The organism is Streptomyces cynarae, assembly GCF_025642135.1.
Taxonomy (GTDB): Bacteria; Actinomycetota; Actinomycetes; order Streptomycetales; family Streptomycetaceae; genus Streptomyces; species Streptomyces cynarae.
In genome coordinates this window covers 737,339-961,411 of record NZ_CP106793.1, presented here as the reverse complement: position 1 = coordinate 961,411, position 224,073 = coordinate 737,339, and the positions used below count along the sequence as shown (strand labels likewise).

General features: G+C 72.2%; 204 protein-coding genes and 16 pseudogenes. 114 read left to right on the top strand and 106 right to left on the bottom strand.

Annotation, left to right across the window (positions count from 1 at the left end):
- The first annotated feature begins 119 nt into the window (after window positions 1-119).
- Window positions 120-1,421 carry an alpha/beta hydrolase gene (locus N8I84_RS04670; protein ID WP_263228323.1) on the top strand — a complete coding sequence of 434 codons (1,302 nt, stop codon included), beginning with the start codon at window positions 120-122 and terminating at the stop codon, window positions 1,419-1,421.
- 108 nt (window positions 1,422-1,529) lie between these two features.
- Here N8I84_RS04670 and N8I84_RS04665 read toward each other — a convergent pair whose 3' ends face one another.
- Entirely contained in the window at window positions 1,530-1,658 is a 129-nt protein-coding gene (locus N8I84_RS04665; protein WP_263228322.1) for a hypothetical protein, read from the bottom strand.
- Window positions 1,659-1,781: 123 nt separating this feature from the next.
- Here N8I84_RS04665 and N8I84_RS04660 point away from each other — a divergent pair, with 123 nt between their 5' ends.
- The gene (locus N8I84_RS04660; protein ID WP_263228321.1) at window positions 1,782-2,525 is read left to right on the top strand and encodes a PIG-L deacetylase family protein; all 744 of its coding nucleotides are present in this window, start codon (window positions 1,782-1,784) and stop codon (window positions 2,523-2,525) included.
- 40 nt (window positions 2,526-2,565) lie between these two features.
- Here N8I84_RS04660 and N8I84_RS04655 read toward each other — a convergent pair whose 3' ends face one another.
- On the bottom strand, window positions 2,566-2,769 hold the full coding sequence (locus N8I84_RS04655) for a DUF5999 family protein (RefSeq protein WP_263228319.1): 204 nt from the start codon (window positions 2,767-2,769) through the stop codon (window positions 2,566-2,568).
- Between the two features lie 235 nt (window positions 2,770-3,004).
- Here N8I84_RS04655 and N8I84_RS04650 point away from each other — a divergent pair, with 235 nt between their 5' ends.
- Together N8I84_RS04650 and N8I84_RS04645 are read left to right on the top strand one after the other, a co-directional pair.
- Entirely contained in the window at window positions 3,005-3,835 is an 831-nt protein-coding gene (locus tag N8I84_RS04650) for a pentapeptide repeat-containing protein (RefSeq protein WP_263228317.1), read from the top strand.
- A gap of 84 nt (window positions 3,836-3,919) precedes the next feature.
- A complete protein-coding gene (locus N8I84_RS04645; RefSeq protein ID WP_263228316.1) occupies window positions 3,920-4,642 on the top strand; it encodes a DUF2470 domain-containing protein in 723 nt (240 codons plus the stop codon).
- 203 nt (window positions 4,643-4,845) lie between these two features.
- Here the strand turns inward: N8I84_RS04645 and N8I84_RS04640 are convergent, their stop codons facing one another.
- The 3 genes from N8I84_RS04640 to N8I84_RS04630 form a co-directional block, all read right to left on the bottom strand.
- Window positions 4,846-5,913 (bottom strand): hypothetical protein, encoded by a 1,068-nt coding sequence (locus N8I84_RS04640; protein ID WP_263228315.1) that lies wholly within the window; start codon window positions 5,911-5,913, stop codon window positions 4,846-4,848.
- A 35-nt stretch (window positions 5,914-5,948) separates the two neighbouring features.
- A complete protein-coding gene (locus tag N8I84_RS04635) occupies window positions 5,949-7,226 on the bottom strand; it encodes an FUSC family protein (protein WP_263228314.1) in 1,278 nt (425 codons plus the stop codon).
- An 86-nt stretch (window positions 7,227-7,312) separates the two neighbouring features.
- A complete protein-coding gene (locus N8I84_RS04630; protein WP_263228313.1) occupies window positions 7,313-7,807 on the bottom strand; it encodes an FBP domain-containing protein in 495 nt (164 codons plus the stop codon).
- Between the two features lie 87 nt (window positions 7,808-7,894).
- On the opposite strand from N8I84_RS04630, the gene N8I84_RS04625 reads away from it, so the two are divergent.
- On the top strand, window positions 7,895-8,869 hold the full coding sequence (locus N8I84_RS04625) for a DUF3626 domain-containing protein (RefSeq protein ID WP_263228312.1): 975 nt from the start codon (window positions 7,895-7,897) through the stop codon (window positions 8,867-8,869).
- Here N8I84_RS04625 and N8I84_RS04620 read toward each other — a convergent pair.
- A pseudogene (locus N8I84_RS04620) lies at window positions 8,812-9,449 on the bottom strand (PAS domain-containing protein). The gene N8I84_RS04625 and the pseudogene N8I84_RS04620 sit on opposite strands and share 58 nt — an antisense overlap.
- A gap of 107 nt (window positions 9,450-9,556) precedes the next feature.
- On the opposite strand from N8I84_RS04620, the gene N8I84_RS04615 reads away from it, so the two are divergent.
- Window positions 9,557-10,069, top strand: a complete 513-nt coding sequence (locus N8I84_RS04615) for a GNAT family N-acetyltransferase (protein WP_263228311.1) — start codon at window positions 9,557-9,559, stop codon at window positions 10,067-10,069.
- Window positions 10,070-10,096: 27 nt separating this feature from the next.
- On the opposite strand, the gene N8I84_RS04610 is transcribed toward N8I84_RS04615, so the two are convergent.
- Window positions 10,097-10,375 (bottom strand): hypothetical protein, encoded by a 279-nt coding sequence (locus N8I84_RS04610; protein ID WP_263228310.1) that lies wholly within the window; start codon window positions 10,373-10,375, stop codon window positions 10,097-10,099.
- 229 nt (window positions 10,376-10,604) lie between these two features.
- Between N8I84_RS04610 and N8I84_RS04605 the strand changes: the two are divergent.
- A pseudogene (locus N8I84_RS04605) lies at window positions 10,605-11,596 on the top strand (reductase); the annotation flags it as partial.
- Window positions 11,597-11,819: 223 nt separating this feature from the next.
- Window positions 11,820-12,053 (top strand): hypothetical protein, encoded by a 234-nt coding sequence (locus N8I84_RS04600; RefSeq protein WP_263228309.1) that lies wholly within the window; start codon window positions 11,820-11,822, stop codon window positions 12,051-12,053.
- Window positions 12,054-12,165: 112 nt separating this feature from the next.
- Here the strand turns inward: N8I84_RS04600 and N8I84_RS04595 are convergent, their stop codons facing one another.
- From N8I84_RS04595 to N8I84_RS04585, 3 genes are all read right to left on the bottom strand, one after another.
- Window positions 12,166-13,134, bottom strand: coding sequence for an SDR family NAD(P)-dependent oxidoreductase (locus tag N8I84_RS04595; RefSeq protein WP_263228308.1), 969 nt, complete (start codon window positions 13,132-13,134; stop codon window positions 12,166-12,168).
- Window positions 13,135-13,520: 386 nt separating this feature from the next.
- Window positions 13,521-14,183 carry an HAD family hydrolase gene (locus N8I84_RS04590; RefSeq protein WP_263228307.1) on the bottom strand — a complete coding sequence of 221 codons (663 nt, stop codon included), beginning with the start codon at window positions 14,181-14,183 and terminating at the stop codon, window positions 13,521-13,523.
- An 18-nt stretch (window positions 14,184-14,201) separates the two neighbouring features.
- Entirely contained in the window at window positions 14,202-15,263 is a 1,062-nt protein-coding gene (locus N8I84_RS04585; protein WP_263228306.1) for a PHP domain-containing protein, read from the bottom strand.
- Window positions 15,264-15,360: 97 nt separating this feature from the next.
- On the opposite strand from N8I84_RS04585, the gene N8I84_RS04580 reads away from it, so the two are divergent.
- Complete coding sequence (locus N8I84_RS04580) at window positions 15,361-15,597, top strand: hypothetical protein (protein ID WP_200423068.1); 237 nt, start codon at window positions 15,361-15,363, stop codon at window positions 15,595-15,597.
- On the opposite strand, the gene N8I84_RS04575 is transcribed toward N8I84_RS04580, so the two are convergent.
- Window positions 15,594-16,181 (bottom strand): VanZ family protein, encoded by a 588-nt coding sequence (locus N8I84_RS04575; protein ID WP_263228305.1) that lies wholly within the window; start codon window positions 16,179-16,181, stop codon window positions 15,594-15,596. The two genes, N8I84_RS04580 and N8I84_RS04575, sit on opposite strands and share 4 nt — an antisense overlap.
- A 263-nt stretch (window positions 16,182-16,444) precedes the next feature.
- On the opposite strand from N8I84_RS04575, the gene N8I84_RS04570 reads away from it, so the two are divergent.
- The 6 genes from N8I84_RS04570 to N8I84_RS04545 are packed head-to-tail and all read left to right on the top strand — an operon-like array spanning window position 16,445 to window position 20,170.
- A complete protein-coding gene (locus N8I84_RS04570; RefSeq protein ID WP_263228304.1) occupies window positions 16,445-16,627 on the top strand; it encodes a hypothetical protein in 183 nt (60 codons plus the stop codon).
- A complete protein-coding gene (locus tag N8I84_RS04565) occupies window positions 16,624-17,073 on the top strand; it encodes an MrpF/PhaF family protein (protein WP_263228303.1) in 450 nt (149 codons plus the stop codon). Before N8I84_RS04570 ends, N8I84_RS04565 begins: the two co-directional genes overlap by 4 nt.
- Complete coding sequence (locus N8I84_RS04560) at window positions 17,066-17,329, top strand: Na(+)/H(+) antiporter subunit B (protein ID WP_263228302.1); 264 nt, start codon at window positions 17,066-17,068, stop codon at window positions 17,327-17,329. Before N8I84_RS04565 ends, N8I84_RS04560 begins: the two co-directional genes overlap by 8 nt.
- Window positions 17,326-18,069 (top strand): MnhB domain-containing protein, encoded by a 744-nt coding sequence (locus tag N8I84_RS04555; protein WP_263228301.1) that lies wholly within the window; start codon window positions 17,326-17,328, stop codon window positions 18,067-18,069. The genes N8I84_RS04560 and N8I84_RS04555 overlap by 4 nt, the downstream gene beginning before the upstream one ends.
- On the top strand, window positions 18,066-18,413 hold the full coding sequence (locus N8I84_RS04550) for a sodium:proton antiporter (RefSeq protein ID WP_263228300.1): 348 nt from the start codon (window positions 18,066-18,068) through the stop codon (window positions 18,411-18,413). The genes N8I84_RS04555 and N8I84_RS04550 overlap by 4 nt, the downstream gene beginning before the upstream one ends.
- A complete protein-coding gene (locus tag N8I84_RS04545; RefSeq protein WP_263228299.1) occupies window positions 18,413-20,170 on the top strand; it encodes a complex I subunit 5 family protein in 1,758 nt (585 codons plus the stop codon). Before N8I84_RS04550 ends, N8I84_RS04545 begins: the two co-directional genes overlap by 1 nt.
- A 24-nt stretch (window positions 20,171-20,194) precedes the next feature.
- Here N8I84_RS04545 and N8I84_RS04540 read toward each other — a convergent pair whose 3' ends face one another.
- Window positions 20,195-20,875 carry a DUF4230 domain-containing protein gene (locus tag N8I84_RS04540; RefSeq protein ID WP_263228297.1) on the bottom strand — a complete coding sequence of 227 codons (681 nt, stop codon included), beginning with the start codon at window positions 20,873-20,875 and terminating at the stop codon, window positions 20,195-20,197.
- A gap of 199 nt (window positions 20,876-21,074) precedes the next feature.
- Here N8I84_RS04540 and N8I84_RS04535 point away from each other — a divergent pair, with 199 nt between their 5' ends.
- A complete protein-coding gene (locus tag N8I84_RS04535; protein WP_263228296.1) occupies window positions 21,075-23,135 on the top strand; it encodes a DUF1996 domain-containing protein in 2,061 nt (686 codons plus the stop codon).
- A 134-nt stretch (window positions 23,136-23,269) separates the two neighbouring features.
- Here N8I84_RS04535 and N8I84_RS04530 read toward each other — a convergent pair whose 3' ends face one another.
- Complete coding sequence (locus tag N8I84_RS04530; protein ID WP_263228295.1) at window positions 23,270-23,647, bottom strand: anti-sigma factor antagonist; 378 nt, start codon at window positions 23,645-23,647, stop codon at window positions 23,270-23,272.
- A gap of 154 nt (window positions 23,648-23,801) precedes the next feature.
- Window positions 23,802-24,230, bottom strand: coding sequence for a MarR family winged helix-turn-helix transcriptional regulator (locus tag N8I84_RS04525; RefSeq protein WP_263228294.1), 429 nt, complete (start codon window positions 24,228-24,230; stop codon window positions 23,802-23,804).
- Between the two features lie 107 nt (window positions 24,231-24,337).
- Here N8I84_RS04525 and N8I84_RS04520 point away from each other — a divergent pair, with 107 nt between their 5' ends.
- Window positions 24,338-25,795 (top strand): aldehyde dehydrogenase family protein, encoded by a 1,458-nt coding sequence (locus N8I84_RS04520; protein ID WP_263228292.1) that lies wholly within the window; start codon window positions 24,338-24,340, stop codon window positions 25,793-25,795.
- Window positions 25,796-25,820: 25 nt separating this feature from the next.
- On the top strand, window positions 25,821-26,927 hold the full coding sequence (locus N8I84_RS04515) for an NAD(P)-dependent alcohol dehydrogenase (RefSeq protein WP_263228291.1): 1,107 nt from the start codon (window positions 25,821-25,823) through the stop codon (window positions 26,925-26,927).
- A 92-nt stretch (window positions 26,928-27,019) separates the two neighbouring features.
- Here the strand turns inward: N8I84_RS04515 and N8I84_RS04510 are convergent, their stop codons facing one another.
- A complete protein-coding gene (locus tag N8I84_RS04510; RefSeq protein WP_263228290.1) occupies window positions 27,020-28,651 on the bottom strand; it encodes an amidohydrolase in 1,632 nt (543 codons plus the stop codon).
- Window positions 28,652-28,681: 30 nt separating this feature from the next.
- A complete protein-coding gene (locus N8I84_RS04505; RefSeq protein ID WP_263228289.1) occupies window positions 28,682-30,184 on the bottom strand; it encodes an APC family permease in 1,503 nt (500 codons plus the stop codon).
- 175 nt (window positions 30,185-30,359) lie between these two features.
- On the opposite strand from N8I84_RS04505, the gene N8I84_RS04500 reads away from it, so the two are divergent.
- Together N8I84_RS04500 and N8I84_RS04495 are read left to right on the top strand one after the other, a co-directional pair.
- Entirely contained in the window at window positions 30,360-31,085 is a 726-nt protein-coding gene (locus tag N8I84_RS04500) for a TetR/AcrR family transcriptional regulator (RefSeq protein ID WP_263228288.1), read from the top strand.
- Between the two features lie 92 nt (window positions 31,086-31,177).
- Window positions 31,178-31,570 carry a VOC family protein gene (locus N8I84_RS04495; protein ID WP_263228287.1) on the top strand — a complete coding sequence of 131 codons (393 nt, stop codon included), beginning with the start codon at window positions 31,178-31,180 and terminating at the stop codon, window positions 31,568-31,570.
- Between the two features lie 668 nt (window positions 31,571-32,238).
- Here N8I84_RS04495 and N8I84_RS04490 read toward each other — a convergent pair.
- Window positions 32,239-32,544, bottom strand: a complete 306-nt coding sequence (locus N8I84_RS04490) for a DUF4235 domain-containing protein (protein ID WP_103843591.1) — start codon at window positions 32,542-32,544, stop codon at window positions 32,239-32,241.
- A gap of 47 nt (window positions 32,545-32,591) precedes the next feature.
- Entirely contained in the window at window positions 32,592-33,617 is a 1,026-nt protein-coding gene (locus N8I84_RS04485) for a glutathione S-transferase family protein (RefSeq protein ID WP_263228285.1), read from the bottom strand.
- Window positions 33,618-33,852: 235 nt separating this feature from the next.
- Between N8I84_RS04485 and N8I84_RS04480 the strand changes: the two genes are divergently transcribed.
- Entirely contained in the window at window positions 33,853-34,791 is a 939-nt protein-coding gene (locus N8I84_RS04480) for a cation diffusion facilitator family transporter (RefSeq protein ID WP_263234662.1), read from the top strand.
- Between the two features lie 137 nt (window positions 34,792-34,928).
- A complete protein-coding gene (locus tag N8I84_RS04475) occupies window positions 34,929-37,265 on the top strand; it encodes a SpoIIE family protein phosphatase (RefSeq protein WP_263228284.1) in 2,337 nt (778 codons plus the stop codon).
- Between the two features lie 92 nt (window positions 37,266-37,357).
- On the opposite strand, the gene N8I84_RS04470 is transcribed toward N8I84_RS04475, so the two are convergent.
- Window positions 37,358-37,804 (bottom strand): nitroreductase family deazaflavin-dependent oxidoreductase, encoded by a 447-nt coding sequence (locus N8I84_RS04470; RefSeq protein ID WP_263228282.1) that lies wholly within the window; start codon window positions 37,802-37,804, stop codon window positions 37,358-37,360.
- Window positions 37,805-37,921: 117 nt separating this feature from the next.
- Window positions 37,922-38,555 (bottom strand): annotated as a pseudogene (locus N8I84_RS04465) (LysE family transporter).
- A 260-nt stretch (window positions 38,556-38,815) separates the two neighbouring features.
- On the opposite strand from N8I84_RS04465, the gene N8I84_RS04460 reads away from it, so the two are divergent.
- On the top strand, window positions 38,816-40,024 hold the full coding sequence (locus tag N8I84_RS04460; protein WP_263228281.1) for a cytochrome P450: 1,209 nt from the start codon (window positions 38,816-38,818) through the stop codon (window positions 40,022-40,024).
- 21 nt (window positions 40,025-40,045) lie between these two features.
- Window positions 40,046-40,246 (top strand): ferredoxin, encoded by a 201-nt coding sequence (locus N8I84_RS04455; RefSeq protein WP_103845377.1) that lies wholly within the window; start codon window positions 40,046-40,048, stop codon window positions 40,244-40,246.
- Window positions 40,247-40,250: 4 nt separating this feature from the next.
- Here the strand turns inward: N8I84_RS04455 and N8I84_RS04450 are convergent.
- A pseudogene (locus tag N8I84_RS04450) lies at window positions 40,251-41,140 on the bottom strand (sigma-70 family RNA polymerase sigma factor).
- 73 nt (window positions 41,141-41,213) lie between these two features.
- Here N8I84_RS04450 and N8I84_RS04445 point away from each other — a divergent pair.
- Genes N8I84_RS04445 through N8I84_RS04435 form a run of 3 tightly spaced genes read left to right on the top strand, consistent with a single transcriptional unit; the run spans window position 41,214 to window position 43,408 of the window.
- Window positions 41,214-41,936: an FMN-dependent NADH-azoreductase gene (locus N8I84_RS04445; protein ID WP_263228280.1), complete on the top strand. Its 723-nt coding sequence runs from the start codon at window positions 41,214-41,216 to the stop codon at window positions 41,934-41,936.
- Window positions 41,933-42,466 (top strand): flavoprotein, encoded by a 534-nt coding sequence (locus N8I84_RS04440; protein ID WP_263228279.1) that lies wholly within the window; start codon window positions 41,933-41,935, stop codon window positions 42,464-42,466. Before N8I84_RS04445 ends, N8I84_RS04440 begins: the two co-directional genes overlap by 4 nt.
- A gap of 54 nt (window positions 42,467-42,520) precedes the next feature.
- Complete coding sequence (locus tag N8I84_RS04435) at window positions 42,521-43,408, top strand: alpha/beta fold hydrolase (RefSeq protein WP_263228278.1); 888 nt, start codon at window positions 42,521-42,523, stop codon at window positions 43,406-43,408.
- Window positions 43,409-43,417: 9 nt separating this feature from the next.
- On the opposite strand, the gene N8I84_RS04430 is transcribed toward N8I84_RS04435, so the two are convergent.
- On the bottom strand, window positions 43,418-44,212 hold the full coding sequence (locus N8I84_RS04430; protein ID WP_263228277.1) for a phytanoyl-CoA dioxygenase family protein: 795 nt from the start codon (window positions 44,210-44,212) through the stop codon (window positions 43,418-43,420).
- A gap of 63 nt (window positions 44,213-44,275) precedes the next feature.
- On the opposite strand from N8I84_RS04430, the gene N8I84_RS04425 reads away from it, so the two are divergent.
- From N8I84_RS04425 to N8I84_RS42650, 3 genes are all read left to right on the top strand, one after another.
- Window positions 44,276-45,178: a helix-turn-helix domain-containing protein gene (locus N8I84_RS04425; RefSeq protein ID WP_263228276.1), complete on the top strand. Its 903-nt coding sequence runs from the start codon at window positions 44,276-44,278 to the stop codon at window positions 45,176-45,178.
- Between the two features lie 349 nt (window positions 45,179-45,527).
- A complete protein-coding gene (locus N8I84_RS42655; protein ID WP_313884232.1) occupies window positions 45,528-46,679 on the top strand; it encodes a hypothetical protein in 1,152 nt (383 codons plus the stop codon).
- Window positions 46,676-47,533 carry an RICIN domain-containing protein gene (locus N8I84_RS42650; protein WP_313884231.1) on the top strand — a complete coding sequence of 286 codons (858 nt, stop codon included), beginning with the start codon at window positions 46,676-46,678 and terminating at the stop codon, window positions 47,531-47,533. Before N8I84_RS42655 ends, N8I84_RS42650 begins: the two co-directional genes overlap by 4 nt.
- Window positions 47,534-47,552: 19 nt before the next feature.
- On the opposite strand, the gene N8I84_RS04415 is transcribed toward N8I84_RS42650, so the two are convergent.
- Window positions 47,553-49,949 carry a SpoIIE family protein phosphatase gene (locus tag N8I84_RS04415; protein WP_263228274.1) on the bottom strand — a complete coding sequence of 799 codons (2,397 nt, stop codon included), beginning with the start codon at window positions 49,947-49,949 and terminating at the stop codon, window positions 47,553-47,555.
- A gap of 247 nt (window positions 49,950-50,196) precedes the next feature.
- Here N8I84_RS04415 and N8I84_RS04410 point away from each other — a divergent pair, with 247 nt between their 5' ends.
- The 5 genes from N8I84_RS04410 (at window position 50,197) to N8I84_RS04390 (ending at window position 57,401) form a co-directional block, all read left to right on the top strand.
- Entirely contained in the window at window positions 50,197-53,292 is a 3,096-nt protein-coding gene (locus N8I84_RS04410) for a glycoside hydrolase family 2 TIM barrel-domain containing protein (RefSeq protein WP_263228273.1), read from the top strand.
- 111 nt (window positions 53,293-53,403) lie between these two features.
- Window positions 53,404-53,649 carry a hypothetical protein gene (locus N8I84_RS04405; protein ID WP_200423030.1) on the top strand — a complete coding sequence of 82 codons (246 nt, stop codon included), beginning with the start codon at window positions 53,404-53,406 and terminating at the stop codon, window positions 53,647-53,649.
- Window positions 53,650-53,652: 3 nt separating this feature from the next.
- Window positions 53,653-54,030 carry a toxin Doc gene (locus N8I84_RS04400; RefSeq protein WP_200423029.1) on the top strand — a complete coding sequence of 126 codons (378 nt, stop codon included), beginning with the start codon at window positions 53,653-53,655 and terminating at the stop codon, window positions 54,028-54,030.
- 631 nt (window positions 54,031-54,661) lie between these two features.
- Window positions 54,662-56,152, top strand: a complete 1,491-nt coding sequence (locus N8I84_RS04395) for an RICIN domain-containing protein (protein ID WP_390898849.1) — start codon at window positions 54,662-54,664, stop codon at window positions 56,150-56,152.
- A 148-nt stretch (window positions 56,153-56,300) separates the two neighbouring features.
- Window positions 56,301-57,401 (top strand): glutamate--cysteine ligase 2, encoded by a 1,101-nt coding sequence (locus N8I84_RS04390; protein ID WP_263228270.1) that lies wholly within the window; start codon window positions 56,301-56,303, stop codon window positions 57,399-57,401.
- A gap of 78 nt (window positions 57,402-57,479) precedes the next feature.
- Here the strand turns inward: N8I84_RS04390 and N8I84_RS04385 are convergent, their stop codons facing one another.
- Complete coding sequence (locus N8I84_RS04385; RefSeq protein WP_263228268.1) at window positions 57,480-58,499, bottom strand: 2-hydroxyacid dehydrogenase; 1,020 nt, start codon at window positions 58,497-58,499, stop codon at window positions 57,480-57,482.
- On the bottom strand, window positions 58,496-59,665 hold the full coding sequence (locus N8I84_RS04380) for a lactate 2-monooxygenase (RefSeq protein ID WP_263228267.1): 1,170 nt from the start codon (window positions 59,663-59,665) through the stop codon (window positions 58,496-58,498). The genes N8I84_RS04385 and N8I84_RS04380 overlap by 4 nt, the downstream gene beginning before the upstream one ends.
- Window positions 59,666-59,791: 126 nt before the next feature.
- Here N8I84_RS04380 and N8I84_RS04375 point away from each other — a divergent pair, with 126 nt between their 5' ends.
- Both N8I84_RS04375 and N8I84_RS04370 read left to right on the top strand, forming a co-directional pair.
- Window positions 59,792-60,961 (top strand): helix-turn-helix domain-containing protein, encoded by a 1,170-nt coding sequence (locus N8I84_RS04375; protein ID WP_263228266.1) that lies wholly within the window; start codon window positions 59,792-59,794, stop codon window positions 60,959-60,961.
- 208 nt (window positions 60,962-61,169) lie between these two features.
- A complete protein-coding gene (locus N8I84_RS04370; RefSeq protein WP_263228265.1) occupies window positions 61,170-61,532 on the top strand; it encodes a MerR family transcriptional regulator in 363 nt (120 codons plus the stop codon).
- Here the strand turns inward: N8I84_RS04370 and N8I84_RS04365 are convergent.
- Window positions 61,496-61,867, bottom strand: a complete 372-nt coding sequence (locus tag N8I84_RS04365; RefSeq protein ID WP_263228263.1) for a hypothetical protein — start codon at window positions 61,865-61,867, stop codon at window positions 61,496-61,498. The genes N8I84_RS04370 and N8I84_RS04365 overlap by 37 nt on opposite strands.
- Window positions 61,868-62,194: 327 nt before the next feature.
- Between N8I84_RS04365 and N8I84_RS04360 the strand changes: the two genes are divergently transcribed.
- From N8I84_RS04360 to N8I84_RS04345, 4 genes are all read left to right on the top strand, one after another.
- On the top strand, window positions 62,195-62,554 hold the full coding sequence (locus N8I84_RS04360) for a J domain-containing protein (RefSeq protein ID WP_263228262.1): 360 nt from the start codon (window positions 62,195-62,197) through the stop codon (window positions 62,552-62,554).
- Window positions 62,555-62,591: 37 nt separating this feature from the next.
- The gene (dnaK, locus tag N8I84_RS04355) at window positions 62,592-64,457 is read left to right on the top strand and encodes a molecular chaperone DnaK (RefSeq protein ID WP_263228261.1); all 1,866 of its coding nucleotides are present in this window, start codon (window positions 62,592-62,594) and stop codon (window positions 64,455-64,457) included.
- Between the two features lie 2 nt (window positions 64,458-64,459).
- Window positions 64,460-64,984 carry a nucleotide exchange factor GrpE gene (gene grpE / locus N8I84_RS04350; RefSeq protein ID WP_263228260.1) on the top strand — a complete coding sequence of 175 codons (525 nt, stop codon included), beginning with the start codon at window positions 64,460-64,462 and terminating at the stop codon, window positions 64,982-64,984.
- A 436-nt stretch (window positions 64,985-65,420) separates the two neighbouring features.
- On the top strand, window positions 65,421-65,855 hold the full coding sequence (locus tag N8I84_RS04345; RefSeq protein ID WP_263228259.1) for a protease inhibitor: 435 nt from the start codon (window positions 65,421-65,423) through the stop codon (window positions 65,853-65,855).
- Window positions 65,856-65,994: 139 nt separating this feature from the next.
- On the opposite strand, the gene N8I84_RS04340 is transcribed toward N8I84_RS04345, so the two are convergent.
- Window positions 65,995-66,183, bottom strand: coding sequence for a hypothetical protein (locus tag N8I84_RS04340; protein WP_263228258.1), 189 nt, complete (start codon window positions 66,181-66,183; stop codon window positions 65,995-65,997).
- A 75-nt stretch (window positions 66,184-66,258) separates the two neighbouring features.
- Window positions 66,259-68,496 carry a beta-xylosidase/alpha-l-arabinosidase gene (locus N8I84_RS04335; RefSeq protein WP_263228257.1) on the bottom strand — a complete coding sequence of 746 codons (2,238 nt, stop codon included), beginning with the start codon at window positions 68,494-68,496 and terminating at the stop codon, window positions 66,259-66,261.
- Window positions 68,497-68,779: 283 nt separating this feature from the next.
- Here N8I84_RS04335 and N8I84_RS04330 point away from each other — a divergent pair, with 283 nt between their 5' ends.
- The 4 genes from N8I84_RS04330 to N8I84_RS04315 are packed head-to-tail and all read left to right on the top strand — an operon-like array spanning window position 68,780 to window position 73,069.
- Window positions 68,780-70,072: an extracellular solute-binding protein gene (locus N8I84_RS04330; protein WP_263228256.1), complete on the top strand. Its 1,293-nt coding sequence runs from the start codon at window positions 68,780-68,782 to the stop codon at window positions 70,070-70,072.
- Between the two features lie 6 nt (window positions 70,073-70,078).
- Window positions 70,079-71,077, top strand: coding sequence for a carbohydrate ABC transporter permease (locus N8I84_RS04325; RefSeq protein WP_263228254.1), 999 nt, complete (start codon window positions 70,079-70,081; stop codon window positions 71,075-71,077).
- Complete coding sequence (locus tag N8I84_RS04320; RefSeq protein ID WP_390898847.1) at window positions 71,074-71,946, top strand: carbohydrate ABC transporter permease; 873 nt, start codon at window positions 71,074-71,076, stop codon at window positions 71,944-71,946. Before N8I84_RS04325 ends, N8I84_RS04320 begins: the two co-directional genes overlap by 4 nt.
- Window positions 71,947-72,004: 58 nt before the next feature.
- Window positions 72,005-73,069: an endo-1,4-beta-xylanase gene (locus N8I84_RS04315; RefSeq protein ID WP_263228253.1), complete on the top strand. Its 1,065-nt coding sequence runs from the start codon at window positions 72,005-72,007 to the stop codon at window positions 73,067-73,069.
- A 51-nt stretch (window positions 73,070-73,120) separates the two neighbouring features.
- On the opposite strand, the gene N8I84_RS04310 is transcribed toward N8I84_RS04315, so the two are convergent.
- Window positions 73,121-74,173, bottom strand: a complete 1,053-nt coding sequence (locus tag N8I84_RS04310) for a LacI family DNA-binding transcriptional regulator (RefSeq protein ID WP_390898846.1) — start codon at window positions 74,171-74,173, stop codon at window positions 73,121-73,123.
- Between the two features lie 294 nt (window positions 74,174-74,467).
- On the opposite strand from N8I84_RS04310, the gene N8I84_RS04305 reads away from it, so the two are divergent.
- The gene (locus N8I84_RS04305; protein ID WP_263228251.1) at window positions 74,468-75,331 is read left to right on the top strand and encodes a Cof-type HAD-IIB family hydrolase; all 864 of its coding nucleotides are present in this window, start codon (window positions 74,468-74,470) and stop codon (window positions 75,329-75,331) included.
- A 3-nt stretch (window positions 75,332-75,334) separates the two neighbouring features.
- Here N8I84_RS04305 and N8I84_RS04300 read toward each other — a convergent pair whose 3' ends face one another.
- Window positions 75,335-76,339, bottom strand: coding sequence for a zinc-binding alcohol dehydrogenase family protein (locus N8I84_RS04300; RefSeq protein WP_263234660.1), 1,005 nt, complete (start codon window positions 76,337-76,339; stop codon window positions 75,335-75,337).
- Between the two features lie 129 nt (window positions 76,340-76,468).
- Here N8I84_RS04300 and N8I84_RS04295 point away from each other — a divergent pair.
- A pseudogene (locus tag N8I84_RS04295) lies at window positions 76,469-77,156 on the top strand (ribonuclease H family protein).
- Between the two features lie 58 nt (window positions 77,157-77,214).
- Complete coding sequence (locus N8I84_RS04290; protein ID WP_263228250.1) at window positions 77,215-77,649, top strand: PPOX class F420-dependent oxidoreductase; 435 nt, start codon at window positions 77,215-77,217, stop codon at window positions 77,647-77,649.
- Window positions 77,650-77,744: 95 nt separating this feature from the next.
- Here N8I84_RS04290 and melC2 read toward each other — a convergent pair whose 3' ends face one another.
- Both melC2 and melC1 read right to left on the bottom strand, forming a co-directional pair.
- Complete coding sequence (gene melC2 / locus N8I84_RS04285; RefSeq protein ID WP_263228249.1) at window positions 77,745-78,569, bottom strand: tyrosinase MelC2; 825 nt, start codon at window positions 78,567-78,569, stop codon at window positions 77,745-77,747.
- A gap of 35 nt (window positions 78,570-78,604) precedes the next feature.
- Entirely contained in the window at window positions 78,605-79,009 is a 405-nt protein-coding gene (gene melC1 / locus N8I84_RS04280; RefSeq protein ID WP_263228247.1) for an apotyrosinase chaperone MelC1, read from the bottom strand.
- 402 nt (window positions 79,010-79,411) lie between these two features.
- Here melC1 and N8I84_RS04275 point away from each other — a divergent pair, with 402 nt between their 5' ends.
- Both N8I84_RS04275 and N8I84_RS04270 read left to right on the top strand, forming a co-directional pair.
- Entirely contained in the window at window positions 79,412-80,878 is a 1,467-nt protein-coding gene (locus N8I84_RS04275; RefSeq protein WP_263228246.1) for an MFS transporter, read from the top strand.
- A complete protein-coding gene (locus N8I84_RS04270; protein WP_263234659.1) occupies window positions 80,875-81,456 on the top strand; it encodes a TetR/AcrR family transcriptional regulator in 582 nt (193 codons plus the stop codon). The genes N8I84_RS04275 and N8I84_RS04270 overlap by 4 nt, the downstream gene beginning before the upstream one ends.
- 6 nt (window positions 81,457-81,462) lie before the next feature.
- Here N8I84_RS04270 and N8I84_RS04265 read toward each other — a convergent pair whose 3' ends face one another.
- Both N8I84_RS04265 and N8I84_RS04260 read right to left on the bottom strand, forming a co-directional pair.
- Window positions 81,463-82,089 carry an alpha-ketoglutarate-dependent dioxygenase AlkB gene (locus tag N8I84_RS04265; RefSeq protein WP_263228245.1) on the bottom strand — a complete coding sequence of 209 codons (627 nt, stop codon included), beginning with the start codon at window positions 82,087-82,089 and terminating at the stop codon, window positions 81,463-81,465.
- Between the two features lie 67 nt (window positions 82,090-82,156).
- Window positions 82,157-82,828, bottom strand: coding sequence for an AIM24 family protein (locus N8I84_RS04260; protein ID WP_200423002.1), 672 nt, complete (start codon window positions 82,826-82,828; stop codon window positions 82,157-82,159).
- A gap of 147 nt (window positions 82,829-82,975) precedes the next feature.
- Between N8I84_RS04260 and N8I84_RS04255 the strand changes: the two genes are divergently transcribed.
- The 4 genes from N8I84_RS04255 to N8I84_RS04240 all read left to right on the top strand — a co-directional run bounded on the left by N8I84_RS04255 (window position 82,976) and on the right by N8I84_RS04240 (window position 87,993).
- The gene (locus N8I84_RS04255; RefSeq protein ID WP_263228244.1) at window positions 82,976-83,728 is read left to right on the top strand and encodes a L,D-transpeptidase family protein; all 753 of its coding nucleotides are present in this window, start codon (window positions 82,976-82,978) and stop codon (window positions 83,726-83,728) included.
- A gap of 107 nt (window positions 83,729-83,835) precedes the next feature.
- Entirely contained in the window at window positions 83,836-84,528 is a 693-nt protein-coding gene (locus N8I84_RS04250) for a response regulator transcription factor (RefSeq protein ID WP_263228243.1), read from the top strand.
- Entirely contained in the window at window positions 84,525-86,345 is a 1,821-nt protein-coding gene (locus N8I84_RS04245; protein WP_263228242.1) for a HAMP domain-containing sensor histidine kinase, read from the top strand. The genes N8I84_RS04250 and N8I84_RS04245 overlap by 4 nt, the downstream gene beginning before the upstream one ends.
- Before the next feature lie 160 nt (window positions 86,346-86,505).
- A complete protein-coding gene (locus N8I84_RS04240; protein ID WP_263228241.1) occupies window positions 86,506-87,993 on the top strand; it encodes an FGGY-family carbohydrate kinase in 1,488 nt (495 codons plus the stop codon).
- 46 nt (window positions 87,994-88,039) lie between these two features.
- Here the strand turns inward: N8I84_RS04240 and N8I84_RS04235 are convergent, their stop codons facing one another.
- A complete protein-coding gene (locus tag N8I84_RS04235) occupies window positions 88,040-89,242 on the bottom strand; it encodes an ABC transporter substrate-binding protein (RefSeq protein ID WP_263228239.1) in 1,203 nt (400 codons plus the stop codon).
- 386 nt (window positions 89,243-89,628) lie between these two features.
- Here N8I84_RS04235 and N8I84_RS04230 point away from each other — a divergent pair, with 386 nt between their 5' ends.
- A complete protein-coding gene (locus tag N8I84_RS04230) occupies window positions 89,629-90,489 on the top strand; it encodes a cache domain-containing protein (RefSeq protein WP_263228238.1) in 861 nt (286 codons plus the stop codon).
- A 67-nt stretch (window positions 90,490-90,556) separates the two neighbouring features.
- Here N8I84_RS04230 and N8I84_RS04225 read toward each other — a convergent pair whose 3' ends face one another.
- Entirely contained in the window at window positions 90,557-91,462 is a 906-nt protein-coding gene (locus N8I84_RS04225) for a LysR family transcriptional regulator ArgP (RefSeq protein ID WP_263228237.1), read from the bottom strand.
- Window positions 91,463-91,529: 67 nt separating this feature from the next.
- On the opposite strand from N8I84_RS04225, the gene N8I84_RS04220 reads away from it, so the two are divergent.
- From N8I84_RS04220 to N8I84_RS04210, 3 genes are all read left to right on the top strand, one after another.
- Window positions 91,530-92,141: a LysE/ArgO family amino acid transporter gene (locus N8I84_RS04220; RefSeq protein ID WP_263228236.1), complete on the top strand. Its 612-nt coding sequence runs from the start codon at window positions 91,530-91,532 to the stop codon at window positions 92,139-92,141.
- Between the two features lie 113 nt (window positions 92,142-92,254).
- Window positions 92,255-93,562 carry an MFS transporter gene (locus tag N8I84_RS04215; protein ID WP_263228235.1) on the top strand — a complete coding sequence of 436 codons (1,308 nt, stop codon included), beginning with the start codon at window positions 92,255-92,257 and terminating at the stop codon, window positions 93,560-93,562.
- A gap of 110 nt (window positions 93,563-93,672) precedes the next feature.
- Complete coding sequence (locus tag N8I84_RS04210) at window positions 93,673-94,062, top strand: DUF6479 family protein (protein WP_263228234.1); 390 nt, start codon at window positions 93,673-93,675, stop codon at window positions 94,060-94,062.
- A 32-nt stretch (window positions 94,063-94,094) separates the two neighbouring features.
- On the opposite strand, the gene N8I84_RS04205 is transcribed toward N8I84_RS04210, so the two are convergent.
- From N8I84_RS04205 to N8I84_RS04195, 3 genes are all read right to left on the bottom strand, one after another.
- Window positions 94,095-95,066: an ATP-dependent DNA ligase gene (locus tag N8I84_RS04205; protein ID WP_263228233.1), complete on the bottom strand. Its 972-nt coding sequence runs from the start codon at window positions 95,064-95,066 to the stop codon at window positions 94,095-94,097.
- A gap of 130 nt (window positions 95,067-95,196) precedes the next feature.
- Window positions 95,197-96,753, bottom strand: a complete 1,557-nt coding sequence (locus N8I84_RS04200) for a phospholipid carrier-dependent glycosyltransferase (RefSeq protein ID WP_390899018.1) — start codon at window positions 96,751-96,753, stop codon at window positions 95,197-95,199.
- A 496-nt stretch (window positions 96,754-97,249) separates the two neighbouring features.
- The gene (locus N8I84_RS04195) at window positions 97,250-97,750 is read right to left on the bottom strand and encodes a hypothetical protein (protein WP_263228232.1); all 501 of its coding nucleotides are present in this window, start codon (window positions 97,748-97,750) and stop codon (window positions 97,250-97,252) included.
- 226 nt (window positions 97,751-97,976) lie between these two features.
- Here N8I84_RS04195 and N8I84_RS04190 point away from each other — a divergent pair, with 226 nt between their 5' ends.
- Window positions 97,977-98,507, top strand: a complete 531-nt coding sequence (locus tag N8I84_RS04190; RefSeq protein ID WP_263228230.1) for a hypothetical protein — start codon at window positions 97,977-97,979, stop codon at window positions 98,505-98,507.
- A gap of 178 nt (window positions 98,508-98,685) precedes the next feature.
- Here the strand turns inward: N8I84_RS04190 and N8I84_RS04185 are convergent, their stop codons facing one another.
- Window positions 98,686-99,141, bottom strand: a complete 456-nt coding sequence (locus tag N8I84_RS04185; protein WP_263228228.1) for a hypothetical protein — start codon at window positions 99,139-99,141, stop codon at window positions 98,686-98,688.
- 56 nt (window positions 99,142-99,197) lie between these two features.
- Window positions 99,198-100,064: an alpha/beta fold hydrolase gene (locus tag N8I84_RS04180; protein ID WP_263228226.1), complete on the bottom strand. Its 867-nt coding sequence runs from the start codon at window positions 100,062-100,064 to the stop codon at window positions 99,198-99,200.
- A gap of 88 nt (window positions 100,065-100,152) precedes the next feature.
- Here N8I84_RS04180 and N8I84_RS04175 point away from each other — a divergent pair, with 88 nt between their 5' ends.
- Entirely contained in the window at window positions 100,153-100,611 is a 459-nt protein-coding gene (locus tag N8I84_RS04175) for a MarR family winged helix-turn-helix transcriptional regulator (protein ID WP_263228224.1), read from the top strand.
- Window positions 100,612-100,944: 333 nt separating this feature from the next.
- Here N8I84_RS04175 and N8I84_RS04170 read toward each other — a convergent pair whose 3' ends face one another.
- Together N8I84_RS04170 and N8I84_RS04165 are read right to left on the bottom strand one after the other, a co-directional pair.
- On the bottom strand, window positions 100,945-101,205 hold the full coding sequence (locus N8I84_RS04170) for a hypothetical protein (RefSeq protein ID WP_263228222.1): 261 nt from the start codon (window positions 101,203-101,205) through the stop codon (window positions 100,945-100,947).
- Between the two features lie 161 nt (window positions 101,206-101,366).
- Entirely contained in the window at window positions 101,367-101,759 is a 393-nt protein-coding gene (locus tag N8I84_RS04165) for a transcriptional regulator (RefSeq protein ID WP_263228220.1), read from the bottom strand.
- 231 nt (window positions 101,760-101,990) lie between these two features.
- Here N8I84_RS04165 and N8I84_RS04160 point away from each other — a divergent pair, with 231 nt between their 5' ends.
- The 4 genes from N8I84_RS04160 to N8I84_RS04145 all read left to right on the top strand — a co-directional run bounded on the left by N8I84_RS04160 (window position 101,991) and on the right by N8I84_RS04145 (window position 105,328).
- Window positions 101,991-102,206, top strand: coding sequence for a hypothetical protein (locus tag N8I84_RS04160; RefSeq protein ID WP_200422987.1), 216 nt, complete (start codon window positions 101,991-101,993; stop codon window positions 102,204-102,206).
- Between the two features lie 207 nt (window positions 102,207-102,413).
- Entirely contained in the window at window positions 102,414-102,632 is a 219-nt protein-coding gene (locus N8I84_RS04155; protein WP_263228216.1) for a hypothetical protein, read from the top strand.
- Window positions 102,633-102,711: 79 nt separating this feature from the next.
- Window positions 102,712-104,601 carry a zinc metalloprotease gene (locus N8I84_RS04150; RefSeq protein WP_263228215.1) on the top strand — a complete coding sequence of 630 codons (1,890 nt, stop codon included), beginning with the start codon at window positions 102,712-102,714 and terminating at the stop codon, window positions 104,599-104,601.
- A gap of 52 nt (window positions 104,602-104,653) precedes the next feature.
- On the top strand, window positions 104,654-105,328 hold the full coding sequence (locus tag N8I84_RS04145; RefSeq protein WP_263228213.1) for a hypothetical protein: 675 nt from the start codon (window positions 104,654-104,656) through the stop codon (window positions 105,326-105,328).
- Between the two features lie 71 nt (window positions 105,329-105,399).
- On the opposite strand, the gene N8I84_RS04140 is transcribed toward N8I84_RS04145, so the two are convergent.
- The gene (locus N8I84_RS04140) at window positions 105,400-106,206 is read right to left on the bottom strand and encodes a pectate lyase (protein WP_263228212.1); all 807 of its coding nucleotides are present in this window, start codon (window positions 106,204-106,206) and stop codon (window positions 105,400-105,402) included.
- A 462-nt stretch (window positions 106,207-106,668) separates the two neighbouring features.
- The gene (locus tag N8I84_RS04135) at window positions 106,669-107,136 is read right to left on the bottom strand and encodes a peroxiredoxin (RefSeq protein ID WP_263228211.1); all 468 of its coding nucleotides are present in this window, start codon (window positions 107,134-107,136) and stop codon (window positions 106,669-106,671) included.
- A 307-nt stretch (window positions 107,137-107,443) separates the two neighbouring features.
- On the opposite strand from N8I84_RS04135, the gene N8I84_RS04130 reads away from it, so the two are divergent.
- Together N8I84_RS04130 and N8I84_RS04125 are read left to right on the top strand one after the other, a co-directional pair.
- Entirely contained in the window at window positions 107,444-108,775 is a 1,332-nt protein-coding gene (locus tag N8I84_RS04130) for an SGNH/GDSL hydrolase family protein (RefSeq protein ID WP_263234657.1), read from the top strand.
- Between the two features lie 112 nt (window positions 108,776-108,887).
- Window positions 108,888-109,706, top strand: coding sequence for an SAM-dependent methyltransferase (locus N8I84_RS04125; RefSeq protein WP_263228209.1), 819 nt, complete (start codon window positions 108,888-108,890; stop codon window positions 109,704-109,706).
- Between the two features lie 65 nt (window positions 109,707-109,771).
- Here N8I84_RS04125 and N8I84_RS04120 read toward each other — a convergent pair whose 3' ends face one another.
- Both N8I84_RS04120 and N8I84_RS04115 read right to left on the bottom strand, forming a co-directional pair.
- Complete coding sequence (locus N8I84_RS04120) at window positions 109,772-110,692, bottom strand: helix-turn-helix domain-containing protein (RefSeq protein WP_263228207.1); 921 nt, start codon at window positions 110,690-110,692, stop codon at window positions 109,772-109,774.
- 98 nt (window positions 110,693-110,790) lie between these two features.
- Window positions 110,791-111,021: a DUF397 domain-containing protein gene (locus N8I84_RS04115; protein ID WP_103843436.1), complete on the bottom strand. Its 231-nt coding sequence runs from the start codon at window positions 111,019-111,021 to the stop codon at window positions 110,791-110,793.
- A gap of 202 nt (window positions 111,022-111,223) precedes the next feature.
- Here N8I84_RS04115 and N8I84_RS04110 point away from each other — a divergent pair, with 202 nt between their 5' ends.
- From N8I84_RS04110 to N8I84_RS04100, 3 genes are all read left to right on the top strand, one after another.
- Window positions 111,224-111,697: a hypothetical protein gene (locus N8I84_RS04110; protein ID WP_263228204.1), complete on the top strand. Its 474-nt coding sequence runs from the start codon at window positions 111,224-111,226 to the stop codon at window positions 111,695-111,697.
- A 275-nt stretch (window positions 111,698-111,972) separates the two neighbouring features.
- On the top strand, window positions 111,973-112,482 hold the full coding sequence (locus tag N8I84_RS04105; RefSeq protein ID WP_263228202.1) for an ATP-binding protein: 510 nt from the start codon (window positions 111,973-111,975) through the stop codon (window positions 112,480-112,482).
- Window positions 112,483-112,543: 61 nt separating this feature from the next.
- Entirely contained in the window at window positions 112,544-112,825 is a 282-nt protein-coding gene (locus tag N8I84_RS04100; protein ID WP_263228200.1) for a hypothetical protein, read from the top strand.
- A 92-nt stretch (window positions 112,826-112,917) separates the two neighbouring features.
- On the opposite strand, the gene N8I84_RS04095 is transcribed toward N8I84_RS04100, so the two are convergent.
- From N8I84_RS04095 to N8I84_RS04060, 8 genes are all read right to left on the bottom strand, one after another.
- Window positions 112,918-113,349: an ATP-binding protein gene (locus tag N8I84_RS04095; RefSeq protein ID WP_200422979.1), complete on the bottom strand. Its 432-nt coding sequence runs from the start codon at window positions 113,347-113,349 to the stop codon at window positions 112,918-112,920.
- 108 nt (window positions 113,350-113,457) lie between these two features.
- Window positions 113,458-115,224 carry a PP2C family protein-serine/threonine phosphatase gene (locus N8I84_RS04090; protein WP_263228198.1) on the bottom strand — a complete coding sequence of 589 codons (1,767 nt, stop codon included), beginning with the start codon at window positions 115,222-115,224 and terminating at the stop codon, window positions 113,458-113,460.
- Window positions 115,221-116,291, bottom strand: coding sequence for an ATP-binding SpoIIE family protein phosphatase (locus tag N8I84_RS04085; RefSeq protein ID WP_263228196.1), 1,071 nt, complete (start codon window positions 116,289-116,291; stop codon window positions 115,221-115,223). The genes N8I84_RS04090 and N8I84_RS04085 overlap by 4 nt, the downstream gene beginning before the upstream one ends.
- On the bottom strand, window positions 116,288-116,683 hold the full coding sequence (locus N8I84_RS04080) for an anti-sigma regulatory factor (RefSeq protein ID WP_263234656.1): 396 nt from the start codon (window positions 116,681-116,683) through the stop codon (window positions 116,288-116,290). The genes N8I84_RS04085 and N8I84_RS04080 overlap by 4 nt, the downstream gene beginning before the upstream one ends.
- Window positions 116,684-116,730: 47 nt before the next feature.
- A complete protein-coding gene (locus N8I84_RS04075) occupies window positions 116,731-117,150 on the bottom strand; it encodes an STAS domain-containing protein (protein WP_263228194.1) in 420 nt (139 codons plus the stop codon).
- The gene (locus tag N8I84_RS04070) at window positions 117,147-118,046 is read right to left on the bottom strand and encodes an STAS domain-containing protein (protein WP_263228193.1); all 900 of its coding nucleotides are present in this window, start codon (window positions 118,044-118,046) and stop codon (window positions 117,147-117,149) included. Before N8I84_RS04070 ends, N8I84_RS04075 begins: the two co-directional genes overlap by 4 nt.
- Window positions 118,047-118,403: 357 nt before the next feature.
- The gene (locus tag N8I84_RS04065) at window positions 118,404-118,781 is read right to left on the bottom strand and encodes an STAS domain-containing protein (protein ID WP_390898844.1); all 378 of its coding nucleotides are present in this window, start codon (window positions 118,779-118,781) and stop codon (window positions 118,404-118,406) included.
- Window positions 118,782-119,146: 365 nt separating this feature from the next.
- Window positions 119,147-120,340 (bottom strand): hypothetical protein, encoded by a 1,194-nt coding sequence (locus N8I84_RS04060; RefSeq protein WP_263228192.1) that lies wholly within the window; start codon window positions 120,338-120,340, stop codon window positions 119,147-119,149.
- A 239-nt stretch (window positions 120,341-120,579) separates the two neighbouring features.
- On the opposite strand from N8I84_RS04060, the gene N8I84_RS04055 reads away from it, so the two are divergent.
- The gene (locus tag N8I84_RS04055) at window positions 120,580-120,879 is read left to right on the top strand and encodes a DUF5133 domain-containing protein (RefSeq protein WP_263228190.1); all 300 of its coding nucleotides are present in this window, start codon (window positions 120,580-120,582) and stop codon (window positions 120,877-120,879) included.
- Here N8I84_RS04055 and N8I84_RS04050 read toward each other — a convergent pair.
- The 3 genes and pseudogenes from N8I84_RS04050 to N8I84_RS04040 all read right to left on the bottom strand — a co-directional run bounded on the left by N8I84_RS04050 (window position 120,868) and on the right by N8I84_RS04040 (window position 121,932).
- Window positions 120,868-121,074: a hypothetical protein gene (locus N8I84_RS04050; RefSeq protein WP_263228187.1), complete on the bottom strand. Its 207-nt coding sequence runs from the start codon at window positions 121,072-121,074 to the stop codon at window positions 120,868-120,870. The two genes, N8I84_RS04055 and N8I84_RS04050, sit on opposite strands and share 12 nt — an antisense overlap.
- Before the next feature lie 193 nt (window positions 121,075-121,267).
- Window positions 121,268-121,789 (bottom strand): annotated as a pseudogene (locus N8I84_RS04045) (LPXTG cell wall anchor domain-containing protein); the annotation flags it as partial.
- Entirely contained in the window at window positions 121,765-121,932 is a 168-nt protein-coding gene (locus N8I84_RS04040; RefSeq protein WP_263235054.1) for a hypothetical protein, read from the bottom strand. The gene N8I84_RS04040 and the pseudogene N8I84_RS04045, both read right to left, overlap by 25 nt.
- 201 nt (window positions 121,933-122,133) lie before the next feature.
- Between N8I84_RS04040 and N8I84_RS04035 the strand changes: the two genes are divergently transcribed.
- Both N8I84_RS04035 and N8I84_RS04030 read left to right on the top strand, forming a co-directional pair.
- On the top strand, window positions 122,134-122,619 hold the full coding sequence (locus N8I84_RS04035; RefSeq protein WP_263234654.1) for an Lrp/AsnC family transcriptional regulator: 486 nt from the start codon (window positions 122,134-122,136) through the stop codon (window positions 122,617-122,619).
- A gap of 178 nt (window positions 122,620-122,797) precedes the next feature.
- Window positions 122,798-123,283: a DUF2000 domain-containing protein gene (locus N8I84_RS04030; RefSeq protein WP_263228185.1), complete on the top strand. Its 486-nt coding sequence runs from the start codon at window positions 122,798-122,800 to the stop codon at window positions 123,281-123,283.
- A 19-nt stretch (window positions 123,284-123,302) separates the two neighbouring features.
- On the opposite strand, the gene N8I84_RS04025 is transcribed toward N8I84_RS04030, so the two are convergent.
- Window positions 123,303-124,100, bottom strand: a complete 798-nt coding sequence (locus N8I84_RS04025; RefSeq protein WP_263228184.1) for an N-formylglutamate amidohydrolase — start codon at window positions 124,098-124,100, stop codon at window positions 123,303-123,305.
- 64 nt (window positions 124,101-124,164) lie between these two features.
- On the bottom strand, window positions 124,165-125,058 hold the full coding sequence (locus N8I84_RS04020; protein ID WP_390898843.1) for a fructosamine kinase family protein: 894 nt from the start codon (window positions 125,056-125,058) through the stop codon (window positions 124,165-124,167).
- A 155-nt stretch (window positions 125,059-125,213) separates the two neighbouring features.
- On the opposite strand from N8I84_RS04020, the gene N8I84_RS04015 reads away from it, so the two are divergent.
- On the top strand, window positions 125,214-126,122 hold the full coding sequence (locus tag N8I84_RS04015) for a polysaccharide pyruvyl transferase family protein (protein ID WP_263228182.1): 909 nt from the start codon (window positions 125,214-125,216) through the stop codon (window positions 126,120-126,122).
- 301 nt (window positions 126,123-126,423) lie between these two features.
- Here N8I84_RS04015 and N8I84_RS04010 read toward each other — a convergent pair.
- Window positions 126,424-127,430 (bottom strand): annotated as a pseudogene (locus tag N8I84_RS04010) (Ppx/GppA phosphatase family protein).
- Window positions 127,431-127,675: 245 nt separating this feature from the next.
- Between N8I84_RS04010 and N8I84_RS04005 the strand changes: the two are divergent.
- The 4 genes and pseudogenes from N8I84_RS04005 (at window position 127,676) to N8I84_RS03990 (ending at window position 131,550) form a co-directional block, all read left to right on the top strand.
- Entirely contained in the window at window positions 127,676-128,698 is a 1,023-nt protein-coding gene (locus N8I84_RS04005) for an NAD-dependent epimerase/dehydratase family protein (RefSeq protein WP_263228181.1), read from the top strand.
- Window positions 128,695-129,662 (top strand): annotated as a pseudogene (locus N8I84_RS04000) (glycosyltransferase family 9 protein). The gene N8I84_RS04005 and the pseudogene N8I84_RS04000 overlap by 4 nt, the downstream one beginning before the upstream one ends.
- Before the next feature lie 47 nt (window positions 129,663-129,709).
- On the top strand, window positions 129,710-130,552 hold the full coding sequence (locus N8I84_RS03995) for a glycosyltransferase (RefSeq protein WP_390899017.1): 843 nt from the start codon (window positions 129,710-129,712) through the stop codon (window positions 130,550-130,552).
- Entirely contained in the window at window positions 130,549-131,550 is a 1,002-nt protein-coding gene (locus tag N8I84_RS03990; RefSeq protein ID WP_263228178.1) for a glycosyltransferase family 2 protein, read from the top strand. Before N8I84_RS03995 ends, N8I84_RS03990 begins: the two co-directional genes overlap by 4 nt.
- A gap of 63 nt (window positions 131,551-131,613) precedes the next feature.
- Here the strand turns inward: N8I84_RS03990 and N8I84_RS03985 are convergent, their stop codons facing one another.
- The 3 genes from N8I84_RS03985 to N8I84_RS03975 form a co-directional block, all read right to left on the bottom strand.
- Complete coding sequence (locus N8I84_RS03985) at window positions 131,614-131,808, bottom strand: DUF2795 domain-containing protein (RefSeq protein WP_200422965.1); 195 nt, start codon at window positions 131,806-131,808, stop codon at window positions 131,614-131,616.
- 140 nt (window positions 131,809-131,948) lie between these two features.
- Entirely contained in the window at window positions 131,949-132,971 is a 1,023-nt protein-coding gene (locus tag N8I84_RS03980) for a cytochrome d ubiquinol oxidase subunit II (RefSeq protein WP_263228175.1), read from the bottom strand.
- A gap of 48 nt (window positions 132,972-133,019) precedes the next feature.
- Complete coding sequence (locus N8I84_RS03975) at window positions 133,020-134,432, bottom strand: cytochrome ubiquinol oxidase subunit I (protein WP_263228174.1); 1,413 nt, start codon at window positions 134,430-134,432, stop codon at window positions 133,020-133,022.
- A gap of 250 nt (window positions 134,433-134,682) precedes the next feature.
- On the opposite strand from N8I84_RS03975, the gene N8I84_RS03970 reads away from it, so the two are divergent.
- The 3 genes from N8I84_RS03970 (at window position 134,683) to N8I84_RS43055 (ending at window position 136,596) form a co-directional block, all read left to right on the top strand.
- Window positions 134,683-134,853, top strand: coding sequence for a hypothetical protein (locus tag N8I84_RS03970; RefSeq protein WP_263228173.1), 171 nt, complete (start codon window positions 134,683-134,685; stop codon window positions 134,851-134,853).
- A 484-nt stretch (window positions 134,854-135,337) separates the two neighbouring features.
- Complete coding sequence (locus tag N8I84_RS43060; protein WP_390898842.1) at window positions 135,338-135,961, top strand: MFS transporter; 624 nt, start codon at window positions 135,338-135,340, stop codon at window positions 135,959-135,961.
- Window positions 135,958-136,596 (top strand): MFS transporter, encoded by a 639-nt coding sequence (locus tag N8I84_RS43055; protein WP_390898841.1) that lies wholly within the window; start codon window positions 135,958-135,960, stop codon window positions 136,594-136,596. The genes N8I84_RS43060 and N8I84_RS43055 overlap by 4 nt, the downstream gene beginning before the upstream one ends.
- A 406-nt stretch (window positions 136,597-137,002) precedes the next feature.
- On the opposite strand, the gene N8I84_RS03960 is transcribed toward N8I84_RS43055, so the two are convergent.
- The 10 genes and pseudogenes from N8I84_RS03960 to N8I84_RS03915 all read right to left on the bottom strand — a co-directional run bounded on the left by N8I84_RS03960 (window position 137,003) and on the right by N8I84_RS03915 (window position 148,219).
- Window positions 137,003-138,064 carry a glycosyltransferase family 9 protein gene (locus N8I84_RS03960; RefSeq protein WP_263228170.1) on the bottom strand — a complete coding sequence of 354 codons (1,062 nt, stop codon included), beginning with the start codon at window positions 138,062-138,064 and terminating at the stop codon, window positions 137,003-137,005.
- Window positions 138,061-139,454 (bottom strand): annotated as a pseudogene (gene rfaE2, locus N8I84_RS03955) (D-glycero-beta-D-manno-heptose 1-phosphate adenylyltransferase). Before rfaE2 ends, N8I84_RS03960 begins: the two are co-directional and overlap by 4 nt.
- A complete protein-coding gene (locus tag N8I84_RS03950) occupies window positions 139,451-140,098 on the bottom strand; it encodes a D-sedoheptulose-7-phosphate isomerase (RefSeq protein ID WP_263228168.1) in 648 nt (215 codons plus the stop codon). The pseudogene rfaE2 and the gene N8I84_RS03950 overlap by 4 nt, the downstream one beginning before the upstream one ends.
- Before the next feature lie 114 nt (window positions 140,099-140,212).
- The gene (locus tag N8I84_RS03945; RefSeq protein ID WP_263228167.1) at window positions 140,213-141,484 is read right to left on the bottom strand and encodes a glycosyltransferase; all 1,272 of its coding nucleotides are present in this window, start codon (window positions 141,482-141,484) and stop codon (window positions 140,213-140,215) included.
- Window positions 141,481-142,446: a glycosyltransferase gene (locus N8I84_RS03940; RefSeq protein WP_263228166.1), complete on the bottom strand. Its 966-nt coding sequence runs from the start codon at window positions 142,444-142,446 to the stop codon at window positions 141,481-141,483. Before N8I84_RS03940 ends, N8I84_RS03945 begins: the two co-directional genes overlap by 4 nt.
- Before the next feature lie 224 nt (window positions 142,447-142,670).
- Window positions 142,671-143,693, bottom strand: a pseudogene (locus N8I84_RS03935) (glycosyltransferase family 9 protein); the annotation flags it as partial.
- The gene (locus tag N8I84_RS03930) at window positions 143,690-144,304 is read right to left on the bottom strand and encodes a D-glycero-alpha-D-manno-heptose-1,7-bisphosphate 7-phosphatase (protein WP_263228164.1); all 615 of its coding nucleotides are present in this window, start codon (window positions 144,302-144,304) and stop codon (window positions 143,690-143,692) included. The gene N8I84_RS03930 and the pseudogene N8I84_RS03935, both read right to left, overlap by 4 nt.
- A gap of 57 nt (window positions 144,305-144,361) precedes the next feature.
- Window positions 144,362-145,451, bottom strand: a pseudogene (locus tag N8I84_RS03925) (glycosyltransferase family 2 protein).
- Window positions 145,451-147,112, bottom strand: coding sequence for a carbamoyltransferase family protein (locus N8I84_RS03920; protein WP_263228163.1), 1,662 nt, complete (start codon window positions 147,110-147,112; stop codon window positions 145,451-145,453). The pseudogene N8I84_RS03925 and the gene N8I84_RS03920 overlap by 1 nt, the downstream one beginning before the upstream one ends.
- A gap of 144 nt (window positions 147,113-147,256) precedes the next feature.
- Complete coding sequence (locus N8I84_RS03915; RefSeq protein ID WP_263228162.1) at window positions 147,257-148,219, bottom strand: UDP-glucuronic acid decarboxylase family protein; 963 nt, start codon at window positions 148,217-148,219, stop codon at window positions 147,257-147,259.
- Between the two features lie 463 nt (window positions 148,220-148,682).
- On the opposite strand from N8I84_RS03915, the pseudogene N8I84_RS03910 reads away from it, so the two are divergent.
- A pseudogene (locus N8I84_RS03910) lies at window positions 148,683-150,433 on the top strand (glycoside hydrolase family 15 protein).
- Window positions 150,434-150,459: 26 nt separating this feature from the next.
- Here the strand turns inward: N8I84_RS03910 and N8I84_RS03905 are convergent.
- The 5 genes and pseudogenes from N8I84_RS03905 to N8I84_RS03885 all read right to left on the bottom strand — a co-directional run bounded on the left by N8I84_RS03905 (window position 150,460) and on the right by N8I84_RS03885 (window position 154,940).
- Window positions 150,460-150,951, bottom strand: coding sequence for a DUF1360 domain-containing protein (locus tag N8I84_RS03905; RefSeq protein ID WP_263228160.1), 492 nt, complete (start codon window positions 150,949-150,951; stop codon window positions 150,460-150,462).
- A gap of 30 nt (window positions 150,952-150,981) precedes the next feature.
- Window positions 150,982-151,971, bottom strand: a complete 990-nt coding sequence (locus N8I84_RS03900) for a DMT family transporter (RefSeq protein ID WP_263228158.1) — start codon at window positions 151,969-151,971, stop codon at window positions 150,982-150,984.
- Between the two features lie 256 nt (window positions 151,972-152,227).
- A pseudogene (locus N8I84_RS03895) lies at window positions 152,228-152,964 on the bottom strand (polysaccharide deacetylase family protein); the annotation flags it as partial.
- 155 nt (window positions 152,965-153,119) lie between these two features.
- Window positions 153,120-154,081 (bottom strand): annotated as a pseudogene (locus tag N8I84_RS03890) (DMT family transporter).
- Between the two features lie 7 nt (window positions 154,082-154,088).
- On the bottom strand, window positions 154,089-154,940 hold the full coding sequence (locus tag N8I84_RS03885; protein WP_263228156.1) for an SDR family NAD(P)-dependent oxidoreductase: 852 nt from the start codon (window positions 154,938-154,940) through the stop codon (window positions 154,089-154,091).
- A 376-nt stretch (window positions 154,941-155,316) separates the two neighbouring features.
- Between N8I84_RS03885 and N8I84_RS03880 the strand changes: the two genes are divergently transcribed.
- Window positions 155,317-156,381, top strand: coding sequence for an MGDG synthase family glycosyltransferase (locus tag N8I84_RS03880; RefSeq protein WP_263234653.1), 1,065 nt, complete (start codon window positions 155,317-155,319; stop codon window positions 156,379-156,381).
- Window positions 156,382-156,507: 126 nt separating this feature from the next.
- Here the strand turns inward: N8I84_RS03880 and N8I84_RS03875 are convergent, their stop codons facing one another.
- The 3 genes from N8I84_RS03875 to N8I84_RS03865 form a co-directional block, all read right to left on the bottom strand.
- Window positions 156,508-156,951 carry an SPW repeat protein gene (locus N8I84_RS03875; RefSeq protein WP_263228154.1) on the bottom strand — a complete coding sequence of 148 codons (444 nt, stop codon included), beginning with the start codon at window positions 156,949-156,951 and terminating at the stop codon, window positions 156,508-156,510.
- A 55-nt stretch (window positions 156,952-157,006) separates the two neighbouring features.
- On the bottom strand, window positions 157,007-157,690 hold the full coding sequence (locus N8I84_RS03870) for a CGNR zinc finger domain-containing protein (RefSeq protein ID WP_390898840.1): 684 nt from the start codon (window positions 157,688-157,690) through the stop codon (window positions 157,007-157,009).
- Window positions 157,691-158,543: 853 nt separating this feature from the next.
- Complete coding sequence (locus tag N8I84_RS03865) at window positions 158,544-159,350, bottom strand: SGNH/GDSL hydrolase family protein (RefSeq protein ID WP_263228152.1); 807 nt, start codon at window positions 159,348-159,350, stop codon at window positions 158,544-158,546.
- 553 nt (window positions 159,351-159,903) lie between these two features.
- Between N8I84_RS03865 and N8I84_RS03860 the strand changes: the two genes are divergently transcribed.
- The 5 genes and pseudogenes from N8I84_RS03860 (at window position 159,904) to N8I84_RS03840 (ending at window position 167,236) form a co-directional block, all read left to right on the top strand.
- Complete coding sequence (locus tag N8I84_RS03860) at window positions 159,904-160,263, top strand: STAS domain-containing protein (RefSeq protein ID WP_263228150.1); 360 nt, start codon at window positions 159,904-159,906, stop codon at window positions 160,261-160,263.
- Complete coding sequence (locus N8I84_RS03855) at window positions 160,260-161,216, top strand: sensor histidine kinase (protein ID WP_263228148.1); 957 nt, start codon at window positions 160,260-160,262, stop codon at window positions 161,214-161,216. The genes N8I84_RS03860 and N8I84_RS03855 overlap by 4 nt, the downstream gene beginning before the upstream one ends.
- A gap of 230 nt (window positions 161,217-161,446) precedes the next feature.
- The gene (locus tag N8I84_RS03850; protein WP_263228147.1) at window positions 161,447-162,310 is read left to right on the top strand and encodes a LysR family transcriptional regulator; all 864 of its coding nucleotides are present in this window, start codon (window positions 161,447-161,449) and stop codon (window positions 162,308-162,310) included.
- A 141-nt stretch (window positions 162,311-162,451) separates the two neighbouring features.
- Window positions 162,452-162,913, top strand: coding sequence for a hypothetical protein (locus N8I84_RS03845; protein ID WP_263228146.1), 462 nt, complete (start codon window positions 162,452-162,454; stop codon window positions 162,911-162,913).
- Window positions 162,914-162,922: 9 nt separating this feature from the next.
- Window positions 162,923-167,236: pseudogene (locus tag N8I84_RS03840) on the top strand (HAD-IC family P-type ATPase).
- Window positions 167,237-167,566: 330 nt separating this feature from the next.
- On the opposite strand, the gene N8I84_RS03835 reads toward N8I84_RS03840, so the two are convergent.
- Window positions 167,567-168,373, bottom strand: a complete 807-nt coding sequence (locus tag N8I84_RS03835) for a helix-turn-helix transcriptional regulator (RefSeq protein ID WP_263228144.1) — start codon at window positions 168,371-168,373, stop codon at window positions 167,567-167,569.
- A gap of 589 nt (window positions 168,374-168,962) precedes the next feature.
- Here N8I84_RS03835 and N8I84_RS03830 point away from each other — a divergent pair.
- Both N8I84_RS03830 and N8I84_RS03825 read left to right on the top strand, forming a co-directional pair.
- A complete protein-coding gene (locus N8I84_RS03830) occupies window positions 168,963-169,529 on the top strand; it encodes a methanogen output domain 1-containing protein (protein ID WP_263228142.1) in 567 nt (188 codons plus the stop codon).
- A 1-nt stretch (window position 169,530) separates the two neighbouring features.
- Window positions 169,531-171,105, top strand: a complete 1,575-nt coding sequence (locus N8I84_RS03825; RefSeq protein ID WP_263234652.1) for a PP2C family protein-serine/threonine phosphatase — start codon at window positions 169,531-169,533, stop codon at window positions 171,103-171,105.
- 102 nt (window positions 171,106-171,207) lie between these two features.
- Here the strand turns inward: N8I84_RS03825 and N8I84_RS03820 are convergent, their stop codons facing one another.
- Entirely contained in the window at window positions 171,208-173,361 is a 2,154-nt protein-coding gene (locus N8I84_RS03820) for an OmpL47-type beta-barrel domain-containing protein (protein ID WP_263234651.1), read from the bottom strand.
- 47 nt (window positions 173,362-173,408) lie between these two features.
- The gene (locus N8I84_RS03815) at window positions 173,409-175,934 is read right to left on the bottom strand and encodes a ThuA domain-containing protein (protein ID WP_263228140.1); all 2,526 of its coding nucleotides are present in this window, start codon (window positions 175,932-175,934) and stop codon (window positions 173,409-173,411) included.
- 185 nt (window positions 175,935-176,119) lie between these two features.
- On the opposite strand from N8I84_RS03815, the gene N8I84_RS03810 reads away from it, so the two are divergent.
- Window positions 176,120-177,076, top strand: coding sequence for a multicopper oxidase domain-containing protein (locus N8I84_RS03810; protein WP_263228138.1), 957 nt, complete (start codon window positions 176,120-176,122; stop codon window positions 177,074-177,076).
- 45 nt (window positions 177,077-177,121) lie between these two features.
- On the opposite strand, the gene N8I84_RS03805 is transcribed toward N8I84_RS03810, so the two are convergent.
- Window positions 177,122-177,553 (bottom strand): MarR family winged helix-turn-helix transcriptional regulator, encoded by a 432-nt coding sequence (locus N8I84_RS03805; RefSeq protein WP_263228137.1) that lies wholly within the window; start codon window positions 177,551-177,553, stop codon window positions 177,122-177,124.
- Between the two features lie 141 nt (window positions 177,554-177,694).
- On the opposite strand from N8I84_RS03805, the gene N8I84_RS03800 reads away from it, so the two are divergent.
- Entirely contained in the window at window positions 177,695-179,101 is a 1,407-nt protein-coding gene (locus N8I84_RS03800; protein ID WP_263234650.1) for a DHA2 family efflux MFS transporter permease subunit, read from the top strand.
- A gap of 250 nt (window positions 179,102-179,351) precedes the next feature.
- On the opposite strand, the gene N8I84_RS03795 is transcribed toward N8I84_RS03800, so the two are convergent.
- On the bottom strand, window positions 179,352-180,674 hold the full coding sequence (locus tag N8I84_RS03795; protein WP_263228136.1) for an MFS transporter: 1,323 nt from the start codon (window positions 180,672-180,674) through the stop codon (window positions 179,352-179,354).
- Window positions 180,675-180,737: 63 nt separating this feature from the next.
- Here N8I84_RS03795 and N8I84_RS03790 point away from each other — a divergent pair, with 63 nt between their 5' ends.
- Entirely contained in the window at window positions 180,738-181,721 is a 984-nt protein-coding gene (locus N8I84_RS03790; protein WP_263228134.1) for a GlxA family transcriptional regulator, read from the top strand.
- A gap of 35 nt (window positions 181,722-181,756) precedes the next feature.
- Here the strand turns inward: N8I84_RS03790 and N8I84_RS03785 are convergent, their stop codons facing one another.
- Window positions 181,757-182,818, bottom strand: coding sequence for a nitronate monooxygenase (locus tag N8I84_RS03785; protein WP_263228132.1), 1,062 nt, complete (start codon window positions 182,816-182,818; stop codon window positions 181,757-181,759).
- Between the two features lie 361 nt (window positions 182,819-183,179).
- Here N8I84_RS03785 and N8I84_RS03780 point away from each other — a divergent pair, with 361 nt between their 5' ends.
- A complete protein-coding gene (locus N8I84_RS03780; protein WP_263228131.1) occupies window positions 183,180-183,431 on the top strand; it encodes a WhiB family transcriptional regulator in 252 nt (83 codons plus the stop codon).
- A 317-nt stretch (window positions 183,432-183,748) separates the two neighbouring features.
- Window positions 183,749-184,570, top strand: a complete 822-nt coding sequence (locus N8I84_RS03775) for an RNA polymerase sigma factor SigF (RefSeq protein ID WP_263234649.1) — start codon at window positions 183,749-183,751, stop codon at window positions 184,568-184,570.
- Window positions 184,571-184,724: 154 nt separating this feature from the next.
- Here the strand turns inward: N8I84_RS03775 and gap are convergent, their stop codons facing one another.
- From gap to N8I84_RS03760, 3 genes are all read right to left on the bottom strand, one after another.
- Window positions 184,725-185,723, bottom strand: a complete 999-nt coding sequence (gene gap / locus N8I84_RS03770; protein WP_263228130.1) for a type I glyceraldehyde-3-phosphate dehydrogenase — start codon at window positions 185,721-185,723, stop codon at window positions 184,725-184,727.
- Window positions 185,724-185,824: 101 nt separating this feature from the next.
- Window positions 185,825-186,781, bottom strand: a complete 957-nt coding sequence (locus N8I84_RS03765) for a GlxA family transcriptional regulator (RefSeq protein ID WP_263228129.1) — start codon at window positions 186,779-186,781, stop codon at window positions 185,825-185,827.
- Between the two features lie 191 nt (window positions 186,782-186,972).
- Window positions 186,973-187,188 (bottom strand): hypothetical protein, encoded by a 216-nt coding sequence (locus N8I84_RS03760; protein ID WP_263228128.1) that lies wholly within the window; start codon window positions 187,186-187,188, stop codon window positions 186,973-186,975.
- A 346-nt stretch (window positions 187,189-187,534) separates the two neighbouring features.
- Here N8I84_RS03760 and N8I84_RS03755 point away from each other — a divergent pair, with 346 nt between their 5' ends.
- Together N8I84_RS03755 and N8I84_RS03750 are read left to right on the top strand one after the other, a co-directional pair.
- Window positions 187,535-188,230, top strand: coding sequence for a hypothetical protein (locus tag N8I84_RS03755; protein WP_263228127.1), 696 nt, complete (start codon window positions 187,535-187,537; stop codon window positions 188,228-188,230).
- A 249-nt stretch (window positions 188,231-188,479) separates the two neighbouring features.
- On the top strand, window positions 188,480-189,094 hold the full coding sequence (locus N8I84_RS03750; protein WP_263228126.1) for a sigma-70 family RNA polymerase sigma factor: 615 nt from the start codon (window positions 188,480-188,482) through the stop codon (window positions 189,092-189,094).
- Window positions 189,095-189,209: 115 nt separating this feature from the next.
- On the opposite strand, the gene N8I84_RS03745 is transcribed toward N8I84_RS03750, so the two are convergent.
- On the bottom strand, window positions 189,210-190,049 hold the full coding sequence (locus N8I84_RS03745; protein WP_263228124.1) for a class I SAM-dependent methyltransferase: 840 nt from the start codon (window positions 190,047-190,049) through the stop codon (window positions 189,210-189,212).
- A gap of 113 nt (window positions 190,050-190,162) precedes the next feature.
- On the opposite strand from N8I84_RS03745, the gene N8I84_RS03740 reads away from it, so the two are divergent.
- Complete coding sequence (locus tag N8I84_RS03740) at window positions 190,163-190,984, top strand: alpha/beta fold hydrolase (RefSeq protein WP_263228123.1); 822 nt, start codon at window positions 190,163-190,165, stop codon at window positions 190,982-190,984.
- Window positions 190,985-191,157: 173 nt separating this feature from the next.
- Here N8I84_RS03740 and N8I84_RS03735 read toward each other — a convergent pair whose 3' ends face one another.
- From N8I84_RS03735 to N8I84_RS03725, 3 genes are all read right to left on the bottom strand, one after another.
- Complete coding sequence (locus N8I84_RS03735; RefSeq protein ID WP_263228121.1) at window positions 191,158-192,471, bottom strand: MFS transporter; 1,314 nt, start codon at window positions 192,469-192,471, stop codon at window positions 191,158-191,160.
- Window positions 192,472-192,556: 85 nt separating this feature from the next.
- Window positions 192,557-193,054 carry an enoyl-CoA hydratase/isomerase family protein gene (locus N8I84_RS03730; protein ID WP_263234648.1) on the bottom strand — a complete coding sequence of 166 codons (498 nt, stop codon included), beginning with the start codon at window positions 193,052-193,054 and terminating at the stop codon, window positions 192,557-192,559.
- Between the two features lie 6 nt (window positions 193,055-193,060).
- Window positions 193,061-193,396, bottom strand: a complete 336-nt coding sequence (locus tag N8I84_RS03725) for an enoyl-CoA hydratase-related protein (protein WP_263228120.1) — start codon at window positions 193,394-193,396, stop codon at window positions 193,061-193,063.
- Between N8I84_RS03725 and N8I84_RS03720 the strand changes: the two genes are divergently transcribed.
- From N8I84_RS03720 to tpg, 7 genes and pseudogenes are all read left to right on the top strand, one after another.
- The gene (locus N8I84_RS03720; protein ID WP_263228118.1) at window positions 193,364-193,774 is read left to right on the top strand and encodes a cupin domain-containing protein; all 411 of its coding nucleotides are present in this window, start codon (window positions 193,364-193,366) and stop codon (window positions 193,772-193,774) included. The genes N8I84_RS03725 and N8I84_RS03720 overlap by 33 nt on opposite strands.
- A 2-nt stretch (window positions 193,775-193,776) precedes the next feature.
- Window positions 193,777-194,166 (top strand): hypothetical protein, encoded by a 390-nt coding sequence (locus tag N8I84_RS03715; protein WP_263228116.1) that lies wholly within the window; start codon window positions 193,777-193,779, stop codon window positions 194,164-194,166.
- 147 nt (window positions 194,167-194,313) lie between these two features.
- A pseudogene (locus tag N8I84_RS03710) lies at window positions 194,314-195,006 on the top strand (type 1 glutamine amidotransferase domain-containing protein).
- Between the two features lie 149 nt (window positions 195,007-195,155).
- Window positions 195,156-196,340: a PP2C family protein-serine/threonine phosphatase gene (locus N8I84_RS03705; protein ID WP_263228115.1), complete on the top strand. Its 1,185-nt coding sequence runs from the start codon at window positions 195,156-195,158 to the stop codon at window positions 196,338-196,340.
- 139 nt (window positions 196,341-196,479) lie between these two features.
- Window positions 196,480-197,313 carry a class I SAM-dependent methyltransferase gene (locus N8I84_RS03700; RefSeq protein WP_263228113.1) on the top strand — a complete coding sequence of 278 codons (834 nt, stop codon included), beginning with the start codon at window positions 196,480-196,482 and terminating at the stop codon, window positions 197,311-197,313.
- A 229-nt stretch (window positions 197,314-197,542) separates the two neighbouring features.
- Entirely contained in the window at window positions 197,543-199,810 is a 2,268-nt protein-coding gene (tap, locus tag N8I84_RS03695) for a telomere-associated protein Tap (protein ID WP_263228111.1), read from the top strand.
- 15 nt (window positions 199,811-199,825) lie between these two features.
- Window positions 199,826-200,380 carry a telomere-protecting terminal protein Tpg gene (tpg, locus tag N8I84_RS03690; protein WP_263228110.1) on the top strand — a complete coding sequence of 185 codons (555 nt, stop codon included), beginning with the start codon at window positions 199,826-199,828 and terminating at the stop codon, window positions 200,378-200,380.
- Between the two features lie 55 nt (window positions 200,381-200,435).
- Here the strand turns inward: tpg and N8I84_RS03685 are convergent, their stop codons facing one another.
- From N8I84_RS03685 to N8I84_RS03675, 3 genes are all read right to left on the bottom strand, one after another.
- Entirely contained in the window at window positions 200,436-201,359 is a 924-nt protein-coding gene (locus N8I84_RS03685) for an RNA polymerase sigma-70 factor (RefSeq protein WP_263228108.1), read from the bottom strand.
- 89 nt (window positions 201,360-201,448) lie between these two features.
- Window positions 201,449-201,922 (bottom strand): carboxymuconolactone decarboxylase family protein, encoded by a 474-nt coding sequence (locus N8I84_RS03680; RefSeq protein WP_263228107.1) that lies wholly within the window; start codon window positions 201,920-201,922, stop codon window positions 201,449-201,451.
- A 139-nt stretch (window positions 201,923-202,061) separates the two neighbouring features.
- Complete coding sequence (locus N8I84_RS03675) at window positions 202,062-202,850, bottom strand: TetR/AcrR family transcriptional regulator (RefSeq protein ID WP_263228105.1); 789 nt, start codon at window positions 202,848-202,850, stop codon at window positions 202,062-202,064.
- An 89-nt stretch (window positions 202,851-202,939) separates the two neighbouring features.
- On the opposite strand from N8I84_RS03675, the gene N8I84_RS03670 reads away from it, so the two are divergent.
- The 3 genes from N8I84_RS03670 to N8I84_RS03660 all read left to right on the top strand — a co-directional run bounded on the left by N8I84_RS03670 (window position 202,940) and on the right by N8I84_RS03660 (window position 206,261).
- Window positions 202,940-203,329, top strand: coding sequence for a VOC family protein (locus tag N8I84_RS03670; RefSeq protein ID WP_263228104.1), 390 nt, complete (start codon window positions 202,940-202,942; stop codon window positions 203,327-203,329).
- A 215-nt stretch (window positions 203,330-203,544) separates the two neighbouring features.
- Window positions 203,545-204,780, top strand: coding sequence for an MFS transporter (locus N8I84_RS03665; RefSeq protein WP_263228103.1), 1,236 nt, complete (start codon window positions 203,545-203,547; stop codon window positions 204,778-204,780).
- 932 nt (window positions 204,781-205,712) lie between these two features.
- The gene (locus tag N8I84_RS03660; protein ID WP_263228101.1) at window positions 205,713-206,261 is read left to right on the top strand and encodes a carbonic anhydrase; all 549 of its coding nucleotides are present in this window, start codon (window positions 205,713-205,715) and stop codon (window positions 206,259-206,261) included.
- Between the two features lie 150 nt (window positions 206,262-206,411).
- Here the strand turns inward: N8I84_RS03660 and N8I84_RS03655 are convergent, their stop codons facing one another.
- The 3 genes from N8I84_RS03655 to N8I84_RS03645 all read right to left on the bottom strand — a co-directional run bounded on the left by N8I84_RS03655 (window position 206,412) and on the right by N8I84_RS03645 (window position 209,248).
- Complete coding sequence (locus N8I84_RS03655; protein WP_263228100.1) at window positions 206,412-207,356, bottom strand: alpha/beta fold hydrolase; 945 nt, start codon at window positions 207,354-207,356, stop codon at window positions 206,412-206,414.
- 121 nt (window positions 207,357-207,477) lie between these two features.
- Window positions 207,478-208,443, bottom strand: coding sequence for an RNA polymerase sigma factor (locus N8I84_RS03650; RefSeq protein ID WP_263228099.1), 966 nt, complete (start codon window positions 208,441-208,443; stop codon window positions 207,478-207,480).
- A 121-nt stretch (window positions 208,444-208,564) separates the two neighbouring features.
- Window positions 208,565-209,248, bottom strand: a complete 684-nt coding sequence (locus N8I84_RS03645) for an aggregation-promoting factor C-terminal-like domain-containing protein (RefSeq protein ID WP_263228097.1) — start codon at window positions 209,246-209,248, stop codon at window positions 208,565-208,567.
- 377 nt (window positions 209,249-209,625) lie between these two features.
- Between N8I84_RS03645 and N8I84_RS03640 the strand changes: the two genes are divergently transcribed.
- On the top strand, window positions 209,626-210,432 hold the full coding sequence (locus tag N8I84_RS03640; RefSeq protein ID WP_263228096.1) for an alpha/beta hydrolase: 807 nt from the start codon (window positions 209,626-209,628) through the stop codon (window positions 210,430-210,432).
- Window positions 210,433-210,458: 26 nt separating this feature from the next.
- Here the strand turns inward: N8I84_RS03640 and N8I84_RS03635 are convergent, their stop codons facing one another.
- Window positions 210,459-213,203, bottom strand: a complete 2,745-nt coding sequence (locus tag N8I84_RS03635) for a helix-turn-helix transcriptional regulator (RefSeq protein ID WP_390899015.1) — start codon at window positions 213,201-213,203, stop codon at window positions 210,459-210,461.
- Window positions 213,204-213,746: 543 nt separating this feature from the next.
- The gene (locus N8I84_RS03630; RefSeq protein ID WP_263234647.1) at window positions 213,747-214,235 is read right to left on the bottom strand and encodes a TetR/AcrR family transcriptional regulator; all 489 of its coding nucleotides are present in this window, start codon (window positions 214,233-214,235) and stop codon (window positions 213,747-213,749) included.
- A gap of 293 nt (window positions 214,236-214,528) precedes the next feature.
- On the opposite strand from N8I84_RS03630, the gene N8I84_RS03625 reads away from it, so the two are divergent.
- Complete coding sequence (locus tag N8I84_RS03625; RefSeq protein ID WP_390898839.1) at window positions 214,529-216,013, top strand: MDR family MFS transporter; 1,485 nt, start codon at window positions 214,529-214,531, stop codon at window positions 216,011-216,013.
- Between the two features lie 430 nt (window positions 216,014-216,443).
- Here the strand turns inward: N8I84_RS03625 and N8I84_RS03620 are convergent, their stop codons facing one another.
- Both N8I84_RS03620 and N8I84_RS03615 read right to left on the bottom strand, forming a co-directional pair.
- The gene (locus tag N8I84_RS03620; RefSeq protein ID WP_263228092.1) at window positions 216,444-217,304 is read right to left on the bottom strand and encodes an alpha/beta fold hydrolase; all 861 of its coding nucleotides are present in this window, start codon (window positions 217,302-217,304) and stop codon (window positions 216,444-216,446) included.
- A gap of 437 nt (window positions 217,305-217,741) precedes the next feature.
- A complete protein-coding gene (locus N8I84_RS03615) occupies window positions 217,742-218,818 on the bottom strand; it encodes an alpha/beta fold hydrolase (RefSeq protein WP_263228091.1) in 1,077 nt (358 codons plus the stop codon).
- A gap of 733 nt (window positions 218,819-219,551) precedes the next feature.
- Between N8I84_RS03615 and N8I84_RS03610 the strand changes: the two genes are divergently transcribed.
- From N8I84_RS03610 to N8I84_RS03595, 4 genes are all read left to right on the top strand, one after another.
- Window positions 219,552-220,994, top strand: coding sequence for an aldehyde dehydrogenase (locus N8I84_RS03610; protein ID WP_263228090.1), 1,443 nt, complete (start codon window positions 219,552-219,554; stop codon window positions 220,992-220,994).
- Window positions 220,995-221,305: 311 nt separating this feature from the next.
- Entirely contained in the window at window positions 221,306-221,734 is a 429-nt protein-coding gene (locus N8I84_RS03605; protein WP_263228088.1) for an organic hydroperoxide resistance protein, read from the top strand.
- A gap of 100 nt (window positions 221,735-221,834) precedes the next feature.
- The gene (locus N8I84_RS03600) at window positions 221,835-222,044 is read left to right on the top strand and encodes a hypothetical protein (protein ID WP_263228086.1); all 210 of its coding nucleotides are present in this window, start codon (window positions 221,835-221,837) and stop codon (window positions 222,042-222,044) included.
- A gap of 120 nt (window positions 222,045-222,164) precedes the next feature.
- A protein-coding gene (locus tag N8I84_RS03595; RefSeq protein WP_263234646.1) for an IS5 family transposase occupies window positions 222,165-222,964 on the top strand; the annotation gives its coding sequence in 2 pieces (ribosomal slippage) (window positions 222,165-222,504 and window positions 222,504-222,964; 801 coding nt in all).
- Here N8I84_RS03595 and N8I84_RS03590 read toward each other — a convergent pair.
- Window positions 222,936-223,271: an ankyrin repeat domain-containing protein gene (locus N8I84_RS03590; protein ID WP_263228084.1), complete on the bottom strand. Its 336-nt coding sequence runs from the start codon at window positions 223,269-223,271 to the stop codon at window positions 222,936-222,938. The genes N8I84_RS03595 and N8I84_RS03590 overlap by 29 nt on opposite strands.
- Window positions 223,272-223,587: 316 nt before the next feature.
- Between N8I84_RS03590 and N8I84_RS03585 the strand changes: the two genes are divergently transcribed.
- Window positions 223,588-224,034, top strand: a complete 447-nt coding sequence (locus N8I84_RS03585; RefSeq protein WP_263228082.1) for a VOC family protein — start codon at window positions 223,588-223,590, stop codon at window positions 224,032-224,034.
- Window positions 224,035-224,073: the final 39 nt, after the last annotated feature.

Genomic DNA, 224,073 nt, shown 5'->3' with positions numbered 1-224,073 from the left:
CCCGGGAAACCGGCTGAACGACCGGTCAGTACGGATTTCTTGATCCCGGGCGCCCGCGCCCCGCGACCATGTGCTGGACTGGGACGCGGCCTGGAATTCGTCCGTCCCGGGGAGCCCCCTTGACCCACAGCTACCGCCAGCCCGGCATCGTCCTCACCGACCGCCGCTTCACCGTGCCCCTGGACCACGACGACGCCGACGGCGAGACCATCGAGCTGTACGCGCGGGAGGTGGTGGCGAGCGACAAGGCGGACGACGACCTGCCCTGGCTGCTCTACCTCCAGGGCGGGCCCGGCTTCGGCGCGCACCGCTTCATCGGCAAGCAGGCCTGGCTCGGCCGCGCCCTCGAGGAGTTCCGCGTCCTGCTGCTCGACCAGCGCGGCACCGGCGCCTCCACACCCGCCAACCGGCAGACCCTCCCGCTGCGCGGCGGCCCCCGCGAACAGGCCGACTACCTCACCCACTTCCGCGCCGACTCCATCGTCCGCGACTGCGAGGCGATCCGCCCCCAGGTCACCGGCGGCGCCCCCTGGACGGTCCTCGGGCAGAGCTTCGGCGGCTTCTGCACCGTCGCCTACCTGTCGACGGCCCCCGAAGGGCTGCGCGCCGCACTGATCACCGGCGGCCTGCCCGCCCTCGACGCGCACGCCGACGACGTCTACCGGGCCGCCTACCCGCGTATCGAACGCAAGGTCGCCGCCCACTACGCCCGCTACCCGCAGGACGTCGAGCGCGTCCGCCGTATCGCCGAGTACCTGCTGCGACACGAGCCGGTCCTGAACGGCGGCTACCGGCTCACCGTGGAGGCGTTCCAGTCACTCGGCATCCTGCTCGGCGGCAGCGAGGGCAGCCACCGCCTGCACTTCCTCCTCGAGGACGCCTTCGTCCGCACCCCGCAGGGCCTCGAGCTCTCCGACGCCTTCCAGGAGGAGGTCCACCACCTGCTGTCGTTCGCGGGCCACCCTCTGTACGCGCTGGTCCACGAGGCGATCTACGGCCAGGACGAGCGCCCCACCGCGTGGTCGGCGGAGCGCGTGCGGGCCGAGTTCCCGCAGTTCGACGCGGGGAAGGCGCTCACGGGCGACGGGCCGGTGCTGTTCACGGGGGAGTCCGTGCACCCGTGGATGTTCGACACCGACCCGGCGCTGCGCCCGCTGCGTGACACCGCCCACCTGCTCGCCGAGCGCACCGACTGGACACCGCTGTACGACCGCGCCCGTCTCGCCGCCAACGAGGTGCCGGTGGCCGCGGCGATCTACCACGACGACATGTACGTCGACACCGGCCACGCGCTGGACACCGCCCGGGCGATCCGTGGCCTGCGCACCTGGGTGACGGACGAGTTCGAACACGACGGTGTCCGTGCGGGCGGTCCCCGCGTCCTGGACCGCCTGCTGGCGCTGGCGCGGGACGAGGTCTGACGCCCCCCGGGGCGTCCGCGGCCGCACCGGTCACGGCTGCCCGCCGCATCCACACCCCCGCGTGGCGGCCGCCGCCCCTCCTGCGGTGGCGCGGCCTGCGAGGCCGCCTCACGCACGGCGGCCGGCAGTCCGTTCCCGCTCCGGGCGGTCGATCCAGCGGCCGTCCACCACCACGCCGTGGAGCCGCCGCGTGTTGCGGATGTCGCGCAGCGGGTCGGCGTCCGGTGCCGGCAACACCCCCTGCGGTGGACAGGTCAGCGGCCGCCGCGCGGGCGGGTCGGGGTGAACCGGTCGACGGGCGGCCTCGCCCACTTCAACCTCGCCCGAGGGCGCTGAGGAGAGCGGCGCTACCCTGCGGTCATGACCGCGCCACGGAACGAGCAGCTCAAAGCCATGCCGGACGACTGGCGGCGCGCCCTCGCCGTCGTCGCCCACCCCGACGACCTCGAGTACGGATGCGCGGCGGCCGTCGCCGGGTGGACCGACGGCGGCCGCGAGGTCGCTTATCTCCTCGCCACCCGAGGTGAGGCCGGGATCGACTCGCTGGAGCCTTCCGCGTGCGGACCGCTGCGGGAGCGGGAGCAGCGGGCGAGCGCCGCGGTGGTCGGCGTGTCCACGGTGGAGTTCCTGGACCACCGGGACGGGGTCGTCGAGTACGGGGTCCCGCTGCGCCGGGACATCGCGGCGGCGATCCGCCGTCACCGCCCGGAACTGGTCATCACCCTCAACCACCGCGACACCTGGGGCGGGGTCGCCTGGAACACCCCGGACCACGTGGCCGTGGGACGCGCCACCCTGGACGCGGCCGCGGACGCCGGCAACCGGTGGATCTTCCCCGAGCTCACCGAGCGCGGACTGGAGCCCTGGAACGGCGTTCGGTGGGTTGCCGTCGCCGGTTCCGCGCAGCCCACGCACGCCGTGGACGCGACAGCGGGGCTCGAACGCGCGGTGCGGTCACTCCTCCGACACCGCACCTACATCGAGGCGTTGACCGACGAGGACCCGGAGACCTACGCCCGGTCCTTCCTCACCGCCCAGACCGAGGCCGCGGGGGAGCGGTTCGGCGGGACACCGGCCGTGGCCTTCGAGCTGTTCGGCCGTTAGCCCGCCCTGCTCCGGTCGCTGAGCAGTGGGCTACGGCCACTCAGACGTTCACCCCGTCCACTCTGCCGGTCGTGCGCTGCGGTGCCACCGCCCGTCCGTCCGGCAGCAGTTCGCCGGTGTCGTCGAAGACGATGGTGCCGTTGCACAGCCGGTACCACCCCTGTTCGGGGTGGGCGGAGACGATGACCGCCGCGTCGTGGTCGGGGCGGTCGGCCGACGGGCACTCGGGCCGGTGCGTGCACATGACGTCTCTCCAGGGGTCGTACGAGATCTGCCTCTGTGGTAGCGGAGTTTGTTTTCGTACGAGTGAGAGGACCCCCACAGACCGGGAAACTCAACGGTGAGCTTTCCCGGCCCCGTGGTGCTCCGTTGCCGTGCTGTCCATGAGGCGACCGTACGTGCGCCGTGTCCCCACGGCCACTCACCGGCGACCGGGCGGGTGCCGGTCCCGGCACAGAACCCCCGATTAGGGTGACGTCATGCACGCACCCTCCACCGATCCTTCCGACCTGCGCGGCGACTGCGGCTCCTGCTTCGCCCTGTGCTGTGTCGCGCTGCCCTTCGCCCGCTCCGCCGACTTCGCGGTCGACAAGGACGCCGGAACGCCCTGCCACAACCTCCAGGGCGACTTCCGCTGCGGTGTCCACTCCGACCTGCGGCAGCGTGGCTTCACCGGCTGCACGGTCTACGACTGCTTCGGTGCCGGGCAGAAGGTCTCGCAGATCACCTTCGGCGGGCGGGACTGGCGCTCGGGCGACCGGGAGCACGCCCGGCGGATGTTCGCCGTGTTCCCCGTCGTGCGGCAACTCCAGGAGCTGCTCCGGTACCTGAGCGAGGCGCTCACCCTCCCCGCGGCCCGCCCGGTCCACGCCGATCTGCGCCGCATGCTGGAGGAGACCGAGCGGCTGACCCTCCGGACCCCCGAGGAACTCGGCGAATTGGATGTGGGCGCGCACCGGCAGGAGGTCAACGTGCTGCTGCTGCGCACCAGTGAGCTGGTCCGTGCAGGGACCGGCCGCCGCACGAAGGACCGGCGGGGCGCGGATCTCATCGGCGCGCGTCTGAGGGGAGCCGACCTGCGCGGTGCCAGTCTGCGGGGCGCCTGCCTGATAGCCGCCGACCTCACGGGCGCCGACCTGCGCCACGCGGATCTGATCGGCGCCGATATGCGGGACGCGGACCTCACGGACGCCGATCTGACCGACGCCTTCTTTCTGACCCAGCCGCAGATCAACGCGGCGCGGGGGAGCGCGGGCACCAGGCTCCCGGCGTCCGTCACGCGCCCCGCCCACTGGACGGCGCACCTCTGACGCTTCCGTGATGAACCCGGGGCCCGGTTGGCGCACACCCCGATCTCCGATAGGTTAGGCAAGGCTAACCTAAGGAGGTTCGGGATGGGTCACCGTCACGCCTGGACGGCCGCGCCGGTCGCAGCGGAGCGTGCCCGTTCGGTGCTCGCCGCAGCATGGTCCTGCTCCGTGACCGCGCGGGACGGACGGGAGGAGTTCACCGGCGCACACTCCGTCGCCGCCGACGGCCGGGTGCTGCTGTGCCCGCCCGCAGGCAGCGCACTGCCCACGGCCGCCCTGTGCGCTCCCCGGGGAGAGCCGTCCGTGGTCCTGGAGTTCGCCGATGTCGCGCCCGTTCCCGTACGGTCCCGGATCCGCGCCCGGCTGTGGCTCGCAGGCGAGGTCGAGCCCGAGGGGGACCAACTCGCCCTGCGGCCGACGCGCATCGCTCTGCGCCGGGCGAACGGAGTGGTCGTCGTCGACCTCGACGAGTACGCGAGTGCCGAGCCCGATCCGCTCGTCGCCGCCGAGGCCCGCCTGCTCACCCACCTCGCCGACGCCCACCCGGACGCCGTCCAGCGGCTGACCCGGCTCGTCGATCCGGGCAGCCTGCACGGCGCCGTACGTGTCCAGCCGCTCGCCGTCGACCGGCACGGGCTGACGCTGCGCATCGAGCGGGCCCGCGACCACGGCGACGTACGCCTGCCGTTCCCCGAGCCCGCGGACACGGTCCCGCAGCTCGCCGAACGCATGCACGCCCTGCTCGCGCAGGCCGCCCGCACCTGCCCGCGCGCACTGCTGCGGCAGCGCACGGACGGCGACCGGTGAGGCAAACGGCTCCACGGCAAGCCGCAGTTCACCGCTCACACCGTCGACGGGGAAGACGCGGCCTCGGGGCGCGCTCGCCGAGCGTGCACCCGGCAAGCACGCCGATCGGGTTGGGCACACCATCCGCCGCCCGGACCGGGACGGTCAGCAGTGGCAAGCGCACCGGTCCGGTTGTGCATCATCCGCCGCCCGGACAGGGGCAGTCACCAGTCGCCGTCCTGCACCGGCTTCCCCGGCGCGTCACCGAGAGGCTTCACCTGGTGCGGCGAGGGCTGTTGCCACGGCGTGTGGTCGTCGCCGAGCCAGTCGCCGACCGGCTTGATGCCGCCCAGGGTGTCCGTGGGCGCGAGATCCTCGCCGTCCTGGTCGTAGTAGTCGAACCACGGCAGCCCGGCCTCGGTGTACGCCGCGCGGTCCACCGGGGACGGCGGAGGCGCCTCGCCCGTGATGCGACGCCACTCCGGAGGCGTGACCAGATGTACGAACACGCGCCCGGCCGGCTCCTCGGCCCAGCTTCCGGCCGGCCGGTCGTCCCGGTAGACCTCCTGGCGCATCGAACCGCCGACGCCGAGGCCCATCGACGGGGCGCTGCGCAAAGGCCCGCCCGGAGCGGCGGCCATGGCCGGCGGGAACGCGGCACCCGGGGCCGGCGGTGCCCCCGGGGCGGGCAAGGCGCCACCGTAAGGACCTGCGGTCCCCCTGGCGCGCTCGATCTGCCGGGCCGACTCCCTCCTGCGCCGCTCCTCCTCCCGCCACGCGGCCAGGGGCCCCTCCCTGAGCGGGAACACCTGCAGCTGTATCCCGCCCCAGACCTCCTCACCGGTGACCTGGCCCTCGACTGTGGCTCCGAGCCCGAGCGGCACCGCCACGAACTGGCGCACCGTCCCCCGGCCGGAATTGATCCCGTCCAGCCACGGCTGACGCGGAAGCACCACGTAGTTCTGCGGATCCCGGCCGAGACGCGCGCTCCAGGGCCTGCCGGAGACCGCGCACACCTTGCCCGCGCCCACCTGCAGGGCGGCGGGCTCGGACGTCGTGAAATGCAGCCACATGGCCTCGCGCAGATACATCGGCAGCATCACGCCGCCGCGCGCCCGCCACTCGGCGGGCACCGTCTCCGCGTAGTCCTCCACCCGGCGTACGGGGAACTCGCCCAGTCCCGGCGGCAGCGGATGCGTACCCGTCTCCGGCAGCCGCAGCGTCCGCATGAAGCGGACCCGCACACCTCCCGGCAGCAGCACCCGGTTCCCGTCGATCCGCACCGCGCCCATGTGCCCCGCCCCTTTTCCCCGTCCGGTGGCCCGTCCTACCTGGAACGCCGGGGCGGCCCCGTGCGGTTCCGGCGCCGACGAAGATCACGCATCTGGGTGAACCGGGGCTCGCGCACCAGGTCCCACAGCCTGGCCAGACGCGGGTTGCGCTCGCGCTGCTCCCGCGTGCCGCGGTCCAGCTCCTCCAGCAGGCGCCGGGTGCGGTGCTCGATGTCCAGCTCGTCCAGGATGCGGTTGACCTCGGTCAGCACCGCGCCGTGGAACTGCCACTGACGGCTGTCGCGTTGCACCTCCTCCAGCAGCAGCTGGGCCAGCTTGTCGCGGGTCGCACCCGCCGTCACCAGCTCCTCGGTGAGCCGGGCCTCCGCGGACTCGGCGCTGCGGCTGACATCGGTGGTGACGAGCACCGCGAAGCTGACCACGGCGTCGCCGATCTCCGACAGCAGCCGGTCCAGCGTCGCCCCGATCTCCGACTCGAACAGCGGCTCGGGCTCCCGCTCCTTCGCCAGGTCGGCGAGGGTGCGGGAGATCACCCGCAGCACCACCGTCACGATCTCCAGCGTGTCGAGTCCGGTGCGCAGCACGATCCGGTGCAGCAGGCCCTCGCGGACTCGCGGGTTGAGCTTCAGGCTGTCCTCGGCCTGCCGCAGCGCGGCGTCCACCAGGACGATGTCATGGTCCAGTCGGCGCGCCTCGTGCAGCCGTGCGGCCGCCTGCGCGGCCGGCGTCTGCCCCGCGGCCTCCTCCCCGACGCGCAGCATCAGCTGGCGGATCCGGCGCGCGAGCCCCTCGATGGACTCTTCGGCGGCCCCCAGCCACACCGGGGGCGCGATGAACAGATTGGTGGCGAGGCCGACCGCCGCGCCGATGAGCGTCTCCACGACCCGGGCCCAGGCGGTGCTGCCGACCTGGGTCACCCCGAGGACCAGCATGCCGCTGATCGCGACTTCCTGCACGAACTCCCTGACCCGTACGAGATGCCCCACGGCCAGCGAGGCCAGGATGATCAGGGCGAGGCTCCACCAGGTCAGGCCCACCAGGATGCTGAAGGCGATCGCGATGACGACCCCGGCCACCACGGAGTTCACCCGGCGCACACCGGTGGTGAGCGTCGCGTACAGCGTCACCTGTACGACGAGGAGCGCGGTCAGGGGCGCGGTCAGGGGGGCCGGCTCAGGGCTCAGGCGCAGGGCGACGACATACGCGACGGTCGCGGCCGCCGTCGAACGCACTGCCTGGACGACCTCGGGCTCCTGTCGCCACCTGGCGATCCGGGCGGCGGCCTGCGCCCAGGCATCACGGACATCTCGCATCCCCAACGCCTTTCCCTTGGCACCCAGGCTCCGAACGTACACAACAGGCACCGCAGGCGTCGCCCGGGGGCTACCGCAGCGCGCGCTCAGGTGCCCAGTTTGTCCAGGAAGGCGGAGAGGTTGGCCATCATCCGGGCGATCTGCTCCTCCTCCGTGAGGCTCTCCTGGAAGCGGCCCCCGGCTTCGGGCACCTTCTTTCCGCGCACGTACAGGGAACACGCGAGGTCGGTACACATGTACACGCCGACCGAGTTGCCCTCGCGGCCGGCCGCGCCCGCCTTCCGGGCCGTCATCAGGGACACGCCGTTGCCCGGGTGGGTGGTCAGGCACAGCGAGCACATGCTGCGGTGCAGGAAGCCGCGCTGCGAGGACGGGAAGCGCAGCGCGACGCCGACGAGCCGGTCGGCGCGTTCGACGACCAGATAGCTGCGATCGGGTGCCCCCGGATCCCGCCAGCCCAGGAAGTCCAGGTCGTCCCAGGGGCGTTCGCCGAGGTCGCGGGGTATCGCCAGGCGTTTCGCCTCTCCCTTCGAGCAGTTGATAAAGGAGTTGCGGATGTCCTGCTCGGTGAGCGATCTCATGAGGAGTCCTTGCTCGGGTACGGAAGCCTGGCAGCCTAGGGGTCCTAGGTTTTTGCCTAAAGTAGTCGGTTCCATCGGGGGTGGCCAATGGATTTCAGGGGAGACGAGCGAGCCGGATCCGCTGCCGGTACGGCGGCCGAACGGGCGCTGCGGCACGTCACGGCTCTCTCCTCGGGTCCCCCGGTACCCCGGGACCTGCGGCTGACCCTCAACTTCCATCCCGACCGGCTCGTGCGCGGCGGCCGGCCGATCCTGCGGGCGCTGGCCGCGGACGGCGCATACCGCTCGCAGTTCGTCACCGGCACCAGCAACGGCGGGCTCACCGCCCACCCCGGCGGTGACCGCTGGCGCTGGGAGAGCCGGATCTTCGGCGGCGCCTACGACACCGGGCCCGCGCATCAGCGGCCGGTGTACGGCGCGCTGAACTTCCGCCGTCAGGTGGTCGGGGCGGCGCCCCGCTTCGGCTCCTCGCACTTCCGGCTCACCGCCGCCACGCTGGAGCGGGCCACGTTCTGCTACCCGGACAGCGCGGCCGAGCCGTGCCACTTCGGGGTGGCCGCGGCCATGCACCTCGTCGAGCTGGCCGAGGCCGACCGCCAGGACGCCCTCAACGACTACATCGAGGCCCATGTGCACGGTCCGGTCCTGCTGGAGCGGGACGTGGAGGCCCTGGTCCTGGACGCGAGCTACCGCGGCACCCCCGTCGAGGCCGCCGCCCGCCGGCTGCCGTGCGCCGTGGAGTGGCACCCCGGCTACCGGCTCTCCGTCGCGGAGCTGCGCCGGCACGCGGACTACCGCGGCGCTCAGTACGTCGAGTTGGGGGAGCGGATCGCTGAGGACGGCTGCCTCGATCCGAGGATCGTCGGTGACGCCGTGCGCACGGGCCGGTACGTGACGCAGGACCTGAAGATGGTGTGGCACTGCCTGGCGCGCTTCGGCGCGCCGGAGGGGGCCGGGACGGCCCGTCCGGCCGGGACGGACGGCGGTGCGGCGCGGCCCGCGGCTCAGCAGCCGGCCGCCTCCGGCGGCCACACCCCGGGCACGAGCGCGCCCAGCGCGTAGGCGCGCGCCACAAGCTCCGTACGGTTCGCCGCGCCCCACCGCTGCGACAGACGCCGCAGATGGTAGGTGACGCCGTCGACCGTTAGCCCGGTCTCGCGCGCCGCCCGGGCCGTGGTGGCGCCCCCGGCGGCAGCGCCAGGATGCGGGCCTCGGCGGGGCCGGCGGGAGCGGCGGCGGCCGCCCGGCCCGGTTCCGGGCACTCGCCCAGCACGCGTACCAGGACCAGCAGCGCGGGCATCGCCTCGACCGAGTCGCTGACCGGGTCGGCGGTCAGCTCGCCCTGGCGCCGCACTCCGTCGGCGGCATCCCAGGACACCGACACCGGACAGCGCGAACGGTGCCGTAACCGCAGTGCCTGCGCGATGCGCTCGATCTGGGTCGGCTCCTGCGGACGGAACCGGTCCAGTACGTTCCGCCCGCGCAGACCTCCCGGTGTCGCACCCCACTCGGTGGCCATCGCCGGATTGGCCAGCACGATCGCCCCATGCACGTCGCACACCGCGACCGGCATCGGGATCTGGTCGAAGAGCGTCAGCGCCCGGTTCCGCCACACCACCGCGGCCTGAGGTTCCGAGTCCATCACGCCCCCTCACCACGTTCCGCGATCAACGATAGACGCCCAGGTCAGAGGCGTGCCCCCGGGTAGGCGCGGGGCCGTTGTCAGACCCCGGCCCTAGGGTGAGCGCCATGGACACCACGAACGATCGCCAGGTGCGGCTCGAGCCCTGGGCCGAGGACGACTTCTGGCTGCTGCGCAGGACCAACAGTCCGGAGATGACGGAGCACTTGGGCGGCCCCGAGACCGAGGAGCGACTCGCCGTGCGGCACCGGCGCTACCTCGCCATCGAAGCGGGCCGGATGTACCGGGTCACGCTGGCGGACACTGGCGAGACGGTGGGGTCGATCGGCTTCTGGGAGCGGTCGTGGCGTGACGCAACGGTGTGGGAGACCGGGTGGGGCGTGCTGCCCGAGTTCCAGGGACTGGGCCTCGCCGCCCGGGCGGCCCGCGCGGTCGTCGAGGCGGCGCGAGCCACCGGGACCCACCGGTATCTGCACGCGTTCCCGAGAATGGACCACCCCGCCTCCAACGTGGTCTGCCGCAAGGCCGGCTTCGAGCTGCTCGGACAGGTCGACTTCGAGTACCCCAAGGGGCAGTGGGCCAGATCCAACGACTGGCGGATCGACCTCGCCCGCACCTGACAGCAGGCCGGGCCGCCACGGCCTGTCCTAGGCGCTCCCAGGCGGTTCCTCCGCCTGGGCCAGCACCTCCGCCTCGACATCGGCGCGCGTCCGGCCGTGGGACTTCGCGTAGTCGGTGAGCTCGGCCTGAAGGTCCCGATCGAGGTCGCGCCAGGCGCGCCACGCGGTCTCGTAAGTGTCGGTCTGCTGCTTGGTCCACGCCGTGGCGGCGGGCGGGCCGTACTTCTCGCGCAGTTCGGCGGTCCGCACCTGGGCCTCTTTCGCCGCGCGCTGCATCTCCACGATTTCTTCAAACGTCTTCGCCACGGCCTCGGATCCTAGGCGCGCGCGCAGGGGGCCGGGTCCCGCGACCCGCATGAGAGAACCGAGATCGACCGGTCGGCCCTAGGTGCTGTCCGGCAACGCCGTCTTGCACACCACGGCCGGCTTGGCAAGGCCCGGCCGGCCCTTTCCACTGCGGATTCATGTAGTCGCACGGCACGAACGTCCCGCGACCGGCGACCAAGCTGGTGGCAGGAGTTCCGTACCGCGCAAGGCGCTCGTCGAGCGGGCCGCCGCCGCGCTCGGCGTGGACCCGGACACGGTCCTGGACGTCCGCACGGCCCGGCCACGCCGTGACGGCCTGGCCGTGGACCGGCCGTTGACGGTACGTCAGCTCCTCACTCACCACGTGGAATTGCTGGAGCGTCCGAACGCCGACCAGCTGGCCGTGTTCGCCGCCGCCAACCCGTGCCCTCCCGAACGTGCCGCGCTGGCGGCCCTCACCGACGACCCGCGCACACTCGTCGAGGTCATCGAGGCGTACCCGGCCCTGCGTGGTGCCCTCGACTGGCCGACGCTGCTCGACCTGCTCACGCCGCTGCGCCCGCGGCACTACTGGGTGTCCTCCTCGCCCGCGGCCGACCCCGGCCACATCGACCTCATGGTCTCGCTCCTCGAGGCCCCGGCCCGTTCCGGGAACGGGACCTACCGGGGCGCCGGCTCCGGACACCTCGCCACGGTCGAGCCCGGCGACACCGTCCTGGCACGCATTCAGCCCTGCCGTGAGGCCTTCCGGGTCGACCACTCGGGCCCGGTCGTCATGGTCGGGGCCGGTACCGGACTCGCCCCGTTCCGCGGTGCGATCGCGGACCGGGTGCGGGCGCTGACCGAGGGCGCCCGGCTCGCCCCGGCCGTCTGCTACCTCGGATGCGACGCGCCGGACGCGGACTTCCTGCACGCCGAGGAGCTGCGGGCCGCCGAGGCCGCCGGTGCGGTCTCGCTGCGCCCCGCGTTCAGCGCGGCGCCCGTCGACGGGGTGTCCTTCGTCCAGCACCGCATCGCCGCCGAGGCCGACGAGGTGTGGCGGCTGCTCGATGCCGGGGCCCGCGTGTACGTGTGCGGGGACGGCTCCCGTATGGCTCCGGGCGTGCGCGACGCGTTCCGGCACTGCACGCCGAGCGGGTGCCGGACGGGGACTCCGGACGGTGGCTGGGCGAGCTGATCGCGTCGGGGCGCTATGTCGAGGACGTGTACGCGGCCGGATGACGGCACCGAAGGGCGGCCGCCGCGGGGCTGTCGTGGCCCCGCCCGGAGGGGTGCCCGTCGGTCACGGACACCCCTCAACCCTCCTCCACCTGCCGGTTCCCCTGGTCAACCCCGCACCGCCGGTTTCGCGGACCTTCCCCGCGGTACTCGGCGCCTCGCCCGGAAGGGCCCCGCTCCGCGCGGGGCCCGCCGTGCCGGCAATGAGAGGAATGGAGTGATCGCCGTGACCGAGCACCGGCATGAGGGTCCCGGCGAGACCGTGGAGCGCGTTCCGCGGGACATGCCGGACCAGCAGGCCCATGAGGGCGAGGACCGGTGGGACGCCCGCCCCGTGCAGGGCGGCGCCGATGCCCCGGACGTCCCCGACACGGACGAGGCGGGCACCGGCAGGCAGGGCGCCCCGCACACGGGAACGGCCGACCCCGAGGGCCCCGTACCGGACGAGTCCCCGGACTGACGGCCTCGTCCCCGACGTGTCGGCTGCGCCGCCCGGCTCTGGAGCGGAAGGGGCTCCACGCGCCGGCGGCGCGGTCAGGTGCGCGGGCGCCGAGCGGCCCGACTCCTCACTCTCAGGAGCCGGACGCGAACGCGTTGACGCCCGTCAGGTCCGCGGACAACTCCCACAGGCGCGCCGCCTGCTCCGGATCGATCGCCCAGTCCTTCACCCCGCTGCGGCCTCCGTCCGCCGGTGCGGGCTCGGCGATGTCGCAGTCCTCGCAGTACAGCCCGCCCATGCCGTCCAGGCGGGGCGAGGTCGCCGCCCACACCTGGGTGGCCGCACCCTGCTCGGGTGTCTTGAAGGCGTCCGGGTTCACCAGGGCGCCCGTTTCGTCGATCCAGCCGCGCTCGACCATCTCCTCCTTGGCGAGGTGCCGCTGCAGCGGGGTGAGGATCCCGCCGGGGTGCAGCGAGAAGGCGCGGACCCCGTACTGCCGGCCCAGCCGGTCCAGATGCACGGCGAACAGGACGTTCGCGGTCTTCGCCTGGCCGTACGCCTCCCACTTGTCGTACCCCTGCTTGAAGTGCGGATCGTCCCAGCGGATCCCGGACCTGTGGTGGCCGGTCGACGACACGGACACCACTCGGGCCCCGCCCGGTGCGATCGCCGGCCACAACCGGTTCACGAGCGCGTAGTGGCCGAGGTGGTTCGTGGCGAACTGCGCCTCCCAGCCGGGTCCCACCCGTGTCTCCGGGGTGGCCATGATCCCGGCGTTGTTGATCACGATGTCGATGGAGCGTTCCGACGCGAGGAACCGCTCGGCGAACCCGCGCACGCTCTGAAGGTCACCGAGGTCGAGCTCGTCCACCTCCACCCGGTCGAGCCCGGCCAGGGCCTCCTGGGCCACGTCTCGGCGCCGCGCCGGGACCACCACCCGGGCGCCCGCCTTGACGAGCGCCCGCGTCGTCTCCAGGCCGAGCCCGGAGTAGCCGCCCGTCACCACCGCGAGCTTGCCGCTGAGGTCGATTCCCCGAAGTACGTCGTCGGCGGTGCTCTCGGCGTCGAAACCCGACCCGATCCTGTGCTGTGCAGTGCTCATGGGAGGACGCTACGAATTGGAGTGCGCTCGAAGTCAAGCCGGTGCCGTCCAGGACACCGGCACGTACGGCGTGGGGCGTGCGGCCCAGGCGGCGGGCTCCAGGCCGTGCGGGAAACCGGGTGTGTGCGGGCAAGGAAAAGCCCCGACCGGACGGGGGAATGCCGGTCGGGGCAGTCTGTGGTGGGCGCGCACGGCGGTCGCCTCTCGGCGAAAGGCTCCGCAGGGCTTCAGCCGAACGATCGTCCCTGTGGGCGGAAGGTGAGGCCCGGGGACACTGTCCCGTGCGCTCCCACGACTGGTTCAACAGGAAACTACCGGTCGGTGTTCCGGAAAATCCAGCCGCCCGAGGTGATCTGTGTCACTGTGCGGCGCGTGAGGTACGCCGTCTACGTGTCCGGGGCCAGCGGACTGTCCGCCAGCATCGCCAGCAGATGCGCCGGATCCCGGTAGATCGCGCGCGCCCCGGCCTCCTGGAGATCCGCGCTCGGAATGCCCCCGGACAACAGGCCGACGCACGTCACTCCCGCCCGTGTCCCCGCCCGCATGTCCCACACCGTGTCGCCCACGAACACCGCCTGCTCGGGCGGCACCCCGGCCAGCTCCAAGGCGTGCTCCACGGGCTCCGGCGCGGGCTTGCCCGCCTCGACGTCGTCCGCGCTCGCCGTCGCCGCGATCGCGTCGTCCGCCCCGATCGCCCGCCTCAGCGCCGAGAGTTCGTGCCCGCTCGCCGAGGTGGCGAGCACGACGTTCCAGCCGTCGTGGTCGAGCCGGCGCAGCAGCCGTCCGGCGTCCTTGAGCGGCGGCAGGCGGTCGAAGTACGTGCCGTACAGGGTCGTGTGCGCGGCCACCAGCATGTCGACCTCGTCCCGGTCCCGCCCGCCCAGCAGATGGACGATCAGGTCCTCCGAGCCGAGTCCCACCGCCCGGTGGATGGCGTGCATCGGCACCCGGTGACCCGCCTGCCGGAACGCCTCCCACCATGTCGTGACATGCAGATGATTCGTGTCGACGAGGGTTCCGTCCACGTCGAACACGGCCGCCCGTCCCATGTGCCGTCCTCTCGTCCCTCATGTACCGGGCCGGGTACCACGCGCCGCGCCGGCCACACGCGCGGGAACCCGCCGCTCACGGGTCCAGTCCAGCAGCTCCTCGGCGGTCCAGGTCGTGACCACACGGTCCGCGGGCACCTGGCACTCCTCGGCCCGGGCGCAGCCGTTGATCTGCCAGTCCAGTTGCCCGGGCGCATGGGCGTCGGTGTCGATCGCGAACAGCGCCCCCGCCTCGACCGCCCGGCGCAGCAGTCGCCGCGGCGGGTCCAGCCGCTCGGGCCGGCTGTTGATCTCCACGGCCGTACCGGACTCGGCACACGCGGCGAACACCGCGTCCGCGTCGAACTCCGACTCCGGGCGCCCTCGCCCGGTGATCAGCCTTCCGGTGCAGTGGCCGAGCACATCGGCCAGCGGATTGCGGACGGCCGCGATCATGCGACGCGTCATCGAGCGCGCGTCCATGCGCAGCTTGGAGTGCACCGACACGACCACGACGTCGAGCCGGTCCAGCAGTTCCGGGGCCTGGTCCAGTGAGCCGTCCTCGAGGATGTCGCACTCGATGCCGGTCAGCAGCCGGAAGGGCTTCCACCCCTCGTTCAGCGCGGCGACCACGTCCAGCTGCTCGCGCAGCCGCTCCGCGGACAGCCCGCGGGCGACGGTGAGCCTGGGGGAGTGGTCGGTGAGCGCCGCCCACTCATGTCCGAGCCGCGCCGCCGTGCGGCCCATTTCCTCGATCGGGCTGCCGCCGTCCGACCAGTCCGAGTGCAGATGGCAGTCGCCGCGCAACAGCGCCCGCAGCCGCTCGCCGCCCCGCTTCGGCGCGCTCCCGCCCTCCTGCTCCAGCTTCTTCAGGTAGCCGGGGACCTGCCCTGCCACCGCCTCCCGCACCACCTGGGCGGTGGTGGGACCGATGCCCTTGAGCGACTCCAGCGTCCCGGCGGCCGCGCGCTCGGCGACTTCGTCCCCGGGCAGAGCGGCCACCACGGCGGACGCGGTGCGGAAGGCCCGTACGCGATAGGTGGGGGCCTGGGCCCGCTCCAGCAGGAACGCGATCCGGTCCAGCGCTGTGACGGGGTCCATCGGCACCTCCCTCCTCAAGCGTTGCCCAGCCGGGTGCGGCCCGCACGACGGGCGCGTCCGGCCGCCTCGACGCGCGGACCGCTCTACCCTCGATTGCATGACCGAAATCGCGAGTCCCCACATCTCCCGTCCGCGGATCGTGGTGCTCGGGGTCCAGCCGGGCGACCCGCCGTTCCGGATCGTGGAGGTCGACGGCGAGGTGGTCGGCGCGGCACACTCCCTCACCGACGTGCTGGCGCTCGCCGCGGAGGCGGGCGTCCTGGTCCACGACTGCGACGACCCGGACATGGTCCGCTGGGTGGGTGGCGGCAAGTTCCGCTGGACGCCGCACTAGCCCGTACGACGACCTGGTCGACGACTCGGCGGGACGTCGCCGCCTCGGGCCTTGCGCGGCTTGCGGGCGTGCACGGCCCGCCCCAGCCGGCGCCCCACCAGCAGATGGCCGAGCAGCGCGCCCGCGGTGTTGAGGATGACGTCGTCGATGTCGAAGGCCCGCCCTGTGACGACCGCGCCCTGCACCAGTTCGACCAGCAGCATCACGCACGCGGTGACGAAACCCACGCGCAGGATGCCCCGCGCCCCGGGCGCCAGTACCGGCAGCAGGATCCCGAACGGAACACCGAGCAGTACGTTTCCGCCGATCTGCCGCACGGCGTCGCGCGCCCCGGAATGCTCCAGATAGGCGCGCAGGGAACGCCCGGGATGCAGATTGCTGTGGACCAGCGCCCGCGACGCGGGCGACGGCTCCAGCGTCAGCCGGGCCAGCGCGGCGGCGAACGCCACCATCGCCACGAAGGCCAGGGCCATGGCCAGCAACCGCAGCGGAAGCGGCAGCGGCCGCCGTTCCCGCTCAGGAGCCGTCGGTGCCCGGCGGAGACCGGACCTGGCGGCCAGTGCGCGCAACGCCGGATGTGCCATCGCGTCCTCCCGGTGTCAAGTTCCCTCCAAGCGAAGCTGGTTACCCGCTGTCGGGGCATCGAAGCCCGCCGGTGCGCAAGCCGGGACAGGCGTCCACCACTGATGAACCTGAGGCTCACCGCCGTCGGTTTCCCCGCCCGTACGCGGGGCACTCCGAGCAGCAGTCACTCGCGCGCGCCGCCACCTCCCGCAGCCCGCGCGGTGCTTGGATGACATCCCAGTTATTCAGGACATTCCATAGCGAAGATGGACGGAGGCGGTGCATGAACGCGCGTACGACATTCCGTGCCGCCCTCGAGATCGTCCTCTGGTGGGGTGGCCTGACCGCGCTCTGGATCGTTCTCATCAGCTCCGTCGACACCCTGGAGTGGGCCGTCGGCGCGCCGGCCGCACTCGTGGGCGCCGTCGCGGCACGCGCCGCACGACGGGCGGTGGGCGCCCGGTGAACGGCTGGACGCTCACGGCCACGATCGCGCTCGGCGCGGGCGTCGGCTCGACGGTGTGGGGTGTCTCCACCGGACCGCTGCGCCGTCGGGTCGTCGCCCAGAACCTCTCCAGCGCGGTCGCGTGCCCCGGACTGCTGCTGCTGTCCCAGGGGTTCGGGCGCACGTCGTACGTGGACCTCGCGCTCCTGCTGGCCCTGCTGGGGCCCATCGGCACCCTCGTCTTCGCCCGGCTGCTCGCCGACGAACTGGCCGACGACCCGCCGCAGGCCTGGGGCATCACCCTTGCCGTCGCCGGATACGGGGCCGTGGTGGTGCTGGTGCTGTGCGCCGTCACCGGACCCGGGCGGGCGATGGTCAAGCTGCTGGTCGTCGGGGCACTGCTGATCAGCGGCAACCTCATCGCCTCCCGGGCGCTCGCAGGCGGATTCGGGAGCCACCGTGGATGACCCGCTGATCGTCGTCGCCCTGCTGCTCGTCGCCGCCTCGGCGACCGCGGCCGTCGCCACCCGCGACCCCGCCCGCCAGGCCCTCGTCCTCGCCCTGCTCGGCCTGTGTCTGGCCGTGCTGTTCACGGTGGTGCAGGCCCCCGACGTGGGCCTGTCGCAGCTCGCGGTGGGGTCCGCGGTCACCCCGCTGCTGATCATGCTCTCGGTGCGCAAGGTCAAAAGGAAACCGAGGGGCGGGAAGGGGGAGGAGCGATGACGCGGCGCGTCCGGATGGTCGTGCTGGCTCTCGGCGGCGCCTGCCTCGCGGCCCTCCTCGTCGCCGCCTGCCTCGGTATGCCCTCCTTCGGCGGCTCCCGGCACCCCTACGGAGACCGGGCCGTCCACGCCTCCCTGTCCCGGCAGACCGCCAACACCATCGCCTCCGTCAACTTCGACCTGCGCGCCTTCGACACGCTCGGCGAGATGAGCATCCTGTTCGCTTCCGTCCTCGGCACGGTCGTGCTGCTCCGCCAGACCCGCGACGAGAAGCGCGCCGCGCCGGAACCGGAGGCGGTCGTGCCACCCGTGCGCCGCTACGCGCTGATCGTGCTGCCGGTCGCCCTTCTCACCGGCCTGTACGTCATCGCGCACGGCCAGCTCAGTCCCGGCGGCGGCTTCCAGGGCGGAGTCGTCGCCGCGACCGGCCTGCACCTGCTCTACCTCGGCGCCGACTACCGCGCCCTGGAACGCATCCGGCCGATCGACGTGTACGAGATCGGCGACGCGCTCTCCGCCTCCGGCTACCTCGTGACGGGGCTCGCGGGCGTTCTCGCCGGCACGGCGTTCCTCGCCAACACCCTTCTGCCGTACGGCACGTTCAACACACTGTCGTCCGGCGGCATCGTGCCGGTGCTGAACGCCGCCATCGGCATGGAGGTGACCTGCGCGATCGTCGTCCTGCTCGCACGCTTCCTGGACCAGGCCGTCGAAATCGAGGAGGAGGACGGGAACCGATGAGCGTACTGCCGTACCTCGTGGCCGTCTGGATCTTTCTGACCGGCTGCTACGGCCTCACGACCAGCCGCAACCTGATCCACGCGGTCGGCTGCCTCGCCGTCTGCCAGTCCGCCACCTACGTCCTGCTGCTCGCCGTCGGCTACCGCGACGGCGGCACCGCGCCCGTCTTCTCCGACCTCAAGCCCGGTTCACGTCCCGTGGTGGACCCGGTCGTACAGGCGCTCACCCTCACCGACATCGTCGTCGGCGCCACCGTCACCGCCCTGCTGCTCGCCCTCGTCATGCAGGTCGCCAAGCGCCACGGCACCGTCGACCCCGACGAACTGCGGGAGCTGCGCGGTTGATGAACCACCTGTTGCCGCTGCTCGTCGCCGTCCCGGTGCTCGGTGCCGGAGCGCTGGTCGCCTGCGGACGCCGGCTGCCCCGCGTCGTCGCCGAGAGCACCGGGTGCGCCCTGTCGGGCGGCACCGCCGCACTCGCCCTCTGGCTGCTCCTCAACTCCTCGCCGCCGCTGACCGAATGGGTCGGTGCCTGGACACCCGTGGGCGGCGAGAGCGTCGGCATCGTCCTCGTCGGGGACGGCCCCGGGCTCGGGATGGCCGCTCTCGCCTCCGTGCTGACGCTGGCCGCCCTCGTGTACTCCTGGCGCTACTTCGAGGAGCCGCCCCGTGGGCACGCCGGTTCCTACCCCGCCTTGTTGCTGCTGTTCCAGGGCGGCATGTGCGGCTTCGCGATCACCGGCGACCTGTTCAACGCGTTCGTGTTCTTCGAGTTGATGGGCGCCGCGGCCTACGCCCTGACCGGCTTCCGGGTCGAGGAGGCCAAGGCCGTCCAGGGAGGGCTGACCTTCGGCGTCATCAACTCGCTCGGCGCGTACGCCATGCTCATGGGCATCGGGCTGCTGTACGCGCGCACCGGCGAACTCGCCATGACCAAGCTGGGACGCGGGCTCGACGCCCACGGCGGACCCGATGCGCTGACCCTCGCCGCCTTCGTCCTCGTCCTGACCGGGCTGCTGGTCAAGTCCGCCGCGGTGCCGTTCCACTTCTGGCTGCCCGACGCGCACGCCGTCGCACCCACCCCGGTGTGCATGCTGCTGTCCGGCGTCATGGTCGAACTCGGGCTGTACGGGGTCTGGCGCGTCTACACCACCGTCTTCTCGGGGCCCGGCGGAATTCCGGCGGCCGACCTGGAGCGGGCCCTGGTCGTCCTGGGCATCCTGACCGGCGTCGTCGGCGCCGTCATGTGCTGGCAGCAACGCCACATCAAACGGCTCCTCGCCTGCTCGACCATCGCCCACATGGGGCTGTTCCTCGTCGGTGTCGGCACGCTCGTGCCCGAGGCGGACGACGGGGTGGCCCTGTACATCCTGGGACACGCCGGAGCCAAGGCCGCGCTGTTCGCCTGCACCGGCCTTCTGCTCGACCGGTTCGGCTGTGTCGACGAGGCGGCGCTGCACGGCAGCGGCCGTCCGCTGCGTGGCGCCGCGGTGATGTTCGTGCTCGGCGGGCTCGCGCTCGCCGGACTGCCCCCCTTCGGCACCTCCCTCGGCAAGGCGGTCCTCGAGGAGGCGGGCGGGCCGCTGACGGTCCTCTACGTCGCCGTGTCCGCGGTGACGGGCGGCGCGGTCCTGCGGGTCGCCGCGCGCGTCTTCTTCGGGCTCGGGCCTCAGCCGCAGGTCGATTCGGCGTACGAGACCACCGGCACCGGAGAGGAACCCGAGACCCGGCACCGGCTGCGCCGCATCCCGGACACCATGACCGCCGTGCCCGCCGTGCTGCTCGCCGCGTCGCTCGCGGTGGGCGTCGTCCCGGGTTTCGCGCAGACCGTGGCGCGCTCCGTGAACGCCTCCGGCTCGGGCGGTGCGGCCGTCTCGGTCCACTGGACCGCGGCCGGCGTACTACTGGGGCTCGCCTCCACGGTCCTCGCCCTCGCCCTGGCCGCACTCGCCGTCGCCCGCCCCGGACTGCTCGCCCTCCGGGCGTGGACGCTGCCACTGCGTCGGCTGCAGTCCGGGCACATCGGGGACTACGTGGCGTGGGTCCTGGCGGGTGCGGCCCTGCTCGGGGTGCTCGCCCTGCCGGCTGTCCTGACCGGCTGAGAGCCCTGAGCGGAGGGCGGCGGCTCAGGTGCCGTAGGACACCTTCACCTCCTTGAATCCGAGGGACTTCAACAGCCCGTCGAGCATGCCGGTGGTGTTGGTCTCGGCGCGGCCGGTCAGTTCGCTCTCCTTCGCGGCCTCGGCGATGTGCTGGACGGCCAGTTTCTGCACGGCCTGCTCACTGCCCGGGTTGTCCGAGAAGAAGTCGCCGATGCGGTCGAGCAGGCCGCGCTGTTTGGAGACGGCGTACGAGCGGTCGGGGTCGAGCGCGGGTTTGCCCAGGGCGGCGTGGGGGAGCCGGATGGTCGCGGACGTGCGGTCGCCGTTGACCTCGACGTCCTGCTCGCCGACCTTGCCGAGGTCGACGTAGGCGTCGACGGTGCCCGCGCCGACGTACAGGGTGCGGGTCCCGCGGATCGCCGACGGCAGGAACCTGGAATCCTTCTCCAGGTCCACGACCACCTGGAAGTTGCCTGAGGCGGCCTGGTAACGGCTCATGTCCTGGATGGACTTCAGCAGTGCGGGTCCGGACCGGTCGTGCGTGTCCGTGCCGAACAGGTCACGCAGCCCCGGGAACACGCTCAGCCGCAGCCCGGCGGAGAACACCGCGAGCAGGGCGACGAGCGCGACGACGGCCTTGCCCCAGCCGGGCATCCGCCGCCTCGCGGTCACCGATGAGGGTGCCTGCTTCGTGGACGTCGTCATCTCGACAGTCCTCCCTTCTGACAAGCGGTTGCCCGCCAGGTGCCTTGCTCGAACGCGGTGTTGGGGGACGGGGGAAACGGAGGGCGTGGCCATGAGGTCGCTGTGAATTTCCGGTGCGGTTGAACACGGGTGGGTTCCGCCACGTACACGGAGGGGGGCTTTCCATGCCGAGCCGGTCAAGACCTGTAGGAGCACTGCCTTGAGACGCAATTCGCGTAGACGTCCGACGGGCGCACGGCGCGCGACCTTCGCAGCGGTCGCGCTGATATTGGGCGGAGGGGGGCTGGTAGCGGCGAACGTCTACGCCTCGGCGACCGAGAGCGGCTGGGGCGGCTCGGAACAGGGCGGCGGCGACCGGGTCCTTGCTGCCGGGACCGTCACCATCGACTGCCCGGACGTCGGCCAGAAGCTGACCGACGTGCCGGGCGCGGCGAAGCCGCAGGTCGACACGGAACTGGCGACACTGGACCAGCAGATCACCGAGGCCTACGACCGGCTGGCGTCCACGCGCCAGGCCCAGGCGGACGACACGGACTACGTCCAGAACTCCATCCTCGGCCCGCTCAAGGACCGGCGCGCCGCGGTGATCGACCGGATCAAGACGGACTACCAGCGGGCGGGCGGCACCGCCCCCGGCGCGATCGACGGCATGGCAGCGTGCACGGGGATGCCGGCCGACCAGGCGCAACCCTCAGCCGGTGGCCAGAGCGGCGACGGCGGACAGCAGAACAACGGGGGCGACGCTCAGAACAACGGCGGACAGCAGAGCGGCAACGGTCAGAACAACGGCGGGCAGCAGGGCAACGGCGGTCAGGCGGGCACGAGCGGGCCCGTCGCCTCCGACTTCGTGGACATCCGGACCGTGCAGCCGAACGTCGTCAAGCCCGTGCAGCAGGCCGGCGGCTCCACCGGCTCGTTCGAGACCAGGTGCGGCGTCAACGAGAACAAGAACCACAACACCGACAACGTGATCGTGGCGCCCGGCGTCAAGAACGGCGCACACCACCTGCACGACTACGTCGGCAACCAGTCGAACGACGCCTTCGCCACCAACGACACCTTCGCAGCGGCGCAGACCAGCTGCCGGAACCAGCAGGACAAGTCCTCCTACTACTGGCCGGTGCTCCGTGTCCAGGACGGCACGCAGGACTTCGACCAGAACGCCGACGGCGGCGGCAAGGAAGGCAACGTCGGCCGGATCCTGGTGGCCCGGCAGGCCGAGATCAGGTTCACCGGCAGCCCGACGAGCAAGGTCGCGCCCATGCCGCGGTTCCTGCGGATCATCACCGGTGACGCCAAGGCCTTCACCAACGGCCCCAAGAACGCCAACGCGCACTGGAGCTGCACCGGCTTCGAGGACAAGGTGCAGCTGACGGACAAGTACCCGATCTGCCCGCAGGACAGCGAGGTGGTGCGGTCGTTCGCGTTCCAGAGCTGCTGGGACGGTCAGAACATCGACAGCGCCAACCACCGCACGCATGTGGCCTTCGCCGACGCGAGCGGCACCTGCCCGAACGGCTTCAAGGCGATCCCGCAGCTGACGATGCGTCTGGTGTACGACGTGCCGCAGCCGGTCGTCGAGAACGGGCAGGTGAGGAACGCCTACGCGGTGGACGGCTTCCCCGAGCAGCTGCACAAGCCGATCACCGACCACGACGACTTCATCAACGTCATGACCGACGAGCTGATGGGCCAGGTGGTCGACTGCGTCAACACCGGCAAGCGGTGCGGTGGTGACGCCGGCGACCAGCCGCAGAACACGCCGTCGCCGTCCGCCGACGCCCCGTCCGGCGGCGACGCCGGGTCCGGCTCGACCACCGCGCCCGGCGGCGGGACGGGATCCGCCCCGGCCGCCACACCCGGTGGCGGCGCCGGAAACGGCTCCGGCACCCCCGGCCCGCAGTCCGCGCAGCCCTCGACGGCCGCGCCGGTCACCACGGCGCCGACCGCAGGCGCAGGTGGCGCCGGCGGCGGTGCCACGCCCGAGGTCTCCGCGTCCCCGTCGGCGGCGGCGGCGGCGCGGTCGCCGAGCCGCGAAGCGCCTCGGAAGGGCACCACACCGGCGCGGCCACGAGTCCTGCCGAGACCTCACCCGCCATCGGGGAGGCGATCTCCGCCGCTCCGTCCGCCGTCTCCTCCACGGCCCCCACCGCTGCCCCCTCGACCCCGCCGGGGACCGCGCCTCAGTCGGTTTCGGGTGGCGGGCTGGCGGAGACCGGTGCGCACCTGTGGCCGGCCGCGGCCGGAGCGGTCCTGGTGATCGCGGGTCTGGTGGTGCTGCGCCGGAACGCACGCAGGTCCTTCTGACACGCGTTCGTGCCACAGGGAGGAGCGGCGGGACCTGTCCGGGCCGGACAGGTCCCGCCGCTCTCCGTTTCCGCCGTCCCGAAGGGGCTACCAGGATCCGGCGGACTCCGACTCGCCCAGGACCTCCTCGAGTGACGCCGCGGGCGGCAGCACGGCCGCCAGTCCGGTCAGGCGCAGGATGCGAAGGGTCAGCGGGTGGGTGCACACCAGATGCAGTGTGCCGCCCTGCGCGAGCACCCGGCGCCGGGCCCGGTACAGCAGGCGCAGCCCGGAGCAGTCGAAGAACTCCACCGGACGCAGGTCGATGACGATGCGCGGGCCACGCCGGATCGTCGCGGAGTCCAGGAACGGGATGATCTCCACCGCGGCGAGGATGTCGATCTCGCCGCGGAACTCCAGCACCGTGTGGCCGCGCTCCCGGTGGATGCGCAGATGACGGGTGAGCGGTGCCGGATCCTGCCCCACGTCGACATCGCCTCCCCCGCCAACTCCTCGCACCAGCCTGCAACTTACCCTCGACAGAGTGAATTTGAGCATGTTCGATTGACATATGTCTTCGAATTGAGGGTGAGTCGCCGGTGCAGGTCGTGGCGAGGATCCTCGATCGGCCGCGGCAGACCTACGACAACGCGTGCCAGGCCTTCGACAGCGCCTGACGGAGCTGGTCGGCCTGGTGCGGCGTGAGGTCGCGGACCATCCGCTCCTCCAGCTCCCGCACCGGACAGGCGACCCTCGCCAGCAGCTCGCGTCCGGTGTCGGTCAACAGGATGAGCAGTTCCCTGCGGTTGCGCGGGTTGCGCTCCCGCCGCACCAGGCCGCGGCTCTCCAGTGACCGCACGAGATCGGCCATGGACTGTGCGGTGACGAACGAGTCCCGGGCCAGCTGGGCCGCCGACAATCCGTCGTGGCGCTCCAGGACGGTGAGGGCCGTGTACTGCAGGGCCGTGATCCCCTCGGGCTTGACCAGCTCGTCCAGGTGCGAGCGCACCACGAGTTCCACCTGCTTGACCATATAGAGCAACGACGGGCGTGTCTGTGTACCGACCATGCGTGCACCCTAGACCATTGACAGGAAACCTGTCCGTAATCAGACTGCGGACCAACAGGATTCCTGTTTGTTGAACTTTTGGCGATCACAACGCTGGGGAGTGGGCCATGACCTCCACCTTCGACACCGATCCCGGGCAGCTGTTCATCGGCGGCCAGTGGCGCGAGGCCGCGGACGGCGCCCGCATGGATGTCATCGACCCGTCCACCGGCCAGGTGATCACGACCGTCGCCGAGGCGGCCGCCTCCGATGTCGACGCCGCCGTACGCGCGGCCCGGGAGGCCTTCGACTCCGGGCCGTGGCCCCGGATGAGCGGCCGTGAGCGCGGACGCGTGCTGCACCGCGTCGCGGAGCTGATCCGCGCCAACGCCGAAGAGATCGCCGCCCTGGAGAGCCTGGACGTCGGCAAGCCGATCTCGCTGTGCGGCGCCGTGGACGTCACGAACGCGGCCAATGACTACGAGTACTACGCCTCCCTCGCACAGAGCCAGGACGGCGCGACCCGCGACACCCCATTGGGCGCCTTCGCCTACACCCGGCGCGAGCCGCTCGGCGTGGTGGCGGCCATCACGCCCTTCAACTTCCCGCTGATCCTCTCCGGTTCCAAGCTCGCCCCCGCCCTCGCGGCCGGCAACACCGTGGTGCACAAGCCCGCCGAGGAGACCCCGCTCAGCGCCCTGTACATGGCACGCCTGCTGGCGGAGGCCGGTGTGCCCGACGGCGTGGTCAACGTAGTCACCGGCACGGGCCCGGTGGCGGGCGAGGCGCTGCTGCGCAACCCCGGCGTCGACAAGGTCGCCTTCACCGGTTCCACCGCGGTCGGCCGGCACGTGGCGAGCGTGGCGGGCGAAGGGCTCAAGACCGTGATGATGGAGCTGGGCGGCAACGCCGCGCACGTCGTGTTCGAGGACGCCGACCTCGAGAAGGCGGTCGGCGCGATCATCAAGGGCTTCGTCTTCAACACCGGCCAGTTCTGCATGGCCGGACCCCGGCTGCTGGTCGCCCGGCCGGTGCACGACACCGTGGTCGGCATCCTCGCGGAGGCGGTCGCCGGGGTGCCCGTCGGCGACCCGCGCGATCCGGGCACCGTCGTCGGGCCGATGGCGGGGGAGAAGCACCTGAAGAAGGTCGAGGAGTACGTCGAACTGGCCCGCAAGGAGGGTGCCAGGGTCGTCGTCGGCGGTGAACGGCTCGACCTGGGCGGCGGCTACTACTACAAGCCCACCGTGATCACCGGCCTGTCCAACGACTCCCGGGTCGTCCAGGAGGAGATCTTCGGCCCCGTCCTCACCGTGCAGCCCTTCGACTCCGAGGACGAGGCGGTGGCACTCGCCAACTCCACGCCGTACGGCCTGGCTTCGGGCGTGCAGACCACCAACCTGGCCCGCGCCCACCGCGTCGCCGGGCGGCTGCAGGCCGGCATCGTCTGGATCAACGACTGGGCCATGCTCGACCCCGCACTCCCCTTCGGCGGCGTCAAGGACTCCGGCTTCGGCCGCGAGTACGGGCCCGAGGCCCTCGCCGCCTACACCAAGGTCAAGTCCGTCCTCGTCTCGCTCGACTGAGCGCCCGCGCAAAGGAGTTCACCGCATGACCACCACCACACGCGCCGCCGTGGTCGAGTCCGGGGGAGCGCCCTTCACGCTCTCCGAGGTGGAACTCGCCGACCCGGGCCCGGGCGAGGCCCTGGTCCGCATGGTCGCCACCGGCCTGTGCCACACCGACCTCGGCGTGGCGAGCGGCGGACTGCCGTTCCCGTTGCCCGGCGTCCTCGGCCACGAGGGGGCCGGAATCGTCGAGGCCGTCGGACCGGGTGTGACGGGCGTCGAGCCCGGTGACCACGTGGTGCTGTCCTTCACCTCCTGCGGCGGCTGCCGCAACTGCCGCGACGGGCACCCGGCGTACTGCGCCACCTGGCTGCCGCTGAACCTGATCGGCGGTCGCCGCGCCGACGGCAGCAGCACCATCAGCCGCGACGGCACTCCCCTGGGCGGCCACTTCTTCGGCCAGTCCTCCTTCGCCGAACGGGCCCTGGTGGACGAGCGCAGCCTGGTCAAGGTCGACCCGGAGGTGCCGCTCGCCTCCATCGCCCCGCTCGGCTGCGGAGTGCAGACCGGGGTCGGCGCCGTGTGGAACGTGCTCAGGCCCCGAGCCGGCAGCACGCTCGTCGTCCTCGGCGCCGGCGCGGTGGGCCTGTCGGCGGTGATGGCGGCCGCCCTCACCCCCGCCGCCAGGATCATCGCCGTCGACCGGGTCGGCGAACGCCTCGCCCTGGCCAAGGAGTTGGGCGCCACGCACACCGTCGACGCGGCCGAGGCCGACCTCGCCGATGCGCTCGCGCTGCTGACCGACGGCCAGGGAGCCGACGGTGTCGTCGAGACCACCGGCAGCGTGGCCGTGCTGCGCCAGGGTGCCGACGCGCTGGCCGCCCGCGGGACCCTCGTCGTCGTCGGCGCCCCGCCCTTCGGCACCGAAGTCGCCCTGGACGTCAACGGCTTGCTGCCCGGCAAGCAGATCGTGGGCATCACCCTGGGGGACAGCGAGACCCAGACCTTCATCCCGGCCCTCGTTCAGCTGGTCAAGGAGGGGCGGCTCCCGCTGGACCGCCTGATCGGCACCTATCCGTTCGCGGAGATCGACCAGGCGGTGCGGGACATGAGCGCGGGCAAGACGATCAAGCCCGTGCTCACCTTCTGAGCGAGCGCCGTCAGCCCACGAGCGGCACCGGCCGGCGGGAACGTCCACAGCGGACGTTCCCGCCGGCCGCTGACACGTGGAGCCCCGGGTCCTCAGGCGTCCGGGGCCGCGTACACGCACGCACCCCCGACATAGGTGAGCGCCACCCGTGTCTCGCCGATCGCCTCGGGCGGCCCCGCATACGGGTCGCGGTCCAGCACCACCAGGTCCGCCAGCGCGCCCGGGCGCACGGTCCCGGTGTCGTCCAGGTGGTTCACGTACGCCGACCCCGCCGTGTACGCCGTCAGCGCGTCCGTGAGTCCGATGCGCTCCTCGGGCAGGAACACCGGACGCGAGCCGCCCGGAAGCACCCGGTTGACGGCGACATGGACGCCCTGCAACGGATCGGGGCTGCTCACCGGCCAGTCGCTGCCCGCCGCCAGGGTCGCCCCGGCCCGCAACAGGGCGCCGAACGGATACTGCCAGGAGGCCCGTTGAGGCCCAAGGAACGGGATCGTCAGCTCGTCCATCTGCGGCTCGTGCGCCGCCCACAGCGGCTGGATGTTCGCCGTCGCGCCGAGCTGCGCGAAGCGGGGCACGTCGTCGGGGTGCACGATCTGCAGATGCGCCAGATGCGGCCGGGTGTCGCTCGGCCCGTTGGCCTTGCGGGCCGCCTCGATGGCGTCCAGCGCGTCCCGTACGGCCCGGTCGCCCAGCGCGTGGAAGTGGCACTGGAAGCCCAGCGCGTCCAGCTCGGTGACGTACGACGGCAGTCGGTCCGGGGCGACGAAGCTGGTGCCGCGGTTGGCGGTGGCGCAGCCGCAGGCGTCCAGGTACGGGTCGAGGAGCGCCGCCGTACCGGTCTCGGCGATCCCGTCCAGCATCAGCTTGACGCTTCCCGCGCGGAACCTGCCGTGGCTCGACGCGGCCCGTCGCTCGACGAGTTCGGGTATCTGCTCGGCGCCGCGACCGCGGTCCCACCACAGGGCACCGACGACCCGCGCGGTCAGCGAACCCTCGCGGGCGGCGGCCAGATAGGCATCGGACGGGTCGTCCATGCCGAGGAAGTCGCCGACGAGCGCGTCCTGCCAGGCGGTGACGCCGAGCGCGTGCAGATGCCGCTGGGCGTGCAGCAGCGCGGCGAGCCGGTCCGCGGCGGTGGCCGCGGGCGTGAGCCGGCCGACGTACCGCATCGCCCCTTCCTGGAGCAGGCCCGTGGGCTCCCCGGACGCGTCGCGCTCGATCCGCCCGTCGGCCGGGTCCGGAGTGTCCCGGGTGAGACCCGCACGCTCCAGCGCACGGCTGTTGACCCATGCGCCGTGATGGTCGCGGTTGGGCAGGTACACCGGCCGGTCCGGGACGACCGCGTCGAGCAGTTCCCGGGTCGGGGCACCGCCCTCGAAGGCCTCCATGGACCAGCCCCCGCCGGTGATCCACTCCCGGTCGGGGTGCGCCTCGGCGTACGCCCGTACCGCGGCGACGGTCTCCTCGGCGGTCTTCGTCCCGGTGAGATCGCACTGGGACATCTCCAGGCCGGCGGGCACCGGATGGATGTGCGCGTCCTGGAAGCCGGGCAGCAGCAGCCGTCCGGCGAGTTCGACGACCTCGGTCCTCGGACCGGTCAGTTCCCGTGCAGCAGTGTCGCCGACGGCGGCGATCCGGTCGCCCACGACCGCGACCGGGGTGGTGACGGGCCCGTCCGGGGTGAGGACGGGACCGCCGGTGAAGAGGAGATCGGCCTGCATGGTGTCCGTTTCTTGACGAGGGGACGGTGATCAGCTGTGGGTGGCGAGGAGCTGGGGCGCGTCGGCGTCCGTGCCGTGCCCCGTGCGGAAGTACGGCGATCTGCGCACCCACTTGGCCCAGGCGGCCGCCACGAAGCCGGAGGCGACCATCAGCGTGGGCATCAGCAGCAGGAACCAGCCGTTGTCCGCGCGGAGCGCGAGGTGATCGGTGGAGGTGTAGAAGGACCAGCCGAGGTAGCCGCCGAGTCCGAGCAGGGCGAGCGCGCTCAGCGCGGGCAGCACCACGGCCCGGATCCCCTGCCGCCAGTCCTGGCGCAGCAGCCCCCGGAAGCGGGCGGCCGCCGCGAGCGCGGTGAGTGCGTAGGAGAGCGCGACCACGATGCCCACCGCGTTGACCGTCGCCATGATCATGTCGGAGAGACGGGGGATGACCAGCGACAGTGCTGCGACCGCGGCGGCCAGCCCGCCGATCAGCAGCGTTCCGGCGGCCGGCGTCCCGTAGCGCGGGCTGACCTTCGCCCACACCGTCCCCAGCGTCCGGTCCCGGCTCATCGCGAACATGGCGCGCGCCGTCGGGATCACCCCCGCCTGCAGCGAGGCCACCGCCGAGAACATCAGCGCCACCAATGGCAGCGCGGCCAGCGGCTGGGAGGCCAGTCGGTCGCCGAAGTACGCCAGCCCCTGCGGGCCGTGACCCGCCAACTCCTGCTGTGAGAGCACCCGTTGGAAGGCGACCGAGCCGAGCAGGAACAAGGCGAGCATGGTCAGCAGTGTGATGGTCCCGGCGCGGGAGGCGTCCCGCGCGTCGCGCACCTCCTCGTTGACGCTGAACGCCGCCTCGAAGCCCCAGTAGCAGAACACCGACAGCAGCAGCCCCTGAGCGAGCGCCGACGCCGACGGGATGGCGAACGGGTCGAACCAGCTCAGCCGGAACGGGTGCGGGCCGGTGACGATGCCGTAGCCGCAGAAGCCCAGCAGCACCGCGTACTCGAAGACGAGCAGCCCGGTCTGCAGCCGGGCAGCGGTGCGCACGCCGGTGACGGCGGTCACGGTGACCGCGATCAGCACTACCAGACCCACCGCCGTCGTCTGCGCGGTCGAACCCGGGTCGAGCGCCAGGCCTACGACCCGGTGCAGACCGGCCTCCCCGGCCAGTTGCAGCACCGCGGAACCGGTCACGGCCGTGGTGTATGCGAGGAACGCCACCGTGGCCACGATGTTCACCCAGCCGACCAGGAACCCCAGCCAGGGTGTGAGCGAACGGCCCACCCACACATAGCCGTTGCCGGCGTTGGGCTCCACCCGGTTCAGCCGGGAGTAGGCGCCCGCGATGCCCAGGATCGGCAGGAAGGCGAGCAGCATGATGGCCGGCAGATGCAGCCCGACCACACCGGCCGTCACCCCGAGCCCGATGCCGATGCTGGTGGTGGCCGCCGTGCTGGAGGCGGCGATGGCGACGCCGTCCACGACGCCGAGGGACCTGCGCAGGGAGGGTTGCGCGGGCGGGTCCGCGCCATAGGGGGTCCGTGTCATGACGGGCTCCGATCGCACCAGGGGGCCGGAATGAGCCCCGGTGACCGGAAATGAAACTGCTCGGGGCCTTAACAGGTCAACGCTGTTGACATAAGGTGCCCGCACCCGGACCGAAGGGCTGCCGCCGGGCCCCCGCGGGCCGTCGGCCGCCCCTGGACAGCAGTCGGGAGAGCCCATGACCGACCGAGTGGTCCCACCCGCCGCGCGCCGGCGCCGGCGCCCCACCAAGGCCGGTGTCGTCCTGACCGAGGAGCTCATCGTCGACACGGCGATGCGGCTGCTGAAGGAACACGGCGCCGACGCCCTCACCGTGCGCCGCCTCGGCCGCGCCCTCGGCGCCGACCCCACCGCGCTGTACCGGTACTTCCGGGACACCGACGACCTGCTGCTCGCGATCGCCGACGAACTCATCGGCCGGACACTGAGTGTCTGGCGCCCCACCGGCGTGTGGCGCGCCGACCTGTGGGACCTGGGACTGCGCATGCACGCCGGGGCGCTCGCCCATCCGCAGGCGTCCGTGCTCAGCGCCTACCGGGTGACCGGACGGGTGCACGAGATCGAGGCCGTGGAGACGATCCTCGGGGTACTGCGCCGGGCCGGGTTCCCGGACCGGGAGGCCGTACGGATCTACCACGCGTTCGTCGACCAGGCCCTGGCCTTCGCCGCCCTCGACGCGGCGAACGCGTCGCTTCCGCGCACGGCCCGCGAGGCGGAGACGGAGGTGTGGCGCACGACGTACGCCCGGCTGCCCGCCGAGACGCACCCGAACATCGCGGCGACCGCCCGCCATCTCGTCGCCGACATGCGTCACGGCTCCTATCCGGTCGCGCTCGGCCTGTTGCTGTCCGCGGCGGCGGCGCGGCTGGCGGAGGTCAAGGGGCCCACCGACGCGGGGCGGTGAGCGGGTCGTGACGGACTGAAAACGGGGGCGGCGGATACCCGGGGAGCGTATGCGGGCGGGCACAGCGCCCGCCCGCGCCCGAAGGAGGAAGCATGCCCACGGTACTGGCCGGCGTCGTGGTCCTGGACTGCGCCGAGCCCGAGAAACTCGCCGCGTTCTACAAGGACCTGCTCGGCGCCGAGGAGACCGACGCCACCGCGAACCGGGTGGAGATCCGCAGCGCCGACGGGTTCCGGATGGCGTTCCGCCGCGACGTCAACGCCACCCCGCCCAGCTGGCCCCGCCCCGAGAACTCCCTCCAGGTCCACCTCGACTTCCTGGCGCAGGACCTCGACGAGGCCGAGCGCAGGGTCGTCTCCCTGGGCGGACGCCCGCTGGAGGCCAGGGAGGCGCCGGGCCCGTTCGAGGAACGCGGTTACGCCGACCCCGCCGGCCACTCCTTCACCGTGCGGCGCACGAGGGCCACGGCACCGAAGCAGGGGTGAAGCGACGACTTTCGCCAGCCGCGAGCCGCGAGCCGCGAGGCCGGGCACGGCCTCACCTGGGGTGAGCGCATAGGCCCCGCGCCGGGGCGGGGAGCGCCGCTCCGTACCGGCGCCCGGGGACGGGAGCACTGCTCATGGCCGGCGCGGGGGCGGGGAGCGATGCTCTGTCGGCGCCGGGGGACGGGAGCGACGCTCGGCCCTGGCGATCGGGGGCGGGAGCGGTGCTCGGGACCGGTGATGGGGGCCGGGAGGGGAGCGATGCTCGCTGCCGACGTCCGGGGACGGCAGTCCTGTTCGTGGCCGGCGCGGGGGCGGGGAGCGATGCTCTGTCGGCGCCGGGGGACGGGAGCGACGCTCGGCCCTGGCGATCGGGGGCGGGAGCGGTGCTCGGGACCGGTGATGGGGGCCGGGAGGGGAGCGATGCTCGCTGCCGACGTCCGGGGACGGCAGTCCTGTTCGTGGCGGGCGCGGGGGCGGGGAGCGATGCTCGGTGCGGCGCGCCGGGGACGGGAGCGCCGCTCGGCCCCGGCGATCGGGGGCGGAAGCGACGCTCGGGAGCGGCGATGGGGGCGGGAGCGATGCGCTGCCCGGCCCCGGCGCCCGGGACCGGGCGTGCGGCGCTGGTCCCGGCGCCGGAGCGAGGGGCGTCCCGGCCCGTGCGTGGCGGCTCAGTCCCGGCCGCCCTTGTCCCCGCCCGGCCACACGCCCGTCGACCGTTCGATCGCCTTCGCCCCCGTCCGGTCCGCCAGGCTGCGCGCGACCGCGAACAGGGCGCCCTGAAGCGCCGCGGCGAGCAGCACCTCGCCCCAGCCGCGGTCCCGGTCCAGCGCGTCGGGCGCGTCGTCCTCGTGGCGTATCGCCTTCCACGTCGCCCGGAAGGCGTACCCCGCGAGGGCCCCGCTCGCCCAGCCGAGGGCGAACCCGACAGGCCGGTAGACGAGCGGAAGCTTCGGTTTCTTCTTGTCGTGGGCCACGTTTCCCTCCTTGGTGTCCGTACCTCGTGCGTACCTGCCCAGGCGCCTCAAGGCCGCCCCTCGACCGGAACGTGCTCGGCCGCGGGCACCGGCCCCGGCGGCGTCCCGTCACCGAACGGGCGCCCGCCGAGGTCCTCCCGGCCGTGCGGCGTGAGCCAGCCGGCCAGGTCCGGTCCGAGCGGCACGATCCCGGTGGGATTGATGCCCGTGTGCACCTGGTAGTAGTGCCGCTTGATGTGGTCGAAGTCGACGGTGTCGCCGAAGCCGGGCGTCTGGAACAGATCGCGGGCGTACGCCCACAGCACCGGGTCCTCCGCCAGCTTCCAGCGGTTGCACTTGAAGTGACCGTGGTAGACGGCGTCGAAACGGACCAGCGTCGTGAACAGCCGGATGTCGGCCTCGGTGATCGTGTCACCGACCAGGTAGCGCTGTCCGGCCAGGCGCTCCGACAGCCACTCCAGCCGACGGAACACGTCTGTGCACGCCTCCTCGTACTCCTTCTGCTGGTGGGCGAAACCCGCCCGGTACACCCCGTTGTTGACGTCCTTGTACACGAGGCGCATCACGTCGTCGATCTCGTCGCGCAACCGCTCCGGGTAGAGGTCGGGCGCACCGCTGCGGTGCAGCGACGTCCACTCGGTGGCCAGGTCCAGGGTGATCTGCTGGTAGTCGTTCGTGACCAGCCTGCCGCTCGGCACGTCCACGACCGCGGGCACACTGACACCGCCGGGGTATCCGGTCTCGCGGGCGTCGTAGGCCTCGCTGAGGTAGCGGATGCCGAGGACGGGATCGCGGCCGTCGGGGTCGAGGGTGAACCGCCAGCTGCGGTCGTCCTGGATGGGATCGGCGATGGCCAGCGACATGGCGTCCTCGAGCCCGAGCAGCCGCCGCGAGATCACGGCCCGGCTCGCCCAGGGGCAGGCCCGGCTGGCCACCAGCCGGTAGCGGCCGGCCTCGACCGGCCAGCCGTCGCGCCCATCAGCGGTGATGCGGTCCGCGAAGTGGCTCCTGGACCGCTTGAACTGCTTCTTCCCGTATGCGCTGTTGCTGTACTCGCTGTTGCCGTCGGTCATGCGGCCCCTCCTCGCACCGGCGTCCGTCGCACGCCGCTCGGGTTCCCCGATTTGCGTCCCGACACCGTGTGAGAGGCGCGGATGGGGGCAATCGGGCGAGGTGAGCAGGACATCCTCGGATACGGAACGGGACAGTACGGCAGTCGCACGGGCGCCCTCGGACGACGGGCGGCAGCGACGCGAGCCGGAGCGGCGCGACGGGTCCTCGGACGGCAGTACGCGTGTCACGGTCCTCGTGGCGCTCGGCGCCAACCTGCTGATCGCCGTGGCCAAGGCCGTCGGGGGACTCCTCGCCGGCTCGCCGGCGCTGCTGTCGGAGGCGGCGCACTCCGTCGCGGACAGCCTGAACGAGGTCTTCCTGTTGGCCGCGCTGCGCCGCAGCCGCCGCCCGGCCGACCGGCGCCACCCCTTCGGCTACGGCAAGGAACGGTTCTTCTGGTCGCTCCTCGCGGCCGTCGGCATCTTCGTCATGGGCGGCTGCTTCTCCTTCTTCCAGGGCTTCGAGGCGCTGAAGAGCGGCGCGGAGGAGTCGCACAGCGGCTATGTCGCCGGGCTCGTGGTGCTCGGGGTGGCGCTGGTGTCGGAGGGCGTCTCCCTGGTGCGGGCCCTGCACCAGGTGCGCCGGCAGCACGGCACGTCCCTGCGGGCGCTGCGGGACCCGGCGCTGCGGACGGTCCTGGCCGAGGACAGCACGGCGGTGCTGGGCGTGGTCCTCGCGATCGTCGGCATGGCGCTGCACATGGTCACCGGGCAGGTCGTGTGGGAGGCGTCCGCGTCGCTCGCCATCGGCGCGCTACTCGTGTACGTCGCCTTCCGGCTCGGCCGTGACGCCCGCGACCAGCTGATCGGCCAGGCCGCCGATCCCGATCTCAGCCGCCGGATCCGGGAACTGCTCCAGGCTCAGTCCGAGATCGACAGCGTGGAGGCGCTGCAGACCATGCAGCTGGGCCTGGAGTCCATCCTGGTCGCCGCCCGGATCGACCTCGTCCCCGGCCTGGACAGCGAGGAGGTCGAGGACGTCGCGGTGCGCATCAAGCGCTCGCTCACCCGGGAGGTCCCCCAGGCCGACCAGATCTTCCTCGACATCACGGACGCCCCGACCCGCTCGGCGTCCCGGCACCCGGACACGCACACGAAGAGCCCCGCCGCGACGGGGGAACACGGCGGGGCCTAGGGGACGGTTGCCCCGCGCGGAGCGCCTCATGCAGGTGGATTCCGACGGGTCGCGCGCGTGCACCGTACGACGCGGCAGCCGCGCCCGGTGCCGGGTGCCCGGTTGAGGCAACGCACCCCAGGGATCATTCTGAGAACATGGAGCAAGCCGCCGCTGCGGCGATCGTCGATGCCCGGGGCACGCTGACGGGATGGAGCGAGGGCGCCCGGCGGCTGACGGGATACACGGCCGAGGAGGTCGTGGGACGCGCCGTACAGGAGCTGCTCGCCGAGGACGTACCGCTACCGGGCCTGACCGCCCTGACGGGCACCGTCGTCCTGCGCCACCGCGACGGCCACCCCCTCCCGCTGCGCCTGAGCGTGCACCCGGTCATGGGGGCGGACGGCTCCCCGCAGGGATTCGTGGTCACCACCGCGCCCGCCACGGCGGACGCGGTGCTGGTGGCCAGGGCTTTCCAGCAGGCGCCGGTCGCGATGTCCGTCTTCGACCTGGGGCAGCGCTACATCCGCGCCAACGACCGGGCCGGCGAGATCCTGCAGGTCGACGCGGACACGTTGACCGGGCGGTACCTGCCGGACACGGTGGCCGACGACGAGTCGGGCCGGCGCCTCCACCGGCAGCTGCGCCGGGTCGCCGAGACCGGGCTCCCCGTGCACTACGAGAGCTACACCCGCGCCCCGTCGGAGCGCCGGGAGCACGCCTGGACCATCGACATGTGGCCGGTGTGCTGCGCACCCGGCGAGATGACCGCCGTCGCCATGTCGGCCGTCGACAACAGCGAGCAGTACTGGGCGCGTCGGCGCCTGGTCCTGCTCAACGAGGCATCCACCGTCATCGGTACCACGCTGGACGTCCCGCGCACCGCCGGGGAGCTGCTGGAGGTGGTCGTCCCAGGTGTCGCCGACTTCGCCAGTGTGGATCTGCTCGACTGGGTGCTCGGCGCGGAGGAACCGCCCGTCCTGGCGGAGGGAGACGTCGCCCTGCGCCGCATCGCCCACCGGTCGGTCACCGAGGGCACGCCCGAGGCGGCCGTCCAGCTGGGGGACGTCGACACCTACTCTCCCTTCTCACCGCCCGCGCGGGCCCTGCGCGAAGGCCGCGCCGTGCTGCGCCGGGTCGGCGAACCCGACTTCGACCGCTGGGTGCAGGAGCGCAACGCCCGAGGGGTGGGCGACGCCGCGTACCGCAGGGGCGCCCACTCCCTGGTGGCGGTGCCGCTGCGGGCCCGCGGCACCACCCTGGGCGTCGCGGTGCTCGTGCGCATCGTCAACCCCGACCCCTACGCCGCGGACGACGCCGTGCTCGCCGAGGAGCTGGCGAGCCGGGCGGCCGTCTGCGTCGACAACGCCCGCCGCTTCGCCCGCGAACGCGGGACCGCACTCGCCCTCCAGCACAGCCTGCTGCCGCGCGGCCTGCCAGGACAGGCCGCGGTGGAGGTGGCCCACCGCTATCTGCCGTCCGGATCGCTGGCCGGGATCGGCGGTGACTGGTTCGACGTGATCCCGCTGTCCGGCAGCAGGGTCGCCCTCGTCGTCGGTGACGTCGTCGGGCACGGCATCCGCTCCTCGGCCACCATGGGCCGGCTGCGCACGGCCGTGCGCACCCTGGCCGACGTGGACCTGCCGCCCGACGAACTCCTCACCCACCTGGACGACCTGGTCACCCACCTGGCCACGGGCGAGGGCGGTGACGAGGTGGGCGAACTCGGGGCGACCTGCCTCTACGCGGTCTACGACCCGGTCACCCGCCGCCTGGCCCTGGCCGCCGCGGGGCATCCCGCGCCGGCCGTCCTCGCGCCCGACGGCACCGCCCGGCTGGTCACCATGTCAGCGGGCCCGCCGCTCGGCGTCGGCGGCCTCCCCTTCGAGGCGAGGGAGCTGGACCTGGAGGAGGGCTCGCTGATCGCCCTGTACACGGACGGGTTGATCGGCGAGGGCCGCGAGCGCGACCTGGACCACGGCACCACCGAGTTGTGCCGTGCCCTGGAGACACCGAGCGGCTCCCTCGACGCCCTGTGCGACACGGTCCTGAAGTCGGTGCTGTCCGAGGAGCCCGGCGACGACGTGGCCCTGCTGCTGGCCCGCACCCGGGCCCTGGGCGCCGACCGGGTGGGCACCTGGGACGTCCCGCCGGACCCCGCGTCCGTGGCCACGGCCCGGCAGTACGCCGTCGACCGGCTCGCCGACTGGGGGCTGGACGAGGCCGGGTTCGTCACGGAACTCGTCGTCAGCGAACTGGTGACCAATGCGATCCGCTACGGCGGGCCCCCCATCCAGCTGAGGCTGATCAGGGACCGCTCACTGATCTGCGAGGTCTCCGACGGCAGTTCGACCTCGCCGCATCTGCGTCGCGCGCACGCCTACGACGAGGGAGGCCGCGGTCTGCTTCTGGTCGCCCAGCTCACCCAGCGCTGGGGCAGCCGGCAGACCAGCGAGGGAAAGACGATCTGGGCCGAACAGCCGCTGCCGGACTGACCGGTGACCCGCACAGCGCTCGAGGCGCACGGGCCGTACGGGTCGTACGAGCCGCACGGGCGCGCCGCCCGTGCGGCTCGACGCGAGGGGGGTCACTTCCCGGTCGGCTCCAGCACGAAGACGGGGATGACCCGGTCGGTCTTCTTCTGGTAGTCGGCGTACGGCGGATACGCGGCGACCGCCCGCTCCCACCACGCCGCTTTCTCCTCGCCCGTCACCTCACGGGCCGTCATCTCCTGCCGCTGCGGCCCGTCCTGAAGCTCCACCGTTGGATGCTGCTTAAGGTTGTAGTACCAGACGGGGTGCTTGGGCGCGCCGCCCAGCGAGGCCACGACGGCGTACCGTCCCTCGTGTTCGACACGCATCACGGGAGTCTTGCGGATCTTGCCGGACTTGGCGCCGAGGGTGGTGAGGATGACCACCGGCATCCCCGTGTCCAGGAGCGTCGTCCCCTTGGTGCCGCCGGAACTCTCGTACAGTTCGACCTGTTCGCGCACCCACTGCTCCGGGCTGGGCTCGTACTCGCCCTCAAGAGGCATGGCATCCGTCCCATCGTCGTGTACGACTGCTGTCTCGTCCGTGGTGCCGCGGACCCACGCCCCGGGCCGCGGACCACACGGTTCACGATTCAACACCAGCCGCCTACGGATTCATCCTCACCACGCGCCGGCCGGCATCCGGACCGCCAGTACCGCGACGACCGCGCAGGAGACCAGCGCCGTCACCAGCCGCCGCGCGCCGCCCGGTCAGCGCCCGGCCGAGCAGCGCACCGCCGCCGGCCAGGAGCAGCTGCCAGCTCGCGGACGCGGCGAACGCCGCGAGCACGAACACGCCCTGGTCCAGGAGCCGGACGGTCTCCGTGGTGCGGCTGCCGACCACCAGTGCGGCGAAGTAGACGACGGTGGTCGGGTTGAGCAGCGTGACGCCCAGCAGGCCGAGATACGCCCTCGCGGGACCCGGTGGCACTGCATCGACCGTCGCGGCGGTCCCCGACGAGCGGTACCGGCGCACCGCGCGGACGCCGCCGTGCACGGCGAGCGCGGCCAGCACCAGCGCCGCCGCCCAGCGCAGCGGGACCAGCACCGGCTGGAGCGCCGCGGCGAGAGCGCTGCCGCCGGCGGTCGCCACCAGGGCGTAGAGCCCGTCGGCGGTGGCGACACCGAGTGCGGCGCACGCTCCGGTCCGCAGGGACGTACGGGCGGTCAGGGACACCAGGTAGGTCCCCACCGCACCGACGGGCACCGCGATGCCGTAGCCCGCGATCAGGCCCGCGACGAGTGCGGCGGTCACGGCAGGAGAGTCACGGGCCTCCGCGACCGGCCGCACCGCTGCTGTCGCGCCCGTACCCCGCGAACGGCGGCGCAGGACGGCGACAGAAAGGCTTCGGTGATCGGCATGGGCAGAGCCTGGACGACCGGCGGCGCACGGGCAAGCGAATTACTTTGGCCATATGCGGCGGTCGGCGCATCTGGCCGAACTTCGAGTGGCCCTGTAGATGCCCGAGGCATCTAATGATGATCGGCAAAGGGAATCTCCGTGCGAGGTCATTCATGACGAAAACCGGTACGACCGTGTCAGAACCCGTCGCCTTCCCCCAGAACCGCACCTGCCCCTACCACCCGCCCACCGCCTACGAGCCGCTCCGCTCGGCCCGGCACCTGACCCGGGTCACCCTCTACGACGGCCGCGACGTATGGGTCGTCACCGGGCACGCCACCGCCCGCGCGCTGCTCGCCGACCCGCGCCTGTCCTCCGACCGGACCCGGTCCGCGTTCCCCGCCGTCACCGCACGCTTCGCCGCCGCCCGCAACCGCAGGCTCGCCCTGCTCGGCGTCGACGACCCCGAGCACCGTGCTCAGCGCCGCATGCTGGTGCCGAGCTTCACGCTCAAGCGGGCCACGGCACTGCGCCCCCAGATCCAGGCCATCGTCGACCGGCTCCTGGACGCCATGGAGGCCGCGGGCCCGCCCGCCGAACTGGTGAGCGCCTTCGCGCTGCCGCTGCCGTCGATGGTGATCTGCGCGCTGCTCGGCGTGCCGTACGCCGACCACGACTTCTTCGAGGAGCAGTCACGCAGGCTGCTGCGCGGCCCCTCCGCGGCCGACACCCAGGACGCCCGCGACCGGCTGAACACCTACTTCGAGGAGCTGATCGACCGCAAGCGTGAGGAACCGGGGGACGGACTGCTCGACGAGCTGATCCAGGAGCAACTGCGGGAGGGCGCACTGGACCGGGACGAGCTGGTCTCTCTGGCCACGCTCCTGCTGGTCGCCGGGCACGAGACGACCGCCAACATGATCTCCCTCGGCACCTTCACCCTGCTGCACCACCCCGAACAGCTTGCCGAACTGCGCGCCGACCCGGGTCTGATGTCCGCCGCGGTGGAGGAGTTGCTGCGTTTCCTCTCCATCGCCGACGGGCTGGTGCGGGTGGCCACCGAGGACATCGAGATCGCCAGTACGAGGATCCGGGCCGACGAGGGCGTCCTGTTCTCCACGTCCGTCATCAACCGCGACACCACCGCCTTCCCCGAACCGGACACCCTCGACTGGCACCGCCCGGCCCGTCACCACGTCGCCTTCGGGTTCGGCATCCACCAGTGCCTCGGCCAGAACCTGGCGCGGGCCGAGCTGGAGATCGCCCTGCGCACCCTCTTCGACAGGCTGCCCGGACTGCGGCTCGCCGCCCCGGCGGAGGAGATCCCCTTCAAACCGGGCGACACGGTCCAGGGGATGCTGGAACTCCCCGTCAGCTGGTAGGAGGCTGCGGCCATGACCGACATCTCCATCTCCATCGACCCGGACGTCTGCATCGGCGCCGGCCAGTGCGCCCTGACCGCCCCCGCAGTCTTCACCCAGGACGACGACGGCTTCAGCCAGGTGCTGCCCGGCAAGGAGGACGGCGGCGGCGACCCACTGGTGCGGGAGGCGGCGCGCGCCTGCCCGGTGGGCGCCATCACCGTCTCCGAGAAGGGAAGCTGACTCCTCACCGCCCCGTGACTCCCGTATCGAGGACGGCGAGTGCGAGCCCGCGCAGCCGCACGGGATCGGCGATCGCCTCGTAGGAGGTGATCCTCTCGTCCTCGACCGTCACCTTCAGCACCAGGCGCAGTCGGCCGCGCGGCGCCATCACGGCTCCCACGGCCCCGTCCACCAGCGCCACCTCGGCCAACCGGGCCCGCCCGCGCAGCAGCACCGTCTGCTCCGCCACGGCCCGCGCTCCGCGCAGCTCCGGCGCCCCGCCGGGCGGCAGCGCTGCGGCGTCGGCTCGCCGTACGACATCGGGCGCCAGCACCGCCAGCAGTCCGCCGAGGTCACCCCGCGTGCCGCCGCGAGGAACGCCTCGACGACCCGGCGGTGCCCGTCCAGCTCGGCGGGCGGCGCGGAGGTGCCGCGGACCTTGTGCCGGGCGCGGCTCGCGAGCTTCTTGGTGGTGACCGTCGAGCGGCCCACGACGGGCCCGATCTGCTCGAACGGCACGCCGAACGAGTCGTGCAGCACGAACGCCACCCGCTCGGCGGGGGAGAGCCGGTCGAGCACGACGAGCAGCGCCAGACCCACCGAGTCCGCGAGCAGCGCCTCCTCCTCGGGGCCGGACGCACCGCCACCCGCCTCCACCTCGTCGGAGAGGGGCTCGGGGTCCTCGCGCCGGGAGGCGCGCGAACGCAGCATGTCCAGACAGATCCTCGAGATCACGGTGCGCAGCCAGCCGGGCAGGTTCTCCACCTCGTCCGCGTCGGTCCTGGCCAGCCGCAGCCATGTCTCCTGGACGGCGTCCTCCGCCTCACCGAGCGACCCGAGCATGCGGTACGCGACCGCCCGCAGCCGGCCGCGCTGCGCCTCGAACCGCTCGGCCAGCTCGTCCTGTCCGCTCATCGGTCACCTTTCTGCGGCGTGCCCCGTCACCTACCTGACGTACCGGAACCCCAGGAAGTGACAGGAGACGACCATGGCCGACCCCCGACCCCGGCTGCTGCACCTCGACTCCAGCGCCGGCCCCGCCGCTGAGTCTGTCACCCGCCGGCTGACCAGGTTGTTCGCGGACATCTGGTGCCACCGCCACGGCATCGGCGGCTACCGCCACCGCGACCTCGCCGCCGACCCGGTGCCGCCGCTGGGCCCCGCCTACGTCGTCCTCGGCCGGCGCCTGGAGCGCTGCGGAGTCGTCCCGCCCGAGGAGGTCGGCGCCCTCACCGGGACTCCGGACGAGCGGCGGGAGTGGGCGCTCACCCTGCCTCTGATCCGCGAACTGCGGGCCGCGGACACCGTGCTGCTCGGCGTGCCGATGTACAACTTCTCGGTGCCCGCCGCGCTCAAGGCGTGGATCGACCGGGTGACCTTCCCCGGCGCCTTCCTCGACCCGGGGACCGGTGGCAGCGCGCTTCAGGACACCCGGGTCGTGGTGGTCATGGCCCGCGGCGGGGCCTACGGGCCGGGCACGCCCCGCGAGGCCTTCGACTTCCAGCGGCCCTACCTGCGCGCCTGGTTCACGGACCACGGCGTGGCCGCGGAGAACCTCCACTTCGTGCCGGCCGAGATGGCCCTCGCCTCCCTCGTCCCCCACCTGGCCCGCTTCCGGGACCTGGCGGACGCCTCCCTCGCGGAGGCCCGGAAGGAGCTGACCGAACTGGCCACCCGGCCGCCCGCCGTGATCACTAGGGTGCGGGCGTGACCCGACACGACAACAAACCCTTCCTCTACGTCGTCGTCTGCGCCGCCGGCGTCGCGCAGGACGTCCCCGAACTGATCACCGCCGCGCAGGAAGGGGGCTGGGAGGTGGGCGTCATCGCCTCCCCGCTCGCCCTCCGGTTCTTCGACACGGCCGACGTCGAGGAGCGGACCGGCCGCCCCATACGGTCCGCGTGGCGCGCCCCGGGAGATCCCCGGCCGTTCCCGGACCCCGACGCGGTCGTCGTGGCCCCCGCCACCTTCAACACGATCAACAAGTGGGCCGCCGGCATAGCCGACACCCTGGCCCTCGGCACCCTGTGCGAGGCGTACGGGCTCGGCGTCCCGATCGCCGTCCTGCCCTGCTTGAGCGAGGCGCTGGCGGCCCACCCCGCCTACCGCGCGAGCCTCGAACGGCTCACCGGCATGGGGGTGCGGTTCGGTGACCCGTACGCCGGAGAGGCGGCCGAGGACGGCACCCGCCCGCGGTTCCGCTGGCAGCGGGCCCTGGACCTCCTCCCGCCGCGCCCCTGACGGAGGGCCCGTTTCACCAGGGCGTACGCCCACCGGACGCTCTACTGTCGTGCCATGACCGCAGACCGTATCGCGCTGGCCGTGCACGACCACGGGGGCGACGGGCCGCCCCTGCTGCTCCTGCACGGTGCCGGGCGCACGCTCGCAGACTGGGCGGCCGTGGCGCCCCTCCTCGTGGCCCGGCACCGCGTGCTCGCAGTCGACCTGCGCGGTCACGGCCTCTCGCCGGACGGACCCTGGCGCCTGCCCGAGGTGCTCGGCGACCTCGAGGAGGTGCTGACGGCGCACGGCATCCCGGGCGCGCTTCCCGTCGGGCACTCCTTCGGCGGCATCCTCGCCGTGGTGTACGCGCTGGAGCACCAGGACGTCACCCCCGGGGCCGTGAACCTCGACGGGTTCGGCTGGGGACGCCCGGACCAGTACGTGGGGCTGGACCCGGACTATGTGGCCCAGCACCTCGCCCAGGTAAGGGAGTTGAACGCGGCCGGCCAGGGCAGGAAGCTGCCCCCGGACGGGGTCAAGGACCTCCTCGCCGAACAGCGCGCGATCTCCGAGCGCCTCGGCATCCCCTACGAACTGCTGGAGGCCGGCATCCGGCGGTCCGCGCGGGAGCGGGACGACGGGGCCCTGGAGCTGCGGCCGGGACGGGAAGAGGCGCTGCAGATGCTCGAGGTCATCGACTCGCTGGACCTGTTCGCCCTGTTCCGCAGGATGACCACGCCGCTGCTCCTCGGCCGGGCCCGGCGGCAGGTGCCATCCGTCCCCGGCCTGGACTGGTTCGATCCGATGATGCTCGCCTACGCCGGGGGGCTCGCCCGCGACCTGGCCGCCCTCGCCGAGGAGCGGCCCAATGTGACCGTCGCCCCGATCGACGGCACGCACGCCATGCTGCTGGAGAACCCGCGGGCGGTCGCGGACGCCGTCCTCGCCTTCACGTCCTGACCGTGGCGCTCAGTGCGGACCCACGGCGGCGAACTCCGTGCCGCAGGGGCCCGCGCCTTCGCTCTCGGGCAGCGCGACGGGTGTGCCGTCCATCGTCAGGGTGTCGTAGTAGCCGCCGATGCGCTCCGCGGAGCGCCCGACGTAGTGGCCGATGAAGGAGCGGCGGAAGCGGTCGGCGCTGCGGTTGGGCTGTGAGCCGTGCACCAGGCTTCCGTTGAAGAACAGCACGTCGCCCGGCTCCATCACGACGGGCACCGGCTCAAGGCCGGGCGGTGGCGGCACGTACTCACGGGCGAAGGACAGCTCGATGTCCGCCTCCTCGGGGCAGAACAGGTCCATCCGGTGCGTGCCCGGCACCACCTCCAGGCCGCCGTTGTCCCGGTCGATCACATCGCAGGCGATCCATGCGGCCACACAGGTGCCCGGTTCCACCCGCAGATAGAAGTTGTCCTGATGCAGCGCCTGACCCCGGGCGCCCGGCGGCTTGAAGTAGAACATGCTCTGCGCGGCCAGCACCTCCTCGCCCAGCAGCGTCTTGAGAACCTCCCCGAGCCTCGGGTCCAGCAGGAAGCGCAGCGACAGTTCGCTGATGCGGTGCGGGTGCATGACGCGGGGGTGGACCTGCAACGGATCGGCGGCCTCGTCCGCCGCGGACGCACGGGGCTCGAAGTGCCCCGGTACGGGTCCCGCGTCCCTCAGGGCCGTGAACTCGGCGCACAGGGCGTCGATCTCCGCCCGGGAGAACAGCCCGCGCGCGACCGCGAACCCGTCCTCCTCGAACCCCTCCATGCCGGTGCCTGCCATGGGCCCTCCCTTCTCAACGGTCCGGTGTGTGCCTCACGCTAGGTGGGAGCGCCTGTGGGGAGGATGCCTGTGCGTGCTGACGACTTGCCCAGGACTGCTGTCCCGGCCCCGCCGCCCGGCCTGGTGACGGTCGGACGCTTCGACCAGCCACCGGGATACGGCATCAACCGGCCACGGGGAGCCGACAGCTGGCTGTTCACCTGGACCACCGGCGGGCGGGGCATCCTGGGCCAGGGCGCCACCCGGGTGACGGCCGGTGACGGGGACCTGGTGGTGCTCGGACCGGGCGTGCCCCACCGGTACGGGATCGCGCCCGGGGCCCGGCACTGGGCGTTCTGGTGGGTGCACTGCCAGGCGCGGAGTTCCTGGGTCGGCCGGCTGGGGCCGCATGAGGTGGGTGACCGTCTCTACACGGTCGGCGCCGGACACGGGCGGGACCGTATCGAGACGGCCTTCAGGCGCATGCTGGCCGACGCCCGCTGGGGCGGGCTCGGCACACCGCCCGAGCCGGTGCGGCCCGCCGACGGCGAGGTCGCCGTCGCACACGGTACCGTCGCCCGCGAGCTGGCCCTGTGCTGCCTCGAGGAGATCGTGCTGCTCGCCACCGCCCGGGTGGGCCCGTCCCCCTCCGGAATCGACGAACGGATCCGCCTGGTCGAGGCGTTGATCGCGGCCGACCCGGCGGCGCCCCACAGCGTGCGCTCCCTGGCCGAGGGCGTGTCCCTCTCCCCTTCCCGATTCGCACACCTATTCACCGAGCAACTGGGCCACTCCCCGATGGCCGCCTTGCGCGAAGCCCGATTGCGGCATGCCGCCCGTCTCCTGGAAGCGACCGAACTCTCGGTCGAACGGGTGGCCGCCGCCTCCGGTTTCGGCAGCCCGTTCCACTTCAACCGTCTCTTCCGCCGGCGCTATGGAACACCGCCGGGCGCCTACCGGGCCGCACAACGGGGTACCTCGGGCTGAATTCCGGACGCGGAGGGGCCGACGGGAGGGAATTCGCGGTTACCGGTCCCCAGTTGACTGACATTTCGTCAACAGGCCGAATGCCCGAGGGTAAATGGAAAGTGGCGGAGTCTCTTGTTCGGGCTCGGTGACCTGTGCAAAGGTGTTCTCCGTCAGCGCGCGGACCATTGCTTTCATCGCGACGCACGCAGGCGTCGTCGATCCCCGCCCGCTCCACGAGAGCTGACCCGGGCGGAGTTCGGCCTACCGGACACCCCTCCCATGGACACCCCCGCGTGCTGTCGGCCGGGTCGTGCCTCCATTGGTATGTACTAAGAATCCCGCGTGGCTTTTTTGGAGGAACGTGGACGTGAAAGGTGGGGGCCTGAACCATTCCCCCGACCCCGTTCCGTCGTACGGCGTCACTGACGAACAGCTCGCCGCCGAACTGAAGAAGTCCGCCGGGAAGAGGCCCGTGCACCATCCGGTCGGCGAACTGCTCGACCGGCACTGGGAAGCCGCCTTCTCCTACGCCCGCCTGTGCACGGACGGAGCGCATCCCGCGGGAATGCTCACCACCGCGGCATTCACCCGGCTCTTCGAGGATTCCGCGCGCCAGGGCGGACCCACGGCGGCCTGGCGGCCTCAATTGTTGGTCGCCATACGACGCCTGGCGGCCGAATGGGACACCGACCACCGGCGCGAGCTGCTGCACCCCGTCCTCCGCTCGGACCCCGCCCTGGGCGAGCGCGCTGCGGCACGGCTGCTGCCGCCCGGGAACCGGCGGCTGGTCTCCCGCGCCTTCCCGAGGCTCGCCGAGCCGGCCCGCTGTCTGCTGTGGCACGTCGAGGTCGAGCGTGAGGAAGTCGCCCTTCCCGCAGCCCTGTTGGGAATCGACACGGGCGACGCCGAGGTGCGGCTCGAGCGGGCGCGCGAACAGCTGCGCGAGGCATGCCTCGACGTCCACCGGGAGTCCGCGCCCGACGAGGAGTGCCGCCGCTACGTCCGACTGCTGGACGTCTCGCTGCGCCGGGAGAACCCCGTCCTCGACCCCGACCTGCGTCTGCACATGGACGGCTGCGCGCACTGCCACCACGCCGCCGAGCAGCTGGAGGGCTTCCGCGCCCGGCTTCCGCTCCTCCTCGCCGAGGGCGTGCTCGGCTGGGGCGCACAGGCCTACCTCGACGACGCGGCCGCACGCAGCCGCGCGGCCGAGCCGGTCCCGGCGGCGCCCGTTGGCGGAGAGCCGCTGGTCGACCCGGCCGACGCGGACCGGCGGTTCGTCGCCGCCGAGCCGCCGGCCGATCCCGCCGACGCGTACGGGCAGTTCGCCCCCCAGTCTGAGCCGCCTGCGGACGCCGGGTACCGGCCCGCCACGGACGCACCCGGCAGCGACCCCGGCCGTGCCACCCGCGCCACCCCGGCCGCCTCCGCCGGGCCGGGCCCCCGCTCCGCCGGCGCGCACAAGGCCCCCGCCGCTCCCCGCAGCGTCGGCAGCTCCTCCTCGCCGTGGCGACGGTGAGCGCGCTCATCCTGCTGCCGCTGGCGGTGTGGTCCGTCGCCCACTCCGGCGGGGGCGCCCCCGCCGGCACCGCCGCGCCGTCCGATGAGCCGAACCCCGGAGCACGGGCGAGCGCCTCCGGATCACCCTCGTGGGTCGGCGCCGCCGCCGAGGTGCCCACCGGTGCCTTCCGCGGCCGGCTGCGCAACCGGGACAGCGGGCTGTGCATCGGCCTGGACCGCAAGCAGGCGGTGGCCGGCGCCGAGGCCGTACTCGTCTCGTGCGCCTCGTCCGCGACCCAGCAGTGGGCGTACGAGACGGACGGACTGCTGCGCAGCGTCGCCGAACCCGGACTGTGTCTCGACTCCCACCTCGGCTACTCGGTGCGGCTCGCCCCGTGCGTGGGGCAGTCCCGGCCCGAGTCGAAGAACGTCCGCTACGACTTCACCGTGCAGGGCGCGATCGTCCCGCGCTGGAACCAGGACCTGGCGCTGACCCCGGCCTCGCCGGCCATCGGCGCGGGGCTCGTGGTCAAGCCGCGCACGGAGGACGGCACCCAGCACTGGCTCACCGACACGCCGAACTCGCTGCGGATGCAGTCGGTCAACTGGGGCAGTGACGCCGAGAGGACCGCCCCGACGGCCCCGAGCGCCGCACCCTCCCGTACGGCCACCCCCACGACTCACGGCGCCCCGAAGCCGGTTCCCACCCCCACCCGGCCCACCCCGGACACGAGTTGGCCCTCCTCCCCGGGCTGGGGAGCGTGCTCCTCCCCGTACTGCGCCCCCGACGGCCAGGGCGGATACGGCGGTTGGGGCGGCTACGGCGGATACGGGGGCTGGGGACCCTACGGCGGTGGGGGCGGCCGGCGCTGACCGGGCGGGCGGCGGTGTGTCACTCCTCGACCAGGTTCAGCTCCGCCCAGATCGTCTTGCCGTCGGTGGTGTGGCGGCTGCCCCATCGTTGGGTGAGCTGGGCCACCAGGAGCAGCCCGCGGCCGCCCTCGTCGTAGATCCTGGCCCGGCGCAGGTGCGGCGCGGTGTGGCTGCTGTCGGAGACCTCGCAGATGAGTGTCGCGGCGTCATGGATCAGCCGCAGGCGGATCGGGCGCTCGCCGTACCGTATGGCGTTGGTGACCAGCTCACTGACCACCAGTTCGGCCGTGAACACGGCGTCCGTGTGTCCCCACGTCTCCACCTGCCCGGCGACCTGCTTGCGGACCGCCGCGACCAGCGCCGGATCCGCGGGGATGTCCCAGGTCGCCACCTGGGAGGCGGGCATCGAGCGGGTGCGGGCGAGCAGCAGGGCCACGTCGTCGGACGCCCCACCCGGGGGAAGCAGCGCGTGCAGGACACGGTCGCAGGCCTCGTCCAGGGAGCCGGGGGCGGACGCCGGGTCCGCGCTGGGCGGTCCGGCCAGGGCCGCGCACAGCAGCTCGCGGCTGGTGTCCACGTCGCGTTCGCGGCTCTCGATCAGCCCGTCGGTGTACAGGCCGAGGACGGTGCCCTCGGGCAGGGCGATCTCGGCCGACTCGAAGGGCAGCCCGCCCAGGCCCAGGGGTGGCCCGGCCGGCAGCTCGACCGGCCGGGGCGGCCGGCCCGGCACCATCATCACAGGGGTCGGATGGCCCGCGCGGGCGATCGTGCACCGCCGTGAGACCGGGTCGTACACCGCGTACAGGCAGGTGGCGCCCACCTCTCCGGTGACGCCGTCCTGACCGGCCTCCCCGGAGAGGCGTACGACGAGGTCGTCGAGGTGGGTGAGCAGTTCGTCCGGTGCCAGGTCGATGTCGGCGAGCGTCCGCACGGCGGTGCGCAGTCGGCCCATGGTCGCGGAGGCCTGGATGCCGTGTCCGACGACATCGCCGACGACCATGGCGACCCGCATCCCGGACAGCGGGATCACGTCGAACCAGTCGCCGCCCACCCCGGTGCGCGCCGCGGGCAGATAGCGGAAGGCGGCCTCCACCGCTGCGGTGCGCGGCAGGTTGCGGGGCAGCAGGCTGCGCTGGAGGGCAAGCGCGGTCCTGCGCTCGCGGGAGAACCGGCGGGCGTTGTCGACGCAGACGGCGGCCCGCGCCGTGATCTCCTCTGCGAGCAGCACGTCGTCGGCCGTGAAGAGGGCGGGACGCCGGAACCGGGAGAACACGGCAACACCGAGGGTTCCGCCGCGGGCCTGGATCGGCACCGCCATCGTGGAGTGGATGCCGTGGTCCCGCACCCGTGCGGCGCGCGCCGGGTCCCAGGCGAGCCACCGGCCGAGCTCGGTACCCGTCGCCACGATCGTCCGGCCGGCCACCAGGGCGTCCGCCTGCGGTGAGGGACTGGGGTAGAGGTCGACACGGCCGGGTTCGACGACCGCCTCGGGGCAGCCGGGGGTCACCGACCGGTGGGCGGCCCGGCACAGCGCGACCGGCGCGGTGAGCGAGGCCGGATAGCCCTCGACATCGTCGGCGGGCGGATCCAGCAGGTCGACGCTGACGAAGTCGGCGAGCGCGGGCACGCACACCTCGGTGAGCTCCTGCGCGGTGCGGGTGACGTCGAGGGTGGTGCCGATGCGGACGCTCGCCTCGTTGACGAGTTGCAGTCTCTCCCGCGCCAGGTACTGCTCGGTGAAGTCGTGGGCGGCCACGCACACGCCCCGCACCCGTCCTTCGGCGTCCGTGATCGGGGACATCCGGGCCAGCCACGCGTGCATGCCGCCGTCGCCGCCGATCGGCACGTAACTGTGGACGTCGTTGCCCCGGCCGGTGGTGAGCACCCGGTACATGTGCTGTTCGATGTCCTCGCTCTGCGGCCGGCCGCCGATCTCGGGCAGCCTGAGGCCCTTCAGACGTTCCTCGGGCAGGCCGATCACCTCGGCCATGGGGCCGTTGATCCGGTGCAGGCGCAGCCGGTCGTCGTAGATCGCGACGGCGCAGGGCGACTGGGTCAGGTCGGTCCGCGCCAGCGGGTCGTCCACAGGAGACGGGCCGCCGCCCGTGAGCGGGGTGACCACCAGCCAGCCGCCGTGGTCGCCGTCCTGCGGGCGCCGGTGATGGACCAGCAGCCAGACGGAGACGGTCCGGCCGTCGCGGTGCCGCAGGGCGAGGGTGCCGCTCCAGCGGGGATCCGGGGGGAGCGCGGTGTTCGCTCCCGCGGCCAGTAGCTCGGCCGCGGGCCGGCCCACGATGTCGGAGGGGGCGTAGCCGAGCAGCCTGCGCGCACCCTCGTTCCACTCGACCAGGACGCCCTCGTCGTCGATGAACGCCCGTGCCGTGTCGGCGTCGTCGAACGGATAGCCGGAGCTCATCGTCGCCACTCCATCGCGCACACGCACAGTGAGCAGAGCGCGTCACTGGTGTTCCAGCGTAGTGCCAACAGGGGGTCCGTGAACCCGCGGGCCCCACCGGAAGAAGGGAGCGGGTCCGGCTGGAGGTGGCTGGTGGGGCAGAAGGACGCTGCCGCACCCTTGACGGGCATGTGTGCCTCACCGTCAGAATCTGTTTGTTCACGATCAGTTGTGAGTACTTCTGGGCCCTGATGAGGGAGAGCCGCCCATGACGGTCACGCGCAGATCGGTCCTGATCGCCGGCACGGCAGCCCCGGCGGCCGGCGCCCTCCTCGGCGCCGGGAGCGCCCCGGTGGCGGCAGCCGCCCGCGCTCCGGGGCGCCGGACGGTGGCCCTCCGCGACGGCTGGCGGTTCGCGCTGGTCAACCCGGGCGGCATCACCGACCCGACGGGGGCGTACGGCGAAGCCGCCGCGCCCGGGTACGACGACTCGGGCTGGCGCGAGGTCGCGGTGCCCCATGACTGGAGCATCGAGCAGACCCCCACCACCGAGCACGGCACCACCAGCGGCACCGGCTTCTTCCCCGGCGGTCTCGGCTGGTACCGCATCGCCTTCACCCTGCCGTCGACGCTCGCAGGCAAGCGGATATCGGTGGAGTTCGACGGCGTCTACATGGACTCGTTCGTCTACTGCAACGGCACCGAGGTCGGCCACCACCCCTATGGCTACACCGGTTTCGCCTTCGACCTCACCGATCTGCTGCACACCGACGGCAGCACCGAGAACGTCCTCGCGGTCAAGGTCCAGAACCAGCTCCCGAGCAGCCGCTGGTACTCGGGCAGCGGCATCTACCGCGAGGCCCGGCTGGTGATCACCGAGCCGGTGCACGTGGCGCGCTGGGGCACCCACGTCACCACGCCGGACATCACCGAGGCCCGCGCCGTCGTCCGGGCGCGCACCTCGGTGGTGAACGAGTCGGGGGCCACGGTGGACGTGGAGATCCGCTCGACGGTCACGGACCCGGACGGCCGGACCGTCGCACGGACGTCCTCCACGGTCACCGTCGCCGGCACCACGACCGAGACCCATGAACTCGCCGCCCCAAGGCCGCGGTTGTGGGACTTCGCAACCCCGGACCACCGGTACACCCTGCACACCGAACTACGGGTCGGCGGCGAGAGGGTCGACACCTACGACACCACCTTCGGTATCCGTTCCTTCCGCTTCGATCCGGACGAGGGGTTCTCCCTCAACGGCACCCACGCCAAGATCAAGGGCGTCGACCTGCACCACGACCAGGGCGCGCTGGGGGCGGCGATCAGCATCGACGCAGTACGCCGACAGATGACGATCATGAAGTCGATGGGGGTCAACGCCTTCCGCACCTCCCACAACCCGCCCTCACCGCAGATGATCCAGATCTGCGAGGAGCTGGGCATCGTGATGATGGTCGAGGCGTTCGACTGCTGGCACACCGGCAAGACCGCGTACGACTACCACCGGTTCTTCGACGACTGGTGCGAGAAGGACGCCACCGAGATGGTGCTCGCGGCCCGGAACTCACCGGCCGTGGTCCTGTGGTCCATCGGCAACGAGATCCCCGACTCCACGTCCACCGCCGGGCTCGCCATGGCGGACCGGATCATAGGCGCGATCAAGGCCGCCGACGACACCCGCCCGCTGGTCATCGGCTCGGACAAATACCGCAGCGTGCCGAAGAAGGGCTCGGCGGCCGACCTCATGCTCGCCAAGCTCGACGGTCTCGGCCTGAACTACAACACCGCCAAGTCGGTGGACGCCCTGCACGCCGCCTACCCGCACCTGTTCCTCTTCGAGTCCGAGTCGTCGTCCGAGACCTCCACGCGCGGCACCTACCAGGAGCCCGAGCACCTCAACACCGGCGAGAACCACACACCAGGCCGACGCGCCACCTCCTCGTACGACAACAACCTCGCCTCCTGGACCATGAGCGGCGAGTACGGGCACAAGAAGGACCGCGACCGGAAGTGGTTCGCCGGGCAGTTCCTGTGGTCGGGCATCGACTACATCGGGGAGCCCACGCCGTACGACGTCTTCCCGGTGAAGGCGTCCTTCTTCGGCGCCGTCGACACGGCCGGCTTCCCCAAGGACATGTACCACCTGTTCAGGAGCCAGTGGACCGGCGAGCCCATGGTGCATCTGGTGCCCATGACCTGGAACCACGACAAGGGGGACACCGTCGAGGTCTGGGCCTACGCCAACGTCGACACCGTCGAGCTGTTCCTGAACGGAAAGTCCCTCGGGACGCGGAAGTTCGACACCAAGAGGACGACGGACGGGCGTACCTACCTGGAGACCACCGAGGCGACCGGCGACGACAAGACGTTCACCTCGGGCCCCTACCCCGGCAGCTACACGAGCCCGAACGGCAGCGCGGGCAAGCTCCACCTCACCTGGAAGGTGCCCTTCGAGCCGGGCGAGTTGAAGGCGGTCGCGCGACGGGACGGCAAGGTGGTCGCGACCGACGTCCTGCGCACCGCCGGGCTCGCGCACGCCCTGCGCCTCACTCCTGACCGCACGTCCCTGGCCGCCGACGGCCGCTCCCTGCTCTTCGTGACCGCCGAAGTCGTCGACGCCCACGGCGTGGTGGTACCCGACGCCGAGGACCTGATCACCTTCGACGTGAAGGGCGGCTCCCTCGCCGGGCTGGACAACGGCCGGGAGGAGAGCGCCGAGCGCTACCAGGCCACCACCCGGACCGCCTTCCACGGGAAGGCACTCGCCATCGTGCGCTCGGGCACCAGGGCGGGGGCCCTGAAGGTGACGGCCCGGGCGGACGGGCTGCGCACCGCCACCGCGACCGTCCGGACCACTCCCGCGCGGTCCACCGCGCTCACGCCCGCGCCGGTGTTCAAGCCCGACCTCCCGGCAGCCCTGACCTACCCCCACGCCGACGCCAGTTACTCAGGCCGCCCGGACACCCTTCCCGCCGCCATGCTCGACGGCGACCCGGCCACCGGGTGGTCCAACGCCTTCTACAAGTCGGCCACCGCCCTGCTGCCCGCCTTCAACGGCGCCCGGCCGAAGGACTGGGTGTCGGTCGACTTCGGGCGCCGGCGGACCATGGGCCGCGTCGAGGTCTCCTTCACCGTCGACGCGACCCACGCCCTGCCCGCCTCGGTCGAGGTCTCCGTCTGGGACGGCGAGCGGTACGTGCCCGTGACCGGCGCCGTCGTGGACCGGGCCACCGCCTCCGACGCCCCGACCGTGATCACCTTCGACGCGGTCAGCGGCTCCCGCCTGCGCCTGGCGATGACCAGCGCGCGTCCGGGCGCCGCCGACGGCGCGGTCCGCATCAGCAGGCTGGAGGTCCCGGCCGGCTGAGCCGGGGCCCTGAGGTACCGGCGGCCGCGCGGCACTGCCGCCGGTACCGAGGGCACCCCACGCTGACCTGGGGGTATTTACGAGTAAGTACCCTCGCTGTACCGTTACGGCATGCCAGCCCTCAACGTGGAGTTCAGTGATCGGGAGCTAGAGGACCTGCGGCAGATCGCCAAGGAGCGCGGTACGTCGATGAAGGCCCTGGTGCGTGAGGCCGCCGCGGCCGACATCGCCCGGCACCGGGCCCTTCAGGAGGGCGCCGAGGCCTTCCGCCGGTTCTTCGCCACGCACGCCGACGAGTTCGCGGCGGCCTTCCCCGACGACGAGCCACCCGTGAAGGGCGAGGGGCAGGACGCCTGACCGATGACCTCCGTCATCCACATCGACGTGCCCTGGCTGCTCCAGCGCCACGAAGAGGTCCTGCCGGACCAGCCCGTCATCAACGACTTCTCCGCGCTGGTCGCCGCGGTCGCCCGGCACCGCGTGGACCCGCCGCGCCTCGGTGTGGACTCCGACCCGGCCTGGCGCGCCGCCGCCCTGCTGCACACCCTCGCGCTGCTCAAGCCGCTGCCGTCGGCGAACGCCCGCTTCGCCTGCGCCACCGCGGTCGCGTACATGTTCGTCAGCGGCGTAGGCATCGACCCGCCCTACGGCGCCCTCGTCGACCTCACCCGTGACCTGATCTCCGGCAAGGCCGACGTCTACGGGGCCGCGGACCGACTGAGGTCCTGGCAGATCTGAGATTGCCCACACCCCTGTGCGCGCCTTCTGGGCCGCCGACCGAGGGCGGGAGATCAGGGTCGGCGGCCCGTTGCGCGCGGCAGTGCCGCCGTGCCGCGCGGGGCCGAAGAGAAGGCCGGGTCAAGTGGACTACGGAGCCCCGCCGCGGCGGGAGCGTGCGAGCGACGCCGGCGTGGGCGCGCGGTTCACACGGGGCGCGTGCGGCCGGCGAAAACGGTTACACAAACACGGAGTTGGCGCCAGGGGCTCCCACTGTCCTTTTCCTGGTGCCGATGTTGTTCAAGTGCCTTGTTGGCCCTCAGTGACCTGTGCAAAGGTGACCTGTCTGCGCAGGGGCAATGGCCGGGGCGGCATCGCTGCTCGCTATTCCGCGCCGTCGGCGAGCTCAAAAGGCTCGTCCGCCGACGATCGCCGTGCAGCCGTCACCCGTGACCTTTTCCCGGCGCGGCGCTGAAAAGGCCCGGCAACCGGGTCCTTTCGGCGAGCAGAACTCCGTGTGCAGCCTTGTGCTTTGGAAGGAACCCGCTCAGTGCACACCCCCCACCCCCCGCGTCCGCCCTATCCTCCCCGTCCCGGCGCGGCACCGGGAGAATCCGACGAGAACCTGGCCGCCCGGCTCAGGGGCCGGCCCGTGGGCGAGACCGCCCTGCCCGTCGCGCTGCTGATGGCCAGACACTGGCAGGCGGCCTACGACTACGCGGTCATCTGCCTCGCCTCCTCCCGCGACATCGCCGCGATGGCCACCGCCGCCGCCTTCCACCGGGTCCTCGGCGACCTCACCCGCTCCCGTTCCGCGGTGGCGCTGCGTCCGAGGCTTCTCGTGGCGGTCCGGGACACGGTCGCGGAATGGGCGGCGGAGGACCGGATATCCGGTGCTCTGCCGGAGCTGAGGAAACCCGCGGGGGGTCGCGGTATGCGCGCCGCGAAGTTCCTGTCACCCGAAAACAGCGCCCTCGCGGAACACGCTTTCCGTGCCCTGTCCCCATTCGCCCAGTCCCTGCTGTGGCACACCGAGGTCGAAGCCGAACACATATCCGTCCCTGCCGTTCTGCTCGGCATGGACGCCGAGACCGCGGCGGCCGCACTGGAACAGGCACGTGAGGAATTCCGGGCGGGCTGTGTACGCGCTCACCGGGAACTCGCGCCGAGCGCCGAATGCCGCTTCCACAACCGGCTGCTCGACATCCCCCTGCGCCGCGGCGGCGACCTGCTGCCCGAGGTGCACCAGCATGTCCTCCAGTGCCGCCACTGCCGTTCCGCCGCCGAACAACTGCGCCGGTGCGAGGACGGCCTCGGCGCGCTGCTGGCCGAGGCGGTCCTCGGCTGGGGCGCCCGGCGCTACCTCGACTCCCGGCACGGCCGCACCCCGCACCCCGCGCGCGCCGGTTCCCGCGGGCGGCGCCCCGGCGGCGGCGGACGCCACCGGCTGCTCACCCGGATGCCCGCGGCGGGCCGCTGGATTGCCGCGGGTGACCGGAAGTCCAGGACGCTGCTGACCGGCGTCGGCTTCGCCACCGTCGCCGTCCTGCTGGCCCTGCTGGTCACCGGAGTCTGGACCGACGACGGAAGCGGCGCCGACCCGGTCGCCTCCACCAGCGCCGGCGGCGGCCCCGACACCCCCTCGCCCCGGTCCGGCCCCCAAGCGCCGCCCGACAAGGCCGGATTGCCCACAGCCCCGCAGGAGACCCGGCTGCGTGCCGTCGCCGCCGGCCTCTGCCTCGACATCCGCGGCACGGTCAGCGCCGGTGCGGGCACCCGGCTCGCGACCTGCTCCTCGGCGTGGACCCAGAAGTGGTCGTACGAGAGCGACGGCCTGCTGCGCAGTGTCGCGGACCCGGGCCTGTGCCTCGACTCCCACGCCACCGACGGGGCCGTCACGCTCGCCCCGTGCGTCGAGGCGGGCCAGGCACACGCCGACGACGTCCGCTACGACCTCACCGTGGGGGGCGAGTTGCTCCCGCGCTGGGGCGCGGGCCTCGCCGTCACGCCCGCCGGCCCCGACCCGGACGCCGACATCGTCGTCAAGGACCGCGACGGTTCCGACGCCCAGCGGTGGGCGACCGATGTCCGCTCGTACGGGCAGCCGGCGGTCTTGGACGGACCCGCCCTCGATCCCGTCTGAGCCACCGCCCTGCTCCGGGCGACACACCGGCGAGCCGAGGGCCGCGTCCTCATGCCCGACTACCGTCCGTCCGGGAGGGTAGTCGGGGTGGGCGGATGACCCCGTGATCACCAGTGGTCGCGGCAGACGGACAGAGAGGCGGCATGACGTGCGGACCGTCGGAGTGGAAGAGGAACTCCTCCTGGTCGACCCGGAGACCGGTGAGCCGAAGGCGTTGTCGGCCGCCGTGCTCGCCCGCGCCGCGCAGGACGAGGCGGACGAGGGCCTGTTCGAGAAGGAGCTCTACGGTCAGATGCTGGAGTTCGCCACGCATCCGCAGACGGACATGGCGGAACTCGGCGCCGAGATCGTCCGCTGCCGCCGGGAGGCGGCCGAACACGCCGGAGGGATCGGCTGCGCCGTGGCCGCGCTGGCCACCTCACCGTTGCCGGTGAGCCCGTCCATCAACATGAACCGCCGTTACCAGTGGATGGCCGAGCAGTACGGCATCGCCACCAGGGAACAGCTCGTCTGCGGCTGCCATGTGCACGTCTCGGTGGAGTCGGACGAGGAGGCCGTCGCGGTGGTCGACCGCGTGCGGCCCTGGCTCCCCGTACTGGTCGCCCTGAGCGCCAACTCCCCGTTCTGGCAGGGCAGGGACTCCGGCTACGAGAGCTACCGCAGCCGGGTGTGGGGGCGCTGGCCCTCCGCGGGGCCGACCGAGCTGTTCGGGTCGCCCGAGCGGTACCACCGGCGGGTGGCCGACATGGTCGCCACCGGAGTCATCCTCGACGAGGCGATGGTCTACTTCGACGCGCGTCTGTCCGAGCGGTACCCGACGGTGGAGCTCCGGGTCCCCGACGTCTGCCTGCACGCGGACACCGCGCAGTTGATCGCCACCCTGGCCCGCGGGCTGGTGGAGACCGCGGCGCGCGAGTGGCGGGCGGGCCGGGAGCCGGTGGACCACAGCGTGAGTCTGCTGCGGCTGGCCGCCTGGCAGGCGGCCAGGTCCGGCCTGGCGAGTGAGCTGCTGCACCCGAGGACGATGCGGCGCATGCCGGCGGAGTCGGTGGTGCGGGACCTGCTCGACCACGTCGGTGACGCGCTGGTCGGAACCGATGACCTCGACGGGGCGGACCAGGCCGTGACTGGGCTGCTGGAGCGGGGGAACGGCGCCCGGGTGCAGCAGGAACTCATGGAGCGCACCGGAAGCCTGCGCGACGTCGTCCTGGAGTGCGTACGCCACACCCAGGGTGAGCTGCAGCCCTGATCCGGCGCCGGGAACAGTGGCCCCGCCCAGGCCCGGCACACCTGGGGGAGCCGCAGTCCTGTCGAATCGTCGGTAACGTCAGGACACGACGTCCCGGAGTTGTCCGCGCGCCAGGAAGTCCGCCGCGTTGCGGACCGCCGCCAGCGCGATCCGCACCAGCGTCTCCCGGGTGACACCGGCGACATGCGGCGACAGCACCACGTTCGGCGCCTTCAGCAACCGCAGGGCAGGGGTGGGCGGTTCGGGGTCGAAGACGTCGATCCCCGCTCCGGCGAGCGCGCCGGCCTCCAACGCGTCCGCCAGCGCGTCCTGGTCGATCAGGGCGCCCCGCGCCGTGTTGATCACGAACGCGGTGGGCTTCAGCAGTGCGAGGCGCTCGGCGTTCAGCAGATGCCGGGTCGCGTCGGTGAGGGGCGCGTGCAGCGTCACGTAGTCGGACGTGCGCAGAAGTTCGTCGAGGCCCACGTACCGGGCCCCGAGCCGTGCCTCCGTCTCCGCGTCCAACGGCTCCGGGCCCGCGTACACGATCGACATGTCGAAGGCGGCCGCCCGGCGTGCCACCTCCTGGCCGATGTGGCCCAGCCCGACGATGCCGAGCGTCTTGCCGGACAGCTCCGTGATCGACTGCTGCAGCCGGGGCAGCGCCCAGTCGGCGTCGACGAGCGCGGTGTGCGCCGGGACCAGCTGCTTGGCCAGGGCGAGCATGAGCGCGAAGGTCTGCTCGGCCACGTTCTGCTTCTCGGCGCCACTGGAGCCGATGTTGCAGACCGGGATGTTCCGGGCGCGCGCCGCGTCCAGGTCGACGTAGTCGAAGCCGTGACTCGCGCACTGGATCAGCCGCAACTGCGGTGCGGCGGCGATGTGTTCGGCCGTGACGGGGCCGAGTCCTGTGACGATGACGTGGGCCTCGTGCAGCGCCCCCGGATCCTCGTCGGTCCTCTCCACCACGGTCACCCGGGCCTCGCCGGGGAAGACGGTGGCGAGCGCGGCGCCCGCCTGCCGCCCGCCGACGTGCGGCGAGACGACGGCCAGGACGTTGTGGGTGTCGGTCGTGCCGGAGGCGCCGGTGGTGTCGGTGGCGTCGGTCGCGTGGGTCATCGGGTTTCCTCGATCAGGTCGGCGAGGCCGAGTGTGGCGGGGCGGGCGTGCCCGGACAATGCGAGGGTGAGGTCGAACTCGGCGAGCAGACAGCGGATCACGTGCTCGACGCCCGCCTGGCCGTCGAGTCCGAGACCGTAGGCGTACGGCCGTCCCACGAGTACCGCCCGCGCGCCCAGCGCGAGGGCCTTGAACACGTCGTCGCCGGTGCGGATCCCGCTGTCGAACAGCACGGTCAGCCGGTCCCCGGCCGCCTGCACCACCCGTGGCAGCGCATCTGCGGCGGCCACGGAACCGGCCACCTGCCGGCCGCCGTGGTTGGAGACCACCACCCCGTCCATCCCGGCGTCGGCGGCCGCGCGGGCGTCGTCAGGATGCAGGATGCCCTTCAGCACGATCGGACCGTCCCAGTGCTCCCGCAGGAACGCCAGGTCCGGCCAGGTCTTTCCGGGGTCCGCGAACATGTTCACGAAGTGCAGCACGGCCGCGTTCGGGTCCTCGTGCACCGGCTTCGCCAGACCCGCCTGGAACGCCGGGTCGGAGAAGTAGTTGGCGGTGCCCACCCCGTGCAGGAACGGGAGATACGCCTGGTCGAGGTCGCGGGGCCGCCAGGCCAGCAGCGGGGTGTCCAGCGTGACGAACAGCGCCGTGAACCCGGCCGCCTTCGCCCGGGTCAGGAAACTGCGGGTGACCTCGCGGTCCTTGGCCCAGTACAGCTGGAACCACCGCTCACCGTCACCCGAGGCCTCCGCGACCTGCTCCATCGGCGTGCTGGACGCCGAGGACAGGACGAACGGCACGCCCTGCGCCGCCGCGGCCCGCGCCGCCGCCGACTCGGCGTCCGGATGCATGATCGACAGCACGCCGATCGGAGCCAGGGCCAGTGGTGCGGGCAGCCGCCGCCCCAGCACCTCCACGGACAGGTCGCGGTCGTGCACGTCACGCAGCATGCGCGGCACGATCCGGCGCCGCTCGAGCGCGGCCCGGTTCGCCCGGGCGGTGCTGCCGGTGCCCGCGCTGCCCGCCACATAGCCGACCGGGCCGGGACCGAGCCGCTGCTCGGTCAGCGCCTCCAGCCGGGTCAGATCGGTGGGCAGCCGCGGTACGGCGCCCGACATGCCGTTGAGATAGATCTCGTACTGGAAGTCCGCCCAGTGCTTCGCCATCCCGTACGTCCCGCCTCTCGTCCCTGAGACCGCGTAGTACGACCACGCGTACGCCGATGATCCTGGCGACCGTGACAAGGTCCGTCCACCGTGGTGCGCACATCGCGCGGCTGGAATCATCACCCTGTGACAAGGGAGCCGCTCAAGACCCGTAGCGCCGTCCGGGCGGAGATCGTCGCCGACCCTCGGGTCGTCGAGGCGGTCGTCGCCGCCGTCCACGCGACGGTGCCGGTGTACGCGGCGCTCGACGACAGCCGGTTGCCGGAGGTGCGGGCCATCACGGCCTGGGGCGTGGACCGGCTGCTGCACCTGTGGGCCACCGACGGCACCCTGGGACCGGCCGATCTGCGCCGCTTCCGTGGGATCGCTGCGGCCCGTGCGGCCGACGGCCGGCCCGTGCAGGCCGTGCTGCGCGCCTACCGGGTGGCCGCGGCCGTCCTCACCGAGGAGGTCGCCGCCCGTGGCCGCGCCCTCTCGGCGGCGGACGGCCTCGCCCTGGGCCGGGTCCTGCTGACGGCCCTCGACACCCTGTCGGAGGAGATGACCACGGCGTACGCGGCGACCACCGAGGACCTGTCGGGGGACCGGGACCGCGCGCTGCGACTGCTGCTCGACGACCTGATCGCCGGCCGGCACGCCTCGGTGGGCGCGCTGACGGACCGCTCGGCCCGGCTGGGCGTCCAACTCCCCGACCCGTACTGCCTGCTGGTGGCCGAGCCCGCGACCGGTGGCGTCCCCGACATGTCGTACGAGGCCGCCGCCGGACTCCTCGGCGCGCTCGGCGGCGGCGCCGGGTCGCTGTCGACGGTGCGCGGCTCCCGCGCGGTCCTGCTGCTGCCCGCCACGGCCGTCGGCCGGGCACCGGCCCTCCTTGACGCGCGGGCGTGGCGTGGCTGCGCCATCACGGGCGAGGGCCTGGACCGGGTCGCCGTCGCGCACCGACTGGCTGCCGACGCCCTCGATGCGGCCCCCGCCCACGCCCACCGGCCCGGCCGCATCCTCAACGACGCCGACGCACACGTGCTGGCCCTGCTCGCCGGCCACCCTGCGGCCACCCCGGACCACATCGCCCGTCTCGTCCTCGGCCCGCTCACCGAGCCGGAACAACGCCACCTGCTCCAGGCCCTGACGGCGTACATCGACGCGGGCTCGGCCACCGCCGCCGCCCGCGCCCTCCACCTCCACCCCCAGTCCCTGCGCTACCGCCTGCGCCGCGTGCACACCCTGACGTCCCGCGACCCTCGCGACCCGTGGCAACGCCTGACCCTGGACATCGCCCGCACGCTCAGGCCCTGACCGGCCTCACGCCCCGGCCCCGGCACCCGCACGGGCCACCGCCCGACCGGTGCGCAGTCCGCACCCGGCAGGCGCAGCGGGAACGGGAACACGTCCACGGGCGGCCCGCAGCCTGCGACCCTCCGACGGCCGTCCACCCTGTTCTGGGGCAGACAGGAAATCTGTAACCTGAGGTGGAGGTCTGGTCCGTCGGACCGAGGAGTCGAGGATGGCCCTCTCCATCGACGATGCCGATGCCGCGCTGTACACGATCGGCCAGGTCGCCGAGATGCTGGGCGTCCAGCCCGCCTTCCTGCGGCGGCTGGACGCCCACGGCATCGTGGTCCCGGCCCGCTCCGCGGGCGGCCAGCGCCGCTACTCCCGGCGGGAGATCGACCGGGTCGCCGAGGTGATGGACCTGGTCGCGGAAGGAGTGACCCTCGCCGGGGTGCGGCGCGTCCTGACGCTGCGCGAGCGGGTGGGGATCCTGGAGGAGGACCTGGCCGCCGCGCGCGCCGCGGCCGCGCCGCCCGAGGAACGGAGCCGGGCGGACGGTCACCCGGTCGAGCGGCCGGGAGCCGCCTCCGGCTGAGAGTGGGCGTCGGCCGGCAGCATCGGCGCGTCGTGCCGCTCCGGGCGGTGGCGGCCGTCCCCGGGCACCGGGCTGCGCGGGGCGTCGGGGCCGCCGGGCAGCGGCACGGGGCGGCGTGCCACCAGACGGCCGACCCAGCGGCGGCCGCAGTGCACGCACGGCGGCGCACCCTCCAGGGTGTACGGGGAGGGCACGGGGGTGTTGTCCCGGTAGAAGTACTCCCACTCGTCCCCGTGGCCGTCCGTCCACCGCTGGACGTCGTAGTCGACGCTCCAGCGGTGCCAGCACGAGCCACAGGTGAACTCGACACGTTCGACGGCCAGTTCGGTGATCACGCACACCACCTCCGGTCGGTCGGGAGCGGGCGGTGGCGATCTCCCTGACGTCGGCGGCGGGACACTCGGCGCAGACGGTCAGGACATCGCGCTCCACGTTCATGTCGACGGACTCCGGATGACGCCCGGCGGATCGAAGCGGACGATGAAAGAGCCTGCGTTCCGAACGGCGTCCACCGGTGCCCACGGACACCCGTATACCTCGCCAGGCCAGGCTTGACAAGAGGCGACTCAAGTTTTATCCAGACTAGTGAGGAAGTCAGGTGCGAACCCGCAGCCCGGAGGGGCAGCCGCCGGGCCGCTCGCAGTCGGCGAGGAGGTGGGACGGTGGACACGCACAGGGCCACCGGTGCCGCGCCGGACCCCTACGACGTCCTCGGGGTGGACCCGTCGGCCTCGCCCGAACGGATCACTTCGGCGTACCGGCGCCTGGTGCGCCGACTGCACCCCGACACCCGGTCGGACGAAGTGACCGAAGAGGCGCTCGCGCGGGTGCTCGTCGCCTACGAGACGCTCCGTGACCCCGCCGCACGCGCGGCCCTGGACCGCCGGCGACGCGCCACGCCCGCTGCCGGCCCCGCCTGGGTGCGTGGTGCCACGGCCGTCGTGACGACTGCCACGGGGCGGTTCCCGGCACGGGCGCCCCTGCTGCGCGTGGGCCCGGTCCGGGTGGAACGGACCCTCTGACCCGCTGGAGGAAGACGGACGACGAGGAGGAAGCCCCATGGCACGTCCGGTCGGTATCGACCTCGGTACCACGAACTCGGTGGTCTCGGTCCTCGAGGGCGGCGAACCCACCGTCATCACCAACACCGAGGGCGCCCGGACCACGCCGTCGGTCGTGGCCTTCGCCAAGAACGGCGAGGTGCTGGTCGGCGAGGTCGCCAAGCGGCAGGCGGTGACCAACGTCGAGCGCACCGCGCGCTCCGTCAAGCGCCACATGGACGACCAGAGCTGGCGCTTCCCGGAGAGCGGCACCATCGACGGCAAGCAGTACCGCGCACAGGAGATCTCCGCGCGCGTGCTGCAGAAGCTGAAGCGGGACGCGGAGGCCTACCTCGGTGAGGACGTCACCGACGCCGTGATCACGGTGCCCGCGTACTTCGACGACACCCAACGGCAGGCCACCAAGGAGGCCGGGGAGATCGCGGGGCTCAACGTCCTGCGGATCATCAACGAGCCGACGGCGGCCGCGCTGGCCTACGGACTCGACAAGGAGAACGACCAGACGGTCCTCGTCTTCGACCTCGGCGGCGGCACCTTCGACGTGTCCCTGCTTGAGATGGGCGAGGGCGTGATCGAGGTCAAGGCCACCAACGGCGACACCCGCCTGGGCGGCGACGACTGGGACCAGCGCATCGTCGACCACCTGGTCAAACAGTTCAAGAACGCCTACGGCGTCGATCTGTCCAAGGACAAGATGGCGGTGCAGCGCCTGCGTGAGGCCGCCGAGAAGGCCAAGATCGAGCTGTCGAGTTCCTCCGAGACCACCATCAACCTGCCCTACATCACGGCCTCTTCGGAGGGCCCGCTGCACCTGGACGAGAAGCTGACGCGCGCTCAGTTCCAGCAGCTGACCGCCGATCTGCTGGATCGCTGCAAGAGGCCGTTCCACCAGGCGATCAAGGACGCCGGAATCGAGCTGTCCGACATCGACCACGTGATCCTCGTGGGCGGTTCCACCCGGATGCCCGCGGTGACCGACCTGGTGCGGGAGCTGACCGGCAAGGAGCCGCACAAGGGTGTGAACCCGGACGAGGTCGTGGCCGTCGGCGCGTCGTTGCAGGCGGGTGTGCTCAAGGGTGAGGTCAAGGACGTCCTGCTGCTGGACGTCACGCCGCTGTCGCTGGGCATCGAGACCAAGGGCGGCATCATGACCAAGCTGATCGAGCGCAACACCACGATCCCGACGAAGCGTTCGGAGATCTTCACCACGGCCGAGGACAACCAGCCGTCCGTGCAGATCCAGGTCTTCCAGGGTGAGCGCGAGATCGCGGCGTACAACAAGAAGCTCGGCATGTTCGAGCTGACCGGTCTGCCGCCGGCGCCGCGCGGAGTGCCGCAGATCGAGGTGTCCTTCGACATCGACGCCAACGGAATCATGCACGTCACGGCGAAGGACCTCGGCACCGGCAAGGAGCAGAAGATGACCGTCACCGGCGGCTCCGCCCTGCCGAAGGACGACATCGACCGCATGGTCCACGAGGCCGAGCAGCACGCGGAGGAGGACCGCAAGCGGCGCGAGGCGGCCGAGACCCGCAACCAGGGCGAGCAACTCGTCTACCAGACCGAGAAGCTCATCGCCGACAACGCCGACCGGATCCCCGCCGACGCGAGGAGCGAGACGGAGAGTGCCATCGCCGAACTGAAGGAGCAGCTCAAGGGCGACGACACCGCCGCGATCCGGCAGGCCGTCGACAAGGCCGCCACCGCGGCCCAGAAGATCGGCAGCGCCATGTACGACAAGGCGCGCGCCGAGAGCGGCACGACATCGGAGCAGGGTGCCACGGCAGGAAGCGGTGCCAAGGCCGAGGAGGAGGTCGTGGACGCCGAGATCGTGGACGACGACGACACGTCACGGGCGGGCTGACCATGGACCGGAGCCGGCCGCAGAGCACGGAGCTGCGGCGCCTGCTCGACGAGCGCACCACCGACCTGCAGCGGGTGAAGGCCGAGTACGACAACTACCGCAAGCAGGTGCGGCGCGACCGCATGGCGGTGCGCGAGATCGCCGTCGAGAACGTCCTGCGCTCACTGCTGCCCGTGCTGGACGCCGTCGAGGCCGCCCGCAGACAGGAGGCGATGACGCCGGGTGTCAAAGCCGTCGCGGAGGTCCTCGAGACCCAGTTGGGCTCGGTGGGCCTGCAGGCGTTCGGGGAGGAGGGCGAGCCCTTCGACCCCGAGTGGCACGAAGCGGTCACGCATGTGGTCGCCCCGGACGCCGATGGCCTGACGTGCACCGAGATCCTCACGCCCGGCTACCGGGTCGGCGATCGCCTGCTGCGCCCGGCCCGCGTGACCGTCACGGGGCCGCCGCCCTCCGGGGCGACGCGGGTCGACGAGGGAAACGCGGGGGAGCGGGCCGCCGCCGAACGGGGTGATCCCGCCGCAGGGTGACAAGGGGACGCAGAAGTCCGTGGAGGAGGGCCGACCCGGCGGGTTCGGCCCCCTTTCTCGGACGCCTCTTTCCTGAGGGGCGCGGGCCTCGGCGAGCCGTGGCGGCGGCCGGCCGCTCGCCCCCGACGGAAGACAGCGCTTGCTCAAGCCGATAAGCGGAATGTTTCAGGCCGATTGCCGAAGCGGGGGAATCCGGCCATCCGACCGAATCCAGCGACCCTCACCCGCTCAGTTTCAGGCCTTGAGTGTTCGTTTTCTGTGACATCACGCCACTGATTCAACACTCAAAGTTACTGAAATGTGAGGGGTCGATGTGAGTTTCGTGTCTGGAGTCGGCAGACTCGCGCTCGCCGAACCGGCACCCGACCGGACGGCTCCGGCACAGGCTCCGTCGGGGCCGTGCCGGCGACCCGACCCGAGCGGAAGGATGCACACAATGCCGAACACCGCGCGCTGGGCAGCGACCCTCACCCTGACGGCCACCGCCGTCTGCGGCCCCCTCACGGGGTCCGCGCTCGCCGCCCCGACCGCTGCCCCCGCGACCCTCTACGCCCCGTCGGCGCTCGTGCTGACCGTGGGCCACGGTCAGCAGGCCGCCACCGTCACCCCTGAGCGCGCCGTCACCTTGAACTGCGCCCCGACCGCCTCCGGCAGTCATCCGGACGCCCCTGACGCCTGCGCTGAACTCCGCGCCGTCGGCGGCGACTTGGACGCCCTGTCGTACCAGGAGGGCGTGATGTGCACCAAGCTGTACAACCCGGTGCTCGTCACCGTGCAGGGCGTGTGGCAGGGCAAGCGCGTCGACTACCAGCGCACCTTCGCCAACGAGTGCGTGAAGAACTCCTACGGGACCGCCGTCTTCGAGTTCTGACGGACCGGGGTCGCGCGGACTGACGCGAGCATGGATCCAAGGCTCGTGACTGGGGAGTGCGAGCCCTGTCGCGACATTCCACGCGATCCCCCGCCGGGGGCCGGCCGGACAGAGTGGGGCTGCCGGCCGGCCCCCGGAATCACTCGGCCGTGACGGCCCAGCGCCCCACCTCCCGGTAGCCGGAGTCGTATACGGCCGACTCGTCTCCGGGCCTCATCTCGTAGTGCTTCAGGTTCCCGCCCCAGTACCGCAGGATCCGCCCCAGCTCCTCGGCGGCGTTCCCGTCCCAGCCGTTCTCGCCCATGTCGACCTCGAGGACGAACTTCACGCGGGCGCCTCCCTGTTCATGGTGACGATGTGGTCCCGCGGTCATCGTTGCACCCGGGTGGCCGGGACGGCTCGGCTATTTCACGCTCACCTCGCATCCGAACCGGCGGTCGTGCCCGAGCACCCGCTTCTCGCCCGTCAGCGTCAGCTCGACCGTGTGGCGGGTGTCCGTGCTGGAGCCGGCCAGGTCGACGAACAGGCGCCCCGGCTCGAGGATCCGTGAGCCGTCGGGGCCCGTGTACGCCGCCGCGTCGGCCGGGACCGTGACGTGGACCACCGCGGATTCCTGCGGCCGCAGCGGCACCCGCGCGTAACCGATCAGCCGCGTCACCGGACGCGCCACCCGGGCCACGGGGGTGCGGAGGTAGATCTGTACGACCTCGGTGCCTGCCCGGTCACCGGTGTTGCGGACCGTGAGTCGCAGCGACGTCTCGCCGTCCGTGGCCGGAGCGGGGTCGTCGACCTGTGGCGCCTCCCAGTCGAACCGCGTGTACGACAGCCCGTGCCCGAAAGGGAACAGCGGCGTCGGGTCGATGGAACTCGCGTCATGCACCTGTCCCAGCGGCGGGGTGAGGTACGTCCACGGCTGCCCACCGGGGTCCCGCGGCACGCTCACCGGCAGTCGCCCGGACGGGTTGACCCGGCCGGACAGCACCCCCGCGACGGCCCGGCCGCCCTCCTGACCGGGGAAGAACGCCTGCACCACGGCGGCCAGCCGGTCGGCCCAGCGCCCCAGCGCGTAGGGCCGCCCCGTCAGCAGGACCAGGACCACCGGGGTCCCGCTCTCCAGCAGGGCGTCCAGCAACTCGCTCTGGCCTTCCGGAAGCTGGAGGTCGGGTGCGTCACAGCCCTCGCCCGAGGTGCCGCGCCCGAACAGCCCGGAGCGGTCCCCGAGCACCGCGACGCACAGATCCGCCCCGGCGGGGTCGTCGACGAGCCGCGCACCCGGGAACTCGGCTGCCAGTGCCTCCCTTACGGTCGGCACCGTCACCCCCATCGGCACGTCCGGGTGTTCCACGCCGACGTGGCGCGGGAAGGCGTAGCAGCCCATCATCCCGGCCGGATCCTCGGCGAGAGGGCCCACCACGGCGATCCGCCCGCCGTCGCCGAGCGGCAGCACACCGTCCGAGTTCGCGAGCAGCACCACCGACTCCTCGGCGACCCGCGCCGCCAACTCCCGCAGCCGCGGCGGGTCCAGGTCGAGGACCGGTGGCGGCTGCGGCTCCCAGTCCGGGTCCAGCAGGCCCAGTTCGCACTTCTGGGTCAGTACGCGCAGCACGGCCCGGTCGACCGCAGGCTCGGGCGCCCCGCCCGACCGGACCGCCTCGAGCAGGGGGGCGCCGAAGCAGCGTACGGCGGGCAGTTCCACATCGACGCCCGCGGTCAGGGCCAGCGCTGCGGCCCCGCCCGGCGAGTCCGCCACGCGGTGGGCGGACTCGAGCAAGGTCACGCCGAAGTAGTCGGAGACGACCGTGCCCTCGAACCCCCACGCCTCCCGCAGCAGTTGGGTCAGCAGAGGGGTGTGGGCGTGGGCGGGCAGCCCGTCCAGGTCGTTGTAGGCGGGCATCACCGACCGTGCCCCGCCGTCGCGCACCGCCATCTCGAACGGCGGCAGGATCACGTCCGCGAGCTCCCGGGGGCCGATCGACACGGGCGCGTGGTTGCGGGCGCCGCGCGAGGCGGAGTAGCCCGCGAAGTGCTTCAGCGTGGCGATGACCCCGGCCGACTGCAGGCCGCGTACATAGGCCGTGCCGATGGTCCCGACCAGATACGGATCCTCGCCGATCGACTCCTCGGTACGGCCCCAGCGGGGATCGCGCACCACGTCGAGCACGGGCGCGAGCCCCTGGTGGATGCCGGCCTCGCGCAGGCCGTCGCCGATGCCGGCCGCCATCTCGGCGATGAGCGCGGGATCGAAGGAAGCCCCCCACGCCAGCGGTGTCGGGAAGACGGTGGCGCGCCAGGCGGTGAAGCCGGTCAGACACTCCTCGTGGGCCAGCGCGGGAATGCCGAAACGGTTGGCCGCCGCGACCCTGCGCTGGAAGTCCGCCAGACGAGCGGCCCCCTTGGCCGGGTCCACCGGAGCGGTACCGAACGGGCGGGTCAACTGACCGAGTCCATGGGGGAGCAGGGCATCGAGGTCGACGTCCTCGGACATCTCGTGCTGGAGCGGCGCCACGTCCTCACCGTCGGTGGAGGAGCCGGGCCAGACGCTGTACAGCTGGGCGAGTCTCTCCTCCAGGGTCATCCGGGCCAGCAGATCGGCCGCGCGTACGGGGGCGGGCAGCGTCGTGTCCTGCCAGGGCTGGACCATGGAACTCCTTGATCCCAGGGGGTTTCCGGAATCCGTCAGAAATTCTCGGACGGATGTGCTCGGAAGTTACGGGGCGGTTCCGGGGCTGTCAACGCCTCTGGGAGCGTTCCAGGTTGGGTGAGAATTCGCGGCGCACAGGGGGTTGCCACGTTTCGTGGGCTGTCTCTAGGGTGCGGCAGCAGTCCCATTTCCGGATCGTTTCGGAAACTTTTCAGTCCTGGCTGTTGTGATCACCTCATCGGACGGATGTGGACGTTCCGTCCCGTACCCCAAGGAGCTCATGATGGGCGACCCGGCTCTGTCCCGCCGCGGCTTCCTGGCCGCCTCCGCCGCCGGTCTAGGAATGACGGCACTGAGCGCCTGCGGAGGCGGCGGCTCGGACGGAGGGTCGTCGGGGACGACCACGATCGAGTGGTGGAACATCACCACCACGGAGCCCGCGAAGGGCGTCTGGGCCTCCCTCGCCCGGCAGTTCGAGGCGCAGAACCCCAAGGTGAAGATCAAGATCGTCGCGCTGGAGAACGAGGCGTACAAGTCGAAGATGACCGCGCTGACCGCTTCGGGGAAGCTGCCGGACATCTTCCACACCTGGGGCGGCGGCGTCCTCAAGCAGCAGGTCGACGCGGGGCTCGTCGAGGACCTCACCGACAGCACCAAGTCCTGGAGCAACTCGCTGCTGTCGGTCGCGCGGCAGCCGTACCTGCTGGACGACAAGGTCTACGGCATCCCGTTCGACATGGGAATGATCGGCTTCTGGTACAACAAGGCGCTCTTCGAGCGGGCCGGCATCAGCGCACCCCCGACCACCTGGAGCGCCTTCCTCGACGCCGTGCGCAAGCTGAAGTCCGCCGGCGTCACACCCATCGCCCTGGCGGGCAAGGAGAAGTGGCCCGGCATGTACTACTGGGCCTACCTGGCGATGCGCACCGCCGGCATCGACGCACTCCAGAAGGCAAGTGACAGTAAGGACTTCACCGGAGCCGGGTTCGTACAGGCCGGGCAGCACCTCAAGGACCTCGTCCAACTCCAGCCGTTCCAAACGGGCTTCCTCGGTGCCGCCTACTCCACCCCCACCGGCCAGGCAGCGGCCGTCGGCAACGGCAAAGCGGCCATGGAGCTGATGGGCCAGTGGGCGCCCCAGACGCAGAAGAGCGAAGGCAAGGGCATCGGCAAGGATCTCGGCTTCTTCCCCTTCCCCGCAGTCGAGGGCGGCAAGGGCTCCCTCACCGAGGTGTTCGGCGGAGGCGGCGGCCATGCCGTCCGCAAGGGCGCTCCGCAGACCGCGATCGACTTCCTGAAGTTCTTCGCCTCCGCCGCCAACGACCGCACCCTGGTCACCAAGACCGGAGTCATCCCGGTCGTCAACGCGGCCGCGGACGCCCTGACCGACCCCAACCTGAAGGCGGTGAACGAGCAGTTGAAGACCGCCACCGGCTTCCAGCTCTACCTGGACCAGGCGTACGCGCCCGCCGTCGGCCAGGAGGTCAACGACAGCGTCGCGGCCCTCATCGCCGGCTCCAAGTCGCCCGAGCAGGTCACGCAGTCGATCACCAAGACCGCGAAGGAAGAGCAGTAGCCGGCGATGACCTCCACCTTCCTCCCGGACAAGCGGTCCGGCCCCGGTGTCGTCGTCCCGCCCCCGCCGGCCACCGTGGCCCGCGGGCGGGCCCGGCGGCGCGCGCTGCACTGGCTCACCGCGGTCTCCTTCCAGCTCCCCGCCCTGGTGCTGTTCGGGGTGCTGGTCCTGTTGCCGCTGCTGTTCGCCGTGTACGCGGCGTTCTTCCGCTGGGGCGGCTTCGGCATGCCCTCGGACTACACGGGCGTCGACAACTTCACGCGGCTCTTCCAGGACCCGGTGTTCCTCGGCGACCTGTGGCGCTGCCTGGTGCTCGTCGTCCTGTCGCTCGCGCTGCAGCTGCCCTTCGCGCTCGCCATGGCCGTCCTGCTCAACCAGCGGCTGCGCGGCCGGGCCGTGTACCGGATGCTGTTCTTCGCCCCCTACGTGCTGTCCGAGGCCATCACCGGCGTGCTGTTCAGCATGCTCTTCGCCCCGGACGACGGCCTCGCCGACCACCTGTTGAGCGACATCGGCCTCGGCAGTCTCGGCGGGAAGTGGTTCTCCGACCCCTCCACCGTCATGGCGACCCTGTTCCTCGTCATGATGTGGAAGTACTTCGGTTTCCACATGATGCTGTACCTGGCCGGACTGCAGTCCATCCCGGCCGAGCTGACCGAGGCGGCGCTCATCGACGGCGCCGGGCCCTGGCAGCGCTTCCGCAGCGTGACTCTGCCGCTGCTGGCCCCGACCCTGCGCATCAGCGCGTTCCTGTCGGTCATCGGCTCCATCCAGCTCTTCGACCTGGTGTGGGTGGTCACCACGGGCGGCCCTGACCACCACTCGGAGACGATGGCCGTGACCATGTTCCAGTACGGCTTCAAGCGCTACCAGGTCGGGTACGCGAGCGCGATCAGCGTGGTCATGTTCGGCATCAGCCTCGTCTTCGCCCTCGCCTACCAGCGGTTCGTCCTGCGCCGCGACCTGGAAGGAGCCACCACCACGATGCGAGGAGGCGGCGCATGACGCTCACCAGGACCGGCCGTCCCACCACCGGGCGGCCGCACAAGGGCGCCACCCGGACGCGCACCCTGCCGGTGCACGCCGTGCTGGTCGTCGTGGGCGCGGTGATGGCCGTGCCCGTGCTGTACGCCCTGCTGTCCGGCTTCAAGTCCACCGACCAGCTCTCCCGCAACCCGATCGGGCTGCCCGACCCGTGGGTGACGTCCAACTACACCGGCATCCTCGGCTCGGGCTCGTTCTGGAGGATGGTCGGCAGCAGCACGTTCATCGCGGTGGCCACGACCGTCCTCGTCGTCGCGGTCTCCGCGCTCGCCGCCTTCTCCTTCGCGCGGTTCGCCTTCCGCGGTCGCGAGGTGCTGTTCACGCTGTTCACGGTGGGGCTGATGTTCCCCTTCGCGGTGGCGGTCCTGCCCCTGTTCCTGCTGCTGCGCTCGATGGACCTGCTGGACAACCCGCTCGGCGTGATCCTCCCGCAGGCGGCCTTCGGACTGCCGGTGACGATCGTCATCCTGCGCGGCTTCTTCCGGCAGATCCCCGGCGAACTGGAGGAGGCGGCCACCCTCGACGGCTGCGGCCCGTTCGGGTTCTTCTGGCGGGTGCTGCTGCCGATGGCGCGGCCCGCGCTCGGCACCGTCTCCGTCCTGGCCGTGGTCGGCAGCTGGAACAACTTCCTGCTGCCGCTGCTCGTCTTCAACGAGCCCAAGTGGTGGACGATCCCCGTCGGCGTCCAGCAGTTCCAGGGCCAGTACGCCTCGGACACCGCGCGCGTCTTCGCGTACCTCGTCCTGGCCATGGTCCCCGCCCTCGCCTTCTACGCGGTCGCCGAACGCCAGCTCGTCGGCGGCCTCACCACGGGCGCCACCAAGGGGTGACGCACCCGTCCCGCGAACGTACGGCTCAAGCACACACCTGACTGTGAGGAGTCGCACCATGCGCACCACCACCCCGTCCCGTACCCGGCTCGGACTGGCCGGCGCTCTCGCCGCGCTCCTCATGGGCGCCGGCCTCGCCACCGGACCGGCGGCCCAGGCGAAGGAGAAGCCGCCGACCCTGGCCGAACTCGCCCAGCGGCACGGCCGCTACTTCGGCAGCGCGACGGACAACCCCGAACTGACCGACGGCGCCTACACCGCGCTCCTCGGCAGCCAGTTCGACATGATCACCCCCGGCAACGGCATGAAGTGGTACGCCACCGAGCCGGAGCAGGGCGTCTTCGACTGGACCAACGGCGACGAGATCGTGAACCTCGCCCGGAAGAACCACCAGCGCGTCCGCGCCCACACCCTGGTCTGGCACAGCCAGTTGCCGAACTGGCTCACCTCGCGCGACTGGACGCCCGACGAGCTGCGCGCCGTGCTGAAGAAGCACATCACCACCGAGGTACGGCACTACCGAGGCAAGGTCTACTCCTGGGACGTCGTCAACGAGGCGTTCAACGAGGACGGCACCTACCGCGAGACCATCTGGTACAAGACGCTCGGCCCCGGCTACATCGCCGACGCGCTGCGCTGGGCCCACCAGGCCGACCCGCACGCCAAGCTGTACCTCAACGACTACAACATCGAGGGCACCGGCCCGAAGAGCGACGCCTACTACCGACTCGCCCAGGACCTCGAGGCGCAGGGCGTCCCGCTCGACGGCATCGGCTTCCAGGCGCATCTCGCCCTGCAGTACGGCTATCCGTCCACGCTGGAGGACAACCTCCGCCGCTTCTCGCGGCTCGGTCTCGACACCGCACTCACCGAGGTCGACGTCCGTATGCAACTGCCCGCCACCGACGAGAAGCTGGCCCAGCAGGCGACCTGGTACCGCGACCTGACCAAGGCGTGCCTCGCGGTGCGGCGCTGCGTGGGCGTCACGGTGTGGGACTACACCGACAAGTACTCGTGGATCCCGGCGGTCTTCCCAGGCGAGGGCGCCGCCCTGCCGTGGGACGAGCAACTGCGGCCCAAACCGGCGTACTTCGCGCTGCGGGAGGCGCTGGGAGGCAAGTAAGAGCGTTCCGCGTCGTGGCCCGGCGGTGTCCGCACCGCCGGGCCACGCGTGTCAGCCCGTCTTCCGCGGCGGCGCCGTGCTGGCCCGCACCACCAGCTCCGTGCCCAGCTCCACGCGCGGTGAGTCCGGCTGCTCGTCGCGGGCCAGCCGCAGCACCGTACGCACGGCGAGCTTGCCCATCTCCGCCAGCGGCTGGCGCACGGTGGTCAGCGGCGGAGCCGACCAGCGGACTTCCGGAAGGTCGTCGAAACCCACCACGCTCATGTCCTCCGGCACCCGCAGCCCGCGCCGCCGCAGCGCCTCGATCGCGCCCAGCGCCATCTGGTCGCTCGCCGCGAAGATCGCGGTCGGCGGCTCCGGCAGGTCCAGGAGGGTGTTGCAGCCGGTGAAGCCGGACTCGTGGTAGAAGTCGCCGGGCACGATGAGGGACTCGTCCACGGCGATCCCGGCGCCCTCCAGTGCCGCCCGGTAGCCGTCCAGCCGGGCCCGCGAGCACAGCAGCCGGGGCGGGCCCGCGACCAGGCCGATACGGCGGTGCCCGAGGCTCAGCAGATGCTCGGTGGCCGCCATGCCGCCCGACCAGTTGGCCGCGCCGATGGTGGGCGCGTCCAGGGCGGGGGAGCCGGCCGGGTCGACGACCACGATCGGCACGCCCAGGATGCGCAGCTCCTCGTGCAGGACCGGCTCGAGCACCGAGGTGACGAGGATGACCCCGTCGGAGGCCCGCGCCCGCAGGTTCTGCATCCACTCCCGGGCGTCGCCGGAGCGCCCGTGGATCGCCGACACCACCGTCCCCACACCGGCGGCGTGGGCCACCTCCTCGACCCCCCGGATGATCTCCACGGCCCAGGGGCTGTCGAGGTCGTTGAAGACCAGGTCGAGCAGGGCGGCGCGGGTGCCGGCCGCCGAGGCGCGCTTGCGGTAGCCGTGGCGGCGCAGCAGGTCCTCGACCCGGGCACGGGTCCCCGGGGCCACGTCGGAGCGTCCGTTGACGACACGGGACACGGTGGGCACCGAGACCCCCGCCTGCCGGGCGATCTCCGTGATCGTGACCTTGCCGCGCTCCTCGTGTGCCTCCTCCGCGTCGGCCTCGTGCGCTGCCACTTGCCCCACCTCCGTTGCTCCGGGACGCACTCTCGAAACTTTGCAGAAGTCTTCCGGAAAGACGGCGGTCGTGTGAAGCCGTGTGAGGGGGACGTCCTGCGCGCCCGAGCCTAGAGCCTGGCCCGTTCGGTATCCCGATCGAGGGCGCGTCGGGGCTGCCGGTCTCCAGGAGCACCCTCGATCACCTCGAAGAAGAGCGCCGACTATCATGGGGTGCCTGACGAGGCAATGGCGCCGAGGACAGCCGACCCCCGGCCGAGTCCCCCTCCCTCGGCCTGCCACAGAAAGCAGGACATGTCCGCCACGCCCGCGTGCCTCCTCACCGCCCCCGATCTGCCGAGCGACCCCGTCGACATCCGGCTCGTCGTGACCGACATGGACGGCACGCTCCTCGACGGCAGCGGACGCATCCCCGACGGACTGTGGCCCCTCCTCGCCGAGCTGCGCCGCCGCGGTGTGCTGTTCAGCCCCGCCAGCGGCCGCCAGTACGCCACGCTCGCCCGGCAGTTCGCCGACGCGGACGACGGCATGGTGTTCGTCGCCGAGAACGGCACGTACGTCGTCCGCGACGGCGTGGAGCTCAGCTCCGACCCCCTCGACCCCGCGGTGGCCGCCCGCGTCATCGGGACCACACGGCGGCTCGCGGCCGACGGCGTGGACGTCGGAGCGGTCCTGTGCGGGAAGAACTCCGCCTACGTCGAGCGCACGGACGACGCCTTCATGGCCGAGGCAAGCAGGTACTACGCCCTGCTGAAGCCCGTGGACGACCTCACCACCGTGGAGGACGAGTTCCTCAAGGTGGCCCTCTTCGACTTCGGACCCGTCGAGCGCACCACCGCCCCCGCCCTGGAGCCGCTCACGGCCACCCACCAGGTCGTGGTCTCGGGCGAGCACTGGGTCGACATCATGAACCGCACCGCCAACAAGGGCGCCGCCCTGCGCAGGCTCCAGCGTGACCTCGGCATCACACCCGCGCAGACGCTGGCGTTCGGCGACTACCTCAACGACCTGGAGATGCTCGACGCCGCCGAGTGGTCCTTCGCCATGACCAACGCCCACCCGGACGTGGTCCGCCGCGCCCGCTACCTCGCGCCCCCCAACACCGAGAACGGCGTTCTGCGCACCATCACCCGCCTGATGCACCTGCCCACCGGCTGACACTCAGAGGTCGTTCACCAGCACGGCCGCCCCGTCGAAGCGTCCTGCCTTCAGGTCGCCGAGCGCCCGCTGCGCCTCGGACAGCGGGTACGGGTGCGTGGTCGCCCGTACGCCGTACCGGGCGGCGAGGTCCAGGAACTCCCGGCCGTTCTCGCGCGTGTTCGAGGTGACGCTGCGCAGCTCCTTCTCGTAGAACAACTCGCTCTCGTACCGCAGGGCCGGGACGTCGCTCAGGTGGATGCCCGCGACCGCCAGCACGCCGCCCCGGTCCAGCGCCCGCAGCGCCACCGGGACGAGATCACCGGCCGGTGCGAACAGGATCGCCCCGTCCAGCGGCTCCGGAGGCGCGTCGTAGGCACCGCCCGCCGACGAACACCCGAGCTGGAGCGCGAGCCCCCGCGAGGCCTCGTCCCGGGTCAGCACATGCACCGTGGCCCCCTGCGCCAGCGCCACCTGCGCACACAGGTGCGCGCTGCCGCCGAACCCGTACAGCCCGAGGCGACCGCCCGGCGGCAGGGACGTCCGCAGCAGCGCCCGGTAGCCGATGATGCCGGCGCACAGCAGGGGCGCCAGTGCCACATCGTCCACCGCCTCCGGCAGCCGGTAGGCGAAGGCGGCCGGCACGGTCGTGTACTCCGCGTAGCCGCCGTCGGCGTCCCAGCCGGTGTACTCGGAGGCCGGGCAGAGGTTCTCGGCGCCGCGCACGCAGTACCGGCACGTGCCGTCCGTACGGCGCAGCCACGCCACGCCCGCCCGGTCGCCGCTCGCCCACCCGCTCACGCCCCCGCCGATCCCGGCCACCACGCCCACCACCTCGTGCCCGGGTGTCACCCCCGGCCGCCGCACCGGCAGGTCGCCCTCGGCCACGTGCAGATCCGTACGGCACACACCGCACGCCCGCACGTGCACCAGCAGCTCACCGGGGCCCGGCACCGGGGCCGGCCGCTCCACGAACGTGAGCGGCTCCCGTTCGACGGGCCCCGGCCGGTCCACCACCCATGCGCGCATCACGTGCCCCGTCCCGTCCACGACTGCCTGCTTCCAGTGTCGCCACGCCGACGGTCCCGCGCGCGGCACGACCCCTTCCGGACAGCGCGGGGGCCAGGGCCGGGACCTGGGCGGCGGCCGGGGCGTGGCATGATCAGGGGCATGCCTGAACGTGTTGTGGCCGCCTGCGACGGGGCTTCGAAGGGAAACCCGGGACCCGCCGGATGGGCCTGGGTCGTCGCCGACGTCGACGAGATCCCGAGCCGCTGGGAGGCCGGCCCGCTGGGCACCGCGACCAACAACGTCGCCGAACTCACCGCGCTCGAACAGCTGTTGAGCGCGGTGGACCCGGGCATCGCGCTGGAGATCCGCATGGACTCCCAGTACGCGATGAAGGCGGTCACCACCTGGCTGCCCGGCTGGAAGCGCAACGGCTGGAAGACCGCCGCCGGCAAGCCCGTCGCCAACCAGGCACTGGTCGTCCGCATCGACGAGCTGCTCGCGGGCCGCGAGGTGGAGTTCCGCTACGTACCCGCCCACCAGGTCGGCGGCGACCGCCTCAACGACTTCGCGGACCGCGCCGCCAGCCAGGCGGCCACCGTGCAGAAACCGGCGGGCAGCGCCTACGGCTCCCGGAGCCGCCGCCGTCACCCGAGCCGCCACCGCCGCCCCGGCCCGCCGTGGCGCGCCCGCGCGGAAGCGGACCACATCCCGCACGATCAAGGCGAAGTTCGCGGGCCGCTGCGTCTGCGGCCGCCCCTACGCGGCGGGCGAGCCCATCGCCAAGAACGCCCAGGGCTGGGGCCACCCGGAGTGCCGTACGGCCGGCGACACCTGAGACGACTTTCTCCGGGCTTCCGGACGCCCTCGCGCGCGGAGCGGTACGTTCCTGAGTCATGAACGGGAACAGCCGTCTGCCGGACGATCTGCGGGACCTGATCGAGTCCGGCCCCATGGCGCATCTGAGCACCATCAACCCGGACGGGAGCCCTCAGGTGACCGTCATCTGGATCGGACTGGACGGCGGCGACATCGTCAGCGGTCATATGGCGCGGCACGTGAAGCTGCGCAACATCGACCGGGACCCGCGGGTGGTGCTGTCCTTCGACGCCCCACGCGTGCCCGGGGTCTTCCTGAACCAGTACGCCGTACTGCGGGCACGGGCCGCGGTGGAGCCGAGCGACGGCGCCTGGGACCTGCTCAACCGCCTGGCCAAGGTCTACATGGCCCCGGACGCCGAGTTCCCGGCGCCCAAGGGGCCCGGGTACGTCGTGCGCTACACGATCGAGCGCATCGGCGGCGTGGGGCCCTGGGCGTCGTCCTCGCGCTGACAGGGCCCGGAAACCCTGTCACAACCCCGCGAAAGATGCTGTCCGCTGCCCGGGCCCCAGCCGTCAGCCGGTGGCGAACGTCCGGGTCCCGCCCGTCAGTCGGTGTCGAACGTGTAGTACGCCCTGTGGTCCAGCAGGTCGGCGGGGCGCACGTCGTTCCACGGCCTCATCGGCTCCTTCAGGTCGACGACGTCCGGTGTGCCGCCCGTGGGAAGGTACCCGGAGCCGGGGTGGCGACGCTGCCACTCGGCCCACAGCTTGTCGACGTAGGCGTGGTGCAGCCAGAAGACCGGGTCGTTGGGGGAGACTCCGGTGGCCATCTGACCGCCCACCCACACGTGGACGCGGTTGTGCAGGTTGACGCCCCGCCATCCCTCGAGGTGGTTGCGGAAGCCGTCCGACGCGCTGTTCCAGGGCGCCATGTCGTAGGTGGACATCGCGAGCACGGAGTCGACCTCTGCTCGGGTCGGCAGGTCGCGTCCGCCACCGCCGAGCGAGCGCCGCAGATATGTGCGGCCGTCCACGCGCACCGTGAGAGGCCAGTTGCCGGTGGACGCGGCGAACGGCCCGTCCAGCACCCGCCCGTCCAGGGATCGCCCGGTGCCGCCGAGGAAGTCCGGTGCCCACAGCGAGGAGCGAGGCGAGCGGTCGGCGGTCCAGTCCCAGTACGGCAGGGCGACGGAGGAGTCGACGGACTGGAGCGCCCGCTCGAACTCGATCAGGAATCTGCGGTGCCAGGGCAGGAACGACGGTGAGCGGTGTCCCGTCCGTGCCCCTGTGTCGGTGTCGCCCATGATGAAGGCGTTGTGGGTGGTGACGAAGGCGTCGTAGCGGCCGTTGCGCTTGAGTTCGACGAGCGCGGCGACCAGCCGCCGCTTCTCGTCGGCCGTGAGGGTCGCCTGGTTCTTGCGTACGGTCATGTGCGTCAGGCTCCGAAAGGTGCTGGGGCGGGCGGTCAGGTGAGGGTGACGAGCGGGGCGCCCCGCAGTTCGACCACGGCTGCGCGCGCGGCGGCACGCGGGCTCGGCACCGGGTCGTAGTGGCTGACCACGCTGATCCAGCTGCCGTCCGCGTTGCGCATCACGTGCAGCTCCACACCGTCGATGAACACGCCGTATCCACCACCGTGGTGGTGGCCGCCCGCCAGGGGGCGGCCCTGTATGCGGCGGCCCAGATAGACCTCGTCGAATGCTTCCGGGGCACCGTGGTCGTGGTCGTGGTCGTGGTCGAGGTCGTGGGTGTGCCCGTGGCTGTGTCCGTGTTCGCGGCTGTGGCCCGAGGCCGACGGTGCGGGCAGGCCGGCGGTGGCGGCGACGGCGGCGCCTGCCGTGAGGGCGCGGCGGCGGGTGAGTGGGGGCATACGAATCCTCCGGTCGAAGAGGGTTGATGTGACGCCTCCTGCCTATCCGCCGACCGGTGAGCCCTGGAAATCGCCGGAAGGTGGTTGGCTACGATCAGGACAATTGCCGCCATGTCCTACAAAGTTGAACCAAGATGATCTTGCTGTCGTGTCTCATCGCGGGAGCACCGGAACGGGAAATTCCGCCCTCTCCGGGGGGCTTGGAAGTGGATCTTTCTCTCCTGGCGGCAGTCTCGTGGCCCGGCTCACGCCTCACATGTGACGCGAACTGCCGCCCCTCGTCGGCCCGTTGAGGACTCGGGTGACGCCACCGGCGACAAAGCCTTGGGTGAACGGCAATTCACCCGCTACGGTGAATTGCCATTCACCACGATTCCCTCGGGCCGATCCACTGGAGTGCGCATGGTCCCCATACCCACCGGACCGGCCGGGCGTCCCGAAGTGCGCGACCGGCTCGCGGTCCCCGCGCTGGCCTTCGGCGGCATCCTCATGGCCGTCATGCAGACGGTCGTCGTCCCCCTGCTGCCCGACCTCCCCCGGCTCACCGGCGCCTCCGCGGGCGCCGTCTCCTGGACCGTGACCGCCACCCTGGTGTCCGGAGCGGTGCTCACCCCGGTGCTCGGGCGCGCCGGGGACATGTACGGCAAGCGACGGGTGCTGCTGACCGCACTGGCCCTGATGACGCTCGGCTCGGTGCTCTGCGCGCTCTCGTCCGACATCGGCGTGCTCATCACGGCGCGGGCGCTCCAGGGCGCGGCCGCCGCGGTCGTCCCGCTGTCGATCAGCATCCTGCGCGACGAGCTGCCGCCCGAGCGCACCGGATCCGCGGTCGCCCTCATGAGCTCCACCGTCGGCATCGGCGCGGCCCTCGGCCTGCCGCTGGCCGCGCTCGTCATCCAGTACGTGAACTGGCACGCCATGTTCTGGGTGACCAGCGGCCTCGGCGCCGCCGGTCTCGCCCTCGCCCGGTGGGCGGTGCGCGAGTCGCCTGTGCGCGCCCCCGGACGCTTCGACGTCCTCGGCGCACTCGGCCTCGCCGCAGGGCTGGTCTGTCTGCTGCTGGCCGTGTCGCAGGGAGGCCAGTGGGGATGGGGGAGCGCGCGGATCCTCGGCCTGTTCACGGGCAGCGTGCTCATCCTGGCGCTGTGGTGCCTGCAACAGCTGCGCGCCGAACGGCCCCTCGTCGACCTGCGGTTGGCCGCCCGCCCCCGCGTCGCCCTGCCGCATCTCACCGCCCTGCTGGTCGGCTTCGGCTTCTACGCCAACTCACTGGTGACGGCACAGCTCGTCCAGGCGCCGAAGGCCACCGGCTACGGGCTCGGCCTGTCCATCGTCGGCGGAGGTCTGTGCCTGCTGCCCGGCGGAGTGATCATGCTGCTGTTCTCCCCGGTCTCCGCCCGCATCTCGGCGGCCCGCGGACCCCGGACCACCCTCGCCGTCGGCGCGGCCGTGCTCACCCTCGGATACGCCGTACGCATCGCGGACAGCCGTCACCTGTGGATGATCATCGTGGGCGCGTCCGTCGTCGCCATCGGCACGACCCTCGCCTACTCGGCGCTGCCCACCCTCATCCTGCGCGCCGTGCCGGCGGGGCAGACCGCCTCCGCGAACGGCGTCAACGTGCTGATGCGCACCATCGGCCAGGCCACCTGCAGCGCCTGTGTCGCCGCCGTCCTGGTCCACCACACCGCTCTGGTGGGCGGCGCCCCCGTCCCCACGCTGCACGGCTATCTGCTGGCGTTCGCGATGGCGGGTACGGTCGCCCTCGTGGCGTGCGCCACGGCCCTCGCCATCCCGGGGGACCGCACCCCGGGCGGCACCCCCGGGCGCAGGACGCCGTCGCCCGACACGGCGCTGGAAGGAGCCTGATCACCGTGACCACGTCACCGGCCACCGCCCCCGCCCGCCGCGACGCCGAGGCCACCAAGGCCGCCATCCTGCGCGCCGCCCGCCATCTGCTCGCCCGGCACGCGCATGCGGACATCACGCTCAAGGCGGTCGCCGACCGCGCCGGGGTCAGCCCGCCGCTCATCCTGAAGTACTTCGGCAACAAGGACACCCTCTTCTCCCAGGTGATGTCCTTCGAGGCGGACGCCGCCGCCCTGCTGGACGCACCGCTCGAGAACCTCGGCCGGCACATGGTCCGCCACGTGCTGCTCAGCCAGACGCGACACGGTGCCGACCCGCTCCTGCGCATCGTCTTCGCGCCCCTGCACGGCGAGCAGGGCGACATCCTGCGCGCCAACTTCCGCGCCCAGGTCGGCGACCGCCTCGCCGCGCGCCTGAGCGGTCCCGACGCGGGCCTGCGCGCCGAACTCGCGGTGAGCGCCCTGCTGGGCCTCGGCGTGATGTTCGGCATCGCGCGCGGCACCCACCTGCGCGCGGCGGACCTCGACGACATCGCCGACCGCTGGGCACCGGCCGTACAGGCACAGCTGACCCCCTGATCCGGGTCAGCCCACCCCGGCCGGCCGGAACTGGATGCTGATCCGGGGCCCGGTCGCCCGGCTGCTCTTCGGGATCGAGTGCTCCCACGTGCGCTGGCAGGAGCCGCCCATCACGATCAGGTCCCCGTGCCCGAGCGGACGCCGGACGGCCTGCCCGCCGCCGCGCGGCCGCAGCGCCAGATCACGCGGCACGCCCACGGACAGGATGGCGACCATGGTGTCCTCGCGTTCGCCCCGGCCGATGCGGTCCCCGTGCCAGGCGACGCTGTCCCGGCCGTCCCGGTAGTAGCAGAGACCGGCCGTCACGAAGGGTTCGCCGAGCTCCGCCGCATAGTGCGCGGACAGGGCGTCGCGCGCCTTCTCCAGCACGGGGTGCGGCAGCGGGTCCCCGGCGTGGTAGAAGGCAAGCAGTCGCGGCACGTCCACCGTGTGGTCGTACATGTGCCGCCGCTCCGCGCGCCAGGGCACCTCCTCGGCCAGCTGCACGAAAAGCGCGTCGGCCCCGCCCAGCCAGCCCGGCAGAACATCGATCCACGCCCCGGCGCCCAGATGAGTCCGCCGCAGCCCGCCGAGCGGGCCGAGGTGGATGTCGTCGGTCTGGTCGAACAGCGAGCCCTGGAGGTGCGTGGCCATACAGGCAGCGTACTCCGCTGATTCGAAAATCTGTTCAGTCGCGTTCCGGAGGCGGGGCCTCCTACCGTCAGTGCTCCTTCTGCGGAGTCAGCTCACTGGGCCGTACGACGACGTACCCCTCGCCCTCCAGCTTCAGCTGCACCGCCTCGCCCGAACCGCCACGCAGCATCGAGCCGATGGACTGCGACCGGTGCAGCGAGGTGTGCAGCCGGGCCGTCCAGCCCACCACCGCGTCGGTGTCGACGAACACCGGCAGCTCGGGCGAGACGGGTATCACCAGCGGATTGCCCTCGCAGATCAGGCCGAGCCGGCCATGTCCGGTGAACAAGCTGTTGAACAGCCCGCCGCCGGCGATCCCGGCGCCCTTCACGGTCTTGATCTCGTACGACAGGCTCGCATCGAAGCAGAGCACGTTGCGCCCGTTGACGGTGAACTCGTCACCCGGCTCGACGTCCACGATGAAGCAGTTCTGCGCCTCGTGCGCGAACCACGCCTCCCCCTGCCCGCGCACGGACATCAGCGGCAGGCCCTCACCGGTGACCGCCCGCTTGAGCATTCCGCCGACGCCCTGGCCCTTGCGTTCGAACCTCAGGTCACCGCGGTAGGCGACCATCGAGCCCTGCCGCGCGAACATCTCGCCGCCGACGACGTACCGGATGGACTTGGCGTTCTGCAGGGACATGCCCGGGGCGGCGGCGGGCTGCACCATGTGGTCACTGGAAAAGAGATCACCCTTCATGCGGGCATCCTGTCCCGGAGGGTTCCCCTCCGCCAAGATCACGGCTGTTCTGAAACGGCAACAACTCGTTGTGCGTTCATGAGTAGTTCGGTTTCGAAGGGGCCGCGTCCTGACCACTTTCTTACATGTTTCAGTGACTGTCGAAGCATGATCACAGCAATACGTGTACCGGCTGCCGTGCTCACCGTCTCCCTGCTGCTGGCCGGGTGCCAGTCGGGCGGCGGGGCGGCACAGACACGCGCGGCCGTCGCCGCCGACGGGGCCGAGGGCACGCCCGCACCCGCGTCCTCGCCCGCGGCGACACCGGACGCGCCCGAGGAACTGCCCGGCCTCGGGCCCAGAACCCGCGCCGGGATACCGTCGAACGCCCGGCAGGTCGTCGTGGTGACCGGGAAGGACCGGAACTCCTCCGATTCCGCCGTCGTGTTGTACGAGCGGACCGACTCCGGCTGGAAGGCCGGCCGGCAGTGGCCCGCGCACAACGCCCTCAAGGGCTGGACCGACCACCACATGTCCGGTGATCTGCGCTCACCGATCGGCGTCTACGCTCTCACCGACGCCGGAGGGCGCCTGCCCGACCCCGGCACCCGGCTGCCGTACGACCACTCCCACGGCTTCACCGCCCTCGGCACCGGCTTCGAGGGCGAGTCCCTCGCCGGCGCCTTCGACTACGTGGTGGCCATCAACTACAACCGCAAGCCGGGGACCTCGCCGCGTGACTGGACCCGCCCGCTCGGGGGCCGCCGGGGCGGAGGCATCTGGTTCCACGTCGACCACGGCGGCCCCACCCACGGCTGCGTCACCCTGGAGGAGGCCGACATGAAGGCGCTGCTGCGCGCTCTGGACCCGGATCGGCACCCGGTGGTCGTGATGGGCGACGCCACGTCCCTGGCGCGCTGATCTGCCCCCCGCGGCCGGATCCGCACACGGATGTCAGGAAGCTGTCAGCCTGTGGGAAGGCCCTCTTCGCGGGCCGTCCACGGTCCGTTGCGCCTAGCATCGGCCGCGTGTGCGCACATGTGCTGGTCGCCGAGGACGACGAGATGCAGGCCGAGCTGATTCGTCTCTCGCTGGTGCGGGAGGGCCACACCGCTACCGTGGTCCACGACGGCGGGACCGCCCTCGAGGCGGTTCGACGGCACCGGCCCGACCTCGTCGTCCTCGATCTGATGCTGCCGGTGGTCGACGGATTCGGCGTGTGCCGGGTGCTGCGCCGCGACGACGACGTTCCCGTGCTGATGCTCACGGCCCGCTCCACCGAGGACGACGTCCTGCTCGGCCTGGAGCTCGGCGCGGACGACTACATGACCAAGCCCTACAGCCCGCGCGAGTTGATGGCTCGCATCCGAACGGTGCTCAGGCGCAGCGGACGCCAGAGCGCCGACCAGCAGCACGCGGTGCGGGCAGCGGGCATCTCCATCGACCCGGTCAGGCACGAGGTGCTGTGCGACGGCGAGCCCGTCAACTGCACCCCGGGCGAATACGAGATCCTCCTCGCCATGGTCTGCGAACCCGACCGGGTCTTCTCCCGGCGGCAGTTGCTGCAGTGCACCCGCGGCATCGACCGGGCCTCCACCGAACGGGCGATCGATGTGCACATCATGAACCTGCGCAAGAAGATCGAGCCCGACCCGCGCCGCCCGATGCGCCTGCTGACCGTGTTCGGCGTCGGGTACAAGCTCAGCGGAGAGCGCGGGTGAGCCGCGGCATACCGCTGCGCAAGAGCCTCCTCGTCCGGCTGATGGTCACCTCGGTGCTCATCGCCATGTGCTCGGTGGCGGCCACCGCGTGGCTGGCGGTGCAGACCACCACCCGGGCCATCCAGGAGGAACAGGGCCAGGCGCTCGCCGACGACACGGAGATTTTGCGGCAGCTGAGCGGATACGCCGCCACGCACACCGACTGGTCCGGCGTCGAGGCCACCGTACGCGCGCTGTCCGCCCGCACCCGCCGGCGCATCGCCCTGACCACGCCCGACCGGGTCCTGATCGCCGACTCCGCGCGCCACGGCACCTCCCTGCCGCCGCAGGCCGCCGCCACCGTGGACCCGCTGCGCACCGACACGTACTCAGAACCCGGGGCGCAGCTGAGCGGCATCGATCCCCGTGCGGTGGGACCGTACCGGCTGACGGCGAACGAGCGTGCCCGGGTGCGGAAGCTCGCGCTGGTCCGGCAGGCGTGCTACCGGCGCGGCGGCTACGAGGCGACGGTTGAGACGGCGCCGAGCGGCCGGTCCGTGCTGACGGGCGCGGAGGGATCCGTCTCCGACGCCTATGTGGCGACCGAGTGTGCCGACGGAAGGCTGAACACCCCGATGCCGACCGAGGAGAAGGCCATCGCCGCGGTGACGAGCCTGGTCGGGACGTGTCTGAAGCGCGAGGGCTCGCGGCTGCCCCTCGCGGTGGCTTTCACCGTCAAGGGGGTCGAGCTGAGCTACCTCCCCGTCAGGAAGGCGGAGAACGCGAGGCCCACGGCGGAGGAGCAGAAGGGCGGCGACTGCATCGCCCAGGCCCGTCGCCGGCAGCTCGACCCCTACGTCGCCCCGGCGGCCGAGCTGTTCCTCGGCACCGGCGGCGGCACCCTGCCCCGCTTCGACATGTCGCCCGCCAACAAGGCCAAGGTCGTCGCGGTGACCGGGCTCGTCCTCGCCCTGACCGTGGCCGTCACCGCCGTGGTCGCCACCCGCCTCGTACGACCGCTGCGTGCGCTCACCCATGCCGCGCAGCAGCCGCCCGACCGGCACGTCCGCGTGCCCGTCACCACCCGCGACGAGACCGGGATCCTCGCAGAGGCGTTCAACGCGCTGACCGAGCGCCGCGAACGTCTGGAGGCGCAGCGCAGGGCGATGGTCAGTGACGTCGCCCATGAACTGCGCACCCCGCTCACCAACATCCGCGGCTGGCTGGAAGTGACCCGCGACGGCACCGTCGCCCCCGACGCCGGACTGCTGGCCTCCCTGCACGAGGAGGCCCTGATCCTGCAGCGGGTCATCGACGACCTCCAGGACCTCGCCGCGGCCGACGCGGGCACCCTGCGGCTGCACCGCGAACCCGTCCGCGCCGCCGAACTCCTCGCCCAGGTGGCCGCCGCCCACAAGGTCGCCGCCGACACCGTCGGCATCCGCCTGGTCACGCGGGTGGACGGCGACCCGTGGCTGGACGCCGACCCCGTCCGGATGCGGCAGGCGCTCGGGAACCTGGTCTCCAACGCGATCCGCCACACCCCGGCCGACGGCACGATCACGATCGCCGCCCGCAGGGAGGAAGCGAGTACGGTCTTCAAGGTCGCCGACACCGGCAGCGGGATCGCACCCGAGGACCTGCGTCACGTCTTCGACCGGTTCTGGCGAGCGGAGAAGTCCCGCAGCCGGCGCACCGGCGGCAGCGGTCTCGGACTACCCATCGTCCGCCAGCTCACCACGGCCCACGGCGGAACCGTAACGGTCACCTCAGAGGTCGGCACCGGCTCGGTCTTCACCCTGCGGCTCCCGGCGACGCCCGCACCCACGGACGTCTGACCCGGCCGCCCAGACGCCGGCACGCCCCTTCTACGGGGTCCTCCTGGGCCGACGCCGCGCCGCTCGGCGCCGGCTTCTCCCGTTCGACCGGTGATCGGCGGCGAAGCGGGGAACGATGTCCCGGGAGTCTCGATGTCTCGATGCGGGAGGACGGGAACGCATGACGGTGCTCGGTGTCGACATCGGAACGTCCAGCGGCAAAGGGGTGCTGGTCGACGAGGACGGAACGGTTCTCCGCACGGCCACGCGCCCGCACACGGTCAGCCGCCCCACACCCGGTCATGTCGAGTTGGACGCCCGCGTCTGGTGGGACGAGTTCGTCTCACTCGCCCACGAACTGCTGGCCCCCGGCACCGTCGTGGACGCGGTCGGCGTCAGCGGCATGGGCCCCTGCGTCGCCCTCGCCGACGAGACGGACACCCCGCTGCACCCGGCGATCCTCTACGGCGTCGACACCCGAGCCACCGCTCAGATCGCCCGTCTGAACGCCGAGTTGGGCCGCGACGCCGTCCTGCGGCGCTGCGGATCCCTGCTGTCCACCCAGGCGGTGGGCCCCAAGATCGCCTGGCTCGCGGAGCACCGCCCCGATGTCGCCGCCCGCGCCCGGCGGCTGTACATGCCCAACTCCTACCTGGTCAACCGGCTCACCGGCCGCTACGTCCTCGACCACCACTCGGCGAGCCAGTCCGTGCCGCTGTACGACTCCACCGCCCAGGACTGGTACCGGCCCTGGGCGCGCCGCATCGCACCGGACCTCGAACTGCCGCCCCTGCGCTGGCCCGGTGACGTCGCCGGCCAGGTGACCGCCGACGCGGCCGCGGCCACCGGCCTCCCCGCCGGCATCCCGGTCGTCACGGGGACGATCGACGCCTGGTCGGAGGCGCTGAGCGTCGGCGCCCAGCACACCGGCGACCTGATGCTCATGTATGGCAGCACCATGTTCCTCATCAACACCGTGTCGGAGCGGCTGCTCGTGCCCGAACTGTGGAGCACCGTCGGCGCGTTGCCGGGAACGCGCAGCCTCGCGGGCGGTATGGCCACCTCCGGGGTGATCACCGACTGGCTGCGGGACCTGCTCGGGGAGGACGACCCGGACGCCTTGCTCGCCGAGGCGGAGGCGTCCGGGGCAGGCGCCAGGGGCCTGCTGATGCTGCCCTACTTCGCGGGGGAGCGGACCCCGGTCGCCGACCCGGACGCCCGGGGAGTGATCGCCGGACTGACCGTGGAGCACACCCGCGGCGACCTCTACCGCGCCGCGCTGGAGGCCACCGCGTTCGGCGTGAGGCACAACGTGGAGGCGATGCGCGCGGCCGGTGCCGACATCCGCCGGGTCGTCGCCGTCGGCGGAGGCACCCGCGGCGGCCTGTGGACCCGTATCGTCTCCGATGTCACCGGCCTCGAACAGGAGATCAGGACCGTCACGCTCGGCGCCAGCTACGGTGCCGCGTTCCTGGCGGCGAGTGCGATCGGTGAGACCGACATCGACAGTTGGAACCCGGTGCGCGAGCGCGTCGCTCCCGACACCGGCCCGCGGTCCCGCTACGACGACCTCTACGACCTGTATCTGCGGCTGTACCCGGCGACCCGTGACATCGGGCACGCGCTCGCCCGTCACCAGCGCGCGACCGCGAAGGTCCCGCCGGCGTGAGGTCCGCCGCGCGGGGGCGGCACGGCGGACGCCCTTCGGAGCCGGCTCAGCCCTTGATCTCGGTCCAGGCCTGCACCCACTTCGCGTACGGCACGCACTTGACGTCCCTGCGGCCGTCGAGGCACTGCTCGATGGGCGTCGTCCAGAACGCGATGTCCTTCCAGTAGCTCTCGTCGGTGGCGTGGAAGGTGTCGCAGAAGGCCGGATCGCTGGTCTGGTCGCAGGACTTGATGTTGGCGGGCGCCTCGCCGTAGTACTCGGCGACCTCCGCGTTGACCTTCGGGGAGATGATCCAGTTCATCCATTTGTAGGCGCAGTTGGGGTGCTTCGCCTTGGACGAGAGCATCCATGTGTCGGACCACCCCGTGGCGCCCTCCTGCGGCAGCACGGCCTTCACCTTGGCGCCCTCGCTCTGGGCGAGGTTGGCGATGACCTGCCAGGTGGTGCCGATGACGGAGTCGCCGCTCTTGAAGGCGGCGATCTCCTTCAGGTAGTCGCTCCAGTACTCGCCCACGTTGGCGCGCTGCCGCTTCAGCAGGTCGACGGCCGCCTCGAACTGCTTCTGGTCGAGCGCGTAGGGGTTCTCGATGCCCAGTCCCGGCTGGGTGTCGTGCAGGTACAGGGCCGCGTCGGCGATGTAGATCGGCGAGTCGTAAGCGGTGAGGTGACCCTTGTACTCGGCCGCGTCGTCGAAGACCGCGGACCAGGAGACCGGTGCGGGCGAGACCTCCTTGGTGTTGTACATCAGCAGGTTCGCGCCGCGGCCGTGGGGGATGCCGTACGCCGTGCCGTCGACCGAGTTCCAGCTCTGGTTCTTCAGTCCGAAGAAGACGTCCTTGTAGTTGGGCACCAGGTCCGTGTTCACCGGGGCCGCCTCGCCGGAGGCGATGAGCCTGAGGGAGGCGTCGCCCGAAGCGGAGACGGCGTCATAGGCGCCGGTCTTCATCAGTTTGACCATCTCGTCCGAGCTGGCCGCCACTTTGTTGTGAACCTGACATCCCGTCTGTTTTTCGAAGGGAGTGACCCAGTCCGCTTTCGGGTCCGAGGACCCGTCCTCGACATAACCCGCCCAGGAGATCAGGTTCACCTGCCCCTCCGTCCGGCCCAGTTCCGACTGTGCCTTCAAGTCCGGAGGGTTGAAGCCGGCCGAGGAGGACGACGCGCTCGACTCGGAGAACAGTCCGCAGGCACTCACGAGCAGAAGGGAACAGGCGGCGGCCGTCGTTTTGAGGGATCTGTTCAGACGCAAGGAAGTCTCCACGGGTGTGGGGGAGTGGGGGGAATCGGAGGTGAAAGTGTGACGGTGGGTGACAGTGGGTGCGCAGGCGTACAGGATGCGACGCGGATGAGCGGCACGGTGGTGGGGTCGTGCACCGCACCCGCATAGGGGTGGCGTGATGACAGGAGCGGCTCCGGTCGCCACAGGGTGCGGTGGTCCACGGACGATGCTCCAGGTCGCGAGCGGGTCGGTGACCCTGCCCAGGGTTCGCCCGCAGGTCGGGGTGGTGCCTACGGGCGACGGTGTGGCCAACACCTTACGGAGCGTTGCCGTCCGGTTCAACTTCTGGAGGAGATAATGGAGTTGACGCTCAGTCAAGATGCGGCGAGGCGAAGCGGACGTATACGGTCGCGGTCATGTCCGACTCCCTGAAGCAGCCCGGCTCCTCGCCCTGCCTCGTCCCGCCCCCCGCCCCGACGGGTCCGAGCGCGGCCGCGAGCCGCGGCAGCAGCCGTACGGGCGCGGCTACCGCACTCCTCGATCCGGTCACGGACAAGGGTGTCGCGGCCCGGGTGCGCGGCACCCTGGAGGCCGTCTTCGACACCGTCGCCCAGGTCCGCGCCGACACCACGGCGCTGCTGACCCGCATCGGCGCCCGGGGCCACCGCCCGGCGACCGCCGACCTCGCGGCGCTGCGCCCCGGGCTGCATCTCCACCTCGCCCGGCAGGAGCTGGTCTCCGGAGTCGGCTTCGTCGCGGCACCCGGTCTACTCACCGACGTCCCGGCATGGCTGGAGTGGTGGCAGACCCGCGGCGACGGCTCGGTACGCCCGCTGCTGCTCGATCTGGACCCGCGGCAGTCGGCGTACTCCGACTACACGCACTGGGACTGGTTCGCCCTGCCCCGTGACACCGGCCGCCGCGCGGTCGCCGGGCCCTACGTCGACTACCTCTGCTCCGACGAGTACAGCCTGACCCTGTCCGCGCCGGTCCACGTAGAGGGCCGCTTCGCCGGGGTCGCCGCCGCCGACGTGTATCTGCGGCACTTCGAGGCGGCCGTGATGCCCCTGCTGCGACGGCTGCCCGCACCGGCCCACCTGGTCAACGCCCGCGGCCGGGTGGCGGCTTCGGCCGACCCGGCCCACCTGGTCGGCTCCCTGACCAAGGGTCCCGACTTCGGCGCCCTCCTCGCCGACGCGCGACCGGGGCGCCACCAGGGGCTGCGGCTCGTCCCGTGCGACGACATCCCGCTCGTCCTCGTCGTGGCGGAGGGCTGACGGGACTGCCGCCCGACGCGTCAGCTGTAGGGCCCGTCTTTCGGATCAGCTCGACGTCGGACAGGCCCTAGCCCAGCGCCTCCTCAGCCGCGGCAGCGACCGCTGCGGCCACCGCCGCCAGCGCGGGCGAGTCCAGCTTCCACTGCTGCCAGTACAACGGCGCGTCCGCCGGCCGGTCCTCGGCCAGGTGCACCAGCCGCCCCGCGCGCAGCAGCGGCCCGGCCTGCTGAACGGGCACCATGCCCCACCCCATTCCGGCCGCGACGGCGTCCACGAAACCCTCCGACGTCGGGACGAGGTGCCGCCGCCCGCGCGCACCACCGGACGGCCGCAGCTCCCGCAGGAACCGGTCCTGGAAGTCGTCGTATTGGTCGAAGGCGACGACCGGCGCTCCGCCGAGCACGTCCCGCAGCGGTACCTCGGGCCAGCCCGCCAGCCACCGCCGGACGAACCCGGGGCCGGCCATGGCCATGTACCGCATCCGCCCGAGGCTCCGCACACCGCACCCCGCGACCGGGTCCGGCGACGAGGTGACCGCGGCCATCACCTGGCCCTCGCGCAGCAGGGCGGCCGTACGGGCCTCGTCCTCGCGGCGCAGTTCGAACCCGATGTCCAGCTCGTCGGCCACACGGGTGAGCGCCGGCAGGAACCAGGTCGCCAGCGAGTCCGCGTTCACCGCGATGGACAGGCGCGTCGTCTCCCCGGCGCCGGTCATGCCCAGCGCGGTTCGAGCGTCCCCCTCCACCTGGGCAAGCTGGCGCGCGAACCGCACGACGACCTCGCCGGACTCGGTGGGCCGCACGGGTTTGGTCCTGGTCACCAGCACCCGCCCGGTGCGCTGCTCCAGCGCCTTGACCCGCTGGCTGACCGCCGAGGGCGTCACGTGCAGGACACGGGCGGCAGCGTCGAAGGTGCCCTCGTCCACCACCGCGAGCAGGGTCCGCACCTGGTCCAGGGGAAGCTCCGTCATCACGTCGGCTAATGGTACGTAAGAACATTTAGCTGTACTTCGGACGCCGCTCCTCCTTAGCGTCCCCTGCATGCCCCACGCACTGACCGCCCTGGCCGCCGGGTTCGGCACCGGCCTGTCCCTCATCGTCGTGATCGGCGCCCAGAACGCCTTCGTCCTGCGCCAGGGCATCCGCCGGGAGGCCGTGCTCGCCGTGGTCGGCATCTGCGCCCTGTCCGACGCGGCGCTCATCGCCCTGGGCGTCGGCGGGGTCGGCGCGTTCGTGGCCGCCTGGCCCGCGGCGCTGACCGCGGTCGGCTGGATCGGCGGTGCCTTCCTGCTCTGCTACGGCGCTCTGGCCGCCCGCCGGGTCCTGCGGCCCTCCGTGCTGCGGGTGGAGGGCGCCTCCGAGCGCTCCTGGAGGCGTGCGGTCCTCACCTGCCTGGCGATGACCTGGCTCAATCCGCACGTCTATCTCGACACCGTCTTCCTGCTCGGTTCCATCGCGGCCGGCCACGGCGCGCTGCGCTGGACCTTCGGTCTCGGCGCGGCCCTGGCCAGCCTGTGCTGGTTCGCCTCGCTCGGCTTCGGCGCCCGGCTGCTCGCCCGCTTCCTGTCCCGCCCGTCCTCCTGGCGCGTCCTGGACGGCCTGGTGGCGGCGACGATGATCGCGACCGGCGGCATGCTCGTCGCCGGCGCCTGAGGCGCCGCCGTTCCCGGCCCGCCGAGGCCGCAGGAGCGACCCGGGTGTCCGTCCGTCGCGCGGATCGGTGATAGTGAACCCGGAATTGAAACGTGTACGAGGCAAGGAAGTCCGTGGACACGAGCGAGAGCACGACCGACAACGGAGCGGCCCCGCAAGAGGGCCCGCAACCGGCACGGGCCAGGGCTCGCGGCTGGCGGCGCTGGGCGATGGACACCCGCCCGCTGCGCCGCCCCGCCTACCGCCGCCTGTGGTCCTCGACGATCGTCACTGCCGTCGGCAGCCAGCTCACCGCGGTAGCCGTGCCCAAGCAGATCTACGACATCACGGGCTCGTCGGCGTGGGTGGGGTACGCGAGCCTCGCCGGCCTGCTGCCGCTCGCGCTCTTCGCGCTGTGGGGCGGCGCCATCGCCGACAGCATGGACCGCCGCAGGCTGCTGCTGATCACCAACTCCGGCCTCGCCGTCACCTCGGTGCTCTTCTGGGTGCAGGCCGCCACCGGCCTGCGATCGGTCGTCGTCCTGATGGTGCTGCTCGCCCTCCAGCAGGCCTTCTTCGGCCTCAACTCCCCGGCCCGCAACGCCTCCATCGCCCGTCTCGTCCCGGCGGACGAACTCCCCGCCGCCAACGCCCTCGGTTCCACCGTCATGCAGACCGGCCTGGTGGCCGGACCCCTCCTCGCCGGCGCCCTGATCCCCGTGATCGGCCTGTCCGAGCTCTACCTGATCGACGCCCTCGCCCTGTGCGCCACGGTGTGGGCGGTCGTCCGGCTCCCCGCCCTGCCGCCCCAGGCGGCCGCGGCGAACAGCCGGGCGGGCTGGCAGGCGATCGCCGAGGGCTTCCGCTACATCTCCCTCCACAAGGTGCTGCTGCTGTCCTTCCTCGCCGACATCATCGCCATGGTGCTCGGCATGCCCCGCGCCCTGTTCCCCCAACTCGCCGCGCAGACGTTCGCGCCCTACGGGGAGGGACTGGCCCTCGGCCTGCTGTTCGCCGCCATCCCCGTCGGAGCGGTGCTCGGCGGCCTGCTGTCCGGCACGTTCTCCCGCGCCCGCCGCCACGGCCTCATGGTGATCGCAGCGGTGATCGGCTGGGGCGCGGCCATCACCGGCCTCGGCCTGACCACGAACCTCTGGGTGGCCGTCGCGTTCCTGGCGCTCGCCGGTGTGGCCGACATGGTCTCGATGGTCTTCCGCGGCGCGATCCTGCTGTCGGCGGCCACCGACGAGATGCGCGGCCGGATGCAGGGCGTGTTCACGGTCGTCGTGGCGGGCGGACCACGCCTCGCCGACGCGCTCCACGGCACCGCCGGCTCGGTCCTCGGCGCTCGGGCCGCCATCGCGGGCGGTGGCCTGCTGGTCATCGCGGCGACCCTGGTCCTGGCCTTGGCGACGCCCTCACTGCGCACATACCGGATCTGAATTCAAAATCCACGCCCCGATACACGCCACCCGTAATTGCACAGTGATTCACGGGTTGACCAGGAAATACTCTCCGCGCGCATTCCCTTCGAGCGGGGTATCGTCAACATATGAATACGGTGGGCTTTGCAATACAGGCTGCTGCTCGCGACGACCGCGTTGCTTCCCAGTGGATGCTCAGCGTGTTCTTCATTCTCGTGGGCGTGATCGTCGCCGGAGCGCTGGTCTGGGCGGTCCGGCTCGGCATGTCCGTCCGCGACCGGGAACCCGCACCGCCCCGCCCCGATGAGCATCCGCGCCTGCCCGACGGCGGGCCGGTCCTGGAGGAGCGCGAGGTCCGGGAGCCCGAGGAGATGCCGATCGCGGGACAGGAGAGCGACCGGCTCATGCCCTACCAGCTCCACCATGCGGCGTCCAAGCGGTGCGACGATCAGCACCGCAAGCGCTGGCATCCGGGTTCCAGCGGCGGCTTCGGCAGCGGCGGCCCCGGCCACGTGTGAGCCGGACGCCGACCACCTCACCGCAGGTCACGTCAGGGCAGGTCGGCCGCCGCGTCCTCCGGCGCCAGGTCCGGGCGCAGCCGCAGCCATGAGGCCTGTCGGAGCAGCCCCGACCGGGTGCGTGTGTTGTAGCGGACCTCGCCGACGAGTCTCGGCAGGACCCAGCGGGCCCCCGCCACCCGTGGATCCCGTTCGAACGGACACCGAGAGGTCTTCACCGCCTCCAGCAGCCGGGCGAGTTCGGCCCGCTCGCCCTCGCTCCAGCCGGTGCCCACCCGCCCGACGTAGCGCAGCCGCCCGGCCTCGGCCCGCTGCCCCACCAGCAGCGCCCCGGGCAGTCCCCGCAGCCGTCCCTGGCCGGGCAGCCAGCCGCCGACGATCACATCGACGGCTCGCACGTTGCGGATCTTGATCCAGAAACGGGACCGCACCCCCGGCTCGTAGACCGAGTCGAGCCGCTTGCACACCAGCCCCTCCAGACCCGCCTCCCGGGTCGCCTCCAGCGCCCGCGCCCCGTGGCCGACGATCGCCCCCGGCGTCGACCAGTACGCACCGGCCAGCGCCAGCCCCTCCAGCAGCTGCCGCCGCCGGGCGTAGGGAAGCGCCAGAAGGCGCTCGCCGCGCAGGAACATGACGTCGAACAGCACCAGGTGCACCGGGATCTGCACCGCGCGGCGCGCCGCCAGGGCGGGGGAGTGGGCGAGGCCCATCCGGGACTGCAGCCGCTGGAAGTCACCGCGCCCCCGCTCGTCGAGCGCCACCACCTCGCCGTCCAGCACGGCGGTCGTGGCGCCCAGGGCGCCGCCCAGCGGCCGCAGTTCGGGGTACGCGCCGGTGATCACCTCGCCCGAGCGGGCCCGTAGCTCAAGACCGCCGTCGCCGGGCAGATAGACCACCACCCGCTGGCCGTCCTGTTTCGTCTCGTACGCCCACTGCGCGTCCTGCCCGGCGGGCGGCAGAGTGCCGGGGCAGGCGAGCATGGGGGCGATCAGCGGCAGTCTCACGGGTCAGTTGTGGACACCGCCGCACACCCTCACGCGTCCCGGCCGTACGATTTCCCCCGAACGGGGCCCCGCTGTTCGGTTCGGGTCGTCTGCAAGGACCCCAGGGCCTTTCGTCATGCAACGAGAGGCCTTAGGGCCGCCGGAAGATCGTGATGGAGTGACCGACGTCGTCGATCGCCCTGCTGCCGCGGATCAGCTGCTTCAGCCGGGCATCGGCCTTGGCGATCGACGTGTCGGAGACGACGAGCAGCCCGTGCACCCGGTTCGGAGGCACCCTGAGCGGGTCGCGCCCGTGGACGCCGTACCAGGACGGCACACCACTGCCCTTGTAGACGAGCCAGACGCTCTTCTCGTCCGGGTACCGCTCGCGCAGCCGGTCCGCCAGCCGTCCGAGGTCCTGGCCCCAGTCGACGTTCGAGTCGTGCAGCCTGAGATACGTCTTCTTCGGCCCGCCGAACGCCTCGTTGGAGTACGGCAGATAGTACGGGTACGTCCGCACCGAGCTGACCGCCACGAACGTGACCAGGGCCGCCGTCACCGCGTACACCCACTGCTGCCGCTGCGCGAGCACGCAGGCCGCCGCGACGGCCAGGAACACCGGAACGAAGATCGCGTAACGCACCCCGAGGTCGCGTGAGCCCTGCATCGCCGCGGCCAGCAGCACACCCGGCACCAGCAGCACATACGGGACGGCCGGGCGCAGCCGGGGCACCACCGCCATGGTCACCGCCCCGCCGAGCCACAGGGCCAGCATGCCGAGCGGCGTCTTCACCAGCAGCGCGGCCGGCAGGTAGTACCACCGGTTGCCGGTGTAGAGCCGGCCGAACAGGTAGCCGCGCCACTGCGCGCTCTCGAACCCGAACTGGATCCTCATCCCGTCGCGGTACGGCTCCGGGAACGGCAACGCGTGGACGAGCAGGGCGCCCGGACCGTGCACGGCGGGCGTGTCCGGGGGTGTCGTCCACCGCAGCCGGGGGTCGACGACGAGATAGACGGCCCACACGACGGCGACGAGGACCAGCGCGACCCCGACGGCCGCCGCCCCGGCACGCGCCGCACGCCGCGGACGTGCCACGCAGGCGCCCTGTGCCTGCCAGTACGACCAACCGGCCAGCACCAGCAGCACCGGCACCGCGGGCAGCGTGCTCATCTTCGTGGCCACGGCCGCCCCGGTCGCCACCCCGGCGAGCGGCAGATACGGCAGCGGCCGCCCCCGCGCCCGCCACACCATCCAGGCCGCCGTCACCACGAAGCCCGCCGCGGGCACGTCCAGGGTGGCCAGGGAGCCGTTCGTGATCAGGTCGGGCGAGAACGCGTACAGGGCCAGCGCCACCAAAGCGCCGACGGAGCCGGTCAGTTCGCGGGCGAAACCGAACACCACCAGCCCGAACAGCAGCGTCATCACCATCACCGGCAGTCGGGCCCAGAACATCACCCGCCACGGGTCGTTGCCCGAGGCGTACAGCAGCCGCCGCCCCAACTCTCCTTGATCGCCCCGGAAACCGGGCTCGAGGCGCGGGTGTGCGAAGACCGTGCCGGTCGCGATGATCAGTTTGCCGAGCGGGGGGTGCTCCGGGTTGAAGCGCAGACTGTGCTCCCGCAGGTACACGACGGCCGTGCCGACATACACGGGCTCGTCGATGGTGGGGGTCTGCCGCACCGCGGTGGTGGCCATGGCGAACGCCATCTGGACCAGCAGCGCGCACACCGCGAGCACCAGCAGCGGCCGCCGGTGCCGCCGCAGCGCCGCCCGGCGACCCGGCCTCCGGCGTCCGCCCGGGAGGGGGTGCCGGCCGGTTCCGGGGACCGGCGCCGTCGGACGTGACGGGCGGCTGCTGGTCGTGCGTCATCGTCCGCGCCCCCGGGTCGTACGTCGCGTCCGAGCGGTCCGCGCCCCTGCATGCTGCCATGACCCTTGCTACGTCGACACGGCATGACCTTGCTCAATCGCGCGCGTGTCGTGTCCGGAAGGACGCGGATGCGCGCACGCCGCCCCGACCGACCGTGCGGATCACGGAGGCGGGCGGCTCCCTTGCCGCGAATGCCCGAAACCGCAGCACCCAGGGATCAATTCCCTTGCGGCAGTGGACGGTTGTCGCCCCGGCGGCGTATTGCACAGGGTGTCGCGAATTGACTCACGGGCGGTGCGGTCGGCCGGAAATCCGCCGGAGCCGTGTAACCGGTCACGGGCGGGCGTACTCCTCCCGGACGACGGCGGCGAGTTGGGCGAGGACCTCCTCGGCGCGGGTGCGGTCGGCTGTGTCGAGCACCGCCAGCGCGTCCGCCGCGACCTCCCGGACACGCTGGGGCACCTCGTCCAGAGCGGCCATCCGATAGGCGAGGGTGCGCCGTGCGGCACGCTCCTCGTGGGTGACCCCGAGGGGGCCCGTACGGGGGAAGACCGCGGCCTCGTACGCGGCGACGTGCACCAGCACTCCGTGCGCGATCCCTTCCGCGTAGCCACGCATTCCCGCGTGCCGCCGGGCCGCGTCGAAGTGCGCCAGCGCACGCCGGCGGAAGACCAGGGCGCCGAGTGCGCCCGCCGCGCCCCCGCAGGCCGCGGCCACGAGGGCGGCCCGCGCGCCACCGAAGAGGGCGCCGATCAGGGCACCGCTCGCGGTGGTCAGACAGACCAGCCCGGTGACGAGCAGAAGAAGGGCGCGGGCGGGCGTGATCGGGGCCATGACGTGCAGTGTGCCAGCGGTGCGGGGGCCCGGTGCCCGGCCTGTCGTGCACGTGATGTGCGACACGTACGCGATCGCCTTTCCCACGGCGCTGAAGCGATTCATGCTGGGCACGGCTTGATCGGTGATCTAGCCAGGGAAATCCATCGGCCGTCCGATCTTGGTTGCATTTGACACTTTGTTGCGTACGCGGATAGGAACGTGGCCGGAAGTGGAGAGGTGGACCGTGCACGAGCCCCATGTGATCGGTGACTGGCAGGAATGCGGGGACGAGCATGCCGGGCTGCGTGTCCGTGTCCACGGGCTGGAAAAGGCGGAGCCGCCGCGTGGGCGTGACGATTCGGCCGAAGGCCTCACCTATTTCCGCTTCAGGGTGACCGTGGAGAACCGGTCGGCGGAACCGGTCGGCATCCATCTGGAAGACGGTCAACTGGACGTGCGGACCGGTCCGGACGGCGAGAGCGCATTTCTCGACTGGCGCAACTCGCACTTCATCGAGGGCTTCGACGTCTATCCGCTGCGCCGTGCGACCGCCGTCCTGTACGCCGCCGCCCCGGAATCCGCCCTGAGCCTCGTGGACATCCAGGTCCAGCTGAAGGCGGACGACGAATGGACGGACCGGTATCTGTGGTCCGGCGACATGACCGTCCCGGACGGCCCGCAGGGCACGGCCACCCGCGCCGACGGCACCTCCGAGACCCTGGCCGGCCAGATCAGCACGTTCCTGCGCGAACAGGCGGAGCGCGGCCAGCACTGAGCGCCGGAACCTCCGGCGCGACGCCCGGCACGCCCTCTCGCCACACCGGCCGAAAGCCCAAGTACGTCCAGTACGAGGGCTTCCGGCCGGCACTCCCCCAAGCTCTTCGAGCAGGGGGTACCCCCAGAGCACGCACCGGACGCCGCTCCTTGACGGGCAAACGTTGCCTGCCGGGGCACTAGCTTCGGAATGAGCGGGCCAGCCACGGGGTGAGCGAGGTGCGCAGGATCAGCTCCTTGTACGTCTCGTCCCCGGGCAGCGGCACGATCAGCCACTGGCCGGGCGGGAAGAACCGCCCCGTCACATAGGCCAGACCGCCGTAGACGGACCGCAGGAACGCCGGGACCACGTCCCGGGGGAGATCCTCGAAATCCACGTCGTCGACAGTGATCTTCGCGTCCTCGTCGGGGAAGAGCTGGACCGTGACGGCCGGTGAGCCTCCCAGCTCGACGAACGCCTCATGCGGCAGCGAACCGTCCGGATCGAGAACCGCGAACGCCCCGGCCGCGGCGCGGTGGGAAGTCCGGTCCGCGCCGATGTCGTGGGTGGCGGTCATCGCCAGGCCGTACTCCTGCGCGATCTCACGTATCGCCGTGACGGCCGACTCGGTGGTGGGCAGATGCGGATGCGTCATGGCCCGTCACAGTAGCGAGTGGCGTCGCCGTGCCACTCGGCGAGGGCGGACGGCGCTCAGGCGAGGAAGTCGAGGACCAGTGGGTCGATCTCCTGCGCATGGGCGAGAGGCAGCGTGTGATGGGTCGCTGTGGGCAGCACATGGATCCGCGCGTGCGGCGCTCGTTCCCGTACGCGCTCACGGATCGTGCGGGTGTCGTGCGCGCGGCTGCGGGCTGCCAGCACGACCAGCAGGGGAACTACGGAGCGGCGCAGGAGTTCCGGGCCGGGCGGGCGAGGATCGACGATCTTGGGGACGTATCCGGCCGTGCCGCGAACGGTCACTTCCAGCCACCCCTCGTCCACCGTCGCCCCACCCGTCTCCCACTCCAGGAACCCGCGCGCCGCCCGCTCGCCGGGCTTCAGGAACAGCGGCGCGGCCCGCAGCAGGTACTGCGCCCGGTATCCGCCGAAGCAGCGCGTGGGATCCAGCAGCACGGCCCCGCTCACCCGCTGCGGCGCGTGCAGGGCGTAGGTGAGGGACAGCCAGGCCCCGTACGAGTGCCCGCAGAACGCCGCCCGCTCGATCCCCAGCTCACCCAGCACCTCGTCCAGCCATGCCGTCAGATCGCCGGTGTCGCGCGCCACGCGGCCGTCCGCGATGCTCCGTCCGGCCTGGCCGATGGTGTCCACCGCGTGGACCCGGTACCGCGCGCTGAGCCTCTCGACATCGGCGAGCCAGACCGTCGACGTGGCGCCTCCGCCGGGCAGCAGGACCAGCGCCGGTGCGTCGTGCGGGCCGCAGGAGTTCACGCGCGTCGTCCCGTACGTGGTGGGTACGTCGACGGACTCGACCTGCACCGGCCAGCTCCCCAGCACGGCGTCGTACGCCGACAGAAAGCGCTCCTCGGCTTCCGAACTGCGGAAACGCGCCGCAGCGGACATGGGACCTCCCCGGTCGAAACGGCATTCGAAACTACGTCACTGAACGATATACTCACTCACTGAGATATCCACAACGGAAGGGCGCCACGTGGACCACCGCGACCCGCGTCTGCAACTGGTGCACCTGCTGCGCGGCATCACCGTCGAACTCGACCTGCTCGGCGCCGAATTCGCCGCGCGGAACAGCTTGCACCCCACTGACCTGCGCGCACTGATCCACCTGCTCGACTTCGACCGGACGGGGACCGACGCCACGCCCGGTCGGCTGGGTGCGCAGCTGGGGCTGAATTCCTCGGCCGTCACGGCCGTCGTCGACCGGCTGGAGCGGCGGGGCCTCGTCGACCGCGGACACGACCCGCGCGACCGGCGCCGGGTCCTCCTCGCCGTCACCGACCAGGCGACCGACCTCGGCTGGTCCTTCTTCGGTCCGCTGATCAGCAGGCTGGTCGCGGCGGAAGGGGAGTTCGACGAGAACGAACTGGACGCCGTCCGCCGCTTCCTGCAGACGACGCAGTCCGTCCTGGTGACGGCGCGTCAGGAGAAGTAGCCACCTGTATCGCCCCCCGGGGCGCACCGCCGGCGAACCGCGATGCTCCGCCGGCACGCCGGGCGGCCGCGGCACTGGTGATCAGTACACCTAGTCGCCGCGATGCCGCCAGTACCACAACACGCCGGCCACCAGGGCGCACAGGAAGACCAACGGCACGATCAGGCCGGGGATGCGGGCCGGGCTCATCGGCGTGCCGGGGGAGCGGAGGGACGGCGCGGAGGCGTTGCCATGGCTTGATCGTGCCTCTGTCGGGCGTGCGGAACTATGCTCTCCGCAGTTGGAATTGTGTACGAGCGGGTCCCCCGGGCGCCCGGCGGCCCAGAGCGCGGCTCACTCGCGGTAGACGGTGAGCACGGCCCCGTTGATCTCGATGCGCTGCGGCGTGGGGCCCTCACCGCGGCGCAGCAGGGCGAGGCACTGGTCGAAGAGGGTCAGTTCCTCCTCGCTGAGCACGGCCGCCGCGAGATCCAGGAGTTCCCCGATGGCGGCGTCGGTGAGGTCGGCCGGCAGTTCGCCGGAGAGCAGGACCACGGATTCTCCCGTCGGTCCCTTGACGATGGCGGTGGTGGGGCCGCCGTGTACGAAGAGCAAAGTTCCCCCCAGAGAACCCGGGGCGTGCGGCTCACGGGGCCCCGGGCAGGAGGAGAGACTAGCGGCGGATCATGCGTGTTCGGGTGGAAGTGACGTCTTCTGGTGCAAGTGACCGGTGGGGCGGGAGTCCGCTCGCCGTACCCCCGCTCGCCCGGGCGCGCTCAGGGCGCGTCCGAGGACCGGCCGAGCAGTGACTCGACGAGGGCCGCGACATGGCGGCGGTCCTCGGCCGACAGACGCTGCACGCTTGCGATGAGCACGTCCACTTCGGGGTCACGGGAGGCCTCGGACGCCTGCGCCGGTTCGGCGGCAGGGGCGTAGAGGTGGATGCCGCAGGCCTCGGCGGCTGCCCGGCGGATGGTGTCCAACGGCAGAGCCAGGCCCTGGGCCAGCCCCTCGAGGGTGGACGGCTGCGGCATCCGGGCCATGTGGTCCGTCGTGGCGAGGTGGTGCACCGTCGAGCGGGGGATGCCTCCGCGGCGGGCGACGTCGCCGTACGACCAGCGCTCACTGTCCAGCCGGTCGCGGATGATCTGCTGCAGTGCGTTGGCCACCGATGGTCACTTCCTGCTCGCCGCCGGGCGGAACTCTTCCGCGTCGGATCATTCTAGGGGCGACTTGGGTGCGTGACGGAAGGTGTTCTCCCGAACCGCTTGCGTCACACCCGCCTCGGCCCGTAGTGTCCAATCTCGTTGGACAGCCCGTCCGACGGAGTTGGACACGATCCGGGGGGACCTGACCGTGTCCGACGGCACCGCATTGCGAACCCCGAGGGGGAATCGACCATGATGGATCCGCGTGAGCTGGACGCCGAGTCCGCCGAACTGCTGCCGGGCCGCGAGGCCCTGGGCCGACTGAAGTTCAGCTTCGGCAAGACGGTGAACGTCACCAAGCACGTCGCCAACGTCTCCGCGCACAACGAGTCGGCCGCGCTCAACGACCACTCGTCGTGGTCGGTGGCGGACTCCGGTGCCGCCCAGTCCATCAACATCACCCAGTGATCCGGTGCCGCACGGCCCGGCGCCCCGGCACCGTGCGGCACCCGGTACCGCCGCGGCGACACCTCACCACACCTCCGCTCGCCGCGGCGGTACCACCACCGGGCGGCAACACCTGACGTTTTGTCACCCCACATCGGCCGGGCGGCGATTCGCGTCCGCCCGGCCCCACCACGCCGTACAACGAACGTCTTCGAGAAAGGACACGCCATGAGCATGAACGCCCACGAGCTGGACGCCGAGACCGCGGAGCTGCTGCCGGGCCGCGAGGCCCTGGGCCGGCTGAAGTTCAGCTTCGGCAAGACGGTGAACGTCACCAAGCACGTCGCCAACGTCGCCGCGAGCAACCAGTCGGCCGCGCTCAACGACCACTCCGCATGGTCGGTCGCCGAGTCCCAGGCCACGCAGTCCATCACCATCCACCAGTAACCCCCGCACCACGAGGGCACATTCCGCGGACCGCGCCGGGGGCAGGCGCGGTCCGCACTCGGGGGGAGGAAAGGCGCACATGACGCTGCTGGGGGACAACGCCGCGGCACTGTACGACACCGGACCGGTGCCGGGGCCCGGGGGGATCCCGGTGACGTACGAGCAGGTCGCCACCGGCGACCTCCCCGTCGTCGGCCCGGAGAAGCCGCTCGTACCGCGGCTGAGCGCCGGGCTCCAACTGCACGGCGAGTACCAGGGATCGGGGTTCACCGAGCCCCGGTACATCGCCCGTCGGGGGGACGGGCAGGTCGTGCAGCTCACACGGCTGCTGCATCTGGTCGCGTCGTCGATCGACGGCGGCCGCGACCTCGAGACGATCGCCCACCGGGTCAGCGCCCGGTTCGGACGCGAGGTCAGCGCGGACAACATCCGCTATCTGATCGAGAACAAGCTGGAGCCACTCGGCGTGACGGTCCCCGAGGGGCAGGAGGACGACCAGGTTTTTGCGCCCCGGTCGGACCTGCTCCTCGCGCTCAAGGGCCACCGCGTCCTGTTCGACGAGCGGCGCGTGGCCAAGATCGCCGGCGCGTTCGCCTGGCTGCACCGCCCCCTGGTCGTGGCGGCCGTGCTCGCGGGCGTCGCCGTCCTGGACGTGTGGCTGTTCGTGTTCTTCGGCGCGATCACCCCCGTGCTGCAGGTGCTGGACCAACCGGTCCTGCTGCTCGTCGTGTTCGTGCTGACCGTGGCCTCTCTGGTGTTCCACGAGTTCGGCCACGCCTCCGCGTGCCGCTACGGCGGCGCCCGACCCGGCTGCATCGGCTGCGGGCTGTTCCTGATCTGGCCCTCGATGTACACGGACGTCACCGACGTCTATCGGATCGGCAGGGGCGGCCGGCTCCGCACCGACCTCGGCGGCGTCTACTTCAACGTCGTGTTCATGCTGGCCATGGCCGGCGCCTACGCCCTGAGCGGCCAGGCGTTCTTCCTGGCCGCCGTCTATCTCGGCCACTTCGAGATCCTCGAACAGCTCATGCCGGCCGTACGCCTCGACGGCTACTACATCCTCGGCGACCTCGCCGGAGTTCCCGACCTCTACGGCAAGATCAAGCCGATCCTGCTGGGCCTGGTCCCGGGGGCCGCGGGGCGCAGGGCCCGTGCCGAGGTCGCCGCGCTCAAGAAGTCCGCGCGGGCCATCGTCGCCACCTGGGTGCTGACGATGGTGCCGCTGATCATCGGCGAACTCGGCTACGCGCTGTGGAACCTGCCCCGGATCACCACCACGATGATCCGCTCGCTGGCCGAGCAACTCCTCGGCACCGGAGGCGCGTTCGCACACGGCCAGATCGCGGCGGGCCTGATGGGCGTGGTCGGCTGCGTCATGCTGCTGTGCCCGATGGCCGGCGTGGTCTACCTGTCGGTGAAGCTCGGCGGGCGCCTGTGGAGGGGAGGCGCGAAGGCGACGGCAGGCCGGCCACGGCTGCGCCTGGCACTGTGCGCCCTGGTGCTGATCGGCCTCGGCGGCCTGAGTTATGCCTGGGTCTCGGGTCTGACCCCGCGTCCGCTGCCGAAGCAACCGCCGATCGCCCCTATCCTGCAGCCCGGCGTGTCCACGTCGCCCCCGCCCGCCCGGCGCGCCACGCTCCCGGACCGGCACAGCGCGACACCCTCGGCCACGGCCACCACCGTGCCGTCCGGCACGGCGTCCCCGAACGCCTCGGCCGATCCCTCGGCCGCGGCCGGTCCGTCGACTTCGGCGAGTCCGCACCCGAGCGACTCCAAGGCGTCACCGCGGGGCACGGCCGGTGGGCCGTCCGGCAGTCCCGCCGCGAGCGGGCAGCCGCCCACCTCCGCCTCAGCGGTGCCCGGCTCCGGCACGCCGTCCGCTCCGTCGTCCCCGGCCGACAGCCCGTCCGCGCCGGTCAGTTCGAGCGCGCCGCCGGCCGGATCGCCGTCGCCCACCGCCTCTTGATCGCCCCGGCCAGGGCCCGGGGTCCAACGACACCACTCCAGCGGGAGACCATATGAACCAGCACCGCAAAGCCCGTCCCCAATCCGCCCTCACCAGGCGCGCCGTCCGCGTCGGGCTGTTCGCCGCCGGGGCGGCCGGACTCGCGACGGCCGTCCCGGCCCAGGCGGCGACCGGGATGCCGCACCACACCGCGGTCGCCAGCGACCAGACGTTCAGCCGCGCCGACTTCCGGCACCACACACAGACCAGGGACTCCTTCACCGTGCGCCAGCTCGGCACGGTCGACGCCGCGAGCGTACGCAACCAGGCGAACGCCGTCGGGGTGGGCTGCTCGGTCGACGACCACTGCCGGTCGGTCGCGCTGTCCTTCCAGATCGTCACGATGGCCGGGGAGCACACGCATCTCACCGCGGTCAACCGGGGCGACGCGGTCAACGAGCACTGCGACGGCTGCCAGACCCTCGCCGGGGCCTACCAGTTCGTCGTATCCACCCCCCGCCCCTTCACGCTGGACCAGGCGACTCAGCGGCGGCTCGCCGACATCCACCGGCGGCTGGACGCGCTGACCCGCTCGAACCTGCCGGCCACCGACCTCAAGACGCGCGCCGACGCCCTGGCCGCCGAGGTGAACGCCGTGCTGCGGGACGCGGTCGCGAACGCCCCCAAGGGCGATGAGCGGCCCACCGTAACCCTCCACCGCCACCTGGACGGCTGGCCCGCCCACTGACCGGGCGGCCCGGGCCCGCCGCCCCGAACCACGGGGCGGCGGGCCTTCTTTGTGGGGGGAGGGGAGCGGGCTCAGCGGTAGGTGATGTCGGACGCGCTGTACTTGCAGTAGGTGCCGTCGGGTCCGGTGCCGTTCTTCGTCGGTTCCGCGCCCGTCTTGTTGCCGATGTACTTCTGGCACGGGACGATCTTCTTGCTGCTGTCCCCGACGATGGTGATGTTCTTCAGTGTCGCGCTGTCGCCGTAGTTGGTGTTGATCCCGACGAGCGCGGTGCCCTTGTAGGTCGCCTCGATGGTGTTGAGGTTGATCGTGCGCTTGTACTGCGTCTTGCAGTTGCCGCACGAGCGGACCAGCTTGCCGAAGTTCTTCACCGCGAAGTGGGACACGTTCAGCGTTCCGGCGCCGTTGAACTGGAACACCTTGTCGCTGGCCTCCTTCGCGCCCCCACCGGTGACGGTGTAGACGTTGGACGACGAGGAGCCCTTGAAGGTCGCCGCGTCCTCGCCGACGTCCTCCCACCAGACGTTCTGCAGGGTGCAGCTGCCCTCGCAGTGGATGCCGTCCGCGGCCGGGGCGCCGATGATGACGTTCTTCAGGACGGCGCCGGGGGCCAGATCGAGGATCGGATCCTGGTCCTCGTTCTGGCCGCCGGTGCCCAGGTCTCCGCTGCCGTAGAGGCGCTTCATCCCGTAGTCCTTGGTGCCGGAGATCGGGATGGTCTTGGTGACGGCCTGGCTGCCGTTCGCGGTGGGCCAGGTGGCGGCACTCGCGGGGGACAGGGCCCCGTCAGTCATGATCATGACAGCCGACAGTCCGACGGCGGCAAGGGTGCCGGTCAGTGCGCGCCGACGGGCGCGCGGACGTGCTGGTGACGTCATGGAACGACTCCTTGTGGTGTGGGGGGTGGTCACAGCTCTCCGGCGCCCGGGCCGGGGGTCACCGAGACGGCGTGTGCTCGCCCGTCGTCGTGTGTTCAGATGCGTGATGGACGTACGCCATGTGGAACTCCGCGCGGACGCAGCGATGGTGGTGCAGGGCAGTTGGCTGACGCGGGGAGTGCACTTTCCCCAGATCTCCAGGTTGCCCGGCTCCCGATTTCTCTCATCTCGCATATGAGGTACGGCAGTTGGTTCACGCTGCTGAACGGACCGTAGAGGGCAAGCGCTTTCTGGTCAACGCCTCGCGCAGAACACGTTCGGCCTGGCTCCTGTGACCGGCAAGGTCCGGCACGGGGGCGGGGTGCCGATGCGGCCGCACACGGATCGGCCCGGGCCGCTCGCTGCCGAGCGGTCCGGGCCCTCAACTCGCTTGTGATTCCTTGCGGATCGAGGCTCCGGCCGTCAGCTGCTGCGGGCCCGCAGCGCGGCAAGTGCGCGGTCGGCGTGCGCGCTCATGCGCAGTTCGCTGCGCACGACCTCGAGGACGGTCCGGTCCTGGTCGATGACGAAGGTGACGCGCTTGGTGGGAGCCAGGGAGAGGCCCCGTCTGACTCCGAACCTCTCCCGGACGGTGCCGTCCGCGTCCGACAGCAACGGGAAGCCGAGCGTGTGGCGCCCGGCGAACTCCTGCTGCCGGTCGACCGCATCCCCGCTGATGCCGACAGGCCGCGCGCCGACGGCCGCGAACTCGGCGGCCAGGTCCCGGAAATGGCACGCTTCGGCGGTGCAGCCCGGGGAGAGGGCGGCGGGGTAGAAGAACAGCACGACCGGCCCGTCGGCGAGGAGTTCGCTGAGGCGCCGCTCCGTACCCGTCTCGTCCGGGAGGGTGAAGTCCTCGACCTCGGCGCCCACGTCGACACGACCCGCCATCACTGGATCTCCTGTTCCTCGCCGATGCCGGCGCCCGTCCTGGGCCCTGCCCGGGCCGATCCTACGGGACGGTCCATCGGGCGTGCGCCGGGGTCCGCTGCCGTCGGCGCCGTGGCCGCGCCGGGGCCGTGACCTCGAAAGTTTCGGTCGGGGCGAGATTCGGTGACCTCTGTGGGAGCGCTTCCATGTCAGGCATGGCCATGCCACCATCCCAAAGGGCCCCCAAGCAACGACCTGACGCTCGCCACCACACCGAGACCGTCGTCAACAGGAAGGCGGCACCCTGCTCGTGACCGTGTCGAGAAACATGAAGTTGTGGACCAGAGCGCCGCTCTCCCAGTTGTTCGCCGTCGGTGTGCTCGCCCTCTGCCTCGTCACCACATCCACGGTGGTCGGCGCGGCGGAGCGGCACACCGGTCCGTCTGCCGCCGCCGCCCCGCCGGACCGTGGCTGGGTCGGCACCTGGACGGCGATGCCGCAACTGACGGAGCCCGCCAACATGCCGCCCGCGCCCTTCACAGGCAAGGACTCCGTGCTCGTCGACACCACCCTGCGGCAGACGGTCCACGTCACCGTCGGGGGCTCCCGCATCCGCCTCCGGTTCTCCAACGCGTTCGGCACGACCCCCTTGCCGCTCACCAGGGTGTCCGTGGCACTTCCGGCGGACGGCCGGGCCGGCGTCAGCGCCGTCCGGCCCGGCACGACGCGACGGATCACGTTCGCCGGCCGGGAGTCGATCACCGTCCCGGTCGGCGCCCAGATGGTCTCCGACCCCCTGGACTTCACCCTGCGGCCCGGCTCGAATCTGACGGTCACCACCTATCTGGCCACCGGTCAGGCTTCCCTCGCTCTCACCTCCCACCCCGGCTCCCGCACCACCTCCTACCTCACAGCCGGCGACCACACCGGCGACGAGGACCTTCCGGGAGCCACTCCGGTCGACCACTGGTACCTGCTCAGCGACGTGGAAGTCGTCCCCGACCGCCCCACCGCCGCGGTCGCGGTCCTCGGCGACTCCCTCACCGACGGCCGCGGTTCCACCACCAACGGCAACGACCGCTGGCCCGACCAGCTTTACGACCGCCTGAGGGCGCGCCCCGCCACCGCCGGCGTCGCGGTCCTCAACCAGGCCGCCGGCGGCAACCGCGTCCTCAACGACGGCCTCGGCCCCAATGTCCTCGCCCGCCTCGACCGCGACGTCCTCGCTCACAGCGGCGTCGCCTGGCTGGTCGTCTTCGAGGGTGTCAACGACATCGGCACGGCCGCGGCCACCCCGGCCGCCCAGCACGCCGTCGCCGACGACCTGATCGCCGCTTACCAGCAGATCGTCGTCCGCGCGCACGCCCAGGGCATCCGCGTGTACGGCGCCACTCTGCTGCCGTTCGGCGGCAACACCGCGTACGACGACCCCGACGGCCTCAGGGAGGCGACCCGGCAGACGGTCAACGCCTGGATCCGGGCCCGCGGGCACTTCGACGCGGTCGTCGACTTCGACCGCGTCGTGCGTGACCCCGACAACCCCCGGCGGCTCAGGCCGGGTCTCCAGGTCGGCGACTGGCTGCACCTCAACCCGGAGGGGTACCGCGCACTGGCCACGGCAGTCCCTGCGGCCCTCTTCCGTAACACGGAGGAGTGGTAGCCGAGTTGGCGTGGTGTCCTTCGTTCGGGGACTGGCACCGGCGAACACCGGTTCCCTAGGATGGTGTGCCCGCCTAGCCGGTTCGACGGCGCGGCCCGGATCTGGGGGAACGATGCAGTCTGGCAGGCAGTTGTCCACGTCGATCGACGCCACGGTGCCGACGGCCGCCCGTATGTACGACTACTACCTGGGCGGCAAGGACAACTACGCGGCCGACCGGGCCGCGTGTGAAGAGCTCGACAAGGTCGTGCCCAGCACGCGGGCGCTCGCGTTGAACAACCGGCGGTTCTTGCAGCGGGTCGTGCGGACGCTGGCGCAGGAGTACGGCATCCGCCAGTTCCTCGACCACGGATCCGGACTGCCCACCCAGGACAACGTCCACCAGGTCGCCCAGCGCATCGACCCGACCTCGCACGTCGTGTACGTCGACAGCGACCCGATGGTCCTGGTGCACGGCCGTGCCCTGCTGGAGCAGGACGAGCGCACCGTCGTCATCCAGGCCGACATGAGGGACACCGATACGATCTTCACTCACCCGGAGACCCGACGCCTGATCGACTTCTCGCAGCCGGTCGCCGTGCTCTTCAACTCGGTGATGCACTGCATCCCGGACAGCGAGACCGACGGACCGCCCGCCCTGGTCCGCCGGGTGGCCGAGCGGCTCGTGCCCGGCAGCTTCATGGTGATGTGCCAGCTCGTCAGCGAAGACGCCCAAGTCCGCGAGTTCGTCACCGACTTCATGGACCAGGCCACCCAGGGGCACTGGGGACGGGTACGCCAGGAGAAGGACGTGGCGGCCTGGTTCGACGGCATGGACATCCTGGAGCCCGGTCTGGTGGAGGTCTCCACCTGGCGGCCGGACTCCGAGGTCGCTCCCCGCCAACTCACCCAGGAGTGGATCGAGTTCGGCGGAGTGGGACGACTCCGCTGACGGGCCACCCACACCGGGGGGGGGTCCGCCGAAGCCCACGCCACCGGCCACCCGGCCGGGAAACGTCACCCGGCCGGGTAACGCTCCCGAAGCGTCCTGCGCAACAGGGCCAGTGACTCACGCGGGTCGAGGGCCTCGTCGGCGAGCCGGTCCAGTACGACCCGGTACTCCTCCGTCTCGTCCCGGTCCTCCAGGAAGTTGGCGCTCCTGATGTGCTCCAGGTAGACGATGTCCGGCAGGTCCGCGCCACCGAAGCGCAGATAGGTGACCGGTATCGCCGGGGCCGACGCGTTGGTCACGTCCAACGGCACGACCTGCACGGTCACATGCGGACGCCGCGCCATCTCGACCAGGTGCTCGAGCTGCTCGCGCATCACCTCGCGGCCGCCCAGCACCCGCATCAGCACCGACTCGTCGACGACGGCCCACAGCCGAGGAGCGTCCGGACGCGACAGCAGCTCCCGTCGCCGCATCCGCAGCTCCACCCGGCGCTCCACCTCGGCGGCCGAGGCCGTCGGCAGGCCGCGCTCCACCACGGCCCGGGTGTAGGCCGGGGTCTGCAACAGCCCGGGTACGTACTGGATCTCGAAGGTACGGATCGCGGTGGCCGCCTCCTGAAGCCCGACCAGGCGGTCGAACCACTCGGGCATCAGCCGCTTGTCGTAGCGTTGCCACCAGCCCGGCTCACCGGCCCGCCGCAGCAACTGGACCAGGACCGAGGCCTCGTGGTCATCGGCCCGGTACAGCCGCAGCAGCGCATGGACGTCGTCTTCCGTGGGCGGCCTGCGTCCCTTGCCCGCCTCGATGCGTGACAGCTTCGCGGGACTGAACCCGAGGGCCCGCGCCGCCTGCTCCTGAGAAAGGCCGGCGTCCTCGCGCATGCCCGCCAACTGCACGCCGACCAGCATCTTCAGAAGAGTCGGAGCGGGCTGGGTCCGGCTGAGATACGGTTCGAGACGGGAGACGCGGTTGGACGAGGCGGACATCCTGACTCCCGGTCAGCCGACGGACAACAGACCCTCATTATCGCATCCCGGCGCGCCGTGTCGCAGGGGACGGCAGGACCGAACCCGCGGGATCCCACTCACACCAGATGATCGAACTCCCCGTCCTTGGCGCCGGCCAGGAACGCGGCCACCTCGGCGGGCGTGTACACGAGCGCGGGTCCTTCCGGATCGCGCGAGTTGCGCACCGCGATGGCCCCGTCGGCCAGGCGGGCCAGCTCGACACAGTTGCCCTCGGCGTTGCTGTGCCCGCTCTTGATCCAGCGGGCTTCCAACGAGCCCGCCTGCACTCCGTTCGGCACTGAAGGCACCACAGTCTCCTTCCGTTCCCCGTCGTGCAATTTCCCATGCAATTGCACGACGGTACTGACTGCGTGGATAATAGCGGCGGTGTCCACCGCTTCACAGACGTCCGTGTGCTGACGTCCCATCAGAGCGGTGCCGTGCCGCAGCAATGCCGTGTCGTAGCAATGCCGTGTCGTTCTTGGCCCCACACTGTCTGCGGGAGTGGAAATGGCCACATCACTGAAGGACCTGGGGCACGTGCCGTGGGACTCCATCAAGGACTCCAGCGGCTCCGCCGAGGCCATCCCGGTCCTGCTCAACGACGTCGCCCGGGGCGACGAGGCCACCGCCCGGGCGGCACTCGGCCACCTGCGGGAGCGCATCTGCCAGTACGGCTTCGTCGTCGACCAGGCCACGGCGGCGACGGTCCCGTTCCTGTGGGAGCTGGCCCGGCTACCCCAGGTGACCTGCCGCGTGGAGATTCTTCACCTGCTGAGGAGCATCGCCGACGCCCACCAGTGGGAGAGCACCGCCTCCGCCTACCCCAAACTGCTCAACTACCCCCAGGACTACGTGGGGTGGGAGCGCGCGGCCCGCCGTGCCGTGCACGCCGACCGGGGGGTACTGCGTCAACTGCTCGCGGAGCAGGACGTCGAACTCGTCGAGGCCGCCGCCGAGCTCGCCGCCGCACTGGCCGGCTGAGGCGTCGGTCCGGTGACCAGAGGTCTCGGGGCCGGTCGCCAGGGACTGCGGAAAACGCTCGCCGACCCTGCGAACCGGTCGGCCGAGGGCGACAGATTCCGCGCCGAGCATTTTTTCGCACTCATGGCTTGCCCACGGACGGGTATGCGTGGGGCGATGAACGAACGACACCACGCCACGCCGACCCTCGACACAGGCTCCGAGGGCCGGTGCCGTCCCCGCGACGCCACGGGCCCCGCAGGCCTGCCCGACTCCTTGCGCGCACGATGAAACCGGTGGACCTTCCCCCGCGGGACGGCGGGAACCCGGGAGCCGCCGACGAGCGCGACATCAGCGCCCCCGTACGCCCGCGGCACGCGCACACGTCCGACGGCGTGCGGCAGAGTGACCCGTCCCCGCCCCTCGTCCCGGTGACCAGCGCCGCCACGGCGCGCGCGTACGTGCTCGCGGTCGTCCGGAGCCACTGGGACACCGCGCCCGTGCGGCCGGCCGAGCTGGCCGTCACCGACCTGCTGCTCGTCACCTCGGAACTGGTGTCCAACGCCATCCGCCACGGGGGCGGACTCGCCGGTTTCGAGGCCGTCCCCACGCGGGAGGGCGTCCGCCTCGTCGTCCGCGACCGCAGCCCGGACATCCCCTCCGTGGCGTTCGGTACCGGCGAGCTCCCCGACAGGCAGGACCGGGGCGGGTTCGGCTGGCCGTTGATCATCAAGCTGGCGCGCGACATCGTCATCGAACCGCGGGTGGACGGCAAGACCGTCAGCGTGTTCGTGCCACTCGGCTGAATCGTGTTTCCAAGGGCGAAGCGGGGCAACGCGGAACAGGACGCCCTGTGAAGGAGCCCACATGATCGCCGTAGCCCTGCTCATGCCGGTGTCCATGCTGTGCCTCGTGCTCGCGCTCGGCAGCTATGAGGAACGCCTGCTCACCCCGGGCGGCACCGGGAAGGCCCGTGGCGCGGGACGCCGCCGGCTGCGCGCCGTGCCCCGCTCCTCTCCGGACGACGCGGACGGCGCCGACACCGGGTCCCGGGTCCGCGAGAGGCCCACGGCACAGAAGGCCGGAGACACGCGGGCCGCCGGCAGCACCGCCCCGGACGGCTCCGGGTCGCGGTGGCGGGCGGCCTGATCCCACGAGCCGCCCCGCGCTCACCGACGGTCGGCCGACGGCACCGCGGGGGCTCCCGCCCTGGTAGGGCGCGGACCTGAAGGGCCCGCGCCCTACCAGGGCAGGAACACGTGCACGTCCTTGCCCTCCGGCTGGACGACCACGCTCACCTGGTGGCACAGCGTGTGCACCAGGTGCCAGCCGATGCCTCCGCTCTGGCCCGGCTTGAAGGGACGCGGCGCCGGAGGCGTCGTGCTGGTGTCGTGCAGCGTCACATGGACACCGTCGTACGTCGGACGCATCCGCAGGCCGAACGGCCCGGGCGCGTACTGGACGGCGTTCGCCGCCAGCTCGTCGACCACCAGGAGTATGTCGTTCCAGTACTCGGGACTCGTCGGAGGCGAAGCCCGCGCCAGCCGTCGCAGAAACTCCTCGGCGGCCAGCCGTGCCCCGGTGACGTCGGGCAGGTCACCTCCGAAATCCGCCACCAGAGCCTCGACCGTCTCGAACGGCCAGGCCTTGTCCCAACGCGGCTCGGTTGCCATGCCGTCCTTCCCCCGGCCGGCACTCCGGCCGGTTCTCGTCGTTCGTCGCGCTGTCGCCCGGCCCCCCTTATGACGGTTGCCAGAAAGCCGGAGGATACGCATCCAGGATCACGGTACGGGCGCCTCCCCGGCGGTCCCGGCGTTCTCGGCGATCTCGCCGTCCACGTGACACAACAAGAGACATACGTCGTCCTCGCCCTCCGAGTCCCTCAGCATCGGCTCGAGTACCCCGTCCGCGGCGCCCTCCAGTCCGCCGTTCCGGTCCGGCACGGCGAGCGTGGACATCGCCTCGGCGAGACGCTCGATGCCCGGGTCGATGCCGTACGCCCGCCGCTCCACCAGGCCGTCCGTGTACAGGGCCAGCGTCGAGCCGGGCGGCAGGGGAGCGGTGTGGTCCTCGATCTCCTGCTGCACCGGAACGCCCAGCATGGCGCCCGGCTTGGCGTCGAGGGTGTGCACCCGGCCGTCGGGCGTGCGCAGCACCGGGGGCGGATGACCGGCCGCGGCCCAGGTCAGCACCGGTTCCCCGGGCCGGAAACGGGCGATCACCGCGGTGGCGTACAGATCCGGCTGCAGATGGTGCAGGAACAGGTGCAGCCGGGTGAGGAGCCGGCCCGGGCTGCCCCCGTCGACGGCGTACGCGCGCAGGGCCGTCCGCAGCTGGCTCATCATCACCGCCGCGTGCAGCCCGTGCCCGGTGACATCGCCGATGACCGCGATCAGGCTCCCGTCGGGCTGCCGGAAGGCGTCGTACCAGTCGCCGCCGATGTTGAGACCGTGGGTCGCCGGCAGATAGCGGGCGGCGAGCTGGAGCCCGGGGGTGGCGGGCAGCTCGGTGAGCAGCGCCCGCTGCAGCGTCTCGGCGATGTCGCGGCTGTGCTCGAAGCGCTGGGCGTTGTCGATCGCGATGGCGGCCCTGCGGGCCAGTTCGATCAGCATCACGGCGTCGTCCGGATCCCACCGGTCGCCGGGCGGGGTGAGGGTGATCACACCGAGCGGCACCTGCCGGGCCGACAGCGGGAGGCACAGCAGCGGCCGGGTGGGGTGCAGGGCGGAGGGCGGCCGGTCATCCACGCCGGGCAGACCGCCCGGTTGGGGCGCCGCGTACTGGGGGCGGCCCGTGCGGGCGGCCAGCACGGCGGCGGCCGGGCGGGGCGCGTGGCTCGGCTCCGCCTCGTCGTCGCCGAGCAGCCACACGTCGGCGGTCCGTGCGTACGTCGGGGTGAGCAGTTCGGGGAGCAGACGGACGATCTCGCCGTGGTTCAGGGACGCCGTCAGTGCCGCGCTGGCGTCGGCGAGGAAGGTGAGCCTGCGGCGCGCCTCCTCGGCCTCCGTGCGCGCGGCCCGCTCGGCGGCGAACAGCTCGCGCTGCGCCTGGCCGGCGGCGTCGAGCTCGGCGTGCAGCGCGAGCACGCCCTGGTTCGTCTGGTGCAGCTCCTCACGGTGGAACGCGACCAGCGCCTCCTGCTCCGTCAGTGCGTCCAGTACGCGCGCGGTGTCGTCGTCGGCGCTGAACAGCGCCTCGGCGAGCGCCGGCGGGGAGGCGCGCACCGCCACCGTGTCCGCCCGGCCGCCCCGTTCCGGTGCCGGAACCTGCGCCTGCCACGTCGGCTCCTCTTGGGGGCGCTCGTCCGGGTCCGGACGGACGGTGACCCACAGCCGTGCCTGCTTCTCGCCCCGCGACGGGGGAGTGGTCCCGAGCGCCAGGCGCCAGGCGCCGCCCTTGGTGAGGCACTGGCGCAGCTGCTCGGTGAGCGCGGTGACCAGGCGGGTGCGGTCGACGACGGAGACACCGAGATCGGCCGCGAGCCGGGCAGTGGCGATCCGGGCCCGGGCGGCATCGACGACGGTGATGATCTGCCAGGTGTGGGTCATGGTTCACGCTTCGGCGGGGTGGGGGACAGCACGGTCACCGTGGTGTCGTCGCGGACGGTCCGGGCGGCACTGCTGGCGTCCCGTACGATCACGGCGGCCGTCACCCCGGGGTCCAGCTCCGCGGAGGGCACGTCCTCCCGCAGGGACCACCGGCTGGGCAGTCCGTCGCTGTGCAGGACGAGGAGGCATTCGGGCGACCAGGGCAGCCGCCGACAGGGGATGTGCGCCGGTCGGTGGGCGCCGACTATGCCGGGATGCGACAGCAGGTGCTGCCAGCCACCGGCGGAGCGGAACCGGGCGCCGATGTTGCCGATGCCGGAGAACTTCAGAGTCCCTTCCGCGAGGTCGACCTGGGCGACCGCGACGGCGGCGCCCCGGGTGCTGCGCAACACCGTGTGCAGGACGTTGAGCAGCTCCGCCGGCGGCAGATGAGCGCTGTCCCGCAGCTGCCGGACCGCCGCGTCGGACGCCTCGGCCGCGGCCGGGCCGTGCCCCAGTCCGTCGGCGAGGAGCAGCGTGACCCGCTCCCCGAACCTCACGCACGCCCAGGCGTCACCCGAATGGGGTCCCGCCAGGGCGATGTTGACGCCGCCGGCCCGCACCGGGGCGTGGTCGCGCCGGGCGCGCCCCTGCCGCCGGCGACCGGACTCGGCCCTTATCCGGGCCAGGGCGATGGTGCCCCTGCCGGGCGCGCTGTGCACGTCGAAGTCGTCCGCTATGCGCCGGCAGGTGCCGAGGCCGGCACCCAGCGAGGACGTGGTGGAGAAGCCGTCGCCCAGCGCGGCCGCGAGGTCGGGGATGCCCGGCCCGTGATCGATCGCGACGATCTGCAACGCCGGCTTTCGGACGGCCGTGTCCGAGGTGAGGTCCGCGTCCACCGTGTCGATGAGGATGCGACCTCCGCCCGCGTGCTTGAGCAGGTTGGTGGAGAGCTCGGTGGCGACGAGCACGGCCGCGGCCGTACGGCCGTCGTCGAACCCCGCGTGGCCGCAGCTGTCCTGCACCGCCACCGCGACGTCCCGGACCCGGGTCGAGTCGTGCACGGGCACGTCCCAGACGCGGGTCATCGGACCCCCTCGCGGGGCCGGGGCGGTCCGGCGGCCCAGCAGATCACGGTGACCCGGGTGCCTTCGCCGGGACGGGAGTCGATCGAGAACTCGTGGACCAGCCGACGGGCTCCGCCGAGCCCGAGGCCGAGGCCGCCGCCCGAGGTGTAGCCGTCGGTGAGGGCCCGCTCCATGTCGGGGATGCCCGGCCCCTCGTCGATGAAGGACAGGCGCAGACCACGGGCGCGGCCGTTGTCCAGGAAGGCGAACTCCACCTGTCCGCCTCCGCCGTGGACGAGTGTGTTGCGTGCGAGCTCGCTGGCCGCGGTGATCAGTTTGGTCTGCTCCACCAGCCCGAAACCGATCTCGGCAGCCGCCTGCCGCACATGCTGCCGCACCCATGCCAGATCCATGTCCGTGCGGATGGGCAGGCATGTGGTGACGCGGCCCGATGTCTCCGTCACGCGTTCTCCTGGCGTGCTGGACCGTGGGACAGGGGCGTGGACGCCCGTGTCAGCATCCGCAGTGCTTCGTCGGTGTCGAGCGCGGTGCGCAGACCCGGCAGCGTGAGGCCGAGTTCGACCAGGGTGATGGCCACCGCGGGGCGCATGCCGGCCACCACTGTCTCCGCGGCGAGCAGCTTGGCGCTCGCCGCGATCTCGGCGAACACGCGCCCGAGGAAGGAATCGACGATCTCGACACCGGAGACGTCGATGACGACTCCGGTGGCGGAACTTCCCGCGATGGCCTCGCTGATGTCCTGCTGCAGCTGTTCGGCGGACTTGTCCTCCAATTCGCCCTGAAGGGTGACGAGGAGAACGTCTCCGAGCCTGAGTACGGGGACGGAAGCACCCGTCGGATCCTGGAAACCGCCGGTCACCGCTGGCCTCCTCCGTGGCCCGCCCGGTCGACGATCACGGCGCCCAGCTCGTGGAGGGCGTAGGCGAGGGCGTCGGCCAGGCTCGCCCGGGTGATGACCGAGCCCAGGTCGATCCCCAGGTGCACGATGGTCTGGGCGATCGCCGGCCGGATGCCGGACACGATGCACTCCGCGCCCATGAGGCGGGCCGCCGCGACGGTCTTCATCAGGTGCTGCGCCACCAGGGAGTCCACGGTGGTCACTCCGGTGATGTCCAGGATCGCGAACCGGGCCTGCTGGGTGACGACGGCCTCCAGCAGGCTCTCCATCACGACCTGGCTGCGGGCGCTGTCCAGGGTGCCGATGAGCGGTACGGCGACGATGCCGTTCCACAGTTTGATGACGGGCGTGGCGACTTCGAGGAGTTGCAGGCGCTGCCGCTCGATGATCTCCTCGCCCGTGCTCAGGGCGGTCTCCATGACCAGCACCCGCAGCGTACCCATCAGGGCGGTGAGCGCCACGGCGTGCGATCCGCTCGCCTCGCCGTCCGACCCGGACAGTTCGGCGCCCAGCAGTTCCCTGATCGAGGGACCCAGGGCCGCCACCTCGTCGGCGATCTGCGACGGCGTCGCGCCCGCACGGGCCCGCGAAGCCGCCATGCGCGTGAGTTGTTCGCGCATCCCCGAGAAGCCCGGGGCCCGGAGATCCTCGATCCGCCCGGAGGCGGCCACCGCGGCGAGCGCCTCCACCAGAGAGCCCGCGGCTTCCACGGCCTCATCGCGCGACACCGTGAACACCGTACGGAAGAGCGTCTGGTCGGCCCAGCGCTGAGAGATCTGCTCCCGACGGCGTAGCAGGAAGTCCCCCACGACCCGTGTCGACGCTCCTGGGTTCGTTGCCGACTCCTGGTCCGTCACGTCCCTGTCTCCTTCGTACGTACCCTCCCCGACGGCTGGGGAGCCTGCCCGGAGAGCGCGGTTCCTTGTCGCGCGACCACTGTAATCATGGGAGATCCCCCTCGGCACACGAGGACGCCCCGAAGATCATCCGACGATCGGAGGATCCGGCCGACTGTCGTCCGTATGCGCGGCGTCGGACCGTCGGAGGCGGGCGACGACGAACACGGAGACCACACGGGCGGACGACGTTCCCCGGCGGAAGCACGCCATTTGACGGGCCGTCAGCACGTCCGGCCGTCACCCGCACGGTGACCGGCCTCGTCGGCGCACCCGTGGTCCGGCCCGGCGTCCGAGAGCAACGCCCCGCCCGCGAGCCTAGGGCCGGCTCAACGCGTCGTCCGTGTCGTCCAGAGCGTCCTGAACGGTCTTGAAGGACGGGACGGTCAGGCTCACCCCCGTCAGGTCGAGGATCCGCTGGACGGCCGGAGCCGGGTCGATGAGGCCGATCGAGCCGCCGACCTGACGGGTCTCCTTGTAGGCGTTGAGAATGATGTTGATGCCCGACGAGTCCATGAACGGCACCTCCGACAGGTCGAGCAACAGGTGCTGCCGGCCGTGGTGCATCTGGTTGGCCAGGTGGTGATGCAACTCCGTCGCTGTGTCGACGTCCAGGAAACCCTTCACAGTGACCAGCGCGACATCCTCCCGGGGCATCGTCACATCGATGGAGAGCGGGGTCTGCTCAGCCGACACAATGTCCTCCCATCCGTACGGTGTGGCGGGGCTCGCCTACCCCGGGGCGGACGACAGATGCACCGCGACCCGCGCTCCGGAGGTGATCAACATCTCGCTGCCGGAGTGGCACCCGACAGCGAGTTCGCCGCCGGGTACCCCGGAAACCTCCGCCTACACCCGGCTCTCACGGATGGGTGACACAAGACGCGGAAAACGGCCACGCATACTTCCCGGGAAGCCGGGCACCAGCATGTCGGACCGCTCGTGGGTGCCCTCCCCCCTGGTGCCTCGAGCCGTCGGCCCCGCCGATGTCCCTCCCCCCGGCATGCGGCGGGGCCCTCTGCTGTCGGCAGGCGGGCCCGGCATGACCCGGACGAGAGGCTTTAGGGCTGCTTGGAGTGCCCGGAGCCGGGCGGCCCGGCCGGGGAGGTGCCCGCGGAGGGCTCAGCCTCGGGGGCGGTGTCACCGTTCTGCGGGCCCGGTCCACCGAGCGACTTCACGCCGTCCACCACGCGCTCCAGGGGCTTGGACAGAGTACGCAAGGAGAAACCTTCCCTCTTGCGTGGCCGGCGGGGTGCGGGCAGCGTGCCGGCCTCCTGGTAGGCCGCCAGCGCCTCGTGGGCGAGTTCGGCCGCCTCCCGGTACATGTCCCGCGACTTCGTCATGGCCTCGAGCGCCTCGGCGTAGGCGGCGAGCCGGCGGCGCGCCAGGGCCAGTTCCTCCTCGAGGGTGGTCAGATGCCACTGCTCGCGCAGCGCGGACAGGGCCTCCTCGGCGCCCTCGGGCAGGGGCGTGGGCTGCTCGGCGAAGCGCCGCACGGTGTCGAGGAGTTCCGTGGGGCGCGAACCGTCGAGGAAGACCGTGCGGACGCTGAACCCGTTGTCGTCGGCGCCGGGACCGGACGGCGCCGCGGGCAGCACCACGGCACCGCCCCGGGGCACCCGTGCCCTGAGGTCGTAGAGGGCCCAGTTGACCACCTGGAACTGCTCGGGCGCGGCCCGGTGTTCCACGACGCGGTGCCTGAGGCCGGGCGGCAGCAGCGGTGCGAGGGGGCGCAGTCCGCGCTCGTCGGGAGTCATCGCCTCGTGGACGACCACGTGGATGCTCCAGGAGTGACGCGCGCAGTCCTTCAGCAGGCGCCGCAGCGCCCGGTCCTCCGTGGGCAGCGGGTTGATCTCCCTGAAGCGCGGCCCTGGCACCACGTCGTGGTCCCAGGGCACGTCCGGGTCGTCGGGCCAGAAGACGGTGGCCGGAGAGGGCCAGTGCAGGTCCCAGGCCCGGTCCGCCTCGGCCACCAGCACCCAGCCCTGGGTGCCGTCCTGGTCGTCGGGCGCCCCGACGTCGAGGCGGGCCCGTACGACGACATCGCCCGCGACGAGCCACCGCGCCTCGAAGGCGCGCGCGGGCGCGCCCTCCCGGGAACCGTCGTACTCGGTCTCGTCCTGGATGACCTTCTCGCTCTTCAGCTGACGCAGGCGCCGGCGGACGGCGTCCTCGGCGCCCGGGCCGGGGTGTCGCCCGCGGGCCAGCCACACGGTGTCGGGAGCCGTGGCACGGACGGTGGAGGACTTTGCCATGGATCACTCTGGGGAAAGGGGACAGGGGGCGCCTCCCAGTATGGTCCGCGCACGTCAACGGCCGGGAGGGGAGGGGTGGGTCGTGATCGCGTGTCGCGCCCTGTCGCGGACCGCCATGGGGTGAGCCGGGGGGAGAGGAGGGTCGAGATCGCGCCAAAGGCGGGCCGTGTGAGACGAGTTGTGCATGCTTCGCCCGAGACGGGGGAGCCGGGACGGAAAAACGAGAGAAAGGCCCGCCTGTGCTCGTTCCCGATCCGAAGGCCGTCAGAACACTGCTGACCCGGTACGCGTCCCTGCGGATCGCGCTCGCCGAGCGGGAGACACCCGAAGCGGCACGAGAGCTGGCGGATGTCAGCTACACACTGTGCGTCATGACGGGCACCAAGGACGTGCGCGACGCCGTCTCCGCCGCCGACGCGCTCCTCGAGGGCAGCCTGAAGTACACCCCGCAGCAGCCGCACCGGTCCGGAATCACGGCCCCGGGGCCCGGCCCCGTCCCCGGCGCGGTGATTCCGGACCGGGAGTCACTAAGGCAGTAGCTTGTCCAGCGCGGCGTGCCCCTCGGAGGCGAGCTTGCGCTCCGCCCAGGCGAGGGTCCTGGGGGTGATGTCCCGCCCCGAGGCGAGGACCAGATCCTCCGCCGAGGTCTCGAGCGGGCACGCGTGCAGCAGCTCGTCCGGCGTGGCGCGGTCATCCGCCAGACGACGCGACGCATCAGGCTGTGACGTCGACATTCTGTCTCCTCTGCGAGTCGATCCTCCCCTCACCTTTCCCCCAGATGGCGCAGCGCGCATCCCGAGAGGGCGGGGATGCGCTCGAGCGGGCCGGGATGCGGTGCTCCGCTACGGAGCGTCGCGGGGCGGGCGCTCGTCGTGTGCGAGGAGGGCGTGCCGGCGGTCGTGCGACGGTCGGCCGCCGCCCTTCGGCTCACGCGCTGTCGCGCCCGGCGCGCCCGCGGCGGCGCAGCAGGAGCAGCCCGCCCGCGACGGCGGTGACGCCCGCGGCGGCGGTCCACGCGGGGACGTCCGAGGAGCCGGTGTTCGCCAGGTCCCTGCCCCGGCCGCCCTGCGGACCGGCCATGGACGACGGCGCGGGGGACCCGCCTCCGGCTCCGGTGGCCGCGCCGGACGCGGGCGTCGGGGACGCCGTCGCCTCGGCCGTGGACACCCGGTCGCGGGTGAACGTCAGCGTGCCGAAACCGAGCTGGTCGTATCCGCCGCTGTTGGGCCCGTAGTCCCCGCCGCCGCCCTCCGGGGCCGTCCTGGCCGCGATCCGCGTGACATAGGGGGCGTCCAGCCCTCGGCGCTTGGTGTAGTGGTTGGCGATCATGGCCCAGATCGGGCGGGTCATGGCCGGATCCACGGCGGCCGCCCTGCTGGTCGTCTCACTGCCGGACCAGACGCCCGGTGCGCCCTTCTTCCGGGTCAGCGCGGTGTAGGGCACGGATCCAGGGTGTGCAGCAGTCCCGGGTGCGCGAAGGCCGTGCCGCCGCCGACGCCCCCGGGCGCGGGGACGGCGGCGGTGACGGCGGCCGCGCCCGCGGCCGTACCGGCGATCTTCAGCATGCTCCGGCGGCTGATCCGTGCTCTCACGTGGGTGCGTCCTCGGTCTCGTCGGATGGTCGATGCGGACGATTACGCTCAGGAGACGGCTCCGGACCCGGCCGATAACACAAAGTGGCGCCGCCTTGACGGAGCCGGCGTACATCGGCGGGCCGAACCGCTGCGACGAGCACCCGTAGGGAGCTTCCCCGTTGCCGCCGAACTTCGTACGGCATAGTGGGCGGCATGGACATGGACGCACTGGACCGCGCCCTGCTGCGGGAACTCCAGGACGACGCACGGCAGACGAACCGGGAGCTGGCCGCGCGGACGGGGGTCTCCCCGTCCACCTCGCTGGAGCGGGTACGGCTGCTGCGGGAGCGCGGGGTCATCACGGGCTACCACGCGGCCGTGGACCTTGAGGCGGTGGGCCGCCCGGTCCAGGCACTCATCTCGGTGCGCATCCGGCCGCCGGCCCGTCCCGTCATCGAGGGGTTCCGCGAGTGGGCTGCCCAACTGCCCGAAGTCATCGGCCTGTTCGTCACCTCCGGAGCGCACGACTTCCTCATCCACGTCGCCGTCCCGGACGTCAACGGCGTCTACGCCTTCGTCATCGACCGGCTGACCGAGCGCCGTGAGGTCGCCGACGTGCAGACCACCATGGCCTACGAGCACGTCCAGCCCCGCCGTATCGAGCCCGCCGACGAATCCCCGTCGGCTCCGCGCAGGAAACGGTGACGGGCACCGATTCCGGTCCGCACGTTCGACGCCACATCCGGTGATTCGCCGTATGAAGTGCACTGACAGTGGTCACGCGGCTGCCGTGTTCTGCGAAAGTTCGGTAGTCGAGCCACGGAACCGTACACCTGCCTAGCATTCTCCGCATCAGCCGCAGAAATGCTCAGGAGGCAAGCTCATGACCGATGAAGACACGACCGGCTCGCGGATCGGCTTCGCCGCCAGCGAGGTGGACCCCGCCGTCTCGACCCGTGCTGCCCGGCTGAAGTGGGTCGTGGTCATCGACCGGGACCTGCCCTCCGGGCGCGCCGTCAACGCCGCCGTCTGCGTCGCGGCGGCCACGCAGTCCGCGGTGACCGGGCTGCTCGGCGAAGACGCCACCGACGCCGAGGGCGCCGTGCACCCGGGACTGCCCTGGGCCGGCTGCTCGGTCCTGGCGGCGGACGCCGACACCCTCCGCGCCATCCGCGCCAAGGCGGCCTCGTATGCCGACACCTTCGTCGCCGACATGCCGGTCGCGGCCCAGGAGACGCTGGTCTACGCCGACTACCAGGCCACCGTGGGCAAGACCGCCACCGACGACCTCGTGTACTGCGCCGTGAGCATCGTGGGCCCGCGCAACCGCGTCAGCAAGATCGCGGGCAAGCTCCCGCTGCTGCAGTGACCCCGGGCGGGGACGTCCGTCAGGACACCGCGTCCACCAGCGCCGCCAGCGCCGACGCGAGGCGGGGCAGACCGGGGCCCGCGGCACCGCCCGGTTCGGTCATGTAGGCGTCCCGGCGGATCTCCACCATCAGCGCGGTGACCCGGGGCTGTGAGCCGTAGAACTCCAGGGGGACGTACGCCCCGGAGAAGGGGCTGTCGACCCCCGTTCCGCCGAACCCCGCGAACGCCTCACGCGCCCGGGCGAGCAGTTCCGGCGGCGTGTGGAAGGAGTCCGTGCCCAGGCAGACCGGTGGCCGGGGGCCCTCGCCGTGCAGTTCGTAGGGCAGACGGGAGGTCGGGTATGAGTGGACGTCGAGGACGACGGCCCGGCCCGCGGCGGCGAGCCTGTCCGCGACCGCCGCCGTCATCGCCCGCGCGTACGGATGGAAGTAGCGCCGCAGCAGCGGTTCCGGGTCGGTGCCGGCCCCTCGCAGGACCTCGCGGTGCGTGGTGCGGGTGTAGACGGCGCCCATCCCGACGGCGAGCATCTCCTCGCGGTCGTCGGGGAACCGCTCGGGATCGACCACCAGCCGTGACAGCCGGTTGACGAACCGCCAGGGCGTGACGGCGGCGGCCTTCGCGGCGAGGTCGGCCAGTTCGCCGGTGTGCGCGTCCGTGATGTGATCCAGCTCCCGGGCGAGGGCCGTGTCGTCGAGCAGGATGCCCTCACGCACGTCCGCCGGCATCTCCCGCGCCCCGTGCGGCACATGGAGGATCACCGGAGAGTCGTCGGCGCCGGGCAACAGGTCGAACGAGGCGTCGGTGGCGCGGGGCATGGCGGCTCCTCCGGGTGCGGTGACCAGGAGACCGTACCCGGCCGAGGAACACGCGTGCTTCGGATCAGGCCGCCAGGGCCGCGCGGGCCGACGCGAGCGCCTGCCCCGCGTAGCCGCCGCCGAACAGCACCGTGTGGACCAGCAGCGGGAAGAGCTGGTGCAGCCCGATCCGGTCCCTCCAGCCGTCCGCGAGCGGAGCCGCCTCCTGGTATCCGGCCAGCACCCGGTCCAGGTGCGGGCAGCCGAACAGGTGCAGCATGGCGAGGTCGGTCTCCCGGTGTCCGCCGTGCGCGGCCGGGTCGATCAGCCAGGCGTGGCCGTCGGCGCCCCACAACACGTTGCCGTTCCACAGGTCGCCGTGCAGCCGGGCGGGCGGCTCCGCGGGACCGGCCAGCTCCGGCAGCCGCTCGCAGACACGTTCGAACAACGTCGCCTCGGTGGACCGCAACGTGCCGTCGTCGACCGCGCGGCGCACATAGGGCAGCACCCGGTGCTCGCCGTACCAGCTCGGCCAGTCCTCACCGGCGACGTTGCGCATCGGGGCGAGGCCGATGTACGCGTCCTCGGGACCACCGGGCGGCGGGGCGCCGAACGCGGGCGCACCCGCCGCGTGCAGGGACGCCAGTTCGCGGCCGAAGCGCGCCGCTGCCTCGGCGCCGGACCGCCCGGGCCGGACGCGGTCGGTCACAAGCCAGTGCTCGTCGTGACCGTGCACGGCCGGGACGCGTACCGCGCCGGCGTCCGCCAGCCAGCGCAGCCCCGCCGCCTCGGCCCGGAGGGAGCCGGGTTCGTCGCCGCGTTTGACCATCACCACCCGGCCGCCGTCGAGGACGACCTCCGTGAGCGCACCGGACCCCGGGCGCTCACCGGTCACCGGACGCCCGGTGAACCGGGCCGCCGCGGCCCCGGGTCCCTGATCGGCTTCGGTCATGGCGGCACCTCGTCGACAGAACTCCATGAATGCCCCGGCCCGCGCCGTACGGGCTCCGAGGGCCCGGACGATACCGCAGCCGTCCGGCGCACCGACGCGGTGACCCTGAACGCCGCCCCGGATGTCTGCGAACCCGCGCGGAGATGAGTGAGCACGTTACGAGGGGGCACTCGTGAGGCGTTGTGTGTGCGAGGAATCTGAGGACTCTGCTGACCGGATGGTTCAGCTTTGCGGACGGCGAGGCCACCGCGGGAGATGTGCTGGCCCTGCGCCGGGTCGAGGACGTGCTGCGTCACCAGGGGATCCCCTACGACGTGGCGTGGAGCCCCGGCTTCCGGCCGTCGGCGCTGCACCTGGACGACGTACGGCCCGCCTCCTATTCGCATCTGATCTTCATCTGCGGGCCGCTGCACGGACCCCCGATCGAGGAACTGCACCGGCGCTTCGCGCACTGCGTGCGCATCGCGGTCGGTACCTCCGTGCTGGACGCCGACGACCCGGCCGTCACCGGTTTCCACCGGGTCCTTCCGAGGGACGCGCCCGCCATGGGCCCCGTTCCCGACCTGTCCACCCACGCGCCGAGCGAGACGACCACCCCCGTCGTCGGGGTGATCCTCACGCACGGGCAGCACGAGTACGGGGAGAGGCGCCGGCACGACGAGGCCGCCGAGACGGTCACCCGGTGGCTGGCCGGCAAGGACTGCGCGCGGGTGGAGCTGGAGACCCGGCTCGACAGCCACGACTGGCGGTTGTGCGCCACGCCCGGGCAGTTCGAGTCCGTGCTGTCCCGGATGGACCTGGTGGTCACCGACCGGCTGCACGGGCTGGTGCTCGCGCTGCGCGGCGGAGTGCCGGCCCTGGCCGTGGACCCCGTCGAGGGCGGTGCCAAGCTGACCGCCCAGGCCGAGGCCTGCGGCTGGCCCGCACTGGTCCCCGCGGACCGCCTCACCACCCGGCGGCTGGACCACTGGTGGCAGTGGTGCCTGACCTCCGGCCGGGTCGCGGCCCGGCAGGTGCGCCGCGAGTTCCTGGAGGACCCGGACGACGACAACGCCCCGGCACTGGTGGCGGCCTTGACCGACCGGGCCTGAGAGGCGACCCGGCGTCCGGGCCGGCCACACACCGCGAAGTCGTCTGCTCGGGCTGACCCCGTGCACGCGGAGACGGGTGACCCCGTGCACGCGGAGACGGGTGACCCCGTGCACGCGGAGACGGGTGACCCCGTGCACGCGGAGACGGGTGACCCCGTGCACGCGGAGACGGGCGACCCCGTGCACGCGGAGAGGGCCGACCCCCGTGCACGCGGAGACGAGGGTGCGGCCCTCAGGGCGACGACCGGGCCGCGGGGCGCTCCAGCCCCGGGGCCCGGTCGTCGCCCTGCGTGTGTCCCGGTCAGGCCGTCGGTTCCGCCACGCGCAGCGGGACGGCGGCACCCGACAACGTCTCCTCACCGTCCCGCGCGACCTTCGACCACCAGCCGAGGCCGTCCTCGATGGACCGCAGCAGCACACCCTCCCTGACCGCCCACGGGCAGATGGTCACCGTCTCGAAGTTCGCCAGCTTCATGACGGTGTGGGCGACCAGGGCACCGGCCAGGCTCTGGTGGGCCCGTGGCGCGGAGATGCCCGGCAGGTCGGCCCGTTCCGTCGACCGGCGGGAGGCCAGGGCCTCGATGGCCTGCCGCAGATCCGCACGGCGCAACTCACGGTGCACGAACGGGCCGTGTCGCCCCGGCGGCGCCCCGCACAACCGTGCCAGCTGCTGGAACGTGCGTGAGGTCGCCACCGCCACGCAGGGGCTCTCCCAACGGGCGCGCGTGGCCACGTCGCGCAGTTGGTGACGCACCTTGCGGCGCAGCGCCTTGATGTCCGCCGGGGTGGGCGGATCGTTCTCGGCGAAGAACTCACGGGTCAGCCGGTTCGCACCGAGCGGCAGCGACGCGGCGAAGTCCGGGAGGCTGCCCCGGCCCAGCGCGACCTCCAGGGAACCGCCGCCGATGTCGAGCAGCGCCAGCGGTCCGGACCGCCAGCCCATCCACCGCCGTGCCGCGAGGAACGTCAGCTCCGCCTCCACCTCGCCGGGCAGCGTGCACAGGGCCACACCCGTCTGGCCGCGCACCGCCTCCAGGACCTCCCGCCGGTTGGGCGCGGCGCGCACCACCGCGGTCGCGAAAGCCAGGGCGGCCCCGAGCCCCACCGCTCGGCCGTCGCGGCGGCCTCGGCGACCGACCGGGCCAGTTGCTCCACCGCCGCGTCCGCCATCCGCCCGTCCGCGTCCGTCTGGTCGGACAGCCGCTGCTTCCACTTCGCGGTGTGCACCGGGAGGGGCACACCGCGCTCCGCGTCCGCCACCATCAGACGGATCGTGTTCGAACCCACGTCAATCACGCTCACCCGCATGGCGGCGAAGTACCCCGTTCGGCCCGGGGGATGCCGGGCGGTCCGTCCGGCCGCGCGGGTTCACCCGAACGAGCCGCGACGAGCCACCGTGGCCGCCAGCGGTCGGCGGTGCGGTGGCCACACCCTGTGGCACGCCCTCACCGCAGGCCCGAGCATGGAAACGACTCGCCGGGGCACTCGACCGGCCGCTGCGCACGGGCGTGCGTCACCCATCGGCGGAAGGAAGGCGGAAGGACCACGTGCTGATGACGCCGACGACCACGTTCTCCCCCCTGCCGACCGCCCGGCCCTTCTGGGGGCGTGCGGTGGTGACCGGAGGCGCCGGATTCCTCGGCTCCCACCTGTGCGAACGCCTCCTGGACAGCGGGATCGACGTCGACTGCGTGGACGACCTGGCGTCGGGATCGGTGGCCAACATCGCCCATCTGACCGGCCGGCCGGGCTTCCGGTTCGTGGAGTGCGACATCGCGCGGCCCGAGAGCCGCGAAGCCCTCGCCGGCCCCTATGACGCGGTGCTGCACTTCGCCGGTCCCGCCTCCCCCGCCGACGCCCGGGGCCGGGCCCTGGAGACGATCGCCGCCTGCGGCCTCGGCACGCGCAACGCGCTGGCCGTCGCCGACCGGGACGGCGCCCGCTTTCTGCTGGGCTCCTCCTGCCAGGTCTACGGCGATCCGGCTGTGCACCCGCAGCGGGAGGACTACTGGGGCGACGTCGACCCCGTGGGACCGCACAGCGCCTACGACGAGTCCAAGCGGTTCGCCGAGGCGCTCACCACCGCCCACGCGAGCGCTAGGGGCACCGACGCGGGAATCGTGCGGGTGTTCACCACGTATGGCCCCCGGATGCCGGCGGACGGTCGCCAGGCCATCCCCGCCTTCATCCGGCAGGCACTGGCCGGGGAACCGGTCACCATCGAGGGCGACGGCAGCCAGACCCGCTCCCTGTGCTACGTCGACGACACCGTCGACGGCATCCTGCGCGTCGCCGCCAGCCGATCCGTGCGGCCCGTCAACATCGGCGGGGACGAGGAGACCACCGTCGAGGAGGTCGCGCGTCGGGTGATCACCCTCACCGGCTCGGGATCGCGCCTGGCCTTCGTCGACCGGGAGCCGGGCGACCCCGCGCGGCGCCGGCCCGACACGACTCTCGCCCGCGAACTCCTCGGCTGGGTACCGAAGGTGACCTGGGAGGAAGGGCTCGAGCGGACCATCGCCGCCTGCACGGACAGGGCCCCGGGAGAAGTGGCGCACGGGGGAGGGGCGCGGTGAAGGCGATCGTCGTGCGGCTCGGCGGTTTCGGAGACGTCCTGCTGACCGGTCCCGCCGTACGAGCCGTCGCCACCCGGGCCGGCCATGTGACGGTCCTGTGCGGCGCCCGTGGTGCCCCCGCCGCCCGGCTGCTGCCCCATGCCGACGAGGTCCTCGTGGCGGAGGACGCCCGGCAGGGCGCCCACCCGCCGGGCGAGGCCGAGGCGGACGCCGACCGACTGCTGCGGCGCCTGCGCGAGGGCTCCTACGACGTGGCGCTCGACCTCACCCCGTCGCACCGGAGTTCCCTGCCGGTCGAGGAACTGCTGCGCACGGCCCGGGTGCCCCGCGTCGGAGCCGTCGGCCACATCGACAGCCCGGCCCGGCGCCCGCAGGACCGCTCCGACCACGAGGCCGAGGCGGCACTTCAGACGGCGGCCCGCCTGGGCTTCCCGCTCCGCGACGGGGACGACGGACGGCTGCGCGTGGTGCCTCCGCCCGACACCGCGGGTATCACCGGCGACGGCCCCTACCTGGTGGTCCACCCCGGCGCCGGCACGCCGAACCGCGCCTGGGACCCGGACGGTTGCGCGGAGGCGGTCGCCCTGCCGCCGACGCGGGCCATCGCGTCGTCGTCACCGGCGGCCCGCACGAGACCGCCCTGACCCGATACGTCAGCGGCGGCACGGCCGTGGACCTCGGCGGCCGCACGGACGCGCGGACCCTGGCCGGGGTGGTGCGGGCCGCCGACGTCGTCGTCACCGGCAGCACCGCCCCCACACGGCTCGCCGCCGCCACCGGCACCCCCGTCGTCTCGCTCCGCTCTCCGGTGGATCCGCGCCGGGGGCCCCACGGAGTGCCCGGTGTGCTCCTCGGCGACGAGACCGGTCCCCGCCCGGAGACGGGCGCCCGCACGGGCCTCAACGGGGTCACGGCCCACGACGTGCTGCGCGGAGTGCAGAAGCTGCTCCAGGAGGGCGCGTGAAGGACATCGACGCGCCCGAGCGGCACGCCTCCCGTGTCACCGTCGCCATGATCACCCGCGACCGCCGTGACAGCGTGCTGCGCACCCTGGACCGGCTGGCCGACCTACCCGAGCGGCCCCCCGTCGTCGTCGTGGACAACGGCTCCAGTGACGCGACCGTGGCCGCCGTGCGCGACCACCCACTGGGCGTGCGCGTCCTGGCCGCCGGACGCAACACCGGCGCGCTCGGCCGCAACCTCGCGGTACGGCACGCCGCCACGCCCTACGTCGCCTTCAGCGACGACGACTCCTGGTGGGCGCCGGGCGCCCTGGACACCGCTGCGGACGTCCTCGACGCCCACCCCCGGCTCGGCCTGCTGGCCGCCCGCACCCTGGTCGGTCCGGACGCCGCCGAGGACCCGCTGAACTCCGTCCTCGGGCACTCGCCGCTGCCGCCCGATCCCGACCTGCCGGGCCGCCCGGTGCTCGGCTTCCTCGCCTGCGCGGCGGTGGTCCGCCGCCGCGCCTTCCTCGAAGCGGGCGGCTACCACCGGGTGCTCTTCTTCGGGGGCGAGGAGACCCTGCTGGCCTACGACCTCGCGGCCCGCGGCTGGGGCGTCAGCTATGTGCCGTCGGTGACGGCCCATCACCATCCGGACCCCGGCGAACGCCCCGGCCGCTCGGCGGTCCAGCGGCGCAACGCCCTGCTCACCGCATGGCTCCGCCGGCCCGTCACGGTGGCACTGGGCCGTACCGCCCGCCTCGCCGCGGCGGCCGCCCGCGGCGAGCGCGACGCCGCGGCGGCGCTGCGCGGCGCGATCGCCCGGCTCCCCGCGGCCCTCAGGGACCGCGAACCGCTGCCCGCCCGGATCGAGCACGCCGTCCGCCTGCTGGAGCGGGCCACCCCATGAGCACCGACGACCGAGGACGAGCGGACATGCCCCACGACCCCTCTCACGTGCCCGCCAGGACACCCGGGAACGACACCCGCACCCCGCACGGCGACGACCTCCGCCCCGACCCCCGGACCACGGTCGTCGTGATCACCCGGGACCGCCGGCCGGAACTGCTGCGCACCCTGCGGACCCTGCGGGACCTTCCCGAGCGGCCACGGGTCGTCGTCACGGACAACGGATCCACCGACGGCACCGCGGACGCCGTCACCCGGCACTTCCCCGAGGTCCGGCTGCTGTGCCCCGGACACAACCTGGGAGCGGTCGGCCGCAACCTGGCGGTGCGCCACGTACGGACGCCCTATGTGGCGTTCTGCGACGACGACACATGGTGGGAACCGGGATCCCTGGGGCGGGCCGCGGACCTCCTCGACGCCCATCCCCGGCTCGCGGCCGTGACGGCCCGCATCGTGGTCGAGCCGTCGGGGGAGGAGGACCCCGTCGTCGCCGAACTGCGCGACTCACCCCTCAAGGGACCCGACTGGCTGCCCGGCCCCGCCCTGGGGTCGTTCCTCGCCGCCGCGACCGTGATGCGCGTGGACGCCTTCAGAGCCGTGGGCGGCTTCCACCCCGGACTGTGGCTGGGCGGTGAGGAGGAACTCCTCGCCACCGACCTGCTGCGCCGGGGCCACTGGCTCAGCTATGTACCGGAACTGACCATCCATCACGCCGCCTCCCAGGTACGGGACAGCACCGAACGGCGCGTCCTGGGACTGCGCAACACCCTCTGGTTCACCTGGCTGCGCCGCCCCTGGCCGTCCGCGCTGCGCCGCACCTGGTACCTGATGCGCACGGTCCCGCGGGACCACGCGTCCCTGCGCGCGTTCGCCCGGGCGGCGGCGGGGCTTCCCTGGGTCCTGAAACAGCGCGATCCCGTGCCCGCCGACCTCGAGGCCCACCTGGTCGCCCTGGAGGAGGCGAGGCGGACCTCCCCGGCCCGCAAGTACGTCGGCTGACCGGCGACCGCACGCACCGCGGCCGGGGCATCTCGCCCCGGCCGCCGCACCTCCGAGATCGGATCACTCGTTCTCGAACACCGCCTTGCTCACCTCGGCCGGATTCTGGAACTTCTTCTTTCCGAGGTGATCGATGCGCTCGGTGATCTCCTTGGGAGCGCGGTTGTCCCGGGCGACCTTCTTGAGCTGCTCGGTGTCGGCCGGGTACTCCGCGCCGGACAGTGCTTTCTGCAGATCTGTGGGGCTGACACCCGCCATGGCTCCTCCAGGCGGTGAGACGTTCCGGTTGACACGGCGCCGCCAAAAGCGCCGGACCCCCGAGTACCCGGTGCCCGGCAGGGCCATGCGCAGGCCGGGCGCACGATCCCCGGCGCGCCGCCACGGCCGGGGAGTGGCTCTCAGGCGCCGCGCTCGCCGTCCCCTGTCGCGGGCGCGGGGCGGCGCTGGAAGAGCGAGTACAGCCACAGCAGCGACGGCACGAGCAGCAGCGCACCGGCCGCAAGGGCCGCGAGGCTCGCCCCCAGGACGGACGACTGCGAGGCGCTGTCACGCACGGTGACCGACGGGGGAAGCATCGCGGGGTACTGGGCGACCCCCCAGCTCCACAGGACCGCGGCGACCGCCGTGGCCGCCGTGACCCGCACCGACGTCAGCCTCGCCCGCATCAGCAGGGCCAGGCTGACCACGCCGAGCACCGCCGAGACCACCACCAGGGGCAGCGCCCGGTGCGTCAGGCCGTGGAAGAGCTGCGGCGCGTCCGCGTGCAGGACGGCGATCCCGGCCAGGGCCACCACACCCGTCACCACCCCCGTGACCAGGGCCCGGTGCCGGAAGTAGACCGCCAGGTCGTCCTCCCCGGTCCGCGCGGCATCCCCGCTCAGATACACGGCCGCCAGAAACGCGCAGGTCAGTACGGCCAGCACGCCGCCCAGCGCGGAGGTGGGATTGAGCCAGCCGGTGACCAGGTTCCCCTTCGCCAGGCCGGGGGGAACGCGCCCCGAGGCCACGGCTCCGGCGACCGAGCCGAGGAAGTAGGGGGTCACCACCGAGGACAGCGCGAAGAAGCCGCCGAACAGTCGCTGCTGCCACACCTCCGTGCTGACCTTGCGGAACGCGAACGCGGCGCCCCGGGCGATGATTCCGAGAGCCGTCAGGGTCAGCGGGATGTAGAGGGTGGACATCACCGCCGCGAACACCGGTGAGAACCCCGTCCACAGCATGACGACGACGAAGATCAGCCACACGTGGTTGGTCTCCCACACCGGGCCGATACTGTGCTCGATGAGCCGCCGCGGCGGCCTGCCGCGCTCGCTGCCCCCGGCGAGCAGGTCCCACAGGCCCGCCCCGAAGTCGGCTCCGCCGAAGAGGGCGTAGCAGGTCAGGCCGACCCACATGGCGGCCAGGGCCGTGTTGGCGAGCATCAGCGTCCCCCCGTCACGGTGGTGCGGGCACACAGCAAGGGCGAGCGGTCAGACAACGGGGTACTCCCGTACGTCGTGCTCCTGGGGAGCGAGCGGAACAGGCCGGTCGCGGGTCAGACGGCGCAGCACATAGACCGTGGCCACGGTCATCAGCGCGTAGACGACGACCACCAGCCACAGCCCGGCCATCAGCCCGGGGGCCACGTTCACGGCGTCGTGGACGCGCAGCAGCCCCCATACGATCCACGGCTGACGCCCCTCCTCGGTCACGGTCCAGCCGCACTCGAGGGCGACCACCGCCGCCGGCCCGGTCAGGACGCCGAGCGCCAGGAAGGCGCGCAGCGGTCGGCTCTCGCCCTCCAGCCAGGGGCCGCCACGGCGCCTGCGGAGCAGCCCCAGCACGAGCAGCCACACGCTCACCGCGAGCAGGAACAGGCCGCAGGCGACCATCAGGTCGAAGGCCAGGTGCACGCCGGTGACCGGGGGGCGCTGGTCGGGCGGCACCTCCTCGAGGCCCTTGATCACCGTGTTCGGGCTGTAGCCGACCAGCAGCGACAGCCCGTCGGGGATCCGCAGCCCGTAACGCAGGCCGCGCGGGCCCGCGATGCCGGCGATGGTCAGCGGTACGTGGTCACCGGTGCGGTAGACACCCTCCATCGCGGCGAGCTTGACCGGCTGGTAGTGGGCGATGAAACGCGCCGCCCAGTCCCCGACGAACAGCTGCACAGGAGTGACGATCGCGCCCAGGACCAGCGGGACGGTGAAGCCCAGTCGGTGGTAGCGGTCCCGGCGGCCGCGCAGCAGCGCCACCGCGTACACGCTGGAGGTCAGGAAGGCCGCGACCATCAGGGCCGCGAGGATCATGTGCGTGGTCTGCGGCGGGGTCGCCGGGTTGAACATGGCCGCCCACGGGTCGACGTGGACCACCTTGCCGTCACGCAGGGTGAAGCCGCGCGGCTGGTTCATCCAGGCGTTGGCGCACACCACGAAGAACGCCGACGCCACACCCGCGACCACGATCGGCACACCGGTCAGCAGATGGGTGCGCGGCGACAGCCGGTCCCACGCGTACAGGTAGATGCCCAGGAAGATCGCCTCGATGAAGAAGGCGATCCCCTCCATGGCGAAGGGCAGGCCGATCACCTGGCCGTACGTTCCCATCAGACCGGGCCACAGCAGGCCCATCTCGAAGCTGAGAATCGTGCCGGACACCGCGCCGACGGCGAAGAGCACCCCCATGGCGCGGGCCCAGCGGCGGGCGAGGAGACGGTACGAGGGGTCCCCGGTCCGCACACCCCGCCACTCCACGATCAAGGTCAGCAGCGGCAGACCCACGCCGAGGCAGGCCAGCACGATGTGCCAGGCGAGGGAGAAGCCCATCTGGGCGCGGGCCGCGTCGAGATCGCCTTGGTGCACGACCGTGGCGGCCAGTGCTCGCGGCCCCGAGGCGATCGGTTGCATCGAACACTTCCTCTCTCACGCCGGGACCGTGCGTTCCCGTGGGTTCCCGCAGCGCCGCGGGACATGCCGGACGGGAAGCAGGGCGTCGTGGCGCACCGGTCCCGCCCAGGTCAGCTTCGCGGCATGGTCCGCCGTATGTGCCGTGCGACACGCACGTGTGTGCTCCCGATCTTCAGGCTGTTCACGGCCTGGTCTGCCGGGTACTCGCCGTCGTTCAGGAAGCGAAAGGCGTATGTGAGGAATCGTCGCGATGACCGTTCCCGAGGAGAACCGGCAGAAGACCGAGTCCACCGACGACGTGGTCATGGAACCGGCGGAGGAGAAGGCCGGCAAGTCCGCCCCCACCGGTCCGTCCGGCCGCACCATGCGTGAGGCGATGGAGGAGGCGGGCATCCAGCGGGAGGACTACGAAGAGCGGTAGGAGTGGCGAGCAGGCCTGTCGCAGCACCTGCGGGACGCGCCGAAGACGCCGTCCAGGGGGAGCTGGAGAACCGACGTCACGGCGGGCGGCCACGGATGCTGTGAGCAAGTACACAGGAGCATCAAGTCCCCGACACGGTTGGGGACTTGGTGTGTGTTCGGCACCCCTCCCGGAGCCCGCGACGACCACTCGCCGGTCCCGTCTGCCACGATGGTCGACGCCGTCCTCCCGGGACCCGCACCGCGGCTCACCGGCGGCACGGCACCCGCCAGATCCGGGGGAGCGACCGCGCAGCGCAGCCGGTGTACCGAGCTCCCGCCGATGTTCCGTGTGAGTCCCCCGGGACCCCTCCCCGAAGATCACTGTGCCTTCTTCCCCTGTCGCTTCCGCGTCCCCTCATGCCCCCGTACCGGCTGCTTCCGCGCCGGACGCCGCCCCGGCGGCCGAGTCCTCCTCGCCCTGGAGATCCCTGAAGTACCGCAGCATGCGCTGGTGGTCCCTGGCGAACTTCGTCTCGAACGCCGGCACCTGGATGCAGCTCACGGTGCAGAACCTGCTGGTCCTGAAGATCACCGGGTCCGCCGCCGCCACGGGTCTGTCGATCTCCGTGCAGGCCGCCCCGGCCCTCCTTGTGAGCCTCGCGGGCGGCGCCGCCGTCGACCGCTTGCCGAGGAAGCTGACCGCCGCCGTCAGCCAGGCGCTCCTCGGCGCCGTCGCCTTCACGACGGCCGTCCTCGTCGCGCTCGGCCGGCTCGACGTGCCCGTGCTGATGGTGCTGGCCGCCGTCACCGGCCTGATCGCCACCGTCGACGGGCCCGCGTGCGCGCTGCTGGGCAACGACCTCGTCCGCGAGGAGGACGTCCCCTCCGCGATCGGCGTGGGCTCACTGGTGCACAGCGCGGGCCGGCTCGTCGGTACGGCGCTCGCCGGCGTGGCGGTCGGCTTCTTCGGCACGGCCGCCGCGTACACCGCGAACGGGGTCTCCTTCCTGTTCGTCGCCGCCGTCATCCCCTTCCTCCGCCCCGCACCCGGCGCCGTACGGGCTCCCGCGCGGCGTGCGCCGCCATCCCGGCCCAGCGCGGCAGCCGGCCCGCGGGCGGGGACATGACCGTGCGGCAGGGCCTTGCGTTCTTCGCGCGCCGCCCGCGGCTGGTCGCCCTCGCGGGCGTCACCGGGATCAGCGCGATCTTCGGACGCAACTACGGCCTCACCCTGGCCGTCCTCGTCACCGGCCCGCTCGCGGGCGGCGCCGGAGCGTTCGGCACGGTGTCCACCGTCCTCGCCGTCGGAGGCATCGTCGGTGCGGTCCTCGGTGCCCGGCTCCGCCGGCCCTCCGTGCGGGTGGTGGGCACGCTGGCCGCCGTGGGCGGACTCCTCCAGATCGTGGCGGGCCTCTCGCCGTCGCTCGCCGTGCTGCTGGTGCTGGTTCTGCCGATGGCCGTGGTGGAGTCCGTCTCCGACACCGCCGGGACCACCGTCCTGCAGACCGACCCGCCCCCCCACCTGCGCGGTCGCGTGCTCGGCGTGTGGAGGACCATCAGCACGGCGTGGGGCCTGGGCGGCCCGCCCGCGCTCGGCCTCCTCATGCAGCTGGCCGGAGCCCGCGGCGCCCTCGTCGTCGGCGGCGTGATCATCGCGGGCACGATCGGAGCGGGCTTCGCCCTGCGCCGACGCCGGACCACCCCGGCGGTGGTGCTCCGCACGGAGGACCGCGGAGTACCGGACCTGAGCACCGCGGCCTGAGCCGTCGGGGCGGCGGACGGCCGACCGGCGCCCGTTGCCGCGGCCGCCCTGCGTGGCGGCATCCGTTGCCGGGCCTGCCCCGGCCCGCCACCGCCCGCGCGCCGAACGGAGCGCGGGCCGTCGCGTCGGACGCCACTGCGGTCGGGCTGGGTCCGGCCAGGGGCGGATCGACGGCCGGCGGCCCTCACCGTTCGCGGTCCCCGCGGGACCCCAGGGAGTGTCCGGGTAGTCCGGACCGGGGCCCGGACGGCCTGCCGCCCGTCTTGCGGGAACCGACCGCCGCGCAGCGGCGGACGGCGGGCAGCGGCGGACGGCGGGCAGATCCCGAGGGCTCACGCCTGCCTCGCCCGTCGGCCCTCAGCCCGCGCAGCCCTCGTGAGCGCTCCTGTCTGCCGTCGGCCCTCCGTCAGCCGCGGGCCCGCAGACCCGTGGTCAGTACGCCGGGCCCGTCGCCCCGCGTCCCCCGGCCTGCTTCCGGCTCCCGCCCGCGCTCCAGCACGCCGTGTACCGCCTCGGTGACCTCCGCCACCGTGATCCTCAGCAGCCGCTCGTCCGGCACCCTCCCGTGCGCGTCCCCGGGCCGTGGCGCATCGTCGTCCCCCGGATGCCACAGCACCCGGTGCCGTGCGTCGGCCGGCGGGCCCCACAGCCGAGGGGCGACCGGGCCGAACAGCACCACCGAGGGTGTGCCCAGAGCCGTGGCCAGGTGCGCGAGCCCGGTGTCGCCGACCACCACGCAGCGGGCCCCGGCCACCAGCGCGGCCAGCCGGTCGAACGGCACGTCGCCGTCGCCCCCCACGACCGCATCCGGCGGCAGCCCCGCCCGAGCCGCCACGTTCCGCGCCAGCGCGCCCTCCCCGGCGCCCGCGGTCACCACCACGTCGTACCCCGAGCGGCGCACCTCCCGCGCCACGGCCGCGAACCGCTCCGGCGGCCAGCACCGCGCGGCGGCGTCGGCCCCGGGGTGCACCACGACGGCGCCGGGTGCGGGGGAGGGCGTCGCGGGCGCCGGGACCGACAGGTCCTCCGGGTCCGCCCGGACGCCGTACCAGGCGAGCAGACGGCACCACCGTTCCCGCTCGTGTTCGTCCTCCCGCCACACCGGACCGGGGATGTCGGGGGTGTCCGGGTGCGCGTAGGCGAACAGCCGCCGCGGACCGAGCCCCCGCAGCAGCAGATGGCTCGGTGGGCCGTTGCCGTGCAGATCGACCGCCAGATCGGGCGCCGGCCCGGCCCAGGCCAGCTCGGCGGGCACCGCCCGGCCGGGGGCGGAGGCGGGCAGCATCCGGTCCACCAGGCCGGTCGCCACGGCTGCCTGCTCCAGCCGCGCGGGCGCGGCCAGCACGATCTCGTGGCGGGGCAGATGCCTTCGCAGCGCCCGCAGCGCGGGCACCGCCGTCAGCAGATCGCCCAGCCCCAGCGCCCGCAGCACCAGGACCCGCCGCGAGTGCGCCTCGGCCGTCCTCACGAGGGCGCCACCGGGGGCACGGCGGCCCGAGCCGCCCGGCGGGCCAGCAGTGTCGTGGAGCGGCCGTCGAGATAGGGCAGCACGACCGCCTGCCCGCCCCAGGCCCGCAGCGCCTCCGCCTCCGGCAGGTCCTGGACGGAGTAGTCGCCGCCCTTGACCCACACATCCGGCTGCAATCGCTTCAGGACCGTCTCCGGGGTGTCCTCCTCGAAGACCGCGACGGCGTCCACGCTGCCCAGCGCCTCGAGGACCCGCACCCGGTCCGCCACCGTGTTCAGCGGGCGCCCCGGCCCCTTCAGACGGGCGACCGAGGAGTCGGAGTTGAGGCACACGATCAGGCAGTCGCCGATGCGCCGCGCACTCTCGAGCAGGCCCACGTGCCCCGCGTGCAGCAGGTCGAAGCAGCCGCCGGTGGCCACCACGGTGCCGCCCCGCGCACGGACCCGCTCGGCGACCGCGAAGGCGTCGGTACGGGGTGTCTGCGCCGGGGGAGGGGGCGAGGTCCGCCACAGCGCCGGGTTCCCGGCCCCGCCCGCCGAGACGAACGCAGCGGCCTCCGCGACGCCCCGCTGCAGGGCCTCCTCCGGCAGGGCACCGTCCGCCAGCGCCGCCGCCGTCGTGGCCGCGAAGCAGTCGCCCGCGCCGCAGGGGTCCCCGCTGGCCCGGTACGGCGGCGGCACCAGCATCGGTGTGCCGTTGCCCGGCCTGGCCAGCAGGGCCCCGCGGTCCCCGAGGGTCACGGCGACACCGGCCGCCTGCCAGCGCTCCGCGAGCCGAGCGGCCCGGTCGGCGCACGCGCGCAGGGAGTCGCCGTCGCCGGGGCACAGGGCGGATGCCTCCGCCGCGTTCGGCGTGACCAGCCGCGCCCCCGGCACCGGAGTGTCGCCCCGGGGGTGGGGGTCCCACACCAGCGGTGTGCGCGGTACGACGGCCGCCAGATGCTCCCGCACGGCACCGGCCGTGCGCCGTCCGTAGTCGGCGACCAGCACGGCGTGCGCCTGCGCGAGCGCCTCGCGCACCGCGGCGTCCGGCTCGCCGGGCGTGCCGCCGCCCCGGTCGATCCGCACCAGGGGCGGCCGCTCGCCAGCACCCGCGTCTTCACCGGCAGGCTGCCCTTCAGCGGGATCTCCACCAGCCGCACCCGGCCGCGCAGATCACGGCGTACGGCCTCGCTGGCCGAGTCGTCGCCGAGCGCGGTCACCAGCACCACCTCACGCCCGCCGCGGGCCGCCAGCGCGGCGGCGAGTCCCGCCCCGCCGGGATGACGCCGGTCCTCGGTGACGTCGACGACCGGTGCGGGGGCGTCCGGGGACAGCCGGGTGGCGACACCTTCGATGTCCTCGTCGAGCAGGACGTCCCCGACGACCACGAGCGGAGCCCGCCCCGTCACGACGCCCTCCCGTGGGCCCCGACCGTACGTGGCACGGCGGTGGGCCGGGTGGCGGCGCCGAGCGCCGCGTCGAAGCTCTCGCAGAGCAGGTGCACGGCCACCAGATGGGCCTCCTGAACGGTCGCGGTGTTGCCGACGTCGATGCACAGGGCCTCGTCGGCCGCCTCCGCCAGCGGGTTCGGGCCCGGCCCGGTGAGCGCCCAGACGCGCAGCCCGGCCGCCCGGCCCGTCACGGCCGCGCTGATCAGGTTGGCGCTGCGGCCGGAGGTGGACAGCAGCACGAGCACGTCACCCGGGCGGCCGTGCGCGGCCACCTGCCGGGCGTAGACCTGGTCGAAGCCGTAGTCGTTGCCGATCGCGGTCACGCTGGAGGTCTCCGCGTGCAGCGAGATCGCCGAGTAGGCCGGCCGTTCCTGTCGGTAACGGCCCACCAGTTCGGCGGTCAGATGCTGGGCCTGGGCGGCGCTGCCGCCGTTGCCCGCGGCCAGCAGCCGGCCGCCGGCTGAAAGGACGATCGCGAGCCGGCCGCCCCACTCCGCGATCCGGTGCAGGCCGTCCCGGCGCAGGCGGACGAGCGCCTGCTCCAGTGAACGGCAGTGCAGGTGCGCGGCATCGAGTGCAAGGGATGCAGAAGAATCGGTCATGTTGATCGGGCGTACCGCGTCACGGGGACGGCGGCCGGACCCGCACCTCCTTCGGACGTCGGAGCTCCGCGGTGGGTCGGGAACGCTGTCGAGGGCCGGGCGGACGGTGCGTGATCACACCACCCCCGTGGCCGCGGGCTGGGCGTCCAGGACGGAGCAGTACGTCGCCTCGGTCGCCGCGGCGACCCGTCCCCAGCCGTACCTGCGCAGCACGCGACGGCGGCCCGCCGCGCCGCACGCCTCCCGCATCTCGGGGTCGGCGAGGAGTTCACCGACGGCCCGGGCGAGGGCCTCCGGGTCCCGTGGCGGTACCAGGCGCCCGGTGGTCGGGTCCGCGACGGTGTCCAGCTGGCCGCCCACCGCGCTGGCCACGACCGGCCTGCCGCAGGCCATGGCCTCCAGCGGGACGATGCCGAACGGCTCGTAGTCCGCGGGGCACACCACCACGTCGGCCGCGCGCAGCAGCGGCGGCACATCGCGCGGCGCCACACCGCCCGTGAAGATCACCCGGTCGGCGACACCGTGCTCCTCGGCGATGCGCCGCAGCCGGCGCACCTCCGGGTCCTCGTCCAGCCGGTCCGCCGACGGCCCGCCGACGACGACGAGTTCGGTCTCCGGCAGCAGGGCGAGCGCGGCGAGGGACACCGCCGCGCCCTTGCGCGGCACCAGGCGCCCCAGCTGGATCAGCCGGTGCCGCCGGGTGCCGCGTTCGGCGACCGGGCCCTTCGGCGTGAACAGCTCGGTGTCCACCCCGCACGGCACGATGCTGACCTTCCCGGCGGGTATGCCCATCCTGCCCAGTTCGACGACCTCGTCCCGGCACGTGGCGATCACCCGGTCGCAGCCGAGGCCCACCTCCGTCTCGTACGCGATCCGCCGCGCCGGACTGGTGTCCGCCAGCTGCTGGTGCCGTCGCTTCACGGTGCCGAGCGCGTGGTACGTGTGCAGCAGCGGCAGCCCCAGCTCGCGCACGGCCCGCAGCGAGGCCAGGCCCGACATCCAGAAGTGCGAGTGCACCACGTCCGGCGCCCGCACCCGCCAGACCCCGGCCAGATAGCGCCCGAAGTCGGCCATGTAGGGCAGCAGTTCGTCCTTGGGCAGCGGCTCCGGCGGACCCGCGGGTACATGGCGCACCTCGACCCCTTCGCGCAGTGGCACCCGGTCCGGCAGGTCCTTGTCGTCGCGGCGGGTGTACACGGTCACCCGGTGTCCCCGGTCGGCGAGCGCCCCGGCCAGGCAGGCGACGTGGACGTTCTGCCCGCCGGCGTCCACCCCGCCCAGCGTGGCGAGGGGACTCGCGTGTTCCGAGACCAGCGCGATCGACAGGGACCCGGGGCCGTCGGCGTCGACGGTGCCGGACTGGATGGTGTGCAGGGATGAGGTCATGTGCGCGCCTCCGTCATCACGCGCTCCCAGTCGTCCAGGAAGCGCTTGAGCCCGTACCGGCCGAGTGCCGCCTGGCGGGCACGGGCGCCGGCCTCGGCCGCGGCTTCGGGTTCGTGCAGGTAGTGCCGGGCTGCCCGGGCCAGGGCGTCGGGCCGGGTGGACAGCACGCCCGCGCCCTGCGGGACCGCCTCGACCACCTCGGTGGTGGCGAGCGCCAGGACGGGCATGCCCAGGTGCATGGCCTCCAGCAGCGACAGGCCGAGGGAGGTCCAGCGCACCGGATGCAGATAGAACCGGCGCTCGGCCATCGCCCGGTGCAGCTCGGCCTGCGGCAGGTCCGCACTGCGGCACCGCTCCTCGGGCAACCCGAGATGGCCGGCCAGTCCCTCGGTGCGCATCCCGAACACGTCGAGCGGCGCCGCCTCCGCCAACGCGGACAGCAGGTCCGTGCCCGTGTAACGGCCGCGCCGCACCGGTTCGTTGACGACCACGGCCCCACGGGCGAGTCGGCCGGTGTACTGGTGTCCCGGGTCGACGATGCCGTGCTCGACGACCTCGGTGCGCGTTCGGCCGCAGTCCCAGAACAGCCGGTTGAAATGGGTGACATGGACGAGCGTCAGGTCGCCGCGGTCGGCGAAGGGATGCCGGGTGTTCGGCACGTCGCCGTCCGGTGCGTTGTGCTCCAGGTAGACGGCGGGTATGTCGCGGCCGGGGCGGCGGCCCCCGAGCCAGCGCTCGGCCAGCGCCGGTTCGTGCGGCCGTTGCAGGACGACCAGGTCCACTTCCGCGTCCCGCAGCTGCTCGGGGGTCGCCTCGCGCACCGAGGACGGCCAGGAGAACGTGCGGGCCCGCCCCAGTCCGTCGGGGTCGCGGCCGGGTGTCACCGGAACGAGGTAGGTGTGGGGCCCCTGGACGAACGCCGTCGTCCAGGAGCCGTGCACATGCCACAACAGGATGTTCATACGGTCGCTCCTCGTTCCGTCTCGGGACCGCGGCCCGGCCCGGACGCGTCCTCCGCCGGGCCGCGTGCGTCCCCGGGTCCTGACACCTCCTCGGGGCCGGACGCGTCCTCCGGGCCGGACGCGTCCTTCGGGCGGGACGCGTCACCCGGTGCGGGGCACGCGGCCGTGGCGAGATCCGCTCGGTCCGTCTTTCGCGTCCGGTCCGCGTCATGCATCGCCGTGGGCCTTCTCTCACAGAGCGCCGCCACGGCGGCCAGCACCTCGGCATCGCTCACGCCGTCGAGACACGGGTGTCCCGGCACCGGGCACTGCCGGGCGCGGGTCGCCGCGCACGCCGCGCCCTGGTCACCGAGCAGCACGTGCGGGACGCCGTACGGGGCCCAGCGCTCGGCGGGCACGACCGGCGCGAACAGGGAGGCGACCGGGGTGCCCACCGCGGCCGCAAGATGCGCCGGCCCGGTGTTGCCGACCACCGCCGCCCGCGCCCCGGCCAGCACCCCCGCCAACTGCCGCAGGTCGGTGAGGCCGCCGAGGTCCAGCCCGTGCGATCCGGCCACCTTCGCGGTCAGCTCCCGCTCCCCACGGCCCCCGGTGACCACGACCCGGTAGCCCTCGGCGGCAAGGGCGGCCACGGCCCGCGCCGCCCGCTCCGGGCTCCACGCCCTGGCCGGCACCGCGGCACCGGGGTGCAGCACCACGTACGGCTCCGACCCGGTGAGGTGAGTGGTGTCCGGCGGCGTGGTGACCCGCAGCGCCCCCTCGTCGTCGGACGGCAGCGCGAAACCGGCGTCCTCCGCCAGGTCCAGCGCCGCCAGGGCCTCGTGCCGGTGCGGCAGCCGGCGGTGCCGCAGGTCGAGCAGGGCACCCGGGTAGTCCTCGCTGTCGGCGGCCGTCCAGCCGACCCCGGCCAGCTTCAGCAGCAGCGCGATCGGCAGCGGGCTCTGGTGGTACGAGACCAATACCAGGGCGCGGTCGAAGCAGCCCGCGGTCAGCGTCTGAAGGAGCCGCCGCGTCGCCGCACGGGAGACCGGCGCCGGTTCCAGCCCCACCCACGGGGCGTCGTACTCCAGCACCTCGTCCACGCCCGGCAGCAGCTTCGCCGCCTGCACCCCGCGGGGACCGCACAGCATCGCCGTGTGCGAGGAGCCGGCCGCGACGGCACGCACGGCGGGCCCGGCCAGCAGCACGTCGCCGGCGCTGTCGAGGCGTACGACCAGGGTGCGGGGAAGGCGTCGGCTGTCCGTCATCGTGCCTCCCCCGCGATCGAGGCGGCGCGCGGCCCGTGACCGGAGCCGTCCTCCGGGTCCAGCACCAGGCGCACCGCCGCCAGCAGGTCGCCGACCGTGGTCTCGGCGGCCTGGATCTCCTCCGGGAGGGTGACGGGGGTCGGCACCAGCACGCCGCGGGCGCCCGCCGCCCGGGCGGCCCCCATGTCCGCGCCGATGTCCCCGATGACGACGGCGCGCTCCACCGGGACGCCCAGCCGTGCGCAGGCGGCCACCACCAGGCCCGGCGCCGGCTTGCGGCAGCCGCAGCCGTCGCCCGGGCCGTGCGGGCACACCGCCCACACGTCGAACGGGCCGAGCAACTCCTCCACGCGCCGCCGCACCGCCTCCACCTGAGCGCGCGTCAGCAGGCCGCGGGCCACACCGGACTGGTTGCTGACCACCCCGACGGGGATGCCCCGCGCACGGACGGCGTCGACCGCCTCCCGGGCCGTCGGCATCGGCTCGACGCGCGCCGGGTCACCGTTGTAGGGCACATCGGAGACGAGCGTGCCGTCGCGGTCGAACAGCACCGCCGTCGGCAGGGTGCCCCCGCCCGCGGCGGGCCGCCCTGCGGTCCGTGGAACAGCCACGGCCCGGTCGCCGACGGCACGGCGGCCCGGGGTTACGGGGCGGCAGGGGACGTCCGCTCATGGGTGCACCCGTTCCTCGAGCGACCGGTGCCGCACCGGCGGCTGCGCCCCCGCGTCGTATGCGACGTGCGGCGGCGCTCCCCGGTGGACGATGTGACCACGCAGCCAGTGCCAGGTGGCGGCGGGCGGGATGAGCACGCTGGTGAGCGCCATGGTGGCCACCTCGTCCGGAGTTCGCGGCCCCGGCCCGATCCGTGCCAGGGCGAACTCGGCGGTACCGGCCAGCCAGCCGGCGGCACAGACCGCGCGGCGGCCCGGGGCCTGCGCAGGGCCGCGCAGGCGAGGGCCGCCACCGCCGCTCCGGTCACGGCCAGGTGACCGGGCAGCCGTCCCCGTGGTGCGCCCGCCCTGCTCCACCACCCTGGGCCGTGCAACCGGGTCATCAGCACGTCGTCCGCGTTCCCCGCCTGCAGGCGCACCGAGACCCAGCGGTCGGCCGGGCGCACCGGGTGCGTGGTGGTCCGGGACCCCGCGGTCACCGTCCATCCCGCGGCCTGCACCCGCAGCGCGAGGTCCGCGTCCTCCCGGAAGGCTCGCCGGAACCGTTCGTCGAAGCCGCCGACGGCCTCCAGGGCCGTACGCCGGTAGGCCATGTCGGCGGTGACCCACCGCGCGGTGGCGAGGCCGGCGGTATTGCGTTCCCAGTCGGTGGGCCGGCGGTCGGGCGGCAGCGGCACATCGATCCGGGCGGTGATCGCGCCCGTCGGTCCTGTCGCCTCCGCCAGGTCCAGGGCGAGGTCGTCGCCCCAGGTACGGCCGGGCACCACGTCGTCGTCGAGGAACACGATCCAGGGGATCCGCCCGGCCGCCCGCCACCCGTCGTTGCGGGCCGCGGCCGCCCCCGGGCACGGCCGCGCACCACGGTGGTGACCGGGCGCAGCGGTCCCGGGATGTCGACCGTGAGCGGTTCGCCCTCGTCTCCGGGGCGGTCGTCGACCAGGACCACCCGCACCGGCCGGGGCCCGGACGCCTCGGCCAGCGCCCGCAGGCACGCACTCAGGCTGGGCCGTCCCAGCGTGGGTATCACCACCGCGTACGCGTCGTCGGCGCAGGCGGTGGTCACCTCGTCGTCTCCGCGCTCCGCCATCACGTGCTCCTCGCGTCGGCGCCGCGGAAGAAGTCCCCGCGCCGCACCGCGTACGGGCCGATGGCGAGGAGGTCGACGGGGGAGGAGCCGAAGCACTCCAGTGCGTCGCGCGGATCGTCCACCATGGGCCGGCCCGCCGTGTTCAGGCTGGTGTTGACGACCACGGGAAGCCCGGTGAGCCGTTCGAACTCACCGAGCATGCGGGCGACCAGCGGCTCCTTGGCCGGGTCGACGGTCTGGATGCGGGCCGTGCCGTCGACGTGCACGACCGCCGGGATGCGGTCCCGCCACGCCTCGGCCACGTCGTGCACGAACAGCATGAACGGGCTGGGCAGCGGACCGTCGAAGACCTCCGAGGCGCGGTCGGCGAGGACCATCGGCGCCACCGGCCGGAACTGCTCGCGGCCCTTGACGTCGTTGAGCCGCTCCAGGTTGCCCGCGTGCCCGGGGTGGGCCAGTAGCGAGCGGTGCCCCAGCGCCCGGGGGCCGTACTCGGAACGGCCCTGGAACCAGGCCACGATCCCGTTGTCCGCGAGGGTCTCGGCGACGGTCCGGGCGATGTCCGCGGGCCGCTCGAAGGGCACCGCCGCCGTCTTCAGCCATGCCCCGAGCTCCGCGTCCGACCAGTCCCGGCCCAGATCGGCCCCCGGCATGGGCTCCGGCTCGTCCCCCTGCCCGGCGGCCAGCAGCAGCGCCCCGCCCAGAGCCGTGCCCGCGTCACCGGCCGCGGGCTGCACCCACACCCGCGAGAAGGGCCCCTCGCGGGCGATCCGCGAGTTCGCCACGCAGTTCAGCGCGACGCCCCCGGCGAGTGTGAGCACGTCGTGGTGCGTCCTGCCGTGCAGCCAGCGCACCAGGTCGAGCAGCGTCTCCTCCAGCACGGCCTGGGCGCTCGCGGCCACGTCCGCGTGGTCCTGGGTCCACGGCTCGTCCGGGCCGCGCGGCGGGCACAGCTCGTGCCAGGGCACACCGGTGGCGTGGAAGCCGCCGTCGCCCGTGGGGTACACATGGCGGCGCAGCTCGGCGAGCATGCGCGGGCGGCCGTGCGAGGCGAGCGCCATCACCTTGAACTCGTCGGAGGACCTGAGGAACCCGAGGTGTTCGGTGAGGTCCTCGTAGACCAACCCCAGGGAATGCGGCAGTTCCTGCGCGTACAGGGGCTCCAGACGGTCCCCGACCCGGCGCGCGGCCAGGTGTGAGGCGCGCTCCCCCCGGCCGTCCAGCACCAGCACGGAGGAGTCCCCGGCGTCGGGCGCGGCGAAGGCGCCGGACGCGGCGTGCGCCATGTGGTGCGGCACGAAGCGGACGATGCCGGGGTCGAGGCCCGGCAGCGCCGTCTTCAGGAAGCCGGGGGCCTCGCGGGCGTAGGTCTGCCGCAGGTGGTCCCAGGGGTCGTCCAGGCCCATGGCCTCGGCCGGCCGGGCGAGGTCCGGATCGTAGGAGTAGACGACGGCGTCGAGGTCCTGGGGGCGCAGTCCGGCGCGCCCGAGGCACCACGCGGCGGCCTTCTCCGGCAGTTCCCAGGCGGAGAACGGCACCGGCCGCTTGCCGTGCTTGCGCCGGGAGAACCGCTCCTCCTCGGCAGCGGCGACGGTCCGGCCGTCGATCACCAGGGCGGCGGCCGGGTCGTGGAACAGGGCGTTGATTCCGAGGATGCGCATGGGGTTCCGAGGCCTTTCGGCGATTCGTGAGCCGGACGGAAGCGGGTGGTGAGGGGGCGGGCGCGGGGCGCAGCGTCCGGCACGGAACCCGGACGACGGGGCACGTCCGCTGCCGCGGGGCGCGGCCGGAGGCGGGCGCGCGGGTCAGGCGCCGGCGGTGGTGCGGAACCAGTCGATGGTGCGGCTCAGCCCTTCCTCGGCGTCCACCTGCGGCTCCCAGCCGAGCTTGTCGCGGGCCAGCGTGATGTCGGGGCAGCGCACGGCCGGGTCGTCCGTCGGCCGCTCGATGAACCGGATCTCCGACGACGACCCGGCGAGCCGGACGACCAGGCGGGCGAGGTCGAGCATGGTGATCTCGGAGGGGTTGCCGATGTTCACCGGACCGCGCATGCCGTGCGCCGCCGCCGCGAGAATGCCGCGGACGGTGTCGTCGACGTAGCACAGGGACCGCGTCTGGCGTCCGTCACCGGTGACCGTCAGCGGCTCACCGGCGAGCGCCTGCCGCACGAACGTCGGAACCGCGCGGCCGTCGTGCCCGCGCATCCGCGGGCCGTAGGTGTTGAACAGGCGCACGATGCCGGTGTCGGTGCCCTTCGCCTCGGCGTGCGCGGTGGTCAGGGCCTCACCGAACCGCTTGGCCTCGTCGTACACGCTGCGCGGGCCGACCGGGTTCACATGCCCCCAGTACCGCTCGTCCTGCGGGTTCTGCTGCGGGTCCCCGTAGACCTCGGAGGTCGAGGCGAGCACGAAGCGCGCGCCCGAGCGGTGCGCCAGGTCCAGGGCGTTGCGCGTGCCCAGGCTGCCGGTGTCCATCGTGTGCAGGGGGAGGCGCAGATAGTCGGCGGGCGACGCGGGGGAGGCGAAGTGGAGTATGAGATCCGGCTTCCGGTCGACGGTCAGCCCCTCCGACACATTCCCCCTCACCAGCGTGAACCCGGGCCGGTCGAGCAAGGGCGCCACGTTCTCCGGCCGGCCGGTGCTGAAGTCGTCCACGCAGGTGACCGCGGCGCCCGCGTCCAGCAGGGCGGCGCACAGGTGGGAACCGACGAAGCCCGCGCCGCCGGTGACGACGGCGTGGTCCCAGTTCCGTGTCAAAGGGCTGGCCATTGAAGAACTCCTCCCTACGCGGCGACGGCTCGTCGGGCCCGTTTTCCGGGCGATCGGGCCGCTGACGTCGCGGAAGACCGTCGAGTACCCCGATCAGCGTCCGTCGCCGCGGCGCCGGTGGCTCGGTGGTGTAGGTCATCCGAGTGAGTGACGCAGCGTGAGGACCCACGGTGCGCACGCCACCTGACGGGCACGGCAGCTGCACCCACGGGCGCCCGTGGCGGTGCGGCAGGGCGCGGTGGGGGCACCGGACGGGACGGCGGACGTCGCCGGGTCGTTGACATGCGGCACCGGTTTCCCCACCGGCCACAGGCCAATCACCGGATCTCTCCAGCCGTCCGGGGCCGCTTCTCACACACTCGGCGCCAATGCCGCAGCTCGAATTGGGTAGCCGTACGGCCTGAGATCCCTGCGACTCCGCGCGCCGCGTGCCCCCAGTCGGCCCAACCAGGAGGCAGCACCCATGAGCACATCGTTCCCGCCGCACGCGCTGCACGACTACGCGTTGCTGGCCGACGGGGAACGCGGCGCGCTGATCGGCCCCTGCGGCGACATCGGCTGGCTGTGCTCACCCGGCTGGCACAACGACGCGGTCTTCGCCTCACTCATCGGCGGCGGCGGTGTCTACGCCGTCACGCCCAGGGCCCGCCACGTCTTCGGCGGCTACTACGAAGAGGGCACCCTCATCTGGCGCAGCCGCTGGGTCACCACCGACGGCGTCATCGAGTGCCGGGAGGCCCTGGCCTTCCCCGGTGAGCCCGGCCGCCTGGTGCTGCTGCGGCAACTGCACGCCGTCGACACGGTGGCCCACGTACAGGTCCTGCTCGAGCCGCACGGCGACTACGGCCGCTCCCCACTGGCCTCCGCCCACCGCACCGACGACGGCGTGTGGTACCTCACCTCGGGCTCCCACCGCCTGCGCTGGCAGGGCGCCCCGTTCGCCGCCGCCCGCGGTCAGGGCCTGACGGCCGAGATCGTGCTGGAGCCCGGCGAGCGCCACGACCTGGTCCTCGAGTGCTCCGCCTCACCCCTGCCCCGCACCGCGCCGCGGGCCGCCGAGGCCTGGGCCGCGACGGAACGGGCCTGGCGCGAGGCCGTACCCGCACTCGACCACACGATCGCCCCGCGCGACGCCCGCCGTGCCTACACCGTCCTGCGCGGACTGACCACCCACGGCGGCGGCATGGTCGCGGCCGCCACCACCAGCCTGCCCGAACGCGCCGAGGCGGGGCGCAACTACGACTACCGCTACGTGTGGATCCGCGACCAGAGCTACGCAGGGCAGGCCGCGGCCGCCACCGGCGCCCCCGAACTCCTCGACGGGGCCGTGCGCTTCGTCGGCGAGAGGCTGCGGGAGGACGGCCCGCGCCTGGCCCCCGCCTACACCGTGCACGGCACCCCCGTCCCCGACCAGAGAGAACTCGACCTGCCCGGTTATCCCGGCGGGTTCAGCCGAGTCGGCAACCACGTCAGGGAACAGTTCCAGCTCGACTGCTACGGCGAGGCCCTGCTGCTGTTCGCGGCGGCCGAGCGCCGGCAGCGGCTGGACGCCGACGGGTGGAAGGCCGCCGAGATCGCGGTGCGCGCCATCACCGGGCGCTGGCGGGAGCCGGACGCCGGGATCTGGGAGCTGGACTCCCAGTGGTGGACCCACAGCCGGCTGACCTGCGTCGCCGGGTTGCGCGCGCTGGCCGCCGCGGCCCCCCGCCATCCGCTCTCCGACCACTGCGCCCGGCTCGCCGGCACCCTCCTCGACACCACCGCGCAGCGCTGCCTGCACCCCGACGGCCACTGGCAGCGCACCCCGACGACCCGGAGGCCGACGCCGCCCTGCTGCTGCCGGCCGTACGCGGCGCTCTGCCCCCGGGCGACGACCGCACCCGCGCCACCCTGGCCGACTGCCGTCGCCGGCTGGCCCAGGACCACTACATCTACCGCTTCCGGCACGACGAACGCCCCCTCGGGGAGGCCGAGGGGGCGTTCCTGCTGTGCGGGTTCGTCATGGCGCTCGCCGAGCACCAGCAGGGCCGGCTGATCGACGCCCACCGCTGGTTCGAACGCAACCGTGCCGCCTGCGGGGCGTCCGGCCTGTACGCGGAGGAGTTCGACATCGCCCAGCGGCAGTTGCGGGGCAACCTCCCACAGGCGTTCGTCCACGCCCTGCTGCTGGAGACCGCCGCACGGCTGGCCGAGGACCCCGAGGCGCACGCCTGACCTCCTGTCAGGCGACCGACCTCACCTCAGCCCTCGGCCGCCTCGGCCGTCGCACTCCACCCGTACTGCAGCCAGTCCGACACCGTGACGGCCGTGAGCCCCGCGCACACCAGCCGGGTGGCCCTCGGCGCGGAGGCGTAGGAGCAGACCAGCGCCCCCGCCACCCAAGCGGACGTGCAGAACGGGCAGGAGAGCAGGTCGCCCACGGCCTGCCGCACACCGCTGCCGCGCGCCTCCTCCATCACCTCGTTGGCCGTGCTGTCGGACTCCCGCCGGGTGAACGGCGCCCGCAGAAAGCTGGTCACCTTGTCCTTGGTCAGCAGCCGGGACGCCTTGAACGTCGCCGTCCCCAGCAGGGCCACGTCCCACGGCGGCACCTGCTGCGGCAGCCGCAGCCCCCGGCGGCGCGCCACCGCGGCGAACAGCGCGGCACCCGCCGTGAACGTCGTCGCCAGGAGCGCGTAGCCCGCCAGCGGCGTGTCGCCGCTCTGGTCGTAGCGCGTGTCCTCCACCGTCATACGAATGCTCCCTCGGGGCCGGTCACCAGGTCAGCCTTCGCTTTCGGGCCGCTCTCCCGCGGGTCCCCGTCCCCGCTGGGTGCGCGGACCCCGGCTGTCGCAGCCCTCGTCCTCCTGCGGCCCCGAGTCCCCGTGGCCCCCGCCCACAAACGCCTGCCGGGGGTCGGCCTCCGCCGCCTGGACCTTCGACACCACCCGGCTCAGTCTCACCACCCCCCACACGATCACGGCGACGCCGACGGCCTCGGGCAGCAGCCACCAGCCGGTCCGGATCCGCTCGTCGAACAGGGTGATGCCGAGCAGCAGGCTCACCGTCGCATCCCCGATGGTGAGCGCCGGCTGGGACGCGGTCAGCCAGCCCGCCTGGAGCGCGTTCTCCAGCAGCAGGATGGCGCTGACACCGGTGAGCGCGAACCCGTAGGTCTGCCAGGACTGCAGGAAGGCGCCGATGCCGCCCTGCGCGAACCTGCCCGTGGCGGACTTCAGCAGCGCCGCGGTCAGGGCGTTGCCGACAGCGGAGGCCGCGGCCAGCACGGCGGCCCGGAACAGCGGCGGTCGTCCCGGGCGGGCGATGGCGACCGCGGCGGCCATGGCACCCAGGCAGGCCGCGAGGACCGGGATCCAGCGCACCATGGACGCCTGGTCCACCACCCCGGACGGAGCGGCGGAGCCGAGCACCAGGGCAAGCCCCATGACGACACCGGTGATTCCCCACCAGGCCGCGGCCGGCAGCCGCCGCCGCATCAGTGGAGCGGCGATCATCAGCGCGAACGGCAGCTCCAGCACGAACAGCGGCTGCACCAGGGCCATCGGCCCGTTGACCAGGGCGAGTGCCTGGAACAGCGCGGCGCCGACGACGCCGCCGATGCCGATCACCCAGGCCGGCCGGTGGGCCAGCTCGATCAGCAGCCGCAGGCCGCCGCCGCGCGCGACCGTGGACGCCGCCTTGCGCTGGAACGCGGTGCCGACCGCATTGCTGGCGGCACCCATGACGGCGAACAGCCCGGCGAGAAGGATCACCCCTCCAGAATGCCCCGGGGGCCCGGAGCAGGCGGCCTCGGAACACCGCGACCGGACCGACCGCAGAGCCGGTCGCCGGTCGCCCGCGACAGCCGGAGCGGGGCGACCAGGCGGGCGCGGGGGCCGACAGCCGGTGTTCCGGCGACCCCGGTGACCGCCCGATCGCGACCGCGGTCCGGTTCCTTCCTCGGCGGATGTCAGGCGCCGCGGCCGCCCCCGCCGCCTCCCGCGCCGCGGTCTCCTCCGCGTCGGCTTCCACACCGTGCTCGCCCAGCGGCCCGACCGACAGTCCCGCCTCCCGGCAGTCGTCCACGATGCCGGGCAGCGCCCCGAGCGTGGCACGCCAGCAGCCGACCGCCGCGGCATGGTCCGAGTCGTGCAGCAGAAGGGTGCCGCCACCCCGCAACTCCGCACCGGCCGTGGCGCGTACGGACGCGGGCGTGGCGTCGGCCGTCCAGTCCTTGCCCCAGGCCGTCCACAGCACCGGCCGCAGGCCGACCCGCCGGGCCGCCGCCCAGCGTCCCGACGTGAGGATCCCGTACGGCGGCCGGTACCACCGGGGCGGCGGCCCGCCGCGTCGTGGACCGTGTCCACCGTCCGGACCAGGTCCGCCGTGTCGCGGGCGGGGGACGGCAGCCAGGGCCGGTCGTGGCTCCAGCCGTGCACGGCGAGCTCATGCCCGCGCTCCGCGATCTCCCGCGCCACCGCCGGGTAGCGCACCACGTTCTCGCCCAGCACGAAGAACGTCGCCCGGACGCCGAGGTCGTCCAGCGCGTCGAGGAAGTGCGGCGTGGAGCCGGGATCGGGCCCGTCGTCGAAGGTGAGCGCGATGTGGTCGGGGCGACCCACCCCGGCGAGCCCGGGGAGGAAGCGGCGCCGCAGGCCGGGCAGCCAGGTGGCGGCGGGGCCGATGTGCACGGCCGCGACCGTCGCGACCGGCGCCAGGAGAGCCGCCGCGCGTCCGCCGGCGGAGGGACCGTGAGGACGAGTCATAGGGCAACTGCCTCCTTGTCTTCAGGAACCCGGGGCTTCGCCGGGTGCCGGGCCGTCGTGGGGACGGGGCGTCGTCGGGGCGGGACCGTCATGGAGCGGGGTCGGCGTGGATCGGGACTGGCACGGATCGAGACCGCCGTGGACCGGAATCGTCGTCACAGGCCCGGCCGGTCGCGGTCCGGTCCACCGGCCGAAGGCCTCCCCGGCGCCCGCTCCCGGGCCTCGGGACCCGGACCGTCCCGGCCGTTCGGTGCCGTGTCCCAGGCGCCGCCGGCCCACGGGGCGCCCGCCAGTCCGATACTGCCCGCACCGATGAGCGCGAAGCCGAGCACCTCGGGCAGCACCCGCACCCCGAGCGCGATCTGCTCGTCGAAAAGCGCCGATCCCAGCGCCACACTGACCATCGCGTCCCCGAGGGTCAGAGCCGGCTGCGACGCCGTCAGCGACCCGGCCCGGAACGCGCTCTGCAACAGCAAGAAGCTGACCACGCCGATCAGCGCCGTCACGTACGGCGGCCACTGCGTCAGCACGGCCCCCACGCCCTGCGGGAGCCGTCCCATGACCTCCTTCAGCAGCGCTGCCGTGGCGGCGAACGACACCGCGCTCGCAAGCCCCAGGAGCGCGGCCCGCGGCGCCCCCCGCACCGCACGGGCCGAGACGACAAGAGCCACCACGGCGCACACCACGGCCACCCCCGCCGGAAGCCAGCGCCCCGGCAGGGCCGTGGTCCGGCCGGGGAGGGCGCTGCGACGCCCAGGAACAGCGCCAGGCCGGCGGCGAGGGCGGTGAAGGCCAGCCAGGTGCGCCGACTCGGGGGAGCGCGGAAGACGAGGCCGCCGACGGCCAGGGTGAACAGCAACTCGGTGGCCAGCAGGGGCTGTACGACGGCCAGGCTGCCCACGGCCAGCGCGGCCGCCTGGAACACGGTCGACAGCGCCAGCAGCCCGGTCCCCGCCAGCCAGTACGGCCGCCGCAGTACATGACCGAGCCAGCGCACCGCCTGTCGCACCCCGCGGCCGCCCCCGGGTTCGTCCGTCGCCGCACGTCGTTGCAGCACGGAGGCCGATGCGTTGGACAGCGCCGTGAGCAGCGCGAGTACGACGGTGAGAGCGCTCACCCGCCGCTCATCCGAACGTGGCGGCGAGCCGCCGGTACAGGCAGGGCGCCGCACCACGGATCCGGGCGGGCAGCCGCAGCCAGCGGGGCACGTACACCTCGTCCCGGCCCCGGCTCACCGCGCACCAGACGGCGTCCGCCACCCGCTCGGGCGGCACCGGCCTCGGCCGGGACCTGCGGTAGGGCGCACCCCGGCGCTCGAAGAAGGGGGTGTCCACCACGCCGGGGACCACGAGGCTGACCCGCACCCCGGTGCCGCGCAGTTCGTAGCGCAGGGCGTCGGCGAAAGCCGCCAGCGCCGCCTTGGCCGCGGAGTAGACGGCTTCACCTCGCACGCCGACCGCGCCCGCCAGCGATCCGACGATCACCACACGCCCGGAGCCCGCTTGGACCATGTGGGGGACGAGCTGCCGTACCAGATGCAGAGTGGCGAGCAGATCGACGTCGATCACCTCGTCGATGGCGCGTGGGGGCATGCTGCTGAACTCGCCGGCCCAGCCGATCCCGGCGCACGCCACCAGCAGGTCGACGCGGCCCATCCGCTCGAGGGTGAACTCGGTCAGCTGCCGGCCGGCTCCGGGGCGGGTGAGATCCGCCGGGTAACCGGTCGCCGCTGCCCGTTCGGCGACCTGCGCGAGGCGGGTCGCGTCCCGCCCGTTCAGCACCAGTCGCCAGCCGCCCTCGGCGGCCAGCCGGCGCGCGACGGCGGCCCCGATGCCGGAGGACGCGCCGGTCACCAGTGCCGTGCCCGGGTGGGCCCCCCGGCCACCGGTGTGTCGGGACGCGGCGCCCGCGGCGGGCGACGGAGCGTCCTCGGAGAGGGCGGGGACTGATCGAGGAGGTGAGGGAGCATGGGACATGGCGGCGACCTCGGCTCGGCTGCGACGGCGAACACCGGACGGACGGACGGGTGGCGACGGCTTTTGGTCGGGTGCTCCTGAGCTTCGAGCACTCCTGCGCTGAGAGGGTTGAAGCGGACGAAGCGGACGGTGAGTATCCCGCTCGCCACACCCCGAAACCCGCAACAGGTGCGTGTTTGGAAAGTGCGGCCAGGGACAATCAGTACCAGTGCGTGCATTTTCCCCCGTACCTCGACGGCGAGCGACGCGAGCGGCCATGACCCCTGCCCGCCGCCCGGCGGACGAAGTAGCCCGTTCGACGGGACCGTTCACCGCCTCTGCGGCCCCAGACCCGTCCCCTGAGGGCTCCCGGCGGATCCTGATCGTGAGCGCGAGCATGGGAGCCGGGCACGACACGGTCGCCGGGGAACTCGCGAGGCGCGCACGGGAGCGCGGCCACCAGGCGGACGTCGTCGACGTCCTCGCCCTCCTGCCGTACGGCCTGGGCACGGGTCTGCGCCGCTTCTACCAGTCCTCGGTTCGGCACTTCCCGTGGGCGTACGCCTTCCTCTACCGCACGTTCCTGCGTCGGGGCCCCGGCCGCCGCCCCAGCGGCGTCCCCCTGGCCCGCCTCGCGGGCAGCCGCCTGACGGACCTCGTGGACCGTACGGGCGCGGATGTCGTCCTCCCCGTTTTCCACCTGGCGGCACAACTGACCGGCCACCTCAGGTCCCGGGGCCGGCTGCGGGTGCCGAGCGCCGTGTTCCTGATCGACTTCGCGGTGCACCGGCAGTGGCTCCATCCGGGCAACGACCGCTACTTCTGCCTCACCGACGAGGCTGCCCGTGAGGTACGCGAGGACATCGCCGTCCCCGCCGAGACGACCGGGCCGGCCGTCGCCCCCGAGTTCCTCACCCCGGGTCCGGCTGCCGCGCAGTGGTCCAGCCGCTTCGCCCGGTTCGCTCCGGGCCGGCCCCCGGTGATCCTCTCCGCGGGCGCCTGGGGAGCGGGCTCACATCTCTCCGCCACCGCCGGACTGCTGGCCGCACAGGGCTTTCTCCCGGTCGTGCTGTGCGGCCGCAACGACGTGCTCCGCGAGCGCCTCGCCGAGATCCCGGGCGTTCTCGCGCTCGGCTGGGTCGCCGACATGCCCGACCTGATGCCTGCGGCCGGCGCCCTGGTGGACAACGCCGCAGGCCAGACCGCTGTACAGGCCCTTGCCGCGGGCCTGCCGGTGGTGGGATACCGCCCCCTGCCGGGCCACGGTGAGGAAGGCGTCCACCGGATGGCCGCGCTCGGCCTGACGGAGGTGGCCGAGACGGAGTCCGAGCTGCTCGTTGCGCTCAACCGCCTCGCGACCCCCGGTCCCGACCGGGACCTCCGCGTCGCTCACGCCCGCACGCTGTTCCGCGCGGACGTCCTGACGCGGGTGATGGAGCTGTGCGACGCCTCACCCGTGTGAGGGGCCCCGGCGGGCAGCGACCGGACCGTCCGTCGTGCGCCGTGGGCCCAGACGCCCCGAAGCGTGCCGGTGTGCACGAGTCACCTGCGCCCGGCACGCTCCCCATCGGCTTGCCGTGCCGCCGTCTCACTGAGGCCCGCGGCGCGCGACACCGATGGTCAGGCCCATGGCTGCCAGGCCCAGCGCAGCCGTCACCGCACCCACCGCGACGTTGTTCGCGATGATGCCGGCCCGCGCGCTGTGCGTGGCGGTGACCACCCAGGGCGAGATGATGAGCCACACACCGAGCGGGGCAACCACCCACGCCAGGCGGAGCATGCGCTCCGGCACCAGCGTCATACAGAGCCCGATCAGGCCGACGGTGAGGCCGACGATCAGGTTGTTGACGGTGATGAAGGGCGTACCGGAAAAGTGCACGACCCAGGGCGATATCGCGGCGTAGACACCCGCCAGGAGTATCGCCCCCTCAACGGCGATGGCCGGGCCGCTGGCCGCGGTGCGCTCGAGCCGTTCCCGCATCTCCGCTACATCGGGATGCGCGCCCATTCCGGACTGCTGCGGATACGACATCGCTGTACCTCTCCAGGAGGATTGATTTTTTCCTTACATACACCAGTTCCCCCATTCAGGTGGATTTACCCAGTTTTGCGTCATTCGCGGTCGCGTCATCTCCGTACTGCGCCCTCCGCGCGGCGGCGGGCTGGGAGCGCCGGTGCGCTGCTACCCGTTCGCGGGTCGCGCAGCGGCGCGAGCAGTAGCGGCGCTCCGGACCGCTGCCCTGTGTGATGAAGACGTTCCGGCAGCCGGATGACGCGCAGATCCTGCCGGGCGGGCGTTGGTGGTCCCAGACCAGCACGGTGAGGGCCATGCAGGACGAGGCGAGGAGCCATTCGGCCCACGGGGCGTCGTCGTCATGGTCGAGGTGGGGGTGCCAGGGGGCGCCACCCCCGTGCGACGTGAGGCGGACCGGTCCGGTGTGCCGTCGCAGGAGGCCGTTGAGGGCCCCGGCCGCCTCGTCGACCCGGTCGGCGGCGAAGACCTGCCGCAGCAGCGCGGCCGCCGCCCGCATCTGGGCGACGTCCTGAGGAGTGAGGTCGATGGGGCCCGTCTCGCCGAAGTCGCGCAGTACCGCGGCGACTTCGGCGGGGTCGGTCACCTCGTCGGCGAGGACGTTGACGAGGGCGGCGGTGCGCCGCGCCGTGGTGAGGACGGAGTGGCGGGTCGACCCTGCTCCTGGCGGGGATCGGCCGTCTTCCGCTCGTCGTCTGTGTGCTGATCGCCGTGCTGACGGGTCTTCCGGGACCGGCACTGTCGGGCGGCTGGACGGCTCAACTGCCCCGAGCGGTGCCAGGCGACAACCTCTTGCGGGCCAACGCGCTCGATGCGATTACCTTCGGCCTGGCCGGCCTGCTCGGTCCCGCCCCGACCGGCGGCGCCGCACAGGTGTTCGGAGCGTCGGCCTCGGTGGCCGTCTCGTCGGTGCTCATGGCCCTGGCCGTACCGGCCGCGTGGAGGCTGCCCGTGAGCGGTCGGCAGGCGCAGGGCTTCGAGGCGGCCTTCCGTCGTCCGCGACCTCCTGGCCGGAGTGCGGTTCGTCGTCCGCGCCCCCCGCCCGGCCCGTGCAACCCTCACCTCGGTCGTCTCCTGCCTGGGACAAGGCACGCTGACGGTCTGTCTTCCGCTCCTCGGTGAACGCGTCCTCGGCGGTGCGGGCCAGGGCACGATGCTGCTCGCCTGCGCGGCCGTCTCCGCCCTGACGGCCAACGCCGCACTCGCGCGGTTTCCGCGTTCTCGCGCGCCGGACGCCGTCCTGTGGGCCGGCGCCCTCGTCCAGGCCGCCGCGCTGCTACTGGCCGCGACGGGGGGACCGGCCGCACTCCTCGCCGCCGTCCTGCTGGCCGGAGCCGGTGAAGAGGCAGGGCTCACCGCCCTGTTCGCAGTGCGCCACCAGGAGACCCCAGAAGACCTGCGCGGGCAGGTCTTCACCCTGGGAGCCGGCCTGAAGCTCACCGGATTCGCCCTCGGCGCGGCACTTGCCGGGTCCGCCGCCACCTGGCCCCCCCGGGCACCTCGGCACTCGCGGCCGGCGTCGAGATCCTCGCCGCGACGACCTTCTGGGCGATCACCGCGGCGTGCGGAGTACGGCGTGATGCGACCGAGGTTCAGGCGGTGCGGTTCAGGGCGGGGAGGTAGGCCTGGGACTGCCCCCGCTCGGTCGGGTGGTACGACTCGGTCGGGGCAAGCCAGCTGACGCTGTGGAGCCAGGGGGCGGTGGAGCAGATCTCGTGGCCGGTGAAGGCGCCGGTGACGTCGACGTAGGTGAACCCGTGGTGTGTGGCCCGTTCGTCGATGACCTTGTCGAGGCGGTCGACAGCGCCGTTGATCGCGGAGCGGGTGGTGTCCGCCAGCCCCGCCTTGCAGCTGCCGTTGAGCTGGTACAGGTGCGGGTAGCCGAGGACGACGACATGGGCGTGGGGGGCTTTGGCCCGGATTGCGGCGTAGAGGCGGTCGAGGTCGCCGGGGAGGGTGTTGTCGACGCGGTCGAGCGCTTCCTTGACGGCGTCGAGGCAGGTCCCCGTGCCGTGCAGCACACAGGTCGTCATCACATGGCCGAAGCCGGCGTCACTGCCGCCGACGGTGATGCTGACCAGCCCGGTGCGGGCGTTGAGCGACCCGAGCTGGCGGCTCAGCACGTCGAGGGCGCGGGCGCCGTTGCAGGCGGTGAAGTCGAAGCTGGACGGGGCGTGGGCCGCGGCCCACAGCGCGGGGAAGGAGTGGCTGCTGCGCAGACAGTCGGTGCTGGAGGCGAGATAGCTGCCGGCGCCGACACCGGCGGAGTAGGAGTCGCCGAGGGCGACGTACCCGGTGGCGTACTCCCGAGGTGCGGCGTGTGCCGTGGGAGTCGCGGTCAGGCTGCAGACGGCGGTGAGAAGTGAGCACAGACGGGCGGCGATACGCGAGGGTCTCATGCATTCCGCTTACCACCGCGCACCGGGCCCCGCTGCGCTGCCGTCGGCGACGTTCGTCCCTGTTGAGAGGCGGCCGCACCCGTGCTCGGGGGGCCCGGTCGTACGGCACGGGCCTCGTACCGGCGCTGATGCCCCCGGCGGCGCGCGGACCCCCGCCCACGGACGGCACCCGATCAGCCGTCACTCGAGCGGCGGCGTTTGTGTGCCGTCCCCGGGGAACTCGAAGGGTCTGTCCGCTCACCACCTCGCTCGGACCACGGGGCGGTACTTGGTGTGCGGTCCGTGACCAACGGCCCGCCGGCCGGGGCGGTCGGCACGGTCGCCCACCGGGCACTCGGCTGACCGGCGCCCGCCATCGGCCGGGAGGCAGCGGTGACAGCCGCTCCCGGTGCCCCGGTCGACGACGTGCCCGGCCCGGAGACCGGCCATGACAAGCGCCGCCGTGACTGTTCCGGCCCGTGCCGTGTGCCCGCCCGTGAGGTGCCGCCGCGTGGCCTCGCTCGGCCGTAGGCCATACTGGCTGGGTTCCGGAGCAGCCGCACGAGGTGGAGAGATGGACACACCACAAGGCACGCGGCGGGCGGCCCCCCAGCCCTTGCCGACGGCCGCGTTGAAGGGCGGCCCGCTACGGGACCGGGCCGGGATGCGGGCGGTGGGTGAAATCAGCCTGGCGACGCAGCCGGTGTGGGAGCGACTGCTGGAGGAACTCGTGGACGGGGACGAGCCGGTGTGCCATCTGGAGCTGTCCGCGGTCACCTTCATCGACGTCCGCGGCGCTGCCACGCTCGCGGCGGCGGCCCGGGCTCTGGGCGAGGGGCGGCGCATCGTGCTGTGGCAGCCCCCGGCGAGCCTGAGTCGAACGCTGGAGTTGTTCTGGCCCGAGCTGTCGGTGATCGAGGTGGCGCAGTCATGACTGGTACGACGGTGGACGACCGGTTCTGGCATCCCGCCCTGTTCTACTCCGGCCGCGACGAGTACCTGGCCGGCACCGTGTCGTTCGTGCAGGAAGGGCTGGCCGCCGGGGAGCCGGTGGCAGTGGCCGTGCCGGGCGACAATCTGCGTCTGCTGCGGGACGCTCTCGGCGAACAGGCCGAGGCCGTGCAGTTCCTGGACATGACCGAGGCCGGGCGCAATCCGGGGCGGATCATCCCCCGGGTGCTGCGCGGCTTCGCGGACGCCCACCCCACGGGCCGGGTACGGATCATCGGAGAGCCCATCTGGGCCGGACGCACCGCGACGGAGTACCCCGCGTGTGTGCAGCACGAGGCCCTGATCAACGCGGCCTTCCGGGGCCGGGCCGTGAGCATCCTGTGCCCGTACGACACCTCCCGGCTGGATTCCGCGGTGCTCGCCGACGCGCACGCCACCCACCCGACGGTCATCGAACGCGGCCAGGAGCGCGCCAGCGGCGCCTACGCGCCCGAGCAGGTCGTCAGCCGGTACAACCAGCCCCTGCCTCCCGCGCCGTTCGGCGCCGTCGAGTTCCCCTTCGACGCCGCCGCACTGCCCGTAGCCCGCCGCTTCGCCACCGAGCGGGCGGCACTGCTGGGACTGGCGAAGGACCGGATGGCGGACCTGGAGCTGATGGTGGCCGAGCTGACCACGAACAGCGTGGTGCACGGCGGTGGCCGGGGCACCCTGCGCCTGTGGGCGGAGGCCCGGCAGTTGGTGTGCGAGGTCGACGACGCCGGGGTGCACACCGATCCGCTGGCCGGACGCATCCCTCCGCCCGGTGCCCGGCCCGGCGGCCGGGGCCTGCTGCTGGTGAACATCCTCGCCGACCTGGTCCGCCTGCACACCGGCCCGGCCGGCACGACCACCCGCATCTATCTCGCCACCGGGAAGTACGCCCACGAGTCTCACTGAGACCGACGAGGCTCACCGAGCATCGGAACTGACCCTGCGTCACACCGCAGCGGTACGGGGGGAAGCCGTACCGGACCGGCATCCCGGCCGCGGCCCGGGCGGCAGCCGTTCGGCGGCCGATACGGTGCTCCGATGATGGTGACCCGCGCGGCACGGTGCCTGACATGACGGTTGTCCCCGAGGGCTGAGCGAACGAGGGACCGAGCGGGTTGATACGGGAGGAGGCGGCCATGGATCTTCGGCAGATGGAGGTCGCTGTCGCGGTCGCCGAAGAAGGCGGGTTCAGCGCGGCGGCACGGCGGTTGCACGTGGTGCAGTCCGCGGTGTCCACCACGGTGCAGTCCCTGGAGCGCGAGCTGGGGACACCGCTGTTCCACCGCACCACCCACCGGGTGTCGCTGACCCCCGCCGGAGAGGCCTTCCTGCCGGCCGCCCGAGCCACCCTGCAGGCCGCCCAACAGGCCCGTACGGCCGTCGACCCCTTCAAGGACGCACTGCGCGGCGAGATCACCGTCGGTGTGATGCAGGGCTTGTTCACCGGTCTTGCCCAGGCACTGGCCGACTTCCACCGCGAGTACCCCGCGGTGACGGTCAGGCTGCGTCAGGCACCCGTCGGCGACATCCCGCAGACGCTGCGCGACGGCAGCGTGGACCTGGCCGTCGTCGCCCTCGACGCACCGCAGTTGCGGGGCCTCACAACCCGGTTGCTGGCCCAGGAGGACATGGTCCTGGTGACAGGGCCGGCGACCGGGGCCCCGCCGGTCCTGCGGCCGGTGACCCTGTCCGAAGCGGCCCGCCTGCCGCTGGTGGACTTCCCCCCGGGCTGGGCGATCCGGCACGAGGTCGACAAGGCCTTCCGGTCGGCCTCGCTCGAACGCGCCACCACCTTCGAGGTGAACGACGTGCTGGCGGCGACCGACCTGGTCCGGCACGGCTTGGGCGTGTGCATCATGCCCCCGTCGCTCGCCTCCCGATTCCCCGATCTGCCGGTACGCCCGTTCGCCGGACAGGCACCGGCGTGGACGGTGAGAGTCGTCCAGCCGCAGGGACAGACGCCTCCCGCCGTCGCCGCGCTGCTGCGGCACATCACCTGACCTGCCGCCCCGCTGCCGCTCACCCAGCCCGTTCCCGCGCTGCTGCGCACCTCACCCATGACCAAGACCTGGGGATGGCGGGCGTCGACGCGGGAACCCGGGCCCCGCAAGAAGGCGATGTCACCACGGATGAGGTGAGTCATGGCGGAGCAGAAGTCGTCGTCCCTGCCGACGCCGCTGAGGGCCGTTGCCCGGCCGGTGCGCGACGCGGCCTCGGTCCTGGGCCGGCTTCCCGGCGCCGGGATGGTGGGCAGGGCGGCCGAGGGAACACTCGAGAAGGTGGGCGCCGTGTCGCCGCGGGGGCGGCACCCGGCGGTCTACGCCGGGGCCGGAGTGCCCGGCGCCGTGGGCCTGGTCGAGTGGCCCGTCGCCGTCACCGGCGCGGCGGTGGCCTGGCTCACGCAGCCCCGGCCGAAGGCATCCGGGCAGGGCCCGGGCCAGGTGTCCGAGAGCGAGGGGACCACCTCCACCGCAACCCGGCCAAGGACGTCCCGGGCGAAGAAACCCACGTCCAAGGCGCTCGAGCCCGCGCCCTCGAAGAACCCTTCGGCATCCTCCGGACGCGCCGGCTCCGGCACGCGCCGCGGCCGTACCACCGGCTGAGGGCGCGTCATGGTCCTTACGCTGCTGACGAGGTCTTCCGCCACCGCCGGACGTATCGTGCCGGCGGCGGTCCACCTGTTCGAACGGTCGGCCCCGACCGCGGTGGGCGCGGCCGCGGGCACCGTGGCCCAGACGGCACGGGCGGGGGTGCGGGGCGCGGACGCCGCGGTCCGTGTCGCATGCGTCGTCCGGCACGCGCTGCCGGGCCGCCCCCGCCCGTGGCGGTCCGGCACACGGGCGCATCTCGCGTTGCGGCAGGCGGTTCCAGGGGAGGAGCGGCGGGCGGACGGAATCGCCACGAGGGCGCGCCGGGTGGCCGCGGCGCTGGCGGATCACCCGGACGTGGCCTTCGCATACTGGGACGGTGGGTTGGCCCGCCTGGTGGTCGCCGCGACCGAGGAGGCGGTCACCGACCGTGTGGTGGAGGACGCGACCGGCCTCGCGGAACGCCACGGCCTCGTCCGGGCGGACGACCTGCCGGAGGAGTTCCCGCATCCGGCCGGGCCCGCAGGGGTACGGGCCGCCGCGGCCGCGCTGGCGGCCGACGTGGCGGCACCGCGGCCGCGGTGATCGGGTCGTCGCTGCACCTGCCGCCGTCGCCGCGCCTGGTGACCGCGGCCGTGACACTGCTGCGGGAGAACCCGCGCTTCCGCGACCTGCTGCGGGCCCGGCTCGGCCGCACCGGGATGGACCTGGCGCTGGCCTGGGCGAACGCGGCCGCACACGGAGCCGGCCAGACACCCACGTCCCTGGTGCTGGACGGAGCGCTGCGGTCGTGCCAGTTGGCGGAGACGGTGGCACGCGCCGCCGCCTTCGACGCGGTCCACGACGAGCTGTGCACGCCCGAGCGGGTCAGCGTGCCCCCGAGCGAGGCTCCGCGCCCGCCGCTGCGCACGGCGCCGCCCAGGAGTACGCCTCCCGCGCCTCCACCGGCAGCCTGGTCGGAGCCGCGGTGACGCTGCTCGTCAAGCGCGATCTCAACGAGGCCGCCGAGGCGGTGCTGGCCGGATCGCCGAAGGCCGCGCGCTACGGACCCGCCGCCTTCCAAGCCGTCCTGAGCGGCGCGCTGTCACGGGAAGGCGTGCTGGTGCGCGACCCGCAGCGGCTGCGGCAACTCGAGACGGCCGGCACGGTGGTGCTGCACCCGAGCGCGCTGCGCACCGAGAGCGGCGAGGCGGACCCCTGGGCGGAGGCGGTACTGGACGCGGCGCGCCGGGCCGGGCTGCGCGTCGTGATGGTGGACGACCCCGCACTGGAGGAGTTCACCGGCCTCGCCGACCAGGTCGTGGACGCACGGCGTCCCCTGGACGACGTGGTGCACGGGCTGCGCGGCGACTCCGGCGGCGTCGTCACGGTCGCCCGGCTGGACTCGGCCGACGAACGCACCGTCCTGGCCGGGCTGCTCGCCGGCGACGTCGCCGTCGCCCTCACCGACCGGGACGCCGCCGTCGTATGGGGAGCGGACGTCCTGGCCGTGCACGGCCTGGCCGACGTGCGGCGGCTGCTGGTCGCGGTCCCCGCGTCCCGCGCCGTCGGCCGCCGCGCGCAGACCCTGGCCCGCTCCGGTGCCGCGCTCTCCGGTCTGCTGGTGGCCGTAGGCGAGTCCAAGGGCGGCCGGGGGCGGCGCGGTCTGCTGCCCGGCCTGCGGCACGTCCCGGTCGACGTGAGCGCGGCGACGGCCCTGGCGTCCGGGGCGCGGGCGGCGCTGGGCGTCGCGGCGGCCCGCGCGCCGCACCCCGCCCGCGCGTGCCCTGGCACGAACTGCCGCCTCACGAGGCACAGGCCCGGCTGGCAACCGAACGGGCCCGCGAACCGGACCCGGTCGACCACGTCACGGCCCGGCTGCGCAAGGCGACGCGCACCGCCGGACGGTCGCCCGCCCTGGCCCCGGCGCGCTGGACCTTCCAGCTCGCCCGGGCGGTGCGCGGCGAACTCGACGATCCGCTCACGCCGGTCCTGGCGGTCGGCTCCGCCGCCTCCGCGATCCTCGGCTCCGTCGTCGACGCGGCGCTCGTCGTCGGCGCGCTGGACCTGAACGCGCTGGTCGGCGGCATCCAGCGGCTGCGCGCCGAACGGGCGCTGTCCGGCCTGCTCGCCGAGCAGAAGCAGAAGGCACGCGTCGCACCCGCGCACAAGGACGCGGCCGAACCCGCGCGGACGGTGGACGCCGCCCGGCTCATGCCCGGCGACGTGATCGAGCTCAAGGCGGACGACGTCGTGCCCGCCGACGCCCGCCTGCTCCGGGAGGACGGCCTCGAGGTCGACGAGTCCGCGCTGACCGGGGAGTCCCTGCCGGTCGTCAAGCAGGTCGATCCGACCCCGGGCGCCCCTGTCGCCGACCGCAGTTGCATGGTCTTCGAGGGCACCACCGTGGTGGCCGGACACGCGCGGGCCGTCGTGGTGCAGACCGGCGAGAGCACCGAGGCGGCCCGCGCCGTGACGCTCGCCGCGCGCACCCCGCCCTCCGCCGGGGTGCAGGCCAGGCTGCAGGAACTCACCCGCAAGGCACTCCCGCTCACCCTGGGCGGCGGAGCGGCGGTGACCGGACTGGCGCTGCTGCGCGGCACGCCCGTCCGGGAGGCGGTCAGTGGCGGCGTGGCCGTCGCCGTGGCCGCCGTGCCCGAGGGTCTGCCCCTGGTGGCCACGGTCGCGCAGCTCGCTGCCGCCCGACGGCTCGGCCACCGCGGCGTCCTGGTGCGCACCCCGCGCACGCTGGAGGCCCTGGGCCGGATGGACACGGTCTGCTTCGACAAGACCGGAACCCTCACGCAGAACCGGCTGCGCCTGACCCGTGTCGCCGACGCCGACGGGACGGTCCACGGGGTGGCGGAGGCGGCGGTCGCGGGCGTCGTACGGGACGCGGCGCGTGCCTGCCCCCGCCTGAACGGCGGCTCCGAGCGTCCGGTGCACGCCACCGACGCCGCCGTCCTGGACGCGGCGGATGCCGACCCGCAGTGGGAGCAGGCCGAGGGCCTGCCGTTCGAGGCGGCCCGCGGATATGCCGCGGCGGTCGGCCGCGCCGCGGACGGCTCGCGCACGCTCGTGGTCAAGGGCGCCCCGGAGACCGTCCTGCCCGCCTGCTCCGCACTGCCGGACCACGCGTCCGCCACGGCCCGGACGCTCGCCGGCGAGGGCCTGCGTGTCCTGGCGGTGGCCAGGCGCACCCTGGGCGAGGGCGAGAAGGAGTCCGACGTCATCGAACGACCGCTGGACCGGCTGGAGTTCGCCGGTCTGCTGGCGCTCTCCGACGCGCCGCGCGAGACGTCCACGGCCCTGGTACGCGGTCTGCGGGACGCCGGCGTACGGCCGGTCATGCTGACCGGTGACCATCCGCAGACCGCCCGGGCGATCGCGACCGAACTGGGCTGGCCCGAGGACACGGTCGTGGTCACCGGGGACGAACTGGCCGCCGTGGACAGGTCGGTGAGGGTCCGGATGCTGGCCGACGCGGGCGTCGTGGCCAGGGTCGCGCCGGAGCAGAAGCTCCAGGTCGTCGAGGCCCTGCGGGACGCCGGCCGGGTGGTCGGGATGGTGGGCGACGGCGCCAACGACGCCGCGGCGATCCGCGCCGCCGACGTCGGCGTGGGCATCAGCGCCCGCGGATCGGCCGCCGCCCGCAACGCCGCCGACCTGGTGCTCACCGACGACGATCTGACCGTCCTGGTCGAGGCGGTCCGCGAGGGCCGCGCCCTGTGGCGCAGCGTCGCCGACGCCGTCGCCATCCTGATCGGCGGGAACGCCGGCGAGATCGGCTTCGGCGTCATCGGCACCCTGCTGTCGGGGACCGCACCGCTGAGTACGCGTCAGATGCTGCTGGTGAACCTGTTCACGGACCTGTTCCCGGCCATGGCGGTGGCGGTGACCCCGCAGCGGCAGGAGCCCGACGGGCAGGGGGAAGGCGCCGCGTCCGTGGACGGGGTGCCACGGGCCCTCGGGGCGCCCCTGATCCGGCAGATCCGCCATCGCGCGCTGACCACGTGCCTGGGTGCGGTGGCGGCCTGGCTGATCGGCCGCTTCACCTTGGGCAGCGCTCGCCGCGCCGGCACGATGGCCCTGTGCGGGGTGGTCGGCACCCAGCTCGCCCAGACCCTGGCCGACCGCCGCGACAGCCCGCTGGTCCGCGTCACGGCCCTCGGCTCGGCCGTCGCACTCGTCGCCCTCATCCAGACGCCGGGCGTCAGCCGTCTGTTCGGCTGTACTCCGCTCGGACCGTTCGCCTGGGCAGGCGTCGCCGCGGCGATCGCTCTGGCGCTGATGGGCCAACGGGCGTTGCCCCGACTGGAACCGGCCATCGCCCGACTGCTGCCGACGGGACAGGGCTGACGGCCGACGGCCGGCGGGGCGAGGTGCGCGGGGGATGCCCGAAGAGGCCGGCCCTCCGGGGACCCGCGCCCGCCGTCGACTCCACGGATCGCCTCACCGGAACCCGGGCCCGGCTACACACCGCCGGACCCGGGCCGGCATCAAGAAGGAGTTGCCGGGCTCGGCGGCCTAGGGCCTCTCGTTTGGATCATGCCGGGCTCGCGGGACCTGGTGCCGCACCTCGCCGCGTTGTCGTCGGTTGCCATGGCTCCGCCATGGCGCCCTCCTCCGCCTTGCGATGCACGGCACCAGACCCCGCTCCCTGATCCGGCCTGATCCCAACGAAAGACCCTAGCCGCGCCGGCGGTGGGGCGGGTTCGGGGCGGGGACGAGGCCGAGTTGCTGGGCGCGGAGCACGGTGCTGATGCGGTCCCGGGTGCCCAGTTTGCGGTAGACGTTCTGGATGTGCTTGTGCACCGTCCGGTCGGATATGCCGAGGCGGCGGCCGATGGCGGCGGCGGTCAGCGCCTCGGTGAGCAGCAGCAGGACGGCTGTCTCCCGGGGAGTGAGATCACAGTCCGCGGCCACGTCCTGCGCAGCGCCCGGCGCGACGAGTCGCTGCCAGCTTTCCAGGAGTTGCCGCTGCTGGTCGACGGCCGCCAGCAGGGGCTGCACCTGGTGGGCGAAGCGGAGCTGGTCGTCGGTGAAGTCCGTTCCCGCGCGGTAGACGAGACACCCGGTGACGGGAGTGGTCGCCTCGGGCAGCGGGATCGCCAGCACGTGGTCCATGTCCAGCGCATCGTCGACCAGACGGGCGGTCGCGCTCGCGGACCAGGCGGCTCCGAGCACCCGGCCGGCTGTGACCGGCGCTCGGTCGCGATCGTTCGCGTAATGCCCCGCGAACGGGAACCCGGTGCGCAGAAGCCCCAGGGCCTCGTCGTCGAGCACGTCCAACGCCGACGCCGCCTCGGGCGCCGCACCGACCGTGCCCGCGCTCTCGCTCCAGTCGTCCAGCTTGTAGATCAGGACCTCGCCGCCGCACACATCAGGCAGCGTGGCGGCCATCAGGGGCCACAGCCGTGCGGGTTCGCGTTCGTGGAGCGCCGCCGTGGCCACCGACAGCATGCGTTCGTAGGCCGCGTCCAGCCTCTGTGCCATGTGACCTCTCCGCTCATCCGACCGTTCGTCGTACGCAGTTCTACCCATACCGGTGCGCCCCCTCGCTGATCCACACTCCAACGCAAGCGACATCGACGTTCCCGGACGCACTCAGGCCCACGGGCACCGGGCGGTGCGGCGGAGGGGATCAGGCGACCGGGGGGTGCCTGATCCGCCTCATGGGGTCGATCGCGAGTGGCCCACCAGAGTCCGTGCGTGCCGGCGGCATAGGGGAACGCCGGCCCGCACGGCTGCCGCGATCCCGGCAACTCCCCGGCCCCTGCCCACCCCACCGCGCGCGATGGCGGGAGCCCGGGGCCCGCCACGTCGTGGACGCCCCGCACGCGGCGGCCGGCGGCTTCTAGCAGGTCCGCGGCGACATCCGGCGGCTTCTGCGACCGGTCCGGGCGCAGGCTGCCGCGCCGTACCGGTGTCAACGCCGGTACACGGCGGGGCCCGGAATCGGGGGATCGTGCGTCGGTGATCGGGGCGCTATGCTCACGAACAGACCGTGTGATGACAGATGGGCCTGTCAGTCGACATCCGCGCCGGCCGTGCGCACGGTACTCCGCGATAAGGAGGGGCCGTCGTGAACCTGGCCAAGGATGCCCGTGTGGATCTGGACCGGGACGTGTTCATGCGGGGACTGGTCCGCGAGCTGGCGACGTCTCTGGAGTCCGTGGTCGGACTGGAGGAGGCCTCCGGCTACATCAGCCTGGTCGGCCAGTCGGTGGGACTGCAGATCAACGAGGCCTACACCGAGGCCATCGGCCTGCCGCAGCTGACCCGCGAACAGGTCGCCGACGTGCTGGTCGACCTCAAACAGCGCATCGAGGGCGACTTCTATCTCATCTCCCAGGACGAGCACCGGATCGTCCTGGGCAGCCGCAGCTGCCCGTTCGCGGAGAAGGTGCTCGGGCGGGAGTCGATGTGCATGATGACGTCCAACGTCTTCGGCACCATCGCCGCGCAGAACCTCGGATACGCACGCGTCGAACTGGAGGAGACCATCGCCCGCGGCGCCACCGGCTGCCGCGTCGTGGTGCACCTCGAACCCGAACTCGACCTGGGCGTGGAACCGGGCCGCGAGTACTTCGGCGACGCTGCGTCCGTCGAAGAGGAGGCGGTCGACGCAGGGACCGGAACGCGTGGCTGAGATGAACCTGGCGATGTTCCAGGCCATGTCCAGGGTTCTTCCGCACGCCGTCGTGGTCTGCACCGCCTCCGGTCGAGTGGTGGCCGCCAATCCGGCCACGACCCGTACGGTGGACACGCTCCGTCCCGAAGCGGAACTCGCGGACCTGGTGCTGGACCCCGCCGACCTGTTCCGGCGGATGGCACAGTGGGCGCGCAGCGGATCCCCGCTGCCGGGCGTCATGACCGTGCGCGACAGTGCCGGGGTCCCGGTGCGCCTGCGTTGCCACGGAGGCCGGGCCACCTGGTGGAAAGGTCCCGAGCCGGCCGTCCAACTGCACCTGTCCCGGCTCGACGTCAGCGACCGCTTCGTGGCGCTCAGCCAGCGCGTCAGCCTGCTGAACCAGCAGATGGCCTACCGGCACGCCATCGCCCAGCAGCGGGACCAGCTGCTGCGCGCCGAGCAACGGGCCCGCGCGCGGATGCAGCGCCTGTACCGGCTCACGGCGGCCTTGGCGGCCGCCGCCACCCTCACGGACGTCTGCGACGCCGTGTACAAGTGCGCACCCCAGGCCCTCGACGCCGCGGACGTGACGCTCGAGCTGCACCCGCGGCGCATCGTGCCGTCCCTCGGCCCGGCCGACACACTGCCCGTGACCACGGCCCCCTGGGTGGATCTCGACCGGCTGCACACGGCACCGGTCTCCGCGCCCGCGTACGAGGCCGAGCAGCGTCTGCCGCTTGAGACCGAGGGTGTCACCCTCGGCACCCTGGTCATCCACTACGCTCCGGGCGCCGAGCAGGACGCCGAGCACACCGTCGCCATCGGCCAGCAGATCGCCCAGGCGGTGCGCAGGGCGGGACTCTTCGAGCACGAACACCGGCTCGCCGAACGCCTCCAGCGCAGCCTGCTGCCCAACCTGCCATCCGTCGAGGGCCTGGACATCGCCGGCGGATACGCCCCCGGCACCCAGCTCGTCGACGTCGGCGGCGACTGGTACGACGTCCACATCCTCGACGGCGAAACCGTGGGCCTCACCATCGGCGACATCGCAGGCCACGGCATCGCCGAGGCCACCGCCATGGCCCAGACCACCACCGTGCTGCGCAGCATCGCCCGGCGCAGCGGCACCCGTCCGCCCGCGGTCCTGGCGGAGCTCAACGACTTCCTGGGCACCTACCACCACGGCCTGATGGCCACGGCCTGCTACGCCGCCTACGACCGCCGCACCCGCACCCTGCGTTACTCCCGGGCCGGCCACCCTCCGCCCCTGCTCATCCACGCCGACGGATCGAGCCGGTACCTCGAGGGCGCGCTCGCCCCACCGCTCGGCCCTGTCCCGTTCACCGACTACCCGCAGGCGGAGACAACCGTCCCGACAGGCACCACCCTCGTGTTCTACACCGACGGTCTCATCGAGCGGCGCGGCCAGAGCCTGGACGTCGGCCTGGCTCAGCTCCTTCAGACAGCCCGCTCGACCGCGGGTCTCGACGCCGAGGGCATCTGTTCCCTGATGCTCCACCAGCAGCCCGACACGGAGATGCCCGACGACAGGGCCCTGCTCGCCGTGCAGTTCCCGTCGTCGTCCGCCGGCTGAAGCGCATGCGGCCGCACGCACGCCTGCCGTACCCGCCCGTGCATCCGGTGATGCCGTGAGGCCCCGGGCGGGTACAGCCGAACCGGGTGTGCGGGGAGCCGCCTACAGCTCCTTGACGCGGATGTCCCGGTAGGAGATCACATCCGTCGTGCTGTGCACCTGCAGTCCGATGTAGCCGGAGGCGAACCGCCGCCCGTCCGTGCCCGGATCGTCCGAGCGCGGCGGGTAGAAGGCCTGGCCGCCGGTGTTGTCGAACTCGTTGATCAGCACCCCGTTGCGGTAGACCGAATAGTGCTGGTCGACCACGCGGATCTCGTAGTCGTTCCAGGTGCCCTTCTGCGTGACGCCGGCCCCGGCGAGCCCCACCCGGTCGAAGCCGTAGATCGAGCCCGTCTTGTACATGTCGCCGGTGGGCGAGTCGAGCACCTGCACCTCGTGCCCGTACTTGATGGCGACCCACTCGGGCCGTGGCTCCTCCGGGTGGTCGTGCACCCACGGGAAGCGGACGAACACCCCGGAGTTGGCGTTCCCAGTGCCGGGAGCGTCGTCACGCCACTGGAGCTTCAGCGAGAAGTCGCCGTACTTGCGCTGCGGGAACCAGAGCATGCCGAGGCCCGATTCGCCGGTGCCGCTGGTGATCGACCCGTCGGCGTTGAGGGCGAACGAACCGCCGCCCACCTGCTCCCACTTGGCGAAGGACTCCGCGGTGCCGTCGAAGATCTTGCGGTAGCCCTCCGTCTGCCCCGGCGTGCCGATGCCGGACTGACGGGCGGCCCGCTGGATCGCGTTGTACTCGCGCTTGTCGATGACGCCTTCGTCGAGGAGCCCGTCCAGGACGGTCCTCACGTGCTTCAGGAACAGCGTGTGGGACGTCCACTCCTTCTCGTCCTCGATCAGCTCGTTGATCCGGCACCGGTTGTTCGTGACCCGGTTCGGCACGCCCGAGTCGACCGTGCCGACGATCACCGTCAACCGGTCGTCGTACTCGGGGCAGTCGGGTGCGGGAACCCCGCCTCCGGCCACGACGGTGAGGCTCACCGTCCGCGGTTCGGAGGTGTTGCCCGCCTTGTCGCTCGCCCGGTAGGCGATGGTGTGCGCGCCCACGCGGTCGACCACCACGGGCGCGGTGTACGCGAGGTAGGGCCCGCCGTCGAGCGAGTACTCCACGCTCGCCACGCCCGAGCCGCCCGCGTCCGTCGCGCTCACCGTCACCTTGGCGCTGCCGACATAGGCTCCGTCGGAGTTCTTCGTGCCCTCGACGGTCACGCCGGTCACCGGAGGGGTGGTGTCCTGCGGCGGCGCCGCGACGACCGTGAACTCCACGCTCTTCTCGGCGGAGACGTTGCCCGCCTTGTCGGTGGCGCGGTAGCGCACGGTGTGGGTGCCGAGCTGGTGCACCATCACGGGACCGGTGTACGGCTGCCAGGCGCCCGAGGCGACGGCGTACTCGATCGCGTCGACCCCGGAGCCGGTGTCCGAGGCGGTGACGGTGACGGTGGCCATGTCGATGTACGCCCCGTCGGCGTTCCGCTCGCCGCTGACCGTGGCCGAGGTCTCCGGAGGCGCCGTGTCGTCGGAAGGCGGCGCGACGACGGAGAATTCGACGCTCTTCTCCGCCGAGATGTTGCCCGCCTTGTCCAGGGCACGGTGGCGGACCTTGTGGCCGCCGACCTGGTCGACGACGACCGGAGCGGTGTACGGCTGCCAGGCGCCCGCGTCCCCGATCGCGTACTCGATCCGGTCGACGCCGCTGCCCTCGTCGGTGGCGCCGATCGCGACTGTCGCCGAGCCGACGTACTCGCCCTGAGCGTTGCGCGTGCCGGTCACCTGCGCGGAGGTCTCGGGCGGTGTCGTGTCCGCGCCTCCGCCCTCGGTGACCACCAGGACACCCTGCATCTGTCCGTGGCCGGGGATCGTGCAGTGGTAGAAGTACCGGCCGGGTGTGAGCGTGACCTGCGCCGTGTGGCGGCCGCCCATGTCGTCGTTCGGGTTGGCCAGGATGTTGAGCTGGACGTCGCTGTTGTACTCGGGGTCGTTGGTCACGAACGTCAGCGTGTGCGGCATGCCGGTGGTGTTCCCGGTCGCCGCACTGTTCTCGAAGACGATCGTCGCCGGTCCTGCCTGCGCCGTCGTGGGCGCCGAGGCGTACTTCGTGATGTCGTCGCCGGCCGTCCAGGTCAGCACCTGCTCGGCGGCCCGGGCCTCGGACCGTCCGGCCGTCTGCCCGGCTGCGGACGTCGTCTGCAGGCCGAGCATCGTGAGCAGTGCGGCCAGCAGCGCGGCCCAGAGTCTCGACTGCCGTGTCACTCGGTCCTCCTCGCCAACTGGTCGGCGGCAGGCGTCGGTCCGCCGCCGGTGTAGGTGATCCGCCACAGTGCCGACTTGGAGTCCGAGGTGAAGAAGCCGCGGCCGTAGTCGAGGACGTACAGCGCGCCGTCCGGACCGAACTTCCAGTCCATGAGGTTCTTGATGCCGTCGTTGCCGGTCGGCACGATCTTCTTCAGCGACTCCGAGTGCACGGGCAGACCGCCGTCCCCCTGTGTCCTCGGATCCATGAGCACCGCGTTGCGGGGCTGGTCGGCGTCGTAGAAGTCACCGACGAACCACTTGCCGTCCCAGTACGCGGGCCACTTCTTCTCGCTCGCGTTCGTCGCGTCGTACCGGTACACCGGTCCGTTCATCGCCGCCTGGCCACCGCCCTTGAGCCAGGGCAGCCGGTAGGTGGCCTCCTCCTGCTTGTAGGAGGGGACGCCGTTCGCGTCGCGCGGGTAGTCCGGTGCACCGCCCTGCGGTGAGTACCAGATGTTGTTGCCGGTGACGGGTGGCAGATTGACCAGGCCGTCGTTGTTCGGGGACTCGTTCTTCGGGTGGTCGCAGTCGTACCAGCCCAGCGGCTGCGAAGGATCGGGCAGGTTGCGGTCCCGGTAGGGCTGTTTGTCGCCCATGCAGTACGGCCAGCCCCGGTTGCCCGCCTTGGTGATCACCGCGAACGTGTCGTACTTGGCCGGCCCCCAGGTCGGCGACGGCTGGCCGGCGTCCGGACCGACCCAGCCCGCGTAGAGGATGTCGGTCGACTTGTCGACAAAGATGCGCGCCGGGTTCCGCACGCCCATCACATAGATCTCGCCGCGCGTCTTGCCGCCGCCCTCGTCGGTCTCCTCGCCGGTGAAGAGGTTCCCCTCGGGAATCGTGTACGTCCCGTCGGACTCCGGGTGGATGCGCAGGATCTTGCCGTTGAGGTTGTTGGTGTTGCCGGCGGTACGGCGTGCGTCCGCGAAGGAGACTCCCTTGTAGGCGGGCTGGGGGTTGTTGCCCGAGTAACCGCCGCTGAATCCGCTGGAGTTGTTGTCTCCCGTGGCGATGTACAGGTTGCCCTTGGAGTCCCAGGCCATCCCGCCGCCCGCGTGGCAGCAACTGTGGATCTGTACCGGCCACTTGAGCAGCACCTTCTCGCTGCCCAGGTCGAGTTTGTCGGTGGCGGGATCCAGTGTGAAGCGGGAGACGCGCCGCTCGGCCATGTGCGTGTCGCGGTTGATCCGCGAGTGGGGTGTGTAGTGCAGATACACCCAGCCGTTCTGCTCGAACTTCGGGTCGAGCTCGATGCCGAGCAGGCCCTCCTCGACCTTGGTCAGCTCGTCGCCGCCGCCCTTGTTGCCGAAGACCGTCAACTCACCCGCGAGCGTGACCTTTCCGGTCTTCGGGTCGTAGATGTGGACCTGCCCCTTTCCCTTGCCGACGTCGGGGTTGTTCCAGTCGGTGATCACGGGCCGGGAGGCGTCGGCACCTCCCCGGCCGATGTAGAACACACGGCCGTCGGGTGCGGTGACCAGGCCGTGCGGCTCGCCGATCTGGTCGTTCTGCCCGGGCTGGTTGGGCTGGGTGAGGCGCTCCGCCTTGTAGTTCGCGGTGATGGTCGCCTTGCAGTCGGCCTGTACCAGGCGGGTCGTCCACAGCAGCGCGCCGCGCAGATGGGTGCGGAAGTCGGTCTCGTCGTAGGACGACACCGTGCCGCCCATGCCGGTGTAGAACGAGCGTCCGCCGTCGTAGTCCCGGCACCAGCTGATCGGATGGTCCCAGCCGTTGCGGCTCGCCCCCGGCTGGTAGGTCGACTCCCGCACCCGTGCCACGGTGTGCACCTCGCCGGACGGGCTCTTCACCCAGTTCGGCCACTGGTCGGGCCGCTTCCACTCGGGCGGCAGGTCCTTGCCGGCCGGATGCCGCCGGTCACCGACCTCGACGGTCGCCCGCTGGACGTTCGCCGGGCCGGCGGCGGCCGGGCGGGCACCTATGAGACCGGTGAACCAGTCCGAGTACGGCTCCGCGCGGGCCGCGTCGTGGATGCCGACGAAGCCGCCCCCGGCCTCCATGTACGCCTCGAGACCGGCCTCCTGCTCGGGGTCGAGGACGTCACCGCCGCCGGTCAGGAACACGATCGCGTTGTAACGGCCCAGCCTGGTCGCCTGGGTGAACACCGCGGCGTCGTCCGTGGCCTCGACCTTGAAGCGTTGGTTCGCCGGGCCGGACAGCCCGATCTGTTCGATGGCCTCGATCCCGGCGTTCACGACCGGGGACTCGTCCCCGGCCGCGGCGGATCCGTGGAAGAGCAGCACCCTCACGTTGGCGCCGCCCGGCGGCGACTTGATCGACATCGTTGTCAGGTGTGGCTCCGGGGCCGGACGCGCGTCGGCGGCGGGGGCCGTCAGCAGGCCGGCGGCGAGGACGCCGGCCGTCAGGGAGCCCGCCCAGAGGCGGCTCGTGGTCCTCTTCGTGCTCAACCCGCGTAAGAGTCCGGGCCTTTGATGCGATGTGAAGCGCACGTGGTCACCCATCCCTCCTCGGTCGCAGCAACAGCGCCAAGGAAGCTAGACGTCTTTGCGTGGTTCGCCAATAGGTATGACCGCGATGCATCGAACTTTGTCCTGACTGTGGATAAACGGGGCCGTGCCCGGTACCGTCGCACAGGTTCATCACAGCTACGTCTTCGCACATTCCATACCAACGTGGGGAGTTCGGCATGGACAGACGCGGCTTCAACCGGCGGGCGCTGCTGGGCGGCGCGGCCGTCGCGACATCGTTGTCCCTGCTGCCGCAGTCCGCCGCGGCGGACGTCCCGGCCCGGACGGCTCCGGCCGGGGGCGAGGTGAAACACATCAAGCTCTACGCCGAGAAGCTCGCCGACGGGCAGATGGGCTATGGCTTGGAGAAGGGCAAGGCGACGATTCCCGGCCCGCTGATCGAGCTCAACGAGGGCGACACACTGCACATCGAGTTCGAGAACACCATGGACGTACCGGCCAGTCTGCACGTCCACGGCCTCAACTACGAGTTCTCCAGCGACGGAACGAAGCTGAGCAGGAGCGACGTCGAACCGGGCGGCACCCGCACCTACACCTGGCGCACCCATGCACCAGGCCGCCGCAAGGACGGCACCTGGCGGTCGGGCAGCGCGGGCTATTGGCACTACCACGACCATGTCGTCGGCACCGAACACGGCACCGGCGGCATCCGCAAGGGCCTCTACGGACCGGTGATCGTCCGGCGCAGGGGAGACGTGCTGCCGGACCGGACGTACACCATCGTCTTCAACGACATGACGATCAACAACCGGCAGCCGCACTCCGGGCCCGACTTCGAGGCCACCGTGGGCGACCGGGTGGAGTTCGTCATGATCACGCACGGCGAGTACTACCACACCTTCCACCTGCACGGTCATCGCTGGGCGGACAACCGCACGGGCTTGCTCACCGGGCCGGACGACCCGAGCCAGGTCGTCGACAACAAGATCGTCGGTCCGGCCGACTCCTTCGGCTTCCAGGTCGTCGCGGGGGAGGGCGTGGGAGCGGGCGCGTGGATGTACCACTGCCATGTGCAGAGCCACTCCGACATGGGGATGGTGGGGCTGTTCCTGGTGAAGAAGGCGGACGGAACGATCCCCGGGTACGAGCCGCACGACCACGATCCCGCGCACTGACGCCGGGGTCCGTGTCACCGCGCGGCAGGGACCGCCGAACTGCTGTCAGGCCGTGGCCTCGCGGATCCGTGCGAGCAGGGCCCGCAGTTCGGCGCGGTCCTCCGCGCTCAGGTCGGCCGTGGCTTCGGCCAGCGCGAGGCGGTCCACCTCCTCCGCTTCGCGGTGACACCGCCGGCCCTTGTCGGTGAGGCGGAGCAGGAAGGCCCGGCGGTCCTCCGGATGGCGCACCCGCTCCACCAGCCCGTCGCGCTCCAGACTGTCGACGATGCTGGTCGTGGTCCGTGCCGCGACCCCCGTCATCTCGCTCAGGTCGCGCATCCGCAGAGGCTGCTGCGCCCGCGCGAGCATCCGCAGTGCGCGGAGCCGGGCGACCGAGGCGCCGCCCGCCCGCAGCCGGGACTCCACGAAGCGGCGCAGTTGGTGCGTCGTCTCGTAGAGCTCGTCGACCAGGATGTCGCTGCTGCCCTGTACTGCCATGTCGTTTCCCCGTTCCGTCGCGATAATCGATTCTATGAGCACCCACATAGTGAGTATGCTCAGTATGTGCTTCCGCTCCGCCGTCGCCCCGTCCTGCCCCACCCCTCCCTCCGTCCCAACCAGCGCCTGGTCGTCCCCGTCATGTGCGTCTGCGTGACGTTCATCGCGATCGTCGACGGAGCCATCACCACGGTGGCGCTCCCGTCGATCGCCCGGCAGTTCCGGCTGACCACCGCCGCCCTGGACGGAGTGGTCGTGGCCTATCCGGTCTGCCTGGCCATGGCCATCCCGGCCTCGGCCTGGCTGGTCGAACGGTTCGGCGCCAAACGCGTCCTGCTCACCGCACTGTCCGGCTTCCTCGGCTCCTCACTGCTGTGCGGCGCGGCCGCCGGCCTCGGCCAACTGGTCGCCTTCCGCGCGCTCCAGGGACTGTCCGCCGGAGTCCTCTTCCCCGCCTCGGCCTCCTTGCTCTTCTCCACCTTCAACTCCTCGGAGCAGGTGCGGATCTCCCGATACATGATCATCCCCCAGCAGATCGCCCCGGCTGCCGCCCCCGTACTCGGCGGCCTGCTGGTGGACCACCTGTCCTGGCGCTGGGTCTTCTACGTCAACCTGCCGGTGGGCCTGCCGGCCGTACTGTTCGGGGTGCTGTTCCTGTCGGGGCACCGCGGCCCCCGGCCCGGCCGCTTCGACCTGCTCGGACTGTTGCTGAGCGCGGCGGCCCTGGGCGCCGTCATGTTCGGTGTCAGCGAAGGCCCCAACCGCGGCTGGTCCTCGGCCGGTGTGGTCACCGCCCTGATACTCGGCGCGGTCCTGCTCGCCGCCACCATCGCCTTCGAACTTCGTACCGCCGAGCCCCTGTTGAAGCTCCGCCTCTTCGGGGACCGGCTCTTCAGGGACACCAACCTCATCAATCTGGTCGGTCTGGTGCCGATCCTGGGCGCCATGTACCTGGGCCCGCTGTTTCTCCAACAGGGACAGGGCCGCACCGCCCTGGAGTCCGGCACCAGCACCTTCCCCGAGGCCTTCGGCGTCCTGCTGACCGTTCAGGTCGTCGGGGTCCTCTACGCGAGGACCGGCCCCCGGGTCATCGTCGGCTGCGGCCTGGCCGGTGTCAGCGCGGTCCTGCTGCTCTTCGCCACCTGCGACGAGCACACCGGCCTGTGGACCTTCCGCGGCTACATGTTCCTGCTCGGCCTCGCCATGGGCGGCGTCTTCATGCCGACCACGGTGGCCTCACTGGCGACCGTCGCGCGACCGGACCTGGCCCAGGCGTCCACGCTGAACACCGTCGTCCGCCAGACCGGGGGCGCCCTCGCACCGGCGGTGGTGACCATGGCCCTGGTCATGAGCACCCCCTCGGCGGCCGCGGCGGACCCGCCCGTCACGGCCTACCAGCACGCCTACCTGGCCCTGGCCGCGATCGCGGCGGTGACCGCGGTCTTCGCCTTCACGGTCCCCGACGGCCCGGCCCGCGCCGCGGCCCGCGGCACCACCGTCGCGAGCCGGTCCACGCCCTTCCGGCGCCAGAGGGAGAACGCCGGCTAGGGCACCCCGCCTTCGCCCGCTCGTAGGCACACCGTCCACCCGGGCGTCGCCGACGTGCGGGAACTGCCCTTGCGGCGTGGCCGCGGCGGCTACTACGGCCTCGTGGCGCCTGTGCTGCGACGGCTGCCCGCCGTACGGAAGCTGCGACCCATCTTGACCGCCATCGCCCGCTTCGCCTGACCCGGCGACGACACGCCGGCTTCTGCTGTCAGTGCGCTGCCACGACGGCGAACGGGGGCGTTCGGTCCACTCATGGGTCGGTGACGGCGCCGGCACCGGCCTGTTCCTGCGGCAGACCGGGGCGTTCCGGCGTGCTCGCGCGGATGACCAGGGACAGCAGCGCGGCGGCCGCGCAGGCGGCGCCCAGGCTCAGCCAGACGGGGTCGTAACTGCCGAACGCGTCGCGGGCCGCCCCGCCGAGGAAGGAGGCCGACGCCGCGCCGACCTGGTGGGCGGCGTTGACCCAGCCGAAGACGATGGCACTGTCGTCGCCGTAGAAGGCGCGGCACAGGGCGATGACCGGGGGGACCGTCGCCAGATCGAGCAGGCCGAAGAGGACGACGAAGGCCATCATCGGCGGGTCGACCGTGGCCGTCATGATCAGCGGCAGGCTCACCAGGAGCAGGCCGCGCAGGAAGAAGCAGGTGGCGAGGAGTCGGCGCGCGTCGCTGCGGTCGGTGAGCCAGCCGGAGACGACGGTGCCCATCACGTTGAAGACGCCGATGAACGCCAGGAGCGTCGAGGCGGTGGTGACCGGCATCCCGTGGTCGTGGGCGGCCGGCGCGAAGTGGGTCCACATGATGCCGTTGGTGGACGCCCCGCAGATGGCGAACGCCGCCGCGAGCAACCAGAAGGGGATGCTCCGCGAGGCGCTGCGCAGAGCCGTCAGGGTGCGGCGCGCGGCACCGGGCGCCGGGGTCGGACGCTGCACGGACCTCCCGCTGCCGTAGGGGCGTTGGCCGAGGTCGGCGGGGTGGTCGCGCACCACCAGGTACACCAGGGGAGTGACGGCGAGGGCAGCCAGGGCGAGGGTGACGAGGGCGGGGCGCCGGCCGTGGTGGTCGATGGTCCATGACAGAGCGGGCAGGAAGACCATCTGCCCGAGGACGCTGCCCGAGGAGAGGACTCCGGTGACCAAGCCCCGGTGACGGGCGAACCAGCGGTTCGTCACGGTGGTGCCGAGCGTCATCGACAGCGAACCGGTGCCCAGGCCGACGAGGAACCCCCAGCAGAGCGTGAACTGCCACGCGGCCTTCATCGCGGTGGTGAGCAGGGCGCCCGCGGCGACGGCGGCGAGCGCGGCGACGACGACCCGGCGCACGCCGAAACGGTCCATCAGGGCCGCCGCATAGGGGGCCGTGAGTCCGTAGAGGACCATGTTGACCGAGGCGGCGAGGCCGATGGATCCGCGCGACCAGGCGAACTCGTCGTGCAGGGGCTCCTGCAGGATGCCGGGCATGGTGGAGAACGCGCCGGCCACGACGATGGCTGCTCCGGTGACGGTGGCGACCCACCAGGCACGGTGGGCCGAGGGGTTTCGGGGATTGCCGCTCGTGTCTCGCATGCGGTCCATGCTTGGTGGGGCCCGCGCACCGAAACCACTGGCCAGATGGACCGGTAGTGAAAGAATCCGGCCATGACTGTCACAGGTGGGGCGGCGCACCGGGTGGTGGTACTGGTGCGCCCGGGCTTGTTGCCGATGGAACTGGGCATCGTGCACCGTCTGTTCGGGACGGCCGAGGACGACCGGGGACGGCCGCTGTACTCCGTTGTGACCTGCGCCCCGTCGCCCGGCGAGATCCCAACGGATGCCGACTTCACCGTCAACGTGCCCTGCGGGCCCGAGGCGCTTGAGGACGCCGGCACTGTGATCGTGCCGGCCGCTGTGGAGGACTACGAGCCCCAGCTCCGCGGGCGGTTGAGCGACGACGTGCGCGGGGCTCTGGAGCACATACCCGCGACGGCCCGGCTGGCGTCCATCTGCACCGGGTCGTTCGTGCTGGCGGCGGCGGGGCTGCTGGCGGGACGGCGGGCGACGACGCACTGGAAGTCGTGCGCCGAACTGGCCGCGCTGTACCCGGAGATCGACGTCGATCCCCACGTGCTCTACACGGATGACCGCGGCGTACTGACCTCCGCCGGCGTGGCCGCCGGAATCGACCTGTGTCTGCACATGATCCGTGGCGACCACGGCGCCGACATCGCCAACGCCGTCGCCCGGCGCACGGTGGTACCGCCGCATCGCGACGGCGGACAGGCGCAGTACATCGAGCGGCCCGTCCCTGAGCCGGGGGACACCTCGACCGCCGCGGCTCGGGCCTACGCGCTGCGGCACCTGGACGAACCGCTCACCCTGGAGGACCTGGCCTGCCGGGCGGCGATGAGCGTGCGCACGCTGACCCGGAAGTTCCGGCAGGAGACCGGCGTCACCCCGATGCAGTGGCTCACCCAGCAGCGGTTGCAGTACGCACGCCGGCTGCTGGAGCGCACCGACGAGCCGGTCGACCGCGTCGCGGCCAGGACCGGGTTCGGAACGGGGACCGCGATGCGGCAGCACTTCCGCGAGTCCCTCGGCGTGTCGCCACGCGCGTATCGCAACACCTTCCGGGGCGTGGAGTGAGGGCACGCGTACGGGAGGCGGGCCGCCGCTGAGTCCTACGGTTGCGCGGTCGGGGGGCCGGAGCGGTTCACGGCGGACAGCGCCGCGTGCAGTGCGGTTCTGGTCTCGGTGTCGATACGGCGGACCAGTTCGGCGGCCGGCAGGTCGCGCACCAAGGGATACGTCTGCCCCGCCCAGAGGTTGACCAGGTCCGCCTCGCCGCGGGCGCGGCCCGCCTGACGCAGCGGAGCGGTCAGGTGGTGCACCTCGGGATAGGCGGCGGGAGCTTCCGCGGTGTGCCTGTCCAGGAACTGGTTGCGGATGCCGCGTGCCGCACGACCGGTGAAGGCCCGGGTGACGGCCGTGGCGCCGGGCCGCTGCAGGGCGTGACGGTGCACTTGGGCCGTGCCGGCCTCGGGACAGCACAGGAAGGCGGTGCCCAGCGCCGCGGCTCTGGCGCCCGCGGCGAGTACGGCGGCCGCCGCCGCGCCGGTGGCGATGCCGCCGGTGGCGACGAGGGGCAGGTCGGTGTGTGCCACCAGAAGCTGCAGCAGGCTGAGCAGGCCGGTGCCGGTGTCGTCGTGGGATCCGCCCCGGTGGCCGCCCGCCTCGCTGCCCTGTGCCACGAGCACGTCGGCGCCCGCCGTGGCGGCTTCGGTGGCCTCCTCGGCAGAGCCGACCGTCACCCACACCTCGCTGCCCACGCCGTGCAGGTCGGCCACGGTCGCCGCGCCGGGGCAGCCGAAGGTGAACGACACCACGGGGACGGGTTCGTCGAGCAGGACAGCGAGTTTCGCTGCCCAGTCGTCGTCCTCGAACACGGGATCGCCGAGCTCGACACCGGCGTGGCGGGCCGTGTCGGCGAGCGATGCGGCATATCGCGCCACCTCCTCCTGCCGGGCCGGCTCGCCGGGCACGAAGAGGTTGACCCCGAAGGGTTCGCTGGTGAGTCGGCGCGTCACGGTCAGCCGCTCGGCCAGGGAGGTGGCGCTCAGATAGCCGCCGGCGAGAAACCCCAGCGCACCCGCCTCGGACACCGCGGCCGTGAGCTCGGGGGTGGACGGACCGCCGGCCAGGGGAGCGAGTACGACGGGCACAGGGCGGCTGTCGAGAATCACCGAGTGTCTCCTTTCCGGCCGTTCTCGGTGGTGACCGCCACCGCGGACGCAGGGAGGCCGACCACCGGCCGGCCTCCCGGCACCCCGGCGCACCGGTGCTCATGGCATTGACCATGACAGTCGTCATAGTGAGGATGCTCTATGACAGCCGTCATAGCAAGTCGGGTGCGACAGGTGTCGGGTGACGCCCGGTCGGTTCGACGTCGGCTTGTCCGGGCGGGCAGTTGTGAGGATTCCGCGAAGCTCCACGTGCACGGCTTTTCGCCCGGTTTCATCCGTACGTCGGCAGGTGACCCGAAGCGCGTACACGAAGTACACGTTTCCCAAGGCACGGACGACTTTCGATCGCAGGTGACTTTTCATGGACAACTGGCGAGACCACGCCGCGTGCCGAGAAGAGGACCCCGACCTCTTCTTCCCGATCGGCACCACCGGTCCGGCGCTGCTGCAGACTCAGCAGGCCAAGGCGGTCTGCCGAGGCTGCCCCGTTCAGGAGGAGTGCCTGCAGTGGGCGCTCGAGACCGATCAGACCATCGGTGTGTGGGGCGGTACCAGCGAAAGCGAACGCCGCGCGCTGAAGCGGCGCGCTGGAGCCCGGCGCCGCTCCGGGTAGCCCGAGCGGCGCGTCAGGATGCGCCGCACGCGCGACGCTTGCGGCGATCCCCGGAGAACGGGCCAGCCAGTGGGGGCCGCCACGTTGCAGCGGCCCCCACGCTGTCTTCGCCTCAGTACGAGACCCGCCCCCGCGGTCCCGAAGACCGGACCGCCCCGCCGCCCCCAGCCGGGAAGCCGCGGTGGGGAGACGTGCGCCCGAGAACGTAGGCATGTGCAGCGGATGCCGGGGTACACGAGGCCTCGTCAGCTTGTGCAGGCAGGGAGGCCTGCTCGGATCCGGGAGGGAATCACGTGACGGCAGCGACCACGGCGACGATGGACGCGCACATAGCCGGACTGCCGCAGCTCGCCGACCCGTCCGGGGTCGCACCCAAGGACGCCCGTGCGTTGTCGAAGCTGTTCTTTGACCAGTTGGCAGTGCTGGAGGAGGGTACGCCCGAGTACCAGTACGCGCGCAACACGCTGATCGAGATGAACATGTCCCTCGTCCGCTTCGCGGCGGCCCGGTTCCGCAGCCGGGGGCCGGAGGAGATGGAGGACATCGTCCAGGTCGGCATGATCGGGCTGATCAAGGCGATCGACCGGTTCGAACTCTCGCGGGAGGTGGAGTTCACCTCCTTCGCCATTCCCTACATCGTGGGTGAGATCAAGCGGTTCTTCCGTGACACCTCCTGGGCGGTGCACGTGCCGCGGCGCCTGCAGGAGGCCCGGGTCCAGCTCGCACGGGCCACCGAGGAGCTCCGCAGCCGCCTGGGCCGCGCTCCGACGGTCAAGGAGCTGTCGGAGCTGATGTGCCTGTCCGAGGAGGAGGTCATCGAGGCCCGTCTGGCGGCCAACGGCTACAACTCCTCCTCGCTGGACGCCGCCATCAACAACAGCGAGGACGGTGAGACCGCGCTCGCGGACTTCATCGGCGCCGACGACCAGGCGCTCGAACTGGTGGAGGACTTCCAGGCGTTGGCCCCCATGATCGCCGAACTCGGCGAGCGGGACCGGCAGATCATTCACCTGCGGTTCGTCGAGGAACTCACGCAGGCGCAGATCGGCGAACGCCTCGGCGTCTCCCAGATGCACGTCTCCCGCCTGCTGTCCCGCACGCTCGCCCGGCTGCGCGAAGGCATGCTCACCACCAGTTGAGACACGCGCACTGCGGAATCCCCGCTTGACGAACGGCCCCTGGAACACCGCAGGTCCGGTGCCAGGGGCCGCCTGGCACCGGACCTGCGCCCTCACACACATCGACGGCGGCGCGGACCCGGCCTGACCGGACGGTTCAGCGCGGGCATACCGGTCAGCGGGTGGCGAGGAGCTCGAGCGTGTCGATCACGCGGTTGGAGAAGCCCCACTCGTTGTCGTACCAGGCGACCACCTTGACATGGCGGCCGTCGACGCGAGTGAGAGCCGAGTCGAAGATCGACGAGGCCGGATTGCCCGTGATGTCGGAGGACACGAGCGGGTCCTCCGAGTACTCGAGGATCCCGGCGAGCGGCCCCTCGGCCGCGGTGCGGTACGCCGTCAGCACGTCGTCGCGCGTCACGTCGCGGGCCACGGTCGTGTTGAGTTCGACGATCGAGCCGACGGGGACCGGCACCCGGATCGAGTCGCCGGACAGCTTGCCGTCGAGGTTCGGCAGCACCAGGCCGATCGCCTTGGCGGCGCCCGTCGTGGTCGGCACGATGTTGACAGCCGCGGCGCGGGCGCGGCGGGCGTCGCGGTGCGGGCCGTCCTGGAGGTTCTGTTCCTGTGTATAGGCGTGCACCGTCGTCATGAAGCCGTGCTCGATGCCGGCGAGCTCGTCCAGCACCGCGGCGAGCGGTGCGAGCGCGTTGGTCGTGCAGGAGGCGTTCGAGACGATCGTGTGTACGGCCGGGTCGTAGGCGTCGGTGTTGACCCCGAACGCCAGGGTGACATCGGCGCCGTCCGACGGCGCACTGACAAGCACCTTCTTCGCGCCCGCATCCAAGTGCGCGCGGGCGGCCTTGGCCGAGGTGAAGCGACCGGTCGCCTCGAGCACGATGTCGACGCCCAGCTCCGCCCACGGCAGCTGCGCCGGTTCCCGCTCGGCCAGCACCGTGAGGCGACGGCCGTCGACGACGAGAGCGTCCCCGTCGACGGTCACCGGGCGACCGAGCCGGCCGGCCGTCGTGTCGTAGGCGAGCAGCCGCGCGAGCGTGGCGGGTTCCGTGAGGTCGTTGACGGCGACCACCTCTAGGTCGCTGTCGCGTTCGAGCAGGGCGCGCAGCACGTTGCGTCCGATGCGGCCGAATCCGTTGATGGCGATCCGAGTCATGAAAGTGTCCCTTCGGTCTGCCACCAGGTTCCGGTGTGGCAGCCCTCCGGGACAGCGGCCAGATCGCCATGGTCCGCAAGGATCGCGCCACCCACGGCGGGCTACTCGCCCCGGGCGAAGGTGCGCCGGTATTCGCTCGGCGTGGTGCCGAGGATGCGCCGGAAGTGCAGCCGCAGATTGGCACCGGTGCCGAGACCGACGTCGGCGGCGATCTGCTCGACGCTCCGCTCCGAACGCTCGAGCAGCTCGCGGGCCAGGTCGATGCGGGCGCGCATGACCCACTGCATCGGCGTGTACCCGGTGTCTTCGACGAAGCGCCGCGAGAACGTGCGCGGCGACACCGCCGCATGCCGGGCGAGCACGTGAAGGGTGAGGGGCTCGTCGAGCCGGTGCAGCGCCCACTCCCGGGTGGCGGCGAACCGCTCGCCGAGCGGCTCGGGCACGCTGCGCGGCACGTACTGCGCCTGACCGCCGCTGCGGTAGGGGGCGGCGACCAGGCGCCGGGCCGCGTGGTTGGAGGCGGCCACCCCGAGGTCGCCGCGCAGAATGTGCAGGCACAGGTCGATGCCCGAGGCGGCGCCGGCCGATGTCAGCACGCTGCCCTCGTCGACGAACAGGACGTTCTCGTCGACCTGGACGAGCGGATGCTTCGCCGCGAACGCACGCGTGTAGTGCCAGTGGGTCGTGGCACGCTTGCCGTCGAGCAGGCCCGTGGCGGCGAGCGCGAAGGCGCCCGTCGAGATGGCGGCGAGCCGCGTGCCCCGAGCGTGGGCGGCGATCAGCGCGTCGACGACGGCCTGCGGCGGGTCGTCGCGGTCCGGGAACCGGTAACCGGGGATGAAGACGATGTCGGCCCACGCCAGTGCGTCGAGGCCGTGCGCGACGTGGTACGACAGGCCGTCCCCGCCGGTCACGAGACCTGGTGCCGCGCCGCACACCCGCACCTCGTACGGCATGCTGGCCCGGGTCGTGAACACCTGTGCGGGGATGCCGACGTCGAGCGGCTTCGCGCCCTCGAGCACCAGGACGGCGACGCGCCGCAGACGGGAGGCTGACACGGGGAACAGGGTACGCAGGGGCGGAGCTGCGGCCGTGTCCTGCCGCCGAGCAGGCCGGACAGGTGACCGGGGACATGACAGGTTCACCCGCGGAGGCCGGCGACGGGCGGCTCCTCCTGAGCAGGCAGGGGAGCCGACCCGAAGCGATCGTTGCGGTGCTTGGCGACTGCGGTGCGCGGCAGGGGCGGTGGTCAGGGCAGGGCGATGCCGTCCAGCTTGCCCGCCTTGGCCTCGTCGATGAGCGAGGAGAATTGGTCGGCGCTCATCTGGACGCGTTGGCCGAAGTCGTCTGTCAGGACGATCCGGCGGTCGGCCGAGGCGTTCGGGTCGACGAACAGTTGGGGACAGCCGCAGTTGCAGTTCCCGCAGAACGTCGCCACGGGTTCCAGGCCGTTGATCTCGGACATGCTGTTCCACCTTCTGTGGGTGTGGGGTTGCGGCGCCTCGGCATCCGGGTGCCCGGGACCGGCCGTCGCGGGGGGATTGTCCAGGGGATACCCGGCACGGACGGCGGGGACGCACGCCCCAGGTACGTGCGGGAGCGCGGAGACCGCAGGTGTGCTCTTGTGCTCCGGCTGGTGCCTCGATTCCGTCGAGCGGGCCAGGAACCGAACGGTGTCCGCGTCCGACTCGTAAGCCAGTTCCCGGCCCCGCACTGTGTCCTGGATCACGCGCTTCTGCTTGAGTGGGGAGCCGGGGCGGTTTCCGTACCCACGCCTGACGAACCATGTCCGGATGCGAGGATGAGGCGCCATGACGGTCGGGTGGTGTGCTCGCGCGACACGGGCCGCGGTGTTCGCGGCCGTCTGCGTGCTGCTCGCCGCCCTTGGGCACGTCACGATGTCCGGCAGCCACGTGCCCGCGTGGGCGCTGGCCGCGGGTGCTGTCGTGCTCGGCGCCGTCGGCTGGTGCCTGGCGGGCCGCGAGCGCGGGCTGCCCCTGATCGTGGCCGTCGTGGTCGCCGCCCAGGCCATGCTGCACTCCGCGTTCTCGCTCGCCCAGTCGGCGGGTGCGGGACCGGCGTTCGGAAGTACGGCGCCTGCGGACATGGGTTCCCGGGCTTCCATGGGGGACCACATGGGGTCCATGGACATGGGCTCGATGCCCATGGACTCCATGGACATGCGGGCCATGGGGATGAGCCCCATGGCTCACCTGGGCCACTCCTTGGGCGGCACCTCGTCCCTGGGCATGCTGGCCGCCCACCTGCTCGCCGCGCTGCTGTGCGGATTCTGGCTGGCGTGTGGGGAGAAGGCCGCGTTCCGCATCCTGCGGGCCGTCGCCGGACGGCTGGCCGCGCCGCTGCGGCTGCTGCTCGCCCTGCCCCTCACCCCGGATCGCCCGCGCACCCGGGTGCGTCGCCGTCGCTCGCACCGGGCGCCGCGCCTCCTCCTTCTCGTCCATGCGATCACCCATCGAGGTCCCCCTGTGGGGACGGCTGTCGCCTGAGGACAGTTGGTTTCCCGAGGCCGCCGTACGCGCCTCGGGTCACGGCCGTACGCCCGCGCAGGCGCCCAAGCGCTGTGGCGCCAAAACGCCGTAGCGCCAATGCGCCGTAGCGCCGTAGCGCCCAAGCGTCAAAACGCCAAGGCGCCGTAGGGCCGTCTCCCCACTCGCCGGAATCGCCGGAACTCGCCGGGCCGCCGCACTCTCGCGTGTCCGCGGTCCGGACCCCGGATGACCCGAGAAGGACTCCAGGTGATTACTCCTGCCCTGCCCACTTCGCCGGACGAAGGTGACTCATCGGTATCGGACGACGCGTCGACGACCGCGTGGGCCCTGGCCGCCAGGGGCGGCGACACGGCCGCCGTAGAGCGCTTCGTGCGCGCCCTGCACCGCGACGTCCTGCGCTACGTCGCCCACCTGTGCGGCGATCCGCAGGCGGTCGAGGACCTGGCACAGGACACGTTCCTGCGGGCCCTCGGCAGTCTGCACCGCTTCGAAGGGCGGTCGTCGGCCCGTGCGTGGCTGCTCTCCATCGCCCGCCGCGCGGTGATCGACAGTCATCGGTACGCCGCCGCCCGGCCTCGCCTGTCCGATACGGCGGACTGGCGGCTGGCCGTCGAACTGGCCCAGCCGCAGGGGCTGCCCGGCTTCGACGACGGGATCGTCCTGCTGGACCTGCTCTCTTCGCTGCCGGACGAGCGCCGGGAGGCGTTCATCCTCACCCAGCTGCTCGGTCTACCGTACGCGGAGGCCGCCGAGGTGAGCCACTGCCCGGTGGGCACGGTTCGCTCACGGGTGGCGCGGGCCCGGGCCACGCTCATGGACCGGCTGTCCGACACGGACGAGCCCGCCGCTGTAGCGGCCTGAACCGGCGGAGGGGGTGCGGTGCCCGCCGGACGGGTCTGGCAGGCACCGCGGCCGCGGGAACCCGTTCTCCGTGCAGTGGTCGTACCAGGCGGACAACGCCGAGGACAACCCGGCGTCACCGCCTGTGCGACACCCCCGACTCGATGAGGTAACGCTTGGTCACCCGGCCGCCGAACCGCCCGTCGATCAGGCCCGCGATGCACTCCAGCAGCCCGTTCCTGGCGGCTTCCGGAAGAGCCCGGTGGCCGGAGTAGGTTCGCAGCAGGTCCAGATAGTCCGACGTGGTGTACGTGAGATCCCGTTCGTAGCGGCGGAAGACCGTGGGGCCGAACCGACCGCTTCGCGCAACCTCCTCCGCGTGGTCCGAGCCGTCGATGTCGGCGGCCGCGGGAGGCCGCAGCCCGGGCGGCGTGTCCGGGTCGAAGCGCTCGTAGCAGCGCTGGACCTCGATGAAGAACTCCTCGGTGCCGCCCCTCACATGCTGGCTGCGCACCACGGCGAGCGCCCCGCCGGGACGCAGGGCGTCGGCGGCCTGGGCCGTCCGCACCGCCGGGTCGATCCAGTGGAACGCCGTCGCCGAGACGACCGCGTCGAACGGCTCCTCGGGCAGCGGCCAGCTCTCGAAGTCCGCCGTCACCACCTCCACCGCCGGGGTCCCGGCCAGGTTGCGGCGGGCGACCGCGGCCATGTGCGGTCCCGCCTCGACGGCCGTGATCCGGCAGCCCCGTTCGGCCAGAGGCACCGTCGCCTGGCCGGTGCCGCAGCCCACCTCCAGGACGCGGCTGCCGGGTCGGGCACCCGCGAGGTCCGCGAGGTCGTCGTACAGCTCCGGCGGATATCCGGGCCTGGCCCGGTCGTACAACTCCGCGTCCTCGTCGAAGGTCCGGCTCAGGCGCACCCGCCGGGAGTCCTCGGGCCTGTCGTCACGTTGCGCTTGCGTGGTGTTGTCGGGCATGCGGAGCAGGCTAGTGCTGTGGCCGAAGCGGCCGGTCGGGGTCGAGGGCCGTGGCTCCGACCACGAGCCGAGTGAGTCGACATGGCAGCGAGAGCGGAGGCTTCCCTTATCGGGTGGCACGTGGCCTGTTGTACTGCGACTATCTGCGGATGCTGACTCTCACCGATGATCTCGGTCACCTGTCCTACGTCGTCGACGGCGACGGACCTCCCGTCGTACTCGTGCACGCAGGCGTCGCAGACCACCGTATGTGGGACGCCGTCGCGCCCGACCTGGCAGAACGGCACACCGTCATCCGGTACGACCTGCGTGGCTTCGGTGAGTCCGCACCCCCGACCGGCCCGTTCAGCGAGACCGACGATCTGCGCCGTCTCCTGGACCACCTCGGCCACGAGCGTGTCCGGCTCGTCGGCGCCTCTTGGGGCGGCCGCGTTGCCCTGGACTTCGCGCTCACCCACCCCGGCCGAGTGCACTCCCTGGCAGTGCTCGCCCCGCCATGGCGGGGATACCACTGGTCTTCGGAAATGATCACGTACGACGAGGCGGAAACGGCGGCGCTGGCTTCGGGCGACCTGGACGCCGCCGTCCGTATCAACTTGGACATGTGGCTGCGCGGGCCGGCTCGGCAGTGGGAGGACGTCGCTGTGGGACTCGCCGACCGACTCCGGGGCCCGATGCGAACGTCGCTGGTGAACCAAGAGGTCGTGGGAGAGCACTCCCAGGGCGGCGCGACCGGCGACATCGCCGGCATCTCGGTCCCCACACTGGTCGGGATCGGCAAGCTCGATGTCGCCGACTTCCAGGACATCGCCCGCCGGTACGCCGCTGAGATACCCGATGCCACCCTGGTCGAGTTCCCCACCGCCGCCCACCTCATCGCGCTGGACGCGCCGGCCGAACTCGTCTCGGTACTGGGCACGTTCCTCGAGCGTTAGCACCGGAACGGGATGTGCGGCTGACGGGGTGTCATGCCGCTTCGGCGCCGGGTCGGCCCCGAACTCGTCGCAGGCAAACCCGGTTCGACCTCTGTGGCGACGACGCCCGAGGCCGGCCCGGGTGACCGAACCGGCCCTGGACGCGCTGTCGGCTCAGTTCGCCGAGCCGGTCGTCAGGCGGGGAGCGCCTGGTCGCGGGTTTCGGGGGCGAGCCGGACGAGGAGCGTGCCGACGGCGAAGACGACGGCGGTGAGGCTGAGCGGGACGGAGAGGGAGCCGGTGGCGTGGATGCCGTAGCCGATGAGGAAGGTGCAGGCCGCGGCCACCCAGCGCGAGAAGGTGGTGGTGAGGGCGAAGGCGGTGGCGCGCATCCGAGTGGGGTACTGCTCGGGCAGCCAGATGGTGAACACCGCGAAGCTCGCTCCGCCGAGGCCGAGGACCGGCAGGAAGACGAAGGTCAGCCCGATGGAGTGCAGCGGGTAGGCGACGGCGTAGGCGCCGACCGTTCCGACGAGCATGAGCGCGAACAGGACGGCCAGCGCGCCGCGCCAGCCGAGCCGTCCCGCCAGGCGGGGCACGGCGAAGCAGCCGAGGATCGTGAAGGCGGCGACCGTCATGGAGGAGATGCCGGCCAGGCGGACGGCGGTGGTGTGGCCGTAACCGGCGTAGGCGGACAGGTTGTTCATGGCGGTGGGGACATACGTCGAACCGGCCCACAGGCCGATCACGCACACCACGAGGAGCAGCAGGTTGCCGATGGTGCGGGCGCGGTACGGGGGTGTGAGCACCTCGACGACCGGCTGCCAGAAGGAGCGTCGACGCCGGTCGTCGGCGTTCTCCTGCCAGCGTCCCGGTTCGGGGGTGGTGCGACGGATGAGGAACACGGCGAGAGCCGGGATGCCGCCGAGGAGGAACATGCCGCGCCAGCCGAGTTCCGCTCCGGCCAGGAGGTAGACGGCGGAGACGGCGAGCACGCCGAAGTAGGCGGCGGAGTGCATCAGCCCGCCGAAGCGTTCCCGTACGCGTTCCGGCATCACCTCGGCGAGCAGGGTGCCGGCCATCGCCCACTCGCCGCCGACGCCGACGGCGGCGAGGAAACGGTAGGCGTTCCATTCCCAGAGGTTGGAGGCGATGCCGGCCAGTGCGGTGAAGACCGCGTACATCAGGATGGAGGCCATCATCGCGGGCTTGCGGCCGAAGCGGTCGGCGATCGGGCCCCAGATCGCCGAGCAGCCCCAGCCGAGAAGGAAGAGCGCGGCGCTGATCTGGCCGTACCAGCCGATGTTCTCGGGGGTGGGGTCGATGCCCGCACGGGGCAGCAGGGTGTCCATGGTGGGGGCGAGGACCAGTCCGAAGATGGTCCAGTTGAACCCGTCCATGGCCCAGCCGCCGAACGAGCCCCAGAAGGCGTGGCGTTGGGCTTTGGAGAGGCGTTCACGCCGCTGGGGGGCGGTGGTCGACGCGCTGGTGCGTTCATGGATCGTCACGGGGACCTCGATTCGGCTCTGGGGAGGGTGACGATGGGGTGTGACGGCGGGGACGGTGGTGCGGGAGTGTGCTGTTCGGGACGGATCAGCCAGTGCTGGTGACGCCGGTGAGGAAGGAGCCGAGGCTGAGCCGCATGCTGTCGTAGTCGGCGGCCGGACCGGCGGGGAGCCCGTGCAGGTGGTCGCGGGTGGGGGCGATGACGGTGTCCACGGCGCGCTTGGCGGCTCGGACGGCGGCCGGCGGGTGCGTGGTGATCGAGGCGACCAGGTCCGCGGTGGCGGTGTCGAGTTCGGCGGCCGGGACGCTCACGGTGGCGAGGCCGAGCCGGACAGCCTCCGCGCCGTCCACCAGCCGTCCGGTCAGCAGCAGGTCGCCGGCGGTTGCGGGGCCCGTGAGCAGCGCGATGCGGGCGGCGAAGGCGGGGGGCACGAGGATGCCCCAGCGGGCGATGGGCATCCCGGTCCGGGAGTCGTCGGCGACGATCCGCAGATCGCAGGCACAGGCCAGCTGGCAGCCGGCACCGACGGCCGAGCCGCGGACCTGGGCGACGACGGGGACGGGGAGGCGTTCGACGGCGCGCAGCGCGCTCTACATGGCCGCGAAGCTCGCGTCGATCTCGGCAGGCCTGGCCGAGAGCCATTCGCGCATGTCGGACCCGGCGCTGAAGGTGGCCGAGCCGCGCCCGGAGACGACGACGGCGCCGAGCGACGGGTCTTGACCAAGGGCTTCGAAGACGGCGGCCAGAGCGCGCCAGTCGCGGATGGCGAGGGCGTTGGCCCGGCGTCCGGTGCCCACGCGCACGGTGGCGACCGCGCCGTCGCGCCGGACACTGATCGCGCCGTCGGCCCGAGCGCCGGCTGCGCCGTGACGGCGGACGTCGTTGCACTCCTCGTGACGCACACCCACCGCCCCGGTGCCGGTCATCGGACGGCTCCCGCCGCGTGCAGGTCGGCTATCTCCTGGGAAGCAGCCCCCGACGCCACCGCCCTGGTCGGCGTCGAGCCCGTCGTCGACCGCGACCGGCTCCACCGGGCCCCTGCGGCGCATGACTTCGACGCGGTCCTGCGCCGCCTGCCGGTGCGCGCCGGGCAGACCCTCTACGTCCCCGGCGGGACCCTGCACAGCTTCGGCCCCGGCACCCTCGTCCACGAGATCGAGCAGACCTCCGGCATCCAGCAGCACGCCATGCGCCACCGGATCGAGGACGGCTCGCCGATCACGGACCAGGAGCGGCACACCAACCTGGAGCGGCTCCTGGACGAGTGGCGGCCCGAGCCGCGCCCGACTTCCAGTCCGGTCTGAGCGTGCCGGTCGACGACGGCGTGGAGCGCACCGTGCTCTGCGCCGGCCCCTATGCCCTGGAGCGATGGCGGATCGGCATCGTCGCGGCCCCTGGTGCACGCGTTCGCCACCGGGCTGGTCCTCGGCAATGCGGGGCCGCCCGTCACCGTGGCCACCCGGGCGGACGCGAGCGACTGGCCCGGGCCGAGAGCCTGTTGCTGCCGGCCGGGCTCGGCCGACTGCGGATCGAGGGACCGGCCGACGTACTGCTCGGCCACCTCCCCGACCTCGACCTCGACGTCCGCACCCCACTGCTCGCCGCCGGCCACGGACCCGCCGCGATCGCCGCACTCGGCGAAGGCCTGACACCCGAGGGGCCCTCGAAGCCCACCCGCCCTGCCTCCGGCGTCTGATCCGACAGCCGAGGGCCACTGCGGCATCGATGTCCGGCGGGCGTTGAACGGCAGCCGCCCCGCATGTGCCTGATCGGATCCCGGCATAGGCTGACGGAGGTCACGACCTCCCGTCGCATCGGGCGAGGATGAGGAGGCGCTTCCGTAATGGCGAAACTACTGTTCGTGATGACCGGATCCACGTACTGGACGCTCAAGGACGGCACCAGACATGCCACCGGTTACTGGCCCGAGGAGTTCGCGGCCCCTTACAAGGCGCTCACGGAAGCCGGCCACCAGGTCGTGGGGGCCACTCCCCACGGCGTCGTCCCGAACGTGGACATGATGAGCCTGCGACCCGAGACGGCAGGCAGTCCGGAGACCGCCCTCGAACTGGAGGGCATCATCCGCTCCGCGGAGGAGATGCGGCGGCCGATCCAGCTGTCGGACGCCCGCCTTGAGGACTACGACGCCGTCTACTTCCCCGGCGGCCACGGTCCCATGGAGGATCTGTGGGCCGACGCCGACGCGGGCCGACTGCTGACCGCCGCGCTCGCCTCCGGCAAACCGCTCGCCGTCGTCTGCCATGCGCCGGCCGCGATGCTGGCCACCAGGGTGCACGGCGCTTCGCCCTTCGCCGGCTACCGGTTCACGGCCTTCACCAACGACGAGTAGAACGCCGTCGGGCTGGGCCCCAGGGCTCGGTGGCTGCTGGAGGACGAGCTCAAAGAGTTGGGCGTCGATTTCACCCGCGGCGAGATCTGGAAGCCGTACACGGTGGTGGACCGCAACCTGTACACCGGGCAGAACCCCGCATCGGCCGCGGTCCTGGCGGAACGGCTGCTGAAGGCCCCGGCATAGGCGTCACACGCCCCGCAAGGCCTCGCGCTGCCCACGTGCCCGGGGCCGGCCAGGAGCCGACACCGGCAAGCCGGGCGACGATCGACCGGCCCGGCCGAGACCAGGGCGGTCGAGTGGAGCACGGGACTTCAGCGAGGCAGGCTGTAGCCATGCGGTCGCTGTTCGGCTCATCTGATTTGTCAGGAGCGGGCGAGCACAGCGGGGTCCTGCTCAGACTCGCGCAGTGTGTGCCGTTCATGATCATCGTGCTCGCGCTGGGCATCGAGCTCTCGCCCGCGCATGCCGTGACCACCGGTCCCATCCTCGCAGCGATGCCGGCCCTGGCGTCGCTCACGATGGGGCCGAAAGGCACCCTCTCGGCAGCGGCCGGAGCTCTTGCCGTCACCGTGATCACGGCGACCCTCCACGACAGCTGGGCCGGCCAGGCCTATAGCAACCTCCTGTCGCTCTTCGTGGTGTCAGTGGCCAGCATCGTCATGAGCAACACCATGCGCATGCGCAGGCAGAGCGAGCTGGACCAGGTACGCCGCGTCGCCATGGCAGCGCAACGGGTGGTCCTGCCACCCGTGCCCGCCAGGCTGGGTCCCGTCCAGATGGCCAGCATGTACCGCGCGGCCGAGACGGGGGCCCAGATCGGGGGAGATCTGTACGAGGCTGTGCACACCCGGTACGGGGTCCGGATGATCGTGGGGGACGTCCGTGGCAAGGGACTGCCCGCCGTGCGGTTGGCCGCTGCGGTGCTGGGTGCCTTCCGGGAGGCCGCGCACTATGACGCCGAACTGGTCGAAGTGATGAACCACTGCGCGGCCGCACTGGAACGGCAGAGCACCGGGAGAAACGCGATCGATCAAGGCTGTGAGGAAGAACGGGCCGAGGACTTCGTCACCGCCGTCGTTGCTCAGGTGTGCGACAACTGCACGGTCCAGGTGGTCAATCGTGGACATCCCCCGCCGCTCGTGCTGCGCCAGGGCAAGGTCGAGGCCCTGATGCCCACCTCGCCACTGCCGCCCCTGGGCCTGGAGGACTTCCTCACCATCACGCCGACAAGGGCGGAGCACTATCCGTTCGAGCCCGGTGACCGTCTCCTGCTGCACACCGACGGCGTGATCGAGGCACGCAGCCCTGACGGGGTTTTCTTTCCCCTGCACGAGGCCATGGAGGCGGTGCACCCGTGCACTCCCTCGGAGTTCCTTGAACAGCTGCACGAGGGGTTGATCCGCCACACCGGGGGCCGCCTGGCGGACGACGCGGCGATGCTCCTCGTCGAACGGCTCGCGCACGGAGGTGAACACGGAGGGGAAGCCATCGCCTCCTCCACGGACGGGCGCAACTGACCAAAGAGTGCGCATCATACGTGGCCGTCTGCGATCGACGGGGCGGGGACGGGCGCTGCCCCTTGCCGCCGCCCGGCCGTTGCCGCGTCCCGCACGGACTGCGCCCCACCCCGACCCGAATTCATGCCATGGTGCCCGTATGACCGGCGAGGTGAGGTTCGAGCCCGGCTTGTACCGGGGCACAGCGGCGTACTACGACCGGTTCCGGCTGCCCTACCCGGACGCGATGATCAGCGACCTCCTCCGCCGGACAGCCCCGTCGGGGAGCGGACGCCTGCTCGACCTCGCATCCGGCACGGGCCAGCTCGCGTTCCCGTTGCGCGGCTGGTTCGAGGAAGTCTGGGCCGTGGACGCCGAACCCGGCATGACCGAGGTGGTCCGCGCCAAAGCGATCGCCGCCGGGGCGCCCCATGTCCATGCCGTCACCACAAGCGCCGAGGATCTGCATGCGGAGCCGGGCGGCTTCGAGCTGATCGTCATCGGCAACGCCTTCCACCGGCTGCACCGGGCCCTGGTCGCGGAGCGCTCCTACGGCTGGCTCGAGCCGGGCGGCTGTGTCGCCCTGTGCTGGTCGACATCCCCGTGGGCAGGCCCGGCAGACTGGCAGCGTGCGCTCGACGACTTGCTGCTCGGATGGCGTGATGCGCTCGGTGCGGCCGACCGCGTCCCGCCCGGCTGGGACAGTGCACGGCGGCAGGACCCTGACCGCGACGTACTGTCCGGTGCCGGGTTCGAGCCCGCCGGGCGACACGAGTTCTCCGCCGAGCACCACTGGACGACGGATGAGCTCGCCGGTCACATCCGGTCGACGTCGTTCCTGCCGCCTGCTGTACTCGCGGACCACGCCGCTGAGTTCGACGCCGACCTCACCGCCGAACTCAGCCGCTACACGACGGGCGTCGGCCTCACCGAAAGGGTCGGCTTCGCCTACGAACTGGCGCACAAGCCGGTTCCCGCCAGGACGCACCCCTGAAGGGCCGGAGTCCGGCGGACGCCCGGCCCCGGACGTCCGGGCGAGCGGAAGGATCACCGTGGTGGGGGAGCGCGGCGCACGACGCGCGGACTGCCGCCGGTCGCCGGCACCACGGCACACGGCGACGGCCTCCGAGAGGTCATTTTCAGTGGTGCGTGCGCGAAATGTGCGCTGATCGTACGCGATCCGTACGTTTACCTGAGCTAGGGTAGGGGGCCGGAGGTCTTCCATGTCGGAGTTGTTCGAGGCGGTCGAGGCGTTGATCGCGTCCGCGTCGCCGCTGCCGCCGCCGGCGGAACGCAAGCGGCTGCGCCAGGCGCACGGGCTGACGCTGGACCAGATCGCCGGCGCGTTGAAGGTACGGCGCGCTACGGTGAGCGGCTGGGAGAACGGGAAGACCGAACCGAGGCCGCCTGAGCGCGAGGCCTACGCGCACCTGCTGAAGAAGCTCGCGGGGCTCTACCCCGCCAACTCCGGCGACCCCGCCACCGCAGCCGCCACGCCGGCCGGTGAAACGTCCGCGACCGTGCCTGCGCCCTCGGGGGCCGCACCGACAGAGGAACGGACTTGGTCCACCAGGCCGGCGCCGGACGCTGCGGCCATGACGGCCCCCGAGAACCCCGCGCCGCCCCCCACCCCCGTAGCGGAGTCCCGTCCGGCGGCCACCACAAGGCCGTCGATGACGCGGCCGGTTGGGAAGAAGGCCGCCCCGCAGAAGGCCGCCCCGCGGAAGACCGCTGCGACCGGGCCCACATCGACCGAGGCCGATCCGCGATTCGAGAACGGGCCGCTCGCCGTCGTCGACGCCGACCGGGACGGCCAGGTCCTCGCATACTGCGTCGGCGGCCTTGTCCTCGACGTGCCCGCCAAGTCCTTCCCCTCCCTGGTCGAGTGGACCCTGACCGAAGCCAGGCTCGGCGCCCCGCGCCTCAACGGCTCGGGCAAGGACGCGGACCCGCTGCTCGTGCTCACCGAGTCCGCCTGCGAGCGCTACGGGCTGCCGGGCCGGCTCGCCCAGGACGAGCGCCTCGCGGGCCGGATCCCCGACTCCCACAAGGTCGTCAAGCAACTGCAGCGGGCCGACTGGCAGTTGACCAAGCGCGGGTTCGGGCCGTGGGCGCGGATCTACCGCCCGGCCGAGGGTGGCAGGCGCCAGTGCGTGCAGCTGTGCATCCCGTCCTGGGACGCCCTCGACACACGCCACTGGGACGGCGCGGCGCAGCTACCGCCGGCGGAGCTCGCCCGGCTCCTGGGCGCCTATGCGCAGCGGGTGATGACCCCGCGCGGCTCCACCGCGGTGACGGGCCTTGAGCTGATGACGGCTCTGCACCCGCCCACGAGGGCGAGCGAGCCGGACGCCGACGGTCGCCGTCACAGCGAGCACAACCCCGGCTCACTGGGCAGCCATGCGGTGGACTGCGCGCCGTGCGAGGCGCCGGACGGGCACCCCCTCCTCGCCGACCTGCCACGGTTCCACCAGCGGGGCCCGGCCGAGATGCTGCTGGAGGAGGCGTACGACTGGGCCCGGCCGCTCACGGATGACGAGTGCCTGAAGCGCTACGTGGTCGGCATCGACGTCAACCTCGCCTTCGGCGCGGCCGCCAACGGAGCGCTCGTCGGCCTCGCCTGCGAACCGGTCCACGTCGAGCACCCGACGTTCGACCCGAAGCTGCCCGGCTCCTGGCTGGTCGACCTCTCCCACGTCGACCTGTCCCACGTGCTGGTCGCCAAGGAGTGGAAGCACCTCGACGGGGACCTGCTGCCCAGCCCGTTCACCCCCAGGGGAGACCGGCCCGAGGGACCGGCCTGGTACGCGACGCCGACCGTGGCCTATGCGGTCGAACTGGGCTACGACGTCGCACCCCTCGAGGCATACGTCCGGCCCACGAGCGGCCGCTACCTGGACAGTTGGTACAAGCGGCTCCGCGACGCGTACGTGGCCACCATGGCCGACCTCGGCGTGCCGGAGGGGCTGACGCCGGAGGAGTTCCTGACGGCGATGGAGGGCTACAAGCAGCGCGACGCGGAGATGACAGTCGTCCTGTCCGCGATCAAGGCGACCGTCAAGGGCGGCATCGGCAAACTGAGGGAGCGACCGCGCGGCGGCGGATGGCGCCCCGGCCGGCCGTGGCCGGCACTGTCCCGGCCGACCTGGCGCCCAGACATCCGCGCCGCCGTCATCTCCCGGGCCCGTGTCAACATGCACCGAAAGATGCTCGCCCTCGCCGCGGCCACCGGACGGTACCCTGTGGCGATCCTGTCGGACTGCGCCGTCTACGCCGCCGACGGACCGAGCCCGCTGGACGTGCTGCCCCACCAGGGTGGCAGGACCGTGCCCGGCAGTTTCCGGCTCGGCGTCCTGCCGGGGATGGTCAAGCACGAGGGCACCCAGACCACCCTGTGGGCCGAAGAGGTGCGCGAGAGGCACGGCCAGGACCTCAACCTCGCCCGGTACATCAAGGACGGCCACATCACCGCCACCGACGGCGGAGAGTGAGAAAGGGGCTGACCGATGGACACGGTCGGGGACGGCCTCGAAGAGGTCCTGCAGAAGGCGTTCACCCGCCCGATCCCCCAGGGCGCCGGCGCCCGGATGCGGTACCTCGTCAAGCAGCTCAAGGGCACCAGGCCGGTGGCCGAGCTGCTCGGCATCACCCAGCGCACCGTCGAACGCTACGTCAAGGACCAGCTCAGGAAGCCGAGACCGGATCTCGCCGAGCGGCTCGAGCGCGAAGTCCGCAGACGCTGGCAGCCGCAGGTCCGCGCCCGGGCCAAGAAGCAGGCGGCCAGCACGACCGGCATCGTCATCGACACCCGCGCCCGCTTCGGCTACACCGCCGCCCCGGGCACGACCGACGATCCGCGGCAGCGTCACCTGACGGTGGCACTGCCCCCCGAGTTCGCGGCCCGTCTCTTCGATGCCCAGGAACAGGGGGCCACCGAACAGCAGTTGCGCGACATCGCAGCCGAGGGCTTGGGCGAGATCTACTTCCGTGACCGCGGCCGCCGCGCCCAGGGCCTGGAGGTGCAGTTCACCGACGTGGAGCACGTGGAGTTCGACCTGTAGGCGCACTCCGACGACGGAGCCCTGCTGGTGCCTGAGCCCCGCACCACACCCGGAGTCAGTCTGACTGCCTACGGGCCTGCTTCACCTCCCGGTCGATGGCCCAGGCATCGGCGACCGGCCCGAGGTGGCCGAGCTTGTCGGGATTGATCACCACGCGGATGGCCTGAATCTGCCCGCCGAGCACCTCGAGGACCAAGGTGTGCAGGATCCTGCCGTCGCGGTCGCGGAAGATCGCGCCGGGCTGGCCGTTGATCTCGTGCGGCTCGAACGTCACGGCGATCCGGGTCAGCCAGGGGAAGACGCTGCCCAGCACCCGGGCCACGTTGTCCGCGCCGATGACGGCCTTGGCCAGTTGCGGGGCCTTGCCGCCGCCGTCCCCCTCCAACTGCACGTCGGCGGCCAGCAGATTCCGCAGCCCGCCCACATCGCCGTGCTTCAGGGCGTCGAAGAACCGCGTCGCCAGCTCCTGCCGCTCCTGACGGTCCGCTGCGAACCGCGGCCGCCCGGCCTCCATGTGCCGCCGCGCCCGCACCAGGAGCTGCCGGCAGGCCGCCTCCGAACGTCCCACCGCCGCGGCGATGTCGTCGAACCCGAAGGCGAACACCTGACGCAGCAAGAAGACGGCCCGCTCCAACGGACTGAGCCGCTCCAGCAACAGCAGCGCCGCCATGGATACCGAGTCGGCCAGTTCGACCGACCGCGCCGGGTCCTGATAAGGATCGCTCAACAACGGCTCCGGAAACCACGGTCCGACGTACTCCTCGCGTCGCACCCGCGCAGAACGCAGCACATCGATCGAGATCCGTGTCACCGCGGCAGAGAGAAAAGCCTTGGTCGACGTGGGCCGGGTCACCGAGGCGTCGAAGCGCAGCCACGTCTCCTGCACCGCATCCTCGGCCTCACTCACGCTGCCCAGAATCCGGTAGGCGATCGAGAACAGCAGCGGGCGCAGCTCCTCGAAGTCCCCGACCTTGCCCACGCCGACTCCTTCCCTCTCATCCCCGCCCACCTGGCCGAACTGGCCGGCACAGGGGGCTTCTTCCGTACCCTCGTCCGTACCCGTGACGTTCAGTGGAACTGTCCGGGTTCGTAGTTGCCGGCCGGCTGCCGGGTGATGACGTTCAGCCGGTTCACCATGTTCATGAAGGAGACCAGGACCACCAGGGCGGTCAGCTGCTCCTCGTCGTAGTGCTCGGCGGCACACGCCCACACCTCGTCGGTGACCCCGACGGCCGCATCCGCGATCCGGGTAGCCTGCTCCGCCAGCTCCAGCGCGGCACGCTCGGCCTCGCTGAAGACCGTGGCCTCCCGCCAGGCCGCCACCAGGTTCAGCCGCACCGAGGCCTGGCCGGCAGCGGCTGCCTCCTTGGTGTGCATGTCGATGCAGACGGCGCAGCCGTTGATCTGGCTCACGCGCAGTGCGACGAGTTCCTGCGTCGCGGCGGGCAGCCGCGAGTCCTTGATCGTCTTGCCTGCCGTCATGAGGTGCTTGAGGGCCTTGCCGGCGGTCGGGTCGGCGAAGTAGTTCAGTCGCGCGTCCATGCTGTGCTCCTCCGTGGTCGTCGGTGGCTACACCCCCGAGACGGGGTGGCCGGACTCCCTGTGACATGGACGGATGTGACGTGCGTCTCCCCGTCGCCTCCAGGGCGCGGCGCACTGACCCGGCACCGGCTTGACGTCTTCACGTCGAGGTGGGTGCGCTCGGGTCGCGGCTCTGGTCGATGAGGGCGGCGAAGGCGTCGAGGGTGCGTCGCAGTCCGAAGGCGTAGGCGTGGTCGGGGTCGTAGGCGGTGCCGTGTGCCGCGCCTGCCGCCGTGCCGACGCGGACGGCGGTCGGGTAGGTGTCCGGGTCGAGGACCCGGGCCAGGAGTGGGGCGTTGACCTGCCACCACTGTTCGTCGTTCATCGCACTGTCGTGCTGGGCGGCCCGGGCGTCGGCGGCGGCGCGGGCGGATGCCTGAACGAAGGTGAGCAGGTAGGTGAGGCAGTCGTCCATGTCGATGTCGCTCAGGCCGAGGCCTTCGAATGCGGTCAGCTCGTGCTCGTACTTCTGCATCAGTCCCGGTCCCAGCGGAGGCCTGGAGGTGGAGACGGCCGCGGCCCAGGGGTGGCGTTCGAACAGTGCCTTGTTCTCGTCGGCGATGGCGGTGACGCGTCGGCGCCAGGGCTGTCCGGCTGTGTCCGTGCGGGGCATGCGGGCGTAGGCGGCGTCGAGCATGAGGTCGAGCAGCTCGGCTTTGCCGGGGACGTAGGTGTAGAGCGTCATCGGCACCACGCCGAGTTCCTGGGCGACGCGGCGCATGGTCACCGCGTCGAGGCCGTCGGCGTCGGCGATGGCGGTGGCCGCCTCGACCACCGCGTCGATGCTCAGCCCGCGCCGTGGCCCGCGGCCGCGGTCGGGGGCGGCCTCACGCCACAGCAGTTGCAGGGTACGGGCCGGGTCGCCGGCGCTGGTTCGGTCGGTAGGCACGAGTCCAATCTTCTCGCACCGGATCTCTGTACTCTGTACATTGTACCTCGTACAGAGAAAGAGAATGAACCGACATCAGAGGAGCCCCTGTGAAGGTCACTTCCAGTGCCGTGTCGCTCAACGTCGACGATGTCCAGGCCTCCAGTGCCTTCCTCCGCACGCACTTCGGGTTCCGCGAGGAGATGGCCGCCGACGGGTTCGCGTCCCTGACGCGCGACGACGTCGGCGTGAACGTCGTCTTCCTGCGGCGGGGGCTTCAGACGCTCCCGGCGGACCAGCGCGACGAGCACGCCGCCGGACTCATCCTCGCCTTCGTCGTCGACGACCTCGAGGGCGAGCTGGCGCGCCTGCACGCCGAAGGTGTCACGATCACCATGCCGCTGACCGAGGAAGAGTGGGGCGAGCGCGCTTTCCAGGTACGGGACCCCAACGGCGTGATCGTCCAGTTGGTCGACTGGAACGCAACCACCGGCCACTGAGACGGCGGGTGACCGACCGTCACAGGGTCGGTCGCACCTCGTGGAGACGGCTTGTTCAGGCGCCTCCACGAGGTCCGCGGTCAGCGGAGTCATAGCGAAGCAGCGACCTTGAAAGGTGGGCGGGCGATATCCGGGTGTCGGTGGATTTCGGCGGCGCCGGGATGTTCCTGGTGGGAGCATAGGAACGTGTTGGGCCCGCGACCGGAGAGGGACGGATGCCAACTGGACTCATCGCGCTGGCGGTCGGCGGGTTCGGAATCGGTCTGACCGAGTTTCTGATCGCAGGGCTGCTGCCTCAAGTGGCGTCGAGTTTCGCGGTGTCCGAGGCGGCGGCGGGATGGCTGATCTCCGGGTACGCGTTGAGCGTCGCCGTCGGCGCGATCGCGCTGACGGCGGCGACGGCACGCCTGCCCCGGAAGCAGGTCCTGGTCGGCCTGGTGGTCTTGTTCGTCATCGGCAATCTGCTGTCCGCGATCGCGCCGAGCTATCCCGTGATGTTGCTCGGGCGGATCGTCGCGGCGTTGTGCCACGGTTCGTTCTTCGGTATCGGCTCGCTGGTCGCCCGCAGTCTGGTGGCGCCGGAGAGGAAGTCCCGTGCGGTGGCCGTCATGTTCTCCGGGCTGACGGTCGCGAACGTGCTGGGCGTACCGTTCGGCGCACTCGTCGGTGAGCGCTGGGGCTGGCGGGCGGCCTTCTGGGCGGTCACCGCAATCGGCCTGCTGGCGCTGGCGGGAATCGTCGCCCTCGTCCCCGGTTGGGCGGGCCAGGCGCCGCCGCCGTCGGTGACGTGCCATGAAGAACCTCTCAGCGGCCTGCGGGCCCAGGTCGGCGCGTTCCGATCCGGGCAGGTCTGGCTGACTCTGGCGGCCACCGCGCTCAGCTACGGCGGGATGTTCGGCGCCTTCAGTTACATCGCCTACACGTTCACCGAGGTCAGCGGCTTCGCTCCCGCGGGCGTCGCCTGGTTGCTCATGGTGTACGGCGTCGGCCTGGTCGTCGGGAACCTGATCGGCGGGCGCGCTGCCGACCATGACCGTGACCGCGCGCTGATCTTCGCGTTGGTCGGCCTCACCGTCACCCTGGCCGCGTTCGGTCTACTGGCCGACAGCGCCACGGCGTCAGTGATTCTGGTCTTCCTCATGGGAGTGTTCGGGTTCGCCGGCGTGCCCGGCATGATCACTCGGGTTACCGACTTCGCGCAGGGCGCGGCACTCGCCGCCAGCGCCAACGTGTCCGCGTCCAATATCGGCAACGCCCTCGGCGCCTGGGCCGGAGGCCTGGCGATCACAGCGGGCCTCGGCTACACCGCACCGCTCTACGTCGGCGCCGCCATCGTCCTGACCTCCGTCATCGTCATGGTCGTCGCCGCGAGCCGAGCCAGGTCGATTCCAGGCACGAGACCGGCGGCACTGCGCCGAGAAGATGACCGCAGCCGAACGCCCGGCTCGTGACCACGGCGCGTTGTGGCCGACCTGCGTAGCCGCCGGGCCTTGTGGCCCTCGCGGCCAAGGGTCGCGAGCGGAGTGCCGGGCGCCCGTGCGGCGTCGGCCTCCCGCCGGCCCTCCCGCGTCGCCGGGCGACACGGTCTTCTTCTGATCGAACGCATAAGCGAGCGCCCGAGAGGGCTTCCGTTTCGGCGAGCGGAGGCGTATGTTCCGGTTACCCCGCGACGGCGCCTTTCGAAGCGCCGGCCCGCCGGTCCCGGGACGGCGGGCCACGCGGGGGCCAAGTACCTGGTGTCTTCACCGGGCGCCGCTCAGGCGCTCACCACCAGCAGCCGCCGCATATGCGGGCGTCTGCCGGCGTCAACGGTCCAGGAGGCAGTGCATCATTCGGAAGCGGGCTTGGCTGACTCTGATCCGAGGGCCTTGCCGGCCTCTTTGACGACAATACGTCGGGTCTCCGCCGCGCAGGTGGCCTTCCGGCCGGCCATGGCGGCGAGGCGGCCTTCGCCGACGCCCCCACGCGCTTCTGCGGGTGCTGGTCGCGTTCGAAGGGCGACTCCAGCCCCCACACCCCTCGCCGCCGAAATCGACCGTGACCGCAAGCCGGCCATCGCCGGTCTCACCCGTGGGCCGTCGGGGGCAAAGAAGTCCGCGCCCGCGCGTGCCTGCCGCCACGCCACCCCCACCACGCTGAACAATCGGCCTGGTCTGCAGGCAGGCACGGGTTCCAGCGGCACAGAGGGGAACGACCGATGGGCACAGCAGGGCGTCCGAACCGTAGAGCTCTGCTCACCGGCTCACTCGTGGGCGCCACGGTCGCGCTTGCGGGGTGTTCGTCGACGAGCGCCGGCACGGCGGGGAGCAGTGCTTCGCCCGGAGCGCGGCCGACCACGCCCGCCACCGCGTTCGCGAGGCTGATGGACGGCAACGGACGCTGGGTGAGTGGAAAGCTTCAGCATCCCGACCGGGATCCGGACCGGCGTCAGTTCGTGGCTCAGGAACAGGCGCCCTTCGGGGCGGTTCTGTCGTGCATCGACTCCCGAGTGCCGCCTGAACTTCTCTTCGACACCGGTCTGGGTGATCTCTACGTGATGCGCACGGGCGGGCAGGCGGCCGACCCGGTGGTCACCGGTTCTGTCGAGTACGGACCCATGACGGGTGGCACGCCGCTCATCGTCGTCCTCGGTCATCAACGCTGCGGTGCCGTCAAAGCGGCGTACCAGTCCATGCGTGACGGAAAACCTCTGCCCGGCAACCTCCAGGCGATCGTCAAAGCCCTGCGGCCGGCGTACGAGCAGGCGGTGAGGGAGGGCGGTGCCGACCCGGTCGAGACGATGGCACGAGCCCAGGTCAGGTTGACCGCTACCGCCCTTCGCTCCAACCAGGACCTCGCCCCGCTGGTGCGCAAGGGCTCCCTGGCGGTCGTCGGTGCCTACTACTCACTGGACACCGGCAAGGTACAAGTCCTGACCGGCGCGCCCTCCTGAACCGGCGCGAGGAGAACCGTGATCTCGAAGCCTGAGACAGGGCGGTCGGCGGGGGGAAACCGGCCAACCAGGCCGAGAGCCTCTCGGGCGTCGCCACAGGTGCCCGCCGGAAGGGACCGGACCGGCACCCGTGACAACCGCCGCGCCGCCCTAGACGGCGCCGTCCGGCTCGGCGCTGGTCCCGAGGACGAAGTCGCGGACCGCGCCGGCGAACAGTTCGGGCTCCTCGATGTGCCCCATGTGGCCGCTGTTCTCCAGCACCAGCAGTCGTGAGTCGGGAATCAGCTCGTCCAGTTCCAGCCCCCACCGCATTCCGCAGATCACGTCGTGCCGGCCGACGACGACCAGAGCCGGTACCGTCAGTCCCTTGAGCGCGGCGCGATCGTCGATGAGGTCGGGCCTGCCGTCCTCGTCCAGCCCCGAGATGTACGTGGCTCGTACCGCGTCCCGGAACGGGGCCAGCCGTTCCTCGTTGCCCCAGTAGTCGGCGAAGTAAGAGGGCAGCACGCCCCGGGCGACCGCCGTGGTCTGTTCGTCGGTGGACATCCCGGACATCGCACCGAAAGCGGCCAGTACGTCGGGAAGCCCCGGATGGCCGGCGTGCCGCGCGGCGAACGCCTCCACCAGGCGCGCAGCCTCCGCGCCGTGCTCGGCCCCGGTGACGGGCGCGCCCTCGTACAGCACGACGCCCGCGAGGCGTTCGGGGCGCCGCAGGGCGTGGTGGGCGGCCACGAACGCACCGTGCGAATGGCCCAGCAGGTGCACCTTCGGCACACCGAGCCGGTTGATCAGGATCTCCAGGAACCTGCTGTACCGCTCCCGGGTGTACCCATGCGGGTGCGAGGGCAGACGGCTGTCCTCGGTGGTGCCGATGGGCTCGACGTACACCATCGTCAGGCGCTCCTCGAGGACGGGCATGCGCATGTACTCCCAGTCGATGCCCGGTCCGCCGGGGTGGGCGACGCACACCGGGCCGCTGCCGTGGACCTGGTAGCGCTGGACCAGTCCCGCCAGCCGGAAGGAGTGGGTGCCGGGGGAGAGGGGGTGGGTGCCGGACGCCGAGCCGCCGACGCATGAGATGTGACTGCCGTTCATCGCAACCTCCGTGGTGTGCAGGTGTCTGTGACACCGACACGACGCTGCGGGGGCTGGGAAGTTCGACCGCCGGTGTGTGATCCGGGTCACGATGCCGGGCGGTCGGGGAGAGGCGTGAGCCTCAGGCCACGGCAGGCGCGGGCACGGCCTGTTGACGTGCCGCGTGATACAGGGAGACCCGGTCGAAGCGACCGCCGTCCAGCGTCATTATCCAGGCGACCCCGGGCGGGCAGTGGTCCGGATCGTCCGGCGGGTTGATGAGTTCCATCTCCCAGACGACCAGGGAGCGACCGGCCGTCACATGCAGGGGGCGCTGACGTACGCCCACCGAGAGGTCGCCGTCCATGCCCGCCAGGAGCAGATCGGCGCCACCGAGCCGCTCACCCCCGGCCAGCAGTGAGACCCCGGGGGAGTAGCGGTCCCTGACCACCTTGCCGAACTCGCCGCGCTCGGCGGCCGCGAGCGTGTCACGGGCTTCCCGCCAACTGGCCTCCGTACGGCGCAACGCGTCCTCGTGCGCCGTGGTCGCGGTGGCGCTGAGGGCCTGTGCCAGAGCGGTGCGGGCCTGGTTCAGCCGGCTGCGCACCGTACCGACGGGGATCGCGCAGGCTTCGGCTATCTGCTGGTAGGAGGTGATCCCGGTGGAGAAGTAGCGCAGGACGACCGGCAGGCGGAGGGTAGGTGTCAACGCCTCTACGGCCTCCCAGACCCAGTCCCGCAGTGCGTGGCTCTGCAGGACCTGCTCGGGCGTGCCGCCGTCCGGCGGCAGCGGAACCTCCGGCACCGGTTCGACGCGCCGGGAGGCGCGCAGCAGAGTACGGCAGCTGTTGCGGACGACCATGCGCAGCCACGGTCCCACGGACTCGGGATCGCGGATGTCCACGATCCGCCGCAGCGCCACCAGCGCCGCGTCCTGCATGACGTCGTCGACGTCCGCACCCGGCCCGAGCAGGCTGACCGCCACCGCGCGCATCCCGGGCCGGTGCCGCTCCAGCAGCTGGGCCAGCGCCGACACATCGCCCGCCTGCGCGGCCCGCGTCAGGACCGCGTCCTGAACCGGACCGGCGTCCTGCGGCATTCCGTTCATACTTCGTCCCTCGGGCCCCGACACATGTTTCGTTCGACCCTACGCCCCGGCTCGAAGTGTGTCCGTGCGAGCGGGACATGTGCGGACTTGACCGCCGGTCGCCGATCCGGGCCCGAGGGTCTCAGTACCAGTGGTTGGCCTGCCAGAAGGACCAGGCCTGGCAGGGGCTGCCGTAGCTGGTGTTCATGTAGTTCAGGCCCCACTTGATCTGGGTGGCCGGGTTGGTCTGCCAGTCGGCACCGGCCGAGGCGTACTTGCCGGCGGGCAGGGCCTGGAAGAGACCGTAGGCACCGGAGGAGGCGTTGACCGCGTGGTAGTTCCAGCCGGACTCGTGGTCCACGATGTTGCTGAAGCACTGGAACTGGTCCGTGGCCACCATCTGACGCGCCATCGCCTGAATCTGCGCGAACGTGTAGCTGCTCCGCACCGGGAAGCTGGAGGCGTCGCGGGCGCTGTCGCGGTTGGCCGCGGCCTTCGCCTCGGCGCGCTCCTCGGCCTCCTGGGCCGCCGCCTTCTTCGCGACGGCGGTCTGGGCGGCCGCCTTGCGGGCCGCCTCCTCGGCGCCCTTCTTGGCGCTCGCGTCCGCGGCGACGGCCTGGGCGTCGGCCTGCTGCGTCAGCGACGCGGACTGCACCTGCGCCTGCAGGCCCGCGGGTATGTCCGCGAGGAGCGTGGTGTCGGCCGATGTCGCCTCGGCGTCGTTCGACTGCTGGGTGTCGGCCGAGGCGACTCCGACGACGCTTCCGACAGCGGTGACCGCCGTGGCCGAGGCCACCGCGACTCCCCGGACCGATATCCGACTCACGCGCTTCCCTTCCGGTACGTCCGTGACGTCATGACGTGACGGTGTGAGGGTATCTCCCTTGCCGGTTCCGGCAGTTGGAACACTCTGCCGTGCCGGAGCGGTCGACGCAACGGAGAGAGCACCGGGGGCGAGCGCACCGGGGGGAGAAGACTCGCGATCATTCCGCCTGGGCCCTGGGCCTTGCAGCAGATGTGCTGCGGCGGCGTCCCAGTCCACTTGGAGCCATGTCGGGCGGTAGGAAGCCAATGCGCCCCAGTGCGCTGCGGGCGGCCGACATTAAGTCATTCGACTGTCGTCCCCGGCCCGTGCCTCGACGATTCTGGAACAGTCGCCCGCGTGCCGGTGCCGGGTGGTCGTCATGCTCGGAGGAGCCAGTCGTGAACCGTACTCCCGTCGTCTTCATCCATGGCGCATGGGTCCATGCGCGTTCCTGGGAGTCGTGGGCTGAGCGCTTCGCCAGCCGGGGGTTCCTCGTCGTCACACCGGGATGGCCGGGGGAGGCCGCCATCGCCCGGGAGGTACGCAAGTCGCCCGAGACGCTCGGCGGCATCGGACTGGACGCGCTGACGGACCACTACGCCGACATCGTGCGGTCGTTCGACGTTTCGCCGGTTATCGTCGGTCATTCGGTCGGTGGGCTCATCGCGCAGCATCTCATCGGTGCGAACGTGGGCCGAGCAGCGGTGGCGATCGCACCCACCCCGGTCAACGGCGTCCCGCTGCCCGCCCCATGGACCCGCTTGTGGACCCCCGACCAGGCGGACACCGCCGACCGGCTGGTGTCCCTGTCCCCGGAGCAGTTCCACGAGGTCTTCGCCAACGCCGTCGCAGCGGAGGAGTCCGACCGGCTCTTCGAGCGCTATGTGGTGCCGGCACCGCGCCGCCTGCTCACCGACCTCGGATGCGCCGACGCGGACCGCAGCCCGCGCGCCGTGGCGGACATCGCCAACGTGCGTCGTGGCCCGCTCCTGCTGATCTCCGGGCAGGAGGACCGACTGGTGCCGGACTCCGTCACGCGCGCGGTCTACAAGCAGTACGGCGACTCCACGGCCGTGACCGACCTGAAGCAGTTCGCGGACCGCGCCCACTCGCTGGTCATCGACAACGGATGGCGTTTCGTCGCCGACTACGTGCTCGGCTGGCTCGACGAACGCGGGATCCGCGGCCAACCCGCGGAAGGGTGAACACACACCTTCCGGTCATGCTGCGGTCACACGCTCTGCTCGCCGGGGATCTTGCCCAGTGCGTCGCGCAGCGCGGCGCGGGAGGTGATGCCGAGTTTGGGGAAGACGCGGTAGAGGTGGGAGCTGACCGTGCGCGGCGACAGGTGCATGCGTTCACCGATCTCCTTGTTGGTCAGGCCGCCGGCGGCGAGATCCGCGATCCGACGTTCCTGCCAGGTCAGCGCCGCGATGTGCGCGGAGGAGGCGAGGGTGGCCGCCCCGGTGGCACGGAGCTCGGCCCGGGCGCGCTCGCTCCAGGTGGGTGCGCCGAGCCGTTCGAATGTCTCCGTGGCCAGGGTCAGGGACAGCCGTGCGGCTTTGCGTCCTTGGGTGTGGCGCAGGCGGATGCCGTGGGCGAGGCGGATGCGGGCGTGCTCGAAGGGGAAGACGGCGGCGGCCGGGTGGTTTTCGGCGCGGTCGTACATGGCGTCGGCTTCGGCGGGATCGGTGGCGGTCATGGCGAGGGCGCCGTAGGTGATCAAGGCGAGCCGGGGGGAGATCTCGGGGAGGTCGGCTTCTTGCGCGGCGAGGGCGTGAGCGCGGGCTTGTTCGGCGCGGCCGGTGTGCAGGGCTGCTTCGACGAGGTCGAGGAGGGTGCGGGAGGCCTGGTGGGCGTAGGGGGTGAAGGTGCCGGGGGGTGTGATGCCGATGGCGTGGAGGTAGGCGGCTTCGTAGTCGCCTTCGCTGAGGGCGGCGGTGGTGCCGATGGCGTCGGCGATCTGGGTGAGGAAGCCGACGCCACGGGGACGGGCCCAGGCGTCGACGGCGGCCTGGAGTTCGCGGGCGCGCTCCACCTGACCGCGCATAGCGGCCAGCAACCCCAGATACGCACGCGTGTGATGAGCGAACAGCGCATTCCGATGAGACGTGGTCAGTTCCAGGCAGCGTTGTCCTGTGCGCTCGGCCTCGTCCCACTCACCGACCGCCATCTGGTCGAGCATGATCAGGTGCAGCATGGTCATGCCGACGGACGCAGCTCCCGTCTCGACCTCGCGGTCCACGGTGCGCTGTAGATGGGGCCGGTACTGGCTGAGGGTGTCCACGTGGTAGGCGGTGGTGCACAGGCGGGTGACGTCCCAAGGTTCGAGGTCGCGGAGGCCGGCGAAGGCGCGCTCCACCCGCTCACCCACACCGGCGCCGCGCCGCACCACGTCGCCCCAGGCGTCCTGGTAAATGCGTGACATGAACGGCACGAGGTCGCCCAGGGAGCCGAAGAGCTCGTGAGTCCGTACCCACGATGTCTCGTCGCTCGCGTACTGGTTGATGGCCAGAAGCAGGTTGACCAGTCGCGTGAGCATCTCGTCCGGCTCCCGTACGCCGGCGGCGCGCATGCTCTCGATCGCCCCCAGCACCTGACGCTGCGAGGACCGTACGTCCCCGTCCTCGTACAGCGCGACGTAGGCCGATGCGACCACCGACGCCGGAGAGTGGCCCTGCCCGAATGCGGTGTCGGAGCCGACCAACCGCTGGGCCCGGTCCAGCTGGCCGGCGTGCCCGGCGATGAACGCCGCGCTGCCGAACCGCCTGGACCGCTCCTCGTGGCTCTCGCTCAGCTCCGCGGCACGGGTCAGCCAGGCCACGGCGGCAACGGCGCCACCGCGCCGGGTGGCGGAGTCCGCGGCTGCTTCCAGTACGGCCGCGACCTGCTCGTCGGGGTCAACCGTCGAGGCCGCCAGGTGCATTGCGCGCCGTTCCAGGTCCTCGCGGTGTACTTGGGCGAGGACGGCGTGGGCCGCGCGCCGCTCGTTGGGTGTCGCCATCTGGACGACCGTCGACCGCACCAGGGGATGCCGGAAGACGAAGTCCCCGTTGAGCGGATCGATGCCCAGCAGGCCGCAGGCCGCAGCCTCGTCGGCGTCCAGCATGCGGTAGCGCGTGCCCCCCGGGCGGCCGGGCGCGGTGCCGGCCCCGACGCCGTCCAGGGCGCCGCGCAGCAACTCCGCGCGCACAGCGTCGTCGAGGGTCTCGATGCGTGCACCGTACACGTGCTGGAGCCGCTGCGGCAGCGGGATGCCGGTGTACCCGGGCAATTGCTCGGGATCGCGTCCCGCCCGGCCGCCCCGCACATGGGGCGGCAGTTCCAGCAGGGCCAGCGGATTTCCCTGGGCCTCGTCCAGCACCAGACGGCGGATCTGAGGGTCCAGCCCTGGATAGCGCATGTCCAGGAGCTGCTCGGAGGCCTTCTCCGACAGCGTGGTCACGGGCAGTTCGGGCAGCGCGGCGGTGTCGAAACCCGAGCGCACGGCGGCGCGCAGACCGACTATCAGCTTCACCGAGCTGCCGGTGAGGCGGCGTCCCACGAAGCCGCAGACCTCGGTGCTCGAGGCGTCGAGCCACTGACCGTCGTCCAGCACGAGCAGGAGGGGCTTCTGCGACGCCGCGAGCGACAGCAGGTCGAGGACGGCGATGCCGAGGGTCATGACCGACGGGGGAGTCCCCTCGCTCCTGGCGAACACGACGTCGAAGACCCTTCGGTGCACCTCGTCCAGCCGGTCCAGGTAGGACAGCAGCGGATACAGGAACTGGTGCAGGCCCGCGAACGGCAGCTCCGACTCGGCCTCGACCCCGGCCGCCCGGATCACTCTGTGCTGCTCACCCGTTGCGAGTTCGGCCACGTGGTCCAGCAGAGCGCTCTTGCCCACACCTGTGTCACCCCGTAGGACGAGAGCCCGGCCTCCGGAGGCCGCCACGAACGCCGACAGCGTCTCCTGCTCCCTTTCCCGGCCGACCATGGTCCCGATGATCGACTCCACTGTCCCCCACTCCCTCCCCCGCCGAACCACTCCGGTCCGCGCGCCGTCGCGCCCTTGCATACGGACCGCGACACCCATGAGGTGCCCGCCGCCTTTTCCGCCCACCTGGGACGAAGACTAAATGCCTCGTGGGCTTGACGTCACTTGATATGGCCGAAATGTTTCTTGCCGGACATGTGGCCGTCCTATGCCGGGGTGTGCCTTCGACCGCGGGTCACGAGCCGTCGGTCCGGCGCACCGACCAGTATGAAGTCGGAAACAGCCGGCCGGACGCCCCCGGCGGGGCCCGCGCGTACCGCGGTGACGAGCCCTGTCGTAGCTGCCGTCACATGTGAGCTACTGTCATATGTATCTCTGGTTCACATGTGTACGGATACCTGGCAGGCGGAGGCCGGCAGGCGCACCGCTGGTGAACGAGGCGGCCGGACGGCTCCTCGGCATTCCGCCGGACAACCTCGTGGGCCGCGTCTTCGCCGATCTGCGCCCCGAGAGCTCGTTGATCGCCGAGGCCCCTGCCGATCGTCAGGACGCCCCGAGGCCGTGCAGCAGGGTGTCCACGACGACGTCCGCTGCCTGTGCGGGGCTCAGTTCCGGCAGTTGCCGGGACACAAGGTGCATGAGCTGGGGCAGCAGCGCGCTCACCCATCCCTCCGGGAGACCGGGGCGCAGGAGGCCCTCGTCGGTGGCGCGTTCGAGGAAGGCGTCGACCTCGCGGACCGACCTGTCGCGGCGCGCGTGGACGCTGTCGTCGGCGAGCATGCGGCTGAGGTCGACGGGCCACGTGCGGTTGACGGCGATGATGTTCTCGACGTAGCGGTGCAGGGCGACGGCGACGGGTGCCTCGCGCAGTCGTGCGTCCTCGATGGCGTGCTCGATGGCCGTGAGGCGGGATTCGTAGATGGCCGCGAGGAGTTCCTCGCGGGAGGCGAAGCGGCGGTAGACGGTGCGCCGGTCCACGCCCGCTTCGGCGGCGATGCTGGCGATGCTGGCGCCCGGGTCGGCGGCGAGCATGCGTGCTCCGGTGGTCAGGACGGCTTCCAGGTTGCGTGCTGCGTCGGCTCTCACCGCACCGAGTGTAGTGGCGGAATGTGAAGCCTCAGACCCCTAATGCCTCTCCTGAGTAGAACCCCACCCAATAAGTGCTACAGTGAAGTGACAAATAGTTCCGGTACTGCCAGGCGGATGGGTCTAATCGTCCAGCGGCGGTCGGCACACCGTCCATGTGCACCACTTACGGAAGGCAAGTCTCGATGTCGAAGGCATACAACTCCCCATCACCCAGGGCGGGTGGTGTGGCCGCCGCCATGAGCGCGCTGATCCTCGCCGTCCTACTCGCGGCCCTGGACCAGACGATCGTCTCCACCGCGTTGCCCCGCATAGCGCAGGACCTGCGCGGGTTCGACGACATCGCGTGGGTCAGCGCCGCGTATCTGCTCTCATCCACGGCGGTGACACCACTGTGGGGCAAGCTCGGCGACATGTTCGGCCGCAAGCGGCTGTACCTGGTCTCGACCTCGATCTTCCTGATCGCCTCGGTGGCCTGCGGCCTGGCACAGAACCTGCCCGAGCTGATCGGCGCCCGCGTACTGCAGGGCATGGGCGGCGGCGGCATGATCGTGCTGACCTTCGCCCTCGTCGGTGACATCGTCGCCCCGAGCGAACGCGGCCGCTACCAGGGCATGTTCGGTTCGGTCTACGGCGTCGCCAGCATCGTCGGCCCCCTGTTGGGCGGCGTCTTCACCGACCAGCTGTCCTGGCGGTGGGCTTTCCTGATCAACCTGCCCGTCGGCCTCGTCGCCCTTGCCGTCGCCGCCCGTGCGCTGCCCGCCGCCACCCGGGGCGCGGGGGCCCGCATCGACTACCTCGGCGCCACCATCCTGGCCGCCATCGCCACCGGACTGGTCCTGATCACGTCATTCGGCGAGCGCTGGGGCTGGGGCTCGCCGGCCATCGTCGGCCTGATCGTCGCCACCGCTCTGCTCGCCGTGCTGCTGGTGCCGGTCGAGCGCCGCGCCGCCGCCCCGGTCCTACCGCCGGCCATGCTCGGCTCCCGTACCGTGGTCTTCTCCTCGCTGATCGGGTTCTTCGCCAACGCCGCGATGTTCGCCGTGCTGGTCTACCTGCCGACCTACCTCCAGATCGTCCACGGAGTCTCGGCCACCCTGTCCGGCATCCACATGCTGCCGCTGGTCGCCGGCCTGGTCGTCAGCCAGTCCCTGGCCGGACGCTGGGCCGCACACGTTGACCGGCTGCGGGTGATCCTCCTGGGGGGCCTGCTCGCCAACCTCGCCGGGCTGCTCCTGCTGGGCAGCATCGGTGCGGCCACCGACACCCTCGTGCTGAGCGCCTACTTCCTGATCACCGGTGTCGGCATCGGCATGGTGCCCATGGTCGTGCTGACCACCGTCCAGAACAGCGTGCCCGCCGCCGACCTCGGCGCCGCCAGCGCCGTGGTCACCTTCGCCCGCTCCATCGGTGCGGCCTTCGGAGTCGCCGTCTTCGGCACCCTCCTCAACACCGGCTTCGCCGACCGCACCCGCGGCCTGCCGACCGCCGGAGGCTTCGACTCCACCCGCCCCGACACCATCAGCCATCTGCCCGCCGCCCTGCGAGACACCGCACTGGACGCCTTCGCCCACGCGACGGCCACCGGCTACCTCTGGATCGCCCCCACCCTCGCCGTCGGCGTCCTCCTCGCCCTCTTCCTCAAGCCGGCTCGGAAGACCGACGACAAGGCCGGTGGCACCACCCCCGCCCCCGCCACCAAGGAACCTGTCCCGGCCGCCTGACCACCGGACAACGCGCCCTCGACCGGCCGACGCCCTCACCGGGCGCCGGCCGGCGGCGTTTGCGGACGCCCGCCGGCCTCGCGTGGACCCGGCTGCGCGCCGCCGTCCGCGGGGTCGCTCTCCGAGAGCCTCTTGAGCTGGGCGAGCCACAGGGCGTTCAAGCGCTGCGCCCGCAGGGGGACAAGGCGCTCAGGGAGGACTTGGCGGCGGGACCGCGGACCACGTTCTCGGTCACCACCTGGGTGCATCCGCGACCGCGGTGAGCAGCCAGGCCTGGTACAGCTGCACACCGGCGCCGATACTGGCGTCCAGTTTCCGCGACCGGCACACGTGTGAGAAATGCCGAACGGCACACCCGTGGGTGTGCCGTGATGTCCGGGCGTGGCCCGAGGGCGGCGGGACATTGAGCCCCGCCGCCCTTCGAGGTGTGTCAGCGGACGGTGGTGCGGGCAGCCCGCTCGATGACGTCGGCGACGAGGTGGGGGTGGGAGACGGCCACGGAGTGGGAGGCAGCCACCTCGGTCGTGTGAGCGTGGGCCCGCTTGGCCATGTAACGCTGGGCGGCGGGGGGGATGTTGAGGTCTTCGGTCGTGACGATGTCCCAGCTCGGCCTGGTCTTCCAGGCGGCGGTGGTGGCCTTCTCCTCCAGGGCGGCCTGGGCGATGGGGCGCTGTTCGGCGGCCATGAGGGCGGCCTGGGCGGCGGGGACGTCGGCGGCGAACTGGAGGTGGAACTTGTCCTGCTGGATGTACAGGTCGGTGGCGGTGGTGCCGTCGGCCTGCTTGTAGGTGACCGGGTCGAGGGCGGCGGGGAGGGTGGAGCCCGGGTACTTGTTGGTGAGCTCCAGGGCGCTCTCTCCGGGGGCGGGGAGGAAGGCGGCGACGTAGACGAGGGCCTTGACCTGGGGGTCGTTGGCGGCGGCCTCGCTGATGACGTTGCCGCCGTAGGAGTGGCCGACCAGGATCTTGGGGCCCTTGATGTGGTCGAGGACGGTACGCAGGGCCGCGGCGTCGGAGGCGGGGCCGCGCAGGGGGTTGGCGGCGGCGACCACGGGGTAGCCATCGGCGCGCAGGTCGGCGATGACACCGTTCCAGCTCGAGCCGTCGGCGAAGGCGCCGTGTTCCAGGACGATGGTCGGCTTGGCGTGTCTGCCGGCTCCGGCGGCCTCGGGGGTCTTGGTCGCGCCGTTGGCGGTGCCGCTGAGGGCGAACGCGCCGAGCGCGAGACCCGCCGTGAGCGCCGAGACCACACCCGTCACCACTCGCTTGCGTCCACCCTTGATGCTCACCACGACAACCCCTTTCGGGCAGTTTCCGGTTTCAGGTATTCCGACGATGGACGGGCCGGCTTCGTCGACGTCGTCACCGTCTTGACTGGTGACGAATCTGTCACACCATCAGTCACCTGTCAAGGCGGTGACTATCGATGGATTCATCGGCCGCTGTGTGGCTGGGGTCCGCGCGGAGACACACGGACATGAACACCGGCGCGGCCGGAAAGAGAGGTGCTCTTTCCGGCCGCGAGTCCGAATCCCGGCGTACTCATGTCACATCCGGTCCGGCGGCACGGCGCGCTTCGACCGGCCGTACGCCGCTTCCACCGCGACGTGCGCGGACCTCACCGCGCCGGACCGCGCGTGCGCCGCCAAGGACTTCGCTCATCTGGGACTCCTCCTGGGAGTGACCGACGCGGTGTGTCGGTTGCCGCGCCGGTGGCGGACGCGGGGGTTCAGAGGTGGTCGGCGTCGACGACGGCCTGGGCGAAGGTGGTGGGTGCTTCCTGCGGCAGGTTGTGGCCGATGTTCGCGATGGTGCGGTGCTCGTAGGGCCCGGTGAAGTGCTTGCGGTAGGAGGTGCCGTCGCCGGGCGGGGTGAAGGGGTCGAGGGCGGGGTCGAGGGTGATGGTGGGGACGTGGATGGAGGGCTGGGCCGCGAGCTGCTTCTCGTAGCGGTCGTAGCGGCGTTCGCCCTCGATGAGGCCGATGCGCCAGCGGTAGTTGTAGAGGACGATGGCGGCGTAGTCGGGGTTCTTGAAGGCCTGGGCGGTGCGCTGGAAGGTGGCGTCGTCGAAGTTCCAGTTGGGGGAGACGAGGGTCCACACGTAGCGGCACAGGGCGATGCGCTGCTCCTCGTTCTCCATGGCCTGCTTGCCGCGATCGGTGGCGAAGTACCACTGGTACCACCAGTTGTGCTCGACGGCCGGGGCGGCGGGCGTCAGCTGCGCCTTGACGTTGGTGATCACGTAGCCGGTGGTGGAGACCAGGGACTTGACGCGGTCGGGCCACAGCGCGGCGATGATGTCGGCGGTGCGCGAGCCCCAGTCGAAGCCGGCGAGCACGGCCTTCTCTATCTTGAGGGCGTCCATCAGCGCGATGATGTCGAGAGCGATCGCGGACTGCTCGGCGTTGCGCGGGGTGTGCCGGGACAGGAAACGGGTGCTGCCGTGGCCGCGCAGATAGGGAACGATGACGCGGTAGCCCAGGTCCGCGAGGAGCGGCGCGACGTCGACGTAGCTGTGGATGTCGTACGGCCAGCCGTGCAGGCAGATGACGACCGGGCCGTGGGAGGGTCCGGCCTCGGCGTAACCGATGTCGAGGACACCCGCCTTGACCTGCTTGAGAGTGCGGAAACCGGTGTGGGTGCCGGGAGTGATGGTGGGCACGGTGGGAGTGGGTGTGCCGCTCGGCTGGGGGGAGGCGGTCGCGCCGGTGGCGGCGGACGCGTTGGTCTGCAGGCCGGACAGCGAGACCGCGGCCGCGCCGGTGCCCAGGCCGACGGCCTTGCTGAATGTACGCCTGTTGATCATGTAAAACCCTCCGTCGTGCGTTTCCGGTGACCGGTTCACGCCCGGGACCTCCCGCTCACACCGGCGGATCGAGATCATCGCGGCGCCTTGGCGCGATGACCCTCGCACATGCTCCGTCACCTGTCAAAGAGGTGACGGATGCTCGTTCCGGTGCGCTGGATGGCAGGTTCGGGACTGTTTCTTCCGCGGGGTCGGCCGACGCCACACCCGGGTCGACGCGCATACTCTCGTCGGTGGTGAAAGCGGACACATCAGTCATGTGACGGTACGACGCGGACAAAGGCAACCGGTGACTGCGACGCATGGGCCTGATGCGCGGCGTCGCAGGTGGGGACAGCGGGCAACCCCGCCGCCGTCGGAGTCCACCTCCTTCCCTCGGCTCCGGTCTCTGGGGGCTTGGGTCATTCGACTGAGGCGGCGACCTGGGAGGACGGGCGACCCGGGCCCCCGACGGTACCGACGAAACCAAGCGTGGAGTGTGCCGTCGCTTGGTCGGCGGGTGTGATCAGCGGTTCCTCTCAGTGCGCTCCGACGCCGTGCAGAAACGTGTCGACCACCACGTCGGCGGCCTGTCCGGGGCTCAGGTGTGTCTGCTCTCGTCCTCCGCACCGCCGACGAGAATGATCAAACGGTTGCCACCACGCTTATGTGCAGCTAATGAAGAGAAGTGCTACATTGAAGTGACAGTTGGCCGAGAGGTCCGACATCGGCAGCACCGGAAGAGAGAAAGCACATGATCACCTACGACCGGCTTTTCATCGGTGGTTCCTGGGTGGAGCCGAGCACCCCGAAGCTGCTGGACATCGCCTCTCCGCACGACCAGTCGGTGGTCGGCCGTGCCGCGCAGGCGCAGCCGGCGGACATCGACCGCGCTGTCGCCGCCGCGCGGGCGGCCTTCGAGGCTGGTGAGTGGCGTCTGACCCCGCCGGCGGAGCGGATCGCGGTCCTGCGGCGGTTCAACGCACTGCGCGAGGAGAACGCGGAGAAGATCGCGCACCTGATCTCGCTGGAGAACGGCTCGGCCGGCTGGTTCACCCGAGCCGGACAGCCCGGCCTGACCCGGCAGGCGAACGCCTATCTGAAGGCGGCGGAGGAGTTCGCCTGGGAGGAGACCCTCACCCCCTCCGACCCCGCCTCCCCGGTGCGCAGCGTGGTGCGCCGCGAGGCGGTCGGCGTCGTCGCCGCGGTGATCCCGTGGAACTCGCCGTTCTCCTCGGCCACTTCGAAGATCATCCCGGCCCTGGTCGCCGGCAACTCCGTGGTCCTCAAGGTGTCGCCGGAGAACTCGCTGAGCATGGGCTTCCTGGCCGAACTACTCGAACAGCTGGACCTGCCCGAGGGCGTGATCAGCGTCCTGCCCGCGGACCGGGAGACCAGCGAGTACCTGGTGAAGCACAAGGAGATCGACAAGATCGCCTTCACCGGCTCGACCCTGGCCGGCCGCCGCATCGCCTCGATCGCCGGCGAACAGCTCAAGCGCGTCAGCCTGGAGCTGGGCGGAAAGTCCGCCGCGATCATCCTGCCCGACGCCGACATCGAGAAGGCCGTCGCGGGCGTGAAGTTCGGCTCCCTGCTCAACAACGGCGAGTCCTGCATCGCCCAGACCCGCATCCTGGCCCCGCGCACCCGGTACGAGGAGGTCGTGAGCGCGCTCAAGACGCTGGTGGAGTCGCTGAAGGTCGGCGACCCGGGCGACCCGGACACCTTCATCGGCCCGATGATCCGCCGCGACCAGCAGGAGCGGGTCCGCAACTACATCCAGCTCGGCATCGAGGAGGGCGCCCGCCTGGTCACCGGCGGCCCGCAGATCCCCGAGGGTCTGGAGAAGGGCAACTACGTCACCCCCACCGTCTTCGCCGACGTCGACAACTCCATGCGCATCGCGCAGGAGGAGATCTTCGGCCCGGTCCTGGTCGTCATCGCCTACGACGACGAGGACGACGCCGTCCGCATCGCCAACGACTCCGAGTACGGCCTCTCCGGCGGCGTCTGGTCCTCCGACGAGGAGCACGCCCTGGCGGTCGCCCGCCGCGTCCGTACCGGCACCATCACCGTCAACGGCGCTTCAATCGCCTTCGACGGCCCGTTCGGCGGCTTCAAGGCCAGCGGCATCGGCCGCGAGTACGGCGCGGTCGGCCTCGGCACCTACACCGAGTACAAGACCATCACCGTCTGACCCGTTCGTACGACTCAGACCACGGAAAGATCCGCCGACGGCGGCAGGTGGGCCCGACCACCTGGCGCCGGCGCGGCGTTTCCGGCTGCCCGCCGACGGTTCCCACGCCACCGCTTCCCCCGGCTTCCCGCCCCACCGCTTCCCCAAGGTGGCCGAGTGCCGGCACGGCATGAGGCGAACTTCAGTCACTGCCTTGACCGGTGACGAGGAGGGGTGCCATGCTTGCGTCACCTCCTCAGGCGGTGACGACGCAATGTGTCCCGGTCGGGAGGTGACCCGAGACCTCTTGACCCAGATGGGGAGCACCAGTCATGGCAGTCAGCTACACCGCTGTTGTGGACGTCGACGGAGAGGGCCGGAACGGCGGACACGTCCGCTCCTCCGACGGCCTGCTGGAGACCAGCCTCGCTCTCCCCAAGGAGCTCGGCGGTGCCGGCACCGCGACCAACCCCGAGCAGCTCCTGGCCGCCGGCTGGGCCGCCTGTTTCCTCGGCGCTCTGCGTCGCGCCGCCACCCAGCGCAAGATCCGGCTGACCAGCACCACCATCACGGCCGAGATCACCCTCACCCACGGCGACGACGGCGAGTTCTCCCTCTCCGCGGTCCTCAACCCCGTCCTCGGCGGTGTGGACCAGGCCACCGCCGAGGAACTCGCGCAGGCCGCCCACCAGATCTGCCCGTACTCCAAGGCCACGCGTGACAACGTCCCCGTCACCATCAACGCCCGCGCCGCCGCCTGACCCGTCCCCCAGGCCGCGGGTCCCGTGCCCCTTCCCCCGGCACGGGACCCGCCCCCTTCTCGGCCAGACCCACACACCTACCGAAGAGCGAGGTCAGGACATGGCGACCACGGCGCACACACATGTGAGGCACGTCGGGCTTCGGCGCCCCGCCAACGGCAGCGTCTCCGCCGCCGTCCCCGGCGAGCGGCCGTCTCCGGGCGCGGCAGACTCCGAGGAGCGTGCCTGGCCCACCGGCTCGCTGGTGTGGAACTGGGCGGAGAGCGTGGCGCTCTTGGGATACGGTCCGCCCGCATCCAGCTTCCTCTGACGGGCGGTGCCCAATCGGTCACCGCTGTCGGAGCGTGCCGGGTGGGAGACCCCAGGAAGCCGCATGGCTTAAGACGTCATCTCAATTGGTGGCATCGGTAGGCTGTGGGTCGTGGTGAGGATTGTTGAGCGGCTGGTGCCGGACGAATTGTGGGAGTTGTTCCAGCGGGTGGTGCCTGACGCCCCTTCGCGGCCTCAGGGCGGTGGCCGCCGCCGGCATGGCGACCGTGAAGTGCTGGCCGCGATCGTGTTCGTGGCCACGTCGGGCTGCACGTGGCAGCAGTTGCCCGCTGCGTCGTTCGGTCCGTCGGGGGCGACGGCTCACCGCCGTTTTGCCGAGTGGACGCAGGCCAGGGTGTGGGCCAAGCTCCACCGCCTGGTCCTCGACGAGCTCGGCTCCCGCGGCGAGTTGGACTGGTCCCGCTGCGCGATCGACTCGGTGAACATGCGGGCCCTGAAAAGGGGGACCTGACAGGCCCGAATCCTGTTGATCGGGGCAAGTACGGATCGAAGATCCATTTGATCACCGAGCGGACGGGTCTGCCCCTGTCCGTCGGAATCTCCGGGGCGAACCTGCACGACAGCCAGGCACTGATTCCCCTGGTGAAGGGCATACCACCGATCCGCTCCCGCCGCGGGCGGCGGCGACGCAGGCCGGACAAGCTCCACGCAGACAAGGGCTACGACTATCCTCACCTGCGGCGATGGTTACGAGAGCGCGGCATCAAGCACCGCATCGCCCGCAAGGGGATCGAGACCTCGCAGCGACTCGGCCGCCACCGCTGGACCATCGAGCGCACCATGTCCTGGCTCGCCGGCTGCCGCCGCCTCCACCGCCGCTATGAGCGTAAGGCCGAGCACTTCCTCGCCTTCACGAGCATCGCCTGCACCCTCATCTGTTATCGGCGGCTTGTCTGCTGATGTGGGCCTGCAGCAGTTTCACGGCCAGGTCGTGGCCGTGGTGATTGGCCATGTCCATGGGGGTGCGGCCGTCTGGGTCTGCGAGCTCCGGATCAGCCCCGAAGGCAAGCAGCACGGCCGTGGTGTGCACAGTCAACGGCTGCCCGCTCTGCAGAGAGCCATCACCCTCGACATCGATCGCGTGCGTCAGCAGCGTCATGTTGCTGAAGACCTCATCGGGATCGGAACCAGCGGCCAGCAACCGGGCCAAGGCCTCAGCATCCTCCTGCTCGACCGCGTGATGCGCGGGTGTCCAGTGGTCGCTCACGACGACATTCAACCGTCCCCACGGCACGCCTGCCAGCAACTATCTACGCCATCAGCCACCAATTGAGATGACGTCTAAGGGGCCCGCGACAGAGGACCGGCAGGGACGCACCGTCAGGTGACTGATGTGGCACACATCGCTCGCGGCCGACAGTGAGGGCACAGCGCCCACCGACGTGGCCGTGAGTGCCGGTAGCGGATGTGGTCACGTTGCTCACAGCGAGGCTCATGCTCGGCACGTTCGTCCTCGGTGGCACCGCCCACCGACCCCAACCCACTGTCCGATTGTCCGAACCATCGAAAGCAGGGTCACAGCCGTGGACATGAAGCTCGAAGTCGTCATTCTCCCGGTGTCCGACGTGGACCGTGCCAAGCGCTTCTACGCGGAGCAGCTCGGCTGGCGCCTCGACGCCGACTTCCCCATCAACGACGGCTACCGGATCGTGCAGGTGACCCCGCCCGGCTCCGAGTGCTCGATCATCTTCGGCGAGGGTCTCACCCGGCAGGAGGCGGGCACGCTCCACGGCCTGCAGCTGACCGTGACCGACATCGTCGAGGCCCAGAAGGAGTTGGAATCCCGCGGTGTGGAGGTCTCCGGCCCGTTCCGCGACGAGACCGGCGCCTTCCACCACGCCGGCGACTCCCACCGCGTTCCCGGTCCGCACCCCGAGCGGGCCAGCTACGGCACCTTCGCGGCCTTCAAGGACCTGGACGGCAACGAGTGGTTCCTCCAGGAGGTCACCGAGCGCGCCCCCGGGCGCTGAGACTCGGTCCCGGCGCGGCCGACCTCCCCGCCGTGCCGG

What these genes read in the sequence shown, in the direction of transcription:
- N8I84_RS04660 (WP_263228321.1), top strand. Translation starts at nt 1,782, where the DNA reads ATGACCGCGCCACGGAACGAGCAGCTCAAAGCCATGCCGGACGACTGG.
- N8I84_RS04655 (WP_263228319.1), bottom strand. Translation starts at nt 2,769, where the DNA reads ATGTGCACGCACCGGCCCGAGTGCCCGTCGGCCGACCGCCCCGACCAC.
- N8I84_RS04650 (WP_263228317.1), top strand. Translation starts at nt 3,005, where the DNA reads ATGCACGCACCCTCCACCGATCCTTCCGACCTGCGCGGCGACTGCGGC.
- N8I84_RS04645 (WP_263228316.1), top strand. Translation starts at nt 3,920, where the DNA reads ATGGGTCACCGTCACGCCTGGACGGCCGCGCCGGTCGCAGCGGAGCGT.
- N8I84_RS04640 (WP_263228315.1), bottom strand. Translation starts at nt 5,913, where the DNA reads ATGGGCGCGGTGCGGATCGACGGGAACCGGGTGCTGCTGCCGGGAGGT.
- N8I84_RS04635 (WP_263228314.1), bottom strand. Translation starts at nt 7,226, where the DNA reads ATGCGAGATGTCCGTGATGCCTGGGCGCAGGCCGCCGCCCGGATCGCC.
- N8I84_RS04630 (WP_263228313.1), bottom strand. Translation starts at nt 7,807, where the DNA reads ATGAGATCGCTCACCGAGCAGGACATCCGCAACTCCTTTATCAACTGC.
- N8I84_RS04625 (WP_263228312.1), top strand. Translation starts at nt 7,895, where the DNA reads ATGGATTTCAGGGGAGACGAGCGAGCCGGATCCGCTGCCGGTACGGCG.
- N8I84_RS04615 (WP_263228311.1), top strand. Translation starts at nt 9,557, where the DNA reads ATGGACACCACGAACGATCGCCAGGTGCGGCTCGAGCCCTGGGCCGAG.
- N8I84_RS04595 (WP_263228308.1), bottom strand. Translation starts at nt 13,134, where the DNA reads ATGAGCACTGCACAGCACAGGATCGGGTCGGGTTTCGACGCCGAGAGC.
- N8I84_RS04590 (WP_263228307.1), bottom strand. Translation starts at nt 14,183, where the DNA reads ATGGGACGGGCGGCCGTGTTCGACGTGGACGGAACCCTCGTCGACACG.
- N8I84_RS04585 (WP_263228306.1), bottom strand. Translation starts at nt 15,263, where the DNA reads ATGGACCCCGTCACAGCGCTGGACCGGATCGCGTTCCTGCTGGAGCGG.
- N8I84_RS04580 (WP_200423068.1), top strand. Translation starts at nt 15,361, where the DNA reads ATGACCGAAATCGCGAGTCCCCACATCTCCCGTCCGCGGATCGTGGTG.
- N8I84_RS04575 (WP_263228305.1), bottom strand. Translation starts at nt 16,181, where the DNA reads ATGGCACATCCGGCGTTGCGCGCACTGGCCGCCAGGTCCGGTCTCCGC.
- N8I84_RS04570 (WP_263228304.1), top strand. Translation starts at nt 16,445, where the DNA reads ATGAACGCGCGTACGACATTCCGTGCCGCCCTCGAGATCGTCCTCTGG.
- N8I84_RS04555 (WP_263228301.1), top strand. Translation starts at nt 17,326, where the DNA reads ATGACGCGGCGCGTCCGGATGGTCGTGCTGGCTCTCGGCGGCGCCTGC.
- N8I84_RS04550 (WP_263228300.1), top strand. Translation starts at nt 18,066, where the DNA reads ATGAGCGTACTGCCGTACCTCGTGGCCGTCTGGATCTTTCTGACCGGC.
- N8I84_RS04545 (WP_263228299.1), top strand. Translation starts at nt 18,413, where the DNA reads ATGAACCACCTGTTGCCGCTGCTCGTCGCCGTCCCGGTGCTCGGTGCC.
- N8I84_RS04540 (WP_263228297.1), bottom strand. Translation starts at nt 20,875, where the DNA reads ATGACGACGTCCACGAAGCAGGCACCCTCATCGGTGACCGCGAGGCGG.
- N8I84_RS04525 (WP_263228294.1), bottom strand. Translation starts at nt 24,230, where the DNA reads ATGGTCGGTACACAGACACGCCCGTCGTTGCTCTATATGGTCAAGCAG.
- N8I84_RS04520 (WP_263228292.1), top strand. Translation starts at nt 24,338, where the DNA reads ATGACCTCCACCTTCGACACCGATCCCGGGCAGCTGTTCATCGGCGGC.
- N8I84_RS04515 (WP_263228291.1), top strand. Translation starts at nt 25,821, where the DNA reads ATGACCACCACCACACGCGCCGCCGTGGTCGAGTCCGGGGGAGCGCCC.
- N8I84_RS04510 (WP_263228290.1), bottom strand. Translation starts at nt 28,651, where the DNA reads ATGCAGGCCGATCTCCTCTTCACCGGCGGTCCCGTCCTCACCCCGGAC.
- N8I84_RS04505 (WP_263228289.1), bottom strand. Translation starts at nt 30,184, where the DNA reads ATGACACGGACCCCCTATGGCGCGGACCCGCCCGCGCAACCCTCCCTG.
- N8I84_RS04500 (WP_263228288.1), top strand. Translation starts at nt 30,360, where the DNA reads ATGACCGACCGAGTGGTCCCACCCGCCGCGCGCCGGCGCCGGCGCCCC.
- N8I84_RS04495 (WP_263228287.1), top strand. Translation starts at nt 31,178, where the DNA reads ATGCCCACGGTACTGGCCGGCGTCGTGGTCCTGGACTGCGCCGAGCCC.
- N8I84_RS04485 (WP_263228285.1), bottom strand. Translation starts at nt 33,617, where the DNA reads ATGACCGACGGCAACAGCGAGTACAGCAACAGCGCATACGGGAAGAAG.
- N8I84_RS04475 (WP_263228284.1), top strand. Translation starts at nt 34,929, where the DNA reads ATGGAGCAAGCCGCCGCTGCGGCGATCGTCGATGCCCGGGGCACGCTG.
- N8I84_RS04470 (WP_263228282.1), bottom strand. Translation starts at nt 37,804, where the DNA reads ATGCCTCTTGAGGGCGAGTACGAGCCCAGCCCGGAGCAGTGGGTGCGC.
- N8I84_RS04460 (WP_263228281.1), top strand. Translation starts at nt 38,816, where the DNA reads ATGACGAAAACCGGTACGACCGTGTCAGAACCCGTCGCCTTCCCCCAG.
- N8I84_RS04445 (WP_263228280.1), top strand. Translation starts at nt 41,214, where the DNA reads ATGGCCGACCCCCGACCCCGGCTGCTGCACCTCGACTCCAGCGCCGGC.
- N8I84_RS04435 (WP_263228278.1), top strand. Translation starts at nt 42,521, where the DNA reads ATGACCGCAGACCGTATCGCGCTGGCCGTGCACGACCACGGGGGCGAC.
- N8I84_RS04430 (WP_263228277.1), bottom strand. Translation starts at nt 44,212, where the DNA reads ATGGCAGGCACCGGCATGGAGGGGTTCGAGGAGGACGGGTTCGCGGTC.
- N8I84_RS04425 (WP_263228276.1), top strand. Translation starts at nt 44,276, where the DNA reads ATGCCTGTGCGTGCTGACGACTTGCCCAGGACTGCTGTCCCGGCCCCG.
- N8I84_RS04415 (WP_263228274.1), bottom strand. Translation starts at nt 49,949, where the DNA reads ATGAGCTCCGGCTATCCGTTCGACGACGCCGACACGGCACGGGCGTTC.
- N8I84_RS04410 (WP_263228273.1), top strand. Translation starts at nt 50,197, where the DNA reads ATGACGGTCACGCGCAGATCGGTCCTGATCGCCGGCACGGCAGCCCCG.
- N8I84_RS04405 (WP_200423030.1), top strand. Translation starts at nt 53,404, where the DNA reads ATGCCAGCCCTCAACGTGGAGTTCAGTGATCGGGAGCTAGAGGACCTG.
- N8I84_RS04400 (WP_200423029.1), top strand. Translation starts at nt 53,653, where the DNA reads ATGACCTCCGTCATCCACATCGACGTGCCCTGGCTGCTCCAGCGCCAC.
- N8I84_RS04385 (WP_263228268.1), bottom strand. Translation starts at nt 58,499, where the DNA reads ATGACCCACGCGACCGACGCCACCGACACCACCGGCGCCTCCGGCACG.
- N8I84_RS04380 (WP_263228267.1), bottom strand. Translation starts at nt 59,665, where the DNA reads ATGGCGAAGCACTGGGCGGACTTCCAGTACGAGATCTATCTCAACGGC.
- N8I84_RS04370 (WP_263228265.1), top strand. Translation starts at nt 61,170, where the DNA reads ATGGCCCTCTCCATCGACGATGCCGATGCCGCGCTGTACACGATCGGC.
- dnaK (WP_263228261.1), top strand. Translation starts at nt 62,592, where the DNA reads ATGGCACGTCCGGTCGGTATCGACCTCGGTACCACGAACTCGGTGGTC.
- grpE (WP_263228260.1), top strand. Translation starts at nt 64,460, where the DNA reads ATGGACCGGAGCCGGCCGCAGAGCACGGAGCTGCGGCGCCTGCTCGAC.
- N8I84_RS04345 (WP_263228259.1), top strand. Translation starts at nt 65,421, where the DNA reads ATGCCGAACACCGCGCGCTGGGCAGCGACCCTCACCCTGACGGCCACC.
- N8I84_RS04335 (WP_263228257.1), bottom strand. Translation starts at nt 68,496, where the DNA reads ATGGTCCAGCCCTGGCAGGACACGACGCTGCCCGCCCCCGTACGCGCG.
- N8I84_RS04330 (WP_263228256.1), top strand. Translation starts at nt 68,780, where the DNA reads ATGGGCGACCCGGCTCTGTCCCGCCGCGGCTTCCTGGCCGCCTCCGCC.
- N8I84_RS04325 (WP_263228254.1), top strand. Translation starts at nt 70,079, where the DNA reads ATGACCTCCACCTTCCTCCCGGACAAGCGGTCCGGCCCCGGTGTCGTC.
- N8I84_RS04320 (WP_390898847.1), top strand. Translation starts at nt 71,074, where the DNA reads ATGACGCTCACCAGGACCGGCCGTCCCACCACCGGGCGGCCGCACAAG.
- N8I84_RS04315 (WP_263228253.1), top strand. Translation starts at nt 72,005, where the DNA reads ATGCGCACCACCACCCCGTCCCGTACCCGGCTCGGACTGGCCGGCGCT.
- N8I84_RS04305 (WP_263228251.1), top strand. Translation starts at nt 74,468, where the DNA reads ATGTCCGCCACGCCCGCGTGCCTCCTCACCGCCCCCGATCTGCCGAGC.
- N8I84_RS04300 (WP_263234660.1), bottom strand. Translation starts at nt 76,339, where the DNA reads ATGCGCGCATGGGTGGTGGACCGGCCGGGGCCCGTCGAACGGGAGCCG.
- N8I84_RS04290 (WP_263228250.1), top strand. Translation starts at nt 77,215, where the DNA reads ATGAACGGGAACAGCCGTCTGCCGGACGATCTGCGGGACCTGATCGAG.
- melC2 (WP_263228249.1), bottom strand. Translation starts at nt 78,569, where the DNA reads ATGACCGTACGCAAGAACCAGGCGACCCTCACGGCCGACGAGAAGCGG.
- melC1 (WP_263228247.1), bottom strand. Translation starts at nt 79,009, where the DNA reads ATGCCCCCACTCACCCGCCGCCGCGCCCTCACGGCAGGCGCCGCCGTC.
- N8I84_RS04275 (WP_263228246.1), top strand. Translation starts at nt 79,412, where the DNA reads ATGGTCCCCATACCCACCGGACCGGCCGGGCGTCCCGAAGTGCGCGAC.
- N8I84_RS04265 (WP_263228245.1), bottom strand. Translation starts at nt 82,089, where the DNA reads ATGGCCACGCACCTCCAGGGCTCGCTGTTCGACCAGACCGACGACATC.
- N8I84_RS04260 (WP_200423002.1), bottom strand. Translation starts at nt 82,828, where the DNA reads ATGAAGGGTGATCTCTTTTCCAGTGACCACATGGTGCAGCCCGCCGCC.
- N8I84_RS04255 (WP_263228244.1), top strand. Translation starts at nt 82,976, where the DNA reads ATGATCACAGCAATACGTGTACCGGCTGCCGTGCTCACCGTCTCCCTG.
- N8I84_RS04240 (WP_263228241.1), top strand. Translation starts at nt 86,506, where the DNA reads ATGACGGTGCTCGGTGTCGACATCGGAACGTCCAGCGGCAAAGGGGTG.
- N8I84_RS04230 (WP_263228238.1), top strand. Translation starts at nt 89,629, where the DNA reads ATGTCCGACTCCCTGAAGCAGCCCGGCTCCTCGCCCTGCCTCGTCCCG.
- N8I84_RS04220 (WP_263228236.1), top strand. Translation starts at nt 91,530, where the DNA reads ATGCCCCACGCACTGACCGCCCTGGCCGCCGGGTTCGGCACCGGCCTG.
- N8I84_RS04210 (WP_263228234.1), top strand. Translation starts at nt 93,673, where the DNA reads ATGAATACGGTGGGCTTTGCAATACAGGCTGCTGCTCGCGACGACCGC.
- N8I84_RS04200 (WP_390899018.1), bottom strand. Translation starts at nt 96,753, where the DNA reads ATGGCGTTCGCCATGGCCACCACCGCGGTGCGGCAGACCCCCACCATC.
- N8I84_RS04195 (WP_263228232.1), bottom strand. Translation starts at nt 97,750, where the DNA reads ATGGCCCCGATCACGCCCGCCCGCGCCCTTCTTCTGCTCGTCACCGGG.
- N8I84_RS04185 (WP_263228228.1), bottom strand. Translation starts at nt 99,141, where the DNA reads ATGACGCATCCGCATCTGCCCACCACCGAGTCGGCCGTCACGGCGATA.
- N8I84_RS04180 (WP_263228226.1), bottom strand. Translation starts at nt 100,064, where the DNA reads ATGTCCGCTGCGGCGCGTTTCCGCAGTTCGGAAGCCGAGGAGCGCTTT.
- N8I84_RS04160 (WP_200422987.1), top strand. Translation starts at nt 101,991, where the DNA reads ATGATGGATCCGCGTGAGCTGGACGCCGAGTCCGCCGAACTGCTGCCG.
- N8I84_RS04155 (WP_263228216.1), top strand. Translation starts at nt 102,414, where the DNA reads ATGAGCATGAACGCCCACGAGCTGGACGCCGAGACCGCGGAGCTGCTG.
- N8I84_RS04150 (WP_263228215.1), top strand. Translation starts at nt 102,712, where the DNA reads ATGACGCTGCTGGGGGACAACGCCGCGGCACTGTACGACACCGGACCG.
- N8I84_RS04145 (WP_263228213.1), top strand. Translation starts at nt 104,654, where the DNA reads ATGAACCAGCACCGCAAAGCCCGTCCCCAATCCGCCCTCACCAGGCGC.
- N8I84_RS04140 (WP_263228212.1), bottom strand. Translation starts at nt 106,206, where the DNA reads ATGACGTCACCAGCACGTCCGCGCGCCCGTCGGCGCGCACTGACCGGC.
- N8I84_RS04135 (WP_263228211.1), bottom strand. Translation starts at nt 107,136, where the DNA reads ATGGCGGGTCGTGTCGACGTGGGCGCCGAGGTCGAGGACTTCACCCTC.
- N8I84_RS04130 (WP_263234657.1), top strand. Translation starts at nt 107,444, where the DNA reads ATGAAGTTGTGGACCAGAGCGCCGCTCTCCCAGTTGTTCGCCGTCGGT.
- N8I84_RS04125 (WP_263228209.1), top strand. Translation starts at nt 108,888, where the DNA reads ATGCAGTCTGGCAGGCAGTTGTCCACGTCGATCGACGCCACGGTGCCG.
- N8I84_RS04120 (WP_263228207.1), bottom strand. Translation starts at nt 110,692, where the DNA reads ATGTCCGCCTCGTCCAACCGCGTCTCCCGTCTCGAACCGTATCTCAGC.
- N8I84_RS04110 (WP_263228204.1), top strand. Translation starts at nt 111,224, where the DNA reads ATGGCCACATCACTGAAGGACCTGGGGCACGTGCCGTGGGACTCCATC.
- N8I84_RS04100 (WP_263228200.1), top strand. Translation starts at nt 112,544, where the DNA reads ATGATCGCCGTAGCCCTGCTCATGCCGGTGTCCATGCTGTGCCTCGTG.
- N8I84_RS04095 (WP_200422979.1), bottom strand. Translation starts at nt 113,349, where the DNA reads ATGGCAACCGAGCCGCGTTGGGACAAGGCCTGGCCGTTCGAGACGGTC.
- N8I84_RS04090 (WP_263228198.1), bottom strand. Translation starts at nt 115,224, where the DNA reads ATGACCCACACCTGGCAGATCATCACCGTCGTCGATGCCGCCCGGGCC.
- N8I84_RS04085 (WP_263228196.1), bottom strand. Translation starts at nt 116,291, where the DNA reads ATGACCCGCGTCTGGGACGTGCCCGTGCACGACTCGACCCGGGTCCGG.
- N8I84_RS04080 (WP_263234656.1), bottom strand. Translation starts at nt 116,683, where the DNA reads ATGGATCTGGCATGGGTGCGGCAGCATGTGCGGCAGGCGGCTGCCGAG.
- N8I84_RS04060 (WP_263228192.1), bottom strand. Translation starts at nt 120,340, where the DNA reads ATGGCAAAGTCCTCCACCGTCCGTGCCACGGCTCCCGACACCGTGTGG.
- N8I84_RS04050 (WP_263228187.1), bottom strand. Translation starts at nt 121,074, where the DNA reads ATGTCGACGTCACAGCCTGATGCGTCGCGTCGTCTGGCGGATGACCGC.
- N8I84_RS04035 (WP_263234654.1), top strand. Translation starts at nt 122,134, where the DNA reads ATGGACGCACTGGACCGCGCCCTGCTGCGGGAACTCCAGGACGACGCA.
- N8I84_RS04030 (WP_263228185.1), top strand. Translation starts at nt 122,798, where the DNA reads ATGACCGATGAAGACACGACCGGCTCGCGGATCGGCTTCGCCGCCAGC.
- N8I84_RS04025 (WP_263228184.1), bottom strand. Translation starts at nt 124,100, where the DNA reads ATGCCCCGCGCCACCGACGCCTCGTTCGACCTGTTGCCCGGCGCCGAC.
- N8I84_RS04020 (WP_390898843.1), bottom strand. Translation starts at nt 125,058, where the DNA reads ATGGAGTTCTGTCGACGAGGTGCCGCCATGACCGAAGCCGATCAGGGA.
- N8I84_RS04005 (WP_263228181.1), top strand. Translation starts at nt 127,676, where the DNA reads ATGACGCCGACGACCACGTTCTCCCCCCTGCCGACCGCCCGGCCCTTC.
- N8I84_RS03995 (WP_390899017.1), top strand. Translation starts at nt 129,710, where the DNA reads ATGATCACCCGCGACCGCCGTGACAGCGTGCTGCGCACCCTGGACCGG.
- N8I84_RS03990 (WP_263228178.1), top strand. Translation starts at nt 130,549, where the DNA reads ATGAGCACCGACGACCGAGGACGAGCGGACATGCCCCACGACCCCTCT.
- N8I84_RS03985 (WP_200422965.1), bottom strand. Translation starts at nt 131,808, where the DNA reads ATGGCGGGTGTCAGCCCCACAGATCTGCAGAAAGCACTGTCCGGCGCG.
- N8I84_RS03980 (WP_263228175.1), bottom strand. Translation starts at nt 132,971, where the DNA reads ATGCTCGCCAACACGGCCCTGGCCGCCATGTGGGTCGGCCTGACCTGC.
- N8I84_RS03975 (WP_263228174.1), bottom strand. Translation starts at nt 134,432, where the DNA reads ATGCAACCGATCGCCTCGGGGCCGCGAGCACTGGCCGCCACGGTCGTG.
- N8I84_RS03970 (WP_263228173.1), top strand. Translation starts at nt 134,683, where the DNA reads ATGACCGTTCCCGAGGAGAACCGGCAGAAGACCGAGTCCACCGACGAC.
- N8I84_RS43060 (WP_390898842.1), top strand. Translation starts at nt 135,338, where the DNA reads ATGCGCTGGTGGTCCCTGGCGAACTTCGTCTCGAACGCCGGCACCTGG.
- N8I84_RS43055 (WP_390898841.1), top strand. Translation starts at nt 135,958, where the DNA reads ATGACCGTGCGGCAGGGCCTTGCGTTCTTCGCGCGCCGCCCGCGGCTG.
- N8I84_RS03950 (WP_263228168.1), bottom strand. Translation starts at nt 140,098, where the DNA reads ATGACCGATTCTTCTGCATCCCTTGCACTCGATGCCGCGCACCTGCAC.
- N8I84_RS03945 (WP_263228167.1), bottom strand. Translation starts at nt 141,484, where the DNA reads ATGACCTCATCCCTGCACACCATCCAGTCCGGCACCGTCGACGCCGAC.
- N8I84_RS03940 (WP_263228166.1), bottom strand. Translation starts at nt 142,446, where the DNA reads ATGAACATCCTGTTGTGGCATGTGCACGGCTCCTGGACGACGGCGTTC.
- N8I84_RS03920 (WP_263228163.1), bottom strand. Translation starts at nt 147,112, where the DNA reads ATGCGCATCCTCGGAATCAACGCCCTGTTCCACGACCCGGCCGCCGCC.
- N8I84_RS03915 (WP_263228162.1), bottom strand. Translation starts at nt 148,219, where the DNA reads ATGGCCAGCCCTTTGACACGGAACTGGGACCACGCCGTCGTCACCGGC.
- N8I84_RS03905 (WP_263228160.1), bottom strand. Translation starts at nt 150,951, where the DNA reads ATGACGGTGGAGGACACGCGCTACGACCAGAGCGGCGACACGCCGCTG.
- N8I84_RS03885 (WP_263228156.1), bottom strand. Translation starts at nt 154,940, where the DNA reads ATGTCCCATGCTCCCTCACCTCCTCGATCAGTCCCCGCCCTCTCCGAG.
- N8I84_RS03880 (WP_263234653.1), top strand. Translation starts at nt 155,317, where the DNA reads ATGGGAGCCGGGCACGACACGGTCGCCGGGGAACTCGCGAGGCGCGCA.
- N8I84_RS03875 (WP_263228154.1), bottom strand. Translation starts at nt 156,951, where the DNA reads ATGTCGTATCCGCAGCAGTCCGGAATGGGCGCGCATCCCGATGTAGCG.
- N8I84_RS03865 (WP_263228152.1), bottom strand. Translation starts at nt 159,350, where the DNA reads ATGAGACCCTCGCGTATCGCCGCCCGTCTGTGCTCACTTCTCACCGCC.
- N8I84_RS03860 (WP_263228150.1), top strand. Translation starts at nt 159,904, where the DNA reads ATGGACACACCACAAGGCACGCGGCGGGCGGCCCCCCAGCCCTTGCCG.
- N8I84_RS03855 (WP_263228148.1), top strand. Translation starts at nt 160,260, where the DNA reads ATGACTGGTACGACGGTGGACGACCGGTTCTGGCATCCCGCCCTGTTC.
- N8I84_RS03850 (WP_263228147.1), top strand. Translation starts at nt 161,447, where the DNA reads ATGGATCTTCGGCAGATGGAGGTCGCTGTCGCGGTCGCCGAAGAAGGC.
- N8I84_RS03845 (WP_263228146.1), top strand. Translation starts at nt 162,452, where the DNA reads ATGGCGGAGCAGAAGTCGTCGTCCCTGCCGACGCCGCTGAGGGCCGTT.
- N8I84_RS03835 (WP_263228144.1), bottom strand. Translation starts at nt 168,373, where the DNA reads ATGGCACAGAGGCTGGACGCGGCCTACGAACGCATGCTGTCGGTGGCC.
- N8I84_RS03825 (WP_263234652.1), top strand. Translation starts at nt 169,531, where the DNA reads ATGAACCTGGCGATGTTCCAGGCCATGTCCAGGGTTCTTCCGCACGCC.
- N8I84_RS03820 (WP_263234651.1), bottom strand. Translation starts at nt 173,361, where the DNA reads ATGCTCGGCCTGCAGACGACGTCCGCAGCCGGGCAGACGGCCGGACGG.
- N8I84_RS03815 (WP_263228140.1), bottom strand. Translation starts at nt 175,934, where the DNA reads ATGGGTGACCACGTGCGCTTCACATCGCATCAAAGGCCCGGACTCTTA.
- N8I84_RS03810 (WP_263228138.1), top strand. Translation starts at nt 176,120, where the DNA reads ATGGACAGACGCGGCTTCAACCGGCGGGCGCTGCTGGGCGGCGCGGCC.
- N8I84_RS03805 (WP_263228137.1), bottom strand. Translation starts at nt 177,553, where the DNA reads ATGGCAGTACAGGGCAGCAGCGACATCCTGGTCGACGAGCTCTACGAG.
- N8I84_RS03800 (WP_263234650.1), top strand. Translation starts at nt 177,695, where the DNA reads ATGTGCGTCTGCGTGACGTTCATCGCGATCGTCGACGGAGCCATCACC.
- N8I84_RS03795 (WP_263228136.1), bottom strand. Translation starts at nt 180,674, where the DNA reads ATGGACCGCATGCGAGACACGAGCGGCAATCCCCGAAACCCCTCGGCC.
- N8I84_RS03790 (WP_263228134.1), top strand. Translation starts at nt 180,738, where the DNA reads ATGACTGTCACAGGTGGGGCGGCGCACCGGGTGGTGGTACTGGTGCGC.
- N8I84_RS03780 (WP_263228131.1), top strand. Translation starts at nt 183,180, where the DNA reads ATGGACAACTGGCGAGACCACGCCGCGTGCCGAGAAGAGGACCCCGAC.
- N8I84_RS03775 (WP_263234649.1), top strand. Translation starts at nt 183,749, where the DNA reads ATGGACGCGCACATAGCCGGACTGCCGCAGCTCGCCGACCCGTCCGGG.
- gap (WP_263228130.1), bottom strand. Translation starts at nt 185,723, where the DNA reads ATGACTCGGATCGCCATCAACGGATTCGGCCGCATCGGACGCAACGTG.
- N8I84_RS03760 (WP_263228128.1), bottom strand. Translation starts at nt 187,188, where the DNA reads ATGTCCGAGATCAACGGCCTGGAACCCGTGGCGACGTTCTGCGGGAAC.
- N8I84_RS03755 (WP_263228127.1), top strand. Translation starts at nt 187,535, where the DNA reads ATGACGGTCGGGTGGTGTGCTCGCGCGACACGGGCCGCGGTGTTCGCG.
- N8I84_RS03745 (WP_263228124.1), bottom strand. Translation starts at nt 190,049, where the DNA reads ATGCCCGACAACACCACGCAAGCGCAACGTGACGACAGGCCCGAGGAC.
- N8I84_RS03725 (WP_263228120.1), bottom strand. Translation starts at nt 193,396, where the DNA reads ATGACCGGCACCGGGGCGGTGGGTGTGCGTCACGAGGAGTGCAACGAC.
- N8I84_RS03705 (WP_263228115.1), top strand. Translation starts at nt 195,156, where the DNA reads ATGCGGTCGCTGTTCGGCTCATCTGATTTGTCAGGAGCGGGCGAGCAC.
- N8I84_RS03700 (WP_263228113.1), top strand. Translation starts at nt 196,480, where the DNA reads ATGACCGGCGAGGTGAGGTTCGAGCCCGGCTTGTACCGGGGCACAGCG.
- tap (WP_263228111.1), top strand. Translation starts at nt 197,543, where the DNA reads ATGTCGGAGTTGTTCGAGGCGGTCGAGGCGTTGATCGCGTCCGCGTCG.
- tpg (WP_263228110.1), top strand. Translation starts at nt 199,826, where the DNA reads ATGGACACGGTCGGGGACGGCCTCGAAGAGGTCCTGCAGAAGGCGTTC.
- N8I84_RS03680 (WP_263228107.1), bottom strand. Translation starts at nt 201,922, where the DNA reads ATGGACGCGCGACTGAACTACTTCGCCGACCCGACCGCCGGCAAGGCC.
- N8I84_RS03665 (WP_263228103.1), top strand. Translation starts at nt 203,545, where the DNA reads ATGCCAACTGGACTCATCGCGCTGGCGGTCGGCGGGTTCGGAATCGGT.
- N8I84_RS03655 (WP_263228100.1), bottom strand. Translation starts at nt 207,356, where the DNA reads ATGAACGGCAGTCACATCTCATGCGTCGGCGGCTCGGCGTCCGGCACC.
- N8I84_RS03650 (WP_263228099.1), bottom strand. Translation starts at nt 208,443, where the DNA reads ATGAACGGAATGCCGCAGGACGCCGGTCCGGTTCAGGACGCGGTCCTG.
- N8I84_RS03635 (WP_390899015.1), bottom strand. Translation starts at nt 213,203, where the DNA reads ATGGTCGGCCGGGAAAGGGAGCAGGAGACGCTGTCGGCGTTCGTGGCG.
- N8I84_RS03630 (WP_263234647.1), bottom strand. Translation starts at nt 214,235, where the DNA reads ATGCTCGCCGCCGACCCGGGCGCCAGCATCGCCAGCATCGCCGCCGAA.
- N8I84_RS03625 (WP_390898839.1), top strand. Translation starts at nt 214,529, where the DNA reads ATGAGCGCGCTGATCCTCGCCGTCCTACTCGCGGCCCTGGACCAGACG.
- N8I84_RS03615 (WP_263228091.1), bottom strand. Translation starts at nt 218,818, where the DNA reads ATGATCAACAGGCGTACATTCAGCAAGGCCGTCGGCCTGGGCACCGGC.
- N8I84_RS03610 (WP_263228090.1), top strand. Translation starts at nt 219,552, where the DNA reads ATGATCACCTACGACCGGCTTTTCATCGGTGGTTCCTGGGTGGAGCCG.
- N8I84_RS03605 (WP_263228088.1), top strand. Translation starts at nt 221,306, where the DNA reads ATGGCAGTCAGCTACACCGCTGTTGTGGACGTCGACGGAGAGGGCCGG.
- N8I84_RS03600 (WP_263228086.1), top strand. Translation starts at nt 221,835, where the DNA reads ATGGCGACCACGGCGCACACACATGTGAGGCACGTCGGGCTTCGGCGC.